The 206,174-nt window shown below is 69.3% G+C and carries 186 protein-coding genes, 41 pseudogenes and 1 riboswitch; of the genes and pseudogenes, 108 read left to right on the top strand and 119 right to left on the bottom strand.

What is annotated here, in order from left to right; genetic code table 11:
• The first annotated feature begins 52 nt into the window (after positions 1-52).
• On the top strand, positions 53-1,165 hold the full coding sequence (locus tag IG05_RS0100765) for an MFS transporter (RefSeq protein WP_234335699.1): 1,113 nt from the start codon (positions 53-55) through the stop codon (positions 1,163-1,165).
• Between the two features lie 58 nt (positions 1,166-1,223).
• On the opposite strand, the pseudogene IG05_RS0100770 reads toward IG05_RS0100765, so the two are convergent.
• The 4 genes and pseudogenes from IG05_RS0100770 to IG05_RS0100785 all read right to left on the bottom strand — a co-directional run.
• Positions 1,224-1,481: pseudogene (locus tag IG05_RS0100770) on the bottom strand (VOC family protein); the annotation flags it as partial.
• Between the two features lie 303 nt (positions 1,482-1,784).
• Positions 1,785-2,078: a putative quinol monooxygenase gene (locus IG05_RS0100775; protein ID WP_030338319.1), complete on the bottom strand. Its 294-nt coding sequence runs from the start codon at positions 2,076-2,078 to the stop codon at positions 1,785-1,787.
• A 34-nt stretch (positions 2,079-2,112) separates the two neighbouring features.
• Complete coding sequence (locus IG05_RS0100780; protein WP_030338321.1) at positions 2,113-4,674, bottom strand: glycoside hydrolase family 32 protein; 2,562 nt, start codon at positions 4,672-4,674, stop codon at positions 2,113-2,115.
• A 226-nt stretch (positions 4,675-4,900) separates the two neighbouring features.
• Entirely contained in the window at positions 4,901-5,866 is a 966-nt protein-coding gene (locus IG05_RS0100785) for a carbohydrate kinase family protein (RefSeq protein WP_030338323.1), read from the bottom strand.
• A gap of 227 nt (positions 5,867-6,093) precedes the next feature.
• Here IG05_RS0100785 and IG05_RS0100790 point away from each other — a divergent pair, with 227 nt between their 5' ends.
• From IG05_RS0100790 to IG05_RS0100830, 9 genes and pseudogenes are all read left to right on the top strand, one after another.
• Positions 6,094-7,116 carry a sugar ABC transporter substrate-binding protein gene (locus IG05_RS0100790; protein ID WP_030338326.1) on the top strand — a complete coding sequence of 341 codons (1,023 nt, stop codon included), beginning with the start codon at positions 6,094-6,096 and terminating at the stop codon, positions 7,114-7,116.
• A gap of 142 nt (positions 7,117-7,258) precedes the next feature.
• Entirely contained in the window at positions 7,259-8,272 is a 1,014-nt protein-coding gene (locus IG05_RS0100795; RefSeq protein ID WP_030338328.1) for an ABC transporter permease, read from the top strand.
• Positions 8,269-9,099 carry an ATP-binding cassette domain-containing protein gene (locus tag IG05_RS0100800; RefSeq protein WP_030338330.1) on the top strand — a complete coding sequence of 277 codons (831 nt, stop codon included), beginning with the start codon at positions 8,269-8,271 and terminating at the stop codon, positions 9,097-9,099. Before IG05_RS0100795 ends, IG05_RS0100800 begins: the two co-directional genes overlap by 4 nt.
• A gap of 92 nt (positions 9,100-9,191) precedes the next feature.
• Positions 9,192-10,229 (top strand): LacI family DNA-binding transcriptional regulator, encoded by a 1,038-nt coding sequence (locus IG05_RS0100805; RefSeq protein ID WP_030338332.1) that lies wholly within the window; start codon positions 9,192-9,194, stop codon positions 10,227-10,229.
• A 535-nt stretch (positions 10,230-10,764) separates the two neighbouring features.
• Positions 10,765-11,325, top strand: coding sequence for a hypothetical protein (locus tag IG05_RS47530; protein WP_158838686.1), 561 nt, complete (start codon positions 10,765-10,767; stop codon positions 11,323-11,325).
• 176 nt (positions 11,326-11,501) lie between these two features.
• Positions 11,502-11,772, top strand: a pseudogene (locus IG05_RS50410) (IS701 family transposase); the annotation flags it as partial.
• 1,668 nt (positions 11,773-13,440) lie between these two features.
• Positions 13,441-13,995, top strand: a complete 555-nt coding sequence (locus IG05_RS46500) for a GDSL-type esterase/lipase family protein (RefSeq protein ID WP_158838690.1) — start codon at positions 13,441-13,443, stop codon at positions 13,993-13,995.
• Positions 13,996-14,032: 37 nt separating this feature from the next.
• Positions 14,033-14,248: a hypothetical protein gene (locus tag IG05_RS0100825; RefSeq protein ID WP_158838692.1), complete on the top strand. Its 216-nt coding sequence runs from the start codon at positions 14,033-14,035 to the stop codon at positions 14,246-14,248.
• Between the two features lie 78 nt (positions 14,249-14,326).
• Complete coding sequence (locus IG05_RS0100830; protein ID WP_158838694.1) at positions 14,327-14,527, top strand: hypothetical protein; 201 nt, start codon at positions 14,327-14,329, stop codon at positions 14,525-14,527.
• Positions 14,528-14,800: 273 nt separating this feature from the next.
• On the opposite strand, the gene IG05_RS0100835 is transcribed toward IG05_RS0100830, so the two are convergent.
• Positions 14,801-15,919: an FAD-dependent oxidoreductase gene (locus tag IG05_RS0100835; RefSeq protein ID WP_030338340.1), complete on the bottom strand. Its 1,119-nt coding sequence runs from the start codon at positions 15,917-15,919 to the stop codon at positions 14,801-14,803.
• A gap of 877 nt (positions 15,920-16,796) precedes the next feature.
• Here IG05_RS0100835 and IG05_RS0100840 point away from each other — a divergent pair.
• From IG05_RS0100840 to IG05_RS0100850, 4 genes are all read left to right on the top strand, one after another.
• Positions 16,797-17,927 (top strand): acyltransferase family protein, encoded by a 1,131-nt coding sequence (locus tag IG05_RS0100840; protein WP_078893830.1) that lies wholly within the window; start codon positions 16,797-16,799, stop codon positions 17,925-17,927.
• On the top strand, positions 17,924-18,310 hold the full coding sequence (locus IG05_RS48810; protein WP_234335701.1) for an acyl-CoA dehydrogenase family protein: 387 nt from the start codon (positions 17,924-17,926) through the stop codon (positions 18,308-18,310). Before IG05_RS0100840 ends, IG05_RS48810 begins: the two co-directional genes overlap by 4 nt.
• A gap of 78 nt (positions 18,311-18,388) precedes the next feature.
• Entirely contained in the window at positions 18,389-18,481 is a 93-nt protein-coding gene (locus tag IG05_RS48815; protein WP_234335702.1) for a hypothetical protein, read from the top strand.
• 528 nt (positions 18,482-19,009) lie between these two features.
• Positions 19,010-19,249 (top strand): hypothetical protein, encoded by a 240-nt coding sequence (locus IG05_RS0100850; protein WP_030338344.1) that lies wholly within the window; start codon positions 19,010-19,012, stop codon positions 19,247-19,249.
• Between the two features lie 108 nt (positions 19,250-19,357).
• On the opposite strand, the gene IG05_RS0100855 is transcribed toward IG05_RS0100850, so the two are convergent.
• Positions 19,358-20,536, bottom strand: coding sequence for an MFS transporter (locus tag IG05_RS0100855; protein ID WP_234335703.1), 1,179 nt, complete (start codon positions 20,534-20,536; stop codon positions 19,358-19,360).
• 128 nt (positions 20,537-20,664) lie between these two features.
• Here IG05_RS0100855 and IG05_RS0100860 point away from each other — a divergent pair, with 128 nt between their 5' ends.
• The 5 genes and pseudogenes from IG05_RS0100860 to IG05_RS44290 all read left to right on the top strand — a co-directional run.
• On the top strand, positions 20,665-21,267 hold the full coding sequence (locus IG05_RS0100860; RefSeq protein WP_234335704.1) for a CGNR zinc finger domain-containing protein: 603 nt from the start codon (positions 20,665-20,667) through the stop codon (positions 21,265-21,267).
• Positions 21,268-22,631: 1,364 nt separating this feature from the next.
• On the top strand, positions 22,632-22,796 hold the full coding sequence (locus IG05_RS48205; protein WP_199808219.1) for a hypothetical protein: 165 nt from the start codon (positions 22,632-22,634) through the stop codon (positions 22,794-22,796).
• Positions 22,793-23,530 carry a type I-E CRISPR-associated protein Cas5/CasD gene (gene cas5e / locus IG05_RS0100870; RefSeq protein WP_030338348.1) on the top strand — a complete coding sequence of 246 codons (738 nt, stop codon included), beginning with the start codon at positions 22,793-22,795 and terminating at the stop codon, positions 23,528-23,530. Before IG05_RS48205 ends, cas5e begins: the two co-directional genes overlap by 4 nt.
• A pseudogene (cas6e, locus tag IG05_RS41715) lies at positions 23,530-24,226 on the top strand (type I-E CRISPR-associated protein Cas6/Cse3/CasE). The gene cas5e and the pseudogene cas6e overlap by 1 nt, the downstream one beginning before the upstream one ends.
• Before the next feature lie 4 nt (positions 24,227-24,230).
• Positions 24,231-24,743, top strand: a pseudogene (locus IG05_RS44290) (CRISPR-associated endonuclease Cas1); the annotation flags it as partial.
• Here IG05_RS44290 and IG05_RS0100880 read toward each other — a convergent pair.
• The 4 genes and pseudogenes from IG05_RS0100880 to IG05_RS0100895 form a co-directional block, all read right to left on the bottom strand.
• Positions 24,706-25,239: a hypothetical protein gene (locus tag IG05_RS0100880; protein ID WP_030338350.1), complete on the bottom strand. Its 534-nt coding sequence runs from the start codon at positions 25,237-25,239 to the stop codon at positions 24,706-24,708. The pseudogene IG05_RS44290 and the gene IG05_RS0100880 overlap by 38 nt on opposite strands.
• 21 nt (positions 25,240-25,260) lie before the next feature.
• On the bottom strand, positions 25,261-27,093 hold the full coding sequence (locus IG05_RS0100885; protein WP_030338352.1) for an alpha/beta hydrolase: 1,833 nt from the start codon (positions 27,091-27,093) through the stop codon (positions 25,261-25,263).
• Positions 27,094-27,100: 7 nt separating this feature from the next.
• Entirely contained in the window at positions 27,101-27,484 is a 384-nt protein-coding gene (locus IG05_RS0100890; RefSeq protein WP_234335705.1) for a hypothetical protein, read from the bottom strand.
• A 206-nt stretch (positions 27,485-27,690) separates the two neighbouring features.
• Positions 27,691-27,930 (bottom strand): annotated as a pseudogene (locus IG05_RS0100895) (hypothetical protein); the annotation flags it as partial.
• A gap of 1,241 nt (positions 27,931-29,171) precedes the next feature.
• Between IG05_RS0100895 and IG05_RS0100910 the strand changes: the two are divergent.
• The gene (locus tag IG05_RS0100910) at positions 29,172-29,525 is read left to right on the top strand and encodes a hypothetical protein (RefSeq protein WP_158838696.1); all 354 of its coding nucleotides are present in this window, start codon (positions 29,172-29,174) and stop codon (positions 29,523-29,525) included.
• The gene (locus IG05_RS48825; RefSeq protein WP_234335706.1) at positions 29,513-30,001 is read left to right on the top strand and encodes a hypothetical protein; all 489 of its coding nucleotides are present in this window, start codon (positions 29,513-29,515) and stop codon (positions 29,999-30,001) included. The genes IG05_RS0100910 and IG05_RS48825 overlap by 13 nt, the downstream gene beginning before the upstream one ends.
• Positions 30,002-30,129: 128 nt before the next feature.
• Here IG05_RS48825 and IG05_RS47540 read toward each other — a convergent pair whose 3' ends face one another.
• Both IG05_RS47540 and IG05_RS0100925 read right to left on the bottom strand, forming a co-directional pair.
• Complete coding sequence (locus IG05_RS47540) at positions 30,130-30,459, bottom strand: hypothetical protein (RefSeq protein ID WP_030338364.1); 330 nt, start codon at positions 30,457-30,459, stop codon at positions 30,130-30,132.
• A 181-nt stretch (positions 30,460-30,640) separates the two neighbouring features.
• A complete protein-coding gene (locus tag IG05_RS0100925; RefSeq protein WP_030338365.1) occupies positions 30,641-31,264 on the bottom strand; it encodes a TetR/AcrR family transcriptional regulator in 624 nt (207 codons plus the stop codon).
• A gap of 116 nt (positions 31,265-31,380) precedes the next feature.
• On the opposite strand from IG05_RS0100925, the gene IG05_RS0100930 reads away from it, so the two are divergent.
• From IG05_RS0100930 to IG05_RS0100955, 10 genes and pseudogenes are all read left to right on the top strand, one after another.
• A complete protein-coding gene (locus IG05_RS0100930) occupies positions 31,381-32,052 on the top strand; it encodes a DUF998 domain-containing protein (RefSeq protein ID WP_030338366.1) in 672 nt (223 codons plus the stop codon).
• A 69-nt stretch (positions 32,053-32,121) separates the two neighbouring features.
• Positions 32,122-32,334 carry a DUF4287 domain-containing protein gene (locus IG05_RS0100935; protein WP_030338368.1) on the top strand — a complete coding sequence of 71 codons (213 nt, stop codon included), beginning with the start codon at positions 32,122-32,124 and terminating at the stop codon, positions 32,332-32,334.
• 394 nt (positions 32,335-32,728) lie between these two features.
• Positions 32,729-32,911, top strand: a pseudogene (locus IG05_RS44310) (ATP-binding protein); the annotation flags it as partial.
• A gap of 402 nt (positions 32,912-33,313) precedes the next feature.
• Complete coding sequence (locus tag IG05_RS48830) at positions 33,314-33,991, top strand: site-specific integrase (RefSeq protein WP_234335707.1); 678 nt, start codon at positions 33,314-33,316, stop codon at positions 33,989-33,991.
• Complete coding sequence (locus IG05_RS48835) at positions 33,976-34,191, top strand: tyrosine-type recombinase/integrase (protein ID WP_234335708.1); 216 nt, start codon at positions 33,976-33,978, stop codon at positions 34,189-34,191. The genes IG05_RS48830 and IG05_RS48835 overlap by 16 nt, the downstream gene beginning before the upstream one ends.
• Positions 34,188-34,505 (top strand): annotated as a pseudogene (locus tag IG05_RS48840) (helix-turn-helix domain-containing protein); the annotation flags it as partial. The gene IG05_RS48835 and the pseudogene IG05_RS48840, both read left to right, overlap by 4 nt.
• A gap of 42 nt (positions 34,506-34,547) precedes the next feature.
• Positions 34,548-34,727, top strand: a pseudogene (locus tag IG05_RS50415) (GNAT family N-acetyltransferase); the annotation flags it as partial.
• 22 nt (positions 34,728-34,749) lie between these two features.
• The gene (locus tag IG05_RS48845; RefSeq protein WP_234335738.1) at positions 34,750-34,953 is read left to right on the top strand and encodes a hypothetical protein; all 204 of its coding nucleotides are present in this window, start codon (positions 34,750-34,752) and stop codon (positions 34,951-34,953) included.
• 44 nt (positions 34,954-34,997) lie between these two features.
• Positions 34,998-35,267 (top strand): hypothetical protein, encoded by a 270-nt coding sequence (locus IG05_RS48850; RefSeq protein WP_234335739.1) that lies wholly within the window; start codon positions 34,998-35,000, stop codon positions 35,265-35,267.
• A gap of 169 nt (positions 35,268-35,436) precedes the next feature.
• A complete protein-coding gene (locus IG05_RS0100955; RefSeq protein ID WP_030338373.1) occupies positions 35,437-35,640 on the top strand; it encodes a cold-shock protein in 204 nt (67 codons plus the stop codon).
• Between the two features lie 181 nt (positions 35,641-35,821).
• Here the strand turns inward: IG05_RS0100955 and IG05_RS44315 are convergent.
• The 3 genes and pseudogenes from IG05_RS44315 to IG05_RS0100965 all read right to left on the bottom strand — a co-directional run.
• Positions 35,822-36,069: pseudogene (locus IG05_RS44315) on the bottom strand (LexA family protein); the annotation flags it as partial.
• A 95-nt stretch (positions 36,070-36,164) separates the two neighbouring features.
• The gene (locus IG05_RS50420; RefSeq protein WP_420707549.1) at positions 36,165-36,761 is read right to left on the bottom strand and encodes a DUF6233 domain-containing protein; all 597 of its coding nucleotides are present in this window, start codon (positions 36,759-36,761) and stop codon (positions 36,165-36,167) included.
• A 547-nt stretch (positions 36,762-37,308) separates the two neighbouring features.
• Positions 37,309-37,512, bottom strand: coding sequence for a cold-shock protein (locus tag IG05_RS0100965; protein WP_014670069.1), 204 nt, complete (start codon positions 37,510-37,512; stop codon positions 37,309-37,311).
• 627 nt (positions 37,513-38,139) lie between these two features.
• Here IG05_RS0100965 and IG05_RS46520 point away from each other — a divergent pair.
• A pseudogene (locus IG05_RS46520) lies at positions 38,140-38,453 on the top strand (transposase); the annotation flags it as partial.
• Between the two features lie 38 nt (positions 38,454-38,491).
• On the opposite strand, the pseudogene IG05_RS0100975 reads toward IG05_RS46520, so the two are convergent.
• A pseudogene (locus IG05_RS0100975) lies at positions 38,492-38,725 on the bottom strand (transposase); the annotation flags it as partial.
• 163 nt (positions 38,726-38,888) lie between these two features.
• On the opposite strand from IG05_RS0100975, the gene IG05_RS0100980 reads away from it, so the two are divergent.
• Positions 38,889-39,704 (top strand): phosphotransferase, encoded by an 816-nt coding sequence (locus IG05_RS0100980; protein WP_030338379.1) that lies wholly within the window; start codon positions 38,889-38,891, stop codon positions 39,702-39,704.
• Between the two features lie 54 nt (positions 39,705-39,758).
• Positions 39,759-40,561: pseudogene (locus tag IG05_RS44330) on the top strand (IS5 family transposase).
• A gap of 9 nt (positions 40,562-40,570) precedes the next feature.
• Here the strand turns inward: IG05_RS44330 and IG05_RS50175 are convergent.
• Positions 40,571-41,098 carry a GNAT family N-acetyltransferase gene (locus IG05_RS50175; protein ID WP_030338381.1) on the bottom strand — a complete coding sequence of 176 codons (528 nt, stop codon included), beginning with the start codon at positions 41,096-41,098 and terminating at the stop codon, positions 40,571-40,573.
• A gap of 150 nt (positions 41,099-41,248) precedes the next feature.
• On the opposite strand from IG05_RS50175, the pseudogene IG05_RS41725 reads away from it, so the two are divergent.
• Positions 41,249-42,037 (top strand): annotated as a pseudogene (locus IG05_RS41725) (transposase family protein).
• Positions 42,038-42,197: 160 nt separating this feature from the next.
• On the opposite strand, the gene IG05_RS0101000 reads toward IG05_RS41725, so the two are convergent.
• Positions 42,198-42,602, bottom strand: a complete 405-nt coding sequence (locus tag IG05_RS0101000) for a winged helix-turn-helix transcriptional regulator (RefSeq protein WP_030338382.1) — start codon at positions 42,600-42,602, stop codon at positions 42,198-42,200.
• Between the two features lie 144 nt (positions 42,603-42,746).
• Between IG05_RS0101000 and IG05_RS0101005 the strand changes: the two genes are divergently transcribed.
• Entirely contained in the window at positions 42,747-43,619 is an 873-nt protein-coding gene (locus IG05_RS0101005) for an SDR family oxidoreductase (RefSeq protein WP_078893788.1), read from the top strand.
• Positions 43,620-43,647: 28 nt separating this feature from the next.
• Here IG05_RS0101005 and IG05_RS50425 read toward each other — a convergent pair.
• The 3 genes and pseudogenes from IG05_RS50425 to IG05_RS0101025 form a co-directional block, all read right to left on the bottom strand.
• A pseudogene (locus tag IG05_RS50425) lies at positions 43,648-44,677 on the bottom strand (IS630 family transposase).
• Between the two features lie 194 nt (positions 44,678-44,871).
• A complete protein-coding gene (locus tag IG05_RS0101020; protein ID WP_030338385.1) occupies positions 44,872-45,108 on the bottom strand; it encodes a hypothetical protein in 237 nt (78 codons plus the stop codon).
• A 109-nt stretch (positions 45,109-45,217) separates the two neighbouring features.
• Entirely contained in the window at positions 45,218-46,564 is a 1,347-nt protein-coding gene (locus tag IG05_RS0101025; RefSeq protein WP_030338387.1) for a S8 family serine peptidase, read from the bottom strand.
• Positions 46,565-46,833: 269 nt separating this feature from the next.
• Between IG05_RS0101025 and IG05_RS49880 the strand changes: the two genes are divergently transcribed.
• On the top strand, positions 46,834-46,968 hold the full coding sequence (locus IG05_RS49880) for a hypothetical protein (RefSeq protein WP_267883295.1): 135 nt from the start codon (positions 46,834-46,836) through the stop codon (positions 46,966-46,968).
• 409 nt (positions 46,969-47,377) lie between these two features.
• On the opposite strand, the gene IG05_RS0101035 is transcribed toward IG05_RS49880, so the two are convergent.
• Together IG05_RS0101035 and IG05_RS44335 are read right to left on the bottom strand one after the other, a co-directional pair.
• On the bottom strand, positions 47,378-47,728 hold the full coding sequence (locus IG05_RS0101035; protein WP_030338389.1) for a DUF1036 domain-containing protein: 351 nt from the start codon (positions 47,726-47,728) through the stop codon (positions 47,378-47,380).
• A gap of 498 nt (positions 47,729-48,226) precedes the next feature.
• Positions 48,227-49,026, bottom strand: a protein-coding gene (locus IG05_RS44335) for an IS5 family transposase (protein WP_234335710.1) whose coding sequence is annotated in 2 segments (ribosomal slippage) — positions 48,227-48,706 and positions 48,709-49,026 — 798 coding nt in all. Because the reading frame shifts where the segments join, the coding sequence is not laid out codon by codon here.
• Positions 49,027-49,088: 62 nt separating this feature from the next.
• Here IG05_RS44335 and IG05_RS44340 point away from each other — a divergent pair.
• Positions 49,089-49,412 (top strand): annotated as a pseudogene (locus IG05_RS44340) (IS701 family transposase); the annotation flags it as partial.
• 79 nt (positions 49,413-49,491) lie between these two features.
• Here IG05_RS44340 and IG05_RS0101060 read toward each other — a convergent pair.
• Positions 49,492-49,977, bottom strand: coding sequence for a VOC family protein (locus tag IG05_RS0101060; RefSeq protein ID WP_030338392.1), 486 nt, complete (start codon positions 49,975-49,977; stop codon positions 49,492-49,494).
• Positions 49,978-50,248: 271 nt separating this feature from the next.
• On the opposite strand from IG05_RS0101060, the gene IG05_RS48860 reads away from it, so the two are divergent.
• The gene (locus IG05_RS48860; RefSeq protein ID WP_051789354.1) at positions 50,249-50,566 is read left to right on the top strand and encodes an ArsR/SmtB family transcription factor; all 318 of its coding nucleotides are present in this window, start codon (positions 50,249-50,251) and stop codon (positions 50,564-50,566) included.
• A 22-nt stretch (positions 50,567-50,588) separates the two neighbouring features.
• On the opposite strand, the gene IG05_RS43535 is transcribed toward IG05_RS48860, so the two are convergent.
• From IG05_RS43535 to IG05_RS48870, 9 genes and pseudogenes are all read right to left on the bottom strand, one after another.
• Complete coding sequence (locus IG05_RS43535) at positions 50,589-51,281, bottom strand: hypothetical protein (RefSeq protein WP_078893792.1); 693 nt, start codon at positions 51,279-51,281, stop codon at positions 50,589-50,591.
• Between the two features lie 193 nt (positions 51,282-51,474).
• Positions 51,475-51,957, bottom strand: a complete 483-nt coding sequence (locus IG05_RS0101075) for a TetR-like C-terminal domain-containing protein (protein ID WP_030338394.1) — start codon at positions 51,955-51,957, stop codon at positions 51,475-51,477.
• 98 nt (positions 51,958-52,055) lie between these two features.
• Entirely contained in the window at positions 52,056-56,603 is a 4,548-nt protein-coding gene (locus IG05_RS0101080) for a caspase, EACC1-associated type (RefSeq protein WP_030338395.1), read from the bottom strand.
• Positions 56,604-56,606: 3 nt separating this feature from the next.
• The gene (locus IG05_RS41750) at positions 56,607-56,999 is read right to left on the bottom strand and encodes an effector-associated constant component EACC1 (protein ID WP_158838700.1); all 393 of its coding nucleotides are present in this window, start codon (positions 56,997-56,999) and stop codon (positions 56,607-56,609) included.
• A 184-nt stretch (positions 57,000-57,183) separates the two neighbouring features.
• A complete protein-coding gene (locus IG05_RS44350) occupies positions 57,184-57,387 on the bottom strand; it encodes a hypothetical protein (RefSeq protein ID WP_420707550.1) in 204 nt (67 codons plus the stop codon).
• Positions 57,388-57,593: 206 nt separating this feature from the next.
• Complete coding sequence (locus IG05_RS0101090; RefSeq protein WP_030338398.1) at positions 57,594-57,992, bottom strand: hypothetical protein; 399 nt, start codon at positions 57,990-57,992, stop codon at positions 57,594-57,596.
• A 323-nt stretch (positions 57,993-58,315) separates the two neighbouring features.
• Positions 58,316-58,567, bottom strand: a pseudogene (locus IG05_RS0101095) (cupin domain-containing protein); the annotation flags it as partial.
• Positions 58,568-58,597: 30 nt separating this feature from the next.
• Positions 58,598-58,903, bottom strand: coding sequence for a hypothetical protein (locus IG05_RS48865; protein ID WP_234335711.1), 306 nt, complete (start codon positions 58,901-58,903; stop codon positions 58,598-58,600).
• Positions 58,903-59,106 carry a hypothetical protein gene (locus IG05_RS48870; protein WP_030338402.1) on the bottom strand — a complete coding sequence of 68 codons (204 nt, stop codon included), beginning with the start codon at positions 59,104-59,106 and terminating at the stop codon, positions 58,903-58,905. Before IG05_RS48870 ends, IG05_RS48865 begins: the two co-directional genes overlap by 1 nt.
• 224 nt (positions 59,107-59,330) lie before the next feature.
• Positions 59,331-59,398, top strand: a riboswitch (guanidine-III (ykkC-III) riboswitch).
• Between the two features lie 12 nt (positions 59,399-59,410).
• On the opposite strand from IG05_RS48870, the gene IG05_RS0101110 reads away from it, so the two are divergent.
• Entirely contained in the window at positions 59,411-60,289 is an 879-nt protein-coding gene (locus tag IG05_RS0101110; protein ID WP_030338403.1) for an MBL fold metallo-hydrolase, read from the top strand.
• 168 nt (positions 60,290-60,457) lie between these two features.
• Here IG05_RS0101110 and IG05_RS46530 read toward each other — a convergent pair whose 3' ends face one another.
• The 7 genes and pseudogenes from IG05_RS46530 to IG05_RS0101145 form a co-directional block, all read right to left on the bottom strand.
• Positions 60,458-60,637, bottom strand: a complete 180-nt coding sequence (locus IG05_RS46530) for a hypothetical protein (RefSeq protein ID WP_234335712.1) — start codon at positions 60,635-60,637, stop codon at positions 60,458-60,460.
• Positions 60,638-60,931: 294 nt separating this feature from the next.
• Positions 60,932-61,324, bottom strand: coding sequence for an STAS domain-containing protein (locus IG05_RS0101120; RefSeq protein ID WP_030338405.1), 393 nt, complete (start codon positions 61,322-61,324; stop codon positions 60,932-60,934).
• Positions 61,324-62,808, bottom strand: coding sequence for a PP2C family protein-serine/threonine phosphatase (locus tag IG05_RS0101125; protein ID WP_030338407.1), 1,485 nt, complete (start codon positions 62,806-62,808; stop codon positions 61,324-61,326). Before IG05_RS0101125 ends, IG05_RS0101120 begins: the two co-directional genes overlap by 1 nt.
• Positions 62,809-63,172: 364 nt before the next feature.
• Positions 63,173-63,892 (bottom strand): serine hydrolase domain-containing protein, encoded by a 720-nt coding sequence (locus IG05_RS41755; protein ID WP_234335713.1) that lies wholly within the window; start codon positions 63,890-63,892, stop codon positions 63,173-63,175.
• A 246-nt stretch (positions 63,893-64,138) separates the two neighbouring features.
• On the bottom strand, positions 64,139-64,939 hold the full coding sequence (locus tag IG05_RS0101135; protein ID WP_030338408.1) for an inositol monophosphatase family protein: 801 nt from the start codon (positions 64,937-64,939) through the stop codon (positions 64,139-64,141).
• A 69-nt stretch (positions 64,940-65,008) separates the two neighbouring features.
• Positions 65,009-66,142 (bottom strand): annotated as a pseudogene (locus tag IG05_RS50180) (IS630 family transposase).
• A gap of 143 nt (positions 66,143-66,285) precedes the next feature.
• The gene (locus IG05_RS0101145) at positions 66,286-66,693 is read right to left on the bottom strand and encodes a VOC family protein (protein ID WP_030338410.1); all 408 of its coding nucleotides are present in this window, start codon (positions 66,691-66,693) and stop codon (positions 66,286-66,288) included.
• Between the two features lie 102 nt (positions 66,694-66,795).
• Here IG05_RS0101145 and IG05_RS0101150 point away from each other — a divergent pair, with 102 nt between their 5' ends.
• The 4 genes from IG05_RS0101150 to IG05_RS0101165 all read left to right on the top strand — a co-directional run bounded on the left by IG05_RS0101150 (position 66,796) and on the right by IG05_RS0101165 (position 69,690).
• On the top strand, positions 66,796-67,572 hold the full coding sequence (locus tag IG05_RS0101150; RefSeq protein ID WP_037812572.1) for a TetR/AcrR family transcriptional regulator: 777 nt from the start codon (positions 66,796-66,798) through the stop codon (positions 67,570-67,572).
• A gap of 245 nt (positions 67,573-67,817) precedes the next feature.
• Positions 67,818-68,699 (top strand): prohibitin family protein, encoded by an 882-nt coding sequence (locus IG05_RS0101155; RefSeq protein ID WP_234335715.1) that lies wholly within the window; start codon positions 67,818-67,820, stop codon positions 68,697-68,699.
• A 553-nt stretch (positions 68,700-69,252) separates the two neighbouring features.
• Entirely contained in the window at positions 69,253-69,423 is a 171-nt protein-coding gene (locus IG05_RS46535; RefSeq protein ID WP_234335716.1) for a hypothetical protein, read from the top strand.
• 15 nt (positions 69,424-69,438) lie between these two features.
• Complete coding sequence (locus IG05_RS0101165; protein WP_158838704.1) at positions 69,439-69,690, top strand: hypothetical protein; 252 nt, start codon at positions 69,439-69,441, stop codon at positions 69,688-69,690.
• Between the two features lie 151 nt (positions 69,691-69,841).
• On the opposite strand, the gene IG05_RS0101170 is transcribed toward IG05_RS0101165, so the two are convergent.
• On the bottom strand, positions 69,842-70,672 hold the full coding sequence (locus IG05_RS0101170) for a dienelactone hydrolase family protein (protein WP_037812575.1): 831 nt from the start codon (positions 70,670-70,672) through the stop codon (positions 69,842-69,844).
• 271 nt (positions 70,673-70,943) lie between these two features.
• Between IG05_RS0101170 and IG05_RS0101175 the strand changes: the two genes are divergently transcribed.
• Both IG05_RS0101175 and IG05_RS48890 read left to right on the top strand, forming a co-directional pair.
• Positions 70,944-71,831, top strand: a complete 888-nt coding sequence (locus IG05_RS0101175; protein WP_234335717.1) for a GlxA family transcriptional regulator — start codon at positions 70,944-70,946, stop codon at positions 71,829-71,831.
• 166 nt (positions 71,832-71,997) lie between these two features.
• Positions 71,998-72,105, top strand: a pseudogene (locus IG05_RS48890) (HNH endonuclease); the annotation flags it as partial.
• 142 nt (positions 72,106-72,247) lie between these two features.
• On the opposite strand, the pseudogene IG05_RS48895 reads toward IG05_RS48890, so the two are convergent.
• The 6 genes and pseudogenes from IG05_RS48895 to IG05_RS0101205 form a co-directional block, all read right to left on the bottom strand.
• Positions 72,248-72,739: pseudogene (locus tag IG05_RS48895) on the bottom strand (ATP-dependent DNA ligase); the annotation flags it as partial.
• Between the two features lie 412 nt (positions 72,740-73,151).
• Positions 73,152-73,589 (bottom strand): cupin domain-containing protein, encoded by a 438-nt coding sequence (locus IG05_RS0101185; protein ID WP_030338416.1) that lies wholly within the window; start codon positions 73,587-73,589, stop codon positions 73,152-73,154.
• Between the two features lie 822 nt (positions 73,590-74,411).
• Positions 74,412-74,990 carry a hypothetical protein gene (locus tag IG05_RS0101190; protein WP_030338418.1) on the bottom strand — a complete coding sequence of 193 codons (579 nt, stop codon included), beginning with the start codon at positions 74,988-74,990 and terminating at the stop codon, positions 74,412-74,414.
• A gap of 45 nt (positions 74,991-75,035) precedes the next feature.
• Positions 75,036-76,343, bottom strand: a complete 1,308-nt coding sequence (locus IG05_RS0101195) for a cytochrome P450 family protein (RefSeq protein ID WP_234335718.1) — start codon at positions 76,341-76,343, stop codon at positions 75,036-75,038.
• 81 nt (positions 76,344-76,424) lie between these two features.
• Positions 76,425-76,607: a hypothetical protein gene (locus IG05_RS0101200; RefSeq protein WP_030338421.1), complete on the bottom strand. Its 183-nt coding sequence runs from the start codon at positions 76,605-76,607 to the stop codon at positions 76,425-76,427.
• Positions 76,604-78,544, bottom strand: coding sequence for a prolyl oligopeptidase family serine peptidase (locus tag IG05_RS0101205; protein ID WP_030338422.1), 1,941 nt, complete (start codon positions 78,542-78,544; stop codon positions 76,604-76,606). Before IG05_RS0101205 ends, IG05_RS0101200 begins: the two co-directional genes overlap by 4 nt.
• A gap of 231 nt (positions 78,545-78,775) precedes the next feature.
• Between IG05_RS0101205 and IG05_RS0101210 the strand changes: the two genes are divergently transcribed.
• Complete coding sequence (locus IG05_RS0101210; RefSeq protein ID WP_030338423.1) at positions 78,776-80,053, top strand: MFS transporter; 1,278 nt, start codon at positions 78,776-78,778, stop codon at positions 80,051-80,053.
• A gap of 126 nt (positions 80,054-80,179) precedes the next feature.
• Here IG05_RS0101210 and IG05_RS44380 read toward each other — a convergent pair.
• Both IG05_RS44380 and IG05_RS0101215 read right to left on the bottom strand, forming a co-directional pair.
• A pseudogene (locus IG05_RS44380) lies at positions 80,180-81,169 on the bottom strand (IS481 family transposase); the annotation flags it as partial.
• Complete coding sequence (locus tag IG05_RS0101215) at positions 81,169-81,966, bottom strand: alpha/beta fold hydrolase (RefSeq protein WP_030338425.1); 798 nt, start codon at positions 81,964-81,966, stop codon at positions 81,169-81,171. The pseudogene IG05_RS44380 and the gene IG05_RS0101215, both read right to left, overlap by 1 nt.
• 36 nt (positions 81,967-82,002) lie before the next feature.
• Here IG05_RS0101215 and IG05_RS0101220 point away from each other — a divergent pair, with 36 nt between their 5' ends.
• Entirely contained in the window at positions 82,003-82,623 is a 621-nt protein-coding gene (locus IG05_RS0101220) for a TetR/AcrR family transcriptional regulator (RefSeq protein WP_030338426.1), read from the top strand.
• 126 nt (positions 82,624-82,749) lie between these two features.
• Here IG05_RS0101220 and IG05_RS0101225 read toward each other — a convergent pair whose 3' ends face one another.
• The 4 genes and pseudogenes from IG05_RS0101225 to IG05_RS41770 all read right to left on the bottom strand — a co-directional run.
• Positions 82,750-83,868 (bottom strand): NADH:flavin oxidoreductase, encoded by a 1,119-nt coding sequence (locus tag IG05_RS0101225; protein WP_030338427.1) that lies wholly within the window; start codon positions 83,866-83,868, stop codon positions 82,750-82,752.
• Positions 83,869-84,006: 138 nt separating this feature from the next.
• Positions 84,007-85,581 (bottom strand): MDR family MFS transporter, encoded by a 1,575-nt coding sequence (locus IG05_RS0101230; RefSeq protein ID WP_030338429.1) that lies wholly within the window; start codon positions 85,579-85,581, stop codon positions 84,007-84,009.
• 30 nt (positions 85,582-85,611) lie between these two features.
• Positions 85,612-85,806: a hypothetical protein gene (locus IG05_RS50430; RefSeq protein WP_420707553.1), complete on the bottom strand. Its 195-nt coding sequence runs from the start codon at positions 85,804-85,806 to the stop codon at positions 85,612-85,614.
• A pseudogene (locus tag IG05_RS41770) lies at positions 85,807-86,210 on the bottom strand (NADPH-dependent FMN reductase); the annotation flags it as partial.
• Positions 86,211-86,327: 117 nt separating this feature from the next.
• Here IG05_RS41770 and IG05_RS0101240 point away from each other — a divergent pair.
• Both IG05_RS0101240 and IG05_RS41775 read left to right on the top strand, forming a co-directional pair.
• Positions 86,328-87,065, top strand: a complete 738-nt coding sequence (locus IG05_RS0101240; RefSeq protein ID WP_030338430.1) for a TetR/AcrR family transcriptional regulator — start codon at positions 86,328-86,330, stop codon at positions 87,063-87,065.
• 135 nt (positions 87,066-87,200) lie between these two features.
• Positions 87,201-87,419, top strand: coding sequence for a hypothetical protein (locus IG05_RS41775; RefSeq protein ID WP_234335719.1), 219 nt, complete (start codon positions 87,201-87,203; stop codon positions 87,417-87,419).
• 136 nt (positions 87,420-87,555) lie between these two features.
• Here IG05_RS41775 and IG05_RS46545 read toward each other — a convergent pair.
• From IG05_RS46545 to IG05_RS0101255, 3 genes and pseudogenes are all read right to left on the bottom strand, one after another.
• A pseudogene (locus IG05_RS46545) lies at positions 87,556-88,373 on the bottom strand (IS5 family transposase).
• Positions 88,310-89,374, bottom strand: coding sequence for an AAA family ATPase (locus IG05_RS0101250; protein ID WP_051789361.1), 1,065 nt, complete (start codon positions 89,372-89,374; stop codon positions 88,310-88,312). Before IG05_RS0101250 ends, IG05_RS46545 begins: the two are co-directional and overlap by 64 nt.
• Positions 89,375-90,081: 707 nt before the next feature.
• On the bottom strand, positions 90,082-90,435 hold the full coding sequence (locus IG05_RS0101255) for a hypothetical protein (RefSeq protein WP_030338432.1): 354 nt from the start codon (positions 90,433-90,435) through the stop codon (positions 90,082-90,084).
• A gap of 566 nt (positions 90,436-91,001) precedes the next feature.
• Here IG05_RS0101255 and IG05_RS0101260 point away from each other — a divergent pair.
• Positions 91,002-91,235 carry a hypothetical protein gene (locus IG05_RS0101260; protein WP_030338433.1) on the top strand — a complete coding sequence of 78 codons (234 nt, stop codon included), beginning with the start codon at positions 91,002-91,004 and terminating at the stop codon, positions 91,233-91,235.
• Positions 91,235-91,508 (top strand): annotated as a pseudogene (locus tag IG05_RS48900) (hypothetical protein). Before IG05_RS0101260 ends, IG05_RS48900 begins: the two are co-directional and overlap by 1 nt.
• 507 nt (positions 91,509-92,015) lie before the next feature.
• Here the strand turns inward: IG05_RS48900 and IG05_RS0101270 are convergent.
• The 4 genes and pseudogenes from IG05_RS0101270 to IG05_RS50435 all read right to left on the bottom strand — a co-directional run.
• On the bottom strand, positions 92,016-92,447 hold the full coding sequence (locus IG05_RS0101270; protein ID WP_030338434.1) for a hypothetical protein: 432 nt from the start codon (positions 92,445-92,447) through the stop codon (positions 92,016-92,018).
• Between the two features lie 208 nt (positions 92,448-92,655).
• On the bottom strand, positions 92,656-93,162 hold the full coding sequence (locus tag IG05_RS44400) for a recombinase family protein (RefSeq protein ID WP_234335735.1): 507 nt from the start codon (positions 93,160-93,162) through the stop codon (positions 92,656-92,658).
• Complete coding sequence (locus tag IG05_RS48905; protein ID WP_234335740.1) at positions 93,143-93,334, bottom strand: hypothetical protein; 192 nt, start codon at positions 93,332-93,334, stop codon at positions 93,143-93,145. Before IG05_RS48905 ends, IG05_RS44400 begins: the two co-directional genes overlap by 20 nt.
• A gap of 72 nt (positions 93,335-93,406) precedes the next feature.
• Positions 93,407-93,496 (bottom strand): annotated as a pseudogene (locus IG05_RS50435) (hypothetical protein); the annotation flags it as partial.
• Between the two features lie 130 nt (positions 93,497-93,626).
• On the opposite strand from IG05_RS50435, the gene IG05_RS0101280 reads away from it, so the two are divergent.
• From IG05_RS0101280 to IG05_RS0101290, 3 genes are all read left to right on the top strand, one after another.
• Entirely contained in the window at positions 93,627-94,373 is a 747-nt protein-coding gene (locus IG05_RS0101280) for a hypothetical protein (RefSeq protein WP_030338437.1), read from the top strand.
• Entirely contained in the window at positions 94,370-94,708 is a 339-nt protein-coding gene (locus tag IG05_RS0101285; RefSeq protein WP_020937505.1) for a winged helix-turn-helix domain-containing protein, read from the top strand. Before IG05_RS0101280 ends, IG05_RS0101285 begins: the two co-directional genes overlap by 4 nt.
• A 103-nt stretch (positions 94,709-94,811) precedes the next feature.
• The gene (locus IG05_RS0101290) at positions 94,812-96,017 is read left to right on the top strand and encodes an alpha/beta hydrolase family protein (protein WP_030338439.1); all 1,206 of its coding nucleotides are present in this window, start codon (positions 94,812-94,814) and stop codon (positions 96,015-96,017) included.
• Positions 96,018-96,138: 121 nt separating this feature from the next.
• On the opposite strand, the gene IG05_RS0101295 is transcribed toward IG05_RS0101290, so the two are convergent.
• Positions 96,139-96,438 carry a Tn3 family transposase gene (locus tag IG05_RS0101295; RefSeq protein ID WP_051789363.1) on the bottom strand — a complete coding sequence of 100 codons (300 nt, stop codon included), beginning with the start codon at positions 96,436-96,438 and terminating at the stop codon, positions 96,139-96,141.
• An 821-nt stretch (positions 96,439-97,259) separates the two neighbouring features.
• Between IG05_RS0101295 and IG05_RS50440 the strand changes: the two are divergent.
• A pseudogene (locus IG05_RS50440) lies at positions 97,260-97,391 on the top strand (IS5/IS1182 family transposase); the annotation flags it as partial.
• Between the two features lie 234 nt (positions 97,392-97,625).
• Positions 97,626-98,126 carry a hypothetical protein gene (locus IG05_RS41780; RefSeq protein WP_037812578.1) on the top strand — a complete coding sequence of 167 codons (501 nt, stop codon included), beginning with the start codon at positions 97,626-97,628 and terminating at the stop codon, positions 98,124-98,126.
• 165 nt (positions 98,127-98,291) lie between these two features.
• Here the strand turns inward: IG05_RS41780 and IG05_RS0101315 are convergent, their stop codons facing one another.
• Positions 98,292-98,786: a MarR family winged helix-turn-helix transcriptional regulator gene (locus IG05_RS0101315; RefSeq protein WP_030338442.1), complete on the bottom strand. Its 495-nt coding sequence runs from the start codon at positions 98,784-98,786 to the stop codon at positions 98,292-98,294.
• A gap of 116 nt (positions 98,787-98,902) precedes the next feature.
• On the opposite strand from IG05_RS0101315, the gene IG05_RS0101320 reads away from it, so the two are divergent.
• Positions 98,903-100,435 carry an FAD-dependent oxidoreductase gene (locus tag IG05_RS0101320; protein WP_051789365.1) on the top strand — a complete coding sequence of 511 codons (1,533 nt, stop codon included), beginning with the start codon at positions 98,903-98,905 and terminating at the stop codon, positions 100,433-100,435.
• A 120-nt stretch (positions 100,436-100,555) separates the two neighbouring features.
• On the opposite strand, the pseudogene IG05_RS50185 reads toward IG05_RS0101320, so the two are convergent.
• The 3 genes and pseudogenes from IG05_RS50185 to IG05_RS0101330 all read right to left on the bottom strand — a co-directional run.
• Positions 100,556-101,053, bottom strand: a pseudogene (locus IG05_RS50185) (replication-relaxation family protein); the annotation flags it as partial.
• 453 nt (positions 101,054-101,506) lie between these two features.
• Positions 101,507-102,190: a haloacid dehalogenase type II gene (locus tag IG05_RS0101325; protein ID WP_030338444.1), complete on the bottom strand. Its 684-nt coding sequence runs from the start codon at positions 102,188-102,190 to the stop codon at positions 101,507-101,509.
• Positions 102,191-102,240: 50 nt separating this feature from the next.
• Positions 102,241-103,743, bottom strand: coding sequence for an NB-ARC domain-containing protein (locus IG05_RS0101330; protein ID WP_158838710.1), 1,503 nt, complete (start codon positions 103,741-103,743; stop codon positions 102,241-102,243).
• Between the two features lie 266 nt (positions 103,744-104,009).
• Here IG05_RS0101330 and IG05_RS0101335 point away from each other — a divergent pair, with 266 nt between their 5' ends.
• Genes IG05_RS0101335 through mctP form a run of 6 tightly spaced genes read left to right on the top strand, consistent with a single transcriptional unit; the run spans position 104,010 to position 111,351 of the window.
• Positions 104,010-104,420, top strand: coding sequence for an OsmC family protein (locus IG05_RS0101335; RefSeq protein WP_030338446.1), 411 nt, complete (start codon positions 104,010-104,012; stop codon positions 104,418-104,420).
• A 35-nt stretch (positions 104,421-104,455) separates the two neighbouring features.
• Positions 104,456-105,064, top strand: coding sequence for an FAD/NAD(P)-binding protein (locus tag IG05_RS0101340; RefSeq protein ID WP_030338447.1), 609 nt, complete (start codon positions 104,456-104,458; stop codon positions 105,062-105,064).
• On the top strand, positions 105,037-106,497 hold the full coding sequence (locus tag IG05_RS0101345; RefSeq protein ID WP_030338448.1) for an FAD/NAD(P)-binding protein: 1,461 nt from the start codon (positions 105,037-105,039) through the stop codon (positions 106,495-106,497). The genes IG05_RS0101340 and IG05_RS0101345 overlap by 28 nt, the downstream gene beginning before the upstream one ends.
• Positions 106,497-108,161, top strand: a complete 1,665-nt coding sequence (locus IG05_RS43540; RefSeq protein ID WP_051789371.1) for a histidine phosphatase family protein — start codon at positions 106,497-106,499, stop codon at positions 108,159-108,161. Before IG05_RS0101345 ends, IG05_RS43540 begins: the two co-directional genes overlap by 1 nt.
• Before the next feature lie 8 nt (positions 108,162-108,169).
• A complete protein-coding gene (locus tag IG05_RS0101355; RefSeq protein WP_234335736.1) occupies positions 108,170-109,732 on the top strand; it encodes an MFS transporter in 1,563 nt (520 codons plus the stop codon).
• On the top strand, positions 109,729-111,351 hold the full coding sequence (mctP, locus tag IG05_RS0101360) for a monocarboxylate uptake permease MctP (protein ID WP_030338451.1): 1,623 nt from the start codon (positions 109,729-109,731) through the stop codon (positions 111,349-111,351). Before IG05_RS0101355 ends, mctP begins: the two co-directional genes overlap by 4 nt.
• A gap of 19 nt (positions 111,352-111,370) precedes the next feature.
• Here the strand turns inward: mctP and IG05_RS0101365 are convergent, their stop codons facing one another.
• Positions 111,371-111,970, bottom strand: a complete 600-nt coding sequence (locus IG05_RS0101365; RefSeq protein WP_030338452.1) for a TetR/AcrR family transcriptional regulator — start codon at positions 111,968-111,970, stop codon at positions 111,371-111,373.
• A 166-nt stretch (positions 111,971-112,136) separates the two neighbouring features.
• Between IG05_RS0101365 and IG05_RS48215 the strand changes: the two genes are divergently transcribed.
• The 3 genes from IG05_RS48215 (at position 112,137) to IG05_RS44430 (ending at position 113,487) form a co-directional block, all read left to right on the top strand.
• Positions 112,137-112,283: a hypothetical protein gene (locus IG05_RS48215; RefSeq protein ID WP_199808222.1), complete on the top strand. Its 147-nt coding sequence runs from the start codon at positions 112,137-112,139 to the stop codon at positions 112,281-112,283.
• Positions 112,284-112,394: 111 nt separating this feature from the next.
• The gene (locus tag IG05_RS0101375) at positions 112,395-113,045 is read left to right on the top strand and encodes a peroxiredoxin-like family protein (RefSeq protein WP_030338454.1); all 651 of its coding nucleotides are present in this window, start codon (positions 112,395-112,397) and stop codon (positions 113,043-113,045) included.
• 235 nt (positions 113,046-113,280) lie between these two features.
• Positions 113,281-113,487, top strand: coding sequence for a hypothetical protein (locus tag IG05_RS44430; RefSeq protein ID WP_234335721.1), 207 nt, complete (start codon positions 113,281-113,283; stop codon positions 113,485-113,487).
• A 282-nt stretch (positions 113,488-113,769) separates the two neighbouring features.
• On the opposite strand, the gene IG05_RS41785 is transcribed toward IG05_RS44430, so the two are convergent.
• The 3 genes from IG05_RS41785 to IG05_RS0101395 form a co-directional block, all read right to left on the bottom strand.
• A complete protein-coding gene (locus tag IG05_RS41785) occupies positions 113,770-114,228 on the bottom strand; it encodes a GGDEF domain-containing protein (RefSeq protein ID WP_234335722.1) in 459 nt (152 codons plus the stop codon).
• 797 nt (positions 114,229-115,025) lie between these two features.
• Positions 115,026-115,736 carry a response regulator transcription factor gene (locus IG05_RS0101390; RefSeq protein ID WP_030338457.1) on the bottom strand — a complete coding sequence of 237 codons (711 nt, stop codon included), beginning with the start codon at positions 115,734-115,736 and terminating at the stop codon, positions 115,026-115,028.
• Positions 115,733-116,962 carry a histidine kinase gene (locus tag IG05_RS0101395; protein ID WP_030338458.1) on the bottom strand — a complete coding sequence of 410 codons (1,230 nt, stop codon included), beginning with the start codon at positions 116,960-116,962 and terminating at the stop codon, positions 115,733-115,735. Before IG05_RS0101395 ends, IG05_RS0101390 begins: the two co-directional genes overlap by 4 nt.
• A 138-nt stretch (positions 116,963-117,100) precedes the next feature.
• On the opposite strand from IG05_RS0101395, the gene IG05_RS0101400 reads away from it, so the two are divergent.
• Entirely contained in the window at positions 117,101-118,480 is a 1,380-nt protein-coding gene (locus tag IG05_RS0101400) for a nitrilase (RefSeq protein ID WP_234335724.1), read from the top strand.
• Positions 118,481-118,602: 122 nt separating this feature from the next.
• Here the strand turns inward: IG05_RS0101400 and IG05_RS47555 are convergent, their stop codons facing one another.
• Complete coding sequence (locus tag IG05_RS47555) at positions 118,603-119,025, bottom strand: hypothetical protein (RefSeq protein ID WP_030338460.1); 423 nt, start codon at positions 119,023-119,025, stop codon at positions 118,603-118,605.
• 256 nt (positions 119,026-119,281) lie between these two features.
• On the opposite strand from IG05_RS47555, the gene IG05_RS47560 reads away from it, so the two are divergent.
• Both IG05_RS47560 and IG05_RS47565 read left to right on the top strand, forming a co-directional pair.
• Positions 119,282-119,650, top strand: a complete 369-nt coding sequence (locus tag IG05_RS47560) for a hypothetical protein (protein WP_158838714.1) — start codon at positions 119,282-119,284, stop codon at positions 119,648-119,650.
• 25 nt (positions 119,651-119,675) lie between these two features.
• The gene (locus IG05_RS47565) at positions 119,676-119,945 is read left to right on the top strand and encodes a hypothetical protein (RefSeq protein ID WP_158838716.1); all 270 of its coding nucleotides are present in this window, start codon (positions 119,676-119,678) and stop codon (positions 119,943-119,945) included.
• Positions 119,946-120,508: 563 nt separating this feature from the next.
• Here IG05_RS47565 and IG05_RS0101425 read toward each other — a convergent pair.
• Positions 120,509-120,868 (bottom strand): hypothetical protein, encoded by a 360-nt coding sequence (locus tag IG05_RS0101425; RefSeq protein WP_030338462.1) that lies wholly within the window; start codon positions 120,866-120,868, stop codon positions 120,509-120,511.
• A gap of 545 nt (positions 120,869-121,413) precedes the next feature.
• Between IG05_RS0101425 and IG05_RS0101430 the strand changes: the two genes are divergently transcribed.
• Positions 121,414-121,692 carry a hypothetical protein gene (locus tag IG05_RS0101430; RefSeq protein WP_030338463.1) on the top strand — a complete coding sequence of 93 codons (279 nt, stop codon included), beginning with the start codon at positions 121,414-121,416 and terminating at the stop codon, positions 121,690-121,692.
• 354 nt (positions 121,693-122,046) lie between these two features.
• Here IG05_RS0101430 and IG05_RS0101435 read toward each other — a convergent pair whose 3' ends face one another.
• The 4 genes from IG05_RS0101435 to IG05_RS47570 form a co-directional block, all read right to left on the bottom strand.
• Entirely contained in the window at positions 122,047-122,520 is a 474-nt protein-coding gene (locus tag IG05_RS0101435) for a hypothetical protein (protein ID WP_030338464.1), read from the bottom strand.
• A gap of 14 nt (positions 122,521-122,534) precedes the next feature.
• The gene (locus IG05_RS0101440; protein ID WP_030338465.1) at positions 122,535-123,503 is read right to left on the bottom strand and encodes a hypothetical protein; all 969 of its coding nucleotides are present in this window, start codon (positions 123,501-123,503) and stop codon (positions 122,535-122,537) included.
• 14 nt (positions 123,504-123,517) lie between these two features.
• A complete protein-coding gene (locus IG05_RS48920) occupies positions 123,518-123,793 on the bottom strand; it encodes a helix-turn-helix domain-containing protein (RefSeq protein ID WP_030338466.1) in 276 nt (91 codons plus the stop codon).
• Positions 123,794-124,104: 311 nt separating this feature from the next.
• The gene (locus IG05_RS47570; protein ID WP_030338467.1) at positions 124,105-124,668 is read right to left on the bottom strand and encodes a hypothetical protein; all 564 of its coding nucleotides are present in this window, start codon (positions 124,666-124,668) and stop codon (positions 124,105-124,107) included.
• 318 nt (positions 124,669-124,986) lie between these two features.
• On the opposite strand from IG05_RS47570, the gene IG05_RS0101455 reads away from it, so the two are divergent.
• Both IG05_RS0101455 and IG05_RS50190 read left to right on the top strand, forming a co-directional pair.
• On the top strand, positions 124,987-125,388 hold the full coding sequence (locus IG05_RS0101455; RefSeq protein WP_030338468.1) for an SMI1/KNR4 family protein: 402 nt from the start codon (positions 124,987-124,989) through the stop codon (positions 125,386-125,388).
• Positions 125,389-125,921: 533 nt separating this feature from the next.
• Positions 125,922-126,113: a hypothetical protein gene (locus IG05_RS50190; protein WP_324604979.1), complete on the top strand. Its 192-nt coding sequence runs from the start codon at positions 125,922-125,924 to the stop codon at positions 126,111-126,113.
• 121 nt (positions 126,114-126,234) lie between these two features.
• Here the strand turns inward: IG05_RS50190 and IG05_RS0101470 are convergent, their stop codons facing one another.
• The 5 genes and pseudogenes from IG05_RS0101470 to IG05_RS48925 form a co-directional block, all read right to left on the bottom strand.
• Positions 126,235-126,531: a DUF3592 domain-containing protein gene (locus IG05_RS0101470; RefSeq protein ID WP_030338470.1), complete on the bottom strand. Its 297-nt coding sequence runs from the start codon at positions 126,529-126,531 to the stop codon at positions 126,235-126,237.
• A 476-nt stretch (positions 126,532-127,007) separates the two neighbouring features.
• The gene (locus IG05_RS47575) at positions 127,008-127,529 is read right to left on the bottom strand and encodes a hypothetical protein (RefSeq protein ID WP_158838720.1); all 522 of its coding nucleotides are present in this window, start codon (positions 127,527-127,529) and stop codon (positions 127,008-127,010) included.
• 160 nt (positions 127,530-127,689) lie between these two features.
• A complete protein-coding gene (locus IG05_RS50445; RefSeq protein WP_158838722.1) occupies positions 127,690-127,947 on the bottom strand; it encodes a DUF4209 domain-containing protein in 258 nt (85 codons plus the stop codon).
• A 502-nt stretch (positions 127,948-128,449) separates the two neighbouring features.
• A pseudogene (locus IG05_RS50450) lies at positions 128,450-128,743 on the bottom strand (hypothetical protein); the annotation flags it as partial.
• Positions 128,744-129,071: 328 nt separating this feature from the next.
• Positions 129,072-129,347, bottom strand: a complete 276-nt coding sequence (locus tag IG05_RS48925) for a hypothetical protein (RefSeq protein WP_030338474.1) — start codon at positions 129,345-129,347, stop codon at positions 129,072-129,074.
• Between IG05_RS48925 and IG05_RS48930 the strand changes: the two genes are divergently transcribed.
• A complete protein-coding gene (locus IG05_RS48930; protein WP_234335741.1) occupies positions 129,324-129,551 on the top strand; it encodes a hypothetical protein in 228 nt (75 codons plus the stop codon). The genes IG05_RS48925 and IG05_RS48930 overlap by 24 nt on opposite strands.
• An 11-nt stretch (positions 129,552-129,562) precedes the next feature.
• Here the strand turns inward: IG05_RS48930 and IG05_RS50195 are convergent.
• Together IG05_RS50195 and IG05_RS47580 are read right to left on the bottom strand one after the other, a co-directional pair.
• A pseudogene (locus IG05_RS50195) lies at positions 129,563-129,763 on the bottom strand (hypothetical protein); the annotation flags it as partial.
• A 708-nt stretch (positions 129,764-130,471) separates the two neighbouring features.
• Positions 130,472-130,750: a hypothetical protein gene (locus IG05_RS47580; protein WP_158838724.1), complete on the bottom strand. Its 279-nt coding sequence runs from the start codon at positions 130,748-130,750 to the stop codon at positions 130,472-130,474.
• 156 nt (positions 130,751-130,906) lie between these two features.
• Between IG05_RS47580 and IG05_RS41790 the strand changes: the two genes are divergently transcribed.
• Positions 130,907-131,917, top strand: a complete 1,011-nt coding sequence (locus tag IG05_RS41790) for an alpha/beta fold hydrolase (RefSeq protein ID WP_078893812.1) — start codon at positions 130,907-130,909, stop codon at positions 131,915-131,917.
• A gap of 589 nt (positions 131,918-132,506) precedes the next feature.
• On the opposite strand, the gene IG05_RS0101510 is transcribed toward IG05_RS41790, so the two are convergent.
• The 3 genes from IG05_RS0101510 to IG05_RS0101520 form a co-directional block, all read right to left on the bottom strand.
• Positions 132,507-133,325, bottom strand: a complete 819-nt coding sequence (locus IG05_RS0101510) for an alpha/beta fold hydrolase (protein WP_030338478.1) — start codon at positions 133,323-133,325, stop codon at positions 132,507-132,509.
• Between the two features lie 84 nt (positions 133,326-133,409).
• Positions 133,410-133,577, bottom strand: coding sequence for a hypothetical protein (locus IG05_RS47585; RefSeq protein ID WP_158838726.1), 168 nt, complete (start codon positions 133,575-133,577; stop codon positions 133,410-133,412).
• 391 nt (positions 133,578-133,968) lie between these two features.
• The gene (locus IG05_RS0101520) at positions 133,969-134,592 is read right to left on the bottom strand and encodes a DJ-1/PfpI family protein (protein ID WP_030338480.1); all 624 of its coding nucleotides are present in this window, start codon (positions 134,590-134,592) and stop codon (positions 133,969-133,971) included.
• Between the two features lie 89 nt (positions 134,593-134,681).
• On the opposite strand from IG05_RS0101520, the gene IG05_RS0101525 reads away from it, so the two are divergent.
• From IG05_RS0101525 to IG05_RS0101535, 3 genes are all read left to right on the top strand, one after another.
• Positions 134,682-136,019: a PLP-dependent aminotransferase family protein gene (locus IG05_RS0101525; RefSeq protein ID WP_030338481.1), complete on the top strand. Its 1,338-nt coding sequence runs from the start codon at positions 134,682-134,684 to the stop codon at positions 136,017-136,019.
• 362 nt (positions 136,020-136,381) lie between these two features.
• Positions 136,382-136,855 (top strand): hypothetical protein, encoded by a 474-nt coding sequence (locus IG05_RS0101530; protein WP_030338482.1) that lies wholly within the window; start codon positions 136,382-136,384, stop codon positions 136,853-136,855.
• A gap of 248 nt (positions 136,856-137,103) precedes the next feature.
• Positions 137,104-139,128, top strand: coding sequence for an NB-ARC domain-containing protein (locus IG05_RS0101535; RefSeq protein ID WP_051789378.1), 2,025 nt, complete (start codon positions 137,104-137,106; stop codon positions 139,126-139,128).
• 109 nt (positions 139,129-139,237) lie between these two features.
• Here IG05_RS0101535 and IG05_RS0101540 read toward each other — a convergent pair.
• From IG05_RS0101540 to IG05_RS0101550, 3 genes and pseudogenes are all read right to left on the bottom strand, one after another.
• A pseudogene (locus IG05_RS0101540) lies at positions 139,238-139,672 on the bottom strand (FAD-dependent oxidoreductase); the annotation flags it as partial.
• Positions 139,673-139,783: 111 nt separating this feature from the next.
• Positions 139,784-140,071, bottom strand: a complete 288-nt coding sequence (locus tag IG05_RS0101545) for a cold-shock protein (RefSeq protein WP_107051265.1) — start codon at positions 140,069-140,071, stop codon at positions 139,784-139,786.
• A 288-nt stretch (positions 140,072-140,359) separates the two neighbouring features.
• Positions 140,360-141,028: a TetR/AcrR family transcriptional regulator gene (locus tag IG05_RS0101550; RefSeq protein ID WP_030338486.1), complete on the bottom strand. Its 669-nt coding sequence runs from the start codon at positions 141,026-141,028 to the stop codon at positions 140,360-140,362.
• Between the two features lie 57 nt (positions 141,029-141,085).
• Here IG05_RS0101550 and IG05_RS0101555 point away from each other — a divergent pair, with 57 nt between their 5' ends.
• Both IG05_RS0101555 and IG05_RS0101560 read left to right on the top strand, forming a co-directional pair.
• Positions 141,086-142,534: an MFS transporter gene (locus tag IG05_RS0101555; RefSeq protein WP_030338487.1), complete on the top strand. Its 1,449-nt coding sequence runs from the start codon at positions 141,086-141,088 to the stop codon at positions 142,532-142,534.
• Positions 142,531-142,935, top strand: a complete 405-nt coding sequence (locus tag IG05_RS0101560) for a cupin domain-containing protein (RefSeq protein ID WP_030338488.1) — start codon at positions 142,531-142,533, stop codon at positions 142,933-142,935. Before IG05_RS0101555 ends, IG05_RS0101560 begins: the two co-directional genes overlap by 4 nt.
• Before the next feature lie 256 nt (positions 142,936-143,191).
• On the opposite strand, the gene IG05_RS48220 is transcribed toward IG05_RS0101560, so the two are convergent.
• Entirely contained in the window at positions 143,192-145,660 is a 2,469-nt protein-coding gene (locus IG05_RS48220; protein WP_234335725.1) for an FG-GAP-like repeat-containing protein, read from the bottom strand.
• A gap of 509 nt (positions 145,661-146,169) precedes the next feature.
• Here IG05_RS48220 and IG05_RS0101570 point away from each other — a divergent pair.
• The gene (locus IG05_RS0101570; protein WP_030338490.1) at positions 146,170-146,409 is read left to right on the top strand and encodes a hypothetical protein; all 240 of its coding nucleotides are present in this window, start codon (positions 146,170-146,172) and stop codon (positions 146,407-146,409) included.
• 188 nt (positions 146,410-146,597) lie between these two features.
• The gene (locus IG05_RS0101575) at positions 146,598-148,037 is read left to right on the top strand and encodes a hypothetical protein (RefSeq protein WP_158838728.1); all 1,440 of its coding nucleotides are present in this window, start codon (positions 146,598-146,600) and stop codon (positions 148,035-148,037) included.
• A gap of 178 nt (positions 148,038-148,215) precedes the next feature.
• Here IG05_RS0101575 and IG05_RS48940 read toward each other — a convergent pair.
• The 11 genes and pseudogenes from IG05_RS48940 to IG05_RS0101635 all read right to left on the bottom strand — a co-directional run.
• A pseudogene (locus IG05_RS48940) lies at positions 148,216-148,978 on the bottom strand (helicase); the annotation flags it as partial.
• A gap of 823 nt (positions 148,979-149,801) precedes the next feature.
• Positions 149,802-150,026 (bottom strand): hypothetical protein, encoded by a 225-nt coding sequence (locus tag IG05_RS50455; protein ID WP_199808227.1) that lies wholly within the window; start codon positions 150,024-150,026, stop codon positions 149,802-149,804.
• A 445-nt stretch (positions 150,027-150,471) separates the two neighbouring features.
• Entirely contained in the window at positions 150,472-151,170 is a 699-nt protein-coding gene (locus IG05_RS0101595; protein ID WP_030338494.1) for a S1 family peptidase, read from the bottom strand.
• 210 nt (positions 151,171-151,380) lie between these two features.
• Positions 151,381-151,965, bottom strand: a complete 585-nt coding sequence (locus IG05_RS0101600) for an SRPBCC family protein (RefSeq protein ID WP_234335726.1) — start codon at positions 151,963-151,965, stop codon at positions 151,381-151,383.
• Between the two features lie 96 nt (positions 151,966-152,061).
• On the bottom strand, positions 152,062-153,453 hold the full coding sequence (locus tag IG05_RS0101605; RefSeq protein ID WP_051789383.1) for a carotenoid oxygenase family protein: 1,392 nt from the start codon (positions 153,451-153,453) through the stop codon (positions 152,062-152,064).
• A 51-nt stretch (positions 153,454-153,504) separates the two neighbouring features.
• Positions 153,505-153,945, bottom strand: coding sequence for an SRPBCC family protein (locus tag IG05_RS48945; protein ID WP_030338497.1), 441 nt, complete (start codon positions 153,943-153,945; stop codon positions 153,505-153,507).
• Complete coding sequence (locus tag IG05_RS48950) at positions 153,894-155,339, bottom strand: MFS transporter (protein ID WP_234335727.1); 1,446 nt, start codon at positions 155,337-155,339, stop codon at positions 153,894-153,896. The genes IG05_RS48945 and IG05_RS48950 overlap by 52 nt, the downstream gene beginning before the upstream one ends.
• Positions 155,340-155,356: 17 nt before the next feature.
• Positions 155,357-155,812, bottom strand: a complete 456-nt coding sequence (locus IG05_RS0101620; RefSeq protein WP_030338499.1) for an SRPBCC family protein — start codon at positions 155,810-155,812, stop codon at positions 155,357-155,359.
• A gap of 62 nt (positions 155,813-155,874) precedes the next feature.
• Positions 155,875-158,484 carry a helix-turn-helix transcriptional regulator gene (locus tag IG05_RS0101625; RefSeq protein WP_051789386.1) on the bottom strand — a complete coding sequence of 870 codons (2,610 nt, stop codon included), beginning with the start codon at positions 158,482-158,484 and terminating at the stop codon, positions 155,875-155,877.
• 41 nt (positions 158,485-158,525) lie between these two features.
• Positions 158,526-159,215 carry an SGNH/GDSL hydrolase family protein gene (locus IG05_RS44475; RefSeq protein WP_234335728.1) on the bottom strand — a complete coding sequence of 230 codons (690 nt, stop codon included), beginning with the start codon at positions 159,213-159,215 and terminating at the stop codon, positions 158,526-158,528.
• Positions 159,216-159,424: 209 nt separating this feature from the next.
• Positions 159,425-160,012, bottom strand: coding sequence for a VanZ family protein (locus IG05_RS0101635; protein WP_051789388.1), 588 nt, complete (start codon positions 160,010-160,012; stop codon positions 159,425-159,427).
• A gap of 151 nt (positions 160,013-160,163) precedes the next feature.
• On the opposite strand from IG05_RS0101635, the gene IG05_RS0101640 reads away from it, so the two are divergent.
• The 4 genes and pseudogenes from IG05_RS0101640 to IG05_RS44480 form a co-directional block, all read left to right on the top strand.
• Positions 160,164-161,366 carry a sensor histidine kinase gene (locus IG05_RS0101640; RefSeq protein WP_030338503.1) on the top strand — a complete coding sequence of 401 codons (1,203 nt, stop codon included), beginning with the start codon at positions 160,164-160,166 and terminating at the stop codon, positions 161,364-161,366.
• 8 nt (positions 161,367-161,374) lie between these two features.
• On the top strand, positions 161,375-162,013 hold the full coding sequence (locus tag IG05_RS0101645) for a response regulator (protein ID WP_199808226.1): 639 nt from the start codon (positions 161,375-161,377) through the stop codon (positions 162,011-162,013).
• Between the two features lie 773 nt (positions 162,014-162,786).
• Positions 162,787-163,122, top strand: coding sequence for a hypothetical protein (locus IG05_RS47595; RefSeq protein ID WP_158838732.1), 336 nt, complete (start codon positions 162,787-162,789; stop codon positions 163,120-163,122).
• Positions 163,101-163,671, top strand: a pseudogene (locus IG05_RS44480) (transposase family protein); the annotation flags it as partial. The gene IG05_RS47595 and the pseudogene IG05_RS44480, both read left to right, overlap by 22 nt.
• 1,585 nt (positions 163,672-165,256) lie before the next feature.
• Here IG05_RS44480 and IG05_RS0101670 read toward each other — a convergent pair.
• A complete protein-coding gene (locus tag IG05_RS0101670; protein ID WP_030338509.1) occupies positions 165,257-166,033 on the bottom strand; it encodes a heavy metal-responsive transcriptional regulator in 777 nt (258 codons plus the stop codon).
• A 335-nt stretch (positions 166,034-166,368) separates the two neighbouring features.
• A pseudogene (locus IG05_RS48955) lies at positions 166,369-167,025 on the bottom strand (IS982 family transposase); the annotation flags it as partial.
• Between the two features lie 179 nt (positions 167,026-167,204).
• Here IG05_RS48955 and IG05_RS0101680 point away from each other — a divergent pair.
• A complete protein-coding gene (locus IG05_RS0101680; RefSeq protein ID WP_030338511.1) occupies positions 167,205-167,621 on the top strand; it encodes a MerR family transcriptional regulator in 417 nt (138 codons plus the stop codon).
• Positions 167,618-168,037, top strand: coding sequence for a carboxymuconolactone decarboxylase family protein (locus IG05_RS0101685; RefSeq protein WP_030338512.1), 420 nt, complete (start codon positions 167,618-167,620; stop codon positions 168,035-168,037). Before IG05_RS0101680 ends, IG05_RS0101685 begins: the two co-directional genes overlap by 4 nt.
• A gap of 109 nt (positions 168,038-168,146) precedes the next feature.
• Here the strand turns inward: IG05_RS0101685 and IG05_RS0101690 are convergent.
• The 3 genes and pseudogenes from IG05_RS0101690 to IG05_RS0101700 form a co-directional block, all read right to left on the bottom strand.
• Positions 168,147-168,407, bottom strand: a pseudogene (locus IG05_RS0101690) (SDR family oxidoreductase); the annotation flags it as partial.
• A gap of 433 nt (positions 168,408-168,840) precedes the next feature.
• Positions 168,841-169,232: pseudogene (locus IG05_RS48960) on the bottom strand (ATP/GTP-binding protein); the annotation flags it as partial.
• 80 nt (positions 169,233-169,312) lie between these two features.
• Positions 169,313-169,891, bottom strand: coding sequence for a TetR/AcrR family transcriptional regulator (locus tag IG05_RS0101700; protein ID WP_037812689.1), 579 nt, complete (start codon positions 169,889-169,891; stop codon positions 169,313-169,315).
• 189 nt (positions 169,892-170,080) lie between these two features.
• On the opposite strand from IG05_RS0101700, the gene IG05_RS0101705 reads away from it, so the two are divergent.
• A complete protein-coding gene (locus tag IG05_RS0101705) occupies positions 170,081-170,875 on the top strand; it encodes an SDR family NAD(P)-dependent oxidoreductase (protein WP_030338516.1) in 795 nt (264 codons plus the stop codon).
• Here IG05_RS0101705 and IG05_RS50200 read toward each other — a convergent pair.
• On the bottom strand, positions 170,865-171,383 hold the full coding sequence (locus IG05_RS50200) for a LysR substrate-binding domain-containing protein (RefSeq protein ID WP_324604981.1): 519 nt from the start codon (positions 171,381-171,383) through the stop codon (positions 170,865-170,867). The two genes, IG05_RS0101705 and IG05_RS50200, sit on opposite strands and share 11 nt — an antisense overlap.
• An 89-nt stretch (positions 171,384-171,472) precedes the next feature.
• Between IG05_RS50200 and IG05_RS41805 the strand changes: the two are divergent.
• Positions 171,473-172,248 (top strand): annotated as a pseudogene (locus IG05_RS41805) (alpha/beta fold hydrolase).
• A 76-nt stretch (positions 172,249-172,324) separates the two neighbouring features.
• A pseudogene (locus tag IG05_RS48965) lies at positions 172,325-172,786 on the top strand (helix-turn-helix domain-containing protein); the annotation flags it as partial.
• Positions 172,787-173,679: 893 nt separating this feature from the next.
• Here IG05_RS48965 and IG05_RS47600 read toward each other — a convergent pair.
• Both IG05_RS47600 and IG05_RS0101730 read right to left on the bottom strand, forming a co-directional pair.
• Complete coding sequence (locus IG05_RS47600) at positions 173,680-174,465, bottom strand: hypothetical protein (protein ID WP_158838736.1); 786 nt, start codon at positions 174,463-174,465, stop codon at positions 173,680-173,682.
• Between the two features lie 68 nt (positions 174,466-174,533).
• A complete protein-coding gene (locus IG05_RS0101730) occupies positions 174,534-175,082 on the bottom strand; it encodes a hypothetical protein (protein ID WP_030338519.1) in 549 nt (182 codons plus the stop codon).
• Positions 175,083-175,118: 36 nt separating this feature from the next.
• Between IG05_RS0101730 and IG05_RS0101735 the strand changes: the two genes are divergently transcribed.
• Positions 175,119-175,352 carry a hypothetical protein gene (locus IG05_RS0101735; RefSeq protein ID WP_030338520.1) on the top strand — a complete coding sequence of 78 codons (234 nt, stop codon included), beginning with the start codon at positions 175,119-175,121 and terminating at the stop codon, positions 175,350-175,352.
• Positions 175,353-175,440: 88 nt separating this feature from the next.
• Entirely contained in the window at positions 175,441-176,400 is a 960-nt protein-coding gene (locus tag IG05_RS0101740) for a hypothetical protein (RefSeq protein WP_030338521.1), read from the top strand.
• Between the two features lie 352 nt (positions 176,401-176,752).
• Here the strand turns inward: IG05_RS0101740 and IG05_RS50205 are convergent, their stop codons facing one another.
• The 4 genes and pseudogenes from IG05_RS50205 to IG05_RS47605 form a co-directional block, all read right to left on the bottom strand.
• Entirely contained in the window at positions 176,753-178,087 is a 1,335-nt protein-coding gene (locus tag IG05_RS50205) for a TnsA-like heteromeric transposase endonuclease subunit (RefSeq protein WP_324604980.1), read from the bottom strand.
• Between the two features lie 160 nt (positions 178,088-178,247).
• Positions 178,248-178,802, bottom strand: coding sequence for a hypothetical protein (locus IG05_RS0101750; protein ID WP_234335729.1), 555 nt, complete (start codon positions 178,800-178,802; stop codon positions 178,248-178,250).
• 652 nt (positions 178,803-179,454) lie between these two features.
• A pseudogene (locus IG05_RS0101760) lies at positions 179,455-179,736 on the bottom strand (helix-turn-helix domain-containing protein); the annotation flags it as partial.
• A gap of 69 nt (positions 179,737-179,805) precedes the next feature.
• Positions 179,806-181,167, bottom strand: a complete 1,362-nt coding sequence (locus IG05_RS47605) for a hypothetical protein (RefSeq protein ID WP_158838738.1) — start codon at positions 181,165-181,167, stop codon at positions 179,806-179,808.
• Between the two features lie 841 nt (positions 181,168-182,008).
• Here IG05_RS47605 and IG05_RS0101775 point away from each other — a divergent pair.
• Complete coding sequence (locus IG05_RS0101775; RefSeq protein WP_030338527.1) at positions 182,009-182,695, top strand: restriction endonuclease; 687 nt, start codon at positions 182,009-182,011, stop codon at positions 182,693-182,695.
• A gap of 214 nt (positions 182,696-182,909) precedes the next feature.
• Here IG05_RS0101775 and IG05_RS0101780 read toward each other — a convergent pair.
• Positions 182,910-183,182, bottom strand: a pseudogene (locus IG05_RS0101780) (Scr1 family TA system antitoxin-like transcriptional regulator); the annotation flags it as partial.
• A 670-nt stretch (positions 183,183-183,852) separates the two neighbouring features.
• On the opposite strand from IG05_RS0101780, the gene IG05_RS43565 reads away from it, so the two are divergent.
• The 12 genes and pseudogenes from IG05_RS43565 (at position 183,853) to IG05_RS0101835 (ending at position 199,662) form a co-directional block, all read left to right on the top strand.
• Positions 183,853-185,364: a DUF2397 family protein gene (locus IG05_RS43565; protein WP_199808224.1), complete on the top strand. Its 1,512-nt coding sequence runs from the start codon at positions 183,853-183,855 to the stop codon at positions 185,362-185,364.
• Positions 185,361-186,713 carry a DUF2398 family protein gene (locus IG05_RS0101790; protein ID WP_063760059.1) on the top strand — a complete coding sequence of 451 codons (1,353 nt, stop codon included), beginning with the start codon at positions 185,361-185,363 and terminating at the stop codon, positions 186,711-186,713. Before IG05_RS43565 ends, IG05_RS0101790 begins: the two co-directional genes overlap by 4 nt.
• Complete coding sequence (locus IG05_RS0101795; RefSeq protein WP_051789400.1) at positions 186,710-191,707, top strand: SbcC/MukB-like Walker B domain-containing protein; 4,998 nt, start codon at positions 186,710-186,712, stop codon at positions 191,705-191,707. Before IG05_RS0101790 ends, IG05_RS0101795 begins: the two co-directional genes overlap by 4 nt.
• A complete protein-coding gene (locus IG05_RS0101800) occupies positions 191,704-192,969 on the top strand; it encodes a DUF2399 domain-containing protein (RefSeq protein ID WP_051789401.1) in 1,266 nt (421 codons plus the stop codon). The genes IG05_RS0101795 and IG05_RS0101800 overlap by 4 nt, the downstream gene beginning before the upstream one ends.
• Before the next feature lie 354 nt (positions 192,970-193,323).
• A complete protein-coding gene (locus tag IG05_RS47610; RefSeq protein WP_158838740.1) occupies positions 193,324-193,797 on the top strand; it encodes a hypothetical protein in 474 nt (157 codons plus the stop codon).
• A gap of 169 nt (positions 193,798-193,966) precedes the next feature.
• On the top strand, positions 193,967-194,140 hold the full coding sequence (locus IG05_RS47615) for a hypothetical protein (protein ID WP_158838742.1): 174 nt from the start codon (positions 193,967-193,969) through the stop codon (positions 194,138-194,140).
• Between the two features lie 792 nt (positions 194,141-194,932).
• Entirely contained in the window at positions 194,933-195,697 is a 765-nt protein-coding gene (locus tag IG05_RS0101815) for an IS5/IS1182 family transposase (protein ID WP_030338534.1), read from the top strand.
• Positions 195,698-195,766: 69 nt separating this feature from the next.
• On the top strand, positions 195,767-196,012 hold the full coding sequence (locus tag IG05_RS0101820) for a DUF2283 domain-containing protein (RefSeq protein WP_030338535.1): 246 nt from the start codon (positions 195,767-195,769) through the stop codon (positions 196,010-196,012).
• Between the two features lie 68 nt (positions 196,013-196,080).
• Positions 196,081-196,872: a phosphopantetheine-binding protein gene (locus IG05_RS0101825; protein ID WP_030338536.1), complete on the top strand. Its 792-nt coding sequence runs from the start codon at positions 196,081-196,083 to the stop codon at positions 196,870-196,872.
• A 62-nt stretch (positions 196,873-196,934) separates the two neighbouring features.
• Positions 196,935-197,489: pseudogene (locus IG05_RS48970) on the top strand (thioesterase II family protein).
• 38 nt (positions 197,490-197,527) lie between these two features.
• Positions 197,528-197,728 (top strand): annotated as a pseudogene (locus IG05_RS50460) (IS5/IS1182 family transposase); the annotation flags it as partial.
• Positions 197,729-197,850: 122 nt separating this feature from the next.
• The gene (locus IG05_RS0101835; protein ID WP_420707552.1) at positions 197,851-199,662 is read left to right on the top strand and encodes an acyl-CoA dehydrogenase; all 1,812 of its coding nucleotides are present in this window, start codon (positions 197,851-197,853) and stop codon (positions 199,660-199,662) included.
• A gap of 59 nt (positions 199,663-199,721) precedes the next feature.
• Here the strand turns inward: IG05_RS0101835 and IG05_RS0101840 are convergent, their stop codons facing one another.
• The 3 genes and pseudogenes from IG05_RS0101840 to IG05_RS50465 all read right to left on the bottom strand — a co-directional run.
• Positions 199,722-200,219: a hypothetical protein gene (locus IG05_RS0101840; RefSeq protein ID WP_158838744.1), complete on the bottom strand. Its 498-nt coding sequence runs from the start codon at positions 200,217-200,219 to the stop codon at positions 199,722-199,724.
• Positions 200,220-200,390: 171 nt separating this feature from the next.
• Positions 200,391-200,888, bottom strand: a complete 498-nt coding sequence (locus tag IG05_RS0101845; protein ID WP_234335730.1) for a hypothetical protein — start codon at positions 200,886-200,888, stop codon at positions 200,391-200,393.
• A 12-nt stretch (positions 200,889-200,900) separates the two neighbouring features.
• Positions 200,901-201,143 (bottom strand): annotated as a pseudogene (locus tag IG05_RS50465) (helix-turn-helix domain-containing protein); the annotation flags it as partial.
• Positions 201,144-201,583: 440 nt separating this feature from the next.
• On the opposite strand from IG05_RS50465, the gene IG05_RS47620 reads away from it, so the two are divergent.
• The gene (locus IG05_RS47620; protein ID WP_158838748.1) at positions 201,584-201,760 is read left to right on the top strand and encodes a hypothetical protein; all 177 of its coding nucleotides are present in this window, start codon (positions 201,584-201,586) and stop codon (positions 201,758-201,760) included.
• A gap of 119 nt (positions 201,761-201,879) precedes the next feature.
• On the opposite strand, the gene IG05_RS0101855 is transcribed toward IG05_RS47620, so the two are convergent.
• Together IG05_RS0101855 and IG05_RS47625 are read right to left on the bottom strand one after the other, a co-directional pair.
• Positions 201,880-202,581: a ScbR family autoregulator-binding transcription factor gene (locus tag IG05_RS0101855; RefSeq protein ID WP_234335731.1), complete on the bottom strand. Its 702-nt coding sequence runs from the start codon at positions 202,579-202,581 to the stop codon at positions 201,880-201,882.
• A 1,662-nt stretch (positions 202,582-204,243) separates the two neighbouring features.
• Positions 204,244-204,390 carry a hypothetical protein gene (locus IG05_RS47625; RefSeq protein ID WP_158838750.1) on the bottom strand — a complete coding sequence of 49 codons (147 nt, stop codon included), beginning with the start codon at positions 204,388-204,390 and terminating at the stop codon, positions 204,244-204,246.
• Between the two features lie 499 nt (positions 204,391-204,889).
• Between IG05_RS47625 and IG05_RS47630 the strand changes: the two genes are divergently transcribed.
• Complete coding sequence (locus IG05_RS47630; protein WP_158838752.1) at positions 204,890-205,180, top strand: hypothetical protein; 291 nt, start codon at positions 204,890-204,892, stop codon at positions 205,178-205,180.
• A 111-nt stretch (positions 205,181-205,291) separates the two neighbouring features.
• Here IG05_RS47630 and IG05_RS0101865 read toward each other — a convergent pair whose 3' ends face one another.
• Positions 205,292-205,894, bottom strand: coding sequence for a DinB family protein (locus IG05_RS0101865; RefSeq protein ID WP_030338541.1), 603 nt, complete (start codon positions 205,892-205,894; stop codon positions 205,292-205,294).
• Between the last annotated feature and the right edge of the window lie 280 nt (positions 205,895-206,174).

Here is a 206,174-nt window from a genome sequence, read left to right on the forward strand (position 1 = left end):
CACCACCGTGCCAGCACCTGCGGCAACCTTGCCCGCGTCCTCCCTTCGGCTGTTGGGCACCGCCGGATTCGTCAGCAACTTCGACCGCTTTTGCGTCGCACCCATGCTGGTGCTCATCGGCCGGCGGCTCGGAACCCCGCTTCCCACCGTGGTGTGGGTGGCGAGCGGCTACTACCTCGCCTACGGGCTGATGCAGCCGGTGTGGGGGGTGGCCAGCGACCACTGGGGCCGCGTGAGGGTGATGAGGGTGTCGCTGACCGGCGCGTCGCTCGCCGCCGTGGCCTCGGCCCTCGCTCCCGACACCCCCGTGCTGATCGTGGCCCGCGCCCTGGCCGGCGCGTTCTTCGCCGCCTCCATCGCCGCCTCGCTAACGTACGTGGGCGACACGGTACCCACCGCGACACGGCAGCGCTCCCTCAGCGCGCTGATGACCGCGTTCGCGCTGGGCACCGCCATGGCCACGGTGGTCGCCGGAGCGCTGGCGCACTGGTTTACGTGGCGGCTGGTGTTCGCGCTGCCTGGCGTCCCCGCCGCCTGCCTGGCGGTGGCACTGCGCCGTCTGCCCGAGCCCGAACGGGCCCGCTCAGGCCGCCTGATGGCGCCGTTCCGCGTGGTCCTGTCCGCACGGTGGCAGTGGTACGTCATGGCGGTGGCGCTGCTGGAGGGGGCGGTGCTGCTGGGCTTTCTGACCTACCTGGCCCCGGCGCTGGAGGCGCACGGGGCTTCTGCCACCCTGGCCGGCGCGGTCGCGGCCCTGTACGGGGTCGGTTCCATGGCGGCGGCGCAGGTGGTCAAGCGGCTCGTCGGACGGTGGTCCCCGACAGGCCTGATTGTGGCCGGCGGGGTGCAGATGGCCCTTGCGTACCTGTTCGCCGGCTGCAGCCGGTCCACCGGGGTGCTCGTCGTGGTCGCCCTGCTCCTGGGGGGCGGCTGGTCCTTCATGCACTCCACGGTCCAGTCGTGGGCGACGGACCTGTGCCCGGCGGCCCGCGCGACGGGAGTGGCCCTGTTCGGCCTCGCGCTTTACGCGGGCAGCGCCGCGGCCACCGCGCTGGCGGCCTCCACCGCTCAGGCGCACGACTACCGTTCCCTGTTCTGGTCGGCGGCGTTCTTGACTGTGCCCGTGACGGTGGTCGCGGCTGTGGGCCGGGCACGCTGTCCTTGAGGGACGGCTCGGGCGGGTGGCAAGGAATGGACCGGCAGCCGCGCTGCGGCGGGAGGGCTCAGAGGTGGCTGAGGACGTTGACCGCGCGGCCGTTCGGGTCGCGGACGAAGAAGCGGCGCACCCCCCACTCGTCGTCGCTCAGCGGGTGCACGGTCTCGGCGCCGCGTTCTGTCATCGCCGCGTACACGGCGTCCACGTCCTCGACCTCGATGCTCAGGTCCATAGCGGCTGTCCGTTCCCGCACCCGAACCTCAACGTCGGGGCGGACCGCGCTCAAGCGGTCCCAGCCCAGCAGGTCCGGGGATACCGTTGGATCGTCAGTTCCCCGCCCCGCGCCCTGCGGAGGCCACGATGAGCGACCAGCCGGCCCCCGCCGTCACCACCCGGCCTCAACCACGGCGCGCAAGAGCGGGGAGCTGTGGACAGGGGACGAAGGACGGGCGCGGCGGTGCGCATCCGACGCGGTCCATGCCGGACGCGCGCTCCGCCGCAGGTCGGAGAGGCTGCTCGACGATCACGCCCGGACGGTACGAACGAGGCTTCCGCACCACTGGCCCACGGCACGCATTCGCCCGCAAGACCGTGGGACAGCAGGCTCGTGAGGCGGGCCGGACCACGGTCAGCCCAGCGGATCGAGGAAGGTCAGCACCGAGGCGTCCTCCTCGATCAGCGGGGCGAGGGCGGCATTGAAGGGGCCGCCGTAGGGAGCCTTCAGGTGGGCCTGGAAGGCGTCCTCGTCCCGGTACGCCTCGAAGATCCAGTAGGCGCGCGGGTTGGACGCCTTGGTGTAGACGTCGAAGGCCAGGTTGCCGTCTTCCTCGCGCACCTTCTCGGCGTAGTTCCGGATGAGGCCGGCGACCTCGTCCTGCGCTCCCTCGCGTGCGGTGAACTCGGCGAGCAGGGTCTTGTTCACGGTGTGATGTCCTTCGGTCGGGTCCGTGTGAGGGTCAGTCGCGGTAGGAGCCGAGGTGCCAGATACGGGCTCGCTCCAGCTTCACCGAGCCGTTCTCGGCGAAGATCTGCACTCCCTGACTGGCGGGGTCGGGGAAGATCTGGTCGGTGATCACTGCTTCGCCGCTGCCACCGAACACCTCGACGGACGACCAGTCGAGAAGGATCCGCAGCTTCACCTTGCCGTCCTTCGCCTCTAGGGGGGCTCGCTGGACGCCGGGGAAGGAGCTGTTGAAGTCCACGGCGCCGGAGCGGGTGCGGTCGACGTACAGCTCCTGCGTCCTGGTGTCGTAGCCGATGAGTGTCTCCTCGCCCGCGGCGCCGGTGCGCACCTTCAGGCCGAAGCGTTCGGCGTCCTTGAGGGAGAAGGTGGCCTCGATGTCGAGTGCCTTGCCCTTGGCCGCGGGGCCGGCCAGGGGCTTGGTGGTGCTCGTGACGGTGATGCCGGCCGCGGTCGCCGGGGGCTCCCGCCGCAGGGACTTGAGGCTGTTCACCGGCCTGCTGGTCAGGCGGATGCGGCCGTCGACGGTGCGCAGGGCCATCTCCCGGGGGGTGCTCTGTGCGCCCCGCCAGGGGGAGGTGGGGATGGCGCCGCCGTAGTCCCAGTTGTTCATCCAGCCGATCATGTAACGCTTGCCGCCGGGCGCGTTCTCCCAGGACACCGCCGCGTAGTAGTCCCTGCCGTAGTCGGCCCAGTCGGCGCGCTGCAGGGCGGACGTGGCGGGCTTGTCGGCGGCGGTGAACTGGTCGGCCAGGATGTGACCCCAGCCGGCGGTGCTCCTGTCGACGATTCGGATCTGGGCCTTCTTGCCGGCGTAGGGGCGCAGGTCGAAGGAAGCCCAGTCGAGGGTCTCGCTGTTGGAGCCGGTGGCGCTGCGCACGACCTGGCCGTCGACGATCAGGTTGACGGACGTCTCCTGGGAGACCGGCTGGGCCTCGGTGTCGGACAGCATGATGTGGTCGACGTTGATGTGACCCCAGCCGCCGGTGTTCTCGTCGACGATCCTGATCTGCGCCTTCTTGCCGACGAGATCGCTGACGTCCCAGGAAGCCCAGTTGAGGGCCTCGGCGTCCCCTCCGGTGGCGCTGCGCACGGCGTGGCCGTCGACGAGGAGTTCTACGGCGGTGGGTTCGGCGGCGCTGGTGGGGTGATGGCCGCCGCCGATGAGGAAGTTGATGTGCTTCTTGTCGAGGGTGAATTCGGGTGAGGTGAGCGCGCCGGTGGTGGAGTCGCCGTTCAGGAAGGTGTTGACCAGGCCGCTGCCCCGGAATCCGGAGACTTCCTGCTGGCCGGGGAGGGTGCCGGTGGCGGGTGCGGCGCCGAAGGCGTCTCCGGTCTTCGTCCAGTCGCCGTAGCTGCCGCCTTCGAAGTCGGCGAGGACCGTGCCTGCGGGCGGCGGACCCTGCTCCAGGACGGCTCCCGGCTCGTGTGGGTGGCGTCCGCCGCCGACTTTGAAGTTCAGGTAGGGGCTGTCGACGGTGAATGCGGGGGAGGTGAGGGTGCCCGTGGCGCTGTCACCCGAGTGGAAGCTGTTGGCGAGGCCCTTGCCGTCGAAGCCGTCGATGGTGCCCTGCCCGGCCAGTGCCCCGGCCGACGGTCCGTCGCCGAACGCGGTGCCGGTGGCCGTCCACGTCCCGAAGCCGGTGTCCTCGAAGTCCTGCACGACTTTCCCGGTGGGCGGGGTGTAGGAGCCCTTGTCCTCGGCGGTGAACGTCGTGCCGTCGAAGTCGCCGATGAAGTACTGGGCGGCCGAACCGCCTGCGATGCCGCCGGGGTTGATGTTGACGACGAGGACCCACTTGATGTGGTGCGGGTCTCCGTCGACCGCGAGGGGGAACAGGTCGGGGCACTCCCACACGCCGCCGGTCGCGCCGGCCGGGCCGAACTCGCTGAGCAGGTCCCAGTCCTTGAGGTTCTTGGACGAGTAGAACCGCACCTTGTGCTCGGTGGACAGCGACACGGTCATCAGCCAGCTCTTCGTGGGTGCGTACCACTGGACCTTGGGGTCGCGGAACTCGCCGGAGCCGATGTCGAGTACGGGATTGCCCTGGTACTTGGTCCAGGTGCGGCCGCGGTTGGTGCTGTAAGCGAGCGACTGGGCCTGCTTGCCGCCGTTCCTGTAGGCGCTGGTGTAGATCGCCACCATGGGCGGGTTCTTCTTCGTGCCGAACCCGGTGGTGTTGTTCCAGTCGACGACCGCGCTGCCGGAGAACACCATCTCCTGGTCGTCGTGCGACAGGGAGAGCGGCAGCTCCTTCCAGTGCACGAGGTCCTTGCTCACCGCGTGTCCCCAGGACATGTCGCCCCAGGAGTTGCCGTTGGGGTTGTACTGGTAGAACAGGTGGTATTCGCCCTGGTAGTACACCAGACCGTTCGGATCGTTCATCCAGTTCTTCTGCGGGGTGAAGTGGAACTGGGGCCGGTAGGTTTCGGAGTACGGCCGGGTGTCGGCGGCCAGGGCCTGGGGGGCGAGCGGGGCCGCGGACAGGGCGCAGACGGTTGCCACCGCCGCGATCATCCGTGTGCGGGCACGCCGGGATATCCGTCCAGAGCTCATGGTGTCTCCTTTGCTGCGGCTGTCCGCGCAGCGGAGCCTGCGGCCCCGGCGCGGAACCAGCCGGAAGTTGACGCCCCGCCGGGCGCCGACGTCCACGGCGCCCGACAAGGAAGTGTCATCGTTGACTTGTGTCATCGATGACATTGAATGGCCCGATGATGGGGCAGTCCGGCCAGCGCGTCAACAGTCCGGGCGCCAGATCACCTGCAGCCGCTACGCCCGTACCTCATGCTCGGCCGGCAATGGCGAGCTGCCCCAACTGGCTGTGCAGCGGCGGGTTCGGACCGGCAACCGAGCAGGTCAGGGCCGCAACCCTGGCAGCGAACCGGCAGGCGTCCGCGACGTCACCGAGACGGAGATGCGTCAGCCTGCCGCCGAGGAGTCCACGGGCGGCCAGGTGATGCAGCAGCCCGGCGGTGAAGGAGTCCCCCGCCCCTACCGTGTCGACGACGCTCGTGGGCACGGCGGGCACCACGATGCGTTCGCCGTCGAGCGAGGCCAGGACGCCGTCGGCACCGAGCGTGATCACGACGAGCCGTGCCCCGGCCGCGTGCCAGGTGTCGCACGCCTGCTCGGGCGGCGTGCCCGGCAGCAGGAGCTGCAGGTCGTCCTCGCTCAGCCGCAGCACATCCGTCAGTGCGCACCAGTGCGCCAGCCGGCCACGGTAGACCTCGGGATCCACCAGCAGCGGCCGGACGTTGGGGTCGATGCTGATGGTGGCCCGGGGAGCCGCTGCGGCCAGGAAGTCCTCTACCACCGCCGCGCCGGGTTCCCGGACCAGGGCCAGGGAACCGCTGTGCACGCAGGCGGTCCCGGACAGGTCCACCCCCGCCAGCTCCTTGGCTGTCCACTGCCAGTCGGCCGTGTCCTGCGCGTGGAAGGAGAACGCGGCCTGCCCCCGCTCGTCCAGCTCCGCCACGGCCAGTGTGCTGGCCTCCGCGGCCGCTACGGCGCCCGTCAGGTCCACCCCGGAGGACTCCAGGTGAGCCCGGAACAGACGGCCGAACACGTCACCGGACAGTCGTGCGAGGAAACGCGCCGGGGTGCCCAGGCGGGTCAGGGCCACAGCCGTGTTCGCAGGTCCGCCGCCGGGCAGCACCCGCAGCGCGAGTTCGTTCGAGGTGCCCGTCGGCTCGGTGAACGCGTCCGCGACGCACTCTCCCAGGACGGTGATCTGGCGTGGGCTGCTCATGGGCGGCTCTTCTCTGCGAACGCACGGGCGGGGAAGCGGGCACGGACCGGGCATCCGCCGCGGCCGTTACGGACTTGTGTCTCGCGCAAGGCATTGACGTTGCCGGGAGCCGGAGTCCATCATCCTCGGCAAGCAGTGTCAACGATGACATAAGTCAACGCTGACATCCCGGGCGGCAGGTGTCCTGATCCCGCCCTGTGCCGCTCGCTATCCCTCAGGAGTCGAACATGTCTCGCACCACCCGCCTGTCCTCCTCACTCCTCAGAGCCGCCGCTGTCACGGGCGTTGCGGCGCTCACCCTGACGGCCTGCGGTTCCGGCTCCGGATCGGACTCGTCCAGCACCGGTTCGGGCGACGTCAAGGTCGGCCTGATCACCAAGACGGACACCAACCCGTTCTTCGTGAAGATGAAGGAGGGCGCGGAGAAGGAGGCGAAGGCCGAGGGCGTCAAGCTCATGACCGCGGCCGGCAAGTTCGACGGGGACAACGCCGGCCAGGTCACCGCCATCGAGAACATGGTCGCCTCCGGCGTGAAGGGCATCCTGATCACCCCGAGCGACTCCAAGGCCATCGTGCCGGCCATCGAGAAGGCCAAGGCCAAGGGCGTCCTGGTCATCGCGCTGGACACACCGACCGACCCGCAGAACGCGGTCGACGCCCTCTTCGCCACCGACAACCTCAAGGCCGGCGAGCTGATCGGCGCATACGCCAAGACCGCCATGAAGGGCAAGGCCGCCAAGATAGCCACCCTCGACCTCGCGCCCGGCGTGTCCGTCGGCGTCCAGCGCCACGACGGCTTCCTGAAGGGCTTCGGCGTCAAGGAGGGCGACTCCTCCGTCGTCTGTTCCCAGGACACCGGCGGCGACCAGGCCAAGGGCCAGACGGCGATGGAGAACTGCCTCCAGAAGGAGCCGGACATCAACGTCGTCTACACCATCAACGAGCCCGCCGCGCTGGGCGCCTGGACCGCGCTGAAGGCCAAGGGACGCGAGAAGGACGTACTGATCGTCTCCGTCGACGGCGGCTGCACCGGGACACAGGCGGTCAAGGACGGCAAGATCGCCGCGACGTCGCAGCAATACCCGCTGAAGATGGCCGCCGAGGGTGTCAAGGCCGTCGTGACGTACGCCAAGGACGGCAAGAAGGCGTCGGGCTACACCGACACCGGCGTCACCCTGATCACCGACAAGGCGCAGGCCGGCGTCACGGCCAAGGACACCGGCTACGGCCTGGAGAACTGCTGGGGCTGAGCCGCCCCCGAGCCGTACGACACCGCACGCCCCCCGTGCGGCGGCCGCCCCCCCCTTCCCGGAGCGGGGACGGCCGCCCCCTTGTTCCCCTGTCCTCCGACGCGGACGCACAAGGACATCTGTCTTCCGACAAGGACCTCGCATGACAGCCACGACCACGCCCCCGGACACGTCCAAGCCGTACGCCGGGCTCACCGCACCGAGCACGGCCCGCAGACTGCTCACCCAGCCGACCACCGGCCCGCTGGTCGCCCTTCTCCTGGCCTGCGCCTTCTTCTCGCTCTCGACCGACCAGTTCCTCACCGGCGGGAACTTCTCGCTGATCGTGCAGCAGGTCATGGTCGTAGGCACCCTCGCCATCGGCCAGACCCTGATCATCCTCACCGCGGGCATTGACCTGTCATGCGGGGCCGTGATGGCGTTCGGCAGCATCATGATCGCCAAAATGGCCGCCGAGGGCTCCCTGCCCCCGCTCGCCGCCATCGCGCTCGGCCTGGTCGTCTGCAGCGGCTTCGGGCTGCTCAACGGAGCGCTGGTGCAGAAGATCCCGCTGCCGCCGTTCATCGTCACCCTCGGCATGCTCAACGTGGCGTTCGCACTGACCCACATCTACTCCGAAGAACAGACCGTCACCAACCTGCCCGGACCCCTGACAGCTCTTGGGAAGACCTTCCCGCTCGGCAACACCGACATCACCTACGGCTCGCTGGTCACCATCGGCCTGTTCCTCCTCCTCGCCTACGCCCTGAGCAGCACCGGATGGGGCCGGCACGTTTACGCGCTCGGCAACAGTCCCGAAGCGGCACGGCTGAACGGCATCCGCACCTCCCGCCTGACCATCGGCGTCTACACCGTGGCGGGTCTGCTCTACGGCATCGCCGCCCTCCTGCTCATCTCCCGCACCGGAGTCGGCGACCCCCAGGCCGGCCAGACCGACAACCTCGACAGCATCACCGCCGTCGTCCTCGGCGGCACCAGCCTCTTCGGCGGCCGCGGCTCGGTCCTGGGCACCTTCGTCGGCGTCCTCATCGTCGGTGTGTTCCGCAACGGCCTGCAACTGATGGGCGTCGCCTCGATCTACCAGACGCTGATCACCGGCGTCCTGGTGATCCTGGCGGTGACCGTAGACCAGATCTCCCGGAAGAAGGCACGATGACCGCGACCACCACCCCCGTGCTGCAGGCCCGCGGCCTGGTCAAGCGGTACGGACACGTCACCGCCATCGACGGCGCCGACTTCGACCTGATGCCCGGCGAGGTCCTCGCCGTCATCGGCGACAACGGCGCCGGAAAGACCAGCCTGATCAAGGCCCTCACCGGCGCACTGACCCCCGACGCCGGCGAGATCCGCCTCAACGGCCGGCCCATCACCTTCTCCGGACCGCAAAGCGCCCGCGCCCACGGTATCGAGACGGTCTATCAGGACCTCGCCGTGGCCGCTTCCATGGACATCGCCTCGAACATGTTCCTGGGACGCGAACTGCTCCGACCAGGCGTCCTGGGAAGCGTCTTCCGCATGCTGGACAAGAAGCGCATGCGCCAGGAGGCCGCCGAGCACATGGCCGACCTGAAGATCGGGCTGCGCTCGCTGACCCAGGCGGTCGAGACCCTCTCCGGCGGGCAGCGGCAGGCCGTCGCGGTCGCCCGGTCCGTCGCCTGGGCCCGCAGCGTCGTCGTCATGGACGAACCCACCGCCGCCCTCGGCGTCAAGGAGTCCGGGCAGGTCCTCGACCTCATCCGCCGCGTCCGGGACAAGGGCATGCCGGTCGTCCTGATCAGCCACAACATGCCGCACGTCTTCGAGATCGCCGACCGCATCCACGTCCACCGCCTCGGCAAGCGCGCGGCCGTGATCAAGCCTTCCGACTATTCGATGGCCGAAGTCGTTGCGATCATGACCGGAGCGCTCACCGTCGATGAGGCGGGAGGTACCGTCGTAGCGGACTCCCAGGCGGCGAAGGCCGCGGGAGTCAAGGCCAACTGACCTACGACCACACACCCAAGGGTTCCGGCCGGCCGGGGCGACACACCGCGCCACGGCGGCCGGAACCGACGAGCAGGGGAGACTGTTACTCCATGGCAGCGAACCGCCGCCCCACCCTCGCAGACGTGGCCCGGGAAGTGGGCGTCAGCGCCAAGACGGTCTCCCGCGTCCTCAACGAGGACGGCCCCGCATCGGCCAAGACCCGGGAGCAGGTGCTCGCCGCCGTGGCCAGGCTCGGCTTCCAGCCGAACCTTATGGCACGCAACATCCGCGTCGGCGGACCCGACACCACCATAGGGCTGGTCATCCCCGACCTCGGCAACCCCTTCTTCGGCGCCGTGGCCCGCAGCATCGAGGACACCGTCCGCGACCGCGGCCTCACCCTGCTCATGGGCTCCTCCGCGGACGACCCGGACCGCGAACGCGCGCTGACGGACAAGTTCCTCGCCCGCCGCGTCAGCGTCCTGATGGTCGTGCCGTCCGTCGGCGCCGACCACGCCCACCTCAAGCCCCACCGCGCCACGGGCCTGCCCGTCGTCTTTCTCGACCGGCCTGGGGTGGGCCTGTCCACGGACAGCGTCGTCAGCTCCAACCGAGCCGGCGCCCAGGCCGGCGTCACCCACCTGATCAACCACGGCCACCGGCGCATCGGCTTCGTCGGCGATCTCCCCACCAAGCTCTACACCCGCCGCGAGCGCCTGGCCGGATACCGCGCGGCGCTCGACGAAGCCGGCCTCTCCTACGACCGTTCCCTGCTCACCAACGCGCACGACCAGCATGGGGCCGCCATCGCCACCGCCGAGCTGCTGAGCCTGGCCGATCCTCCCACCGCCCTGTTCGCCGGCAACAACATCGTCGCCCTGGGGGTCGTTACGGAACTCGCCCGCACCAAACGCAAGGACGTGGCCCTCGTCGCCTTCGACGACGTCCCGCTCGCCGAGGTACTCGAACCGGCGCTGACCGTCGTCGCCCAGGACCCCGAAGAAATCGGCAGAGCAGCCGCGACCACCGCCCTGGCCCGCCTCGACGGCGACCGCTCCCGCGTCCGCACCATCACCGTCCCCACCCGACTGATCGTGCGCGGGTCGGGGGAGCAGCAGCCCGCCCCGCAGCTGCTGCAGGAGGGGTAACAAGCCCGCTTACCTCTTTTCTCCCTGTCCAGCCGGTCGGCGAGGACGGCCACGGATCTAGTAGTGCTTCGTTACGTCGGGTGATCTCGCTCGATGGGGGGGGCATCTTGCTGGTATGAGGCTGGGGGAGGTGGGACGGCTCCGGGGTGAGTTATCGGGCGGGGTCTGATGCTGGACGGCCGTCGCAAGTCCATCCAGCCGAGGGCAGCACGGCTGCCGGATCTTTACCTTCCCGTTTCGCGACGATGAGCCGCGAGCCCGCCGAACTCATCTCCGAATCATGGCAGTTGACGGCCGAAGAGATCGCCCAGGTGCAGGTCGTCCTCGGATGTCAGGCGCGCTTCTCCGGCGAGTGGCATCACTGAGCCAGAAGATGCAGTCTGGAATTGCGGGTTCCTTCACCCCGCAGGAGCCGAGACGACAGGGGCTCAACGCTGCGGCGGCATGCAACGATGCATCAGGTCCCCGAAGGCGGCTCACTGGCTCGCCACGCCAGCCAACATGCTCACGCATGGGGACCTGCCTCTCTTGGAACATGCGCGACTACTCAAAGAAGCCGGGGAAAATTCCAATTGCGCTAGGCCCAAACTCGCGAGGTGCTGAAATGCTTGGTCGTGCCCTGGCAGTCGCGGTGCTGCTCACCCCCATCCCGTTTGCGGGCGTGGCTCAGGCTGCTGCGCCGATCGGTCCTGGCTTCAAGATCAGCATCGACGGACAGCTACATGTGCACAGCTATTCTTTTTTCGGGTCTAACACGCACCATTATTCTTTCTCGCACGTTTTCCTCGTAAAGCAGGGAAACAATCGTAGAGAAAATTGGTCAACCAGTGCGTGCGCAGGCAATGACACCGTGGGTTGGGTGCGATTCCAGATGCGCTATGTCCCTGGAAACCAGCCTGAAGTATCGACGCTCATACGCCTCTATACAGGAGATAGTTGCGTCCGCTTCGAAAACATCCTGGCCCATGAGCAAGAAGTTCCGGCTAAACGCCTGACCGCTCAACCTATCCAAATTAACGGAGATACACAGAGCGGCTTGGATTGGGCTAAACTGCGTTCCACAGAGACCAGTAAGTTTAGCCTGTGTTGTTTCTGAGACCGCGTGAAATGGTTAGGGGCAACCGAACGTTTCACGGACCCTGTATACCCGAGCCATAGGACGGCCAGCGAACAGACCGCCGGTCACCAGCGGCTTCGTGCGGGTTCAGGAGGTGCGTCACGTACGGAGCTGACGGCCGATCATCCCCACACCCACCGTGCCGGCCCAGGGACTTCGCCGTGATCCAGGTGCGTCCCTCGGGGAAGGAAGCCGCCGCACCGCCCAGGATCAAGCAGGCGGATGCAGTCGCTGGAGCAGCGTGCTGCCCGTGAGGACGCTGCTGGTCGAACGGCCCGAAGAAGCTGATGTGCCGACCGGTTACTGGATGAGCAACCTGCCTGCCGACACCCCGGTCGCCGACCTGGTGCGGTGGGCGAAAATGCGCTGGCGGATCGAGCCCGCGAGTTCAAACGCGGTCTTGCCCGCAACCACACCGCGGGCAGGGGCGGATGAAGTGCTACTGGCTGCAACTCGCCTTTATGCACAGGTGATTGGCGTCACCGCTGCGTGCCTTGCGGCTGTCTCCATCATCCCAGCCGCACGCTGATTCCCGCAGAGAGATCACTGTCCGGAAAAGCGGGCTATGCCTGGTATGCCGTTCTTTTGGTTCGATGGTGTCCAAGCAACCGGTCCAGCCCCCGCACCCGGCCCACCCGCCACGGAGTCCTCTGACCCGTGTGGCATCGGCCCCGCGAGACAACCGCGGCCCCCGCCGGGCCTCAATGGCTCATCACCGTCCACGCTCGGCTTGCCGCCAGCCCTGTCTATGAGTGATGGTGAGTCACAGAACACGATGAGGCCGGTTCCTCCCGGCCCGAACGTCCTTGAACTGCTACTGGCTGCAACCAACGCTGACAGGGACACCAGGCGGGCTCACGTTGGCGCGTGGCCTGCCGCACCCAAGCCGGCACCCGCCCAGCGGCTGCCGGCTTGGCCGTACGCTGCACCGGTCGCCGGGTCACCGTGTGGCGTACTCCGTCACCGCGCGCCGGGACCAGCGTGTGCCGCATCTGCGTTCGTGGCTGCCAGTCGTCCAGGCGCTGGGGGAGTGCAGGCAGTCGGTCAGCTGCTGCGGCCAGAAGTGGTCTAGTCCGGGCAGGGCTGCGCTGCAGGTGCGTGTGAGGGTGCCGTCGGGGTGCCAGGTGAGGTAGCGGCGGCGGCAGGTTCCGAACGGTCCCAGGGCTGGGGGGAGGCGTATCAAGGGCTGGCGGGTGGAGCCGATGCGGATGATGCCTTCCAACAGCTGCCGTTCGCCGCGGGGCCGTCCGCCGTTCCGGGTGGGAGTGGGCAGACCGGTCCTGGATCAGCGCGCCGCGGCGGGCCTGCACCAGCACCGGCCCTCCGCCACGGCCCGGGGTGAAAGACCAGGGCCCGGTGCCCGCCCTTCTCCAGACTGTGATGTGTCTCAGGGACACCGAGCCGACGCGGGGACGACCGACAGGCCTCGCCTGCGCTCCGCTCGACGCCCATACCGCCGTCGGCGGTGTGCCGGGCGCGGGCTGGGATCTGCACGAATACCGGCACTCCGGTCTCACCCACCTCGGTGAGGCCGGGGCCGGCCTGCCGACGCTCATGGCGAAGTGGCGGCAGAGGAAGCCGGAGGTCGTACGGCGCTACTTGCACCCGTCGGCAGAGGTGATCGCCGAGGTCATCAGCCTGATCGCGCCCGGGGATAGCAGACGTCGAGGCTAACGGCCCTGGGACGCCGTGGTGGTGTTTTCCGGGCGCCATCCACTCGCGCACAGTCATGCGCCGCTCCCGCGCCCACGCTGCGCTGCGGCGCGCACCGACGGCATTCCCGCGGCGGTGTGCGTCGGCGCCGGGGTGGGCGCCGCGTTCGCCACTCGTGTGAGGAATGCCCGATGCGTGCCTCCTGCGGGTGATGCCGCCGACCACTCCTGCCGCCCAGCCCCCTGCCTCTGCCACGGTCATGAGTGGGCGGGGAGGCAGCAGCGCCGCACCATCTAGGCCGGTGTGCCCGGCAGGCCGCCGGTGCGTACCGGTGCACCGCGCCGCCGCATGCCGGTATTCGGCCCCGCCCAGGCCGCCCCAGAGGAATCCTTCGCGCGAAAGTCCGTAGTCGTCGCCGCGTTCGTGGCGCTAGGAACGTGCTTGTCCGCCGTGGCCCCGGCTGGCAGCGCCCCCTCGACCGCACGGGCGGCGGAGGGCAGGTCGGCAGTCGCGACGGTCCGGCAGCAGGCTGCCGGACCACTGAAGTGGACCGCGCTCGGCGACTCTTACAGCGCTGGTGCCCTCATCCCCAAGTGGGATGCCAGGGACGGCTGCGGCCGGTCCAACCACAACTGGGAACAGCAACTGGCCCAGCGGCTGAACACCGAGACCTCCGACTGGGTGCGGCTCAAAGACGTCACCTGTGGCGCCGCCGAGATCAACAAGGGCGTCCTGAGCCCGCAGACCTGCGACATGCTCCTGGGCCCGCCGTTCAACCGCGGCACCTGTGCGTGGCCGGCCAGGCCCGCGCAGATCGACGCGCTCAACGGCGACGAGGACATCGTCACGGTCGGAATCGGTGGCAACACCCTCGGGTTCGCGGACGTCCTGGCCAAGTGCCTGGAGATGGGAGTGGAGCCGGGAGACCCGCCGAGCCCGGGCCCGGGGCTGCAGCGGCTACTACGAGAACGGCGAAGGCAGGCAGTGGCTGGCTGACAAGTTCGCCACCCTGACCCGCGAGTACACCGTCATGATGGCGCAGATCCACCAGCGTGCCCCGCACGCGAAGGTGTTCGTCCTGGGCTGCCCCACGGTCCTGTCCAGGCCGTTCAACCAGCTGAACTGCTACGGGGGGAACTTCAAACGGATGGGGACCATCCGCCTCGGCGTGGACGGCGACTTCGTCATGGGCCTGGAACAGCGGCTCAACGACGTGATCGAGGAACAGGCGCAGGACAACTCGCCGTAGGTCACTTACGTCGACACCTACCAGTCCAGCCAGGGCCATGGGGTGTGCGCCACGGGTACCAGCCAGTGGATGTACGGGGTGTTCGACGACCTGGTGATCCCGCCGGATGAGACCAAGCCGGCCGATCCGGCCGAGTATCAGTGCGCCCTGCGCGACGAACTCCCGCCCGGCACCCCCAAGGGCGAGGCGTGCACCCTCATCCACCCCAACGTCCGCGGCGCGAAGAATCAAGCCGACCAGGCGCATGCGGCATTCGAAGGCACGGGCCTGACACCGTAATCGGGGCAACCGGGCAGCAGTGGTGCAGTCCTCGACGCCGAGAGCGATCTGGCAACCCACCATGGTCGCGAACTCGCGTGCACGATGCGTGAGCGGACGGGACAGCACCAGGCGTCACATGCAGGAGCAAAGCCCAGTGCCGCGCGGCGCTGATCAGCAGGTCAGCACCGCGCGGCACGTGGCCCGTCAGGGGCGGCAACCGGCAGTACACCGGCGACGGCGGCAGGCCGTACCTCACCCCGACGCTCCCGCGCGAGGGAGCGTCGGGGGCGGTCAGGGCTGTTCGTGGCGGGCGAAAGCAGCGGCCAGGTCGTGGGCCGTGCTGTCACCGGGATCGATTCCGCTGATCTCGGCGGACTGATGGGCGCGCTCGAACATGGCCTGCTCGTACGCGGTGAGCGCGGCCTCCGTCTCACCGGGGTGGGCAGCGAGCGCCCGACCGAGTTCGGTGCCGTCGAACATCGCAAGGTTGGCGCCCTCGCCATTGGGGGCGGCGAGATGCGCGGCGTCGCCGAGGAGGGTCACGCCGGGGACCCGGTCCCAGCGGATACCGGCCGGCAGGGCGTACAAAGGGCGCAGGGCCGGCGGGGTGTCGGTGCCGGTGATCAGCGCGGTGAGTTCCGGCGCCCAGCCCGCGAACTCCGCCGCGATCCGCGTGGTGGCCGCCGTGGGGTCGGTGAAATCGACGGTGGCGAACCAGTCCCGGGGCCTGGTCAGACCGACATAGGCGTGCAGGGTGTCGTTCCGCTCCCGGTGGGCGAAGATCTCCCGGCCCGGTGCGGGCGCGATCATCGAGCCGCCGCCGACCGCCTTCGCGGCGGCCGGGTGCCGGGTGCCGGCGTCGTACAGGTAGGTCTCCACGACCGACCTGCCGGTGTATTCGGGCACAACCGCGGTGAGCAGGGGGCGCACGCGTGACCAGGCGCCGTCGGCGCCGACCAGCAGCCCGGTGACCGCGATCGTGCCGTCGCCGAAGACCACCTCGTGGCGGCCCTCGCCCAGGGCGCGGACGTCGGTGACCTTGCGGTCCCAGCGGACGGTGCCCGGCGGCAGCGAGTCGAGCAGGAGCCGGCGCAGTTCGCCGCGCTGTACCTCCGGGCGTCCGCCGGTGCCGTCGTCGGCCTTGTCGAACAGGACGGTCCCATCCGTGTCGAGGATGCGCATCGCCTGCCGGCCGTCCAGGACGATGGCTCGGAACTCGTTCATCAAGTCCGCCGCCTGGAGAGCGAGTTGACCGTTGTAGTCGTGGATGTCGAGCAGTCCGCCCTGCGAGCGCGCGGTCGGTGAGGGCTCTGCCTCGTACACGGTGGCCGGTATGCGGTGCAGGTGCAGGACGCGGGCGAGGGCAAGGCCGCCGAGCCCGGCACCGATGATCGTGACGGTTGTGGTCATGAGGGGGTCCTCCCGGTCGTGAGGTGCTCGGGTGGCGGGGCCCGGTGGGGGCCGCGGCCGATGAACTCCACTGTCCGGACAGGCGCCGACGGTCCACCGACACGGCGCCGACAAGTCGGAGCCGGCGCTGACAACGGGCCGACACGCCCCCGCGTCAGGCGCCGGCCGGTCAGGGCCTCGGGGAGCGTGCGGTCTCCTCCAGGCGGACCGCACACCGCCTCGTCCAGCCGTCGCCCAAATCCAGACCGGACCTGCCCGCATCGACGTCCCTCGACACGAGAAGGTCCTCCCAGCTGCACTGCGGATCGTGTCAGGCCACCTCGGCCGCTACGGCGAGGCCCAGCGGCCGACGTTGTTCACCAGCAGGGTGCCTATTGCCCAGGGAAACGGCGGAGGATGTCGTGTTAGGTCAATGCGGTTATGGCACATCCACTCGGCGAAGTGCGTAGATCGCGTCCTCAAAAGCGTTGATGCTGGTCACCGCTCATCGAGCGAGCCAGCGCAGGGGAGCGCTCCCCTGGCTTGTTTCTGTTATTCGGAGGGCGACCTCTCTGCATGAGCACAGGCTCACCCCGAAACATGCAGATCATGTCGGCTTGGCTTTTGAACCGCGGGACCGGACGCTACGTACCAGTGACCGTGGGCGGCACCGTGCCGCCTGGCGTACTGCCAGGGAAACGGGTCGGCGGGCACACGTTGGTCGCGGGTTGCACCGTGCAGCGTCCGCCGGGACGCGGGTGTGGTACACGGTGCCCATAGAAGGGGTCGAGCGATTTCAGTAGATTCGAGCCGCCCGGTCAGCAGTGCTCTCCGATGGAGTCGGCGCAGCGGAACAGGACGAGAGGACGAGCCGGGCACACGTACGTCGGTACCGGGTCTGGATGGGCTCCGCGGGCTGGCGGCACTGTACGTCGTCTTGTTCCACTGCTGGTTGTACACCTTCCCGGGCTTTCCCAATAGCTCGGCGCCCGCGTGGCTGGACGGGCTCAAGTTCGGGCGCCTCGCTGTCGTCTTCTTTCTGGTGCTGTCGGGCTTCTCCCTCGCAATCTCTCCAGCGGGTCGTAATTGGCGGTCGGCTGGCATTGGTGAGTTTCTGCGCCGGCGCGCCTGGCGGATCCTGCCCCCGTATTGGGCGGCACTGGCCATAAGCCTGATCCTTTCTTGGTTTGTGGTACCCGCTTCGCACCTCGGACGGCCGACCGGCGCGTCAGTGCTGGTGTACGGCCTCGTTGCTCAGGACAATTTCTCCGCTCCCACACCGAATGGCGCGTTCTGGTCGATCGGAGTGGAGGTCGAACTCTATCTCCTCTTTCCGCTTTTCCTTTTCCTGCGGCGCCGGTTGAATGCGGTGGCACTGATCGCATGTGTGACTCTTCCGGTGATCGCCCGTGGCTTGATGGCGACTGACGCATCTCCCGTGGAGGGCAACAACTGGCTCGCTCCACACCTTGCTCCCGTGTTCGTTGCAGGCATAATCGGCGCAGGAGTCGTCAATGCGTCGGAACGGGTGCAACGCCTGCCGTGGGGGTGGTTCGCAGGGCTGGCCGCCCTGCCTGTGCTGGCTCTCGGCCTCATCCAAGGTTCCGTGTGGACCGTGGACCACTATTTCTGGGTGGATCTTGCCATTGCTCCCGCCATGACGATGCTGCTTTCCGCAGTTTCCACCGGCAGGCCCGCCACCCTCGTACGGCTTCTGACCGCACGCCCCATGCAGAGTCTCGGCAGCTTCTCTTACAGTCTTTACCTGATCCATCTGCCGATTGTCATGGCCGTGATCCGCCGAGTAGCCCCGCATTTTGTATCGCCCGGTCTGCCCACATTTTGGTTTACGCTTGCCCTGGCCCTGCCGGTTTCGGTGCTTGGAGCCTGGCTCTTCTCCCGGATCTTCGAAATTCCCTTTAAGCAGAACCGATCCTGGAAATCCCTGATCGCGCAAAGACGTTCTCGCTGGTCTGGTGCGAGCGCCCAAGAGGCACAGGGGTTGTTCGAGGAATCCGCACAAAGGTGACAAAAAGAGAGGTTACCTTCGCCCTCCGCCCCACCTGCGACGACCCGTGCTCCGCGGAGCTGGCCGACCGCCTGCGCGACTGCCTCGACGGTGAACTCGCCGACCACGAACGCGAACGCGGCCTCACCCACGCCACCCGCCTCACCCGCGCCGACCTCGAACCGGTCTGGCGTCGTAGCCGCGAACTCGGCTTCTACGGCATCCACTACCACCCCGAGACGTACGGCGGCCAGAACCTCACCTACACCCAACTCTGCGCTCTGAAGGAGGAGATCGGTGCCAGCGGACGCGTCCTCGCGCACAGCGTGCTCGGCGACATGGGCGGCCCGCTGCGCGCGGGCGGCATCCTCAAGCACGCCACCGACTACCAGCTGGACAGGTAGCTGCTGCCGCTCATCCGGGGCGAGCGGGCGTGCTGCTTCTCCCTCACCGAGACCGACGCCGGCTCCGACGTTCGCTCCATGCGCACAGTCGCCGTACGGGACAAAGACGGCTACCGGCTGACCGGGCACAAGGTGTTCTCCTCGGCTGGTCCCTATGGCCGGAACCGGTGAACAGGAAGGCGACAGGCCACGGTTCTCCGCCTTCCTCGTGGACCTGGACAGCGTCGGCTGTCGCGTCGAGCACAGAGCGACACCGGATGTCCGCGAACACATCGAGAGCGACATCGTCCTCGACGACTGGCCACGTCCCCGCCGCCAATCTCCTCGGCGACGAAGGCACCAGGGCACCTTCGGGGAGTCGGAGTGCTCACCGGGGCCGGAGGCGTCGCCGGGGCGCCTCCAGCGATGCGAGCAGAAGCGTGCCGGTAACGGAGCGTCCCGGTGGTACGGGGGAGACCCGCTCCTTGATCGAACTCTGCAAACCGCAGTCTGGATGCGGGATCTGACAGGCCAGCGACAGCTGTGACCCGGCCCCGGACGGCGCCACCCCTGGCTCCGAGCCCAGGGTGGCCGACAGCCGCCGTCGTTCGTCAGCCGCGGGCCGGGACCAGCCACCGAGGACCTCACGCCCGAGTGCTGTACTGCCGGTGAGCCACGCGGCGTGCGTGCGGGCGGGCGCGGAAGGCGTAGGAGTGAAGGGTGCACCTCTCACCGCCGGTCGAGTGGATGCTGGCCCGCTCCGTGACGGCTCTGCCGTCGCCCGGGGCACGGCCGCTGCTGTTCGAGCAGAAAGCGGACGGGTTCCGCGTCCTCGTGTTCACCGGCGCCAAGCCGTACCTCCAGTCCAGTCGCGGCGCCGATCTTGGCCCGGCCCTCCCGGAGATCACCCGGGCCGCGGCCGCGCTCGGCGTCGAGGCGGTCGTCGACGGCGTCATGTGAGCTGTGAGTGTGTCTCAGCCTGCTGATGTCTCACACGCTCCGGGCCGCAAGCATCGGCGCAACTGTCTGCCAATCAGTTGTTGGAGAGGGCTCAGCGCTTCGTGCCGTCTACGACAGCGGGCGGTCGGCCTGGTTCCGGTGCCCGTTCAGCAGGAGCGCGCCCAGCACGGCCGCAGCGGCCTGGCAGCCGGCCACCGCGAGGACGAGGCTTCCCGGTCCGGCGGCCTGCCAGACGCCCGCGAGTGCGGCCCCACCCGCGGCGAAAGTGCTCTTTAGGCTTGCTCCAAGGGTAAACACCTGGGTGCGGGCGTTCGGGGGCGCGTAGCGGTCGCGGCCGGCCAGCAGCGCGGCGAAGAGCGGGCCGGTGCAGCACCCCGCCAGGGCGAAGCCGCCGAATGCCGCGGTGGCGCTGCCCATCCAGGGCACGGCGGCCAGCGGCACCCCGGTCGCGAACAGCATGGCGATGACGGTCCATTCGGGGCGCTGGGCGCCCCACGGTCGCCATGCGTACGCCAGGGAACCGGTCAGCGAGCCGAGCGCCATAGCTGTCATCAGGCCGCCCGCAGCCCAGGGCGTCTGGTAGCGGGCGGCAAGCAGCACGCAGACCACGGGCAGGGCGCCGGTCCCGAACTGGCCCACCCCGCTGGCCCATGTGATCGAGCGCAGAGGCGGGTTGCGGACCAGTAGCACGGCGGCAGTACCCAGATCCGCAGGGCGTAGTGCGGGGCTCCGTCCGGGGCGGGGGCGCAGCGGCAGGGCGGAAACGAGCAGACCGCCTGCCGCGGCCCCGGCGCCCAATGCCACGAGCGCCAAAGCGGGGCTGGTCGCCGCCGCAAGGACAGAGGCGAGGGCCGGCCCGGCTATCCCAGCAAGGTTGTAGGAGACTGCGTCCAGGCTGAAGGCGCGGCCTCGCTCCGAGGACGGTAGCAGGTCACTCAGCAGGCTGGTCAGGCCGCCAGTCAGCAGGGGAGTGCAGCAGCCTGCCGCGCCCGCCACGGCCAGGACGACCGGAGTGGGCGCCCGTCCGGCCAACCCCGCCACGGCGGTCAGTCCCGTCCCGTAGAACACCAGGCAGCCGACGTGGAACAACCTGCGGCGTCGGACCCGGTCAGCGAGGGCACCGGCCACTGGAGCGGCGACAACGCTGGGCACCAGCAGGGCCGCGACCAGAGCACCCCCGAAGCCAGCGCTGCCAGTACGGTCCACAGCAAGCACCACCAGGCCGACCCGCGCCCCTTCGGAGGCGAGACGGACCGGCAGTGCCACCTGCATGTAGCGGATGAGCACCCACCTGTATGTGTCTGAACGCGTCCCCGGATTCACGGACGTCTGCGTACGCACTGCGTGCCTCCAGGTGGGATACCGAAGTTCGACCGCCTGCGCGGCTTACTCTCCTCTCGTCATACCCTGAAGGTATGACGACATGTGTGTCCGACGCACCGCCGCCCTGCCGCTCATACTCGGGGGTGAGCTTCACCTTCGTCAGTGATCACCTGGCCCTCGATTTCGCCGCCACCGTGGCCTGGCGCACCACTCAGCACAAGGAACTGCTGGCCGAGCCAGAAGACTTCGCCCAGTGGGCCGCCGAAGCCCGGGTGGTCGACTGCCTGGAGGCGGTGAGTCAGGCGGACCTGTCCCAAGCCCATATGCTGCGCGAGGCGATCTACCGGCTCTCCCTCGCCGCCTCCGAGGGAGAGCCGGCTGACCCGCGAGACATCGCCCGGATCCGGCAGGCCGCCGCACGCCCACCGGTGCGCCCCGTACTTCAGGCCTTGGGCCAGGTGGAACGCCGGGGCGGAGTCCAAGAGGTGCTGGCCACCCTTGCCGCGACCGCCAGCGAGCTGCTCGGCGGACCCGACCGCCTGCTCATCCGGCACTGCGCCGGTGAGCCATGCACCCGTCTCTTCATCGACCGCTCCCGTGCAGGCACCCGACGCTGGTGCTCAAAGCGGAGCTGCGGCAGCAGGATCAACGCCGCCGCCTACCGCCGCCGCACCCGCGAGGACGAGCAGGCCTGACCCGAAGCATGCACCAGAGGCAGGCACTTCTGTGGACAGCGGCTCTCTGTCTCCAACCCGGAACCGTCCACGTCTGCGTGCCCTGCCACCGGCCCTGTCATCCGCCGCTACGAACGTGTTCCACCCGGCACGTAGGGAAACGAGCGTCTGACGACGAGACAGCTGAGGTAAGACACATAGACGCCGAGCTGGTGGTCTGGCATGACAGCAGGCTGGACTTCGCAGCGCTGCAGCACCGAGCCCGGCTCCGCGGCGCCAGGGCCGAGCGCACCGCCCGGGACAGCCCGCCCACCTGATCACCTTCGATCTGCTTGAGGTCTCCGGCACCGTCCTCATGGACCAGCCCCCGCATCAGCGCAGGAGCGCGCTGGAGAACCTCTTCGCGTCCCTCGCGCACGCAGTGCCCTGAGCGCTGTGCCCGCAGACCGCCGATGCCGCAACGGCCCGCACGTGGCTGGACCCGGCGTGGGGAACTGCGGGCGTCGAAGGCTTGATGATCAAGGATTCCGGGTCCCGGTACCGGCCTGGGGAGCGAGGGTGGCTGCAGCTGAGGACGCGTACGACGGCGGAGGGAATCATCGGTGCGGTCACCGGAGCCGTTCACGCGCCGCAGAATCTCCTGTTCGGCCGACTCGACCCGGCGCCGCCTCCGGCTGATCGCCCGTTCCACCCCTCTATCCCGGCCCGCGGCGGCCGAGCTTGGAGCCGTCCTGCGTCCTGCCGGGCCGGAGCACCCCTGGTACGGCCGGCGCTTCTCCGTCGGGTGGGGCACATCCGAGCCGCGGGCTTCGAGGAGTTCAGCCTCAAGCACGGCGATCCAATTGTCGGAAAAGCGGAGGGTGGAGCGGGTGCCTTCAAGGCGTTCTTGAAGGGTGCGGTGTTCGCGGGTCAGCTGCTGAACGCGGTCCTTCAGTGTGGCGTTCTCGGGGGTCAAGGACTGAAGCGGCTCGCCCCGATAGTCAACCCCGCCCCCCAGCAGCCCGCTACCGGGCCGCGTCCATGTTGTCCAGGACGGCGACGCCCACCAGGCTCAGGTGCCGCTGATGACCGACGCCGAAGCCACCGACTGGTTCACCGCCACAGCGGCCGGGGAAATCTGACCAGCGTCCGCACACGCCACGGGCCCCGGGGGATCAGCTATGACATCCCGGGGCCCGCGGTATGGAGTCGGACTGTTCAACGATGTCGGGACGCGCCGCCGTCACGCCTCGGGCTGAGGCTCCACCTGGCGCAGGCAGTACACGCACCTGGACTCCGGGTCGACGCGGCCCATGCACCGTCGGCGGTCCGCGCGTTCACGCGCAGGCCCCCAGTCGCTACCGTCGATCTTGCCGTCGTCGTAGACGTCCCACTGCTCGAATCGATTGCGCGTCGTCGCTGGGCAGGGAGTCGGCCATCTCGGGGCGCTGTGGTCGCTGCACCAGCAGTCCCGCAGCAGCGGCATGCACCGGCCCGGCACCGAACTCGGCTCGGCCGTACCCCGGCTGATGCCGGCTGCCGTGGCCGACCGCCTGGAGCAGCGCGGATGAGCGTCCTCGTGCTGCAGTTGGCCGGGCCCCCGCAGTCGTGGGAGGCCGCGGCCCGCTTCGCCCGCCGCGGCACGGAAAACGCGCCCACCAAGAGCGGCGTGGTCGGCCTGCTCGCGGCCGCGCTGGGCCTGGACCGCGATGCCGACCAGCAGCTCGCCGAGCTTGCCGAGCTGCGCTTCGGCGTGCGCATCGACCAGCCCGGCACCCGCATCCGCGACTTCCAGACCGCGCACCACCTCGACACCGGCGAGGCCATGCCGCTGTCGGAGCGGTTCTACCTGGCCGACGCCGTGTTCGTCGCCGCAGTCGAGGGCGACGACGCGCTGGTCGACCGGCTCGCCATCGCACTGCGCGCACCGGCGTACCTGCCCTACCTGGGACGCCGCTCTTGCCCGCCCGTACGCCCCATCGAGCCCGCCGTCCACCGCGGCGAGGCCGGCCTGGAGCGGGTGCTCGCCGAAGAGCCGTGGCGTGCCGCCGACTGGTGCCAGAAGCGGCGCAGCCACCAAGAGCGCGTTGAGCTGACGATGCTGCTCGAAGCCCTCACAGGCGACGGCGGTACGCAGCCACTGGGAGACACGCTGCGGGATCAGCCGCTCAGCTTCGACCCTCGTCACCGCCGCTACGCGCTGCGCACCGCCCACAGCCGCACAGTCCTGGTCGCCAACGCCCCCGCCCGCCCGCGCCGGGCCGCCCCGGCGCACGACCCCACCGGACATCTGGAAGGCGCCTGATGTACCTCACCCGATTCCGCGTCCACACCGTGCGCCCGGGCGCCCGCCGCCTGCTTTCCTCACCCAGGCCGTGCACGCCGCCGTCATGTCCTCCTTCCCCCACATCCTGCCTACCGCCGAGCAGGCACCGCGTGTCCTGTGGCGCACCGACCGCAACGCCACAGCCGAAGTGCTGCTCTTCGTCGTCAGCCCCGACCGGCCCGACCTGACCCCTCTGGTCGAGCAGGCCGGCTGGCCCGCCGCAACCGCCTCCGGCACCCTCGGCTGGCGAACCTATGCCTACACGCCCCTCCTGGAACGGCTGGACAAAGGCACCATCTAAAACTTCCGCCTTACTGCCAAACCCGTCCACCATGCCCGCACGCGCGACGGCCAGCCCACCAAACGCACCGCCCACCCCACCAGTTGCAGTGGCTGCTCGCCCGCCAGGACACCGCCGGCTTCCGCGTCCTGTCCAAACCCGAGGACAAGCAGCACACCGAGCACCGTGACGAGCACCAGCTTCTCGTCCGCGACCAGCGCAGCCTCGACTTCGGCAAGCGCGGCGTACCCGGCCGTGTCACCCTCGCCACCGTCACCTACGACGGACGGCTGCAGGTCACCGACCCAGATGCACTTCGCCATGTCCTCACCAGCGGCCTGGGCAAGGCCATGGCCTACGGCTGCGGGCTGATGACGCTGGCCCCGGCGGAGTGAGCCGGTGACGACCGTCGGCCGCAGACCCGCGAGCAGCCCGCGCGAACTGACCCGGGCCGCCGACCGGGCCGGTTTCATCTACTTCGAACGCTGCACCATCCACCGCGATGCCAACGCCATCACCGCCGAGGACGCCGAAGGAACCACCCACATTCCCTCCGCGACCATCGGCACCCTGCTGCTTGGCCCCGGCACCCGCATCACCCACCAGGCGATGAGCGTGCTCGGCGAAACAGGGGCCGGTGTGGTCTGGGTCGGCGAGCACGGCGTGCGCTACTACGCGTCCGGACGGGCACTGCCCCGTTCGGACGCCCTCGCCGAAGCACAGGCCGCCTGCTGGGCAAACCGCCGCACCCGCCTGAACACCGCCCACGCGATGTACCGGCTCCGCTTCCCCGACGAGGACCCCTCCGGCTGCACCCGCCGGGAACTGCTCGGCCGCGAAGGCCGCCGCGCCCCGACCTCACAGGGCAACACAGCTAGAAGTGCTCGACCTTCTCGCCGTCCGGGACCTGGTAGCAGCCGGAGACGAGCATCAGGCTGAGCTTGGGCGGGTTCCTCTTCTTCATTTGAGTGATGTGGACGCCGGCCTTCTGCTCGTCGTTGTCGGCGATCAGGGTGAGGTTCTTGTTGGCGCTGCTGTCGGGGCCGTACTCGACGATCTTCCAGCCCTGTTTCGGCAGCCCCTTTCTGAGGTTCTGCATGGCGACCTCGAGATCGTCCGCCGACGCGGGATAGAAGCTCCACTTGTGGAAGATCCGGAAGTAAGTCTCCCGGTCCTTGTCGCCGCAGTCCTGGACGCCGGGGCTGCTTTCGGAGGCCTTCCCCTTGACGCCGATCAGGTCGTACAGCCGGCTGGACACCTTCTGGGCCTCGGCCGCGGCGTCCTGGGACGTGCTGGTGCCGGCGGACGGGACGTCATCGGATTCCGTGCTGAAAGTCATGCTGCATCCGGTGAGAGTGGTGAGGACGGTGGACACGAGGAGCGCGGAGGCGCCCAGGAGGTTCTTCACGATCGACGGGCCTCGCTTTGCCTAACGGGTGTACTTCCAAGTCGGGGTCGGTTCCTTGAGTTTGGCGTCCTCCCCGTGGCCCGCGACGACGAGAGCCTGGTTGAGGAGGCTGTCGGAGCCCTCGTCCCAGTAACCGCTGTGCCCCTCGGTGTCCGTGGTCATCTGCTTGGCCCCGAACCGCTCGTCGCTCGGCACGGTCCAGGGGCCGTCCCAGTCGGTGCCGCCGTGGCCGAAGCGGCCGATGTCGGGTACGACGTCGCCGTCGGCCTCCTCGTTCCACACGTGGCCCCTGGGCACGTCGAGCTGCTCCGCCTTGGGCACCGTGACGCCGGGGCTGCCTGCGGTGATCACGTCGTCCGCGTTCAGGGTGCCGTGGTCGGCGGCCGAGCCGACGAGGGTGGTGCCGTACGAGTGTCCGATCACGGTGCGGTGCGGCGGGGTCTCGCCGGTGTGCGAGGCCTCCAGCCCGTCGAGGAAGCGGTTGAAGGCCGGTGCGCCGTCATCCGCGTAGTGCCGGAACGGCGAGTCCTTCACGATGTCCTGCGGGGCGTCGTAGCCGAGCCAGGTGATCGTGGAGACGGGCTGGCCGTCGGCTTCGTCGGTGGCCACGCGCCAGGTGGAGGTCATCCGGTCGATGTTGCCGTCGATGTTGCTGAGGTTCGAGGTCGTACCCGGTACGTAGACGGCCTGGTGCCGGGCCGTGTCCGGGTTGCCGTTGGCGACGATGGCCCGGCCGTTGCCCTCCGCGTCGAATCCCAGCAGGTATGCCTCCGGCAGGCCCTTGTGATCCTTGTCGGTGCCCGTGCCGGTCGAGTCGAAGCGCTCCTGGATGCTGTTCATGCCCTGGAGCGACTTGGTGAGGTGGTCGTAGCGCTCGCCGTACTTCTTGTACCAGTCCATCCATTCGTCGGTGTGCACCTTGGACGCCCAGCCGCCGCCGTGAATATACGTCCACTCGTTGGCCGGCGGCTTCGGGATGGAGTTGAGTTCGAGCTGGTAGCGGGCCTGGGTCTCGTCCAGGACGATGCGGTTGGCCTCGTCGCGGACCGTCGTGGGGAGGCCGTCGAGCTTGCCCACGGAGTCCGGGCGGAGGGAGACCCAGGCCGCGCGCTCCTCCTCGCCGAGTCCCTCCCACCAGGCCGCGTTGTCCTTGGGACTGCCGTCCTTGGGCGGCTGCGGCAGGGAGTCGAGGTACTTCTTGCCCGCCTGGGCCACCCCGTCCTGGTCGGACTTCACGTCGGACCAGTCCTTGTCGGAGACCTCCAGGTCGTCATCGGCCTTCAGCGCGCGCAGCTTGGGCGCCCACTTGGCGTCCGCTTCTGTGGCCTCCTTCAGCGCGTCCCCGATCCGGTTCGCGAATCCGATCGCCTTGCCGAAGTTCGGGTTGGGATGCTGGTGGATGGCCTGCTGCGCGATGGCGTTCGCCGTCGCGTCCGTCGAGCTGGTGCCGGGCGAGACCGTGCCGCCCTCGGGCACCTTGCCGTCGACCTCCTTGCCGCCCGCCGGGAACGACACCGAGCCGTCCGCGCCAACTGTGCATCCGGCGGCCTCGGCGTCCTCCAGGGCTGCCTCCAGCTTCCGCTTGGCCGCGGCCATGTCGTACGCGAACCCGTTCAGCGCGGTACCGGCCAGGGCACACTCGGTCTGGATGTAGTGGAAGTTCTTGCCCAGCTCCTTCAGCTCCCGCAGGGCCGCGTCGGCCGCCTCGCCCTTGAGCTGGTTGCGGATACCGGCCGAGATCTGGTTCTCGATCGTGTCCTTGGCCGTGCTCGACATGTCGCCCGTGGCCCGGTACCCGTCCGCGGCCTCCTCGTACTCGGAGGGCTTGAGCGCCTTCAGCGTCGCGATGTCCACGGGTCGGTCACCGGCCTTTCGCCTGGCCGCCGACCGGGGCGGTGTCCTGGCACTTCGTCTCGAGCTTGTCCAGCTCGGCCTTGACGGCGTCGTCCGACCCCGCCAGGTCGATCCCGGACGACTGCATGATCCAGCCGAGTTCACCGCAGCGCTTGTCGACCTTGTCGAGGTATTCCTTCCAGGAGCCGTACAGCTCCTTCTGGTTGGCCTTCGACTGGCAGCCGGCCGTGTCGCCCAGTCCGGCCTGTCCGTCCTCCAGCTTGCCCCGCGCCTTGCCGACGCCGCTCTGGAGTTCCTTGGTGTCCTCGCCGGCCTTCGTCCATGCCTTCTTGCTCGACTTCAGCCGCTCGTAGCCCACCCCGATGGGGTCCGGAGCATGAGTCAGCTGCATACCCGTGGAGCCGCGGGTCGTGGCATCCGCCTTTAACTGCTCCCACTCGTCCCACGCCATGCGTGACGTCCTCCCCTTTCCCCGTCTCCCCGTTTTTCCGGCGATCTTCGCCATCTCGTGTAGGTCTCATGCGCGAGGGGAAAAACCCTATGGGGATGTGATCACCGGCTCCTGAGTATCCGTACTCATGTCTGCGGCGGTGACGGCTACGCCGGGCTCACCGTCGCCAGCCGGTGGACGTCCCGGGCCCTGCCCGTCGCCCCCGAGAGGAAGCCCTGGGCCCGCGGGGAGGCGGTGTCGGTGAGCCAGGTCGGGTCGATGTCGCAGACCGCGACGCGGACACCGGTGCCGGCCAGGGCCAAGGGGAGGGTGTGGACGACCGTGGAGGGGAAGCTGAGGACCGTACGGCCGATGGGGCCGCGGCGGGCGATCAGCTCCAGCGGGAGGCTGAAGGCGCGTCGGGCCACGGTGTCCGCCTGGGAGTCGGTGAAGAAGCCGACCGAACCGCGCGGCCCGGAGCGTGAGGCGTACGCACGGCTCTGAGGAAGCTCGCGGAGCTCTACCCCGCACCCGCAACGTCGCAGGAGCCGGCCGCGCCGATGCCCGCCACGTTCACCCCTGTGCCGGACCCGGCAGGCGAGATGCCAACGGTGCCGGACGCTGCGATCGATGAAATAGTCGCAAGCCTTACGAAGCCAACACCCGCTCCGGCAGGCAATCTGCCGCCGCTTCCGCCGGTTCCGGACGATGCCATTGACCAGATGTTCCCCGTCGGCCCGCCGCGTCGTCCCGACGCCCGGCGAACACACAGGAGCACGCCGACGTCACGCCGTCCCGGCGCGCGGAAGGCAGCTCCGGCCGGACCCCCGGCGGGCGGGAGTGACCCTGGCGGCGATGCGGGTGCTCAGCCTCCGGGCCTTCCCGGAGCCGGGGGCCGACGACCAGCTGGCCCCGATCGAGCAGGCCCGCATCGAGCGCCGGCGCCAGGCTGGCGTCTCCCACGCCGCAGCTCTACGCCGGGCCCTTGCAGAGCGCGCGGCGCGGGAACCAGGCTCATCGGCCGTGCTGTTGCAGCCGACCCGGCTCCGGGAATCGGCGTGAGGGGGGATGACTGGATCTCCGCCCTGAACTGCTGCGCGAAGCACACCAGGCGCTGCCCGTGCTCCAGCCGGTGGGGGATGACGGCCCTGTCGCCGTACCTCAGCTCTTCCTCAGAAGATCCATGGAGTCTTCGCGTCTGGCATGTCCCTGCCATACGGTCAATGCGTCCGACCGCCTCCAGAGCGGTTAACACCAGATGGGTGCCTCCGTGAAAATCTCAGCACGTCGCACCGTGCTTGTTCCCGCGACCGCGCTCTTACTGTGCACGGCTGTGGCCGGGCCTGCCCTGGCTGAAGACGTGGCACCATCAGCTGCGCCATCGGTATCTGCACATGCTGACGACTCCCGCATCGACATGCCCCCGCCCGAGGGACCCGATGATGATGACTCCCTCATCAACGCGTCCCCTCCCGGGCAGCCCGAGGAAGGCGTCAGGGAGGTCCCTGCTGATGAGGTAGACAAGCAGCCGGAACCTGCGTCGGAGGCCAAGCCGCCACTTCCCGGGGATGTGCCGGGTGCCGCCGACTGCGCCCCCGCTCATGGCGTCTACATTCCCACCAAGCAGGGCCGCAAGTACCATCGGGCGGTGGGCGCCCCTGACTCGAACTTCAACGACGCGTCAAGGACCGCCAAGTCGACCTTCATGTCGGAGGTCGGCGTGGCCGTCACCGGTGAGTTGGAGACGTCGGTGGGCACGCTGCTTGCCAGGGTTAGGTCCAAGTTCCAGGTGACCGTGTCCGCCAAGTTGACGGCCAAACTGGGCAACTCCATCTCGGTGGTCTCGCCGCCCCACAAGAGCACCCACGCGGTGTACGGCGTCTGGCGACCCAAGCACACCGGAAAGGGCTACTGGCTGCACCAGAACTGCACCAGCACACCAGAGCGCACCGTCGTCAGTTACTCGCCCTTCCGCGTGGGGTGGTACCTGTGGGAAAGCTGAACCCCCTGTACGCGGCCACGGCGACCGCTGTGGCCGTTCTTGCTGTCGGCTGCAGCAGCAACGATGGCAAGGCGTCGAACGCCAGCCAAAACGCCTCGCCTCACTCATCGTCCCCTTCGACGCGGACGCCAACGTCGGATCGCGCCGAGCACATACCCGGCGAATCGGTGACCAAGGCACCGACCCTACCCGACGGGGATGTCGTCGCTCAGGCGGTAAACGTCAGCGGCAACCGTGAGATGGACGTCAAGGGCGGCCTCAAGAGTGGCGAGCTGGCAGTCCTGGTGAATTGCAAGGGCAACGGCAAGCTGACTGTCGAGGTCAAACCGGTCGGGTTGAGTTTTCCGCTCAAATGCGTTCCCGGAGGAGTCAGCAGCACCTACAACCAACTGAAGCTGAAGCGCACCCATCAGCAGGGAACGGTGAACGTGACTGCACCGTCGAACGTTCGGTGGGCAATCACAGTCGGACGTTAGCGCCACGAGGCAGCCCACCGCGTGGTGACCAGACCGATCTCGCTCCCCCCTACGGCCTTGCTCCTCGCCCACCCAGTCAGACGGTCCCTATTCACCATCCCCGAAGAGGGACCGCTCTGCTAGGTCCCTCAGGTGAGACGGGCGCACATCCAGGTGGTCAGGTTCAGCTCGCACGGGCCGAACAGCCACAGGTAGCGCTGGATGACGTCGCTGGCCGCCACGGGGAAGACAGCGCCGTTGCAAGACGACAGGCTGATCTTGGTCTGCGGGTGGCTCTGGCCGACCGGTTCACCGGCCGGCTGGAGGAGACCGGCGGCGAGGCCCTGGTCGACCGCCCGTTCCCGTGGCTGACGCGGCGTGGCCTGGTGCAGCGTCAGGCGTGCTCGGACCGCAGGTGCGATGACGGGATCCGGCTGGGCACCGGGGCTGAGTGCGAGAACTGCGGCACCGTGGTGCACATCCGGCGGGCCCGGCGGGTGGCTTTGTTCACGAGAACGGGCAGCACTTGTGGGCGGGTTCGGGAGGCAGCCTGGCTTTCGCTGAGAATCGAAATGTTCGCGGGGCTGGGCAGTACTGGCGATCGGGCCGGTGCCCAGGGGGCGTGCGTGCCGCCGGGGGAGTCCGGTTCGGCGGCGGGGGTCAGCGGTATGCGGCGAGGAAGGTCCGGATGCCCGCGTCGGCGTAGTGGTCGAGTTCGGGCTGGGTGTGCTGTGGACTGCCGTGGAACATGGCCTTGTTCACCGGGATCCACAGCAGCAGGCCGCAGAAGTGGTTGGCGGCCAGAAGGGGGTCGTCGATCCGCAGCAGACCCCGCTCGGCCAGGTGGTGGAAGGTGTCGGCCAGGGTGGCCAGCACCCGCTCGAATCCCTGCTCGTACCAGGTGGCGCCCAGGTCGGGGAAAGCGTCGGCGTTGGCGATGATTAGGCGCCGCAGTTGGAGCACCTGGGGCTGGGTGAGCGTGGTCAGGAACTGGCGGGCCAGCCGAAGCAGGTTCTCCTCCAGTGCGTCAGCGTCGATGGGGATGCCGGCCACCAGATCGATCACGGCATCGATCCGGTCGGTGGTGGCCAGGACGATCTCGGTGAACAGCTTCTCCTTGTCAGAGAAGTGCTTGTACACCGTCTGCTTGGACACGGCGGCCAGCTTGGCGATGTCGTCCATGCTCGTGCCGGCGTAGCCCTTCTCCATGAACACCGCTGTCGCGGCCTCCATGATCGCCTGGTGCTTGTGGGCAGAGCGTCCGCCTGGTTCGTTCGCTTCCATGTCTCCTCCTCAAACGAGAGTACTGGACAGTCCAGTTCCACAGCCAGTACTGTACCGTCCAGTTCTGCAGTACTGGACAGTCCAGTTCTAGTGCACCTCTGTTCAGGGGATCTCGTATGACTCAGGCAATCCATGGACCGGCTGCCAGCCGTGTTGCCTCGGCTCCGGTCGCCACCCGCGCGCTGCTCGCCTGCGGAGCGGTGGCAGGCCCGCTGTTCTTGTCGGTGGGGGTGCTCGCGGGCCTGACGCGCACCGGCTTCGACTTCAGCCGAAATGCCATCAGCCAGCTCAGCCTCGGCTCGCTGGGCTGGATCCAGGTCGCCAGTTTCCTGGTCACGGGTGCGCTGGTCACCGCCGGCGCGGTGGGATTGCGGCGGGCGATTGGCCGCACCGCCGGCGGCACCTGGGTGCCGCGCTTGGTCGGCGTCTTCGGTGCGTCCTTCGTGCTCGCGGGAGTCTTCAAGGCGGATCCCGGTGCGGGCTTCCCGGCCGGGACACCGGACGGTCCGGCCACGCTGACCGGGCACGGAACGGTCCACATGCTCAGCGGCATGGTGGGCTACCTTGCGCTGTGCGCCGCGTTCCTCGTGCTGGCCCGACACTTCGCTGCCCACGGCCGGCACGGCTGGGCCCTGGCCTACCGCCTGCTACCGCTAGGGATCATCGCCGGGTTCGCCGCCTCCGCCACCACCGTGGCGGCCTTCACCGCCGCAGCCGGCCTCGGCCTCCTCGCACTCACCGCAGCCACCGCCCGGCTGGCCAGCCCCGCGCCGACGTCACGGCCGTAGCGGTTCCAGCTCCTGCTCGCACGGCAACAACCCGAGACCACGACACTCAGACACACAGGATGGTTCGTCATGGCCGCACCGCTGAAAGGCCCCGCCAGCTACTTCCCGTCGATCGAGAAGAAGTACGGCCGCCCGATCGAGGAGTGGAAGGAGTTGATCCGCACCTCACCCCTGACCAAGCACATGGAACTCGTCGCATGGCTCAAGGCCGAGCACGGCCTCGGTCATGGGCACGCCAACGCTCTCGTCGCCCACACCCTCGCCGAGCGCGCCGGCAACTGACCCCGGGTGGGGCGTGAGTTCTGCGGGCGGCGGAACTCACGCCCCACCCGAGGTGCAGTCGGTTCTCGTGAACATCGAACACGCCGACCGCGGGGCGCCTCCCAAAGTCACGAACAACCCATGCTGGTTCTCGTGAACAGAACCAGGCGGGCGAAGATCGCGGTGCAGGTCGACCGGGAGCTGCCCGGCCTGAGTGAGGGCGAGCGCCGCCGGGTCCTCCAGGAGCGGCTGCGGGAGCAGGCAGCCATCGAGGCGGAGGGCCTCGTGCGGCGGCGGGAGCAGGCCCGCGCGGAGCAGGCCCGCCGCGATGCCGCCCGTGCGGCCGCCCAGGAGCGGGCGGAGCGCGAACGTGAGGCCGCGGCCGCCTCCGATGCGGTGCGCCAGGCCCTGCCGGGCGGTCGCGATTGCCTCGAACGAATCGTTCGGCGGCTGGACCAAGACCTTCACCGACCCCGTGCTCTGCGCGGCCATCGTCGACCGCCTCACCTTCAACGGCACCATCATCGAGACCGGCACTGACTCCTATCGCCTCGCCAGCACACGAGCCCGGGCCGAGGAACCCGCCAAGGTCGGCTGAGTGTGCAAGCTGTCGATCTTGACGTGACGACTGTGCGACATCCCGTGAGTTCTCCTGAGCCCGACTGATTCCCCGACCCCGTGGGCAGGGAGTTCTTTCTCCTTGGGGTGCTCTGCCGCTCTCTGACGTGACTTCGGGATCGTTGAGGTGTTCTCACTTCGTCCGACCGATCCGCAGTCGGAACGAAGGCGAGGAGGCTCGGGTCGGCAGCGCTGGCGGTCGTGCGGGACCTGCCTGAGCACTGGGCGCCCGCGTCGCGGAGGAGTTGGAGCGGTTCGAGATCGACCTGCTGTCCGGGTTCGTTCTCGCACGGGCCTCGGCGGCCCTGGCGGGCGGCCCGATCCGGGGGTATGTCGGGCGCTGGAGCAGATCAGGACCTGGTTCGGCCGACCGCTGTGGGAGATGGAGCCGGCCGACGCCGACGCGTACTTCGGGAAGGTGCTGCGGAACTCACCCAGCGGCACCCGGCTGGCCCGGTCGCAGGCGCTGACGACGTACTTCCTGTTCCTGAAGCTGCGGCACAAGGTCGAACTACACCGGATGACCGGCCGGGTGGTCGAGTGCCCGATCGACGAGATGAACCGGCCGCGCGGCGCCAAGGACGCCCAGCTGCGGATCCCGCCGACCGGGCCGGAGGTCGGGACGCTGTTCACCGGCTGGGGCGGCGAGCTGGCCACCTGCCGCAAGTTCGCCCCTACCGCCAGGAACTACACCGCAGCGAAGCTGATGTCCCCGGTCGGCCTGCGGGTCAGCGAGGCGTGCAAGCTCGACCTGACGGACGTCGAGTGGGACCTGGGACGCTTCGGCAAGCTCCACGTCCGCCATGGCAAGGGCGCCCCCGGCTCGGGCCCGCGTGAGCGGATGGTCCCGCTGATCAACGGCGCCGACCGGACGCTGCGGTGGTTCATCGAGGACGTGTGGGGCCAATTCGACCATGACCACACCCGCCCGGGCACCCCGCTGTTTCCCTCCGAGCGGAAGAACGCCGACGGCTCCTCGCGCCGGGTGGGCGACGACGCCCTGCGCGGCGGACTCAAGGACGCGGCCAAGGCACATCTGCCGGGTTGGGCGAGAAGCTGACGCCGCATGTCCTGGGGCACTTCTGTGCGTCCCAACTCTATGAGAACGGGATGGACTTGCTCGCAATTCAGAAGGTTTTGCGGCATTCCTGGATCGCTACGACGATGCGGTACGTCCACGTACAGCAGACTCGGGTCGAGGACGCCGGGGTCGCCGGGACCGAGCGGGCCGCGAAGCGGCTGGAAGGGCTGACCCGATGAGGTGGAACCTGCGGTTGACCGCCGCGAACAACGGTGTCTGGAAGGCGTCCGAACTCCAACGAAGGCTGGCCGAGCACGGGTTGGTGATCTCGGCGGGGAAGATGTCCGGGCTGTGGTCCGGTCAGCCGGTCTCGCTCAAGCTGGAGGACCTGGACGTCATCTGCGTCGTCCTCGGCTGCGAGATCGGTGACCTGTTGATCCCCGAGCCGGAGAAGGTCCGCCGCCCGCGGCAGGCGGAAGGGACGGAGCGAGCCGTGGTTGGGGCGGGGACCGCCGCACGAGCGGTGGTCCCCGAGCGCCGGGACGGCCGCTCGCCTACGACGTGCTGCAGGACCTGCACCGACCACGCAGCGGCCCTGCGGCTCTCCACCGTCAACGCGGCGGACCTCAGCCCGCCCTGGCGCCAGGTCCTCAAGGAGTGCGCCCACGTCGCGTTCATCGCCACACTGACCCTGGACGGCCATGCCGTGGCTGCCCAGCTGTGCCTGCGCCGCCGGGACCGCGCGTACTCCCTGATCACTGCGATGGACCCCGCACACCGCGAGACCAGGGCATGCGTTGCTGCACTCGCTGTGCGACGACCCGACGGCCGAGGGCTACACGACACTGGACCTCGGCCGCACTACGGCACAGGACGGCCAGCGCTCCTACATGGCCCCCCACGGCGCCACGTGGACGACCACCCGCACCCACACCGCTGCCGTCGGCAACCGCCCGCACGCGAGGTCCACCGAGCTGGCCGATACGGTGGGCCCACGGTGATCCCCCTTTTGCGCCCTCCCAAGACCACCGTGTCTGACCTGCCCATGACGGCAGAAGACGCGCCGAACGACATCTCCACAGCCGACATCACGGCCATGCGGCGCACTGGAGTCCTCTTCACGTTCCTTCGGTCCCGGATCACCCGCCCGGCCCCGCCCCGCCTCGCCGCCCGGCCGTGGGACGTCCGCCGCACGCTGGGGCACCGCCCCGATGCCTGGCCGGCCCCAGCCGCTCCCCGCCGCGTCTGCGACTGCCCTCTGTGCCAGGCGCTGACCGACCACATCCAGACCGACAGGGCCGGCACCGGCCACTGAGTCAGCTTCGCGGCCACGCCACTACCCGCCCAGGCCGCATACGACTCGTGGGCGGATGATCGTATGACCGAGGCCAGGTCGGGGTAGAACGGAGCCGGGTGTCTTCTCGTGGAAGATCCCGATACCTCAACTCACGGCCGGCACCCCCGGCGAGATCGAAGGACGCAGTATGGCCAGCGGCACCGTGAAGTGGTTCAACTCCGAGAAGGGCTTCGGTTTCATCGCCCAGGACGGCGGCGGACCGGACGTCTTCGCGCACTACTCCAACATCGCCGGCAACGGGTACCGGGAGCTGGTCGAGGGCGAGCAGGTTACGTTCGACGTCACTCAGGGCCAGAAGGGCCCCCAGGCCGAGAACATCATCCGCAGCTGACGCCGCCGCGGCCCCACCTGCGCTACATGGAGGGGGCCCGGATGCCGGGTCCCCTCTCGCGTCTTCGCCGTACCTCCGTTGCCGCTATGCCAGCGCGGGCCTCCCAAAACCGACGCGGCACGCACACCCAGCGCACACAGTCCGTGCATTCTGCGGCCTGCCCGCGTCGGGTGCGGCCAGGTCAACCGCGGGGCGCTTCGCTCAGAGGCTGTGGCGTCAGCCAGAAGTGGCCGCCCTCGCGGCGTAGGCGTTTGACCGTGGCCTCGCCGTCCAGAAGCGCGGCGACGATGTCGCCGGAGTCGGCGGAGTCCTGGCGGCGGACCGTGACGATGTTGCCGTCACAGATCGCGGCCTCGATCATGCTGCCGCCCCGCACTTTCAGTGCAACAGCTGGCCGTCGCCGACGAGACGCCGGGGCAGGGTCAGTACGCTCCCCCGGGGGCGGGATCTTGTTTCGCACAGGCTCCGTGGGTAGCTCACACCCAGGTTACCGAACATATGATCGAATACTTATGCGGGAAACCTTATAATCGAATGCGTGAACGAATCGCCTTGGCGGGAACTGCTCCGATTCGCCCGCCACGCCGGGTCGTGATCCAGCAGACGGCGGCATCCCTCGCCCGGATCGACCGGTGGATCGCTGATGAGGAACGCAGGGAGGCTGAACGCCACCAGGGTGAGCAGCGGCGCCCTCCGGACCCGGAGTGGCTGATCCGGTACGGCCTCAACAAGACGAACGTGGACGCCGTGCACACCGGTGACTGCTGGGCTGCGACAGCCGCGTCTCGGCGGTTCCGCGCTCCGTTCGCACGTCGCACGGGACCGCTGTCACGGGTTGCGGCGAGGGGCCGTAGGCTGGCCGTGCCGATGCGCCGGGCGTTACGCCTGGCCCTGTGGGGCCCGGCGAGTTGAGGCTGGGCCCCACGCCACTTGTCGCGGGCGTCGCCCTTCGGCCTGCCGGCTTCGCCCGGAGCCCTGGCCGTGGCCTGTGACATTCGTGGCCGGCCAGCCGCTAGTTCCAGTTTCGCTTCCGGGTGGCAGTGCACGCAGGGCGCCACCTGGCGACGCAGCGCGTCGATGGCCTGCTGACGGATGACCGGCCTGCACCGGCCGCTCTTCAAACCGTACGGAATCGGATCACTATTGGCACGTACATCGGCACGTGGCCGCGGCCTGTCCGCGTCTGATGGTCGACTCCAGCGCGCCTACTCGGTAGGAGTCTGCCACTGCGGGGGTGACACCCAGCGCTGCCCACCACTTGGTCAGCTGGGCGTTGCTCACCAGGCAGGTGTTGAGTTTCCAGCTCGGGTGACCCTGCGGCCGGATGTGGCTGAGGACGTCGCGCAGGGTGTTCTCCATGGCCTGCGGACGTCCACACAACTGGCATACCGCGACGATCACACATCGTCAGCCCTCAACGACATAACGTCGGAAAGGTCAGTAGCCACGGCGGTCCAGCGGCCAGAGCCCTGTCGAGAGGCGAAGACACCGCTCACGGCGCGGAGCGCTACCTCGTGCAGTGCTGCCCGCAGGATCGTGAAGCACACCGCGGCGGGAGCAGGCGGCACCAGTGGCCGCCTGCTCCCGCCGCGCGTGTAACCTCAGAAACGATCTTCACGAGGAAGCCGTCTACCGAAGCCGGGATGCCGCGCCTTACTGAGGCGGGCGTCAGGCGGGGCGGATGTTCTCCGCCTGCGGGCCCTTCTGGCCCTGGGTGACGTCGAACTCGACCTTCTGGCCCTCCTGCAGCTCGCGGTAACCCTGGCTGGCGATGTTGGAGTAGTGGGCGAAGACGTCGGGGCCGCCGCCCTCCTGCTCGATGAAGCCGAAGCCCTTCTCGCTGTTGAACCACTTCACAGTGCCCTTAGCCATGACTGTCTCCTTCGAGGGAAACCGGGCACGCACCCTGCGCGCCGGGAGGTGATCGCCCTGGTCCGGAGAGGCGCTGAACAGCAAGAACGCCCGTGATGGCGATCACGGGCGAACAGAACTTCGGAACCACGACTGCTGAATCACAACGCTATAACGGCTTGGCGGCAGCCGCTACCGATAACGCGCCAGAATCAGCACACGGGATGCCAAGGTAAGCCCGGTACCTGCCCCCGAGGCTGCTATGTCGTGTCAAGCCGCTTGAGGAAGCTCTTCGCCGTCCAGCCGGCTCCTTCGTGACCGCGTGTGACCGCGTGTGACCGGGGTGCCGGGCGCGGGCGAGGTGTACGCGCGCGATGTCGCCGCAGAGCGTCTGGCACGTCGGATTCGCGGGCTGGAGGGGGCCGAGGGGGGTTTGGCGTTCGGCCGGGTTGATGGCGCGGACGGAACCGTCCTGCATGTCCGTGCTGTACAGGCGGGCGAGATTGACATCGTCGGCCAGGGCGCGGGCCGCCTCGTCGGAGAAGGGCCGCCGGTGCTTGCCGCGGACATTCCCACCGCTGGGCAGCGCCACGACGAACACCGCGACGACGCTGCTACCCCTCCGACACCTGGGACGACGAATGGGCACTGATCGAACCGCTACTGCCGACACCGGCTTGCGAGACCCCGATCGGCGGCCGGCCGGAGAAGCACCCCCACCGGGAGATCGTGGACGCGATCCGGTACGTCGTCGACACCAGATGCAAGTGGCCGGCCCTTCCCCACGAGTTTCCGCCCTAACGGACCTTCTGCAACTTCATGGCCCGCTGGGCCGCCGCCGGCATCGTCGGGCAGATCCGTGACCAGCTCCGCAAACGGATCCGCCGCGAGATGGGCAAGGCACCGGAGCGGTCGCAACCGTCATCGACCCCCAGTCCGTCAAGGCCGCCGAGACCGTCGGGGCACTCCGAGTCGCTGATCACCTGGGCCGCCATCACCCTCGCGGCACGTCCACGATCCCGCAGTTCACCGCCTCGTACATCGCGCCGTGCCTACGCCGGTGCTCGGCCACCAGCGTCAGATCCACCGGCGAGGTCACCGGACCATCCACGCACAGCAAAGCGTCCGCGAGCTCGAACAGTTCATCCCCGCGCGCGGTCAGACAGTCGAGTGAAGCCTCCCGGAAGCGTGACGCCCATGCGAACGCTTCCCCGGGACCGGCGTCAGGCAGCAAGACTCACCCTCACGGCCTTCGTCTCGATCGGTGCACCCTGGTCGGAGCACATGATCAGACGAAGGCCGCCTCAGCGTCCGGCGAACGCCCAGGTGAACGAGCAAGTTCGAAGCACATTTCGAAACGTCCCTCACGCGGCCGACCTGGCGATAACGTGATCGACATGGCAGCTGAGGGTGAAGCGACAGGGGAAGAGGCACTGGTCGGCGGCATGGTGAACGCGGGCGCAGTCGTCCGGCGTGGCCACCTGGTGGAACGCCCGGCCCCGCGCACCGCGCGCACCCTCCACCCCTACCTCCTCGCGCTCAACGAGCACGGTTTCGACGCGGCTCCGACGCCGGTTGGTCTCACCGCGGACGGTCGCGAACGGCTGACCTTCGTCCCCGGCGACGTCGCCCTGCCCCCGTTTCCGCGCTGGGCGATGACGCAGACCGCGCTGAGATCGGTGGGAAGCCTGCTGCGGCGCCTGCACGAGGCCAGCGCGACCATCCCGGTCGATACAGGTGTCGAGTGGCCCCGGGACCTGGCCGACCCGGAGGGCGGGACGATGCTGTGCCACAACGACGTGTGTCTGGAGAACGTCGTGTTCCGCGACGGTCGTGCGGCTGGCCTGATCGATTTCGATCTGGCGGCCCCCGGCCGACCGCTGTGGGACGTCGCCATGACCGCCCGGTACTGGGTTCCCATGCTCGATCCCGAATCCGCGACGGCTCTCTATCCCGCAGGGCTGGACGCCCCGACGCGATTGCGGATCCTCGCCGACGGCTACGGGCTCTCCCGGCAGGACCGCGCTGAACTGCCCAACGTCATCGAACAGGCCACCGCGTCCTGCCGGGCCTTCGTCGCCGACCGCGTGGCCGGCGGGGACCCCGTCTACACCCAGGCTCTGGCCGAGCGCGGTGGCTGGCAACGCTGGGACCGCATGCAGGAATGGCTGGTGACGCACCACGAGAGGTTCACGACAGTGCTGCTGGAGTGACTGAGTTGAGCTGGGATCTTGCGTTCGTCGATCTTGGTCGGCAGGGTTTTCGGGGTGCGTGCTGATCTTGTTCTTGACGATCTGTGGGAGCGCGTGGCTCCGCTGTTGCCGCCCACACCCGAGCGGCGTCATCGCTACCCGGGACGGCGGCGAGTCTCGGACCGTGCGGCCCTCGGGGGCATCGTCTATGTGCTGCGGACCGGTGTCGCCTGGCGTGACGTCCCGGCTGAGACGGTGGGCTGCTCCGGGGTGACGGCCTGGCGCCGACTTCGGGACTGGACCGAGGCCGGCGTCTGGCCCCGCCTGCATGCCGCTCTGCTGGCCGAGTTGCGTCACGCCGACCTCCTTGACCCGGACGACTGCGCGGTGGACGGATCCCACGTCCGGGCGCTCAAAGGGGGGGCACGGCGGTCCCTCACCTGTCGACCGCGCCCGTCCCGGCTCCAAACAACACCTGATAGTCGACCGTGACGGCACCCCGCTTGCCGTCACACTCACCGGTGGGAACCGACACGACGTCACTCAGCCTGCCCCTACTGGACGCAGTCCCACCGATCCGAGGCATCCGGGGACAGCCCCGCCGTTAACCCCGCCGCCTGTACGCCGACCGCGCGGCTACGACTTCGACAAGTACCGCCGCCTGCTGTGGAAGCGCGGCATCAAGCCGATGATCGCCCGACGCGGCGTCGCCCACGGCTCCGGACTGGGAAAAGTGGGTGGTCGAACGCGGGTTCGCCTGGCTGCACCAGTTCGAACGCCTCCGCATCCGCTACGAACGACGCGCGGACCTCCACCAGGGCTTCCTCGAACTGGCCTGCAGCCTCATCTGCCTCCGCCGCCTGCGGACCTCGCTGTGAAACGATCAGTCAGTCACCCAGGACCCGTTCCCACAGCAACGCGTCCCGCCAGCTCCCGTCGAGGAAGATCGAGGAGTGCGCGACGCCGCACGGGCTGAATCCGTTGCGGCGCAGCACCCGCTGCGACGGAAGGTTCTCCAGGTTGGCGGACGCCTCAGCGCGGTGCAATCCGAGTTCGTCCGTCATGACCCGGAGTACGAGCCCGACGGCCCGCCCGGCGTGCCCTTGATTCTGGGCGACGCTGGCGATCCAGTAACCGACGGAACCGCGGCGAAGGTGCGGCTGCGGCAGGATGCCTCCGACGGTGACCTGCTCGATCACCAGGTCGTCGGCGAGCACCACACCCGGCCAGACCGTACCGGCCCGGTATCCGGCCGGCAGCCTGTCGATCCGCTCCGCCTGGCCCTCCGGGGTGAAGAAGCTTGCCGGCTGGTCCGGTTCCCGCGGTCGGAAAGCCTCGAAGTCCCGCACCCGGTGCGCGGCGATCGGGCCGGCATCGGTGGGCTCTATCAGACGGATCCTGGTGCTGCTGCGCATGGGCTGATCCTCGTGGCGGCGGATCAAATAAGACTGGCCAGCCTGTGCGAGCCGCAGGAGCCGACACTTCTCGTCAAGCACTTCATGCTGAAACGAGCAGTAACGAGTTGGTGCGTGACAGCGGGTGAGGTGTCGTGCCAGGTGGCTGGCATGATCCCGCTGGCGATCACGGTCAGTCGGGCGGTGCTGGCGCATCGGCTGTTCACGCGTATCTCCCGGCGTCATCTTGCGTGCCTGGTCGAGGAGTTGGCGGTGCCGTGGCAGGCCGGGGTCGAGGGTCGTCGCCATGCTGCGCGAGGCTGGGTCCGGTACGAGGCGAAGGTGTCGGCGCCCGCCATCAAATGGTGTTCATTTATCGGCTGGTGGCCACACCGATCCATCTGCGGCACGACCTGCCGCACTCGGTCACCCGGGCGATCGGAGAGGTGCGCACGCTCCTGGCGGAGCGGGGGTGCGCGGTTCCCGACCGTCCCGGCCTGCGGCTTCGGACCGTTCGTCTCGGGCAAGAAGAAGCAGAACACGATGAAGGCCACCGTGATCGCCGACTGGCGGGGCCGCACGTTATGGACCGATGCCCTGCGACCTGGGCGTATGCACGACGCCACGGCTGCCCGCCACGAGGGCATCGCTGTCTGCTTCCGGTACTTCCCCGACGTCGAGGTCCTGTTGGACGACGGCTACCTGGGCCTGAGCCGCGACCACCGCGGGCAAGCGATCACGCCGCCGAGAAAACCCCGGCCGGGAGCACTGCCTGGCAGAGTCCAGCAGTGAGAACACGACCGCCACGGCCACTCGTCCGACCGCATCACCGTCGAACACGCTCTCGCTGATCACAAACGCTGGAAGCAACTGATTCGCTGGACACATCGCCGCGACCGCCTGCCCGACACCTACCGCGCCATCGCCAGCCCCGTCTCCGACCGCACGGCCAACACCTAAAGGCGGCCGTGAGCAAGGCAAACACACCTCACCCGCTGTCACGCACCAACTTGTTACTGAGGTTGAACTCGTGATGTTGCCGGGTGGCTTAGGTGGGTCTGATTGTCGGGCCGGTCTCGGCGAGGCGGCCGTCTATGACCAGACCGCTGGCCGCCGCGGACTACCTGGTGCGCTCAGTGCGGTCGTCGTACTCTTCGCGGGCGGTGATGACTTCTTCGATGTGCAGCACGGACCACTCCGTGAGCGCCTTCAGCGGTTCCCGTAGCGTCTGGCCGAGCGCGGTCAGCTCATACTCCACGTGCGGCGGCACCTCTGGGTAGACGGTCCGGCTGACCAGCCCGTCGCGTTCGAGGGTGCGCAGCGTCTGGGTGAGCATCTTCTCGCTCACGCCCGCCAGCGCCTGCCGGAGCTGGCCGAACCGGGAGGTCCCGCTCCGGCCGAGTTCGCCGAGCACGAGGACCGCCCACTTGCTGCCGATCTGGTCGAGCAGGTCGCGCGACGGGCAGCCGCGCTCGTACGGATCGAATGACGGCATGGGCCCGGTCACATTCTCGACAGCAGCCATACGGCTCACCTCAATGCTTTCGCTGCGGTAAGTACCCTACCAAGAAGTGGCTACTCCCCAACAGAGAGTGTCCAGGTCATTCTGTGTTCCATCCCGCGGCGGACGGACCGCGGCAGGCGTGCAAGGCACGCGCGGATGGAAGGAATGACCATCATGCCGATCGTCGTCACCGGAGCCACCGGCCAGTTGGGCAGGCTCACCGTCGAGGCACTGCTGCGGCGCGGGATCCCGGCCGCGGACATCATCGCGACCGGCCGGGACATCGCCGGGATCAAGGATTTGGCCGACCGAGGCATCACGGTACGCCGCGCCGACTTCACGGACACCGACGGCCTGGCCGAGGCATTCGCGGGGGCGGAAAGGCTGCTGCTGATCTCGGCCTCGGTCCCCGTGGGCGAGCGGGTCGCCAACCACCGCCGCGTGATCGACGCCGCGGCGTCCGCAGGCGTGTCGCTAGTGGCGTACACGAGCACGACGCACGCGGACACGGCCACCACCGTCATCGGTGCCACGCACGGCGAGACCGAGGCGTATCTGCGGGACCGCGGAATCCCCAGCGTGCTGCTGCGCAACGGCTGGTACCTGGAGAACTACACCAGCCAACTGCCGCAGATCCTGCAGAACGGCGCGGTCGTCGGCGCCGCAGGCGAGGGGCGGATCAGCGCCGCGTCCCGCGCCGACTACGCCGAGGCCGCAGCGGTCGCCCTCACCGCTGAAGGCCACACCGGCGCCGTGTACGAGCTCGGCGGCGACGAATCCTTCACCCTGACTGAGCTCGCCGCCGCGATCTCCGCTGCGGCCGGAAAGCAGGTTACCTACGCTGACCTCCCGGTGGCCGACTTCGCCCAGGTACTGACCGCCGCGGGCCTACCCGCCGAGCTGGCGGAGGTCCTTGCTGACGCTGACCGCGGCATGAACCGCGGCGAGATGTACACCGACTCTGGCGACTTGCGCCGCCTGATCGGTCGCCCGCCCGTGACCCTGGCCGAGGCACTCACGGCCGCCCTGCATGACTGAGGTTGAACTTGTGATGTGGCCGGGTTGCTCAGGTGGGTCTGATCGTCAGGCCGGTCTCGGCGAGGCAGCCGTCTATGAGTTCGCTGCGGTACTGGATGTGCCGTAGGCGAAGGCGACGTTGGAGAGCCAGCCGCGTCGCAGGAGGGACCAGATCCCCTCGACCGGGTTGAGGTCGGGTGCGTAGGGCGGCAGATAGTAGATGGTCAGCCAGTCCCGGGCCTCGGCGAACTTTTGCAGGTCGGCGGCCTTGTGGACGTTGAGGTTGTCCTTGACGAGAACGATCGGGCCGCCGAGCTGCTGGTGTGCTGCGATCAACAGGTCCCGGTAGTCGCGCCAGGAGAAGCTCTTGCGCCCATCGCGACGGCCGTCGTCATGGCGGGGCCGGCAGATGAGCCTGGAGCGGTGACCGAGTTTGTAGCAGGTCAGCGCGGCGATGGAGATCCGTCTGCGGGAGCGGCCGCGGACCCGTACCACCGGGGTCCGGCCGCGCTGTGACCAGGTCTTCGCGTGCGGCGGCGTCATGGAGAATCCGGCTTCGTCCTCGAAGACGAGCCAGGCTCCACGGGCCGCCGCGAGTCTTCCGCGCAGGGCCACACCTCCTTGACCCACCCGGCCACCACCCCGTCGTGCCGCTCCATGGCCCGTCGGGCCGGGACCTGCCAGGACCAGCCGTTACGCGCCAGCAGTTTCCGCACGCCCTGGATTGTGTAGGCCATGTGAAAGCGCCGACCGATCACCGTCTTGATCCGCGCCAGTGTCCAGCGCTGGTCCTCCCAGCCGTGCGCGGCTGGCCCCTTGGCCGGCTCCGCCTCAAGCTGCGCGAACTGCTCCTGGCTCAGCCTCGGCAGCGATGCCGGCCCCTGCGACCGCAGGGCCCGCGGACCGCCCTCGTCCCACTTCTGCCGCCACCGTTGTACCGAGCGGACGTTGACGCGCAGAGCCTTGGCGATGACCGAGCTCGCCTCGCCCTGGGCGAACCGCTCGGCCGCCTTGAGCCGCAACTCCTCGCGGAACTGCTGCCGTTCGGCAGTCAGCCCGCCTCCCTGTGGATACCGCATGCCCCGGTGATACCGCACGGGCGACGAGCCATCAGCCCCTACGACACCACGAGTTCAACCTCAGTAGGAGATGATTCCCGGTACGGTCCCAGGGTGAAAGCACGGTTGATCAAGTGACGGCGGCGGGCAGGTCAAAATGTCTTTTCAGGGGTCTCCAACCAAAACCCAGGCCTACTGAGACCCCGTAACCCTCTCTATTGAATTTCAGCGTCCGGGGGTGGTACCTGGGGCGCCTCTTGTTCCTCTACCCGGGCAACGCCCCCCACATTGCCGATTGCGTCCCGTTGGCTATCTGACACCGTCCCGGTGATGACGCCAATCGTGGGGAGAACCTGCCGGACCCGCATTCCGGCGGCCCGAAGCTGGTCTGCAACCGCCTTGATACGTTCCTGGTGAGCGTCCTCAACGGTGACCATGATGTTCTGGTCCATGCTGACACCTCCAGGTTCTGGCTGCTGACGCCAGTGGCCGGATATCCACGGGGCCGCGGGGCCTGTGACCGGTTGGCCGACGGGGCGGCCGGCCAACCGAGGGGAGCGACTACTGCGGGGCCTGGACCAGGCCCGCGCCCACGTCCACGGAGGAGATGGGAAGCCGCCGCGCGGACCGGATGAGCAGTGCATACAGGGCGGCGCCGCCCATGCCGGTGGCCTGCGCCCACAATGCGGCGCAGCCCGCCACGTGCGGGGTGGCCATGCTGGTGCCGGAGATCGTCTTATACCGGTCGGGCATCTTCCACGAGGAATACACATTCACGCCGGGTCCGACGATGTCGACCTGGCCGCCGACGACCGGGTTGCTACGCGCCGAGAAGTTCGCGATGTCCAGTTGGGAGTCTACCGCGCCGACAGCCATGATGGACGGGCTGTTTGCCGGCCTGCCGACGAACCCGAAGCTGCCGTGGGCGCGGTCGGCGTTGTTGCCGGCGGCGGCAATGATCAAGCAGTTGTTCGCCAGCGCCCGCCGGCCGGCCGCCTCATAGGCCGCCGACACGGTGGGCACGTTAGCTCCGAGGGACATGGAAATGACCCGGCAGTGGTTATTCACGGCCCATTCAATGCCGGCAAGGATCTGCCCATCGGTTCCGCTGCCCTGGTTGTCCAAAACCTTGCCGATGAAGATGTTGTCGTTGTGGGCGATGCCGTAGCGACGGGTGCCCCCCGGCGGGCGCTGCGGCCCGGACGTGGTGCCGGTGCAGTGTGTGCCGTGACCGTGACCGTCGTCCGGTGCCTGGTTGGTGACGAACGATCTACTCGTGATGCGGCGGCCGGCAAAGTCGGGGTGGAGCATCGTGAACCCGGTGTCCAGAATCGCGACCGGCACCCCCTGCCCGCTGAACCGGGACGTGTCGGCCCGTACGGCCTGCAGGCCCCAGGTAAACGCCGCCGTGTCGGCAAACAACGGCGCGGCCTCCACCGCGACACCGGCAGCACCGCCGTTGGCGTGCTCATATAGCGCGCTCGCCGCGTCCCGATACCCCCGCAGGTACTCCGTAGCGATCACCCCCGGCTGCTGCAGCGCATGAACCATCAGCTCCGGCTCCACCGCCTCGATCCGCTCGTCCTCGGCCGCCGCCGTGCTCAACGCCTCCAACCGGTCCTCCGCACTGGCGACCACCGCGAGTCCGAGCGTGGGATACAGCACGGCCTCCGACTCGGTTAGCTCCTGTAGCTCAGCGGCGCCCTCGGACAGCTCACGACTTTCCACGACGTTCGACACTCCGGCCAACGACTGGCACGTCGCCCTCATCGCGTTCGCATCGCCCACCACATCATCGGCCAAGGTCAGCACATAACGCCCCGTCGGCTCGCCCGCCTCACCCCGCAGGTACTCCGACAGAGCGCCGTCGACCTCGCCGTCACCAAACTCACCCGGCACGCTCATCATCACTCAACACACCCTCTCTTCGCTCGTTTGATGAAAGGCCGTGCTTCACGAGTCGCCACTCCCCGGCGGCACCCATTTGCCGACCCAACGACGTACTCTCTGCCGTGCTCGATGAGTCCCGGGATCGTCCCAGGTCGGGCTGCGGCAAGCCGCTGATAAAGCGGGGCGGTGCTGTGTTGCTGCCATGCGGGCATATGCCACAGCGACGCACGGAGCATCCGTACCCGGCGCTCCACGAGACGAACTTGGCTCTGCCTACGTTCACCTTTTTGACCGTGCGGATGTTCCATCCCGGCTTTCCGCAGGTCGTCACCCGCAGCGGCGGCTCCATCCACGACCTGCGCGCCTACCACCTCAACGACCAGACCCGCTCGCTTAAGATCAACAGCAACGACTGCGGCTGACGCCGCGTTCTTACCGACCCGGGCAACCGCTTTGCACTAATAAGACGTCATTTCAGTTGGTGAGCCTGCGGTGACATATGAGTGTCGCGGCGATGGCCGTGAGGGCGAGAAACTGCTCAGGCCGTTGTCTGTGGCTTGTTGGTTGGACACGACGCCATCCTTCCCGAGCAGGATGCGAGGTTTCGCGAAATACTCGCTCTCGGCACTTGTCCAGCCCCTCGACCGAAGTGAACAGGCAGGGGTAAGGACGCAGGCCGGCCATCTCCCGCGCATCATGGCCGGCCTACGCAACCTCCGACTGGCGAAGGCCCCTGGCCCTCCTCGGCCTCACCGGATGAATCCGGGCAGACCTCGATCATGCAAGGGACCTTGGTCCCGAAGCCGACAGCTTCGCGCCCCGGCGTTTGGGTCAGGTGAGGTTGATCGTATGGTCGATCGAGGTCACCGGCGCGATTATCTTTCTCATGCCGAGCAGTCGGGAATCGGTGCTGCCCGTGGTCCAGCACCAGTCGAATGCCCGGTCTGGAAGTTGGGTGGTGAATTCGCCACTCCAGCTCCGACTTCTGTCCTGATTCTCCGCGAAAAAGAAGTACTTCGCCCCGTTGACCGGGCCGGAACGCACCTTCACCTCTGTGCTCGGAGCGACCTGGAACCATCCTTTCTTCGACCACGGGTCACCCTCCGAAGCGCAGTCGCTGTTTGAGTAGGCGTAAGCAACCCAAACCGTCCCCGACGTGCTGTTCTGAAAGTAGAGTCCCATGGTCATCCCTCCTGCGGCGTGGGGTCGTCACCGCGACCGTCGTCGCCGGCGTGGTCGCTCTCCACGCCGGGACGGTGGTCCTCACCGCTGGAGACCTCCGCCGTCCGGTCCATCGGGACCGCCTCGGCCGTCTGGCCCGGACGGCGTGATCCCCGATATTCGGCAGCCTCGTCCGCCGTCCAGACCCGTGACAATTTCTCTGCCATGACGCGACACCTTCCTCGGTTGAGGCTGCCTCGAAACGGGCATGTTGCCGGTTGGTCCCGTTGCGCCAGGAGCGAAGCGCCCGCCGGGGTCGCCGCTCTACCAGCACTCTGAGTGAATCTCCCCCATCTCCAAACTAGCTTCAGCGCATCCGCGTCGCATCTTGGCGAGTGATCAGGGAGATCCGATCACGAATGCAGGACACCAAGTCGCCAATCCCAAGAAATGCGAGCGGGGCCTTGGAAGGTGTCGCGCGGTGCTCGTGCGGTATCTGGAGGGGGGCGTTAACAGCGGCTAACGCAATGAGCTGAGTTGTCGGTGTGTGATCAGGCAGCAGGCGAGTCTGAGGAACGCTTCGTGGATGTCGGCTCGGCGTTCCCAGCGTATCCGCGCGCGCCGGAAGCCGTGCAGCCACGCGACGCTTCTCTCGATCACCCAGCGGTGGGTGCCCAGTCCGGTGCCGTGCCGTGTTCCGCGGCGGGCGATGGCCGGCACGATGCCGCGTTCGCGGACTTGGTCGCGGTAGATGTCGTGGTCGTAGCTGCGGTCGGCGAAAAGCGAGTCGGGTTCGCGGCATGGTCGTCCGACCCGGCCGCGGACCGGCGGGATCGCGTCGAGCAGGGGCAGGAGCTGGGTGATGTCGTTGCGGTTGCCGCCGGTCAGCGACACGGCGAGCGGGGTGCCGTGCCCGTCGGTGATGAGGTGGTGTTTCGAACCGGTCCGGCCCCGGTCGACCGGCGAGGGGCCCGTGTGCCCCTTTAGCGCCTGACGTGGGACGAGTCGACCACGCAGCGGGACCGGTCCAGCCGCGAGGCCGCGTTCAGTTCGGCCGGCAGGACCTCGTGGAGCCGTCGCCGGACGCCGGCCTCGTTCCAGTCCCGCAGGCGTCGCCAGCAGGTCATGCCCGAGCCGAAGCCCAGCTCCTTCGGGAGGTACTCCAACTGGATGCCGGTGTGCAGCACGTACAGGATCCCGCACAGCACCTCCCGGTCCGGTAACGCCTTATGGCCGGGATACCGGGAGCGGCGCTCACGCTGCGGCAGCAGCGGCTCCAGGCGGTCCCACAGCTCATCCGACACGATCCACGGTGACATCCCCACACCGAGCCGAACGCTCAACCCGCGCCACGGACACGGCAGCCAGCGCCGATCCACCTCAGGAAACCTTCCAGGCCGAGAAGGGCCTGGCCGGGCTCGATGAGCACCAGGTCCGCGGCTACCCCTCCTGGAGCCGCTGGGTCACCCTCGCCATGCTCGCCCACGCCTTCCTCGCCGTCGTACGCGCCGACGAACACGCCCACCACTCCGGGCCAGGTGAGCTGATCCCACTCACCTGCAACGAGATCCAGCGCCTGTTCATCACACTCGTTGTCCAGCCCGTCCACGACGCGGATCACCGGCTCAGCTGGTCCCACTGGCGACGTCGTCACCAGGCCCGATCGTGGGCCGGCCATTACCGGTGGCAAGCAGCCCAGGCATGACCGAGCGGTTTCAGTCGGCGAGTTCCGTCAGGTACGGCGCTCGGTATTCGGTCCGGATCACCGCGCGCACGGGGACCAGTCACCCGGCGGTGGCCAGGCGGCGCCGAAGCTCCTCCTGCGAGACGTCTTCCACGTGGGTCAGAAACACCCACATGTGACCTGCAGGGTCCTTGAGGATGACGGTGCGGTCACCGTGGAACATGTCCTTCGGCGGCTGGAGGATCTCAGCGCCGGCGGCTTCTGCGCGCTCCGCCAGGCTGTCGACGTCCGGCACGAAGACGTGCAGCGTGACGGAGGTACCTCCGCCGAGCGAGGTCGGCGCGGCGAAGGAGGCGGCCTCCGCCTCGTCCACGCTTGCGTCGCCCAGCATCAGGGTCGACCGCCCGATGGTGATCTCGGCGTGCAGAATCCCGCCGCCCGGAGCGTCGATCCTGAAGTCCTCACGGGCACCGAACGCCCGCTGGTAGAAATCGATCGCCGCGGCGGCGTCGTCGACCATGATGTGCGGGATCACGGCATAGCGGTAACGGTCGGGGATCTCGATGTGGTCTGTGCGCTCGGTCACGGCGAACCTCCTTGAAAAGGCACCGCTGGTCGGTTCCTGCGGCTCTGGAAGGAACCTAAAAGCTCAAGTTCGGTTGAGGTCAAGCGTCGATGTGGCCCTGCAAGTCCTGCCTGCGGAGCACCTGCAGGCCCTGCCCTGCCAACCGGAAGGCACAGCTCGCCAACTCGAGTGCTCATCCGCCAGCAGAAGCGTTGAGTCACATCAGGCATGGAGATCACGATCTACGGCTGGAGTACTGATCCTCATCCCCTCCTACTTCGCCCAGGGCCCCATGCACGGCCGCATCTCCGGGCGGCCCTGGACACTGACCTACCCCCTCGGCGTCGGTGAGCAGCCCACACATGCTGCTAACGCCCTCAGCCCCCCACTGGGACACACTCGCGCTGCCGTCCTGGCCAGCCTGCGCCACCCCGCCACCACTACTGAGACAGCCGACCGCGCCGGCATCTCACTGTCCTCGGCCAGCCAGCACACCACCGTCCTGCGCAAGGCCGGACTCATCGCCACCACCCGCACCGGCACTGCCGTCCTGCACAGCCTTACCCCCCTCGGAACGGCCCTGCTCCATCACGACACCGGACTCAAGTAGCGGGGGACGAGCGCGCGCTGCTTCACCCCGTCGGGTCACCGTCCGACGGGGTGAAATGCTGCGGGTGGGAGACGCGAGCAAGCCGGCCGCGCGCCGCTCGGGCTCGGCGCGGGGAGCGCCATGGCGGTGGCCGAGCACGGCATGGTTCTCCCTCAAGGCCCTGCGGCAACGGGGTGGCCACTACGGCGACCGGCTGCAAGATGCCGGGTGTGTCGTAGCGGCCCAGTAGCAGACTCCTGGGCCGCGCCAGGGTCCCGGTGATCGCGCCGATTACGGCCTCGGTGGTGTCCCGGCGGCGCACCTTGGACCAGCCGCGGACCCCGGGCGGATAGTGCTGCGCCCGGCCCTTGATCACCAGTCCCTCAACCCCGGGCTGCCGGGTCCACGTCGTCAGCCACTCCTGCGCGACCCGCACATCGTCGGTGGCCCGGCACAGCAGCCACGGTGGGGCTACGGCGTCCTTGGTGAACGGCCGCTCCAGCCGTGCACGCCGCACAGCGTACGGCTCCTTCAGCAGAGGCCTGCCGCCGGCTTGGAGGACGTCGAAGGCGACGAAGCTCGCCGTCATCTCAGCAGCGAGCCGCACGGCGGTACACCCGCGCGAGGCGGCCCTACGCTGCAAGGCCTCGAACGACAGCCCCCCCCGCCAACTCCCACCAGCAGCTCGCCGTCGGGACCAGGCCCCCGGGCAGAAACCGCTCGGCGGCCGCCACAAAGTCCGGGAACCGGTCGTGGATCAGGGCGCCGCGCCGGGACCGCATCAGCACCGGCCCACCGCCACGGCCAGGGGTGAAGACCGGAGCCCGGTACCCGTCGAGCTTCAGCTCGAAGGCGAGACCGCCGGGCAGCGCCCCGGGCGCGGGAAGTTGATCCCGCCCCTGGAGCGGCGTCGAGACGGTCTGGTGGAGTTAGAGGGCGTCGATGTCGGGGCGGAGTTTGCCGTGGTCGACCAGCCGGGTCACCACGGGGGTGCATTCGGCCGGCCGAGTGCGGTAGAAGCCGCGTGGGGTACCGGCGCAGACGGAGTGGCAGGCCGCCGCCGTGATCGCGGCGCGGGACAGCGCGCCGATCCGGAGGTCGGTGAGCGAGTCGTGCACCAGGTCGGCGTTGGCCTGGAGGTCGCCGGCGAGGCTGCCGGTGTCGGCGGACGGCAGTGAGCGCTCGGCCATGTCGCGGGGCAGGTCGGTGGCGAGTTGGACGGGGGAGCCCCGGCGGCGGTGGATGGTGGTTTGGCCGACGCCCGCGTTCGCGGCGATCTGGTCCATGTTCAGGGTGTGGAACCCGGCGGTCACCAGGGTGCCCTCGGTGGCGTCGAGGACGGCCCTGCGTATCTTCGCGGTACGGCCGCCGGGGCACGCGGTGGCGGGCTCAGCCGGCCGGTTCTCGCTCAAACGGGACCTCTGCTCCGTCAGTGGCTCCGACTCTGCTATCGCCTCGGGGTTGCGCTTGAAGTTTCCACCGCCGCTTCCTCGGGTTCGGGCGAGTTCTGTCAGCAGGAGGGGCGGTAGTCGAACTGTGGGAAGAGGGCCTTCCACTGGTCCGGCTCGACGCCCAGCGGGTGGGTCGCGCAGAGGCGGTCGTAGACCTTCTGCGGATCGCGGTCGAGGAGGTAGGTGTATTCCGGGCCGCGGTCGCTCGACAGGGCGTCCGCCACCACCGTCATGAACGGCGTCCGCCCCGGCAACAGGTCCACGCTCCGCACGCCCTGAAGGGTGGCGAAGGCCGGCATGCGCCAGCTGCCGTCCGCGGCGACGTCCCAGACGCGGTACGGCTCGGCGGTGAGCACGCGGCTGCCGTCGAGGTCGGGCGTGATGGCGGTGACCTCCCGGTCGAGGTGCTGGGCGTGCCGGAGCACCGGGTGGCGCGGGTCGCGGATGTCGTAGAACCGTACGGTGCCGTCCTGGAGGGTCGTCGCGAGCAGACCGCCGCCGACCGGGGTGTAGCCGCCCGAGGCGGCCGGGAGCGTCCCCACGGACTTGGGGTGCCGAATGTGCCGTAGGTCGTACAGCCTGGCGGTCTGGGCGTCGCCGTCGGTGAGCAGCAGCCGTAGGGAGTGGACGTAGACCGCCCGGGCGGTCGCCGCGCCCTTCAGCGGCTCGGGCACGCGGAACGGGTGCGCGGGGTCGCTCAGGTCCCACAGGCGCAGGTCGAGGCCCCGGCCGCGGCCTTCGCCCTCCACGGTCGCAAGCGCTCTCGGGCCCATGAAGACCATGCTCTCGGGCTCGGCCGAGGACGTCACCGCGATCACCGCGCGCCGCACCGGCCGGAGCGGGTCGCTCAGGTCCCAGATCGCGGCCGTGGGATCCGACGAGCTCCCGACGACCAGCAGCCGGCCGTCCTCGGAGATGGCGGTGCGCACGTTCGGTGAGCGCACCGGGATCTCGGCGCCCGCCACCGGCGGCCCGTTGCCGCCGAGGTCCCAGATCCGGAAGGCGTGCTCGTCGGTGTCCTCGGTCCATCGGTGCGCGAGCAGCACCGGCCGGTCGCGGCCGGGCAGGAAGTACTGCGCCTCCCACGGCCTGGGGACGGTGAACCGCAGTTTCGGCGACCGCCCGCGCACGGTGTCCGCCCCGCTCATGTCCCAGACGTGCGGCACGCTGTGCATGGAGCCGACGACCGCCTCGTCGGTGAGGACGAACCGGCCGTCCCGCGTGTACGGATAGGCCCCCGGGTCACCGTCGGCGAGGGTCCCCCGGAGGGCGAGTCCGGGCGTTTGCTCGGGCCAAAGGCGTACGTTGCCGCCGACGTCGCCCACCGCGAGGTAGGCCCCGTCGGGACTCCAGGCCACCGCCTGCGCGGGCTCGCCGCTCGGCACCGAGCCGCGCTCGTTCACCGAGGACAGCAGCTCCGGTCCGTCGTGTTCGGGGATCTTCCGGATGGCGGCCTTGCCCGGCCGGGCGCCATACGCGGCGGCGAGGGCGGAGCCGTCGGGGCTGAAGCCGAGCGAGGGCAGGTTGCTGCCGTAACCCCATTCGTTCTCGGACGAGTCCGTCGGTCTGATCCGGGCGAGCCGCCGTCCGCCGTCCCGGACCGTCCACCAGGCCATCGCGCTCTCGCCTCCGGTCGCCACGAGCGTGTCCCGCCTCGGGTGGAAGGCCACCGCCATCACCGAGTCGGCCGTGGCGGTGGTGAGGAGAGCGGGGCGGGCCGGATCGCGGACGTCCCACAGCCGCACCTCGGCCGCGCGCTCCTTGCCGGAGGCGTCCTCGCTCACGCCGTTGCCGGTGGCGAGGAAACGCCCGTCACGGTTGAATGTCACGGCCATCAGGGGGGCCCGGGCGACTTTCCTGTCGTACAGCGGGCGCGGAGCGGACGGCACGGAGACGTCCCACAGCCGCAGCCGCCCGTTCTCCCCGCCCGCCGCCAGCGTCCGCCCGTCCGGGCTGAAGGCGAGGCTGTACGACTGGTCCTTGGCGAGCTGCAGGCCCCCGAGCCGCTTCGGGTGTGCGGGCTCAGCCGCGTCCCACAGCGTCAGCGCGTTCGTGCTCAGCGCGGCGAGCAGCGGGGAGCGCGGGGAGAAGGCGAGGGGCGCGGTGCCGTGCAGTTGCTCCAGGGCGGCGCCGCGCACCGGCGCGTTCGGCCGGCTCAGGTCCCAGAGGCGGACGACGCCGGTGCGCTGGCTGGTGGCGAGGACGTGGCCGCCGGGCCCGTACGTCAGAGCGACCACCGGCTGCCGGACGTCACCGCGCAGGTCGACCTGTGGCCGGGAGAGGTAGGCGGCGTAGAGGCTGGAGCGGGTGGCGCTGGTGTCGGCGGTCCTGTACGCGGCGAGGCTCAGCCGCAGCGCGGTCTGCGGGTCACGATCGCGCATGGTGTCGGCCTGCGCGGCCAGCTGCTCGGCGACGGCGACGCTCTCGCGGGCCTCGGCGTCGCGCTGGGCGCGGTCGGCCCGCACCGCGAGGAAGGAGGCGAGGACGGCGAGCGCGGCCACGACCGCCCCGACGCCGGTGCGGATCCGACGGGTGCGGCGCTCGGCCCGGTCGCTGGCGGCGAGGAAGTCCCGCTCCACGGGCCGGAGTCGGGGGCCCTCGCCCCTGAGTTCCTGCCGCGCCGCCGCCAGCTGGTCGCCGCGGTACAGGGCGCTCTTCTCGCGGTCCGCCTCCGCCCAGCTGTCGGCCGCGTCGCCCACCCGGCGCAGGACGAGCAGCCGCACCCGGTCGTCGCGGATCCAGTCGCGCAGCCGGGGCCAACCGTAGAGCAGCGAGTCGTGGCACAGCTGGGCCTCGCCCCGGTCGAGGACGACCAGGCGGGTGTCGGCGAGCCGGTCGAGCAGCTCGCGGTCCTCCCGCTCGGCCTCGCCCTCCGCCTCCGGGACCGAAAGGCGGCGACGGGCGACCCGGCCCTCGGAGTCGACCAGCGTCACCATGCGCAGGAGGAGGTCGCGCAGCCGCTCGCGGGCCGCCGGGTCCAGCGCGTCGTGCAGCTCGTCGGCGACCCGGGCGACCGAGCCGCGGATCCCGCCGGCCGCCTCGTACCCGGCGAAGGTGAGCTGGGTGCCGCGGCGCCGGGCCCAGGTCTGCTGGAGGGCGTGGGCGAGGAACGGCAGCGCGACGGAGTCGGCTTCGCCGCCGGGCGCCTCCCGGCGCAGCTCGTGCAGCAGACGGCCGGCGAGTCCGTCCTCCAAGCGCAGGCCGGCGTGCGCGGCGGGCCGTTCGATCGCGGCGAGCAGCTCCTCGTCGGACATGGCGGGGACGGTGAACTGTCCGGCCCGCAGCATGCGGGCGAGCCGCGCGTCGCGCATGCAAGGCCCGTAGAAGTCGGCACGCAGACCGAGGACGATCCGCGGACCGGTCGCCGCTCCGGCGCCGGAGACGGCCCGGACGAACAGCTCCCGCTCCTCCGGGTCCGCGCAGTCGGTGAAGAGCTCCTCCAGCTGGTCGATCACCAGGACCTCGGGCCCGCCGGTCCCGAACCGCCCGGCGCCCAGCTCCCGTTCGACCTCTTCGAAGGGTCGGTCCACCGCCCGCGCCCAGCGCTCGACCAGGGTACGGAAGGGTCGCGCGCCCGGCCCGTCGACCAGCACCACCCGTCCCGTGCCCCGCTCCTCGAGTCCGGCGACGAGCCCGGCCCGCAGCAGCGAGGACTTCCCGGCCCCGGAGGCACCGACGAGCACCACCGGCCCGTCGCCGTGCGTCACCCGGTCGAGCAGCTCGTGGGCCAGCTTTTCGCGCCCGAAGAAGAGATGGCGCTGCTCGGGCAGGAACGGGCGCATGCCGGGGTACGGGCATGGGCCGCCGCCCGCGGGCACGTCGGCTTCCTCCGGGGGTGCCGGAGAGCCCGCGTTCCGCGTCACGACGAGATCCGCGGCCCGGCCCACGCCGTCCGCGTACGGGCGGGCGGGGCCGCCCTGGAAGCGCCGGTCGAGGATCCGGTAGACGTCGAGCAGGGTGAGCCAGCGCGGCCCGCTCGGATCGCCGTCCGCCAGGAGCCGCACCAGCTCGCCGCCGAAGAGGGTGTACGGCTGGTCCACGGGCGCGAAGGAGGCGGCGTAGCCGGTCGCCGAGGCGAGCAGGAAGCTGCCGGGCGGGCGGGCGGTCGCGTACGGGTCGCGGTGGGCGTCGCTCGGGGCGGCCGCGGCCCGCCCGGAGAAGCAGCAGTCGAGGACGACGACCGCGCGGGCGGGCGCGTCGCCGAGCAGATTGCGCACCTCGGCGTACGGCACGGCGGTGACCGTGTCGTCGGGCCGCACCGTGGCCGCGGTGGCCAGATAGAGCTGCCCGCCCGGGCCGAGCAGGCCGTGCCCGGTGAAGCAGAACAGCACTACGCCGCCCGCCGCCGCCTCGATGGCGTCACGGAGCGCGGCGAGCACCTCCGTCGGGCCGGCCGGGTCGATGAGCTCGGTGACCCGGTCCGCCGCCATCCCGCACCGCTCGCGCAGCACCCGGGCCAGCTCCCGCGCGGTGTGCGCGGCGCTCGGCAGGTCGGCGAGCCGCACGCCGCCGGCCGGGCCGCCGCGCTCGCCCGCGCCCTGCCGTCCGGTGCCGACGACGACGGCGCGGCAGGCAGGTCCGGCGAGATCCCCCCATCTCTCCGTCACGGTTCAGGGGTTCTCGGGATCCGAGGTCTGCCGCGCCGGCTCCTCCAAGGCCCGCGCCACCTCCAGCGCCAGCTCTCCGCTGCTCTCCGGCGCGAGGCCGCGCACGCCCTGGGAGGTGACGACGACCTGAGTGCCGTCAGGCTTGGTGATCGTCACGGTCTGGCTGCCGCGCCGGGTCTGCAGCCAGGCCACCACGCCGGCCGCCAGCGTCACGGTCAGGCCGCCGGGCTGGAACAGCAGCTCGATGACCGCGCCGAACCCGCCCATCGATCCGGGCGCCGGCGACGCGGGGACGAGCGGGACGACGGCCGGCCGCAGCTCGGGGTCGCCGCGCAGCCACTGCCGCAGCTCGTAGGAGTCTTCGGCGGTACCGCTGACCTCCAGGGCGATTTCCACGTGCACTGACCTCCGTAGCGCTCCGTCGCGGCGGAGCCGTACGAGGCTACGCCCGTAACTCCCTTACCTCCAGGTCCGTTTCGGTCGCCACATGGTTCCGGGCGCGCCGAAGGCCGGACCCACGCATAAGGGATCCGGCCCTCACCGCATGAACGTGTGGCCCAGCTAGGGTCTGTCTCTCCGATCACGAGCGGAGCCAGATGACGATGGTCGCGAAGGTTACGGTGCCCAGGAGCACATGCGCTCGCTTGCCATAGGGGGTCGCCACAGCTCGGAAGCCCTTGAGCTTGTTGATTGCCCGCTCGACAACGTTGCGTTTCTTGTGCCGCTCCTTGTCAAAGCCGGGAGGCCGGCCGCCATGCAAGCCGCGCCTGACGCGGTTGGCCACTTGTTCGGCCTTCGGCGGAATGACGTGCTGGATGCCTCGTTTGCGCCGGCGCCGCAAGAGCGACCCCGGCATCGTCCCCCGAACTGCCCGCGAAGATCGATCAGCCGCGCCTGGTGCAGCTGAAGCATCCGTCCTCCGCCCGCGACAAGCAGTCATCCCGAACACGGACTTCCGCCCGCCGTCTTCTGCCGCCGGGCGGTTGGCGGCTACTGGTCGGGGTGGACGGCTTGGACACCGGTACCGGCGTAGGCCCTGGGTGTGAGGGCGAGCAGGTACCGGCCGGTGGGGTGGGCGGGGGAGGGGCGGGTGGCGTGGATGGCGTGGACGGCGGCCCAGGAGTGCCCGAAGCGCAGCAGTTCGGTGGTGGTGACCGCGGCGTCGGTGTCGAACGCCTCGATCCGGATGAACCGCAGCCCCTTGATGCAGCCGAGCAGCCCGGGCCGCTCGGCGTCCCCGGCCCTCAGGGAGAGCACCGGCGCATACAGGTCCCCGAGTCCGCCGGAGGCCTGAACGTAGAACGCCGCAACCGCCTCGTTGAACGGATCCTTCGGGTCGAACAGCGCCCCCGCGGTCGTGTGGTCCGGGACGACCGCGATCGCCGCCACTACGCGGCCGTCCGCGGACCGTGAGCGGTGGCGCCCAGGCGCTCCAGCAGCGCCCGCGCCTTCGCCTCCGCCTCCGGACTCGGCGCGCTGCCGAGAGCGGACGCGAGCTCGGCGCGGGCCAGCTCGGCGTACTCGGCCTGCGTCGGCGTAGTCGGGCTCGTCTCCGGCGCCGTGCTGGGAGCGCTGCGATCAAGAGGTTTGCTTCGGGGGATGCCGCTGCAGCGGTGAGGGGACAGTTCGTGCGCGGCTGCTTTCGACGGAGCAAGCAGGAGGTGAGCGGACGGTCGGTGGCGTCCGGGTCTTCCTCGCGGCGCCTCCCGGGCCTAGTCGGCCGCCGTCTCCAGGGTGGCGTGCCAGAGCGGGCTGTCGACGTAGTGGTTGTCGTACAGCTCGGAGGAGTCCTTGATCTCCTGGGGGCTCGCCTCGCCGCGCATGACGCGGCCGAGCAGGCGCAGGTAGTCGAAGCGCGGCATGCCGGGCGTGAAGGTGAACAGCACGTCGGCCGTGGAGCCGGGGGCCGCGGCGAAGGCGTGCGGAGTGTGCGGCGGGACAAGCAGGAAGTCGCCCTCGTTCAGCGTCATTACCTTCGCAGGTCATGCTCCCTCTCACCGCGGAGCGATGTACGGGGTCGCGCACCGTGCATCGGGACGCGGCGGCACGAGGTGAAGCTCGGGGGCGGCACCGCGGCGCAGCTGCGCCATCCGCTCCGGGAGCGGACTCCAGCCCTCGGTGCCGGCGAGTTCGGCGTTCACCTTGGCGACCGCCGCGGTGTACGCCCGTCCGGCGCCGCGCGGTTGCAGGGTGGTGGCGGTGGGCCGGTGCTGCGGTCCGGTCTCCTCGTCGACGGTGCCGGAGTGGTTGCCACGCACCGAGACCCAGAGCGCGTCCGCGCTGCCGGTGACCTCGCTCATCAGCAGGCGGTGCACCAGGAACCAGGCTGCAGGGCGGCCCGGGTCGCGCGGCGCAGCGGGTAGACCCCGACGGAGACCGGATCGTCCGGGCGGGCGTTCTGCGGCCGACGCACGATGCGGACCTCCTCCAGGGCGGGGGAGAGGTCTTCCCTCGCGCACAACTCGCCGACGCGGGAGCCGGTGTCCAGGGTGACCGAGGCCATCGCCAGCATCCGCACCCAGCGGGGGAAGCCGCGGGTGAGCAGGCCGCCCTCGGCGGTCCAGTGAGTGCGCCGCCCGATGTGTCGGCTACCGTCTGCAGACTGGTACGCATCCGCTCGCGGCGGGCATAGGGCCGGGGGTGCAGAGTGACGGGGGCTCTAGAACCATGGTGTTCGAGTCCCACACGCCCGCCTTCACGACCACGGCTCCGCCTGTTAGCGTCGCCGTGGAGGCTCGTACGTGCCTGCCCCGGACGAGACGTGCGCCGTACCCGGTCTGCAAAGACGACGCATACAAGGAGACGTCATGGGTGCCCGCGCTTCTCTGATCGACTTCACCGGAGCGACGCCCAGCCCTCGTGGACTCGATGTCCGATGGATCCACGGCTCGCCCTCGGCCAAGCACAACACTGACCCGGACATCCAGGTCCACGCCTACGACGAGCACACGTTCATCCTGCGGCAGAACATGGCGATTGACTACGAGGCGCCGTTCCTGTTTTTGCTCTTCGGCAATGAGCGGGCGGTGCTGATCGACACAGGAGCGACCGCATCCGCCGAGTTCTTCCCTCTTCGCCAGGTGGTCGATGAGCTCATGGAGTCCTGGCTCGTCCGTTACCCCCGACACGGGTACCAGTTGCTGGTGCTGCACACCCATCCGCATGGCGACCACATCGCCGGCGATGGCCAGTTCACTGATCGTCCCGACACCACGGTGATCGACGCGAAGCTGGCCACCGCCTGGCCGTACTTCGGATTCGCGGACCATCCCGATGCCGTGGCGCAGGTCGACCTCGGGGGCCGGGTGTTGGAGTGCCTGGCCACCCCGGGCCACCATGATGCGGCCGTCACGTTCTACGACGCGTGGACTGGGTTCCTCCTCACCGGTGACACGGTCTACCCCGGCCGCTTGTACATCAAGGATTGGCAGGCATTCAGTCGGACGATCGATCGCTTGATCGACTTCTGTGACCAACGGAAGGTCACCCACGTACTCGGCTGCCATATCGAGATGACCCGGCAACCGGGCGTGGACTATCCGATCCGCACCGTCTACCAGCCCGACGAGCCCCCACTGCAGCTGACCACCGGCCACCTGCGCGAGATCCGCGCAGCGCTGAAGGAGATCGGTGACCAACCCAGTCGGCGCGCCTTTCCGCTGTTCATCCTCTGCCCTGACGCTTGAGCGGTACCGACAAGACCGGGACCCGTCCCGGTTCCCCGGCTGTCCGTCTCCTCGTCGGTGACGGGTCCGCCGGGGTCGGTGATGAGGAATTGGTGGTAGTGGACGCCGCCCGGGCCGTGCCCGGTGGTGATGGGATCGGTCACTGCGGTTGTCCCTGTTGGTGGACGGCTATTTGATCCACAACCGGCCCCCAGTTCCTGCCCGCCAGCGGCAGAACATCCCGTCCACGGGCGGAGCCCGCAGCCGCCCGGCACCACTGTCCACCCACACCAGCTCCGCCATCGCCGGGCCCAGCAGCGCCTCTGCCACCGCCACCACCTCCGGGAAGACGACCGCGTCCCGCCCCACGACCCGCCACCGGTCCAGATCACCACCCGCAACCAGGAAGGCGCCGCGGCCACACCGTCTCTCGCTTCCAGCCGTAAGCCTGCTCCCACCGCCGGGCCCCACCGCCCGCGCCAGCGCGAACACCCGCTCCGGCTCCGCACCGGCCCGCACCGCGCGCCGCGCCACCGGCCCACCGCCGCTGCGCCGGGTGGACGCAATCAGCCCCGGTTGGCAGGGGGTGTGAGCCCTGTCGCAGGCCGTGCGCTTCATCCCGGTCGACTCACCGGTCCCGCCACCGACGGAGGCGCGGGTGACTCAGCCGGGCTCGCCTGTGCTGATGGATGGGCTGGCGGTCATGGTGGTGACTGCTTCGGCGGCGGTGGCATGGACCGGCAGGACTGCGTCGACACCGGTGAGGACGAGCATTCGCATCAGGCGGTCGGGGACGTTGACGAGTCTGAGTGCACCGCCCACCGCCTGGGCGGCGTGCCAGAGGCCGATGAGCGCGCTCAGACCGGCGGAATCGCAAAAGCCGACCTGTGACAGGTCCAGAACCAGGTGCGGACATCCTTGCTCGAGGATTTCCGAGGCTTCGTGGCGCAGGGTGTCCGCGGTGCGCGTGTCCACGTCGCCGAGGACCGTGGCGATCGCGAGGTCGGGACGGGGGTGCTGGACGGTCAGCTGCAGCGTGTCGGGCACGTCGGTCATCACTCCTGGCCGAAGTGTTCGGGCGTGGCGGCGGTGTGGGCGGTGGCGGCGATACTGCCGTCGGGTGTGGTGTGAGGGTGAGGGACGGACAGGGCCAGCAGGGCCACGTCGTCGCCGGCTCCGTCGGGCAGCGAGGCCAGCAGGGTGATGCTGTCGTCGACCAGGGAGGTGGCGGTGACGGGCCCGGTGCGCTGGTGGAGGAAGCCGGTCAGGCCGTCCTCACCGAGGATGGCGCCTTCGGTGGTGCGGGCTTCGATCAGCCCGTCGGTGTAGAGGAACAGGCTCTCCCCGGCCGTTAGGGAGAAGGTGGTCTGGGCGAAGGGCGCCTGAGGAAAGGCGCCGACGAGCATGCCGCCCTTGGGGCGTACGGCCCGCACCCAGACGGCGTCGCTGTCGTCGGGGCGGACGTGGTAGGCCGGCGGGTGACCGCCGGTAGCGACGGTGACGGTGAAGCCGCCGTCCTCCCGGGACGCCAGGAGACCGAAGAGGACGGTGCAAAAGCGGCGGCCGGCGGTGACGTCGGCGAGCAGCATGGTGTTGAGCGCGCTCAGCACGGTGACGGGGTCGGCGTTGACCTGGGCCGCGGCGCGCAGGGTGTGGCGGGCCAGGGCGGTGACGGTCGCCGCCTCGGGCCCTTTGCCACACACGTCACCGAGGAAGAACGCCCACCGGCCGCCGTCGAGGGGGAAGACGTCGTAGAAGTCGCCGCCCACGTCGTGGGCGGAGGCGGTGCGATAGTGGCAGGCCAGTTCCAGGCCCGGCACCACGGGAAGGGCCGGGGGCAGCAGGGTGCGCTGAAGGGTGGAGGCGAACGCGGCGATGGCAGCCTTGTCCCGCTCAGCCTTCTCCCGCGCCGCCCGTTCCGCCTCGGCCCGCGCCCGTTCCGCCTCGGCGTGCCGCCGTTCCGCCTCCCGGCGGGCCTGCTCGTCGCGCAGGGCCCGCAGCGCAGACAGCCGCAACTCCATCTCGTCCAGTACGATCGCGGCGAGATCGGCCAGGGTGGCGGTGTCCTCCTCGGTGATCGAGCGCGGCCGGGTGTCGAGGACGTTGACCGTGCCCAGCCGGTGCCCCTCCGGGGTGATGATCGGTGCGGCAGCGTAGAAGCGCACTCCCATCTCTCCGGCGACCAGCGGATTGTCCACCGCGACGGGGTCCTGGAGAGTGTCGGGGATGACCATCGTGTCATCGCGCAGGATCGCCGAGCCGCACAGGCCCGGATCACGGCCGATCTCCGCGACACCCTCCAGGCCGTGGGCGGCCTTGAACCAGATGCGGTCGGTGTCGACGATGGTGACGGTCGCCACCGGTACGTCGAAAAGCCGGGCGGCCATCGCCGCCACCCGGTCGAACGCCCCGTCGGGCGGAGTGTCGAGGATGTCGTAGCGGCGCACCGCCGCGATACGGGCCGCCTCCACATCCGGGTCAGGGACCAGCTCGGGGCGGCGCCCGGGAGCCGGGTCGGTGGCCGACGCCTGCTGCATCATCGGCTTTCCTCTCCGTCGATGGGCTGCCGCCGTGAACGGCATGAACCCGCGCAGCCTAAATCGACCACACACCCGAACACCAATGCCAGCCACGGCCTGCCTGGCGAGGTGATCCGCCCGACCCCCACGGAGCGGTCGGCACGAGGCGCTTCCGCCGCACCCTGGCCTGGCACATCGCCCGCCGTCCGGGCGGGCTCGTCGCCTTGGCCATCCAGTACGGACACCTGCGCACCGCGCTGCTGTCCGAGGGGTATGCCGCGCGCAGCCGCGAGGGCATCCATGAGCTGATCGACAGCGATACCGTCCGCGCCGTGGCCGACATCGTCGGCGACCTCAAACGACGATACTTGATGAGGTCCGGCTGTCAGCCGGCAAGCCCGGCGTTGACGATCGCCTTGATGTACGGGAGGTCATTGCCGGTCCCCCTCGGGTTCGGGGAGTACACCACGCGGTGTCGGAGGTCGCGGGTAGCGAAGAACCCGTTGTCCCAGCCGGGGCGGGAACCGGTCTTGCCCCACGTGTACTCGCCGCTTGGGAGCTGGTAGCGCAGGAGTCCGCCGATGCTGTAGCAGGCCGCCTGACCGACGCAGTTGGTGTTGTCGGCTGCGCTCTTCAGGTTCGGTACCTCGAATACCAGCCCCTGCTGGGCGGGTGGGAGCAGGCTGCTGGAACAGTGCGGTGATGAAGCTGTCCAGGTCGGCGGCGGTGGAGATATGCCTCCCTCGGCCCACGGGTACGGGCTCTGCAGGCCGCTCGTGTGGTCGAGGAGCTGGCGCACGGTGACGCGGTTGTACGCCTCGGGCAGCACTTGGGGGACGTACCTTCGCGCCGGTGTGTCCAGGCCGATCCGGTGCTCGGCGACGAGTTGGAGAACCACCGTGTTGGTGAACGCTTTGGTGACACTGCCGATCCGGGCATAGGCTTCAGCGGTGACCGGGCCGGCGGTGGCGCGCACGCCGTCCCGTCTGATCAGCGCGCCCGCAACGACGTCGTCGGGCAGGTGGTCGAGGATGTCCTGAACCGTGAGGTTCGCGGACGCCGGGGCGCTGGAAGCCGGCGTGGCGGCGGCGGTGGGCAGGGTCACGCCGCGGCGGTGAGAGCGGTGGCCAGGGCGAGGGCGGTGACGGCAAGACGGATGCGCATCGAAGCTTCTTCTCCACGGCGATGATGGGACTTCTTGACAACGCCAACTCTGCTGCGTGCAGTCGCCGTCGCCCCATCCGTTCGCCGGGTTGGACAGGCTGCGGTTGCGAGGGGGCGCCCGCTGGGGAGGCAGGCCGCCCCCAGTCGCAGCCTGACCCAGCCCGGCGAAACCCATGCGGTCACAGCACTAGCTTCGGCTGCGGATCATCGCCATCAGCAACCCGTGGGTCTCGTCATCGGCGGCGACCACAAGCCCGCGGCCTGCCTCGCCGATCGGGGCACCGTCGATCCCGGTGACAGTACAGCCGGCAGCCCGGCACAAAGCGATGCCGGCCGCGAAGTGCACGCTCCTGGAGAGGTCGCCGCCATCGGTGACATACGCAGCGCGCCTGCCGGCAGCGACCCACGCAAGCGCCAGCGTCGTGGACACGACGCGCGGCCGGAACCGCTCGACGAATGCAGGGTGGGCCAGCAGATCCACGGCCCGGAATCCCGGCGCACTGGGGAACGGCGGATCCAGGTTCACGTCCACCAGCCGGGAGGCGGGCGTGGGCGTCAGCGGTGCGTCGTCGGCCCCGTCATGCCGCTCCCAGGCCGTCTCCCCGTCGGTGAAGAAGACCTCGCCGCCGAACGGGTCGGCCACCGCCGCCGCTCCGCCGCGCAGCGCCACGTTGACGGCCACCAGCATGTTGCCGACGGCGTAGTTCAGCGTGCCGCACAAGGGATCCACCAGCCACTGGCGCACAGCGTCGGCGTCGCCGTGCTGCCCGCCTTCCTCGCCGAGCACCGCGTCATCGGGCCGTGCGGCACGGATGACCCCGATGATCGTTTTCTCCGCCTCCACATCGGCAGCGGTAGCAAAGTCCCCGGCACCCTTGTCGATGCGGTTGAGGCGCTGGCCGTACATGTTGCGTACCATGTCCGCGCCAGCCTGCGCCCCGGCTGTCGCGACTGCAGCATCGTCGGAACTCGCGTATGAGTTGATCACGCCGTGCAGACTAGCGAGGCGAAGCCACCGTCCTCGGCGAACCCTCCCGGTCAGAGCACCAGTGCCGTATCAGGCAACGTCCGCCCTGTTGACCACCTTGCGCAGCCGTTCGTCGGTGGCGTGCTTATTGCGCCAGATGATGTAGCGGCGGATCATGCTGCCCTGTTCCTTGTGACTCTGGTGGTCGGTACCGTCGAGGGCGAAGTAGCGCAGCGCGGTGAACCGGGCCTCGATCCTGTTCAACCACGAGCTGTTCGTCGGCGTGTTGGCGAGCTCGACGTTGTTCGCCGCGGCCCAGTCGCCGACTCGGGTGTCCTTCTTCGTGGTCAGGTGCGGCGAGAAGTTGTCGAGCACGATCGCGATGCGGATCTCCGGCGGGTAGAGGGTGCGCAGGTAGCGGCAGAATTCCAGGAACCTCGTGCGGTTCTTCGTCGGCTTGATGTGGCCGTAGAGCTTGTCCTGGCACAGGTCGTAGGCGGCGAACAGGCGCCTGACCCCGTGCGGGCGGGTGTAGGTGGCCCGCCGGCGGGGCCTGGGCTCCCGGTCCGGATCCTTGTGGCGACCGCCGCGCTCGGCCCACTGTCGGCCGGGGTGGGGCTGGAGGTTGAGTGGCCCGAACTCGTCAAGGCAAAAACGACTTCGGGCTCACCGTCCTCGGGTATGACCTCGCCGTCGACGATCGCGTAGAGGTGCTCGACGCGGGCTTTCTTGGCGGCGTAGTCGGGGTCGCGGGAGGTCTTCCAGGTCTTCACGCGTTGAAACGACACGCCCTCCTCCCGGAGCAAGACCCGAAGGCCCTCGTGGCTGATGTCGTCGACCACCCCCTCGGTGACCAGGAAGTCGGCCAGCTTAGCCAGGCTCCAGGTCGAGAACGGCAGGCCGTGCTCGGTCGGCCTGGACTTGGCGATCTTCTTGGTCTCGCGCCGCTCGGGCAGGGGTGAAGGCCCTGGGTCGGCCGCCCCGGTACTTCGGGTAGAGCGCCTCGAAGCCGTCGGCGTTGAAGTTGTGGATCACGTCCCGGCCCCGGTCCGCGCTGGTGAACGTCACCTCGGCGATCTTCGCCAGGGGCATGCCCTGCGCGGACAGCAGCACCATCTGGGCTCGCCGCCAGGTCACCACCGACCCCGTGCCTCTACGGATGATCCGCAGCAGGCGCTGCCCCTCGCCGTCATCGGTCTCGCAGACGCGTACTTGTTCTGCCACCCAGACAGCTTGACGACACCGCGCCGTCCGTTCCAGCATCCGAACGGCGGGACACACAACGGGGCGAAGGCTGCCTGACGCGGCACTAGCGCACGGCATACGCATGAATGCGTATGCCGTGCGCACTGCGCCAGGTTCCGGCCCTACAGGGCCACGTTCGCGCTCTCGTTCCCGTTCTCCGTGGCCCATTCGACCAGCTCGATGGGGACCCCGTTGGGGTCGGCGACCATGAACAGTCGCTCGCCCCACGGCTCCTCGCGCGGCTCCAGGGTGATGGTGACCCCTTCGGCGCGCAGTCGCTCGTACTCCTTGTGCAGGTCGCTCACGACGAAGGCGAGGATCACCCCGTCCGCGGGCCGGTCGCGGAAGCCCTCGGGGAGCAGTTCGAGACCGCGCCGGTGGAAGACCACGTTGGGCGCGTCGGGGTGGCCGAGGGAGGCGAAGCCGTCGGCGGCCATGGCCTCGGTGTAGCCGAAGTGCCTGGTCAGGAACAAAGCGGAGGCGGGAACATCGTCGACGGTCAGGCATATGGCGGTGTCGGTGATCTGCACGAAACTCCTCGCTGGGGCGGCTCTCGAGCTTTCTCTATACATTGTACTCTATACGTCGTACAGAGTTGTGGCGCACCACATTTCCGGAGGGCTGGAGGAGCTGTGACGAAGAACCGCAGCGGGGGTGGGGACCCCGTTCGCACGCTGGAGTTGCTGTGGCGCGCGGGCGGCGCGCCGGAGCCGCCGACCGGGCGGCGCGGCCCCCGCCAAGGGCTGACCGTCGACGCGGTGGTCGATGCGGCGGTCGAACTGGCCGACGCGGAAGGCCTGGACGCCCTGACCATGCGCGCCCTGGCCCAGCGGCTCGGGGTGACGCCGATGACCGTGTACACGTACGTCCCGGGCAAGGCCGAGCTGCTCGACCTCATGCTGGACGAGGTGTACGGGCGGATGGAGCTGACGCCGTTCGGCCCGGACGAACCGTGGCGGGACCGGGTCACCCGGGTAGCCGAGGACAACCGGGATCTCCTGGTGCGCCACCCGTGGATCGCCGAGATGTCCGTCACCCGCCCGCCCCTGGGCCCCGGCGTGATCGGCAAGTACGAGCACGAGCTGGCGGCCTTCGAGGGCATCGGCCTGCCCGACGCCGAACAGGACGCCGCCCTCACCCACCTACTGGGCTTCGTCCACTCCACCGCCCGGGCGGCTGCCGACGCGGCCGAGCTGAACAGCCGGCAGAGCGACAACGACTGGTGGGCCGAGGCCGGGCCGCTACTCGCCCAGGTGATCGACGTCGACCGCTATCCGCTCGCCGGGCGGGTTGGCGAGGCCGCCGGCGCCTACAACCCGGACGTGGTGTGGGCCTTCGGGCTCCAGTGCGTGCTGGAAGGGCTGGAACGGTGGGCCGAGAGGCAAGCGGGTGGGGCGGGACGGCGTTAGGGCGCAGGAAAGGCGGCCGCTGGGTCAGTGGTACCCGGTGGTGTGCGCCGGGCAGCAACGCGCCGCCCGGATCAGCATCCGAACGTCGCGTCACAACAGGGCAAACGTTGCCTGATACGGCACTAGCCCGTATCACGGGTGAACCGCGGTGAGGTTTGGGCGTCATCTCCGGTCGCTACGATGCGCGCCGGGGTCGCGCCCCAGGGGGGCGCGGGAACGCTTCCTGAGGGGGATCACCTGTGTTCGTGCTGTCCATCGTGCTGCTCATAGCGGCCGTTGTCCTCTTTCTCGTCGGCCGGCACCGGGAGGTGACGGGCTGGAAGCTCGGGGCGGCGCTCAGCGGCGTGGCGGGGCTGCTGGCGGCGACGTTCTCCTGTGTGCATGTCGTGAGTGCCTACGAGGTCGGCGTCCCGGTGACCTTCGGGAAGATCGGTACGCCGCTGACGTCCGGCGTGCACTTCAAGTCGCCGTTCACCGACGTCACGTCTTTCTCGACTCGCCCGGTCGATCTCGATCTCAACGGCAAGGACGTCGTCGAGGTCCGCTCCTCGCAGGGCGGTGTGCTGTACGCCGACGTCACCATCAAGTGGGCCGTGGTGCCGGCGAAGGCGGTTGAACTGTACCGGCTGGCGGGCAGCGAGGAGGCCGTCGAGCAGCGACTGGTGCTGCCCGATGCCCGCGAGATCATCCGCAACGTCTTCGCCAAGCACACCAGCGAGGAGGGGTACGCCTCCTCGCGCGAGCAGATCGGCTCCGAGATCGCCGGCCTCGTCAAGGAGCGTCTGGCGCCGCGCGGGATCGACGTCACCACCGTCAACCTGCGCAATGTGCGGCCGTCGGACAGGCTGCAGGACCAGATCGACAAGAAGATCCAGCAGGAGCAGGCCACCGAGCGGGCCACGGAGGCGGCTCGTACGGCGAAGGCGGAAGCGGGACGCAAGCGGATCGAGGCGGAGGGCATCGCCGCCGCCAACAAGATCATGGAACGCTCGCTCAGCGACAAGGTGCTGTACAACCAGTGCCTGGAGGCATACAAGGAGGCCGCCAAGGCCAACCCGGTCTACGCGGTCCCCTGCGGCACGGACGCCAACGGCACACCGGTGATCGTGGACAGCGGCAAGAGGTGACACTAGGCGTCGAGAGAAAGTCCGGCCGCTGCTCCCGCGTGGCGGGGCATGCGGCTGTTCGACCTCTTCTCGCACGTCCAGAGCGGTGTGGCGCTCCTTCCATGATGGATATCGCGCTGATCACCGTCGGGTAGATGTACCGCTACCTGCGCCACGTCGTTGTCCGTGACTGCCGCCGGCCGGTCCGCACGACTCTGGTCTAGGCTGGAAGCGACTGGGGTCCCGGTCGGGCGAGGATGGGCCGGGGCCTTCCTTGCCGTCCTCGGCCTGCCGCAATACCGTCCTAACACCCGCCAAACACCAGGCCGTCGCCGGTCACCTCGCCCGTCTGGAAGGGCCCTGACTGGTTCTGGGTCTCCCAGCTCCGGGCATGGCTCAGGCGCGCTAAAAAACGTGCCACATGTGGCACACTCCTGGGCCTCTTCCAGGGGGTAGGTCGTAAACGGGAGGCCCTGTCCTGCAATGTCCGCGGTGGGCGGAGGCGCAGGACAGGGCCGGGTGCAGCGTCTGTACGACGTGCCGCCTCAGTGTGGCTCATGGCCCCGTAGGCCGGGTGTACTTCACGTCCGCAGCCCCGGGGACAGCCGGGAATGAAGAGAAGGAACTGCCCGCTGGCCTGCTGGACACCCACCCGGCGCTGCGCGCGCTGGCCTGCCTGCTCGACTACGCAGCCGGCCACGCTACCAAGGAGGGGACGATGCCCCGCGACGTCCTGCGCCCGTAGGCGTCCTGGCCGCCCGTGGCGGCGACGAGGCGGTCGCCGCGATCGGCGCACATCTGCCGTTACGACGCCTTGGTCGACCTCGGCTCCGAGCTGGAGCGCCGCATCGCCCTCGACGGCGACCTCGACGGTGTGCCGCGGTCGATGGTCGTGATCGACCGGGCCGACGCCACCCTGCGGCACCTCGCCCGCTACTGGGCAACGTTCCGGCAGGAGGGCGACCCGAAGTGGTCCCCGGCCATCGCCGTCCTCGAGGCCGTTCTGTACTAGGTGAATCCGGATGTTGCCACGGTCGGGGTCCTTCCTGCCGACTGTCGTCGGAGTGCATGAAGCCGAGCACGGCGACGGCGATCTCACGGACGGCGCGTTCGCCGCCTTACGCCCTGGCGACTGCCAACTTGTCCGGAGGGCCGATGCCCGGTCAGGTGGCAGTAGGCGACCGGTTCCCGGGCCGGTGCAGACGGTCGGTGAGGAAGGCGAGGATCTCGTCGCGGGCCCGGACCGTGGGGTGGCCGGCCCTGTCGACGAGATGGGCGGTGACGACGCTGTGCGGGGTGCCGACCAGGTCGGCGAAGAAGGGTGGCGGGGCCGGGTTGGCGGCAGTGTCCGGCAGGACGCGCCCGTCGAAGGCGTCGCCGAGCAGCGCGCGGTAGGCGGCGAAGCGTTGCCCCGTGCACCAGCGGTCGCCCTCGAAGCGGTAGGCGAGGACGGTGAGTCCGTCGCGGTGGAGCCGGTCGCGCACCGCGACGGCGTCCGCCGCGTCGAGTTCGAGCCCGCCGGGGTCATCGAGAGGCAACGACGGGTGGTTGACCACCGGGGCGATCACCGCCGGCTCCAGAGCCATGGTGAGGGCGAAGTTGCCGGTGAAGCACAGGCCGATCGCGCCCACTCCCGGCCCACCGCAAGCGGTGTGGGCCTGGCGCGCCAGGCCGCGCAGCCAGACCGTCACCGGGCTGGTGCCGCCCCCGGTGAAGGCGCGGAATTCCGCGCTGGCACAGGCGCGGCGGACGACCTCCCGACCGCCCTCGACCGTGGGGAAGGCGCCGTCCGTGCCGAACAGGGAGGGCACATGCACGGTGAAGCCCGCGTCACGCACCCAGCGCGCGAGTCGTAGGACGTCGGGACTGATGCCTGGCATCTCGGGCAGCACCACGACCGCAGGTCCGGTCCCGGCCACGTACACCGTCTTCTCCACCCCCTCTGCGGTCACGCTCCGGCGGGTGAAGTCGGTGATCGGATCGTCGTCGCTCATGAGGCCAGCCTGGTCCTGCGACGGCCGCCGGGTGAGGGGCGGAATCGCCAAGGTCGAGGGTAATCTCGCCACACGTGTGGGAGGTGAGCGGTATGCGGTGGACGACCGGGGCCGGGGGCATCAGGAGGATGCGGCGGCGATGACCGAGGCGGCACGGCAGGGGGATGACGGTGGGAGTTCCGGCGCCGGACCGGGTGCCCTTCGGGTCGGGGTCCTGGCGTACCCGGGCTGCTTCGCATCCGAAGTGTTCGGCGTTCCCGACCTGTTGACGATGGCCGGGCATGTCGCAGGACCGGACGCGGCCGGCTACTCGGTGTCGGTCGTCTCGCCTCGCAGCCGGGTCACCGCATCGAGCGGCGCGAGCCTGGACGTGCGTCCCCTACGCGAGGTCGACGTCCTTGTGGTCCCCGGCTTCGAACTACGCCCGGACGCGGACCTAGACGCCCGGCTCGCTCGGCTCGCCCCCGAGATCGCGGCGATCCGCGCGCAGGCCGCCGCCGGCACCGCCGTGGTCTCCCTATGCGTCGGCGCGTTCCTGCTCGCCGAGGCCAGGCTTCTGGACCGGCGCCGGGCCACCACCTCCTGGCTTCATGCCGACGAGCTGGCCAGGCGTTGCCCGGACGCCGACGTGCGGCCCGAATATCTGGTCGTCACCGACACGGGGGTGACGACCACGGCCGCCTTCAGCGCCATGTACGACTTCGCGCTGGACCTGATCCGCCGCCACCACGGTGCCCGGGTGGCCCGCACCACCGCACGGTTGACGCTCGTTGACGACGCGCGGACCTTTCAGACCCCGTACGTCGACCCGCGGCTCCTCCCGCAGCTTGGCCGAGAGTTCTCCCAGCAGGTCATGCGCCGGCTCGACCAGAACCTCGCCGAGCGGTATGACCTCGCCGCGCTCGCGGACGCCTTCCGGGTCAGCACCCGCACGTTGCTGCGCCGCTTCGCCGCAGAGACCGGACGAAGCCCGCTGGCCCATCTGCAGGCCTCCCGGGTCCGCCGTGCCCGTCATCTTCTGGAGACCACCGACCGCACGGTCGCCGCCGTCGCTGCGGCCGTCGGCTACCAGGACCCCGGCACCTTCGCCGCCCTCTTCGCCCGCCACACCGGTCACCGCCCGAGCGCCTACCGGGCCGCCTTCAGTCGCACGCGATGATCCCGCTGCGCGTCGACGAAATTGAAGACGTCACTGCCCGGCTGCGTGCCCACGGTGCCGAACGGGTCGGCGAGTTGGTACGAGGGGCAGATGTCGACTCGAGGGAAGCCGCATCCCGGAAGAAGCGCTGCTCACCTTTCGCAGGGGCGACGACTTACTGCTGACGAGCGCGAAAGAACGCGAGGCCTACGCCAACGACCTTGGCGACGACCGCGCCCTGACCGCGGTGTCGGCTGCCTCGAACCGGTCCAAGGCCGACCTGGGCGCCGCGACGGAGCCGGTGACGGCGCCGACGATGGCCTCGGTGGTGACCCGCACCTTGTACTTCCGCCCCAACCGAGCGCCCCGACCTGGGGCCCGTCCAGCCGCTTCAAGCACAACCCCTCCAGCCCGGCCGCCGTCCACTCCAGCCAGCCTTGCGCCACAAACGGGTCGGTGGTCGAGGGGCACAGCGCCAACGGCGCCTCCAGGCCGTAGTCCGTGAAGAGCGCCTCAAGTGCTGCGCGCCGCCGCTCGTACGGCCATCCAGGCAGGTCCGCCCCGGCGTAAACCAGGTCGAAGATCACGTAGTGCGCCGGCCACTGGCGCGCCGCCTCGGCCGCACCCGACCCGCGCCGCGCGAGCCGCTGCTGAAGCCGCTCGAACGCCAGCCGGTCCCGCTCCCACACCACCAGTTCGCCGTCCAACCCGATGTCCGTCGGCAGCTGTGAGAGGGCCGCCGCGCGGTTCTCGGGGAACGACGCCGTCATGTCCGTGCCCTGCCCGGAACGCAGCAGTACGCGACCGCCCGCGCAGGCCGCGAGTTGGGCGCGGTAGCCGTCCCACTTCGGCTCTGCCGCGCATCCCGCGGGCAGCTTCGGGCTATCCACGCCCACGGTCAGCATCGGCTCGGGCAGGGGCCATGTCATGGAACAAGCCTTCCATCACACCTTGCCGACGCCCCGGAAGAAATTGCCGTCAATCCGCTTCTGCCCAAGCCTCGCATGGTGTGGAGGCGCCCAGCTGTCACACCGAGCCGTGCATCGACGGTGCGGGGGTTGATGTCCAGGCGCTTCGCGAGTGTGGTGGCGGGCCATCCGGCACGTGCCAGGTCGGCCAGCAGCCGGGACGCTTCCCTCGAGTCGGTCAGGCCGGGGGCGCCGGAGTCGCGGCGGCCGGGGAGCGGCCCGGGCCGTGGGGCCTTGTGCCGGGGTCCGCAGCACGCGGCGGAGCAGGGGCACGGACAGGCCAGCCCGGTCGGCGATGTCCGGCGCGGACATGCCCTGCCCGCGCAACCGCTGAGGGGTTGCACAGCGGCCGGCGCTGGTGGGCCAGGCGGGGTCAGCGCATCTCGAAGTCGTCGTAGTGGAAGCCGGGCGCGACGATGCATGACACCAGCACGGGTTCGTCGCCCTGGCACTGGGCGGTCTGCCATGCGCCGGCCGGCACGAGGTACTGGGGCCGCTGCCCGCGTTCGACAGCGGGTCCCAGGAGCACCGTCCCCGCCGGGGCAGGGTCCGGGTCGGGGCCGTGGCCGCCGAGTCGGAGACTCAGGGTGTGGCCGCGGTGCCACAGCCACATCTCGTCCGACCGGACCCGGTGCCAGCGTGAGACCTCACCGGGATGGAGCAGGTAGTAGATGCCCGTCGCGCAGGGGCGTACGGCGCGGCGGCCGTCCGCGAAAGTCTGCGTTTCGGTCTGCCAGGTCCGGCGGAACCAGCCGCCTTCCGGGTGCGGCTCGAGTCCCAACTGCGCCACCAACGGGGAGATCACGCTCATGCGATCAGCCTGCCCTAATTTTCTGGCCAACGCGTCCGGTCGGGCGTAGACACTCAGACTGTGCGGCCCGGGGAGCCGGAAGCTATGCCCACTCCACGCCCAGCTTCCGTAGGGCATCTGTCAGGAGCGGTTGGTGTGATCAGAAGTGGGTGGGTTGGCCTGGGCTGATCAAGTTGGTGTGGAGGCGCGGTGAGGCGGTGTGAGGGGTTTGGGTGGTGGGCGCGGATGCGAGGGCGGATCTTGGCATGTGGTCTGAGGTCCGGCTGGAGAACTACCGCGGCCGCATCGGGCAGCTGCATACCCAGGTGGACTGTGGCTGGGGCAACGTCGCCGACGCGATGCGTCGCGCAGTCAGCCACTATCAGGAGTCCGGCGCTGCAGATCCCGCCTTCATCGTGACCCAGGTCGGTGACGAGCCCTGGGACAAGGCAGAGGTCCGCTCCATGCTCCAGAACACCGCTTCGCTGGGGACCTCAATGCCTCGGCCTCTGTCACCTTCACCAACGTCGCGTTCTACGACGCCAGCAAGAACCCGGGATCGGTGCCCGGCGAGAGGTTCTACGCGGGCCTGGTCGACGCCTTCGCCAACTGGATGCGGTCGTAAGGCCTTACAGCGGATCAGGACTGGGCTGCTAACCACCGCAGCCGGTGCTCCCTGCCGACGCGGGGATGTTCCGATCAGCGCTGCCGCTGGGACACAACGCGGTGGTGTTCCGGTGGGGCACGGGCTCGGGCGCGTGGTGGACATGGCCCCCGGCTCGGACCCGGACCTGGGCCCGGTCCCGTATACGGCCTTTCCGGCCGGTCGGCGGCTGCTGTGGCTTAGGAGTAGGTCATCGGGCAGCCGTACTGCAGGGAGTACTGCGCGGCGCGCAGGTAGAGCGCCACGTAGAAGGCCGCGTCCCGGTCTTCGGCCCACGGTCCCGGCCGCACCCGGGCGGTCCGTTCCGCCCCGCCTTCCAGGAACCACAGGCTCAGCGCGAGGTTCTCGCCCGCCGGTATCGCGTCGACGGGCAGTCCGACGGCGTCGGCCAGCCGCTCGGCCAGGGCGAGCACCTGCGGGGCCCCGACGACCGCTGTCTCCTCGCCGGAGTACGCGGTGCCGACGGGGAGCACGATCGCCTCCTCCAGCGCGAACGGCACCAGCACGCTCCAGTTGAGGAGGGTCGACAGCTCCGCGTCGGTCAGCCGCGTCCTGCACAGCGCCACGAAGCCGTCCATGGACGGGCTGACCTTCTCCTCGAACCAGCCCCGCGCCTCCCGTGCGGCCGGCCGCGGTTGGTAAGGGGGCAGCGCGCGCCGCTCCAGCTCGGTGTTCAGTGCGGCGGCGACGTCTGCGTACCCGTCCTCTCCCGGCCGCGACCAGTCCTGCGCGGCGACACTCACCAGATAGACACCCATGATCGCAACGTACCGGCCGCCACAGCGGCAGGGTCAGGGCGGGGGTCAGCGGCGCAGGGTGAGGGGCAGCGCCTCCAAGCCGCGAAGCATCATCGTGTTGCGCCAGCGCAGGTCGCGCTCCTGGCAGGCCAGGGTCGTTCCGGGGAAGCGGGCGAGGAGCGCGGTGAGCGCGATCTCGGTCTCCAGCTTGCCGAGCAGGGCCCCGAGGCAGCGGTGGATGCCACCGCCGAAGGCGAGATGGCCGGCGTCCCGGCGGTCGAGGATGAGGCGGTCGGGGTCCTGGAAGCGCGCCGGGTCGCGGTTGGCCGCGCCGAGGGACAGCAGCACGAACTCGTCCTGCGGGATCTCCACCCCGCCGACGTCCACCGGCTCGGTGGTGAAGCGGGTGGTGGCCATACAGATGGGGGAGTCGTAGCGCAGGAACTCCTCGACGGCCCTGGGCATCCGAGTGAGATCGGCGCGCAACCAGGCGGCCTGGCCGGGATCGCGCAGCAGCGCGAGGCAGGAGGTGCCCAGCAGGTTCACGGTGGTCTCATGCCCGCCGATCAGCAGCAGGGCGACCATGCCCACGATCTCGTCGTCCGTCAGCTCCCCGCGCTCGCGGGCCGCCAGCAGCTCGGTGAGCAGATCGACGGGACGGTCATTGCGGCGGATACGCCGGTCGGCGATGGCCAGGACGTACGAGCCCATCTCCTGGACGGCTCGCCGGAACGCCGCGTGGTCACCCTCCTGGGTGACGATGGCGGTCGACCACTTCCGGTAGAGGTCGCGGTCCTCGGGCGGGAAGCCGAGCAGTTCGCAGACGACGAGGATCGGCAGGGGGAAGGCGAAGTCACGTACCAGGTCCACCGTGGCGGTGGTGGTGCGGGTCGTGTGGCGCGCGGCTGCCGCGTCCAGCCCGTCGAGGAGTTCGAGGGTGATGCGCTCGACCATCGGCCGCATCGCCTCGACCCGCTTGCGGCTGAACGCCGCCTGGACCACGCGGCGGAGGCGGGTGTGGTCGGGCGGATCGCTGCTGAGCATATGGGTGATCTCGGTGCCCAGGTTGACGCCCTCGACCCGGCTGTCGGCCAGGGCCTGGGCGCGCCGCACATCCTGCGCGAAGCGGCGGTCGAAGAGCGCGGCCCGGACATCGACGTAGCGCGGGATGATCCACAGCCGCAGGCCGCCGTCGCTGTGCAGCACGGAGACCGGGGCCGATTGCCGCATCCTGGCCAGGGTCGGGTACGGGTCGCTGAGGAACGTCGGCGGGTTCTGGCGCGGTTCCGTCGTCTCGGGCTTGTCCGGCCGGTGCTTCTCCGGCCGGGGACTGTTCGTCCGGGATGCTGCCGTCGCTGCCGTAGCTGTGGTCATGATGTTTTCCTGTCCTCACCGGCACGGCCGGCGCCGCGGCGGGGTGCCGGGCGTGGCACCCCGCTACGGCGCTGCTTGGGCTCACTGCAGAGGCGACTTCTTCTCCGTGTTCTTCTTCGCGCGGGTGGTGCAGGTCCGCGCCGGGCCGTTCGGCCGGACCGGGACCGCCTTGTCCAGGGCGGCCTGGGTGTGCGGCGGAATGATGATCCCGCGCTCCCGCTCGGTGGCGCTGATGGGGTCGACGCGCAGTCCGTGACGCTTCATGGGGTTGACCTTTCTTCGGTGTGGTGGACGGGATGGTGCGAGCCGGTCCGCCCGCTGTTGCGGCGGTCGGCGGTTCTGGGGGAGGCGCGCAGCGTGTCGTCGGCGTAGCGCACCATGGCGGCCCAGGCGGCGGCGTGTCCGGCTGGGTCACGGCCCACGTCGTGTCCGCCGCCGAGCCACCGGACGCGATGCGGGACGTCGCGGCGCCGCAGCGCGGCGAGATAGCGCTCGATCTGTTCCGGAGGGCACTTCTCGTCGTCCGCCGAGGCGGCGAGGAAGAGCGGGCCGCGTACGCGGCCCACATAGGTCATCGGGCAGGCCGCGCGATAGCGGTGTGGCACCTGCTCGGGGGTGCCGCCGAAGAGGCGGTCGTCGACCTCCCGCAGCGCTGGCGTCGTCGCCCGGTACGCCGCCGTGTAGTCGGCCACCGGGGCGACGGCCAGCCCCACGTCCCACAGCCGGGGCTGGACGCCCATCGCCAGCAGCGTCAGATAGCCGCCCCAGGAGTAGCCGCACAGGCCGGTACGGCCCGGCTCCGAGACTCCCGCGTCGATGAGGTGGCCGCGCACCGCGGCGAGGTCTTCGAGCTGGGCGAGGCCGACCCGGTGGCCGAAGTCGTCCCGCCAGCGGGGGCCGTAGCCCGTCGAGCCGCGGTAGTTGGTGCGCACCACGGCGAATCCGGCCCGGACCAGGGCCTCGGTCCGGGCGTCATAGGCGTCCCTGTCGTGGGTGTGGGGCCCGCCGTGGACGAGGAAGACCGTCGGCCAGGGGCGGTGGCCCGCCCTGCGGCCGGGCGGGGTGGCCACAAAGCTGTGGATCTGCCCGTACGGCCGACGTGTCCACAGTTCGCGGCGCCTGGATCCGGTCGTTCCGCCGGGCGCGGTGCCGCGTGACGCCGTCGTGGAGCGGCCGGAGTGGCCGGAGTGGCCGGAGCGGTCGGGACGTTCCGGGGGTTCGGGGTGCTCCGCACTTTCCGGGCTTTCCGGGTGGTAGATCAGTGGCCGGGGCGGTTCGCCGTCGCGGCTCCACAGGCAGTGGACCGTGCGGTCGGGTGCGCAGGAGAAGTCGATGATCGTGCCCTCGGGCGTGGGAAGCACCGTGGTCGTACCGCGGTCGAGGTCGGCGCGGAGCAGGCGGCTGCGTCCCGCCCGGTCCTGCTGGACCAGCGCCGTGCGGCCGGGCCCGTACCAGCAGGCGGTGATCTCCGTATCGAAGTCGAGGGCGGAGCCGGGACCGTGCGTACGGATCCCCTCGCCCTGCCGCCAGAAGGCCAGGGTGTAGCGGCCCGCGCGTTCGAGGACGAGCAGCAGTTCCGGCCGTGCGGTGGTGAGGTCCGGGCGGAAGCCCAGCGCCCACACCGCGCCGGCGTCGCCGTCCCCCGCTGCGCCGGGGATGGCGTCCACGAGGACGCCGGAGGCCGGTGACCACAGCCGGACCGCGGCCGGTCCGGTCGGGCACCCCGCGGTGGCCAGCAGTCGGCCGCCGGGGGCCAGGCCCACCACTGCCGCATAGCCGGGCTCCTCGGCCACCAGGCGGGCGCGCTCGCCCGGTCGGCCGAGGTAGTAGCGCGAGCGGTCCGCGACCCCGACGCCGACGGCGGCGAGGCCGCTGCGGGGGTCGAAGGCCAGGCCGTGCATCCGCCCGGCGGGTACGCCGTCGAGCGCCGGGCGCGGGTGCCCGCCCTCGAACGGCCCGCGCAGCCAGCGGCCTTGACCGCCGGGAGCGGCGTCGAACCACCACAGGCCGTGGCCGTCCGGCTCGATGGCGGCGGTCTCCACACCCAGCGGTGCGGTGGTGGCCTGGCGGCGCTGACCCGTCGTCAGATCCCAGGCCACGATCTGCGGGAGACCGTCCACATACCGGGTCTCGACCGCTCGCCGTCCGTCGCGGGCGGCGAAGGACGGGACGTGCACCGCCGTTCCGATACCGCCGCTCATCGCCGTCCCTCCCTTCGTTGGTGTCCGCTTCCGCCGCCGGCGGCCTTGGCTGTGGTGGGCTCCGACGGCCATCACACTGCCGGACGGGCGGGCCGCGTGGCAGGGAAGAAAGCGCAGCGGCACCGACAGTGAGCTACTGCCGGTCCTTCCCTGGCACCGGACGGTGGGCGGGCGACAGGGTGCGGGGGCGACCACATGGTCCGGACCCACCGAGGAGAAAGGGGCGACCCGATGACGATCGCGGCGACCCGGCCCGGCGCAGCCCCCGTCCCACCCGGCGGAGCGCCGAACGGCACACCGGGTGGCAGGCCGAGCCGTGCGCTGACGGCGGTCTATGTCGCGGGCGCGGTGACGGCGTTGGGCACCCAGATGACCATGCTCGCGCTGCCCTGGCTGGTGCTGGAGACCACCGGCTCGGCCACCCGGGCGGGCCTGGTCTTCGCGGCCCAGGTGCTGCCCATGGCGCTGTTCGGCTTCGCGGGCGGAGAGGTCATCCAGCGCCTGGGCGCCCGCCGGACCATGGTCGTCTCCGATCTCGCCCGCGCTCCGGTGGTGGCGCTGATCCCGCTGCTGCAGACCCTGGGCGCGCTCAATCTGGCCGTCCTCGTGGCGATCGTCGCGGCGCTCGGGGCGCTGGCCGTTCCGTACCACGCGGCACAGCGGGTGCTGGCGATGGAACTGCTGAGCCCGCACGCCCGCTCTCTGGCCCGCGCCAACAGCGCGCTGGCAGGTGTGCAGAACGGCTCGGCGTTCGCCGGACCGGCGCTCGCGGGTGCGCTGATCCCGCTGGTGGGGACCACATCGGTGGTGTGGCTGGACGCGGCCACGTTCGCCTTCTCCGGGTTGCTGCTGCTGCACCGCGTCCCGGCAGGGGGTGGCGGGGCCGGAGGGTCCGTGGGCGGGCCCCGCGGCCTGTGGGCGGGGGTGCGGCATCTGTGCGGCGACTGGTTCCTGAGCCGGGCGATGCTGTCCACCGTGGTGTTCGGGCTGATGCTGCGAACCCTGATGATCACCATGCCGGTGCTGGCGTTCGCCCGGTTCGGGGGGGACGCCAGGGTCGGCGGCCTGCTGATCGCCGCCGATGGCGCCGGTGGCCTGGTGGGCTCGGTGGCCGCCTATGTGCTGGCGGCACGGGTCGCCCCCGTACGACTCGCCTGTACGGCCCTGGTCTGCGTCGCTCTGCCCCTGTGGACGCTCCTGGTGCCCGTGCCAGCCGGCGTGCTCGTCGTCGCCGTCGGCCTGTCATCGGCCGCCGCGCCCCTGGCGAACGCGCCGCTGATGGGCCTGCTCTCCGCCCGGCTGCCGGACGGCTTCGGGCCCAAGGTGTTGCAGGCCGTGGTCACGATCAGCACCCTGGCCGGGCCGCTGGGCTTCCTGGCCGCGGGCGCCGTGCTGGACCGGGCCGGTGTCGCGGCGACCCTGTGGGGCGTCGCCGCGCTCGCGACGTTCGGCAGCGGCAATCTGATCCTGGCCCTGCGCCGCCTCCAGGCCAGCGGGGACCCGGACTGACCTGGTCTTCCGAGAAGACCCCGGTGGACGAGGGGCACGCGGCGGGAGGCCGTGGCCGCGGCCAGCACCGGCGAGAGCAGCGCGTAGGCGAGCGCGGAGAAGGTGACCAACTGGCCCGTGACGGATGTATGAGGCCAGGACGTTGGTGACGGTCTGCCTGAGTGTTGTCGCGGGTGGTTGTCCGTCGAGGGCGGTGTGGGGTCGGTGGTAGTTGTAGTGGATGTTCCACACCGCCAGCGCCTGGGCGCGCTGGTTTTCTGAGGTCCAGGTGCGTGCGTACAGGAACTCTTCTGCCAGGATCCGGTTGTACCGTTCCACTTTCCCATTGTGCCGGGGCGTGTACGGTCGGGTGCCGTGAGCCGAGTAGGGCGCGGGTGAACGCGTCGGCCCGGTAGCAGGCACCATTGTCGGTAACGAGCCGTTCGATGCGGGTGATGCCGTGTGCAGCAAACCACGCCCTGGCTCGGTGCAGGAATGTAATCGCCGTCGAGGCTTTCTCATCCGGCAAGGGCTCGGTGTAGGCGAGGCGGGTGTGCCCGTCGACCGCGGAGTGTAGGTACACGTACCCTCCACGGCCGGTCTTCTTCTTGTTCCGGCTGACTGCCCGGGAGTGGTCGCTGTCTCGGCCGTGGGCTCGCCATCAGCCGCCGTCAGGTATTCGTCCGACCTTCTTCACGTCGATGTGCACCATCTGTCCCGGCCGGCGAGCGGTGATTGTGCGTGGTTTCCGAGTGGTGTGGCCGTCGGGATCGATGAATCGGCGTCTGCTCAGACGGAATGGGAGAGGTGCCGGGTGACGGTGCGACGGCTCACAGTGGGCCCGGTCTGGCTGAGTTCGAAGGCGATTCGTCCTGCGGACCACTTGTGGGTTCGGCGCATCTGCTCGATCCGCTCCACTACCTCGCCTGGTATTGCTGTGGGTTGACGGTGAGGTGTGGAGGACCGGTCGTGCAGGCCGAGCTCACCATGGCGACGGTACCGGTTGACCCACTTGGACGCGCATGCCCTGGAGATGCCCATCTCCGCAGCAACGTGGGCGATCGGGCGTGACTGGCATCGCTCGACAAGTCGCCTGCGGCCCTCAACGGAGAGCGGCGCGTTGGCATGGGTGCCCATCAGATCGCGGCGAGGTTGTTGAGCAGGCGCCCCAGCTCTGCCGGCGCCTGAATGTGGGCCAGGTGACCCTGGCCAGGAAGTTCGTGGACTCCAGCATGCGCGACGTGCTGCCGCACGAGGTCGAGCGACGTTCCGTAGGGGGCCGTTCCGCGATTACGCTGGCCGATGATCAAGTCGACTTGCTCCGCCTGCTGTGCCATCAGATCCGGAGGCGGTGTCGCGTTGAGCGCGCCGAGTTCGGCGTACAGCGGTCCGCTCAAGCGACGCAGTATCGCCCAACTGTGAGGATCGGCCCGAAGGTCATCGACATACGCTGCGGAGAAGCCGGAGATCTGCCGATTGACGATCTCGACGCAGCGATCCCAGTCCGCCGTCTCCGCTGCCGCCTTCAGGTCCGGCAGCGCATGGCGTCCGAACGGCTGCATCACCGGCTCATAGGCGATCATCTGGTGAATCGGACGCTCGTTGGTGGCCAGCAAGGTGATCATGCCGCCGTAGCTCCAACCGAAGAGAGCCCTCGCGCTGTCGAACTCGTCAAGGACCACGCCGAGGTCCTCAACCTCTGTCCGCAGCGAGTACGAGTTGGTCAACGGCCCCGAGGGGGCACGGCCGCGACGGTTCACGACTACCACTGAGGGCCAAGCGTCGATGGCGCCCGCCACATCGCGCCACGTATGCGCATCGCTCATCACGCCCGGGACGACGACGAGGCCCGGAGTGTCCGGCTCCCCGTACACATCAACCGTGACCCAGCTGTCTCCGCCGACCGACAGCTTCTTCTGAATCGTTCGCTCCATAAATCTATTATGGAGCGAACGATCTACAATGCAAACGTGACTGAACGCAACCGCGGACGCCCCCGAGCCTTCGACCGCGACCGTGCGGTCCTTGACGCCGCTCGCCTCTTCTGGCGACGCGGCTACTCCGGCACCTCGACCCGCACCCTGGCCGCGACTCTCGGGCTTTCCACCTCCAGCCTCTACGCCGCCTTCGGCAGCAAGGCCGGACTGTTCGAGGAAGCGGTGCGGACCTACGCCGAGCGGTACCGCGAGATCTACCAGCAGGCAGTTGCCGAGAATGACATCCAGACGGTCATCGAACGCATCCTCACCGACTCGGTCCACGAGTTCACCCAGCCAAGCGACACGCACCCCGGATGCCTCATCAGCAGCGCCGTGATGACCGACAGCACGAGCACGCTCGATACCAGCGCCTACGTCGCCGAGCTGCACAGCTCGAACGAGCAGGCCCTCCTCGTGCGCATCGAACGAGCGATCCAGGACGGGGAACTAGCCGCGGGCACCAACGCAGTGGCCCTGACCGGACTCATCCAATCCGTCTGGCACGGATTGTCGGTGCGATCCAACGTCGACACGGCTCGCGAGGACCTGCTCGCGACGGCGCAACTTGCTCATCAGCTGATCTGCCAACAACTCACGTCACCAACGTCCTGACCCGCAACACTTAGCTACACATCCGAGGACCGCGACCGCCGCCGCGAAGGCCGGCCGGCGCGGCGGGAGTCCGTCGATTCTCGGCCCCGGCGGGTGCGACCCGCCGGGGCCACCGCGTCGTGGGGTTCAGGCGAGGCTGCCGACGAGGCCCACGTGGAAGGGGGTGAGCTCGTCGTGACGCCCGGAGAGGACCTTCGCCAGCCACTCGGGGTCACCCAGGAGGGCGCGGCCCACGGCGACCAAGTCGAACTCGTCGCGCTCCATGCGGTCGAGGAGGCCCTCGATGTCCGTCACGCGGGCCTGCTCCCCTTGGAACACCTGGAGGAACTCGTTGCTCAGGCCGACCGAGCCGACGCTGATGGCGGGCCTGCCGGAGACCTTCTTCGCCCAGCCCGCCAGGTTGAGGTCGGAGCCCTCGAACTCTGGCAGGTGGAACCGGCGGGTGGAGCAGTGGAAGACGTCGGCGCCCGCCTCCGCCAGCAGGCCGAGGAAAGTCTCCAGTTCCTGCGGGGTCTCGACGATCCGGGCGTCGTAGTGGTTCACCTTCCACTGGGAGAACCGGAAGGAGATGGGGAACTCGTCGGACACGGCCGCCCGGCAGGCGGCAACGACCTCGGCCGCGAAACGGGTACGGCCGGCCACGTCACCGCCGTATCCGTCGGTGCGCCGATTGGTGTGGGACCACAGGAACTGGTCGATGAGGTAGCCGTGGCCCCCGTGGATCTCGACGCCGTCGAACCCGAGGGTCTCGGCCGCGGCCGCGGCCGCGGCGTAGGCGGCCACCACGTTGTCGATGTCGGCCTGCGTCATGGCGTGGCCCGACCGCGTGCCGTCCAGACCGATGCCGGAGGGGCCGATCGCCGGGGCGTCGGGCACGGGCGGGTTGCCGGGGGTGCGGTCCATACCGACGTGCCAGAGCTGCGGCATGATCCTGCCGCTCTCCTGGTGCACCGCGTCGGCCACCGCGGACCAGCCGGCCAGCGCCTCGTCACCGTGGAAGTGCGGGACCCGGGCGCTGTTGCCCGCGGCGTCGTGGCCGACGTAGGTGCCCTCGGTGATGATCAGGCCGACGCCGCCCGCCGCCCGCCGGGCATAGTAGCGCGCCACGTCGTCGCCCGGGACTCCGCCGGGGGAGAACTCGCGCGTCATCGGCGCCATCACGACACGGTTGGGCAGGGTCAGGCCTCCCAGGGAGAAAGGGCGGACCAGGTGGTCCTTGGCACGCTCGACCGGATTCGCGGGCATCAGTGTCTGCCTTCGATAAGGAGCCGACCGCACGGGTACGGGGGATTGGTGATGCGCCGTGCGGTCGGCGGCTCGGATGGGTTGGTGGTGCCGGGGGGCCGGCCAGGTGCCGGGGGCACCCCGGGACCTGGTCCGCCCTCAGTCGGCGGGGGGAATCCGGACGGAGTCCGCCGCCGGGTCGCTCCCGGTGACGGCCGTCACCGGGTCGGGGGCCGGTGCCGCCGCGCGGATGAACCACGCGGTGGCGAACGTGATCACGGACAGCGCGGCCGCGCCGACCACCACACCGTGCAGTCCGCTGCTGACGGCGTCCTCGACGGTGTGGCGCACCCCTGCGGACATGTCCTTGAGCAGGGCGGGGGTCAGTTCTCCCCCGACGGTCAGCCGCTTCTCGGCGTTCGGTCCGAGCCGCTCCGCCAGGACGTCGGCCATGCGGCTGCTGTGCACGGCTCCGAGGACGGCGACACCGAGGGAACCACCGATCGTACGCACCAGGGTGACGGTGCCGGTCGCCGCGCCCATGTCGCGAGGAGCGGCGTGGTTCATGGTGGTGAGCAGGGTGCTCTGCATGAGGATACCGACCCCCACCCCGACGACAAGGGTCAGTGCCGAGGCCGCGGCGAGCGGGGTGTCCGCGCCGAGCAGGAGCAGCAGCAGCACCCCGCCGACGGTGACGACGCCGCCGGTGAGCGGTACGACGCGCTCCATGCCCCCGCGGTCCATCAGCCGCCCGGTGGTGAGCTGCGCCGCCAGCATGCCGAGCATCAGGGGCAGGATCACCATGCCGCTGACCGTGGGTGAGGCACCCTGGACGAACTGCATGTACGGCGGCAGGTAGTTGATGACGGACACGAGGGTCGCGCCGACCAGGAAGCTGAGGACCTGGGCAAGGGTGAACTCCCGGCTGGCGAACAGCCGCGGCGGCGTGATGGGTTCGGCGGCGCGCCGTTCCACCCGGACGAACCAGGCGAGGCACGCCACCACCAGCACGGAGAGGGCCGCGATCTGCCAGGACGTCCACGCGTAGGTGGTGCCCGCCCAGCCCGCCAGGAGGGTGAGGCCGAGGATGCCGGTGGTGAGCAGGGCGGCGCCGAGGTAGTCGACCCGTCCGGCGCCCCGTTGGGCTGGCAGCCGAACACCCTTGGCGACGGCCAGCAGGGCCACGATGCCGATGGGGACGTTCACGTAGAACGTCCAGCGCCAGTTCACGTAGTCGGTGATGAACCCGCCGAGCAGGGGGCCGCCGACGAACGACACCGGCAGCATGACGCCCACCATCGACTGGATGCGGCCGCGCTCCTGCGGGGGCGCCAGCACCCCGATGACCGCGAGGGCACCGACCGTCAGGCCGCCCGCGCCGAGACCTTGGACGGCCCGGAAGGCGATGAGCTGCCCCATGGTCTGTGCCAGGCCGCACAGCACCGTGCCGACCAGGAAGAGCAGCACGGAGTAGCTGTAGGCGCCCTTGCGCCCGTAGAGGTCGCCGAGCTTGCCCCAGAGGGGGGTGGCGGCCGCCATGGTGAGCAGGTACGCCGTCACCGACCAGGAGAAGTGGTCCAGGCCGCCCAGATCACCCACGATCGTGGGCAGCGCGGTACTGACGATCTGCCCGTCGAGCGTCGCCAGGAAGATCCCGAGCATCAGCCCGAAGACGCCGAGCCGGGGTAAGGCGGGCCGGTCGGACGAGGACGTGGGTGTCGAAGGGTCGTTCATCGCTGCCCCCAGGACGCGAGTGGCGGGACGTCAGACGGAGTACGGGCGGGCGCCCCTGGCGTCGCGCAGAGCGTGCGCCCACCAGGTGAGCTGGTCGAGCATCGCCTTGGCGGCGGCGTCGCAGCCGGGATCGGTCGGCTTGCCGTCGGCGCCGAAGATCTCGCCGTAGTTGTGGAAGCTGACGGTGTCGCGGATGGTGACGGCGTGCAGTTCCGCGAGGACCACGCGGAGCTGTTCGACGGCCCGCAGCCCGCCGGCCAGGCCGCCGTACGAGACGAAGCCGACCGGCTTGGCGTGCCACTGCTCGTTGTCCAGTCGATCGCGTTCTTCAGCGGCGCCGGGAAGCTGTGGTTGTACTCGGGGGTGACGATCACGAAGCCGTCGGCCTCGGCGAGCCGCGGCGACACCGCGCCGAGCTGCGCGACGACCTCGTCGGAAGGGGTCTGACCGAAGGCGGGTAAGACCGTCGGCAGCGGTGTCGCCACCAGGTCCACCAGGTCGGCCGTCATGTCCTCGCGCTGGGCGATGTGCTCGGTGATCCAGTCGGCGACGACGGGACCGAAGCGCCCGTCCCGCGTACTGCCGATGATCACCGCGATCCGCAGCGGGCCGCCGGTCACGTCAGCCATGGGAAACCTCAGCGTGTGTGTACACAGTATCTTCCGCGTACAACGTACAAATCCCTGTGTACCTTGTCCACTCCTGATACGGTGTACGCAGCACCGGTCGGCGGAAGGAACCTGGAGATGGCCTCCCGGCAGAGACAGGTACAGACCGAGGAACGGGACCACGTCTCCGTGTGGGAACGCCTCGAACGCCCGGCACCGGCACCCCGCACCACGCTCACGCCGCAGCGCATCGCGAAGGCCGCGGTGGGTATCGCCGACGCCGAGGGACTGGACGCGGTCACCATGCGCCGCCTGGCCACCGAACTCGGCGTGGCTCCGATGGCCGCCTACCGCTACGTCACAGGCAAGGACGAACTCCTTGAGCTCATGGTCGACTTCGTCTACGGCGAACTCGACCTGCCGGACGGCACCGAGGGCTGGCGCACGACCATGCGGACGCTGGCCCTGCGCATCCGTGAGGTGCTGCTGCGCCACTCCTGGGTGACCCGGGTGACCTGGTGCGCCCCCACGCCGAACCAGCTCGCCGTGCCGGAGGCCGCGCTGACCGCGCTCGACGGCCTCGGCCTCGACGCGGACACCGCCATGGCCGTCTACGGCACCGTGACCGCGTACGTGCACGGCGCCGTCGACTCGGAGGTCGGCCTCACCCAACTGCTGCGCGTGCGCGGCTGGGCCAGCCGCGAGGAGGCCCGCTCGGGACTCGCCTCGCAGATGGCCTGGCTCATGAGCACCGGCCGCTTCCCGATGTACGCGCGCTACATCGGCGAGGCCGACCGCAAGGACGACCTGCTGTGGCAGTTCGAGACCGGGCTCGACTGCGTCCTCGACGGCATCGCGGCCCGCCTTCCGGTCTGACCACGTCTCCGGAACAGCACACTCAGAAAAAAGAGAAGGCCCGCTACAGAGCAATTACATGTAGCGGGCTTCCGCTTGTCCGTACCCGAATCCGCGAATTAGGTTCGCCCCACTGAGCGACGGTGGGGGCAAGGTGTGGATAAGCCGGGTACAGGGCCCAGCCGGGGCAAGCCGGTTCATCCGGACTGCGAGAAGAGGGCGCAGGCGCTCACGAAGGAACGGCGGGCGGCCAAGGAGAAGGAACAGGCGGCCAAGCCGAAGCGTCCGTCGCTGGTGGAGGAGAATCGGCGGCTGTTCGCGGAGCAGGACCGCATCCGTGAACTGCGGCGCCAGCGGAACCAGCCGAAGAAGTAAGCCAGGAGCGCGGGGGCCCCGTCAGATCTGACGGGGCCCCCGCTGCACACGCGACGCAGGTCCACGTCCGCTCGTCCTACAGCACCTTGACCAGGGCGTTCTCCTCCCAGCCGTCGCCTTCCTCTAAGACCGTGTCCTACGTGGTGAGGCGGACGAGGCGTTTGTAGCAGCAGAGGGCGGCGGCGAGTCCGAGAAAGGCCAGCTAGTTACGGGGATTGCGCTCGTAGCGTGGGCTGAGTCTGCGGTAGCCAGACAGCCACGACATCGTCCGCTCGATCACCCACCTGCGACGCCCCAACCGTTCGCTGGACTCGATGCCTTTGCGGGCGATCCGGGCTCCGATGCGCTTGCCGCGTAACCATTTACGCAGGTCCGGGCGGTCGTAGGCTTTGTCGGCGTGGAGGCGCTGGGACTTGAAGTACCGGCCGCGATGGGGATCGTGTCTCGTTTGGTGACCTAGCACCATGGGCTTCAGTCCCTGGCTGTCATGGGTGTTGCCGGCCGAGATGCCGACGACCAGGGGCAGTCCGTTCGCGTCCGACAGGACGTGCATCTTGGAACCCGGCTTGCCCCGGTCCACGGGGCTCTGACCTGCGTGTTCGCCCCTTTTTTGGCCCTGACGTGGGCGGTGTCGAGGACGACGCGGGTGACGTCGGTGAGGCCGGCGTCGTCGAGCCGGTGCAGCACGGCCTCGTACAAGCGGCCCCAGACGCCGGCTCTCGACCAAATCAGGAAACGGCGGTGAGCGGTCGACTTCGATACGCCGAAGCAGGGCGGCAGGGCCCGCCAGGCACAACCACTGACCAGCACGTAGATGATCGCCGCGAACAGCGTCTCATCAGGCGTGTCCTGCATCCCGCCACCCTGAGGCCGCACCTTCGACGGCGGGATCAGCGGCTTCGCGATCTCCCACAACCCGTCCGGAACAATCCAACTCCATGTACCCCGCCCCATACCGAGGTCAACGAGGCCTCACCACGTAGGACACGCCCTAAGTCATGCAGGGTCCAGCAGCCCCGCAGGCTGCCGGGCGCAACCAGGTGGGCGCGGATCAGGGCGTCGAGCCTCCGCCGCGGCAGAGTGCCGGCGCCGGACAGCACGGTGATCGTCTCGTCGCTCGTTTCCGAACCCGGTGCGAGCGCCAGGAGTCGGAGCAGCCGCGCGGGCTCCGAACCGAGGCGGCGATACGACAGGTCGAAGCAGGACCGCACGCCTCGTTCGCCATCGTCCAGGTGATCGAGGAGTGTGGCGGAATCGGCCAGTTCCGCGACGAGTTCTGCCACCGGTTTTCCCGGATCGGAGATCAGTAGAGCGGCCGCGCTCTGCAGCGCCAGGGGCAGCCGGCCGCACAACTCGCACAGTTGCCGGGCGGCCCCTGGAGCGACCAGGACGCGTCGGTCGGCGGGGGCCGCCGCGCGCAGCGCGCCGTGCAGGACGTCCCGGGCCGCCTCCGGCCGCAGGACGTCCAGATGTAGCAGGTGGGCACCGAGCTGGGACAGGGTGTCACGCGAGGTGACGAGCACCCGATGCGTGGTGTGGCCAGGCAGCAGTGGTCTCACCTGGCCGGGATGTGAGGCGTTGTCCACCACGATCAGCACGCGGCCGCGCGTACGAGCCCGCTCGGCCAGGACCGAGCGGTAGAGCCCGGCACGCTCGTCCAGTGTGCCCGGTACATGCGCGGCCGCCACGCCCAGGGCGCGCAGGAGGGCCTCCAGGAGTTGTTCGGGCCCGGCAGGTGTCTCGTCGTAGCCGTGACAGTCGACGAACAGCGCGCCACCCGGGAACCAGCCTCGTTCTCTGGCCGTGTGAGCGGCCCTCACGGTCAGAGCTGTCTTGCCCACACCCCCCAGCCCTGCCACCGCAGTGACCGGGACCGCGGATCGGCCGGCGTCGGCGGGAGCCAGGTCCGTCAGCAGCGAGCCGAGTTCGTCGTCACGCCCGGTGAACCGCTCCACCCCGGAATATCCCGCTCGTGAAATCGATCCGGTCCCCGCCGTATGCGTCACCGCTCACACGGCCATCTTGCCCCGAAAGGTAAGCGCCCGACAGGTACCGAGAGCCAGGTCCGCTGACCCCCACCGCGGGACACCGCGCCTATCCGCGCGTGCCCACTTAACCTCGGTCGCGGACTCGGCGCCGGGGCACGTCGTTAGGGGCTGTCCCGTCGTAGTGACTGCGTCGGGCTGTTGCCTGGTGGCGCCGACACCAGTTGGACCAGTGCAGCAACCTGGTCGCGGTCACGGTTAGTGGGCTGAAGACGGCGGCGAGTAGCTGGCAGATTTCCAGAAGCCCAACTCCGCCTCCATCGGCCGCTGTCGTTCACATCGTCGGCCAGCCGCCAGCGGGCACTGACAAGCAGTCTGAACGTGTCATTGGGCCGGATAGCTCACCGTCTACCTGAGGTCCTTCGAGGACGACGTTCGGCTTACTGCCCGGGAGGAGAACCCGAGGTAGGCGGCACCCGCCAGGAAGATGACGACCCGGCACCCCGAAGCCGACAACGTCTCCGCGCCGTCGAACCTGTCGTGCCACGCTCCACCTCTTCTCGATGCCCCGCACCAACAGTGCGGGGCATCCTGGCTTGAGCGGCTCAGGCGCCAGAGCCGATGTTCGTCACCTGGCGAGCTTCGGGCCGACGAGCAGCGGGCGGCTCACCGTCGTTTCAGGAGAAGACGACGGAACGCAGGAGGAGGCGTTCGGATGCTTGCGCACCTGGACGCAGCGTGTAGTAGGTCCCGCCCTCGCAGTCGGCGCTGAGGAAGACAGTCGCCGTGGCGTCCGTCAGATTCCTGGGTGCCCGGCTGGGAGAGCCAGGCTCGGAGGCCGGTCCTTGCAGGTTGATGCATTCGCCGCTGGGCGGGTTGTTCAGGAAGCCGACGGCGTCGTAGCCCTCGGTGGTGGTGTAGGTGTAGCGGAACTGGCCGGTTGCCGCAGAGGCCGGGCCGGAGGCGGCCACAACGAGCGCGACCGTGCTGCAGACAGCGCCGACGGCCGTCGTGACGGAGTAACGATTCACAATGATCTCTCTCTGCTGGGTACAGGACAGTGCGGGTATTGCCCCGACCGGGAAGGCCATAGGCGCGTTGTCCCCCGGACGGGGATGCCGAATCGGTTCGGCTTCCGTCAGTTGGCACACCGTCAGGTCATGCCCGGGACGCGTGTGCTGATGGCCCGCCCGTCTGTCGGTGGCCGCCGCTGCCCAGCAGGCGGCCGTTCTTGCGTCCGGCGCCGGCGCAAGACATGAAAACGCCCCCTGGAGGATCCCTCTATGTCGTGGCGCGGAGACGCCGCGCGAAACGGCGTCGTCCCTCATGGCCTGCACCGCAGAGCACGGCGCAGGCCGACAGGGGCGTGCGGTCGGCCGGCTCGGCGCCTCAGTCGGAAGCCAGCAGGCTCCGCAGGCTGGGTCTGCTGGGTCCTGAGGCCGACGTTTTCCCTCGTTGATGCGGAGCGCTGCCGTACCTGGGTCCTTTGGGTCCTTGGGCCGCGCCCACGGGTTGTGCCGGGGGAGTGGTCCCGGCCCGCCGGGATCCGGCGATACCGTGGTGAGACCCGCCCGTTGCGCGCCTTACGGAGCCTACGATGAGCGATCAGCCGGTCCCTTGCGTCACCGCCCGGCAGCAGCTGGACCCTGCGGTCGCCGACGCGGTCCGTGCGTATGCCGCCCGTACCCGGGCCGCCGCCGACAAGTTCGCCGGCGTCCTGGAGGACATCGCCGCCAACGGTCTGCCCATGGTGGAGGTGTGCACGCCGTGGGAGGAGCTGCGCGAGGCCCACCTCGCCCGCCTCGCCCGCCAGCGCCCGGCCGTCGCCTGATGACCCCACCTCACGGCCCGCGCCGCGCCCGGATCGCCCGCTCCGACTCCGCCGCCAAGCAACTGGAAAACATCACCCATGAGGCGCAGCTCCACGCCCTGGACCGCGCCCTGGTCGTCGTCTTCGTCGACCCCGACGCCGGCGAGCCCATCCCCGGCGACACCGCCGGCCCCCAGCTGCGCCAGTACACCGACGAACTCGAAGCCGTACGGATCCCTGTACTTCGCCACCGCGCTGCGCACCGTCGTAGTCGTCGCCTACTCCGAGGTCTAACCCATCCAGACCCCAGACCTTCACCTGTTACACCCCGCAGGTCACAAGGAACGTCTGGTCCTCGCGAGCCGGGTGCAGCAGAGTCCGTTCCCTGACGCAGCGCGGCATTGCACGCCCGGCTGGCTGGACACGGCTGCTGTTCATGCACAGCTCCAGCGGCAGCACCAGCGCTCCGGCGGGCGTCTCAGAACCCAGCCCCGACCCGGCCGACGAAGACGCAGCCAAAGAGCGCGCCGCCCTGTGCGAGGCGGCCGTCGCCCACTGCAGCGCGGCACAGCATTGCGGCCGCGGCGAGGTGGGGGCATCTGTCGGTGGTGGTAGGCCGAGTCGTCGTAGGGAGGACGTCGGCCGACGACGCGCCCGCCTCCTACTGCCTCTACCTACACCACCTCGCCCACGGCGACGTCCACGCCGCCGCACTGTGGCAGGCCCAGATCAGCGCGTACGCACGAGGAGAAGGGCCTGCTTCTCACCGGAAGCCCGAACGCAGCCGGTGAGGAGCAGGTGTCAGGGGGTGTGCTCACGCAGTGTGGGCAGGTGGGCGAGGAACACCTGACGCTCGCGCAAGTGCTCCAGCACGCGCGCGTAGGAGTCGTCGTCGGTGGTGAGGGCAGCCCGGGCGATGGCGAGGACGCCGTGGGCGTAGCCCTGCGCCGCGTACCTGCAGGCCGCTGTGAATCCGGGCCGCCGGGTGAGGGGGAGCGGCTGCCCTATGTCGGCGAACGAGCTGAAAGCGACCTGCCAGCCCATGCGCGTCGCGTATGAGGTGATCAGTCCGAGGTCCGCGTGTCGCTCAGCGCCGGGCTGTGCGAGCACGTACGGGACGACGCACAGCGGGCGGCCCTGGCGGATCGCCGCAGCGGCGATCTGGCCCATGTACTCCGTGCGCAGCACTTCGAGTCGGGTGGCGCGGGCCTGGGGGTTGAGCGGTGTCAGCACATCAATCCCTTGGGGTTGTGGCCTGTCACGGAGGGGGGAGGTTTCTCGGCGGCAGGAGCCGGGACCGCGCGCGACGGGACGGTCGTCCACCCGCGCGCGGGGATCAGGAGATGGTGCTCAGGACGGAGCCGAGCAGCGTCTCGTGCGGTGCGGGGCCGGCACGAACTGATCGAGGAGCTCGCGCAGCGCCGTGGGCGGGACGAGCCGGTCACCACGGCAGGGACGCAGCGAGTACGGGCCGGGCGGCTCCGTCATCGTCATCGTCGGCAGAGCGATGTGGTACGGCCGGCCGAGACACACGGCGTGGCGGTGCGCCGACGACCTTGGGACGCCCGCCATGCCGGCCGCGCTCGCGGGCGGACGCCTGGCCCTCCAGGGACTTCTCCCGGATGTCTCGCGTTCGGACTCCGCCATGCCGGCGAAGAACGCGAACAGGGCGGCGCCGTGCCCGGACGGGTCGTACACCCCCCTGAAGGGGGCCGGTGAGGAGTTCGAGCTGGATGTCGTGGTGGCGCAAGTCCTCGGCGATGGTGAGCAGTTCGGCGGCGCCGCGGCCAAGGCGCTTCATTTCGTGCACTGTGAAGATCACCCGCTGGTGCGGGACGGCCTTCTTGATGGTGCGGGCGAAGTCCATCGCCTTGACGAACTCCGGCCTCACTTTGACCCGGGTGCTGACCTTCTCCGAGAAGACCGGATCACAGCCCGCCTCTTCCAGAGCGTCGAGCTGGCTCTGGAGCTCTTGCTGAGCGGCGGAGTTCCTGCAGGTCGGGGATGTGGTCGTAGAGGGTGCCGGGGCTGACACCGAGGATCTTGGCGATCGAGGTGATCGAGTTATAGGCATTGGGCAGCATGTCGCGGGCGGCGCGGATGATTTCGGGGGTGGCCACGGTGGGCCGACCGCCGACCCGGCCGCGGGCGCGTGCGGCGTCCAAGCTCTCGCGGGTGCCGGAAACGATCAGCTCGCGGATGAACTCGGCGAGCGCGGCGAAGACGTGGAAGATGAGCCGGCTGCCGGGGTGGTGGTGCCCAGGCGCTCGTGCAGCGAGCAGAACCCGGGTGGCCCCTGGGCATCGACGCGGGCCAACGGGATCGGCCTCGGATCACCGGGTTTCCCGGATCTGATCTTGGAGTGCACACAGATCTCTTGCCATAACTGGTTTGCAATGCAAAGCTGACGGCATGACAGACGCGTCGACGCCCTCTCCGGGCACTCCCCACGAAGTCCTCGCGGGCCTCGGCGACCTGACCCGCCGGGTCCGTACCGCGCAGCGCGGCACCTGGTTCCCCCTCCTGCTGCTGGGCGTGCTCACACTGGGCGGGATCCTGGTCGGCCGCTTCACCTTCAAGGTCGAGACCGTTGCCTGCCCAGCGGGTGAAGCCGCGGCGGGCAGCGGCTGCACCCTGGTCACGCAGGGCTCGGCGGTCTACTGGCCCCTCGGGCTCGCCCTGGCCTACGCCGCGACGGCGTTCTTCTACATCCGCCGCTCCCGCAACCGCGGTGTCGGGACCCGGGTCCGGCCCTACGTCCTGACTGGGATCGTCTTGGTCGCCCTGGCGAGTGCCACCGCGATGTGGAGCCTGCGCCACGGGATGCCACAGCTCGGCGAACCGCTCGACTTCTGGGGCCTGCACCTTGACCCCACTTCCGGGGTGACGAGGTTCCTCGAACGGCTCGCCGGGAACGCCATGGCCGTCGGGCTGCCGTTGCTGGTGCTGGCCTGGGTGGAGCGCAGCCGCGCCTTGCTGCTGCTCGCCGTGGTGTACCTGGCCATCGAGCTGGTGCCGCTCACCACCGGCTGGGCGGGGATCCCGTTCACCTCGCCGTGGTCCGCTCTGCCCACTTTCGGCGTCCCCGGCGCGCTTCTCCTGCTCGGCGCCCTCGGTTTCGGCCTGGCCGAGCTGACCGGCAGGCGCAACGCGTCATGACCGATCAGCCCGAGCAGCACCCCGTCACCGGCCTGGACGACGTGGTCCACCAGCGCGTGCGCCTCGGCATCCTCACCGTTGCCCACCAGGCGCGCCGGGTCGAGTTCGGCTTCCTACGCACGGCGCTCGGCCTCACCGCCGGAAACCTCAGCCAGCATCTGTCCGTGCTGGAGAAGGCCGGGCTGGTGGAGATCGAGAAGGGCTACGAGGGCAAACGTGCCCGCACCTGGCTCTCCCTCACCCCTGCGGGTGACCGCGCCCTGCGGGACGAGGTCACCCAGCTCAAGCGACTCATCCACCAGATCGAGCACGGCAGCTCAGCCCCGGAGTCCTGATCCGCACCCCGGCGAACCGCGGTGAGCCGTGAGCGGCTCCCGCCGACGTTCGGCGGACCCGGACAGCACGCCGAACACCGTCCAAGAAACCCAGGGAGGACACGTGACCATCACACCGGTCACCACGACGGACGTGACGCGCCGTCGCTTGCTCGCAGCCGCGCTGGTGACGGGGGTCGGGGCCGCCGTGCCGATCAGCGCAGCGCGCCAGGCGTGGGCGGCTTCGACCGCCCCCGGTCCGTCGCAGCTCACGCTGCCGAGGCCCACCGGGCCGCACCCAGTGGGCACGGTGCCGCTCCACCTCGTCGACACCTCGCGTCCGGATCCTGTGGCCGGCCCGGGGCATCACCGCGAGCTGATGGCCAGCGTCTGGTACCCCGCTCGCAAGACGAAGGACCTGCCGCGTGCTCCCTGGATGACCCAGGGTGCGCTGCGGGCGATTCTGGCGGACGTCGGCTTCCCCCTCGATCCCGCCCTCGGCCCACTCACGGCCGCACACGTGGGCGCCCCTGTGCACCAGACGGGCCATCGCCTGCCCGTCCTCGTGTACTCGCACGGCGCGGGCAGCCATCGCGGCGACCACACCATCATGGTCCAGGAACTCGCCAGCCACGGCTACGCCGTGGTCACCGTCGACCACACGTACGACGCGTTCACCGAGTTCCCCGACGGCCGGCTCACCGTGCCGGCAGAGGTCCCGCCGTTCCTGGGGCCCCGGGACTTCGCCGCGGACATCCGGTTCGTGCTCGACGTCGTCGAGGGCCTTGCCGCCGGGCACAACCCCGACGTCGACGGCAGGCCACTGCCCCAGGGCCTGCTCGGCGCCCTCGACCCGAGGTGCATCGGCGCGTTCGGCTGGTCGAAGGGTGGCACCGCCACCGCGCTCACCATGCTCGCCGACCAGCGCGTTGACGCCGGGCTCAGTATCGACGGTCCGATGCAGCCGGCCATCACCACCGACCTGGACCGGCCGTTCATGATGATGACCGCCTCGTTTACCCGGGCCGCCATGCCGGACGCCGCCGAGTTCTGGACACACCTTCGCGGTTGGCGGCTGAACATCCAGGCCGACGGGGCCATCCACAAGACGTACGGCGACGAGGTGACACTGATCCCGCAAGCGGGCAAGGTCCTCGGCATGACCAACCAGCAGGTCCAGGACATGATCGGCACCCTCGATCCGGCTCGGGCGGTCCGGATCCAGCAGGCCTACCCGCTGGCGTTCTTCGACCTACACCTGCGACAGCGCCGGGGACATCTGCTCGACGGCCCGAGCGCGGCCTTCCCAGAGGTGCAGTTCATCCCGTAAGAAGCGTCGGGCCGCGCATTGCGCGGTCCGCCCAAGACTCCCAGGAATGCCGTCGCCATCCGGGCGAGGCCTTCGCAAGGCCGGCTGTCCGCGCAGCCCTTCCATCGCGCGATCGGCGCTCCTACCGCTCGCCGTCGTCCTCCCCGCCGGTCGAGGGTTCGCGTAGCGGCCTGCGGCCGGCCTCCTGGGGGCGGAAAAACGCGTAGCGGCCGAGGAAGTTGATGTGGTCGAACTGCAGCGGTGACAGGCGAGCCAGCAGGTCGTCGGTGACGGGGAAGCCGTCAGCGGCGAGCTGCTTGGCCGCCCGGTCCAGGTAGAGGCTGTTCCACAGCACCACGGCGTTCAGGGCCAGTCCCAGCGCGCCGAGCTGGTCCTTCAAACCCTCGCGGTAGTTCTGCCGCAGCTCGCCACGCTGAACCAAGAAGATTCCGGGCCGCGGACCAGGCCAGTCGACCGCCACCGGCTCCGGTGGTTCCACCCTCGACGCGGTTAGCGGCTGGCGGGATCGGCCTGCCGCCCGGGCCCGTGGGGAGGTGCAGGCGGCCGAACGAGATCAGGCGCATCGGGTGCATGCGGGGACTCTCCTGGGGGTGAGGGAGTGGCGGGTGGGTCGGTGAAGACGGGCATGCCGAGGTCGACCAGTTGGGGTCGGCCGTCGGCCGGGGCCCCACTGAGGCTGTTGAGCTTGGCAGTGGCGGCGTCGAGACTGACCTGGAGTCCTTCGACTCCGCCGAGCCAGCCGTTGCCGCGAGCTTCGCGGGTGCGTTCGCGGAGGTTCTGGATGATCTCGATGAGGAGGCCCCGTTGGCGGGGGTTGATTTGGAGGACAGGGCAGGAGGGCCTGCGCTTCACCGTCCGCGATGGAGGCCGCACCGTCGGCGCCGGCCAGGTCACCAAGATCAACGAATAGCGATCGCCACCACACTGATGATGCCGAATGCGGTTCCCCGGCCACACCCGCCTCTGATCACCCCGGCCTGGGCCACTACTGGATCAGTGCCGCGATGCGCGGCCAGGACGCGACCTTGGAGCGGCTCCGCGTCGGCCGACAACTCGAAGAGGCCATGATCCAAGGCCCTGACCCACTTCACCTCGCCAAGATCTTCGGTCTCGACGAGAAGACCGCGATGCGTTACGCGGACTCCGCGCGGGCATGGAGCAGGCCGCCGAGGCCGGCCCCGCGAATTGACCGCGAACCCACGGGTCCATCCCCAGAATCAGGGCACCGCACCCTCGGGTTCGCGTGACGTGGTGGAACGGTGCTTCAACAAACTGAAGCAATGGCGCGGCATCGCCACCCGGTACGACAAGACCACCGAGTCCTACCAAGCAGCCGTCACCCTCGCAGCCCTGCTGATGTGGGCGTGCATTTGACGACAGAACCTAGGTCCGGTGTTTTCCCGGGCTGCTCCATGTCGCGTCAACCTGGGTCCAGCGGGATTTGCGGCACCCTGCCACAACACCTTAGTTGATCATGAAAAGCAGTAGCGAAGAGACGGCTGGAACCGTCACCGGCACGAACTGCGGTACGGGACTCGCCGGTGTCGCCGCCGGTTCGTCTTGCCCTGCCTGTGGTGCACGCAGCTGACCTCTGCGACCGCCGTAGCAGTGTCCGGGACCGTCAGACGGACTCTGTCCCGCACCCCCGACGGGCCCTGGCGGGAACTGTGGCGGTCGGTCCTGAAACGGCTCCAGGAGTTGGAGGCCGCCTACGCGGGCACCCTCTTCGAGCCTTCGGACTGGACGGCCCTGCCGGTCGACTTCTGCAAGGACTGCTTCCACCTCAAGGACTGGATCAGTAGCGACACAGCCCGCGTCCCGATGTCGGCGCGAGGGCGAGCGGCAGACCAGTACGCCCGCCAGGACCCGGCCATCGCCCTCACGGGCGACGTCGCCAACACCGCCAAGCACCGCACACGTAAGCCAGGCCAAACAGCGGCGCATGTCGCCCGCGTCGACCTCACCGACGGCGGGACGACCTTCACGATCGAGTGGAAGCGACCGGACGGGACAACCGGCACCCGGGACGCCCTGGAACTGGCACGAGCTGCCGTGAACGGCTGGCGGCAGTTCCTCACGACCCACCACATGGACGAGAACGGCACCTGACCCCGCCCGACGCCCGACGAGTTGGCGCACCCGGGCGCCGGCCGGGCGCAACTTTCAGGAACAGACGTCAGCTTCGCCTTTAACGCAGTGGAGTACTTGCCGGTCGGCATCATGGAGCTCACCTGGGAAAGCGTTCGGGCGTTGCTGGCCGGGAGTTCTGGCTGATCAACGTGTGCTGTCAGTCGTACGGCTGTCGGTGACCGTGTTGAGTTGAGCTGTCAGGTCTTCGACCATGCGTCCGAGCAGGCGGACGAATTCGGTGCGGTCGCGGTCTGGCCATTCGGTCAGGGCGGCGGTGAACCAGCCGTCGATGACGGACGTGTAGCGGTCGACGAGCTGCTGCCCGGACGGCGTGAGGGCGATCAGGCGGGCCCGCTGGTCGTTGGGGTCGGGTACGCGTTTGACGATCTCCTGTTTTTCCAGGGTGTTGAGGTGTCGGGTGACGTGGGGTCCGACGACCTGCATGCGGGCGGCGATCTCGCCCACTCGTAGCGGCTGTTCGGCGGTGTCGAGGATGACGAGGATGGTCATCGCGGGCCGGTCCAGTGTCACCCCGGCTGCGGTGGCGGCGTGTTCGAACAGTTGCCCGCGGCTCAGTAGGGCGCTGAGCTGGGCCATGCGCGGCAGCAGTCCTGTGATTGCCTCGCTTCTGTTTCTCATAGCCTGCTTCACTCCTTGGTAGATACCTAAGTTAGGTATATGATCAGGCGAACCGGGCCGCCAAAGGCAGTTCCGCTCGGCCATATAAAGGATACCTAAGGTAGGTAATCATCGCCATGATGGAACCCACAGCCGATGTCCTGATCGTCGGCGCCGGCCCCACCGGCCTGACCCTCGCCTGCGATCTGGCCCGCCGCGGCGTCGCCGTCCGCCTGGTCGAGCGGGCCGCGCATCCCAGCACCGCCTCCCGCGCCAAGACGATCCAACCCCGCGCCCTGGAGGTCGCCGACGACCTCGGCGTGATCGAGCGCGTCCTCAAGGAAGGAGCCGTGAACATTCCCACCCGCCACTACGACCGCGACCGCGTGGTCTCCGAAGCCGTCGAGGTCGCGGCCGGAACACCTGCACCAGACGCCCCCTACCCGCCCGTATGGCTCTCCCAGCCCAAGTTCGAACAGATCCTGCGCGATCGCCTCGCCGATCTCGGCGGCACCATCGAGTGGGGCACCGCGGTGACCGGCCTCGACCAGGACGGCGACGGCGTCACCGCCACCGTCGAGACCGCGACGGGGGAGGCGACCATCCGAGCCCGGTACGCCGTCGGAGCCGACGGCGGCCGCAGTACCGTCCGCAAGCACGCCGGTATCGCGTTACGCGGCACCTCCCACCCCGACCAGCGCTGGCACCTCGGCGACGTCCGGATCGACGGTCTCTCCCGCCACTGCCAGCACGTGTGGATGAGCAAGGAGCACGGCATCCTCTCGCTCTTCCCCTTGCCCGGCACCGATCTGTGGCAGTTCCAGGCGTCCGTCCCCGCCGACGTAAACGACCCACAGGAACCGTCTCTGGAGCTGTTCCGCGACATCTTCGCCAGCCGCGCGGCCGTTCCCGGTGTCCGCATCACCGGCGCCGACTGGCTCTCCCTGTACAAGATCAACGTGTGCCTTGCCGACCGCTACCGCGCCGGCCGGATCTTCCTCGCCGGTGACGCCGCGCACATCCACTCACCCGCGGGTGGCCAAGGCATGAACACCGGCATCCAAGACGCCTACAACCTCGGCTGGAAGCTCGCCGCCGTCCTCGCCGACGCCGACCCCGTGCTGCTGGACACCTACGAGCAGGAGCGGCGCCCCGTCGCCCAGGCCGTCCTCGGCGACAGCACCACCCGGCTGCGCGCGGTCATGCGCGCGGCGGACGACGGCGACGGACCGACCGCGCAGCGCGGCCTGACCGGCGACTTCACCACCGGCCTGACCATCGCCTACCCCGACAGCCCGCTCACCGCCGGCACCGCGGCCGGCGGCCGCGCTCCCGACGCCCCCTGCCGGGATGCCGCCACCGGCCGCCCAGTCCGCCTGCTAGATCTGCAACGTGGCCCGCACTGGACGCTGCTCTCCTTCGGACCCGACGCCCTGCCCCAGCCGGACGGCCCGGCCGCTGCCGGACTGCGGGCGTTCCGCGTGACCACCGACCCGACCGCCACCGGCCCCCGCACGGTGATCGACACGGACGGCCACGCCCACCGCGCCCACGCCACACACGGCGGCGAACTCGTCCTCATCCGCCCGGACGGCTACGTCGCTGCCCGCCGACCCTCCCGCGACCTGGCCGCCGTCGTCGCCCTGGCCGCGGCACATGGCCTGCGATGAACCGGCCCAGGGCACCCCGCCACGGGCCGCGATGCGGTCCGCGATCAGCCTCGGTGGCCGCCGCTGGCGCAGCTCGGGCCACTCCAAGGCGACGTCCACCCCGTGCTTGGTGGCGAACCCGGCTCGCGCCCGGCCGGCTTGTGGCAGGGTGACGCGGTCGATGAGCTGCTCGTCGCGCAGCTGGGCCAGGCGGCGCCGCGTCTGCTCGATCCGCACCTCGGGTGCGATCACAAGATGTATTTGCTCGGTCGTTGCCATCCGGTACTGCGCCAGTACGGCCAGTGCCAGCCGGTCGACGCCGCCGGCGGCCACGCTCAGAATTGTCACTGCTGCCCTTCGAGTACGGTGCGGCGCCGGTCTTGTCCGGCCCTTGCGTGTACCGCCCAGGCCACCAGTCGGCCCCGACCGGACCACCGACCGTGAAGGCCCGACCAGCGTCACGATGCGATAAGTCCGCCCCCGACCACACCCGCAACCCCTCCGGCATCCCCGCCGAAAACCCCGCTGACAACGGTCCGCATACAACCGGGGCCTGACGATGTATCCGTGGGTCACCACCCTTTTCAGGCGTGGCCGGGTAGCCCGGCATCCCCCGACTGCACCCCCACACGGCCCCACCCAGGAAGAAAGAGGAAAAGGGGAGGGTGGGCGCGGTGTGGTGGAGCGGTCGGGGGATCGGGCGGCCTGCAAGGGGTGTTGCGCGTCGGCGGGGCCCTCCGCGCTTAGCCCGTGACGATTCGACGTGCCATGAGAACCTGGCGTCGGCCGGGCGCAGCTGGCGGGAGTAGACCTCAGTCGTCCTGTGCGGGGGTCGGCGGTGCGGTCGTCGGAAGAAGTCTCCGTCCAGGGTCTCGAAACCGTCCGGCAGCGGCGTCCTGGCCGGCGCCACCACGCCGATCTGGCCGATCTTGACGGCGCCGATCTCCCTGACCTATGCCGTATGCGGTCGTTCGTACGTGGCCGTTCGCGGGCGCACAGCAGATGGCTCCTGGCGTCGACCTGTGCTCCCCGCGCCCGTGGGGATGGTCCCTCGGGTGTGCAGGGGGCGTTGGGGATGCTCGGCGCTTGTCACTAGCCGGTGACCAGGATCTGCACAAGCTCATGCAGATCCTGCGCGCTGAAACTGGGCGGGGTCATCGCGCGCGGGTACACGGAGGCTCCGTGCCGCAGCCACGCACCGTCCAGCCCGGCTCTCCGCGCCCCGTCGATGTCCCAGGGATGCACGGCGACCAACATCGCCTGCTCAGGCCGGACGCCGACTCGTTCGACGGCATAGTGGTAGGCCGCCGGTGCCGGCTTCCAACAGCGCGGTCCGCGCACGTCCGACAGGGCCTCGAAGCGGTCCAGCACTCCTGCCGCGTCCAGCAGTCGCTCGGCCAGCGCGACGCTGCCGTTGGTCATCGCCGTCAGCCGGTATCCCGCATCGCTCAACTTCCGTACACCGTCCGGCACATCGGGGTGTGCTTCCAGCTGGGAAAGGCCGTCCAGAATGTGCCGGGCTGCGGCCTCTTCATCTCCCGCCCATCCCTCCAGGCCAGACAGCAGGGTCCGTACTCCGTCGTGTGCGACGGAGGTGAAGTCCGCGTACGCACCTGAGGCGGTCAGGGCGAATCCGTCCCGCAGTACCCCGGCGAACCAGGTCGGCAGCAGGTGCCCGGGGGCACCGATGTCCTCGAAGCGACCGCGCAGTGGTGTGAGGTCACTGAGTGTCTCGTTGACGTCGAAGACGAGGACCTGGTGCTGGTCGGCGGGCATGTTCTTCTCCTCCTTGCGTCCGTGCGCGGATGCCGGACGTCGTAGCCCCCTCAGGCTGCGAGTACCCGTCCTGTGGGCGGTTGCGGCAGCGGGCTGCTCCTTTCTCTGTCTGCTGCAGCGTGCTGCCGGGGTACGGGCAAACGGAGTCCGCGGATGGTTCGAGTCTCGAGTCGCATGTTGGCACCGCGGCTGTGGCCATGTTCCGACAGGCGGGCCAGGGCCTGGCGGATGTGGGTCGCAGGTTCGTCGATGCAGAGACGTTCCTCCGCGTAGGCGTGGGTGAGCGGGTGAACCCGGAAGCGGTGGGGTGCGGTGCGTTCGATCAGGTGCTCTGCCGCCAGAGCCGCAAGGTGATGTTCGGCTGCAGCGAACGGTTCACCCAAGAGTGCGGCGGCTCCTGCGATCTCCACCTCTGTCGGCGGATGAAGTGCCAGCAGGCGAAGGAGTCGCCGTGCACCCTGCGGCAGCCGCGTGTCGGAGGCGGCCAGTGCAGTGCGCACACCGTCCTCCAGGGCCAAGGTGATCAGCGGCTCGCGGTAGTAGTCGCCGAGTGCCCAGGCAGGGTGCTCGCGGATGTGGCGGCCGATGACCGAGAGGGCCAGCGGGAGGTGGCCCAGCAATCCCGCCATCTGCTGGACGGCCAGGAGGTCCGAGGCGAGGCGTTCGGCTCCGGCCGCTGCCCGCAGCAGTTCGACGGAGTCGTCCGGGTCGAGTGGCGGTACCGGCAGACGGGCGGCTTCAGTCAGGCCGTCCAGCGCGCGCCGGCTGGTGATCAGCGTGCGACATCCTGGGGTTCCGGGTAGGAGGGGCCGCACCTGTTCGGTGTCTGCCGCGTCGTCCAGGACGATCAGTGCGCCCGTTCCCGCCAGGACTTGGCGGTAGAGAGCTGTTCGTGCGTTGAGGTCGTATGGGATGCGGTCGCCGGTGATGCCGAGCAGCCGCAGAAAGGTCTCCAGTACGGCAGCAGGGTCGGCGCCTGGGCCCTGCGCAGCGGAGCCTCGCAGGTTCGCGAACAGGACGGGTATGTCAGTGCGTTCCTCTGCGAGAAGCCGGTGTGCGACGTGCAGGGCGAGCGACGTCTTGCCCACACCCGCCATGCCCTCCAGCGCCACCGTCGGCATCTGCCCGTCGGAGTCAAGCAGTGCCTCCGCCTGGACCACCAGGCCGGTTCTGCCGGCGAATGCGGGAAGTCCTGTCGGCAGCCGGTCGTAGGCGCTGACGCGTGCGGCGGCCTCCGCTTCGCCGAACACGGCGCGTAGTGACTGGCGCCAGCCAGAGACGATGGCTTCGTCGGAGCCGACGAGTGCCTGGACCACGGCCAGCAGCAGGTCAGCGTTGGGGCGGCGGCGGCCCATCTGGAAGCAGTTGCCCACGGTGGAGCGGGCCGGCCATTCGCCGCGCGGGCGTCCTGCCCGCTGCCAGTCGCGGTGGATACGCCGCGTTATCTCGGTGATCGACGGGTTGCCCGCCCACGCCTTCAGCAGTCTCAGTTCCGCGATGAATTCATCTATTGTGCGGGCTTTTGCCGGATCCAACACCTGCGGCACGAACATCCTCCCCCATGGGACACCTGGGCCACGACCAACCTGGAACGGTCGTTTCAAGTTAGACGACATGAGGCCTCGACTGTCAAGCGGTATCCGAGGGTTGGCTTCCGGCCACGGAGCGCATCCAGGATCATCCACGATCACTCCGGAAGCCCGCATTCCGTCCTGATGCTGGGGGCCGTCCCTGCTCACCGGCACCCCAGGAATCCCACTCGCCCCCTGACGGCGAGCCTCGTGTGCCCCCGTTCCAGGACAGGAGTCCGTGCGTCACCATGCCCCAAATCGGTGTTTCCCTGCGCCCCGTCGGCGGCAGCGTCGTCGTGGGCCAGGCCAGAGAGCACACGCTCACCATCGACCGGCCAAAGGAGAAAGAGGGCACCGACGCCGGTCCCATGGGCGGAGAGCTGCTGCTTCTGGCGCTCGGCGGTTGCTACGTGAGCACCTTCCTCGCCGCCCTGAAGGCCGAAGACCCGCAGGTTGACATCTCCGAGATCAGCTTTCAGGTCGACGGAAGCCTCGGGAGCGCGCCGACCCGATTCTCCGAAATCACCGTGCAGGTGTCGGCGCCCGCCTCCCTTGAGGACCTGATCTCCAAGCCCCTGCTCAAGGCCGAGCGGGGCTGCATCGTCCACAACTCGATCCGTGACGCCATAACGGTCCGCTTCACCCACGAGTGGCGCTGACGCTTCCCCCCACCGAAGGAGACAAGACCGTGGAAATGCAGAACCCCGCGATGCAGGACAGCCCGAGCCAGGACCGCGGCATGGCGGACATGGCGAGGCAGGCGAGCAGCATGCAGCCCGATCCCGTGGGCGGCGCGAGCCCGGGCGCGCGGCGCGTCACGATCGTCGGTGCCGGCTTCTCCGGCACGGTCAGCGCCATCCGGCTGCTCCACTTCGCCGACGCGCCCCTGGAGATATGCCTGATAGAGCGGGAGGAGGGCTACCGCTACGGAGGTATCGCGTTCGGCTGGGCGTCCACCAACTGGGAGCACATGCTCAACATCCAGGCGGGCCGCATCACCCTGCGCCGCGAGCGTCCGGAGGACTTCCTGGAGTGGGCCAACGGGGAGGCGGACCGCTCGGATTGGCCGCAGAAGTGGCAGTACCACACCTTCGGCGTGGCCTGCGTCGTGCCGCGGCGGATCTTCCGGCAGTACCTGGCCGAGCGGCTGCGCGACGCGGCCGCCGACGCCCACGCCGAGGTAACCCTGCGCGAGCTCACCGGTGAGGTCATCGACGTCCGTGGCCAGGGTGGCGGCTACGTCTCAAGTACGCCGATTTCTCGGCCCAGGGCGGGGTGCACGACCTGTTCTCGGACCAGGTGATCCTGGCGACCGGTCACCTCTCACCGGTGCAGGCGCCCTTCTACCACCGCATCAAGGACTGCGACCGCTTCCTCGCCGACCCCTACGCCCCCGGTGCCCAGGACTGGTTCCAGGAGGTCGGCCCCGAGGAGAGCGTCCTCGTCACGGGCTCCGCGCTGTCGGCTTTTGACACGGTGATCTCCCTCATCCATGCAGGCCACCGGGGGCAGATCCTGATCTGCTCGCGCGGCGGGCACATGCACGGCACCTACCCCGTCGACCACGAGCACGACATCTGGCAGGCCCGCCGGCCGCCCTTCCTCGACGCCGAGAAGCTCACCCCCGAGGCGGTGGTGGAGGGGATCAAGGCGGAGTACGCGCACCTGCGCGCCGAGCATGGTGTGGAGCCGGGCAGCGCGCTCGAGGCCGTCTTCCCCGAGCGGGTCATGAAGGCGTGGGAGCCGTACGTCATCGAGCTGATCTCCCGCATGGACGCCCGCGACGTGCGGATGCTGCTCGACCGGTACAAGAGCCTGATCGTCACCAACCGCACCAGCACCGTGCGGGAGATCGGCGGCGTCGTGCGCAGCCGGATGCGCGGATACAACGGGGCACCGAAGACCGTCGAGACCCTGTCGGCCGGCATCCAGGACATGCGCCCCGCCGAGGACGGCACGAAGATCCGTGTGGTCTTCGCCGACCAGCCCGACATCGTCGTAGACCGCGTCGTCAACTGCCTGGGCAACAAGACCGATTACGAGCGCGCCGACCACCCCCTGTGGCACGGCCTGGTCAACGGACACGGCTACGCGCAGCCGCAGACCAAGACCCATCGCGGCATCGAGGTCGGCCCCCACGGACAGCTCATCGCCGCCGACGGCACGGCGGCAGCGGGCCTGTTCGCCGTCGGCCCGATGCGCCAGGGCGACGAGACCACCCGCCGCGGCCGGCTCGGCGCGTTCGTATTCAGCATCGGCACCCTGCGCAACCAGTGCTTCGACACGGCGATGGAGGTGCTGCGCCACCTCGAATCGGCCGGCGAGGAGGAGCAGATGGACATCCCTGAGGGCATCCACCACTGCCTGATCCGCAGCAGCGACTGGATCGCCGCCGACCTCGCCACCGAGGATCCGCAGGCCACCCGCCTGCGGATACGCCTGCAGAGCTACGCGAAGGACAACGCCTACCCCAACGCCGTCAACTACCTGCAGGCCCAGGACCGCACCGAGCGCCGCAAGTACCGCGCCATCCTCGACGACGACCTGGCCGACTTCGGCGCCGCCCTGGCCCGCGAGTTCGGCCTCACCGCACAGCAGGCCCGGCGGAGCGTCTCCCTGCTGGCCACGCTCGTGCAAAAGCACGCGGTCCACAACCTGTGCGACATCACCAAGCTGGCGGGCTGGGGCTCCCAGTACGCCGAGCAGGTCAAGCACGCCCCGAAGAAGGGCGCGTGATGGCAGAGCACAACGAGCAGGAGCTGCTGAGCCGCCTGTTCATGGTCCGGCACGGCGAATCGACCTGCAATTCCGTCCACCGCATCGCCGGGCAGCGCGACGCCCCCCTGACCTTCCTAGGCCGGATCCAGGCCGAGAAGGTCGCGGGGCGCCACCGTGGCCAGCACTTCGACCGCGTCTACGTCTCCCCGCTGACCCGCGCCTATGAGACCGCCGACACCATCTTCCGTCTGGACGCCCACGAGGCGGACGTCCCCGAGGTCGTGGTCGACGAGCGTCTGATGGAGCGTGACTTCGGCAGCTACACGCTGGAGAGCAAGTCCATCCTCCAGCGCCGCCACGGCATCGCAGAGTACGAGCGGGCCATGAACGCCGACAGCCCGACCATGCACGGCGGCGAGACGTTCCAGCAGTTCAGGGACCGCGTGCACGCCTTCTACGAGGAGGAGCTGCTGCCCGCGCTGCGGCGCGGCGAGACGGTGTGCGTGGTCTCGCACAAGTACGTCGTGGAGCTGATCTGCCGGTTCATCCTGGACCGGCCGGCCGACGAGTCGTACGACCTGCGGCTGCCCAACTCCCAGATGCTGCAGGGCGACCGGATCCACAGCTACGTCAAGAACGAGAACAAGACCATGAACATGGTCTACGACTGGATCGTCGTCAACCATCCCGTGGTGTTCTGCGCCGGCCTGGCCGCGGGCCTGCTCGCCAATCTGGCGGGAGCGCGGATCTCCACCTCGCCCTATGTGCTGCTCCTGCTCCTGGTGCTGGCCAGCGTCATCACCATGTGCCGTATCGAACTGGAGAACGCGCTAACCTTTGTGACCGACCGCGGCACGCTGAGGTCCGTCACCCTGCGTTACCTCGTCCTACCGATGGCCTTCGCGGCCCTGGTGCGCTGGTCGGACGCGGGCAGTACGAGTACGGCGGCGATCGTCGCGGTGTTCCTCGCCACGCCCAGCTCCGTGGTGGCGATGACCGTCAGCCGCTGCCTCGGCGGGATGATCATGCCGACGTTCGCGCAAGTCCTGCTCTCCTCGCTGGCCGCGACCTTCTCGTTCTCGGCCGTGCTCGCCCTGACCCTGCACGAGGACATCGCCCCGGCCATCGCCATCAGCGCCGCCACCTCCACGGGCGTCGTCACCGCCGTCTACGTCCTGGTCAAACGTCTGCGGGAACGCTCGCCCATCCGCACGGCCAAGTACGGCGAGCGCAACGGATACGTCGCGGTGCTGCTGCTGACCGCGTTCATCATGCTGGTCTGCCTCAAGCTCGACCTGGACGGCTTCACCAGCTACGCGCCCACCGCCGTGGGCATCGCCGTCGGCCTGCGCCTGGTCGCCGCCCTGCTCAAGCGGCGCCGCCACGTCCAGACGCTCGACGACTACACCGCCATGACCTACCCCAACGTGTTCGTGGTGGTCATCATCGCCGCGCTGACCGGCAACGGGCCGCTGGAGCAGGTGGCGATCTGGACCCTGCTGCCGATGTTCGTCCTGTCCTTCTTCGACAGCTTCTACGCCCGCCACCTCGTCGTCGCCCCCGACGACCCGCGCTGGCCCGACGTACTCGGCCTCAAGGACCGCCCGTCGGCCGAGCGGCGTGCCACCGCGCCCGTCCGCACCATTGAGGACCCCGACGCCCGGCTTTCCGCGAGGAGTTGACCTTGTCCGTGCCACCCGCTTCGTTGATACCGCGGCCGTTACTGTTCTGGACCGGTGTCGCCCTCACCTGCGCCGGCGTCGCCGAGCACGTGTGGATGTTCATCGACTCCGCATCCATGCACTTCCACATGGCCATGATGGACATGTCACCGGCGATCATGTGGGCTGCTATGGCCGCCATCGTCGTCGGCGTGGTGCTTTCCGGCTTCGCCGTCTTGCCGCCGCGGACAGCCGGTCCCGCCGCCCCCGCTGCGGCCCACGCCACGACGGCGAGTCGGCGCCGCCTCATCGCCATCCTGACCTTCGCCCTCCTGGTGGACCAGATGAAGCCCGCCACCCTGGCATTCATCTCGCCGGGCCTGCGGGCTGAATACGGCCTCAGTGCCGCCGACGTCTCGTGGCTGCCCACGGTCGCGCTGACCGGCACCGTGCTCGGATCGCTCGTCTGGGGACGCGCGGCGGACCGCATCGGCCGCCGGGCCACCATCCTCATCGCCTCCCTGCTCTTCCTCGGCACCACGGTGTGCGGCGCCATGCCGACCTTCGCCGGCACCCTCGCCATGTGCGCCCTGATGGGCATGGCGGCCGGCGGCATGCTGCCCGTCGTCTACGCCCTGATGACCGAGAGCCTGCCGCCCGGCCGACGCGCGGCCATCATGGTCCTGCAGGCCGGGCTGACCACCACCGGCGGTTACATGGCCGCCTCCGGACTGGCCGCGATCCTCATTCCGCTGGCCGGCTGGCGCGTGACGTGGTTCGCCCAGCTCCCGCTGGTCCTGGTCCTGATCGCGCTGAACCGCTGGATCCCCGAATCGGCCGCCTTCACCGCCCGGCAGACACGAGCGAAGCAGGTCCCCGCCTCCGCCCTGTTCAAGCCTCCACAGACGGCCAAGACGCTGGTCGTCAGCGCCTACGCCATGGCCTGGGGCCTCGTCTACTGGGGCTTCATCACCTTCCTGCCCAGCCAGCTGGAATCCGCCGGCCGGCACGGCATGTCCGCCGCCACCCTGCTGTTCCTCTCCTCACTGCTGGCCATCCCCACCTGCGCGGTCGGCGCATGGCTCTACATGCACTGGTCTGCCAGGGGCACCATGGTCGTCTACGCGGCCCTCACCGTCGCCGCCCTCCTGACGCTGGCAGCCGTCGGCATGGACGGCAACAGGACCATCCTGCTGGCCACCGTGATGCTGCTGTTCGTCGGCACCGCCGGTGTCATCGCGCTCATCGGCCCCTACACCGCCGAGATCTACCCCCTGGCCATCCGGGGCACCGCCGGTGGATGGGCCGCAGCCGTCGGCAAGTCCGGCGGAGCCTTCGGCCCGCCCCTGATCGCCCTGGTCCTCTCGGCACCGGGCGGCATCCGCACCGCCGCGGCGTTCGTGGCGCTCCCCATGGCTCTCGCAGGCATCGCCGTCGCCGTCCGCGGCAGCAACCCGCAGGCCGCTGCCCCAACCCCCCAGGGCACCACCGCGTTGGACGCCGAACTCGACGAACTCGTCAGCAGCGAGGTCGTTGCCGCCGAGGCCACAGCGACAACGCACCTGCCGAGCACGGGAGGTGTGCAGACATGACCGGCGGCGTCAACGGCGTGGCACTTGCTGTCTTCGCCCTGTTCTTCCTGCTCGTCACCGTCATGGGCTTCCTCGCCGCGCGCTGGCGCAAGGCCGGCGATGAGCACACCCTCGACGAATGGGGCCTGGGCGGCCGCTCGTTCGGCACCTGGATCACCTGGTTCCTGCTCGGCGGCGACGTCTACACCGCCTACACCTTCGTCGCCGTACCCGCGGCGATCTACGCGGCCGGCGCGGCCGGCTTCTTCGCGGTGCCGTACACGATCCTCGTCTACCCGCTGATCTTCACCTTCCTGCCCCGCCTGTGGTCCGTCTGCCACCGCCACGGGTACGTCACCACAGCGGACTTCGTCCGCGGTCGCTTCGGCTCGAAGGGCCTGTCGCTCGCCGTGGCCTTCACCGGCATCCTCGCGACGATGCCGTACATCGCACTCCAACTCGTAGGCATCCAGGCGGTGCTGGACGTGCTCGGTGTCGGCGGTGGCGAGAACACCAACTGGTTCGTGAAGGACCTGCCGCTGCTGATCGCCTTCGGCGTGCTGGCCGCTTACACCTACTCCTCGGGCCTGCGCGCCCCGGCCATGATCGCCTTCGTGAAGGACACGCTGATCTACATCGTCATCGTCGTCGCGATCATCTGTATCCCGATCAAGCTGGGCGGCTTCGACCACGTCTTCGCCCAGGCGAGCGAGAAGTACGCGGCAGCTGGTGCGGGCGGTCTGCTCCCACCCGCAGAGGGCCGCTGGACGTACGCCACCCTGGCGCTCGGCTCCGCGATGGCCATGTTCATGTACCCGCACTCGATCACGGCCACGCTCTCGTCCCGTAGCCGCGAGGTGATCCGCCGCAGTACGACGGTGATGCCCCTCTACACCCTGATGCTCGGCCTCTTGGCGCTGCTCGGTTTCATGGCGATCGCGGCCGGGGTCAAGGTCACCAACGGGCAGCTGGCGATACCGCAGATGTTCGAGACCATGTTCCCGGGCTGGTTCGCAGGCGTGGCCTTCGCGGCGATCGGCATCGGCGCGCTCGTCCCCGCGGCGATCATGTCGATCGCGGCCGCGAACCTGTTCACCCGCAACATCTACAAGGACTTCATCAAGCCGGACGCCACGCCCCAACAGGAGACCAAGGTCTCCAAGCTGGTGTCGCTGCTGGTGAAGGTCGGCGCCCTGGTCTTCGTCCTGACCATGGACAAGACGGTCGCCATCAACTTCCAGCTGCTGGGCGGCATCTGGATCCTGCAGACCTTCCCGGCCCTGGTCGGCGGCCTGTTCACCCGCTGGTTCCACCGCTGGGCGCTGCTCGCCGGCTGGGCGGCAGGCATGATCTACGGCACTCTCGCCGCGTACGGTGTCGCCTCGCCCACGCAGCAGCACTTCGGCGGCTCGTCGGCGGCGATCCCAGGCATCGGCCAGACCGGCTACATCGGCCTGACGGCGTTCGTGCTCAACGTCGCCCTGACGGTGGTCCTCACCTTCGTCCTGAAGGCGGCCAAGGCCCCCGAGGGCATCGACGCCACAGCCCCTGAGGACTACACGGCCGATGCGGCAGAAACCGAAGCGGTGTCAGCTGCCACCCTCCGTCCGGACACCTCACCTGCCCCCAACCCCAGTTGAGAACCCGAACCACGGATGCCTACTCCGCCGCCCTGACGCCGAGCGAGTCCAGGGCGGCGGCCACCGTCTTTCGCAACGACGCGGCGTCGGCACCAGCACGCGAGCGCAAGTTGACCCCGTAGGCGAGCAACGCCAGCAGATCCGCGGAAGCACCAGGATCGGCCCCGGGAGCTAGCTGACCCTGGCGGTCGGCGGTGACCAGTGCCGCGTACATCGCCTCGCGCAGCTCCCGGTGGTGCTGGTCCAGGACGCCGCGCACCTCCGGATCACTGTTCTCGGCCCCGGCGTGCGCGTTGGAGACCATGCAGCCCCATTGGGCGTACTCGCCCGAGCAGCGCGCCTCGATCAGGCCGGCGAAGAACTCGGAGACGGCCGGCAGACCCCGCTCGTCCTCGGCCAGGCGCCGGAACATCGGCTGGGAACGCTGCTCCAGGTACCGGCGCAGCGCGGTGAGATAGAGCTCCTGCTTTCCGCCGAACGTGGCATACAGGCTGGAGCGGTTGAGCCCAGTCGCGTTCACTATGTCCTGGATCCCGGTCGAGGCCACGCCCTGCCGCCAGAACAGCCGCACCACGGTCTCCAGGGTGGCATCCGGGTCGAAGTGCTTGATGTCCGGCATGTTTCACCCCGCCATCTTGAAATAAGGATTCCAAGATACTCCCCGTTCACCACCCCGCAAAGGTGCTGACGGGTACAGAGCAGGACAGGTCACCCACCTGTGCGAACGCATCCAGGTTCGTCCACGATCCGCCCGCGGTGGCACCAATCGCCGCGACCATGCCCCCATGAATCGCATACCAGCCCTCTGGGCGGCCGCGTACGGGTCGCAGACCCCCCGCCTCCGCCGCTACCTCGCCCGTCGCGCGGTCCAACTCGCCGCGTTCATCAAGGCTCTCGCACTGGCCGAGCATCGCCCCTTCACCAGCCTCTGACCCATCGGCGCCTCCGCATGGCTGGCGCGGGACCACGCATGGCATTATCTTGAAACGATCATTTCAAGATTGGGCCCCGCTCCAGTCGCCGACCAGGAGGAACGAAGCGCCATGACCACCCTGAACGCCGAACTGCGCACCTTCTACGAAGCACGTCAGCAGCAGATCCCCGCCGAGATCCGGGAGATCATGCAGCGGGCTGGCCAGGAACTCGCCGACTCCGGCCAGGCCGACAACGCCCTGGCCGTCGGTGCGCAGGCCCCTCGCTTCGACCTCCCCACCGCGACCGGACAGACCCTGGCCCTCGACGACCTGCTAGCTGACGGCCCGGTCGTGCTGACTTTCTACCGGGGCGCGTGGTGCCCGTACTGCAACATCGCGCTGCGCTCACTCCAGCAGCACCACGAGGCCATCACCGCCCGCGGCGCCCGCCTGGTGGCCGTCTCCCCCCAGATCCCCGACGAGTCCCTCACTCTGACCGAGAAGCACGGCCTCGCCTTCGAGGTCCTCAGTGATATCGGCTCCGACACCGCCAAGCAGTACGGGCTCGCCTTCGACCTCCCCGATGACCTCGCAGCGGTGTACGACAAGCTCGGTTTCGACCTCCAGCGCGTCAATGACGGCCATCCGCGTACGCTCCCGCTGCCCGCGACCTACGTCATCGACCGCGATGGAGCGATCCGCTGGGCCTTCGTCGACACGGACTACACCACCCGCGCGGAACCGGCCGACATCATCGCCGTCCTCGACGCAATGAGCTGATCGCCATCTCCATCAGTTTTCGCAGCCCATCGGCCATCTACGCATAGCGGTTCGTACTGAGGCTGCGGATCTTGCCCTCGGCCGTTGCGACGCTGGCGTTGTCGGGCGCCGAGGTAAGGTGCCCAGCTGGTGAACAGGGGCAGGTCCTCGTCGGCGACGGACGTGAGGCTCGCGAGGATGGCGCCGTTGCAGGCGAGCAGTAACGACGACTTGCCGTCAGTGCGGCTGAAAGCGCGTGAGTTCGCAGCACATCCCGGTCCCCGACGGCTGGGATGACCATCCCTGCGCCTACTTGCTGTTCGGCCCTCCGTATGAGGACCTTGCCGCCGAAGCGCGCGAACGCGGCTGGCGTGTGGCGCACCTGCCCGGCGCGCATCTTCATCAGATCGTCGATCCTGCCGGCACAGCCCGGCACCTCGTCGAACTCGCCACCACATCTTGATCCATTTCCGTGACGCCCTCCATGCAGTCTGCGTGAGCGGCTGACAGGTAGGTGCGCGACCTGGCCTCTTTGGAGTGAATGCGCGGCTCCGTCCGCCCGGCGACGGCAGGGTTTGTGCGTCGATCACGGTCATGTCGGAGGCCGCGCTGCTTGATCACGCTCTGCCGCGGCTGGTCGCATTTCATCTCGGTCCTGCACCACTCTGAAGGACACAGGGCGCTCTGGAGCTTCCGTGAGAAAGACGCGCCTCGCTGGTCTCGATCTCGTACATGGCCTGGGCGGTCAAGCGTGTTCACCTCCGCGATGGCGGCGCACGCGGACCAGCTGCGCGAGACGCTGCTCCAACCGTGCGGCGGGCAGCTCCAGGACGACGGCGAACTCATCTTCTCCGACGTGGCCGAGGGAGGCGCGCGGGCCCGCCCACGCGGTGAGCCGCACGGCGGTCGCGGCCAGGACGGCGTCTCCGGCCGGGTGCCCGAAGCCGTCGCTCACGGCCTTGAAGTGGTCCTGGTCGACGATGACCACGGCCGTGTCGTCGCCGTGGCGGGCCAGGAGCCGGTGGGCGCGGGCGGTGTCGGAGTCGCGGCGCAGCAGGCCGGTCAGCGGGTCGCGGCGGGTGGCGGCGAGCTGCCTGTGCAGCGTGACCGCGTGGACTGCCCAGCCGGTCAACGGCAGGGCAGCGGTCGTCAGTAAGAGGGTGCGCTGGCCGAACCGGCCCTGGACGCGCAGGAGGGACGACATACTCGGGTTCTTCGTCTCGTCTCGTATGGGATGGACGGGCCGGGACAGTCGTCGAAGCCGGTCAAGCAGAGCGGCTGTCCCAGGGCAGAGCTACAGCTCGAAGGGGCTGGGGTTGAGCCAGCTGTACGGGCTCCTCCAGGGGCCGGCAGTCGCGGCGGGCCAGTCGAGCTCCCAGCCGGGCCGGTATCCGCTTTTGCCGTTCGTTCACTGGTCCTGCTAGATGCCGAAGATCTACCGAGACGACTGCCCAGTGCCAATCTTCGCGCCGAACAGCATGCCCGCCCAGGAGTACAACAAGGTCGCTACCGCGCTCGGCTTCAACCGCCGCGCCTGACCTTTCCCTCGGGAAACAAGACGGCAGGAACGCAAAAAGGGCCCATTCACCGCAGCTCGCGGCGACCGGGCCCTTGTCTCCTTACGATGTTCGAGCGAGTCGAACGACTTGGAAACTCTTGTTTCCAGACCCTGGGACGCGTGAGGACCCCTACCCCTTTGGCGACACGGGCCCTCATTCGCACCGCACTGCACCGCACCGAGGTCATGCTGCCCAGGTTGCAGGGGCGCCTTCGTCAGGGTTGGGGATGCTGGCGGCGGTCACCAGGGCGGCCGGGTGCCGCATGGCCGTGATCGGGACCGCGCCGGGTTCAGTGCTGGGTGCCCAGACCATTGCCAGGTGTCGTCCCACTCGCATCCGCAGCCGTGGTCCGGGTGCTTGTGGCCAGGGTTTGCCGTTGACCGTCGACCACTTCCTGAGCAACTACATCGAGCCGGAGAGGCGGCTGTTCCACACAGATTGATCACTCACCGTCCCGGCCGACGAGCGGAGCCTGGCCGTCCCCGTGGACGAGTAGCGCCGCCTGCACCCGGTTCTCCAGGCCGAGGCGGGTGAGGATGCGGTTGACGCGGCTCTTCACGGTGGCCTCGCTCAGGCCCAGGGCGGCGGCGATCCGTGCGTTGGACAGGCCGCGCCCGACCAGTACCAGAACCTCCAGTTCGCGGGCGGTCAGCAGGCGCGACAGCTCGGTCCGGTCCGGCCGGGCGGCCGGGGGAGGCCCGGGCAGCAGTCCGGCGGGCAGGGCGGTGACGGTGTCGATCAGGCGGCGGGTGATGTCCGGGGCGAGCACGGCTTCCCCGGCCGCGACCGCGCGTACGGCCTCGGCCAGCCGGTCGGGCGGGCTGTTCTTCAGCAGGAACCCAGCGGCGCCCGCCCGCAGCGCGGCATGCACGTACTCGTCCAGGTCAAACGTGGTGAGGACCAGGACCCGCGGCGCCGGTCCCGGCCCGGGCCAGCAGCCGGTGATGCGCCGGGTGGCCTCGACACCGGTCGTGCCGGGCATGCGGATGTCCATCAGCACGACGTCGGGCCGCAGTTCGGCCGCCCGGGCGACCGCCTGCTCCCCGTCGCCCGCCTCGCCGACGACCATCAGCCCCTCGCGGCGGTCGATGACCAGCCGCAGCGCGGTCCGTACCATCTCCTGGTCGTCGGCCACGAGTACCCGTACCGTCATACGGCCACCTCTGCGGCTCGCGGCGCCCGCGCCCGCAGGACGGCATACAGCCGCCAGCCGCCGCCCTCGCACACCCCGGCCGTCACCTCGCCGTCGAACGCCGCCACGCGTTCGCGCATGCCCACCAGCCCGCGCCCGCTGCCGGGGACGGGCTGGTGGCCCGGGGCGGCCGGACCGTTCACCACCTCGACGGTGAGGCGCGAGGCGTCGCCGCGCACGGTGACGCGTACGCCCACGGGACCGGCGTGCTTGACGACGTTCGTCAGGGCCTCCTGGACGATCCGGTAGGCCGATACCCGCATCCCCGGGGACGGCGCGCTCTCCGCCCCCGGCTCCACCCGGCTCGTCACCCGGCAGCCCGCCGCGGTGGCCATGTCCAGGAGCGGGCCGAGGTGGTCGAGGGACGGTTCGGGTGCGAGCCGCTGGTCACGGAAGGACAGCAGCCCGAGCAGTCGCCGCATCTCGACGAGCGCGGTGTCGGCGCTCCGCGCGATGAGTCCGACGCCCTCCACCACCGCCGTGTCGGGGAGCGGCCCGGTGGCCAGGACGTCCTCGGCGGCCCGCGCCTGCACGGCGATGGCGCTCACATGGTGGGCCACCACATCGTGCAGGTCACGGGCGATACGGGCGCGTTCGGCGACCACCGCCTGGCGGGCGTTGCGCTCCTGCTCGGCGGCCAGCCGCCGGTTGAGATCGCGCAGCCGGTCGGCGTCAGCCCCGATCCTGCGTCTGCCGTACCCCAACGTCCAGGCCAGACCGAGGAAGAAGACGAACGTCGTAGCGCTGATCGGCTCCAGCGAACCGAGGCTCGGCGGCTGCCGCCAGTGCCCGGTGAGGGCATCGGCGGTGAGCGCCGAGACGAGGCACAGCACCGCCCCCGGCAGGCTCACGCGGGCACGGACGTGTCCGGCCAGGGCGTACACGCCGAGCATGAGCAGGAACGGGCCCGGCACCTTCCCGGCGATCGGGGAGGTCGCCTGGAAGGCCGCGTACATTACGGTCATCGCCGCCAGCGCGAGGCAAGGGTGCGTCCGCCGCCACAGCAGGGGCACGGTCTGCGCCCCCCACAGGACAACGCCCCAGGCGGCGGGTTCCGGGGCGCGGTGTACCACGGTGGCCACGTCGAACAACGTCAGCCCACCGCCGAGCGCGGCGTCCGCCGCCCGCGGTCGGCAGGCGATCCAGCGCCGCGCGGCTCGTGGCGCGGCCTTCAAGTCAGTGACCATCTTGGTCGGTCAGGCTAGACGACCCGGGAGCGCGGCGGATCATCCTCCGGTCGGGCACCGAAAGTTCCGCGCCCGCGACCGGAGTTCGTCACACCGGCCGAGGCGCGACGACACCCCCTCTCCCTAGCGTCGTCCCCTGTGAAGAATCACCCGATACTGAAGAATCACCTGATACGGCAGTACGGCCTGCTGGTCCTCGGCGCGGGGACGATGCTGTTCGCGGTGGGCGGCCGGTGGGACATCGCGGCGGCGGCCTGGCTCTACCCCGTGCTCCTGCTGCGGTTCGCACGACTTGGCCGCGCCTGGTCAGGACCGCTGTGGCTCTGGGCGGCGCATGCCGCCGCGGCCGTCTTCTGGGTACAGGAGTCGAAGATCGGCTTCAACTCCGTGGTCGTCGCGGGCGCCACCGCGCTCGCCGCCCTGCAGACGCTGCCGTACCTGGCCGACCGGCTCCTGGCGAGCCGCCTGCGCCCCGCGCTCGCCACCCTGGCCTTCCCCGCCAGTGTGGCGGCCACCGAGTACCTGATCACCGTAGTCTCCCCGTGCGGCACGGCCTACGGCTCCCTTGCCGTCACCCAGCACGGCGACCTGCCCCTCCTCCAACTCGTCTCGGTGACAGGCCCGTGGGGGATCGGGTTCCTGATCGGTTACGTCGCCGCCGCCGTCAACGGAATCTGGGAACGCTGGGAACGCTGGGAACGCTGGGAACGCCCTTCGTGGCGCGCCGGCCTGCTGTACGCAGCCCTCCTGCCAGCCCTCGTCCTCGCCGCCGGCGGCGCCCGGCTCGCGCTCACCCCGCCCACGAGCCTGACCGTACGCATCGCGGGCGTGAGCCCCACCTCGGCCGTGACGCAGCACCTCAAGACGGTACTGAGCCGGTACGCCGACACCCCGGCCGGCGTCGCCACCGCCCCCGCCGCACAGGTGCAGCCCGCGATGACGGCCGTCGAGGACGACCTGCTGACCGCCACCCGGCGCGAGGCCGCCGCCGGGGCGAAGATCGTCGTCTGGCCCGAGGAGGCCGTCCGCACCCAGGAGTCGCACGAGGCCGCCACCGTGGCCGCCGCACAGGCCGAGGCCCGCCGCTCGGGCGTCTACCTGGAGATCGGCGTCCGCGTCCACACCGCCACCGCACCCGCGTACGGCCGCAACGAGGCGATCCTCACGGACTTCCCCGCCATGATGCGGGTCCGCGCCGACATCATGCTCGTCCCCTCCCACGACTGGCGCGAGTTCGGCGCCCCGCACACCGCCAAGGCGGCCCTGCGCGCCGTCGAGTCCGGCTACGCCTTGGTCCGCCAGGACGCGGAGGGCGTCTCCACCGCCTACGACAACCAGGGCCACGTCCTCGCCACGGCGGACTACTTCACCTCCGGCGGCCGCCAGACCATGGTCGCCTACATCCCGACCCGCGGCACCACCACGCTCTACGACCGCATCGGCGACACCTTCGCCTGGCTGTGCCTGACGCTCTTGGCTGCCTTGACGGCACTGGCCGCCCGGCGCCCGCTGAAGTAGCGGCAGCGGCCCGGACCGCGCTGCCATTCCATAGGCGGTCGTTAAGGCAACCACATTGGGGGTTTTACCCTGGACACTCCCGGCGCCTGCCGAGCGCGATCAGACGTTGATCAATCGCAACCTCAACGGCTGTACTGATGTCCGAGGCCGGGGACAGAGGTCAGGCGAGCGACGCCCGTGGCGGCTTCCAGTTCTTCTCTCAGCTTCTGGTTTTCCAGGGTGATGCGCTGGATGTGGCAGGCGGTGAGTGTGAGGGTCTCGGTGAGCTCGCGGTTGCGACGTTTGAGCTTGGCGTTTCGGGCGACGAGCCTGTCGTAGTGGCTCGGTTCGCTTGGGGCTCCTGGCGTCGGCGGTGCTGACCGGAGGGCGACGATCTCCTGTGCGATGGCGGGGAAGTGGCGGCGGAAGGTCGTGTTGCTCATGCCGAACTTGCTGGCCAGAGCCAGGACGCTCGGCTGGGTGCCGTTGTCGCCCGCTCGCTGGCGGAGTTCTTTCAGGGCCGCCCGGACTCGGGATTCGGAGGGGGAGTCGACGCGGCGGGTCATGCGGTCTCCGGGGTGCTGGTGTTGCGAGTGAGGAACGCTGTGATCTCGGCCCGTCGTGACTCGAGCCGGTGCTGCATGAGGGGCGGCAGCGGCGGCCGTGCCGCCAGGCGCTGGTCGATGCGGTCGAGTCTGACCGCCAGGCTTGGGTGTTGCTGCTCGTCAGAGCGACGTTCCGGCAGGCGAGGGGCTGGCATTCGCCGTGATCGGGCAGCCCTTCGGAGCGGCCTCTGCGGGCTCGTTCGCAGAGTGCCTTGCTGTGGTCGTGGACGCAGGTGATGTAGGTGCCGGGATAGACGGCAGGGTCTTCCCGTCCCATGATCCGTTTCAGGCGCCGTTCGTCAGAGACGACGATTCCTTGGAAGCGGGCCCGGTGGCCGAAGCCTTCGAGGCGGCGGGCCGCTTCGGCGGCGGCCGGCCCGGTCAGCTCGGTGTGTTCGTGGGCATCGACCATGGCGAGGTAGTGCTCACCGCGGGCAAGAGCTTGTTCGCTCTCGACTTCCGCGCGAAATCCGGAATCGCTGGTACCGGCATGCAGGGCTCCGGCGATCGAGCCGCCCGGCCGACGAGCGATGAACCAGGCCAGGGTTCGCCGGAAGTGTCATCAGCCGGAATATCCGGCCGTTGACGGCCGGGATGCCGTCGGCGCGTCCGTGCTGCTCGCAGTAGGCGTTCGCCCAGGCGACGAAGTGGTTGAGATTCTCGTTGGTGGTGCTGTTGAGCATGGCGGTTGCGTCGCGGACACGGCGGCGGGTTCCGTAGCCGTGCGGGAGCCGGGTGAACAGGATGTCGGTGCCGGGCGGCTGGAGCGCTTCCATGACCGCGATGGCTCGTGCGACGGGTTCGCCGACGTCCAGGTCGCCGACACTCCTCTCGGGTCGTCCTCGCCTTTGAAGGCGATTCCGTCGACCTTCCAGCGGTAGGGACGTCCCTCGGGGTCCCGCTCGGTCCGCAGGCAGCCGCGTCGAAGCTCTTCGACCTCTGAGTCACGCATCCCACTCAAGTACGCGATCACGGCATAGGCGGCAGCCTGGAGATGCCGGGCCAGAACGGCGAGGCTGTTGGGCTGCTCGGGGTGCGTGACGATGTCGCCGGTCCATGGCCCGCCGTCGAGCGAGCCGCGGATCGGAATGTTGAAGGCGGCGCTCTCGCTGACCCCGACCTTGGCCTCGGCCTGGTCGATGAGCACCTGGTAGGCGGGTTCGTCCAGGGACCTTCGGCTGCATCCGATCTGCTGGGCGAGGACTTTGCGGTTAGGGACCCCCCGCCAGCCCGGCAGCGGCCGGCCGCTGGTGACGTACGTTTCCAGATGATCGGAGATCGCCTGATGCAGTGTGCCGGTGGAGCTGTGGAATTTCCGGACCGGAGGCCGCTGGTAGACCCCGACGAACCGGGTCTTCCTCCACTGCTGGTCGGCGGCGATGATGTCAGGGCCGAAGAGGTCAATGAACCGTAGCGCCCAGACGAACAGCGGTCCGAGAACCTCTTAGGGAATCCGGCTGGTGCGGTTCTCGCCCCGCCTTTGTCCGCCAGCATCGGGTTCGCCCCACCCATCGATGTGAACGGGGTCGAAGGGCAGCCAGTCGCTGAGGTTGTGCCGCCAGCGCCAGAACAATCGGACTTTCGCCCGACAGGTTTCCCGCTGTGTCGCCGCATTGGGGAACAGCCCGACCAGGTGCCGCTGGTAGGCGAGAAGGTCGGCCCCGGTCAGAGTGGCCAGCCTCTGGCATCGGGGCTCGGCCTGGCTGTCCAGCCAGGTCAGGAAGCGGAAGAGTTCGGTGGACGCGTACCGTACCCCCTCAACCTTGCAGCGCTTCTCTCCTTGCGGGAGGGGCCCGAACAGCATGGCGTAAGCCAGCTGCTTGGCGACCGGCCGGAACCGGACCGGGAAGCGGTTGAAGTTCAGGATCAGGTTGCAGCCGCTGCTCTTGCGGCGGCCGTACGATCGCCACTCAGGGCGGCCCCCGGCACCTGGCCGACGAACTGGAAGCAGCCTGGGACACGTGGCTGGATCTGGGCCAACCCGCCCTGTACGACTTCGGGATGACCGTCACCGACAGCGGCACCACCCAGTACATGTGGGTCAACGACGCCGACAGCGGACCTCGCTGGCCCACACCTGAAATCACCCGCCACCGGTGACGTGTGCGCCGATCACCGCACCCCACGCCGGGGGTTCACCAGACCGCCCAGGGACCGGTGCAAGCCACTTTAGTGACGGGTCGCCAAGCTCACGAAGGAGTTGACCCGATGCCCGGGTCTGCCCGCGCGGCCGCTCTGCCTGGGAGCTGTCCTGCCTCCCAAGGTGCGGACCTCAGGGGGCGATTGGAAACCAAGCGGCAGTTTCTCGCGAACCTGCGTACGGAGGATCCGGAACGCAGGCGGCGGGCCATGGAGCTCATCTCCCCGCACCGCCCGGCCGACGCCACCGAAGCCGAGCCCATCTCCTATGCGGACCTGTGCACGGCGCTGGAGGACCCCAGCACCCTGCGGACCGTGCAGACCAAGGCCGCCGAGCTTCAGGCCGCCACGGAGCAACGCCTCAGACAGGCGGCCGAAGCGCTCGCCCACGGCGACACCACCGCAGCGCCGCCACAGCATGCCTCCTGGCCGAGCGGCCAGCAGCCCCACGCCCCGGCCGCTCCACCACAGCAAGGACCGCGCCCGTAGAAGCACCGACCGCCACCGGGCAGCACACCCCGGCTCACTGCGTCCATCCTCCGTGGAGCCCGCCTGGTGCCGCGGCCGGGACACCGTCGGGGCGCCCACCCTGCTGGTTGGTCTTGACGATGGTGTTCTTCGAAGCCGGCGTCTCCGGGGTGTCGCGCACGGACTGTACGGACGTGGCCCGGTCTGCGCAGCGCCGATCGGCCGGAGTACCACCGCCGCGTTGAGGATGGCAAGGGCAGCGCGAGGTCCATGGACGCGAGCGCGCGGTGCCGGCCCGCGAGAGGGCACACCCCGGTGACCGGCGCGGAAACACGATTCCGGGGTTCTGCGAGGCACAGGAGCGCCATTCCGCTGTCATCGGCTGGCGCCCTCGGGCCACAGCACCCGCACCGGGACGCCGATCCGTTCGGCGTACGCCACCACGTCCGCGGTGCCTCCGTATCCCCGCGCCGGTTTCCCGTCCCAGACGGCGATCAGCTCGTCCACCAGGCCGACGAGGATCTCGGATCCGGCCTGATGGGCTGAGGCAGTCGACTCGGTGATGCCGGTGTGGTGGACGTCCGCCGCGCGGGAGAGCAGCTTGTCGTAGACGGCGTGGTGCCAGCCGGGCAGACCCTGGCGGTAGGTGGTGGCCGGGATGACGACCTCAAGGCGGCCGCCGTGGTGCAGGACGGTGTCGGCGAACCAGGAGTCGGGGCCGTCGGCGAGGCACGAGACGCCGACGAGTCCGGCCGCCTCGTATGTCCCGACCTGGTCGGCCAGGAGAGCCCGCACCTGCTTTGCGACCTGCGTGCTCAGTCCGCGGTGCCCGGTGATACCCACCCTCATGCGGATCGTCCTCCCTACAGGTAGACGCCGTGCAGGCGTTCGTCGAAGTCCCGCACCACCTTGGGCGGTGAGCTGGTGGTGAGGCTGCGGCGCAGATGGCGGGCACGTTCCACGGTCCGGCCGGACCGGTAGCGCAGGCCGGCCTCGAGCGCGCGGGAGGCGAGGGCGAACGCGGCCTCCACCCGCCCGCCGGCGAGATGACCGGCTGCGATGTCGAGCACCGCGCGTAGTTTCGCATGCCCGGTGCTCAGGGCCTCCACGTCCTCGGCATGCACCCAGTCCGGCAGCCCCAGGCGCGCGCCGCAGGTGACACGGCAGGCGGCCACCTTGTCCGGGGTGAAGGAGAACACCCACGGCCACGGTGGCGGCTCCTCGTCGGCTGTCAGCGCATGTGCCGCTGCGCGCGATGCGGTCAGGGCCTGGTCGGCACTGCGCCGGTCGCCGGCTGCCGCGTGCCCGAGGGCTTCGACGCTCAGCAGCCACGCGTCGGCGACGGCCGGGCGCGTCTCGCCCAGCACCCGGCGGGCGCGGCGGGCGAGGTTCAACGCCTGCACACCGTTGCCGGCATGGGCCTCGAACTGGGCGAGCGTGCCTGTCTGGTAGGCGGCCAGGAGCGGGTTGCGGGCGGCCTTCGCGGCTTTGACGGCTGCGCCGTACCAGGAGCGGGCAGAGCCGTGGTTGCCCTTGTCCCACGCGAGCCAGCCCGCGAAGGAGGCGGCCTCGCTGCCCACGGCGGCCAGCCGCGCCCGGTCCGCATCCTGGGCCGCGGTGCGGGTGATGGTCTGGATGAGCCGGATATGGCCGTCGATCGCGTCGGAGAGGTCCCGGGAAGGGGTGGTGGCATCGAGTCTGCGGTAGGCACTCGTGGTCAGCCGCAGCGCGGTGGCCTGCCCGCCTATCGTGTCGTGCGTGTCCGGCACGGCGGCCAGAACGGGGGCTGCCATCGCGGCGAGGGCGCCACCGAGGACGGTGCGTCGGTGCATGGGAGCGTCGTCTCTCACCTGACCCTGCGCCGTGCGCCCGTCCGCCAGACCACCAGCCCGGGCGGGATCTGAAGATGGACAGCCGCCGTGGCCAGGACGTCGGTGCTGTAGGAGGCTTGGTCGCGTTTTTCCAGACGGGAGACGGCCGACTGGGACATGCCCAGGGCCTGCCCCAGTGCCGCCTGCGTCATCTGCCATCCCCTGCGGGCCAGCTCGATGACGCGTCCGTAGTCCCCAGCTCGTGAGGCGTCCCGGATCGGTCCTGCCTGGAAGTCCACGACGTCCCCCACGCTACGTTTCCCTGCGGCGTTCGATGCCTGCTCGTACCCGCTTAGCGCGTAGCCCTATGCGCACGCCGCATGGGTGATGGTCCCACAGCACAAGTGATCGTTGACTGGATGACAGCCCAACCAGCGCCGCACCAAGGCCGGGTTGCGGCCCGGTGGTCGTCCCCGCACCCCCGTCGGGGACGACCACGTCACACCGACCGCGAGCGCGAGGCGACAAATCATGACGATGCGCAGAACGACTGGCCACCTGCCGCCGCTGGTGGACGCCCCGACGATCAACCTGGACGCCATCCTCGACGGCAGCGAGAAGATCACCAAAGCCTCGGCTGGAACGGGTCGACCTGGACGAGGGCGCGGAACGGCAGAGCGTCCCCCGCGCCCGCCGGCGACGGATCCGCAGCGAGAAGCGCATCGCGTGACTGCCGGGCTGCGGTCCCTGCCGCTCGCGCCGCCGCCCGTTCACCATCGGATACCTCTCCTCCCTGATCGGCCCGTCGCGGAAGCACCGCCGCGTCGACAATCGAGTCGGCTACTGGACCCCAGACGGGCTCTCCCGGCTCGCCGTGCTGACCGGCCGGAGCACGTCCACCCTGATCCGCGCCATACCGCCGCTCGGCTGGATCGGCGACCCGCTCCGGCACCTTCGATCCGCCACAGAGGAAGTCGTCGAACCGCGGCGCCGCCCGGCCTGCCGCCTCTGCAAGGCCCGTCGGCACATCCGCGGTCTCGTCGTCCGCAGCACACCGCACCACGAAGGCGTCTGCCACCGGCATCACCGCTGGCTCCTCAGCGATGAACAGCAGGACCTGACACGGTTGCCCGAGGTCCTGCGGGCCAACCTCCGGCACCAGCGGATCGTCCGGCGAGGCCCCCATCCCTCCACCGCGCTGGCCTATATCGAGGCCCGAGACCGAGCAGCGGTGAGTCCCTGCGGCAAAGCTGGAACCGACGACTCGACGTGCTGGGCGAGGACCCGTTCGGTGATCCCCTCCGTCCCTCCGAGGCCCGGATCGAGCTGGCCACCTACCCGGAAGCCGTCGTTCTCACCGGCCTGTTCTCTGCGCCCTATTGGCGAGACCACCCCCAGTTAGCGGCCGAGGCAGCACACCGGCTCGGCATCGCCCCGCAGCAACCCCTCTCTGCTGCGACCCTCGTGCGGACAGGGCCGCCCCGGCCTTGATAGAACGGGCCCCATGAGTTCGAACGACGAAAAGATCGTGCAGGCCGAGCGCCACTTCGGCGTTCGATTTCCCGCGGACTATCGGCACTTTCTGGCCGCGGAAGGGAGCATGAGCCAGTTCATTCTTCCTGCGGACGACTTCCTGATGATCAATGCCGTCGCGGAGCTCATCGAAGTCAATGAGGCCGGCGAGTTCCAGAAGCGTTTCCCCGGGAGCGTCGTGATCGGCGGGGACGGAAGCCGCGAAATGCTCACCTACGACTTCCGGCAGACACCCCCGCCGCTGGTCCTGCTCGATGTCTCCGCTCAGGACTGGTCATCCGCCGTCCATCAGGCGATGTCGCTCTCTGCCCTGCTCGAGCAGTTCCCCGAAACCGGCTGGAAATGGGACGAACCTGATTCGTCGCCTTCCTGACTGGTCTCGACGGAATTGGTGCTGCCAGCTCTCAATCACGAAGTCGGCCATCGGCGTGGTCCAGAAACTGCCACCTTCACTGCGAATCATGGGACCAGGAGTCTCACCACCCTGACGGAGTCCAGCTCAGGGCTGCCCTCCCTCGCCATGATCGGTGAGACGAGCACTCGCCTCCGTCCACGGCCCTCCCGAGACTCCTTGTTGCACCTGTCCCGAGTCTCCGACTCAACCTGTCAGCCCGCAGGTCAGCGGCCCTGTCTCTGCAAGGTCTTGTCCTGTGGATCAGGCTGCGTACCCTCGGTTGCGTGCCTCGCCATTCGAAGAAGCCCCGCCGACTGGTCACCGACGAGCGCGTGTACATGTGGACGATGCGCCACAGTCACCGAAGTGACCACGATGGCCGGTCCGTGGACTGCCGCCAAATCCTCACTCTGTCCCCGCAGCCGGCCGGCGCCGGCGGCCGGCTGCAAATTGTCTTTGTCGACGGGCCTGGCCGGTACATCCCGGGCGGGGCCCCCTTCGGCTCCGGGGACGTGGGCTTCACCCAGAGGGCAGGGGCAGACCTGAACCTGCACGAGCCAGGCGCCGTCCGGGCTCTGCTCGACGTGGCGCTGGCCCGTGGGTGGCAGCCGGGGGAGCGGCGGGCAGTGGAGGTCGACGGCTGGCTGCTGCTGGAGGCGGCGGCCGCCGCCCGAGCTGGGGACGCCGACCCCGAGAGCCCGTAAGGGGCGACAACTCTTCACCTCGTTTCATGAATCCTTCGACCAGCCCACCGTACGTCGAGGAAACTTCGGTGAGACTGGTCAAACGCCGTTGAGACGGGACGCCTGCGGAAGCCACAGGTGATCAGGCAGTGATCATCAGAACCAAGAGGACCGACAGGGTGCCGGCTGTGAGCGCCACGCCGACGACGGCGAAGACCAGGTAGATCGATGGGTTGTCCCAGCCTCGGATCTCGAAGCGGCTGGGGTTCCCCTCGTCGTAAAGGACCGTGACGGAGTTGCCGATGCCGTAGCCGTGGAGAACTGTGCCGCGGCCGAAGCTGGAGGGGTACGTGCAGTCGCGGCCGTCCCGGGTCGTCCAGGCCACGACGGGGTGGTGGTACTTGCCTCCGTCGTCGTCTCGCCTGGTGTCGTGACGCACGACTCGGCCTACCGCAGTAGTTCCGGTACGTCGCAGCGCTCTGGTGCGGCGCCGTCCATAAAGGCCAGCACAGAGGAAGCTCACGCCGATCACCATCGGTATGAGTGAGAAGAGCCAATCACGTTCCATATGGTGTCCGACGTGCAAGTGACGACATTGGTTGCCAGGACAGGCGTGCCCGCCTCGGTTGGACCGACGGAACGTGAGCAAGGTCTTAGCCGCAGGTCAGGGCGGCGTCATGGCATGCGGCTGCAGGATGTCGGGCGGTCCGTCGGCGCGACCTGCCCGTGGAGGCCTCCGGTAGGCCGACCGTGCCCATACCTCCGGTGCTGATGGCGTCCCTCAGCCGGTGCGGTCGGCAACCGTCGTGCCGTCATCGTTCACTACACCGTCGGGCGGCCACGCCCGACGGTGCGCTGGAGCATGCGCAAACGCCTTGCCGAAAGGTGGCGGGGCGCGTGAAAGAGGGCCGGCTGTCAGTCCTTGAGCTTGTATTCGCAGGGCTTGGCCGACTTGCGGTCTTGGTTGTCAGCGACCTGCTTGCCGTCGACCTTGATCGTGCACGGGGCCGGCTTGAGCATCCCGTCCGGGTCCTGGACCGAACCGGGCACCACCGACACCGTGACGCCGACCTTCAGCTCGGCACCCTCCCACTGCATGGATTCCGTTTTCGTCCAGGGCAGCGTCACCTCCTCGAAGTGGTCGGTGTTCCCGATCCAGATGACCTTGGCCGCGCCCGTGCCGCCCACCTCAAAGACCACCTGGTGCCAAGCACCCTTCTTCCCCGAGGACGAGTTCTCTGCCTTGTCGGTCGCCGAGGCGCTCGGTGAGGCCTCGCCCGCCTTGGCCGAGCCGCCGTCCCTCTTCTCACTGCTGCACCCGGTCACCAGGGCCGCCGCCGCGAGCAGACTGATGGCGAGGGTTGCTGTTTTGCGTATGTGCGTACTTCCCCGTTGCTGAATTGATCGGTGCTGGTGCAATGAAAGACCGTAGATCATGACGCCGCACGGGAGGAGAACTGCCCGAAGGGCGTCGGACAAGCACCGCCCCGCATTAAAGCGCGTCGCGGCCCGTAGCTCACGCGGATGCAGACGCCGGCGCTGCAGTCAGCGGCGGCCGCTGGCCGATCGATCACGGCGTACGAAAGCACATCCGCCGCTATCGGTGTCGTCCCGCTGCCGTTTTTGGGCTCAGCCTTGCTGGCCGCTCAGGGGCAAGCGGGGGGAGGGTTCGATGTCCGTGTGTGTGGCTGAGCAGGTAGAGCGCCGCTTGGAGGATGAGCGCGACGCGGTGCTTGGGCGGGGTGTCGATCAGGCCGTGACAGATGTCGTTGCGCAGGTTGATGCCGCGGTCGGAGTCGACGAGGAGAAGCTCCAGAGCGCGGCTCCAGTCCGCCGGATAGCCGGCGTCCGGCATGCTGCGTATGAGCCCGCCCAACTGGTCGACCGTTAACGCTTGGAGGGGGGTTTGTTGGTGTAACGGGTGTTTGTTGGCCTGGGGTGTTGTGGGTTCGCTGAAAAGCCGGGTGGGTGGTTGGGGCTGGGGTTATGTGTTGTGTGTGGAGTGTGGCGGGGCGGGTTGTAGGTAGTTCTGGCGTGTAATGGCTCGTTTGGTGTTTGTGCTGGTCAGAGCTGTTTTGCCTGGTCGGTGGGGTGGGGGTTAGCGCTGGCTGTGTGTTGTTCGGCGAAGTGGTCGAGTCGTACGGCGTCGAGGGCGGTTTTGGTGATGCGTTCGGTGCCGTCGCCGATGGCGGTGATGGCGGCTTGGCGGATGAGCCTGTGAGGGATCCGCAGTCGACGAGGGTGGCGCGGCCGGCGAGCTGGGCACCGCGGGTGCCGGTGAACAGGGGGGTGTCGGTGACGTTGATGCCGGCGTAGACGAGGGTCGCGGGGAGGCGTTCGGTGAGGTCTTTGATCGGGTCGGCGGTTTGGGCGCCGGTGGTGGTGCGGGGGTTGAGGCGGTGCATTTCGTCGATGAGGACGAGTTGGACGCCCGCTTGGGTGTAGGTGTGGCAGACGGCGTCGGTGATCTGGGTCTGGGTCATGCGGGTGGTGGTGGGGATGCCGAGGTAGCGGGCGAATTCGGGTGATGAGGGTTTTCGCGGTGGCGCCGGGCGGGACGAGGACGTAGGCGACGGGTGCTGTGACGTGGGCTGATCCGGGCGGCGTGGGGTTTTTGCGGGTGTGGGCGAGGTGGCAGGCACGGCCGACATGGAGGAGGGCGGTCGTCTCTCCGGCCGCGGCGGGTCCGGTGACGATCAGGGAGGGCCGTGCGGTGGTCTGCTGGTGACCGCCGAGGATCATCAGTGTGCGGACCTGGGTGGCGAGTTGGCTGATGGCGGGGGTGCGGATGGTGACGAAGCTGGAGTGGTAGGCGAGGCGTTCGTCGGTGCTGCGGGGCGGGTGGGTCAGTGGTGGCGAAGCGGTGCCAGCCCTGCCAGGTGGTCAGGGGCCAGGACGGCTCGGCCGTGTTGTCACTGCCCGCATCGGCGGGTGCGCTGCTTGGACGATGCGCTGTGGGGCGGGGGCGGGGGCGGGGGTTCACCACTTGTCGGCTTCCTCGTAGGCGTCGTAGAGCCCGAATCCGGCGCCCGGGTTGGGGCTGAGGTCGTCGTAGGGCGCGCCGTCGAGGTCGTCGATGCTGTCACCTTCGCTGTTGGCGCCTTGGCCGTCGTTGTCGCTGTGCTGCGCCGGTTCGTCGGTGGTGGGTCCGGTGTCGTGTTGCGGATGCCGGGCGGCGGGGATGGGCGCTGTGGTGGCGCGGGCGAGGAGAGCTTGTTCCGTTTTGGCGGCGTGGCCGCTGTGGACGCGGCGCATGAGCTGATCGAGGGCGTCGACGAGGTGTGCTTCGTGCTGCTGGCTGTCGTCGTGGTTGCTGTGCCGGGCGTGGGTGCGAATGTGCGCTGCCAGGTGTGGTCGTTGAACGGCTGGTGGACGTGGTCGCGGTGGATCCAGGGGATTTCGGTGAGTTCGCTGTCGGTGAGGCGGATCCAGATCTGGCGGACGTCGTGGGGGTTGTAGTGGATCTCCCATTTCCCGCCCCGGCCGGCGACAGGGGAGGCCTGGCCGCGGTAGGGGGCGAGGAAGTCGGCGTCGTAGGTGTGGTGGTGGATGGTGATGCCGGCGGGGGTGATGGCCTGCCAGCGCACGGGCAGCAGTTCGAGGTAGTCGCGGCCGGTGAGCGGGACGGGCACATGTCCGGCGACGGCGACGAGCGCGGCCCACGGATCCACACGTCGCTAAACCGTTCGTGCATCAGGGTCTCCCACCCCACGCAAGCGGGCATGTCGTCGCGTAACACAACCGCGATCACGCCCCCCATCAGCCGGCCTCCCGTACCGCTACCTGCGAGTACTGGCCAGAAAGCGCGCCTCGCCCACCCGGACGAATGCGGCTGGCACCAGCCCAGCTCACATCTCACCGGCGCGCCCGGACCGGGGCATCAAAACGGCTATCGCGCGCGGCCCTTGAGTTCTACGTTGCCGGGCATGAGCACGCAGGCTTTCAAGGGCGCCCTATCTTCTGCCGCTGTTCCACGCGATCGAGCAGGCCCGTGGTGAGCACGCCTACCGGCAGCTGCCCGCGCCCGCACAGGCCAAGCAGCTTTGCTTCGACGACGCCCCGCTGGGCCCGTACTCCGCCGCGCATGTGATCCAGCACTCCTACTCCGCCGGCCGCCATCCGGGCCCGGGTCGCCGCCGTGGTCGACATAGCGCTGGCGGCCGTCGACATCGCCGCGACCGTGTTCGTGATGAACAGCGGCGGCCGGTTCCACCGTCGGCAAGCCCGCGCCACCTCGCCTCTGGCCCGGCGCCGCCACCACGAGCCAGGCCTTGACGAACAGATCGTGGCCGCCGCGTACTGCATACATCAGCAAGCCGAAGACGCTGCGCGGCCTACTGCCCGCCTACCACCTCTACACCGCCCGCTGGTATGTCGTCTCAGTTGGAGTGCAGGCTCTGGGCTTGTAACACCGCTCTGACCTGTGTCGATGCCGGAAGTGACAAAATCCCGCACCGCACCCGCGCACCGTGTCCGGGCCAGGCCGGCGTGCATTGCGGCTCGAAGCGCCTGCTGGCAGGAGCACGAGACGTCTGATCCTGCAGCGCCCGCTGCTTGGAACTCAGCAGCGGATCCGCACCGGTGGTGCCCTGACGCTCGGCGATGAGCATCAGCAGCGAGGGTGTGAGTGAACGCTCGGCGGCCCTGACGTCGGCCACCGAAGGCTGTGTGATTCGAGTGCCTGCCAAGCCTCTCGCGGAAGCGGTTACACCGACTGCCGTACCGATTTCACCCGATTGCACTGGGTGAGCTGGCTCGGTGCCACGGACACGTGAAGCTGATTGCGGTACAGCCTGACGGAAGGCGAGAACAAAATGAGTGCGGTCCATGGCATACGACGCCACAGACGGCGTCTTCACGGTGCGGCGGCTGGATTCGCCGTCACAGTCCTGTGCGCGGTCCCGGCGGCATCGGCATCGGTTTCAGCGGAAGACGGGGCAGGCGGCGTCAAGCCCACCATCGTGCTGGTACATGGTGCCTTCGCCGACGGGTCCAGCTGGAACGGGGTGATCACGCGCCTGCAGCAGGCGGGGTATCCGGTCATCGCTCCGGCGAACCCGCTGCGTGGACTGGCCAGTGACGCCGCGTACATCCACAGCGTGCTGAAGAGCGTGGATGGACCGGTCGTGCTCGTCGGTCACTCCTACGGCGGCTCCGTTATCAGCGAAGCTGCTGTCGGTGACGCCCATGTCAAGGCGTTGGTCTACGTCGCCGCCTTCGCCCCCGCTGAGGGGGAGAGTTCTTTGGAGCTGTCCAACAAGTTCCCCGGGAGCAGTCTCGGCCCCACCCTCAAGAACGTGCCCTTCCCCCTTCCGAGTGGGGGCACTGGCACCGACCAGTACATCAAGTCCGACAGGTTCCACGACCAGTTCGCCGCCGACGTGCCCAGTTCGGTGACCGACCTGATGGCCGCCACCCAGCGTCCCGTGGCCGCCTCGGCCCTGCAGGAGAAGGCCACCAAGGCCGCCTGGAAGACCATCCCCTCCTGGACTCTGATCACGACCGAGGACCGCAACATCCCGCCGGCCTCACAACGCTTCATGGCCCAGCGCGCCCATGCCCACACCGTCGAGGTCAAAGCGTCCCACGCTGTCGCGGTATCCCAGCCGGGCGCGGTCACTCGCCTGATCGAGCAGGCCTCCCGGGTCACCGGTACCACGACGACCGCGGCCGACCCTTCCGGCCCGACCCTCGCGAACACCGGCTCAGGGCGGCAGACCACGCACGCCATCACCCTCGGCAGCGTAGCCGCCGTGTCGGTGGCCGCAGGCTCGGTCGTCCTCCTCCTCGGTCGCCGGTGGCGATCGGAGAACAGCGGTCGCTGAGGCACTACTACGGCCCCGCCCGCCGTTCGGGGACGGCTTGGTCTCGCTCCGTCGACCGCGTCGTCTCCTTCAATGGCCACAGCCAGCCCCTTGCCGGCAGACACAGGGAGTAGCGAGCGGCTGTCGGGCGCCGGGCAGCAGACCCACAGAGCGCCACCAGCGCCTGGAGACGTTCGTCCCTGTCCCGGGGACCTGCGGGCCGCACGTAGGGCTTCGACCACCGGGTCGGCAGCGTCGCGCTTCCGCAGCTGACGCGATCGGGCCCGGCTGTCAGTGGCAGCCGCGGGTTCGACGCGGCTTGGGCCAGATCGGCATCACCGACCGGGACTGCAACCTCCCGCACCGCGCCTCCCCATCGACTAATGGTCAGGATGCTGGAGATCTGCCCGGGATCCGAGGGGATCGTGACCGCCAAGGGATTCGGCACCGCGGTGTCAGGGCGCAGGGTGAGGCCGCTGTGCAGGAACTGCTAGGTGTCGGCCGGCCCGAGTCTGAGGGCCCGGGCGGCGGCCGTTCCTTTGCGGTCCTGGGCGAAAGCGAGCAAGACCATGCGGCTGGCAGGGTCGGCCGAGGCTTGGCCTGTGTCTTCCTACTTGTTGAGGAATTCGAGCAGGTCCTGATTGAACTTCTCCTTGTCGCCCGGGACCATCGCGATGCCGTGGGAGCTGCCCTCGTACACCTTCAGCTCGGCGTCCGGGATGATCTGGGCGGACTTACGGCCGGTGGCGTCGATGGGCACGACCTGGTTGTCGTCGCCGTGCACCACCAGGGTGGGGATATCGAATTTCTTCAGATCCTCGGTGAAATCGGTGTAACCGAAGGCCTCGACGCATCGCACGCCGCCTTCGATGGTTTGCGCCATCGCCATGTACCAAAAGGCATCCTTGTTGCCCTGGGTGACTTTGTTGCCGGGACGGTTGGCGGAGAAGAAGCCCTCCGCAGTGTCCTTCCAGAACTGGGAGCGCTCAGTGAGGACGCCGTCCTTGAGCGCGTCGAACACCTCGTCCGGCACACCCTCGGGATCTTTGGCAGACTTGATCATCACGGGCGGGATGGCGGACAGCAACACCGCCGAGCGCAGTCGCCCGGTGCCGTGTCGGCCGATGTGGCGCGCGAGTTCGCCGCCACCCATGGAGTGCGCGACCAGGGTGACGTCGCGCAGGTCGAGGTGGGTGAGCAGGTCGTTGAGGTCGTCGGCGAAGTCGTAGCCGTCCCAGACGGGCGTGGAGTGTCCGTGTCCGCGACGGTCGTGCGCGATTCCGCGGTATCCGGCGTCGACAACGGCCTTGAGCTGGTCCTGCCAGGCGTCGCCATTGAGCGGCCAGCCGTGGATAAACGCCACGGGACGCCCCTGGCCCCAGTCCTTGTAGAAGATCTCGACACCGTCGCGGGTAGGGCAGATGGGCATGTAACCTTCGGTGGCGCAGCTCTCTTCCGCCCGGCCTGCCCAGGTACGGGCGAATATGCTTGGACCCTTTGCAACATCCGCCTGTCAGCCGAACGCATGCCCGCACCGGACGCAAGCGTCGACGGCCAGATGGCCTACGCGCGGGGTGGTATTGCAGCCCTTCCGATCGAGCTGGTGCTCCTGGAACACGACGATCGCTGCCTCGCCTGCGGTGGCGGAGGATGCCGCGCCGGTTTGAATCGCCCACTCCATGTCGAGCTCCCGGAGGTTCCTGGGCGGCATTGGGCGGCATTGGGGGGTGACCCCCACGGCCTTCTGCGGCGCTGCGGCGGTCTCGTCGCTCCTACCGGGCGAAGTCAACCCCGACGACGTCGACGAGCTGTGCACCGCCCGATCAGAGATCGTCCCCGCAGGCACGTACGGCGGGTCCGTACCTAAAGATGCCGCCGGCTAACTGCACGCCGCCACTCTGATCCGGGGCGGCGACGGCCCAGCGTGGGGGCGACCAGGATGGCACGCTCCTCGTACGTGAGATGTACGCTTGGGCGCGCTGCTGTCCGCAGCGGGATTGCAGATGGTGAGGGTCTGAACCGTGCTCCGGGGCCGGTGGTCGGCCGGGGTGCCGAACGTGCGGGCTGGTGGGTCAGACGAGCTCTGGGGCCGGAGCGGGCAGGTACGGGGTGATGTTGCGCCAGGCGCGCTCGATGTATTCCTCTTTCTCGCCGACCGGGGCGACGTAGTGCAGCGCGCCTTCGGCGGCTTCATGACCCTGGAGGCGGGTGATGATCCAGGCGGCGAGGTAGTGCGATGCCAGGCATCCGCCGGCGGTGGCGATGTTGTCCTTGGCGTAGAAGGGCTGGTCGAGGACCCCGACGCCGGCGGCGACGACCCACGGCTTGGTGATCAGGTCGGTGCAGGCGGGGACGTCGTTGAGCAGACCGAGCTTGGCCAGCACGAGCGCGCCGGAGCACTGCGCCGCGATGAGCTGGCGCGAGGGGTCCAGACCCCGCAGCACGTTCATGATCGCCGGGTCTTCAGTGACCTCGCGGGTGGCGATGCCGCTGCCGACGATGACGGCGTCGGCAGCGCACGCCTCCTCCAGCGTGGCCATCTGCTCGATGACCACCCCGTTCATCGACGTCACCCTGGGGCCGGGGGTCGCGATGGTGACGCGCCAGTCGTCGGTCCTGACGCGGTTGAGCACACCGAGCGCGATCAGGGAGTCGAGCTCGTTGTAGCCCTCGAAGGTGAGGATTGCGATGTGCACGGCGGCAGTCCCTTTCTGATGAGCGGGACTCGACGGTAGGAGCCCGTGAGCAGAACAGTCAAAGAATTGTCATGCATACAATCCGGTGCATGGCAGCGCCGCGATACAAAAAGCTGGTCGACACGCTCGCAGCCGACATCCAGGCCGGGCGGCTCGCCCCGGGGGTGCGGCTGCCGACCCACCGTGCTCTCGCCGCCCGCGAGGGCATCGCCGTGGTAACCGCGACCCGGGTGTACGCCGAACTGGAAGCCATGGGCCTGGTGAGCCGGGAACAGGGCCGCGGCACGTTCGTCCGGGACATCGCGGTCCCCGCCGGTCACGGCATCGATCAGCAAGCCGTCGCCACAGACACGGTCGACCTCAACTTCAACTACCCGTCGCTGCCCGGCCAGGCCGACCTCCTGCGGCAGGCCCTGCGAGAGGTGGCCACCTCCGGCGATCTCGACTCGCTGCTGCGCTACCAACCGCACCGAGGGCGCCCCCAGGACCGAGCCTCCATCGCACAACACCTCAGACGCAGGGGAATCACCACCGACGCGGATCAGATCCTCATCACCAACGGCGCCCAGCACGGCCTAGCCGTCACCGTCATGGCCACCCTGAGCGCCGGCGACGTCGTCGCGGTAGACGCACTCACCTACCCCGGTTTCAAGGTGCTCGCGCACGCCTTCCACCTCGACCTGGAGCCCATCCCCACCACCACCGACGGGCCGGATCTCGACGCCCTGGACAAACTGTGCGCGAGCCGCCCGGTGCGCGCGATCTACACCATGCCCACCCTGCACAACCCCCTGGGCTGGGTCATGCCGGCCACCGACCGCACCCGCCTGATCAGGATCGCCCGACAGCACGGTCCGTTCATCATCGAAGACGCCTCCTACGCCTACCTGGTCGAGGACCCACCACCGCCGCTGGCCGCCACCGCACCGGACATCACCGTCTACGTCTCAGGACTGTCCAAGAGCATCGCCACCGGCCTACGGGTCGGGTTCGTCCTGGCCCCGCCGTCCACGATTCCGTCCCTCGAACGCGCCATCCGGGCGACCACCTGGAACACCCCCGCCCTCACCACCGCCATCGCCTGCCGCTGGCTCGACGACGGCACGGTGAACCGCCTGGAAGCACAGAAACGAGACGACGCCAAGACGCGCCAGGCACTCGCAAGACAAGAACTGGCGGGCCTCCCGCTCATCAGCCACCCCTCGTCCTACTTCACCTGGCTGCCACTGCCCGACGATGCACGCGCCGACCGCCTCACCGCCACCCTCGCACGCCAGCTCATCTCGGTCACCACGGCAGAGCCGTTCACCACCTCGACCCACACGCCACAGGCGATCCGACTCGCCCTGGACTCGGCCGATCTGGACATCCTCCGATCGACGCTGCGCACAGTGCGCCGAGTCGTCATCGAGGACGCATCTGCCTGAACTCCGCCTGTACTCGCTCAATCTCCCCACTCATCCCGCCCCAACGACGAGTCGTGTCCGGCCGAGCGCCAACTCTCCTGGTCGACCTCGCCGGTACCCGCCACACCAGCCGCCACTGTGACCGTCGTCCCGCGCCCCGCAGTCGCAGGCGGGGCTGCCCACACGCATACCCCCACATCCGGGCGGAGTCTACGTATGTATCCGCACGGGCCATGGCCTTCTGTCTGGCGGCGGGCTCGGCTCCGCATCGGTGCCGGCTGGTCCGTGCGAATCCTGTGTGAAGAATCCACCCGGTGCCGAAGCGCGCGCCGCGGCTAAGATCAACGACATCTTTGGTGATTAGCACGGAAGGGGGATGGCGCGTGCTGCCTGAAGCTTTAACGGTGTTGGCGGCCACCGGGGGAACTGCGGTGGTGCAAGCCGCCGGTACGGATGCCTGGGAGGGGTTCCGTCGGCGGGTGGCGGTGTGGTTCGGGCGCGGGGACGCTGAGCGGGAGTTCGGTGAGCTGGCGCGTCTGGACCAGACTGCGGCTGATCTGGCGGCGGAGGACGGAGTGGCGGCCGAGCGGATCCGCATCCGTCAGGAGGCGTGGTGGCAGGCCCGGTTCGAGGGCCTTCTGGAGGGCCTCGCGCAGGACGAACGCGACCGTGCGGTCGCGGAGTTGCAATCGCTGCTGGAAGCAGCCCGCGCGTCCGAGGCAGTGGTCGGGAACGGCGCACTGGCCGTCGGCCGGGACTTGAACGTCAGCGCCGACAATGGCTCGGTCGCCGCAGGGGTGATCAACGGAGGCGTGCAACTGAGCCCCCCTCCACCGCCGGTTTCGTCCCAGGGCTGAGCGAACCGGCTGACGACCCCAGCCCGCGTCCCACCTCCGCTTTCTCCACCGCGTCAGCGCCGCACGTTGTCCAGGCCAGTCACCACGGCGTGGCCGTCGGGCACGCCGATCAGGTTTCGTACTATGGCAATGCCCGTCCTCCCGCGTCGTGGCCGCTTCTCGTGGGAGTCGTTCCCGCTGCAGCGCGCTGCTTTCAGCCGCGCCGAGATCTCGACGAGGGAACGGGGTCCAAGGGGCCGGCGGACGCCGTGCGCTGCACCGTGCTCGTTGGCACCGCGGGTGTCGGCAAGACACAGCAGGCCGCCCGGATCGCGCGAGCGGCCTGGCGGGATGAGCAGCTCGACCTGCTCGTGTGGGTTACAGCCACCGACCGCAACGCAGTCGTCGCCGGGTATGCCCGCGCCATGGCCGAGATCACCGGGGCAGACGCGGCCACCGGCTCGGGCACCGCCGAAGCCGAACATGCGGCGCAGGCGTTCCTCGCCTGGCTGCGGCCCGACGCCAAGGGTGCGCAGCGCCGCTGGCTGATCGTCCTTGACCATGTGGCCGACCCCGATGATCTGCAGGGTTTGTGGCCGCCCGATCACCCGGACGGCCGGCTCCTGGTCACCACACGGCGCCAAGACGTCGGCCAGCCAGGACTGAACCGCCTGGTGGTCCCCGTGGCGGACTTCAGGCCCCACGAGGCCACGGCCTATCTCTCGGAGGTGCTGGCCGAGTACGGGCATCCGGGCGCTGCAGCCGATGGGCTCGCCGCCCTCGCAAGGACCCTGGGGTATCTGCCGCTGGCCCTGTCGCAGGCGGCTGCGCAGCTGGCCGGCGCGAGGCTGGGCCTGACGGCGTATGTCCGCCTCCTGGAGGAGCACGATCTGCTCGGTGGGCCCGACGAGTGGGGCGAGGTCCGACCGCGCCGTGGGAGGCCGCTCGCCGAACTCGTGCCCATACACGGCGCGTTGCCCGACGGCCAGAACGCAGCCGTGCCCGAAGCTTGGCGGTCATCGCTGGACCAGGCCGACCGGATGCCCTCAGGCGACCTGGCCCGTCCCCTGCTGGAGCTGGCTTCCCTGCTGCCTGCCGAGGGAATACCCGAATCCGCCTTCACCAACTCCGCTGCCGCGGAGTACTTCCAAGAGCACCGCACCACTGCGGCGTCCGGCCCGACGCTTCGGGCGGACGAGGTGCCCAGTGCGCTCCGCCTGATGGACCGACTGGGGATCATCGACTACACACCAAGCGACCCGTACCGCGCGGTGCGTGTCCACCCAGTACTTCAGCGCGTGACGCGCGAGGCGCTGTCCGCCGGCCGGATACGCAACCTCACCTGGAAGGTCGCGTCGGCACTGGTGAAGGCAGCCGACGCTCAGAAAGAAGTCCCCGGATTCACCCCGGTACTCGTCGACGCCGTCGAGGTGCTGCGCGGGCATGCCGACTCGGCCCTCTGGTCGGGTATGCCCTACTCCAGACCCGAGGAGTTTTCCGGCCTTTCGGGCAACGGCCCGAGCCCGACCGACCACGAGGTGCTCTACCGTGTCGGTGAGCTGCTGGGAACGACCGGCCAGACGCAGGCAGCCGTCGCCTATTTCGAGCGGCTGGCCGGCGCGGCACTTCATCACCAAGGCCCCTACTCTCCGGGCCTCGAGTATGCCCGCCTCCGTCAAGCCCACTGGCAGGGCGAGTCCGGCGACGCAGCCGGGGCTGTGGCGGGATACGAAGCAATCCTCGACCAGCAGAGCCGCTTCTTCGGTCCTCACCACAAGCGCACACTCGACACCCGGGCCGCTCTGGGCCGCTGGCGCGGCGCCGCGGGTGACGCGGCCGGTGCGGTAGCCGCATACACCGAGCTCCTGTCCTTGCTGCAGCAGCGCTCGTTCCCGGACTCCACCGCTGTCCTCGACACCCGAGCGGAACTCGCGCGCTGGCAGGGTGAGTCGGGAGACTCTTACGGAGCAGCGATGGCGTACGAAGCACTCCTGGCCGATCTCATTCGCGTACTGGGGCAGCACGGCGGGCTCCGGCATCCGAAGGAGACACGTACGGGGCCCTACGCGAGCGGCCTGGAAGACCTGACCGCGCTCTCCAACTGGTGCAAAGTGTTTGACGCCCACTACAGCCACGCTCACTGGCGTGGCCGGGCCGGAGACGCCGCCGGGGCCGCGACCTCCCTCACGTATTTGCTGAACCAGCAGGTACAGATACTCGGCCCAGACCATCCACGAATCCTGGCCACACGTGAAGAGCTGGCCTACTGGGAGAAGCGCGCGCGGATCCGGTGAGCCTGCCGTCAACGGCCTCCAGCAGAGCGCGCGCCGGGGGCTGGCGACAGGGCCCTGAACACCTTCGCATGGACCCGTTCGTTGCAGGTCAGAGGCTCAGTGGACGGGCATAGAAGGCGACCCCGCGGCCCGTCAGGGTGCGTTCGCGGGCTTGGTCGTCGGCGGTGACGAACTGGATCAGGCCCTCCTTGCGGCCGAGGTAGATGCACTGCTGGTGGTAACGGATCGAAATGCGGGGAATTTTGGCGCCGGTGAGACGGGTGGCGACGGCGTCGGCGGCTTGCCAGGCCATGGGGACGCCGGAGGCGCAGGACATCCGCAGCTCCTTGCCGCCCGGGCCGATCGCCATCGCTGCGTCGCCCGCGGCGTACACGTCCTCGTGGGAGACCGAGTGCATGATGGTGTCGTCCAGGATCTGGCCGCGGTCGGTGAGTTCAAGCGTGGTGGCTTGGGCGATGGGGTGGACGGCGAAGCCGGTGGCCCAGACCGTGATCTCGGCGGGGACGGTCCGGCCGTCGGCTGTCGTCACGGCGTCTAGCCGCACGACGGTGCGCTGTGCGTGTTGCCACGCAGTTAGACACTCACTCGAGCCGCCCACAGCTCAGCAACCTCAGGTCGTTCAAAACCGTGACCCGGGCCAGGCGGCCGACGATCGTCACCACCTCGGCGTAGCGGGCCCGCTGGAGCCCGTGGGCGTGCGCCGTTGTTGATGCCAGTTGTGGATGTCAGGAGGCACGATGCTCACCGCGCGAAAGTTGTACCCGTCCTGCTTGAAGCCAGGGGCTTCCCACGTGAGGTCGACCTGCTGTCCGGGCGACAAAGCGCGGAAGCCGTTTGCTTGGATGTGAGAGTAATGACCGAAGTAGCCGCCGGGGGTCTCGGGGGAGTCGAGAACCCCCCACCCTCCCTCGTCGTCCCACTCGCGGACGATCGCAGTCACCATGGACGGAATCTTAGGGGTTGCTCTGCGCCGACGCGGCTTCGTACCTCAGCTTGAAAAGTTTGGGTCTTGTGGCGGCGGTTGTTGCGCTGACCTGCGGTGGAGTGGCGTCAGAGCATAGCTCGCACCGTGGCCGGTCCCCGCTGTTACCCGCCCGATCTGGCACTGGCCCTTTCACCTCGAATGTCCCTGACAGCGACGGCCGACAGGGATTCGTGGTGCTGCTTAACCGGTGGATCAGGGAGTAGCGGTCCGGGTCCGCCACGGATGCCGGTATGCAGGGTGAGCAGGTCAACGGGGAGTCAGGAGGCCAGCCACCAGAGCTCGGAGACCGTCCAGGTAAGTGTCCTCGGCGGTCAGCGGTGCCCAGCGGTCCGCGACCTGTGCCAAGCGGGGCAGTTCGTCCGGGTCGAGATTGCCGAAGACTTGCTCTCGGTAGGTGGCACGGTCATCGTCTGCGCGCCGTCGGGACGCTGTCGTCCGGACCACGATCTCTCCGGCGGTGTAGTACCAGATCGCCCGGTATCCGTACACGGCCTGCTCTAGGGACAGGCCGCATCCGACAAGGCCGTCGACGATCTGCTCGACGAACCACAGGGCGGATGTGGACATCAGGTCGTCGGCGGTCAGCACCTCCACGATCCAGGGGCAGGCGGCGAGCGCCTCGTGGATCGCTGCTGCGGCGACGACGACCCGCTCGCGGGGGTGGGCGGGCAGTTCGGGTCGGCGCAGCGCCCGCGCGGCGTAGTCGTCCAGCAGCAGGACGAGCAATGCTTCCTTGTTGCGGACGTGGTGGTAGAGCGCCATCGGCGTGCTGCCGATCTCGGTGGCCAGCCGCCGCATGGTCAGCCGGTCCACGCCTTCCTCGGTCACGATCCGGCGGGCCGTACCGATGACCTCTTCGCGGGAGATACGGGGCGGCCGGCCCAGGGCTTTGCGCGGTGCGGAAGATTGCGGCATGCCCCCATCATCCCTCAGCGGTCGACAGCGACGGCCTCTTGAGGCTACTTTCCTTACATGTATAAAAACTCACGGGGGCGACCCCGACTGGTGCTGGCTGCTGCGGCCGTCGCACAGTTCGCCTTCGCTCTGGACATGTCGGTGGTCAACGTCGCACTGCCCGCGATACGGACCGCGTTGGGATTCGCGCCGCTCGACCTGTCGTGGATCGTGCACGTCTACGCACTCACGTTCGGCGGACTCCTGTTACTGGGCGGCCGGGCGTGCGACCTGTACGGTCACCGTCGGCTGTTCGTGATGGGCCTGGCCGTTTTCGGGCTGTGCTCGCTGGCGGCCGGCCTGGCCCAGGCCCCCTGGCAACTGATCGCCGCCCGCGCCGGCCAGGGACTGGGAGCCGCTGCGGCCGCCCCGGCCGCGCTGGGGATGCTCACCACCACCTTCCCTGAGGGCCCCCGTCGTGTCCGGGCGCTCGGGGTGTGGAGCGCGGTGAACGCCGCAGGAGGGGCGCTGGGAGTACTGGCGGGTGGTCTGCTGACCGAGTACGCCGGGTGGCGCTGGGTGATGCTGGTCAATCTGCCCATCGTGGCGGCGGCTCTCGCGCTGGATCCCGCCAGCGCGCCCAGGGGAGCACCGCCCGCCCGCGACGAGGGGCTCGACGTGCTGGGTGCCGTCCTGGCGAGCGGCGGGGTCGGGCTGCTGGTGTTCGGCGTCGTGCGCACCGACACGCAAGGATGGGGATCCCCGGCCTCCCTGGCGACCCTCACCGCCGCGGCCACTGTCCTGGCCGCTTTCGTCTTCGCCGAATCCAGGGCCCCCGCACCGCTGTTGCGTCTCGGCCTCTTGCGCAGTCGCTGGGTCGCCGGTGCCAACGTGCTGGTGTTCTTGGCCGCAGCCGGGCAGTTCTCGGCGTTCTACTTCGTGTCCCTGTACATGCAGCAAGTGCTGGGCATGAGTGCCGCAACGACCGGCGCCGCCTTCCTGCCCTTCTCCGCAGGACTGGTCGCTGGCACCCTCGTCGCGACCCGCGTCGCCGCCGCACGCACCCCCCGCGCAGCCCTGGTGCCCGGCGCCCTGCTGGCCGCCGCGGGCCTGGCCTGGTTCGCCTTCATCACTCCCGACGGCGGCTTTCTCACCGACGTGCTCGGCCCCTCCCTGATGACCAGCATCGGCACCGGACTCGTCCTCGCCCCGGTCGCCGCCGCCGCAACCACCGGTGTCACCGCGCGCGAGGCCGGCATGGCCTCCGGCCTCTTCAACAGCTCCCGCCAACTCGGCGGCTGCATCGGCCTGGCCGCCCTGGCCACCGTAGCCGCACACCGCACCGGCACAGCATCCGGCCCCGCCGCGCTCAACGACGGCTACGCCTCGGGCCTGGCCGCCGCCGCCGCCCTCTTCGCGCTGGCGGCGGTCGTGGCGATCGGCGCGCTCCCGCGCCGCCTGGCCATGACACCTGACCCGCAACCGGCCGCCCCCGCAGAGAATCGACTGGAAGGAACGCCGTCATGACGACGACACCCATCTCATCCATCGACCTGTTCGCCTCTGCGCTGCACATCCACCCCGACGGTAATGTCCAAGTGGCCGAACGGCAGATGACGAGCAGCTACTCCGGTGCCTGGCAGATCGCGACGTTCCACGTGGAGACCGACGCCGACGTTCACGCTGACCAGTGGGAGATGCACCCCGGGGCCGAAGAGGCAGTGTGCTGCCTGGCAGGCGGCGTCCGCCTCCATCTCCGTCCTGCCGCGCCCGGCGGCGCCGAGGCCATGGTGCAGTTGCGGGCAGGCAACGCAGTGATCGTCCCCCGCGGCCGCTGGCACCGCCTGGAGCTGGACGCCCCCAGCGACCTGATGTCGATCACCCTCCGCCACGGCACTCGCCTCGAAAGGCGTACCGACACTCACTGACCCGATCAGTCAGGCCCGCGGGAGCGGATTCGACACCCCGGCCACCCTCGTCAGGCCTTCCACCGCCGCCGGAAGGCCGGCGGCCGGCGGATCGATGGGCCAGTGATCCGTCGCAGCCACGCCGCACCGGTCACAGCGGTAACCGGCTGGTGATCGAGTGTCAGCGACACGCCGGGCACTCGGCGTGTCGCTGAGACGGAGCGCACGCGTGGCACGGGTGGCTTGCGAGCCCCACGCCCGAGCTGCCGGAGGACTGTCAGAACAGCTCCTTGGCACGGCTGAAGCCACTACCGATCCTGACGCGTGTGCCGTACGACCCCCTGCCGTCGCCGGACTGGCGGTAGAGGTTGCCGGTGGTGTCGCGGGCAATCAGATCGTTCCTGCCGTCGCCGGTGATGTCGCCGACGCCGACCGCCACGTTGTAGGAGCCGCCCCAGTTGCCGGCGATCTTGACGCGGCCGGCGAAGGTGCCGTTGCCCTTGCCGTAGTAGCGGTAGAGGTTGTTGGAGGTGTCCTGGGCGACCAGGTCGCCGATGCCGTCGCCGTTGAGGTCACCGGCGCCGACGACTTTCTTGTACGTCTTCCAGTTCGCGTACAGCTTTACCCGCGCGGAGAGGGTGCCGCTGCTGGTGCCCTTGTAGAGGTAGACCGCGCCGGTGGGGGAGTTGCGGGCGATCAGGTCCGGGCGGCCGTCCTTGGTGACGTCACCGGGGCAGGTCAGGACGTCGTACTGCTTCCAACCGGTGCTGGAGACCGTCTTGTACGGCGTGCCCGCGGCTGACGGCGCGTTGCCACAGCCCGGCCGGTAGGCGCGCAGGGCGTCGCCGACGCGGACGAGGAAGTCGTTGCAGCGGTCACCGTTGAGGTCACCGAAGGGCACCGCCTTGATGCTCGTCGACCAGCCACCGCCGATCTCGCCCCCCGTCAGGTCGCCGTGGCCCGTGCCCAGGAGCCACTGGAGCCTGCCCGAGGTGTCGAGTTGGAGCAGGTCGCCGAAGCCGTCGGAGAAGATGTCGGCGCCGCCGCCGAAGTCACGGATGGCCGGTCTGCCGCCGGCCACCGCGACGGTGCCGGTCTGCAGCGTCGACGCAGTGCCGGAGCCGTACTGGACGGCCTTCAGCGTCCAGGTGAGCCTGCCGTTCTCGGCGATCGCGCCGGTGCTGGTGCGGCCGTTCCAGACCGGAGCGATCGTCGTGGCGGAGCCGGGGTCACCGGTGAGGGTGCGGACGGTGCGCCCCGCGGTGTCCTTGAGCGTGAGCGTCCAGGAGGCGACGGGGGAGTTGGTGGTCCAGGAGGGCTTCCAGGCGGCGCTGGAGGAGGTGGTGCCGTTCAGGAACACCTTCGCCGGGACCGCGCTGTCCGTCACCTGGAGGGTGGGCCAGGCCATGGTTGAGGCCATCACCTCCGTGTCGGGGGAGATGGTGGACGACGGCCCCCAGACCGCGGTGGCGGAGCCGACGGCGTCCGCTGCGATCTCGACGTGCACCGACCGTCCACCACCCACGCGGCGCGCGGACGTCCACGTCCCGCCGGCCAGGGTGGACTCCCACACGGACTCGTGCTGCTGGTCGGCGTCGAGCTCGGGCCACAGCACATGGACCGAGCCGTCGGGGGAGATGACTGCGTCGGACGTGTACTGGGCGTCGCCGGAGGACAGCGTCCTCGGCGCCGACCAGGTGCCGCCGGCGCTGTCGAAGGTGGTGGCCCGTACCGCGCCCGCGCCCGTGGCCTTGTCGGTCCAGACGAGGGTGACATCGCCGTCGGGCCCGACCAACGGCTGAGGAACCTCGGTGGGCTTGCCGACGGCGGTCGCGGCGGTTTGCGGCCGGCTCCACGCGGAGGCCGCGTCAGCGCGGCGCACGATCTGGAAGGTGCCGTTCGCGTCCTGCCACACCAGGTGGACCGAGCCGTCCGGGGCCGAGGCCAGCTCCGGAGCGACGGAAGCTGCGGTGATCTCCTGCGGGGTCGGCCAAGTGGAAGCGCCGAACGGCCTGGTGTTGGTCATCACCCTGTAGTACTGGGAGCTCACGCTCATCCAGTACGAGACGACGAGCCCGCCCTGTCCGTCGTAGGCGACCTGCGGGTGCCCGACGGTCCCGTAGCCGGAGACACCCGCGTACGTGGCAGCGTTGCTGACCTGAGCCGGAATGGACCAGCTCCCCTCCCCGGACATGGTGGCGGCGTACGCCTCACTCCTGCCGGTCCGCCACACACGCTGGCTCCACACGGCGGCGATCGTCCCGCCCGGCCCCACAGCGAGGTCGGGGGAGTCGAAGTTCGTGCTCTGGTCCGAGGCGATCACCGTGGGCTGCGACCAGGCCGACCGTCCGGCGCCCAGGGTGGCGGAGGCGATGTGGGCGGTCGTGGTCCACACCGCGGCGACCGATCCGTCCGGCAGGGCCGCCAGGCGCGCCTTCCCGACCGTCTCGGAGGCCAGGATCCGAGCGGTGGTCCACTTCTCGCTGTTCGCGGGGCGCGTCGCCCAGTAGAGGACGCCGGTCGTGTATTGGGTCCAGACGGCCACGGCAGTGCCGCTCTTGGCGATGACGACGTCCTGGACCTCGGACTTGTAGTCATACAGCGACACCGGGCTGCTCCACGGCGGCTGCACGGTCGCCGCGGCGGCCGGTACGGCCGGGAGCGTGCTGCCCGCGAGAGCGAGCGAGACGGTGACGAATGCGACGGCCGCACCACGACGGCGCGTCGACAGCGCTGATCTACCCATGAGCGTGAATTCCCCTCCGCGTGAGGGCTGTTCGCCCCCCGACGCGCAGCTTATGGGCTTCGTGAGCGAATCATGAAGGAGTTTGATCAAAAGCGCAGAGGAGGTGAAGAAGACTGTCTCGGCCAGTGGCAACCCTTCACGGCGCGGCTCGGCGACCACTGACGGGGCGTCAACCCGTGCTCCACGGCCGCAAGAACACCGCGGCCGGACGCCCAGGACGGCGGCCACTTCATTCCCATCGCCTGGGCCGTCACCGGTAATGCGAGGTCTTCGTCGTCGGTGTAGAGCAGGAAGCCCATCCTGCTGCCCAGCCCCAGCTTTTGGGCCGGGGGACATAGGCGGGCCAGCGCTGGGCCGACCACCGCACTCACCATCGCCCTCGTGCTCCTCGCGCGAGTGCTCGTTTCAGGGGAGGTCTTCCGTGCGTCGCTCACCTGCCATAGGCGAGGTCCGGAATGATCACTGAGGCCGACGCGAACGGTGTCCGGCTCCATCGAGGAGAGGCTTGCATGAGCAGCATCGAAGAGCGCGCGAAGAAGGTTATTGCCCGGGAACTGGGATGCGACATGGAGGAGCTGAGGAACAACCGCGTCTCGCTTGTCTACCTCGGGATGGATGAACTGGCCAGACCAGGTCTGGTTATGGCCTTGGAGGAAGAGTTCGATGCCGAGATCACCGACGAGATGGGCGACAGGCTCGCCATCGTCCAGGACGTCATTGACGCCGTCACTCCACGCAAACGCGACTGAGGCCAGCGGCGGGGCGGCCCGCTGCTCCCCTCGGCGGTCGTGACAGTCAGGGAGAATGGAGGCGCATTGGCGTCCGACGGGAAGGCGTTGTGCGCCAGTGCGCCCCCGCAGGCCGGATGTGTGCAACCTGCGCTCCTGCCACTCTGGCCGGTGGAGCAGGGGCAGGGGCAGGGGAGACCATGTCATCGATGACAGGGCTTGTGTTCAGGTGGCGTCAGACCATCGCGCTGTTCTCTGCCGCGGTTGCCCTGGCAGGGATGCTGGTGGGGCTTTCAGCGGCTCCGGCCTTCGCGGATACCCCGCTGGCACGCTGCCAACGAGGCGAGAAGGGCGAGGGTGAGGTCACCCTTTCGTATGCCGGCAAGCAACGTGGAAGTTCCTATCCGCCGGCGGAGAGCCCGGCGAACGTTCTCCGGCCCGGTGATGTGGTGTCGGTGGTCGTCTCGAGCGACACCATCACGGCCGGCTGGGGCCCCCGCTATGGTCCCGACGGTGACGCCCAGGCGGCGCCCGCCGGATTCCCGGCGCCGGGCCTGCGCAAGTACAGCTCGATCGCCCGTTTCAACAACAACCCGGGAGGTTGGGTCGGCGAGTGGATGCAGACCACCGCCTTGACCACTTGCCGGGTGGTTCCGGCCGTGGAGACCCGACTGCTGTTCGGCATCAACGATGACAACCTGTCCGACAACGGAGGCCTCTGGCGGATCACGGTGCGTCACTACCGTGCGGACGCGCCGACGGCCGCTCCCGGAAGTCCGCTGGCCATCTGCCGCACCCGTGGCGGCGGCGATTCCGCGACCGTGATCACACAACCCGCCCACGGGCCCGGCGTCGCTTACCCGAACGTCGTCGACCCTCCCAACGTCCTGAACCCAGGCGATGCGTTCACCATCGACTTCTGGCCGGACCCGGCATCCGTCGGTGACGGCCTGTACGGCCCGGAGGGCAAGCTGGAAGCCGCACCACCAGGCCAGGGCTACCCGGTCCCTGGCCTCAACAAGTACAGCCTGCTCGTGAGAGCCAACAACTACCCCACTGGCTGGATCGGTGACTGGCGTCAGGCGACCGAACTCGGCGGATGCCAGGGCACACCCGCCGTCCACGCCCGGCTGCTGTTCGCGATCAACGACTCCAACCTTGGCGACAACACCGACCACTGGAGAATGACGATCCGGCACTACCGCGCCACCCCGGTGAAAACCAGCGCTTCCGCCGCCATGGCCCGCTGCAAGTCCGGCGACGAAGGCACCGTCACCTTCACCGACATGCTCTGGTGGGGCGCCGAAGGCGGCCTCACGCTACGCCCCGGCGACGTCTACCGCGTCACGGTGCGGGGCCAGATGCGGATCGGCCCCTGGCCCTGGGACGGCAAGTACACCGCGGACGGGACAGGCTGGTCGGATCTGGCACCCCCCGGCGGAACCTGGCCCCAACCCGGACTACCGAAATACGGACTGCTCGGGTCCTGGACAGGCCTGCCCAACCACTACTGGCTGGGTGCCAACAGCCTCTGCATCCAGTGGACCGGCACCAACCCCGTCCAGGTCGCCTTCACCCTCAACGACTACTACCTCAATGACAACGACGGCCGATGGGACATCTTCATCCACAACTACCTGACTCAATGAGCCTCCGTTGTTCGACGAGCTTGTCGTGGCGGGCGGCGGAGGTCCAGCCGACGCCGCCGCGGCTCGTGCCCCGGCGATCTGCTCGCCGATCCGGGTCACCCGCTCGGCCGCGGCGAGGTCATCGCGCTCGGCTCGTCACTTCGCCTGCGGCACGGCCAGTTGAGGGTGCACACCGCTACGGCACGGCGTAGAGGCCGGCGATGTGGTTGTCCTTCCGCCAACGGAGCAGGGCCTGGTAGCCCTCGAGCCACACCAGGGACTCGGGCCGGTACACCCGGGTGCGTAGGAACGCCGCGATCGTGCCCGCGTCCTTGGGGGAGGGGAAGTGGAGCAGGGCGGATTTCGCGGCGGTCTGGGCGGTGTCCTCTGCCTGGTTGCCGCCGGCCTCGCTGCCCGTCCAGGCCTCGGTACTTGGTGCCGGTGATCCGGCCGTTCTCGTCGCGCTGCAGGTGGACCTTGCGCTCGCGTGTGCTGCGGGTGAGGGCGCGGGAGGCGATCTGCTCGACCAGGCGCTCAGCGTGGCTGCGCAGGCCCTGGAGCACGGCCACAAGCGGCTTGAAGCTCGTGCTGACGACCATGTCGGTCAGGTCCTCGTTCTTCCTCAGGAAGACGGGCACGCTGATCCGCGCCACCTTGGTGCCTCCGTCGCGGTTCAGCCTGAGCGCCCGGCCGATGTTCTGCACGATCTCGACCTGGGAGCCGCGGGTGTCGGCGAAGCAGATCGCCTCCACTCCGCGCTCGCCGGTGATGTCGACGCCTTCCTGAGTGACCGACCCGGCAGCACCGCACGGCCTGTTCAAACGGTCGCATGAGGCGGGCGTTGCCCCGGGGGGCGGGAGGCTGCGGCACGGCTGTCTGCGGTGGCGGTGACGGTGGCTGTGGTGTCCGGGCACGGGCGGATTGGCCCCGCAGCAGTCGTTCGGCCATGGCCTGGAGCCGGGCTGCCCGGCCGGCCCTTGTGTAGTGTCCGGGCCAGCACAGTCGGCTCGACCCCACACAGTCCGGCGAGCACATCCCGCCTGGCTTCGTTGAGCACGATCTCTCCGTCGGTTTGCACGCCGCCGCCGGCCAGCCGGGCGGGGGAGCTACGGCACGTCCACTGCCGCAGCAGGTCTGCGGCCGGCAGGCCGTAGCGGGCCGCGACCCTGCCGATCAGCGACGCGGTCAGCTCCCGGCCAGCGGCACGGTCTGCAACGCCCCTGCTGCCAGGGCCTCCTCCAATGCCCTTTCCTGCTGTGACTGAGCGCTTCAGTTGGCCAGTCAGAGCGTCATAGTTGGCAGGCCGACGAGCCGCGCGCGTACCTGCTGACCCGCGGTTCATACCTGTGCGTGTACACGGTTGTGCTGCAGGTGCGACGAGAAGTACCGGTTTCGGCGCGACCCACCTCGCGACGGCCGAGTCTGCTGGTGACCTCAGCGGTTCAGTGGCCCACCCTGAGCAGCGCATTCGTATTCCGTGAAAAGTTCTTTCCGCGTGGCAGCGGTTGTGCGTCAGCCTCGTTCGCGTGCGGCCGTCTGCCGTGCACTGTTCCCGACCCAAGCCCTGCTCCAGGGCCGGCACCCGCGAGGCCGTGAGCTCGACGTACAGCGGTTTCCCGGTCTGTATGCTGTCCAACCTTCGTCGTCCCCCGCTCGGCCCCAGCGACTGGCCCCGCAGCTCGGGACCCTTGCCGGAGCGTGGGGTTTTGCCTGGCGGCACACGCGGTGCACGCGCACGTACGTGTGAGGGCCCGCCCCGACCGCGGGTTGGACCGGATCGGGCTGTCACAGGCCCGTGGCACCGGGTCTGTCACAGCTCCGGTCACCGTCCGGCGCGGTGGGGCCGGCCCCGAGCGTTCGGCGCCCGGCCGTCGGGCGCGGCTTCGGCTCGGCGGCCGGGATGGCGGGGGAGGCGTTGGCGAGCGCGAGATCGACCAGAGTCCGGACCGGACCGTCACTGCAGAGCAGCGCGTCTGTCAGCTCGAACAGGGTGTCTGCCCGTCCACTCATCGACGCGTACAGCTCCGCCCGGAAGCGTGACGGCATCGCGAATGCCCCACACTCCGGTTCTCCACCCAGCAGACTCATCCGCACGGCCTCCGCCTGATCCAGGCGCACTCCTTGGTCTGAGCACAGGATCAGGCGGAGGTGGTCCTCACGTCCGGTGAATCCTCGAGTGAGGAACCGAGTGGGAGACGCTGTTCGAGGATACGGTCAACGGCAAGCTCAGCTCAGCCACCGCTTTCCCCGCGAGAGCGCACGCGACATCTTCGGGCGACGGCTGGAGATGGCGCTGACCGCCGCGCACGGGGGCGCGATCGATGGCCCTGGGAATGGACGTCGGACGGACCACGCGACCGGAGACAGCGCCGCGGTGGTACGTGCCCTGGGCGAGGCAGGCGTGCCTGCGGGTGTCCGCGGCGGTGATCACCGCCGTGCTGCCCATGGTGCCTGCTCAGACTCCGGTGACGCTGTGGATCCATCGCCGTACGCCGGTCTCGCCGATGGCGACGATGTGCACGACGCGCCCGGGGATATCGACCGAAGCGGTCACGCCCAACTGTACGTGCAGTGCGTTGCTCACCGGTCCGCCGGAGTCGCCGGGGAGGGGGAGCCCGTCGAGGCCGAACCCGCTGAAGGTGTTTGTGTCCGGAAAGTCTATGACGCGCACGGTGCACACCTTGAGCACTGGGGACGGTGTGCTGTTGCCAATGGCTGTGTCTCCCCACCCGGACAGGGCGAGATTCGTGTTGCCCGCGGGCAACACACCCTCGCCGACGATCGGGGTGATCCAGGCGTTGCTCTTCGCGGGCACCGCGAGTTCCATCAGAGCCACATCGGCGAAGGCATAGCCGGTGTATCCCCTCACAGGGACGCGCTGACCGCCTGTGGAGCCGCCGAGGTCCCTTGAGCCAAGAACGACGCTGTAGTTGCCGGGGGTGGGGTTGCCGTTGTTGGTGATGCAGTGTCTGGCCGTCATGATCCACGTCGGCGCGATCAGGCTGGCCGTGCACGTGTATCGACCATTGAGCTCGAGCTGGGCGGCTCCTCGCAGGGCCCCGGCGATCTGGCCATCGGAGATGGCGTTGGCCGGGGCAGCCGTGAACACCCCGGAAAGGATCACCGACAGGGCCATCAACAGACCCATCATCATTCGACGCGCTGTTGCTCCTGGACGCATTGCGTACCTCTTTCTCCGGTAGGGGGGAATGATTTCTCCGGTAGGGGGGAATGACCCACGGTCGGATTCTCCGGCGCCGGCCGCAGGACCAGCCTGCGAACGTGATGTCACTTCAGCACTACGCACCGGCGGCGGCTGCCGCGCCTTCGCTGGCAGGTCCCGAATCGACCGCACGGTGACGGGCTACTTCGCGGCCTCGGCCTCGGCCTCGTGTCGGAGGTTGTCGACCCAGTCGTGGAGGGAGTTGTCGAGGGCGGCCTGTAGGACAGCCTGGTTGGCGACGACGGGCTCTCCGGTCCACGACTCCTCGGTGTGGACGAGGACGCCGTCGCGGGTCGGCGTGAACGTCCACACGTGGACGGCGGTGATGCCCTGGGCGGGGCCGCCCCAGGCGAGGCGCTTGCCGGGTCTGACCTGCTTGACGGTGGAAGTGATGTCCAGCCCCTCGGTGCTCCAGCGGAAAACCGAGCCGGGGCGCAGGCGTCCGGGGGTGTCCTTGACGACCCTCTCCACGCCAGGCTGCCAGGCGGGCCACTTCTCGACATCCGTCTGGATCTTCCAGATGGTGCGCAGGGGGGCGTGGATGAGGATGTTCTCCCGCGTGATGACCGGCGCGGTCTGATCGATCTGCACGTCAGCGGTGTGCGCGGCGAGGCTCTCGCCAGGGGCGGTGGGCCTGTCGTCGGTGAGGGCGTGGGCGGTGCCGGAGACGGCGAGGACGAGCACGGTGGAGGCGGCGGTGAACCTCGCCACGGTGAACGTACGCACGATGCTTGGCCTTTCGAGGAGTCTTCGGGGATTTCAGGGAACGGGTGGTGGGTGCGGGCCCGGCCGGGAGGAGCGGACCCCGGCCGCGGGGCGATTTCAGCTGTCGGAGGCGTCGGTGCCGGTGCCGGTGCCGGTGTCGGTGCCGGTGTCGGTGTCCGGGATCCAGGAGCCGTGGATGCCGCCGGTGACCCGTCGTGGCAGGTGGACGGTGGCGATCCGGTCGAGGCCGGAGGCGTCCAGGACCAGGAGTTGGGAGGCGTCCTGCTTGAGGTCGGAGACGACCGTGAGCAGATAGCCGTCGTCCTCGCGGGTGGCTCCTGCGGCGGGCACGAACACGGCCTCGCTGGGCAGGCGGGCGTCCCCGGCCTGGTGGACGCGGCGGGCGCCGGTGGTGCGGTCGTACTTGACGATGCCGTAGCCGCCGTAGCCGTCCTGGTCGGGGAAGGAGACCGCGTACTGGTAGCGGTTCTCGGCGCCGAGGAAGTCCTCGTTGAGCGTGGGGAACTCGACGGCGAGGTCGTCGGTGATCCGCTCGTCGACGCGGCCGGCGGCCAGGTCGACGACCCAACGGCGGTTGTATGAGCGCGTGTTGGGCTCCGTGCCGCGGCCGGGGGCGCCGACCCACCAGTTCCAGGAGAGCTGGAAGCCCTCCTTGTCCACCGTCGGGCCCTCCAGCACGATGCGGCCCTGGGTGTCCTCGTAGGCGTTGCCGGCGTGCAGCATGTTGCCCGGCTCGATGGGGAACCAGCGGATCTCTCCGGCGCCCTCCGGGCCGCGGGGCATGACGCCGATCCGGGCGGGCTGGTCGTCGTTCCAGGAGTACGGGATGCCGGAGTGCTCGGTCGGGTCGAAGGTGACCGTGCCTTCGACGAAGACCACGTAGTGACGTGTGAGCGCGAAGTCGTGCTTGAGGGAGGCGGTGGCGCCCGGCACCTCGAAGCTGTGCGTGACCTGGCCCTTGGCGTCGGCGACGTAGTACATCAGGTACGGCGGGAACGGCGAGGAGCCGAAGAAGTGCAACTCCCCGGTGACCGGGTCGGTCTTGGGGTGTGCGGTCATCGCGCTGCGCAGCTTGCCGTCGAAGTCGTAGGCGCCGACGGTGTCCAGGTCCCGGGTGAGTTCGAAGGGGAGGTTCGCCTCGCACAGGGCGAGGAGGCGCCCGGCGTGTTCCACGACGTGGGTCCCGGCGGTGCTGGCGGTCAGGTCGGGGCCGTGCTCGGTGAGGTAGGGGGCGCCGTCCAGGGCGGGGGTGCGGACCCAGCGGTTGCGGTACCACTCGGCGCGGCCCTCGCGCAGACGGATGCCGTGGACCATGCCGCTGCCCTTGAACCAGTGGGTGGGGGTGACGCCGGGCTTGGGGTTGTGGCTGTTGCGGATCAGCCGGCCGGTCAGCTCCGGCGGCAGGCTGCCCTCGACGGTCAGACCGGTGGCGGTGATCTCGTCGACGGCCGGGGTGTAGTGGCCGATCAGGTAGGGCTTGGTGGACATGTGTGAACCTCGTCGCTCGGTGGTGTCGTTGTGGGTGCTGATGATGGTCAGTCAGGAGGACTGCTCGGCACGGGACTTGAGGGCCAGGAGCCAGGACTGGAGGGACTGTTCGAGGGCTTGGCCGAGTTCTTCGACGGCGGCCTCGACGGGGGCACCGGCCCAGGACTCCTCGGTGCGGACGGTCACCTGGCCGCCGTCGGCTTCGAAGGTCCACACATGGACGCCGTCGATGCCGTTCGCGGGGCCGCCCCAGACGATCCGGGCGCCGGGGACGATCTCGTGGAGGGTGGAGGTGATGTCCAGTCCGTGGGTCTTCCAGCGGAAGGAGCTGCCGGGCTGGAGCGGGCCGTCGAGCCTGGCCTCGTCGACGTGCGTGTTCCACTCGGCCCAGGCGTCGATGCCGGTGTGCAGGTTCCACACCGTCTCCAGCGGAGCGTCGATCACGGTCGAGAGCCGGACGACGACGGGAGCGGATTCGTCGATGGTGCGCATGGTGCTTTCCCTGCTTTCGTGTTCGAACGGGTCAGAAGAGAGGCGAGAAGGGCGGTTGCCACAAGGACTGCGGCGGAGATGCCGAACGCGGTGCGGTATCCCTCGGTCAGCGCCTCCAGGTGTGGCCGGTGGGCGGCCGAGGTGACGGTTCCGGCGACGGTGGTCAGCACCGCGAGGCCGATCGCACCGCCGACCTGGCGTGTGGTGTTCACCAGTCCCCCGGCCACCCCGGAGTCGTCCTTGGCCACGCCTTCGATGGAGAGGGCGGTGAGCTGGACGAACGCGACGCTCAGGCCGAGGCCGACCAGGACGCTCGGGCCCAGGACATCGGTGACGAAGCTTCCGTGCACACCGATGCGCGAGAGCCACAGCATTCCGGCGGCCTCGGTGAGCAGTGCTCCGATCACCGTGGCCGTGGCGCCGATCCGGCGTGCGATCCGCGGTGCGAGGGTCGCGCCGAGCATGTTCGCGGCGGCGAGGGGGAGTTGTCCGAGACCGGTGACCAGCGGGCTGGCACCGAGGACCTGCTGCTGGTAGAGCGGCAGGAAGAAGAACAGCGCGATCCATACCGAACCGAACAGGCCCATCAGGACGTTTCCTGCGGTCACCCGGCCCCCGGCGAACAGCCTGGGCGGCACCAGCGGGTGGCGGCTGCCCCGTTCGATCAGGACGAACGCCGCCCCGAGGACGGCCGCCAGCACGAAGGCGCCGAGTACGGGGCCGTCCGTCCACCCGTCGCTGCGGGCGGTGGTCAGCCCCCACACCAGACCGGTCAGCGCGAGGCCGATCGTGGCGGTGCCGGGGAGATCGAACCGAGCCGCCGCCGCTGCCGCGGTCTGTGGGACGAGGACGGCTGAGGCGCCCAGGACCAGGAACGTTCCGACAGCGACCGCGTGGAAGATCCATGGCCAGCCCCACGCCTGGTTCAGTACGCCGCCGAGGACGACCCCCGCCGCGCCTCCGGCGCCGGACACCGCGCCCCAGATACCCAGCGCCCTGCCCCGCCCCGGCCCCGGCGGGTAGAGGTCCATCACCAGAGCGAGGGCCGCGGGGGCGACGACCGCGGCGCCGGTCCCCTGCACCGCGCGGGCACCGATGAGGACGGCGGGCGAAGTCGCCAGTCCCGCTGCCGCCGAGGCCGCCCCGAAGAGCGCGAGGCCCGCGAACAGCACCCGGCGGCGTCCCAGCAGGTCTGCTGCTCGCCCGCCGGCGAGCAGCAGGGCTCCGAACGCCAGGCCGTAGGCGTTGACCACCCAGGTGGTGCCGCCGTCCGACAGACCGACGCCGTCGCGGATCTGGGGCAGAGCGACGTTCACGATCGACGTCGCGAGCATGACGGTGAACTGCGCGGCGGCCAGAGCGGTGAGGGCGGCGCCGCGGGATCGCTTGCGCATGGCGGGCTCCACAGCGGTCATCGCGGTTTCTCCGCGGCGGTCTTGAGGTGGCCGAGCCATTGGGCGAGGGAGTCGTCGAGCGCCTGCCGGATGTTGGCGGCGTCGGCCCGCACCGGGGCGCCGTCCCACGACTCCTCGGTCGTGACGAGGGTCGCGGCGGGGCCGGACGAGATGAGCGTCCACTGATGTACGGCGACAATGCCCTGGGCCGGGCCGCCCCAGAGGATGAGGCCGGGCGCCTCCATCGCGTAGACGGTGGAGGCGATGTCGAGGGCCGCGGTGCGCCAGTGGAACGTCGCGCCCGGCGTCAACGGCGTGCGGGCGCGTGCGGAGACGATGTCGGGCTGCCAGGACGGCCAAGCGGGCACGTCGGTCAGTAACCCCCAGACCGCGGGGGCGGGAGCTCTGATCGTCAGTTCGTGGCGGGCGACGACGGGGGCGGCGCGGTCGATGCCGGCGGGCGGGTTGTCCATGCGGCCGAGTCTGCTGTGGCGAGACCCGGCCGCTCTTCGGTGAAAGTCGCCTAGACCGTCACCTAGATCGCCTGGGTGACGAGGTCGGTGAGCTGGCGGCGCGAGGTGATGTCGAGCTTCTTGAAAATGTTGCGCAGGTGGGCGTCGACCGTCCGGGGGCTGAGGAAGAGCCGGTCCGCGACCTCGCGGGAGGTGGCGCCGGTCGCGACGAGCCGGGCTATGTTGAGTTCCTGGCCGGTGAGCGCCTCCAGCACCCCTCTCGTCACCGATCTGGCCTGCTCGCCCGCGGCGGCCAGTTCGGCCCGGGCCCGTTCGGCGAATCCCTCCGCGCCCGTCGTGGTGAACAGGTCGTGGGCCGCGCGCAGGGCCTCCAGCGACTCACGGCGGCGGCCGTCGCGGCGCAGCCACGCCCCTTGGTGCAGCAGGGCCCGGCCATGCCAGATCCGCATGCCGCCGGCGCCCAGCCTGGCCACCGCCTCGGTATGCAGGGCTTCCGGCTCGTCCGACAGCAGAGCGCCGAGAGCCGCGCGCACCCCGAGCGCCCAGTCGGTGCCCGCGGCCCGCGTGTGCTCGTCGAGCCGGGCGAACGCCTCGCGGGCGACGGCCTCCTGGCCGCACCGCACCGCCGCCTCGACCAGTTCGGGCAGTGCCATGCTGCTCATCGACAGGTCGCCGTCGGTGAGTGCCAGCTTCGCAGATTCGAGCGCCGCGCGGTGGTCGGCGACGCCGTTGGCGTAGAACGCGGCGGCGCTGTGGGCCATCGCCGTCAGCATCCCCTTGCGGCGGGCCCGCGACTCGGCCAGCACCCGGTCGATCAGCGGCCTGGCTTCGGCGGGCCGGCCGCGCACGGCCGCGACCTGCAGGTGACCGTACCAGTGGACCGGGACCCCGGTCACCTCGGCGATGCCGTCGGCCTCGCCGAGCAGGGCGGAGGCGTCGAGCAGCGCGCCGCGCTGGGCGGCGGCCATGGCCCGCATCCAGAGGCCGACCGGCAGGATCATCAGCGCTCCGCAGCTCCGGGCCGCTGTGACGGCCTGGGTGGCGAATCGTTCCTCCAGGGCGAAGTCCCACAGTTCCACGGCGAGCAGCGCCGCCAACGACAGGCGCCGTGACCACAGCGGGTCGGTCGTGTCCGACAGCATGCGGGACAGTACGGGCACCGTCGCGAGATCACCGTCGAGGTAGGCGACCAGCGTGTCCAGCAGGTCGTCGGCGCCGGTGCGGTGCCCCGGGGGAACGGATGCCTGCCGGGCCGCCTGAAGGGCGGTACGGCAGGCGGGCGAGGACCGGCCGACGACGAGCCCCGCCTGCAGCGCGTCCAGCAGGTACAGCCGGGCCCGGCCGGGGTCGAGTCCGGCGGCCCGGATCAGATGGCCGACGGCGTCGGCCGCGCCGTCGCGGAAGAACGCCGCCTGTCCGCGGGCGAGTTCGGCCTCGACCCGCCCGGCGTCGTCGATGGGGCCGTGCTCTGCCGCGTCGACCAGGGTGATAGCGGTCTCGAAGGCGCCGGCCTCCAGCGCCGCCCGTGCCGCGGCGAGGCTGCGCTTGGCCCGGAACCGGGGATCGGGAGTGAGGGACGCGGCCTGTTGGAGGAACGCGGCCTCGGCCGCCGCCCCGCCCCGCCGCCGGGCCCGCTCCGCGCTGCGCAGCAGATCGGCCGCGACGTCCTCATCGGGCCGGGGTGCGGCCTGAGACCGGTGCCAGGAGCGCCGGTCGGGATCAGTCTGCGGGTCGGTGACGTCGGCGAGCGCTCCGTGGACGAGCCGCCGGTCGGCCGGTGACGCGGCGGCGTACACGGCCGACCGCACCAGCGGGTGCCGGAACCGGGACCGGCCTCCCAACTCGATCAGCTCCTCCGCCTCGGCCTCGGTTCCGGCCTCCGGTTTCACGTCGAGCAGATCCGCGGCCCGCCACAGCAGACCCGGGTCGCCGAGCGGCTCGGAGGCCGCGATCAGCAGCAACATCCGGGCTCCGGGCGACAGCCGGGAGACCCGCTCCCGGTAACTCTGCTCGATCCGGTTCGCCGGCGAGGCGGGAGTGGGCAGCCCGAATCCGCCCGCGAGTCCGGCGGGACCGAGCCTGCGCGGCAGTTCCAGCAGCGCGAGCGGATTGCCGCGCGCCTCGGCGAGAATCCGCTCACGCACCCGGTCGTCAAGCGGCACCGGAACCCCGGACGCCAGCAGGTCGCGTGCCGCCTGATCGGACAAGCCCGACAGCTTCAGCTCCGGCAGCCCGTCCAGCTCGTCGACGCCGTGCGGATCGCGCAACCCGAACACGAGCGCGATCGGCTCCGCGCCGATCCTGCGCGCCGCGAACGCCAGAACCTGCGCCGACGCCCGGTCGAGCCACTGCGCGTCATCCACGACGCAGACCACGGGCGACTCTCCCGCCGCCTCCGACAGCAGCCCCAACACACCGAGTGCCACCGCGAACTGACTGGGCGCGCTGCCCTCCCCGAGCCCGAACGCCACCGACAGATCGTTCCCCTGCCGGGCCGGCAGCCGCCCGATCCGGTCGTGCAACGGCCGGGTGAGCTGATGCACCGCCGCGTAGGCGAAGTCCGCCTCGAACTCGGCCCCGTTCACCCACAGCACCCGCAACCCGTCCTGAGCGTCCAGGACATGCCGCAGGAGAGTGGTCTTGCCGATGCCCGCCTCACCGCGGACCACCACCGCGCCACCACGACCGGACGCGGCCGCCGCGATCAGATCGGTTATGGCAGCGCGCCCATCTGGTGGGAAATAGCTTGGAATCGTAAGAAAATCCACAATGGTATCATGTCACGCGCACCACGGAACGGACAGGGGGCCGGGTAGCCGACCACGATCACCTCGGCATCGGGGCTGCGCCGCCTGATGTCGGTGAGAGCGTCACGGACACGGCCTTCGACCGTGTCGATGCGTTCACCGAGCACGTTCTTGCCACCGGCCGTCGAGTACTTCTTGCACGGTCTTCCGGCCGGATCCCAGGACGCCACGAGCGCACACGTGGTCAGCACGCTCGTGAAGCCGAGATCGTTGTCTCCCACCGCCACCGTGACGAGCTTGGTATCGGGGGTGAGGGCGTTCGGTTGCGCGGGCTTGGAGCCCTGCGCGTTCCACAGGGCGGCCGTGGTGGCGCCGGTGCAGGTGACGTTCTTGAAGGCACGACCCTTGCCCGCCGGCGTCCGGGAGATGACGGCGGCGTAACCTGCGGTGGTGCGGTCGCACTGGGTGTCCGTGACGCCGGGAAGCCCGGCGCCGAAGGCGTAGGAGTCGCCGAGCGCGACGTAGCTGGGGCCCGGCCGTCGAGGACGCGGCGAAGGCGGAGGGGGCGGCTCCGGCGGACAGCGACGTGGTCCCGGCCACGGTGATCGCCGCGAGGGTCCGGTGTGCGGGCAGCAGCCGGTTGGTGAGTGCATCATGGCGGCTTTGAATCATGTGGACGATGGGGGAGCGTCCCGACCCCGAGCGGGGCGGGGCATGCCCCGTTCGACGTACTCCCGAAGTCCGGGCCCTACGGTGGTCCACCCGCGGTCGGCGCTCCGTGGACCACAACGGTGAAGTGCAGGGCCGGGTTCACCCGCGGCGCCGGCCCGGCAGACGGCCGGCGCGTGCTCCGTCACCCAACCTGTCAAGCGGCCGCCGCCACGACCGGCCGCCCCGCGGCGGATCCGGGCAGTGCGAAGCGCCGCAGCAGCTCACGTGCCGAGGGTCTGCCGAGGGAGAGGCGCACGAGGAGGTAGCCGAACAGCCCGCCCAGGGTGTTGGCGAGCAGGTCGTTGATGTCGACGGCGCGGCCGTTGTTGAAGAGCACGTACGACAGCAGCTGCGTCGACTCGATGCACAGGCTCGCCAGCGCGCTCACCCCGACGGCCCGGACCGTGCTGCTCACGCGCGTGAGGAGAGGCAGCATGACGCCGAGCGGCACGAACATCAGGATGTTGGGCACCGCGGTCATGTCGGCGGTGACCAGAGGAATGAAGTTGATCTGGTTCCACCACGGCATCTGGTTAGCGTACTTGCCCCAGGTCACCTCCAGGGGGAAGACCGTGATCGACAGCACGGCCGCGGCGTAGAGACACGCGGCGGCGCGCAGTACCACGTGCCGGCCCGCCCAGCCGGACTGTGCACGATGGTGGCGCACGGCGACCACAGCGAGGAAGGCGGCGAGGGCGGGGCCCAGGACGTACGTCGCTTCGATGGTCAGGTTCACATTCATGCGTCAGTCGCTCCGGGGTCCGACGGGGTATCGGTGGCCACCTTCCCGGATGCCGGTCACTGTGCGGATCCCGCGAAAGACAGGTTTCTCGGGCGATGCTTACGACTTTCGGCAGAGGGCGAGGCGAGCCGGCTGTCTTACCCTTCACTGCATGTCCTCCCCTCGACCTCGGCCGCCGGCCCTCCTGCGCGGTGCGGTCACACTGCTGTGGTCAGCCCTGCTCCTTCTCGCGGTGGCCGCCGCAGGACTCGACTTGCGGTGGGGAACCTTCCACCAGCCGGTCACCGGTCTACTGCTGGGGCTGTCGGCGATGACGACGGCAGTCGTCCTGCTCGCACTGCCCTTCATCACGTTGTGTGGCGCCGGTCCCTGGAGCACGGCCTGTGCGGGCCTCTGCGCCGCGGTGGCGTCGCTGGCCTTCACCACGGCGGTGCACCTGCGCGCGGACCACGGCGCGTCCTCGGCGTACGGCGCCTTCGAGCCTGTCGCGCTGCTGATCGTGCTGGCGTTCACGGCCCGGCGCGGGGCAGCCGCCCCCGCGGCGGTGGGGACGGTGGCGTTGATCGCCGCCGTCGTTTCGCGCCCCCTCGCGGTGGAGGTCCGCGAGGGCAGCGTCATCGTCGCTTTCATCCTGACGCTGATCGCCGTGGCTGTCGCGGGCGCCGCCGTGACCGCCCGACTCGTCGCGGCCGACCGGCGGCAACGGGAGTACCGCATCCGCCTCGAACAACGCATGCGACTGGCCAGGGACCTCCACGATTACGTCGCCCATCACGTGACGGGCATGGTGGTCCAGGCCCAGGGCGCCGGGGCCATCGCCGACAAGCGGCCCGACCTCGTGCCGGCCGCTCTGCGGCGCATCGAGGACACCGGCGCGGAAGCGATCGTGTCCCTGCGCCGCATGGTCGGCGCGCTCAGGGCAGACGATCCGGGTGCCCCGGTCACCCCGCCCGGCGGCATGACCGCCGTACGCGCACTGGTAGCGGGCTTCGGCCTCGTCGGTGTGTCCGTGCGACTTGTCGAGGACGGACCCACTGAGCAGCTTCCGATGGACGTGGCAGCCATCGTCCACCGCGTGGTGATGGAAGCCCTGACCAACATCCGCAAGCACGCTCCCGCCTGCCGCACGGTGGCCGTGCGGGTGCAGGCCGAACAGCGGCACGTCACCGTCTCGGTCGACAACGACGGAGCGGCCGGGCCCACGGCCCCGCCCGGCTACGGCCTCACGGGCCTGAAGGAGAGGGTGACCAGTGCGGGGGGCAGCCTGCGAACCGGTGCCGGGGGCGACGGCACCTGGCAGGTCCACGCACGCCTGCCACTGTCCCTCCCGTTTCATCGGGCGGACGCCGCGTGATCCGGACCATGATCGTGGACGACCAGGCCATTGTCCGCACGGGCATGGCCATGATCCTGTCCGTGGAGGATGACATCACCGTCGTCGCCGAGGCCGAGGACGGCGTGCAGGCCGTCGCCCTGGCCGCACGCCACCGTCCCGACGTCGTCCTCATGGACATCCGCATGCCCCGCCTCGACGGGCTCGACGCCCTGCGGGCCCTGGCCCGGCCCGGTGCGCTTGACGTGCCGAGGGTCGTCATGGTGACGACGTTTGATGACGACGAGTACGTCACCCGCGCCCTCCAGTCCGGCGCCTGCGGCTTCGTCCTCAAGGACGCCGGCCCCCGTCTCCTGGTCGAGGCGGTACGTGCGGCGGCGGTCGGTGACTCGCTCATCAGCCCCGCCATCACCGTCCGTCTGCTGGAACGGATGATGCGGACGCCCCCTCCGCAAGGCGCGGAAACATATCTCTCGCCGCGCGAGTTCGATGTGGTCCGCCTGGTGGCCCAGGGGCTGACCAATGCCGAGATCGCCGAGGCCCTTAACATCACCGTAGGTACTGTGAAGACGCACCTGACCAACATCCAGGCCAAGCTTTCGGCTCGCAACCGTGTGGAGGTCGCCGTGTGGGCGTGGCGGAACGGCTACGCCCACCATGAGACGTGAAGGCGTCGGCGCGGCGACCGTGTGCCTTCCCGGACCAGCGAATCACCGTGCCACGGGATTGGATCACGTGCCCGCACCGCTGCGAGGACACTTCGGCGGTGCCCAGACCCTCGAGCAGGTCCGGTGGTCCTGAAATGTGTACGTGACAACCGACTCCGGAAGCCGGGCGAACCGCCTGCGGATCGCGGAACAAGACATTCGTGGGACGGTCCGAGGAAGTGGGCTGAACCATTCCGGGACTGGTGGAGACTCCGAATTGCGCACTGTGACCTGGGGTTTCTTATCGGTCAGGTGGTAGTTGGCTTCGAATACTGCGGGTGGGACGTGGCCGGTCCCACCGTGCGGGCGGTGGACGGCAGCCCGCCGCAGCCATTACCGACGACGCTCCGGCGGCGGACCGACCGTAGACCAGGCCACCCCTACAGTCGGGGTCATGCCGATGCCCACGAGGGCGTACGGGAGCCCGGGGGGCACCTGATATCGCGTGCGTGCGTTCTGGGGGCCCCAGCGGGGGCCGGATCCGGCAGAGCTGGGTCCGTTCAGCGTGCTGGTCGAGCGTGCGCCCGCTCACGGCCTTTCCTGCTCGTGGTGTCGCTGACCGGCGGAAACCGCAACGTCGCGGGACCTCGCCGGGTCTCAGCCTGGCCGTGGGCCGCGGAGGCAGGGCCCGGACCGGTGATCGCCGCGCGACGGACGCGGACTGCTCGGGCGCTCGCCCACCGGCGCAGCGCTGCCAGGGGCTCTTCGGCACCCCGCCGGCCGAGTACGAGGAAGTGATCGACGCCTTGAACGCTGTGCCTCGTCTGGACCGCCAGCAGGTGCGGCTGTTGCCGGCGAACGCAGCTGTACCGCTTGAGTACGAGCGCAATGGGCTCGAGAATGTGCGCGGTGCAAGACAGGCACGGGCCGAGCGGCAACGCGCCTACGAGGCCGCACGGCACGACCTGATAGCCGCCGCCCGGCACGTGCTGAACATGAACGAACCGGAAGGCGGCCAAGCGCATTCCCGGCCCGGTCTGACGAGTTGGTGCGTGATAGCGGGTGAGGCGTCGTGCCTGGCCGGTGGCATGATCCGTCTGTGGCGATCATGGTCAATCGAACGGTGCTGACACAGCGGCTGCTCACGGGGATCTCTCGGCTTCATCTCGGCTGCCTGGTCGAGGAGTTGGCCGTGTCGTGGCAGGCCGGGGTCGAGGGTCGTCGCCATGCTGCACGAGGTGGAGCCAGGAAGTGGGCCGCGGGAGCCGGCGCCCGCCACCAGCTGGTCTTCGTCGACCGGCTGGTGGCCGCACTGATCCACCTGCGGCACGACCCTGCCGCACTCCGTGCTGGGGCTGCTGTTCGGCGTCGACCGCTCCACCATCACCCGTGCGATCGCAGAGATACGTCCGCTCCTGGCCGAGCGGGGGTGCGCGGTCCCCGACCGCCCCGGCCTGCGGTTACGGACACTGGCGGACGTGTTCGCCTACGCCCGGGCCGAGGGCATCGAGCTGTGGTTGGACGCCACCAGGATGCAGGTCCGCCGGCCCCCGGCCGGCTGCGGCGGCCGCCGCGCGTTCGTCTCGGGCAAGAAGAAGCAGAACACCATGAGGGCCACCGTCATCGCTGACTGGCGTGGTCGCACGTTATGGACCGACGCCCTGCGGCCTGGCCGTATGCGCGCAAGACTCTGGCCGCCGTACTCGACCGTCTTGCCGGAGAGGGTGCGGAGGAGCTGCGTGAAGGCGGGCCACACCCCGGCTTCCATCACGGCGTGTTCGCGGCCGGACGTTCTTGCTCGGCCCGCCGTTCCTGTGCTTGCAGCAGGGCCTCTTGCAGACACCGTTCGGCGGCAGCGGCATGCGCGGCAGCAGTCCGGCGGGCCTGCCCGGCGGCCCTGGCACGCGCGGCGGCAACGGCATCCGCCTGGCAGCCGACCGTGGGCGGCCGCCAGTTCCGCGTACGCGGGGACCCTCCACCACATCGTGCCGCCCGGCCCAGTATGGGGGTGCACACGCCCCTGGAGGATCCACCGCACCGCACCGCACCGCATCGCCGAGCGGGCAGGTGATGTGGGTCCAGCCCGCCTTCGCTGTCAGCGTGCGCGGGGCCCAGGTGTAGCGCGCCAGGCCGTGCCGCACCCTCCAGCCGGCCCTGACGGCCGCTTCACCACCCGCCTGTGACCGGGGACGCCATCGCCCGGAGCGGTGCGGCGCGAGCGTGACCGGGGTGCCCCCGGCGGCCGTTGGAATTGTGTGACGAAAACCGATGAACGCGCCGAGGACACCTGCCCGCTTGTCTGTCAGTGCCGTCTGCCGCTGTCCACGCGCACCGTCAACCACCTCGCTGGTCTGCTGCGCCGCCACCTCAAGGCAATACGGTCCCGGTGGCGGATCATGCCGCCCGGCCGGATCGCGGTGATAGTCCTGGCGGTGCTGCGGCACGATCAGTGCCTGGCCGAGATGGCCGGCGGAAACAACGTGTCCGAATCCACCGTCCGCCGCTGGCGTGACGAGGTGGTTGCCCTGCTCGCAGCCCGGGCACCGCGCCTGGACCGGGCCCTGAGGAAAGTCGCCAAGAGAGGCGGGGAGGTGGTCCTGATCGACGGCACACTCATACCCACCCAGCGCCGCACCGGCATGGCCAACCGGCGGAACTCGCCGTCTTCCGTGCCGTTCTGGCCGGGCACGCGGGTGCCCCCGCAGTGCTCTTCGTCCATGGGCCCGGGGGGGGGATCGGCAAGTCGACGCTGCTGCGCCGTTTCGCGGCCGAGGCAAACGCGGCCGGCCGGCCGGCCGGCGGGCGCGGCTTCGGCTCGGCGGCCGGGACGGCGGGGGAGGTGTTAGCGAGCGCGAGGGCGCGGCAGGCTCGCTTCGTGCTGGTGGTCGGTCGGGGATGAGGCGGGGGACGTTTCTCACGAGCCGCTGCCCTCGGTCCGGCCTGCGGCGATCGCTCAGCCAGCCGCTTGGCTGCCGTCTCTCTCCGGCGGTGGGCCCAAGGTAGGCATGCCGAGGTCGGTCGGTGCTGGTGCCGTGCGGCAGGCAGATGTCCGGCGTCGGTGAAGTACGACGAGGACTCCGAGCCCGGCTGCCACGGCCAGGACCGCTAGGGCGGGTCTCCATAGCGCGCCGATCGCGGAGGTGACGCCGATTCCGCCGAGGACGGCCAGGAGTGGCCCCGCGCAGCACACCGCGCAGGCGGCGATCGCGGCCGCGCCGGCGCCGAGCGTGCCCCAGGGCCGGGACGGACGGACAGAGGAGGCGGTCATGCGGGTGCTCCGAAGAGGTCGTCCAGTATGCCGGCGGCGGACTCGGGGGCCCGCACGTCCAGCTGGAGAGCGGTCGGGGTCAGGTGCAGGGTGAAGTCGAAGAACGCGCAGCAGCTCTGTTCCGCCGCAGCCAGCTTCGCGAGGTCACCGGCCAGCTCAGCGTCTGCGGGGAAGGACAGTCGAAGGCCGTCGGTGATCTCCTCGTGGCTCGTGGCCTTGGCGACCAGCTGCTGCCACTGTGCTGTGCGCTCGCCCAGCTCGGCGCCGCCCAGGGCGCAGGCCACCGGGACCTCCCGCCACGGCTCGGTGTCCATTGAGAAGGGTGTCGGCGACAGCTCGATGGGCACAGGCTCGGCCGCCAGCGCCGGGCTGGTCGTGGTGCAGCCGCAGTCCGGCCCGCACGCCCCCGTCGGAGCCGGGCCGGACAGGTCGGCATGGACGCGAGCCAGGTGGGCGGAGAACGCGCGCAGCTCGGCGATCCGGCCGTCGGTCTGCGCGATTCGCCCCCAGATCAGCGGCAGCATCCGTGCCCGGACCGAAGCGCACACCCCTGCCTCGCGGACGTCCAGGAGCTCGCGGATCTCGTCGAGGGCAAGGCCCAGGAGCTTGGCCGATGAGATGAAGGCCAGGCGCTCCACCGCGTCCTCGCCGTACACCCGGTACCCGGAAGGCGTGCGGTCGGCGGGCAGCAGACCGGAGTCCTCGTAGAAGCGCAGCGTCGTGGCCGGAACGCCGGAGCGCTGGGCCAGCTGCGAGATGCGGTAGCTCGTCACACAAGCGACCGTAAACCTTCGACCCGACTCGAAGGTCAAGTCGGAGCAGCCGAAGAGCCTCCGCTCGCGAATGGACCTCCTCAGCACACCTGGCGTGCCCCTCTGCAAGGCCAACTAGCGTGCTCAAGCGCCAACTATCGCGCTCAGTCTCAACACCCTTGCCCAGAGCACAGCGAGACATCGCCGGCGACGATGGCAAACGGCTGTCCTGCTCCATCTACGTCTGGGCGCAGGTCACCAAGGGCGAGCAGCGATGCGCCCCTTGTCCACCTGGAGCCCGGAGCGATCCAGGGCGGCACTACCTCACACGCGGATGCAGTACAGGCTACGCAGCCCTCAAGCGACGGCCGCAGCAACTTTGCCCTGCGCAGGGTCAGATCGGCCTCGAACTCGTAGGCAAGGCCCTTGTCTGCGGTCAGCAGCAGGCCGGGCCGGTCGGTGACCGCGTCCGGATCGCGGTCCGGTATAGCGGTGAGCACCTCGCGCTCGTCCAGCTTCGAGGTTCGCCAGGGCCCACAGGATCGGCATGCCCGTCGGGGTGCACACCAGGTACAGACGCAGCCCCCGGAAGAACCGTGAGTGGCTGGCGCAGTACCCGTATCCCGCCCAACCGGCCAGGTCCGACCGCTTCACTGTGGGCCGCGAGCGTCCGCATTCAACCGGGGTGGAGTCGATGATCCAGTGGTTGTCGAACAGGAAGTCGGTGTCCGTTGCGAGGAGCCGTATGGCCCGCTTGGCCGGCGGAAGCGCGGCTCGCAGCCGCTTGTTCCAGCCCGGCTGCTTCGGGACGTAACGGAACAGCCCTCCCAGGCGGGAGCGGACGAACCGTAGCCACCTGGACTCCGAGGCGAAGCCCAGTATTGCCTGGGCGACGGCCAGGCGGACCAGCTCGGAGTCCGTCAACCGCGGAGGTCGGCCCGGCCATCGGGTGTCTCCGATCTCGTCGTCGCTTCACGGAGTGCGGTGAGCAGGGTGTCCAGAGCGCTTGTCACAGAACGATCTTGGATGCCTTGTTCACGTCTCCGGACGCACCCCATGTGACTGAAGTCGGCGGGGTTGAGCGCCTCAGCTGGCGATGCCTGCAGGCGACGACCGGCTGGAAGGCCGCGTGACGCGTCCCACTTCCGTCAGGGTTTGACCTGGAGCGCACTCCAGGTTTTACGGTCTTCTCATGGCCGATGGAAACGCTGCCCGCCGGCGGGAACCCACCCTCACGATCGCCCAGGTCGCCGAGCGGACCGGGCTCTCGCCCGACACCCTGCGCTACTACGAACGCGCCGGGCTGATTGAACCGGTGGGCCGTACCACCGGCAACCAACGTCGCTACGCGGCCGCCGATCTGGCCTGGCTGGATTTTCTGCTGCGGCTGCGCGAGACCGGCATGTCCATCAGCGACATGCAGCAGTACGCCCGACTGCGGGCCGCCGGCGACGCCACGATCGCCGACCGGCTGGCCATGCTCCGCGAGCACCAGGCCGACCTCAACGAGCGCATCCGCAGCCTGCGCCGCAACGCTGCCGCACTGGACAACAAGATCAAGTACTACGAGACGCTGCTCGACCAGCAGACAGAAACGGAACAACCATGAGCGCCAACCCCGCTACTGAGACCCGCCAGGACCGCTTCGACCGCGGCATGGAGATCCTCACCCGCGTCGACGGCGAAGCCGGGCAGCGCGTCGTCGACGCCCTCGCCGACATCAGCCCCGAGCTCAGCCACCAGGTAGTCGCCTGGGCCTTCGGCGAGATCTACGACCGGCCCGGCCTGTCGCCGCGCGACCGGCAACTGGTCACCCTCGGCATGCTTACCGCCCTCGGCGGCTGCGAGCCGCAGCTGGAAGTGCACATCAATGCCGCCCTCAACGTCGGCCTCACCCCCGAAGAGATCGTCGAAGCCCTGCTGCACGCCGCCGTCTATTGCGGCATGCCCAAGGCCCTCAATGCCACCTTTGTCGCCAAGAAGGTCCTCGGCGAACGCGACCTCCTCCCGGTCAAGACGCAGTAACCAGCTCAACCGCATGCGGCCAGGTCGAGGGTCCCGGCCGCATGCCCCCACGCCGCACGTGATGGCTCACGTCAGTATTCGGAATGACTCGTCCAGGTGCGGGGCGGGGTCAGAGGGTGGGGACGGTGCCGCCGTCGATGGTGTGCTCGGCGCCCGTGATGGCGGCGGCGCGGTCGGAGACGAGGAAGGCGACCAGCTCGGCCACCTCCTCGGGGCGTGCCGGACGGCCGAGGGGAATGCCACCGAGCGAGGCCAGCACCTGGTCCCAGGCCGCAGCCCGGTCGATGCCCTGTGCGTCGGCGATGCGGGCGACGAGGGCCGTGGTGCCCTCCGTCGCGATCACGCCCGGGGAGACGACGTTGACCCGTACTCTGCCAGCCCTGCCAGGTGGTGATCGGCCCCTGCGGTTCGGCCTCGTGGGCGTGCGGCCAGGGGGCTTCGGCGGCGGTGCGGGCAGGCTGGCCTGCCGGGCTGGGGGAGTGGCTGGCGGTGGTGGTGTGTGGGTGGGGGTCACCAGTTGAGGGCTGGCTTCCTGGCGGGGTCGTAGAGGCCGAGTCCGGTGTAGGGGACGGGGGCGTCGGTAACGCTCGGAGGGGGGTTTGTTGGTGTGCTGAGTGTTTGTTGGCCTGGGGTGTTGTGGGTTCGCTGAGAAGTGGAGTGGGCGGTTGGGTGGGGGTGGGCGGGGGTTTGAGCTGGGGTTATGTGTTCTGCGTGGAGTGTGGCGGGGTGGGTTGTAGGTAGTTCTGGCATGTAATGGCTGGTTTGGTGTTTTTGCTGGTCAGTTTCGCCTGGTGGGTGGGGCGTTAGCGGCTTCGGGTGGGGCGGTGATGGGTTTCGGCGAGGTGGTCGAGGCGTACGGCGTCGAGGGCGATTTTGGTGATGCGTTCGGTGCCGTCGTGGATGGCGGTGATGGCGGCTTGGCGGATGAGTCTGGTGAGGGATCCGATACGGCCGGCGGTGCGTTGGTGGAGGTAGGGGGTGTGCCGGGGGAGGGTTCCGGGTTTGTGCTGGTGGAGGTCGAGGGCGTTTTCGATGTCGGTGATGACCTCGCGGAAGGGTTCGCTGGTGCCGTGTCGGGCGGGGAGGGGGCCGCAGTCGACGAGGGTGGCGCGTCCGGCGAGCTGGGCGCCGCGGGTGCCGCTGAAGAGGGGGGGGTGTCGGTGACGTTGATGCCGGCGTAGACGAACGTGGCCGGGAGGCTTGCCGCCAGAGAGAAGCGGCTGGCGCCATGGTCTGGGAGGTATGCCGCACGACCAGGAGGCCGTCTTCCTCCGGTTACGCAGATGCCGGCAGCCTCGCGTCGAGGAGCTGCTCCGCCAGTTGGATCATGTGGTCGCCCGGGGTTTCGGTCGCCATCGCGGCTGCGAGGACTTGGGCACCATCGAGGATCACCAGGAGCTTGCCGGCGGTGTCGTCAGGGTTCGCGTCGCCTGCTTCGCGGAGCTGTTTACTCAGCCAGGTCTGCACCTCTGTCTTATGGGCAACGGCCGCGGCGTGGGCGGGATGGTCCTCGTCGGGGAACTCGCTGGTGACGTTCAGGGTGGCGCAGCCGCGGTAGCCGGGCGTCGCCATGTCCTGCCGGGTGAGGGCGAACAGGGCTTCTATGCGGGCGCGGGGGCCGGGTGCTGCTGCCGTTGCTTCGCGCAGGCGCCGCCACCAGTCCTCGTTACGGGTGACGAGGTAGGCGGTGACCAACTCGTCCTTGGTGGCGAACTGGCGGTAGAGCGTCGCGTTGGCGACGCCTGCCGTGCCGATCACCAGGTCCATTCCGACGGCGCGTACGCCACGGGAGTAGAACAGGTCGCCGGCCACGTCCAGGATGTGCCGTCGCGTCTCCTCGGCAGATCGTCGCACCTGGAGCCTCCTGTTCGTCCGGTTGGGGAAAAGGAACCGATCCATTATGAGACGGATCGTTCTCTCCATCAAGCGGTTGACAAGAGAGAACGTTCCGTCTCATTCTGAGAGAGAACGATCCGTCTCAGTAGATGGATCTCAGGGCGCCACCGGTTGACGGGCGCCGCACTTACCCAAGGGATCTCACTCATGCACATCGACCTCACCGGCCGTACCGCCCTGGTCACCGGTTCCACGCTGGGCATCGGCCTGGCCACCGCGGAAGCCTTCGCCCGAGCGGGGGCCCGCACCGTCCTCAACGGACGCGACGAGGCCCGGCTCAAGTCGGCTGCCGACGGCATCCGCGCCCGGGTGCCCGGCGCAGACCTCGTCACCGTCGCCGCCGACGTATCCACCGCCGAGGGCGCACGAGCGCTGCTGGAGGCGGTGCCCGAGGTCGACGTCCTGGTCAACAACACCGGGATCTTCGCCTCCACCCCGGTCCTGGAGATCCAGGACGAGGAATGGCGTCGTTTCTTCGAGGTCAACGTCCTCAGCGGCGTCCGGCTCGCGCGCCAGTACATGCCCGGGATGATGGAGCGCGGGTTCGGCCGCATCGTGTTCGTCTCGAGCGAGACGGCCATCGACACACCACTCGACATGGTCCATTACGGCATGACCAAGACCGCCCTGCTGGCGGTGGCCAGCGGTCTGGCCAAGGCCGCCGCCGGCACCGGCGTCACCGTCAACTCCGTGCTGCCGGGCCCCACCCATACGGAAGGCATCGAGGAGTACATCACCGCCCTCATCCCCGAGGCCGAGACGTTCGACGCCGCGCAGCGCGAGTTCATCGCACGGTTCCGGCCGACATCACTGATCCAGCGGCTCATCCGGCCGTCCGAGGTGGCCGATCTGATCGTGTTCACCAGTTCCGACCGTGCGTCGGCGACCACCGGCGCGGCGCTGAAGGTCGAAGGAGGCACCCTCACCTCCCTCACGCCGTGACGCAGGCTACGCCGCCGCATCCGGTCATGAGTCCGCCCCATCGGGCTGCCGCGTCAGTGAGCCGCTCGCGTACGACGGTGAGCGCCGGATTGGCCGGCGCTCCGCGGCGCACCGCGAGGTAGACGGTGTTGAGCGGAGGCGCCACCGGGCGGTGGAGCAGGGCGATACGGCCCTCGGACAGCGCGGGCTCGGCCAGGTAGCGCGGCAGGGCGGAAATCCCGGCGCCCGCTTCGAGGGCCGCCAGGACCGCACGCAGGTCGGGCGCGACGAGGGCGGCCGGATTGGCGGGACGGCGGCCGAACTCCTGCGCCAGTAGCGGCGCAGGATGGGCAACTCTTCCCCGTAGGCGACCAGCGGCAGTGCGGCCAGGGCGACGACCTGTCCTCCCCGCCGGCGCGGGGGTGTTCCGCCGGCTCGGCCCGCCCGCAAGACCACGGCTAACGAGGTTGTGAGCGAATCGGGCATTGGGTGACGCGGCTAGGTCGAGGTCGTTTGTCGGTGCCGGGATAGGAGTTTGCGGTAAGGGCCAGCGGCGACGTGCCGAGCTTGGTGGCTACTCTCGTCTGACCACCGATCTTGACTGCAGGGGAGCAGACTGTGCGTACCACCACCGTGACGGCCGACGGTGACCAGATCCGCTGGGTGGAGTTGCCGGGACAGGAGCCGTCCCGCGTCTACATACACGGTCTGCGACGTCGCCTGCCTACTTCGCCGAGGTCGCGGTCCACCCTCTGCTGGCTGGCCACCGTTCGCTGCTGATCGACTTGCTCGGGCACGGCATCAGTGACCGACCGTCGAGCTTCGACTACACCCTGGAATCGCACGCCGACGCCCTCGCTGCAGCCCTTGATTCTGCAGGCGTCACCGGCGCCGAGCTGATCGCGCACAGCATGGGCGGCTCCGTGGCCATCGTCCTGGCCGCCCGTCACCCCCACCTGGTCTCCCGCCTGGTCCTGATCGACGCCAACCTCGACCCGATCCCGCGCGCGCCCGGCTCCAGTGGCAGCAGCGGCATCGCCGCGTACTCCGAGCAGGAGTTCCTGACAGGCGGCTGGGAAGAGGTCCGCGACCGGGTCGGGCCCCACTGGTGGTCCACCATGCGCCTCGCCGGCCGGGTAGCCCTCCACCGCAGCGCTACCCACCTCATCCGCGGGACCGTTCCCACCATGCGCGAACTGCTGGTGGACCTGAAGATTCCCCGCGCCTACCTGCTGCCCGAGGCCGACGGGCCGCTCCCGGGCACCGACGCACTCACCCGAGCCGGGGTGTCCGTCGTCCCGATCCCGGACTGTGGCCACAACATCATGCTGGACAACCCCCAAGCCTTCGTACGCGCCACCGCAGCGGCGCTCGCAGACCATTCCCAGCCGTAGCCGGCATGCATGCCGGCAACATAGGGGCGTGACGTGGAGGAGGCCGCACGGGTTCCTCGTGTGTGACGACGAAGGAATGGGCCCGTGCGGCCTTGTCCGTCCTGCCTTCACGGCCATCTCCCGTGCACATCTCGGCGGTTTGATCGAGGAGTTGGCCGGTCCGTGGGCCGCACGGTGCGAGTCCGCGCTGCACAAGCGGCGCTGCGGTGGCCGCAGGCAGCGGCCGGGTGCCGGACCGAAGCACGACCTGGTCTTTACCGACCGGGTGCTGGTCGCCCTGGTCCACCTGCGGCATCAACTCCCGCACGCCGCTCTCGCGGAGCTCTACGGCCTGGAGCGGTCCACCATCACCCGAGCGATCGGCGAGATCCGCCCTGTCCTGGCCGAGCGGGGCTTCGCCGTCCCCGACCGGCCCGGCCTGCGGCTGCACACCCTGGCGGACGTGTTTGCCTACGCGGCCGCGGAGAATGTGAAACTGCGGATCGACGGCACCGAGACCCAGGTCCGCCGCCCCAAAGCACACCGGCGCGGCCGCAGGTGGTGCAGCGGCAGCGGCAGCGCCACGGCGTCATGGCCGTGGTGTAGGGCTCCAGGGGCTCGAGGCCGGCCTCGCGCATGGAGGCGGCGGCGCGCTCGGGTCTTCCCGCCGTGCGGCGGCGGCGCGGAGGTCGGCGCAGCGTCTGCATCCGCTTTGGCCGGCGAGGATAGATCCGAAGGTCGGCGAGGTGATGGTGCCGCAGCCGTGGCACAGGCACCGCCAGGGGTACTTGACCCCGTGGCGCTGTGCCGCACCGGTCGCCCGGTCCGAACAGGGCTTGCAGGACGGACGCCGGCTCCGGCCGGTCAGGGAGCCCAGGCGCGGGGAGACGATGGCCCCGCACTTGGTGCAGCGGCTCTTCCACGGGAACGCGGTGCCGGCGTACGGCTCCAGCGGCTCCAGGCCGGCCGCCCGCATCACGCCGGCCGCGGCTTCGGGGTCGATCCGGGCCCGCCCGGAGCAGTACACGCAGCCGCCCTGCCCGGTGGTGACATTGCCTAGGCGGGGAGTGACCTCCCGCCCGCACACCGTATGGCGGCACCGCCACGGGGCGGCAATGCCGGGGTAGGGCTCCAGCGGCTCCAGGCCGGCCGCCCGCATGATGTCTTCCGGCTCGCGGGGGTCCTTCCGTGGTCTGCCGGTGCGCGCCATGGGTCCAACTCCCCGCTCTTGAAGGGTGAGCGGGGTCGTGCCTCGCTGTGCGGCGCAGCATAGAGGCGGCCACTGACATCGCCCCGGGCCGCCGCCTTGCCGCCGAGACGACCGCGCTGTTCAACCGTCAGGCTGAACTGAACGGCACCGAGGTGATGCAGTGCGAAGACCACGGCTGCCGACGTCACGAGGCCCAGGAGGTTGCGATGCCAGCCGCGCTCCTATGCGGTCCGCCCGGTGGGTCAGCGGTCCGGGTTGATGCCGTTCGAGACGGACTTCACGCGGGCGATCTGCACCTTGGCCGCGTACTCGACGTTGTCCGGTGAGGCGCCGTCCGCGTCGAGGTAGGCGACGACCGCGCCGACGCGCATGACGACGTCGATGCTGTCCCCGTCCTGCATGGCGTCGGTCGCGTCGGCGTCAGTTTTCAGGGTCACCGGCTTCGCCGGGGCGCCTTCCTCCGCCCACTTTTTGCGCCGCTGGTCCGCGAGGTTCTTCATGGCCTTGCCAGCCTCCTCGGCGGTGGGGAAGGTGAAGAGGGTGAATTCCACGCGGGTGCTGTCGGAGTTGCCGCGCGCCTCCATGTCCCGGTGTCCGGCGGCCTGGATCCCGGGGCACGGCGAGGCGGTCTCCTTCTCGCAGTACGTGGCCGCTTCGCCTCCCTGGATCACGAAGGGCTCGCCGCCAACCATGACGTCGCCGACGCTGCCGTCGGACGGGAGTGCTGAGTACAGACCCGTTGCATCCACCCAAACCGGGGGAAAGTTCGGCGTCACGCCCTGGCCATCGGAGGGTGCCGATGACCCTCCGCCTCCCTTGGCCGGCGACTGTGCCGTCGCCCCTTCCGTGGCCGGGCTTCCCTTCGCCGCGCCGTCCGCCGGGGCGTTCCCGTCCTTGCACCCGGTCAGGGCAAGCGCCATCATCGCCGCGACGGCGGCCCCCCGTATTACAGCCTTCACCCGGACTCCTCCGATGCTCTGATCACGCCCGGAGATGACCGGTCCATGATCGAACTCACTGACGCGCATACCCAACCCCATCAGCCGTCGACCGGCCAAATTGGATGCAGCTTCACGCTGTCGTGGAACCGCGCAGGTCATGTGGGGGTAACGGCGGACCGGGTCGACGCGAGAGGCGCCTGGCGGGTTCGGCGCGGTGTGAGGACCGCGGTGAGGAGCACCGTGGCCGGCCACAGCACGATGCCGGCAGCGATGAGGGTCAGGGGCGGAAAGCCGGCGTGGTGGGCGGCGAACAGCACGGTGGTGATCTGCAGGGCGCCGGCAGTCGTCGCGAGGTCCCGTGCCAGGCCGCGCGGTGGAGCGTGTGTTCGACCAAATGGCGCAGAGCGCTGGCGCAGGCGACCAGGGGGGCCGCCGAGGATGCTGATGGCCAGGGCAGTCGCCCACAGGGAGACTTCGGTGACGAGGATAGTGAGCGCTGGGCCGCCGGTCAGGAGCAGCAGGGTCATCAGCGCGGCCGTGGTGATCTTCAGCTGTCCAGCGTGCGGTGGCTGGGGCGGGTCAAGAAGGTAGAGGGCGGCGAGCAGCAGGCCGGCGAGAGTGCCGAGGGCGGTCGTCCCGGCCGCTGGCAGGGTGGTGACCAGCGAGAGGATGCCGGTGATGGCGGCCGCGGTCAGGCCGGCCACTGACACCGCGGTGCGGCGGGCACTCGCCTCGCAGCGGTGGCCGACGGCGCTGGTGGCGGTCGGTTCACCGACGAACGGTGGAAGGCCATCGAGGCCGCCGGGTGGGGCGCCCCACGCGACACCCACCCGCACCTGTGCGACGACTGCAAGCAGCAAGCCATCACCGCCGAACGCCAAGCCGAGCAGGCCTGGCCCGAGCACCAGGTGCACGACCAGGCCGTGCCCGAGCAGAAGGCCGGCGGCACCTGGCTCTCCCGCTTCCGCAGGTGACCCGGCCGGACCGGGCTGTCAGTGGCAACTGCCAGGCTGAACGGAAAGCGCTACTTCCTGGTCGTAGCCATCTGGCAGGGTGTGGCGTGTGACAAGCGAAGGCGATACGAGCAGGGACGGCGAGGCGTGGGCGATGGATATTCTCGTCCAGCTGCGCCAAGGCAGACAGGAGGCACATGCGCGTCGTGACGCGCTTGCGGCAGCGGTCGACGAAATAGCCGACGGTTTCACGCAACTGGGCCTCAAGCCTTGGAAATCGGAGCGTAAGAGCCCGGCGCGAGAGGACATGAAGGTCCCGGACGTCATGCTCGGTGACCGCGCCGAACCAGCTGCAACGGTTCTCCGGTATGAATCAGCGGTCAACATCCTCAGCGCCGCCGATCAGCTTCGGGGTTTCGCCGTCCTGCTTCGTGCAGAGAAATCGCTGATGGGCGCGGTCTCGGTCGCGCGTGGTGTCTTCGAGGCGTGCCTGTGGGCCACAGCGGTAATCGACCCGACTATCAGCACTGACGAACGCCTGCAACGTGCCCTCACGCGTCGCCTCGCACGACTCTCGGCAGGTATCCGTCTCAGGAAAATGCTCGGCGGCGATACCGATGCCGACCAGCTCGTTGAGAACGACGGCGACCTGGATGACGCGCACGGGACCAACCGCGATCCTGCGAAGGACATCAGCGACATCTTGGCTTACGCCAAGGACCGGGGCTGGCCTGTGAAGAGGGGCCGTCGCACCCCCGAGATCACACCCCTTTCGATTGACTGGCTCAGCGAGAACCTTGAGCGCCGTATCGGTATCGAGGGGTACGCCTGGACGAGCGGCTCGTCGATGGCTCACGGCGAGCATGCTGCCGACACGGCGGTGTGGGTTGAACTGTCCCAGGACATCGGCACAGCTCCGGCATGGCTGATCCAGTTGTGGTCGAACGGTGCTTGGGCGGGACCGCGTCTCTTCCTTGCAACGCACGCCGCCTACACAGGGAAGGGCAGCCTGCGCCGCGAGTATCAGCGGTTCGAAGAGTTGTTCTTGAGCGAGACCGGCAAGAGCTGAGGCCCTAGAAATCCATACAGCATGCCCTCATGCGCTACGCCCTGCACCGAGTGCAAGGCAGCGTTCACGTACGAGTGGTGGCAGGCGGTGGAGTGCACTGGCTGGGACGCCTCACTCCGAAGGCCCGTCCGACCCTGTGCGGGGACTGCGACCAGCGACATGGGACCGACTGGGAGGAAGCCTGGCCGAACGCGACGCGCCAGGAGCAAGAGTCGGCCGTGCCGGAGCAGAAGGCCACCGGCTGGCTCTCGCGCCTGCGCCGCTGAGCTGGGCACGCCTCCCGACCAGCCGCGCTTCTCCTTGTGGCATGGACCAGCCCGGCGAATTGGATGGCTACGACGGAGAAGGCACGTCATGCTGGAAGCGATCGATGCGAGGGGGAAGCGTGAGCCGCGGGCAGACGGAAACTCTTGACGAGAAGCACCAGCGCTTGCTGGAAGCTTTCGTGTTGAGGGCCCGCAGGGTGGAGGAGCATTCGCTGGCCGCCGACTGGGACGCCCTTGTCGAGCTGACCCGCATGAGCATCAACGTCCGTGTCGACCGCGGTGAGGTCCGGATCTCGTACGAGCTCCCGCCCGAGGAAGTGGTCGAATCTGCGGCAGCGCGTATCAGGCCAATACTGCTGGAGCAGGAGGACTGTTTCCACATGAAGGCGCTCTCGGCTCTGGGCTACACCTGTCGAGCAGCGCCGCAAGATGCGGCGTGGATACGGGCCGCACGCGCTGAGTGGCGGACACGGGTGAGCCCCTCCACGCGCGACGAATCCGGCTATTGGGTCATGGTCGCTGACACGTCCACGGGCGAAGAGCGTGACCTCGATGCGCATGGGCTGGCCATGGCCTGGATCTACGGAGACGTGGTGCATCACGACCCAGAGCGACGCAAGGAAGGCGATACCTTCGGACTGCGCGACCGGTTTCGCGCCGCTGTGCCCCTGGTGGCCTGGGCGATGGTCGGCACGATCGAACTGCGGGCCGACGAGGACGCGTTCGTGCAGCGGCGTGTCCAGACCAGCCGTTAACCGGCCGTGCCACAGGGCGTGGAACACGCAGGGAAGGACTTCGATCGGGTCGCCGACCGTTTCGGTGCCCTCGATTCGCGGCCGTGGCCGCGTGAACGCCTCGACGACCGCTGCCGCCAGACTGGGGCGGCCGGCGTTGCGGGGGTGGCGGTAGCCGGCCAGCCATTTCAGGTTGGCGGCCAGCACGTCGTCGAGCGGTGCCAGGCGCTGGTAGGTCCAGCCGATGTGCGCGCACGCCTGCGCGACCGCCTCGGCGGCGCCCCGGGCGCGTTCCCCGCCCGCGTCGGGGTGGCTGGGGCAGTCGGCGAGCAGTGCGGTGCCGTCGGCACGGCGGGCGAAGAGCTGCGGCACCCAGGAACGGACCTGCCCGCGTGGATCACGCCACAGCAGCCGTACCGGCCGTCCCGCCAGGCCCGTCACGTCCGCGTCGCGGTCCAGGACCATCAGATGGGCGCGCATCGCGTTCGATCCCGCGGCCACGTGCCTGCCGGTGCTCGCCGACCACCACAGGCCCGGTCCCCAGCGCCGCCCCGGGATTACCGGGAACGCCGATACCGGCGGCAGGTCCTCGAACGCCACGGTCATGGCGGCATCCGCCCACCGCTGCTGCACAGGGCGCCCCACCGGGTCGAGGAACACCGCCTCGAACCCGCCGCCCTGGTCCACGCCCGCCCGCCCTGCCCGGCTCCGGGGCCGGGCTGCTCCTGTGCTGGTCACCCGCGCCAGCCAAGCCGCTCCCGCCGGTGCACACCGCTGTTTTCAGTGTTTCTGCCACGAACGAGTGCCGTATCGGCTAACAGCCGACTCGGCCCTCACCTCATCGCGCTCAGCCGCCGTTGTCCCGGCCGTCCGCGGTCAGCATCTCCCGGAGTACCTCGACGGGCATGTCCACCCACCGGGCCACCTCCTGAAGGGGCACCCCGCCGTTCACCGCCGCCAGAGCGGTCCGCTTCCAGGCGTTCTCGATCAGGCCGGCACTGTGACCGAGGCCGCGCAGCAGCCGCCGGGCGACATCGGCGGTCGGACCGCTGTGCACCCCGCGCAGCTGCAGCAGCTGCTCCTGGACGCTGTCGAGCGTGCTGGTGATCAGCATCCGCTGCTCGGCGGGCACCGCAGCCCGCCACATCGTTCCCGAGCCGGGTGCCTTCTTCTCCTTGCCCAGGACCCGCAGCTGGCCGGCCATGGTCGCGGCCTGGTGTTCCTGCCGCAGCCACCACGGGTCGTTGCCGTACCCGGGCGGCCCGCCGGCGCCGCGGCGAAGACGGATGACGCTGCCCATCCACGCCAAAAGCGGCCCGCCGTGGTCCGCCGCGGCCAGCGGCCCCAGCCATGGCCAGTCCAGCCGGACCCACCCCGCCGCTCCGAAGCGGTCCAGACTCATGGCGGCAAATGATCGGTCCTCCTGATACGAGAGCACCATCACGGAGTCGCCGACGGCCTCCAGGAGAGCCGCGATCGCCCCCCCGCTGTATCCCGTACATCTCGCTGGCGCCCACGCTGCTCCTACCGTTCCCTCTGCACCTGAACGGCACCGAGTACCGTTCAACCCCGCCCCCCGCCCCCGGCCGTCTTTCGCGGATCCTCATCAGCTCCGGGGCGGACCGGTCTCAGAGCTCCCACCAGAGGTCGATGTTCGGGTGGACTCTCTCGCGCAGACAGCTTGAGTGCGAGTAGGCCCGCTGCCGTACATCACCGCCTCGCACCGGGTCGACAGCACCAAGCCTGACCTGCGTCGCTGCACTGTCCTGGTCGATCGACGATCTGGAAGCAGAAGCAACAGGTGGGGTTCAGGTTCAAGATGCCCTCTCACGTGGCCGGGACAACGGCGCCGACCACGCCGTCCAGCAGACGGGCACCCGCGGCCAAGAGATAGCCGAGCTGGGCCGCCATATCTTCGTCGCCGACGTCAAAGGCCGACGGCTCTTCGAACTCGGCGTCTGCATTGAGATCGGCTACGCCGCCGCCCGCGGCGTCGTCCTACTGACCGACTTCCAGGACTACTCCGCCACCTCAGACGGCTCCCGCACCTACTGCGGCACCGCGCGGTCCTTCTGGGGGACACCGCTGCTCTCGGGAGCGGGGTAGAGCACGGCGAGCTGTTCCAGCAGGCGCTCGTACGCCTCCCGCTCCGGCGGCCGCGGCTCGGTCCTGCCGGACTCCCATGCGCCGACGGTCGCTCGCCGCACCTTCAGTGAGGCGGCCACCTCCTCCAGGGTGAGTGCGTGAGCCTGGCGCACCCGCCTGCGCTCCGCTGGCGGCGGCAGTGGGGACCGGGACGCGACCAGCGCGTCAACAGCATCAAACAACTCAGACAGGGCACACCTCCACCCTCACCTTAACCATGAAGCGAACATATCGCGTACACATCACGTGCATAGAGCGGGCTAATAGCGTACGGGGTGATAGATTCCGCGAAGGCCTACCGACCGTCCGCTTCCTGTGATGCCGTCGCTCCGAGCGGCCCGACCAGCCGGGCGCCTGGGAGACCTTCCAGGCCTCCCTCGCCCTGATACCTGACGGACCCCGCATGACCTCAGACGTTGCACAGCGCCGGCCGTCCCCGCGCCAGGCCAACGCCGTCTGCGCTGCGCCGCCGGAGAGGGTGCGTGAGCTGCGGCGGTTATGGCTTGCGAGGTTGACGATGTCGAAGTTGTCGGCGAACCCAGCCGTCCGCCGGACAGTTGCTGCAGCAGCTCGCTGCCGTGTGCGAGCAGCGCGCGGGTCCGAAGGTCGGTGAGGTGACCGGGAACTTTTCCGTCCGTCAGGTGTGCGGCCACGGTCTGCCATGCGGCTTTCTGGCGCTGTCCGGCGTCGATCGCGGCCATGAGGCGGTCCTTGTGCGGGATCTGGGACAGGGCGTCCTGTTCTTCCTGGAGCGCGCGGGCGGCCTCGCTGCGGAGCGTGCCAGCCTGGCTGGTCAGGCCGTCCAGGAGTTCGGGGTCCAGGGGATCCGGCGGCGATGCTGGGGTAGGTGGAGGCCAGTGCGTCAGCGTGTACGGCAAGCTGTGCAACCAGGTCTGCCACGGCCGCCCGTGCGACGGTTTCATGCTCGTCAAGGGATGCCAGTAGCCGCGTGGTGACCGTTTCCAGGGCGGCTGCGTACTCCGGCGTGGCTGTTGCATCACCGGTGCTGTGAGGGCGGGGAGTGCCGGGCGCTGTCCTTCCTCGAGCAGTTCGGCTGCGCTGCGCGCGCTGTCTGCCCACCGGTGCAGTCCGGCCTCCAGTCGGTGCAGGGGTTCGGTGACCTCATAGCGTCTGCGCTCGGCAAGTTGCTCCCGCTCGGCCAGGAGCGATTGCAGCAGCGTGCGCAGTTCCCTGTGCCGTTCGGCCAGTTCCTCGTGGCGGTCCTGTTTCTGCCGGACGGCCTGGGCGGCCTCCAGATCATGTGCCGTCGGGAGGGCGGGCTGCTGGGGAAGATGCGCGCGGATCGGCCCGGGCAGAGCGGACAGGCTTGCCAGGACATTGCACCGCTCTTCCGACAGACGGTGCTGGGCCTGCTGTGCTTGCGTGCGGCTCCGGTCCGCCGCGCGGGTGTCCGCCGCCAGCGAGGCACGCTCGGCGGCCAGGGAGGTCTCTGCCTGCGTCAGCTCGGTTCGGCCGGCGGCGACTGTCTCCTGCTGTTGCGTGACCCGGTCACGGGGCTCGCTGAGCAGCGTGACCAACGCCTTCTCCCGGTGGTCCGCCGGTGTGGCGGGGTCGGCGAGGACGAAGAAGGCGGCCGCGGCGGCGTCCTCCACCTCCTCCACGGCTGGGTCAGTGGCTGAGCAACCTGTGCCGCCGCTCCAGCCTGAGCGGCGTGAGCGGTGAGCAGCGCTGGACGAGCTCAGTGTGCGATCTACAGCGCCTCGACTGTCTCCTGGCCGCCACAGCGGCCTGATGGGTGCGCTGCAGGCGCTGCCTGCGGATGCTGCTTGCAGAATTGGCCGGATCCGTCATCGGACAGCTGGATCAAATATTGTCCCACCATCCTGCCCTGAGCGAACGGGTGCGAGGCCTCGCCTTAACCGACTGCCCAGGTGAGACACAGCTTCGCCATCCTCACGCGGTGAGGAATGCCAGCAGGTTCGGCCCGCCCCATGCCTCTCCGGGAAATGCGCCTGCAGCCGCGACTGCAGGTCCCACACTGTCCTGAACTGCTCTCTATTCGAAGCAAGTTGAAGTCTCAGGGATGATCGGTTGTCAGTGCCGGCCGTCAGCATGTCAGTGATTGCGGGGGACACACGATCACTGGGAGGACCACATGCCATTTGTCCGGCCGTACGTGCGCTCCGATGGGACGCCAGTACGCGGACACTCCCGATGGGCGCCGGGCGCGCGCAGGGAGATGACCATCTTCGCTCTATTCGGCTTGGCCGTGTTCGGCTTTGGCCATACCTCGACGGCGAACGGAACGGACAGCGCACCGCGCCGGCCGGCTGTGACCTCCCCGATCCGCTTGGATCACCATGCCGGCAGTACCTCAAGGGATGCCATGCCGCGCCCAACCGTGTCGTACCCGATCAAGTTCGACGCTCCCGAGCCGAGGAAGCCGGCACCTCAGCCGATGGTCTCGTACCCGATCGACTTCTCCACCCTGAGGGCTGAGCGATGACCCGGCGCCCTCCGGCCAGGCGGCGGACCACCAGCCGCACCAGCCGCCAGAAGGGCGGGCAATCCGTCCTCCCGGCCGCCGCCGCAGCGGTCGTGATCACAGTGATGGTGGTCGAATGGCTCCTCGCCCACTGGTGGCTGCTGCTGATGGGAGCCGTCCTTGCGATTGTGGGCGGCTTGTGGTGGTGGCAGGAGCGGACGCAGCGCGTGGAGCAGGAACGGGCCAGGGCGCGGGCACTGCGCTATCAGCTGGGGCAGCTGGATGTGCTGTCTCACCGGCAGTTCGAGTACGCGATCCGTGATCTGATGCACCGGGACGGTTGCAGCGATGCCGTCCAGGTCGGTGGACGGGGTGATCTGGGAGCGGATGTGAAAGCGACCGATCCGCTGGGGCGGCGTTGGGTGATCCAGTGCAAGCACCGCCGCAACGGTGCCCAGGGCGCACCGGTGGGCACCCCGGAGCTGCAGGTGCTCAACGGGACAGGCCGCCCGGTCCACAAGGGTGATGTCGTGTTGATGGTGACCAATGGCAGGATCACCGAGCCCGGCCGCGTTTTCGCCCGTCAGCAGCGGCTGCACCTCGTCGACCGCCAGCTGCTGGCGTCATGGGCCGCAGGTTCGAGGCCGCTGTGGGAGCTGCTGCCTGCTCTCCCGGCGCCTCGCAGGCCGTCACATCTCTCCTGAGCCCGGCCTCCACCAGGCACTCGGCACCCCGGAGCGGGCACGAGCCATAGTACTCCTGCCCCAGGGTGCTGCCGCAGTGCGGATCAGGCCGTCACTGGCATGGGCACGCAGCGAGCGGATCCGCAGCTGCGCGGCAACCCGCGCAGCTGGCCAGCGGTCCTTTCGTGATTGCGATCTCCTCACGCAGGTCGAGGACTGTCGGCTCCGAGTGCGGTCAGTGAAGCGTGTCGATGGCCTGGGTGATCAGAGCTCGGGCCTCGGCTCCGTAGACGGCCGCGCTGCGCAGCTGTTCGAACGCCGTAAGGTAGAGGGCGATTTCGTCCGGCTGTGTGATCCGTACGCGTGCGGAGACGAGTTCGACGCTGACGAGACGGTCGTCGTAGACGTGGAACGTCTCGCGAGGCCACTGGTGACGGGAGGGGGATGCCGTGGGGATGATCCCGACGGAGACCTGGGGGAGGGCACCTGCGGTCAGGAGGTAGCCGAGCCCGGGCGGCCCGACACCGGGCGGAGCGGTCGAACATAACAATCGCCGATCGGACTTCCCCCGGCGCGGTGCCTGCTGCGCTCCTCATCCGAGGTGGTGTTAACCGGCCTGAATGATCTTCTGCAGGCAATCGTGGCCATAAAGATCAGCTAGTGGAATTCGAACGAGTAGGCGAATTCCTTGTCAGGGTATGGATGTTCATTATTCCGCGGGGAGGGGGTGGCCGGTCTCTCGTGAGGATATGACTTGATTTCGGCTACTGCCGACAGGCCGAATCGGCCCCGCCTTGTGATGGTGTGACTCCTTGCCGTCGCAGATCTCGAGCACGTCAGATTCCGCGTTTTCGCAGTTCAGGCAAGTCTTGCTGGACCTCTTCCCCTGGGTGGTACAGGGCACGAACCGGTCCGTGCACCGTTCTTGAATCCAGTGCACTGGCTGAGGCGAATAGCGCAGGTTCAAGTCATTGACGAGTGCCGGATCCCCTTGATTTCCGGTTCTTCCCGGCGGCGTTGTCAGTGGCGGCATCTAGCTTTCATGAAGGGCTCGGAAGCAGAGAGCGGCACCATTTTGCCGGTCCCCTTCACCGAGCGTCACGGTGCCGTCGTGTGCAGGGGAGATGGTGTTGCGTTCGCGTAGGTGGTGGCAGGAGGTCGTACCGGAGGACTGGTACGTGTTCGGGACGCCCGAGGGCCTCGTCAAGGAGCGCTACCTTGCGCTGCTGGCCGCTTTGGAGGAGCTGTCCACGCGGGGGCCGATGGCGACACTGTCGGACATCTCCGCACAACTGAGGGCGGTTGGCTACCACGACCCGCTGCCGGAATCTGAACTGCGTTCTTTGCTGGACCAGTTGCTGTCTTGGCATTTCGCCGAGCCGTTTCACGACTACGCGGCTCCGCTGCGCAGCCTGCAAGGCCTGTCGGCGCGCGAGGAGGCGTGGGCGCTGACCCAACGGGGACGCGGGGTGGTGGCCGCCGTGCGTACCGCGGTCGTCGACGTCGTACGCGCCCTTCAGCTGCCCAGCCGCCTTCTGGACGGAGTTCAGGACACGCTGCGCGAGATCCTCGACCACCTGAAGGAGGATCACGGCCGGCTGCCGGGTGACCTGGAGAACGTTCGCACCCGCATCGACGAACTGCAGCGGGTGACGGCCGACTTCTACGCGGCACTGGCGAAGATGGTGCAGTCCGACGTCACGGACAACGACGTGTTCGGCGAGAACCGCGACCGCGTCGTCGAAGCCCTGCGCCAGTTCCCCCGTGAATACGGACGCGGCCTCCCACGCGTCGAGAGGGCCCTCGCCGAGCTACGCACGGCTGGGTTGGCCCGCACAGTGGAAGCCGCTGTCGAGCACGCAGGTCTCCTGGACGCCGCGGACCAGCAGCACTGGGTCGACGAACGCATCCGCCGCCTGAACGATCTGGAGGCCTGGTTCGAACCGGACGGCACGGTGCACCGGCTGATCGACTCGGCCAGTGGCGCCGTGCACACTCTGCTGGTCGCCATCGACCGCCGCTACATGGCCCGTCGGCGTGGCAGCGACCTGGGCGTCGATTTCAGAGCCCTCGCCTACAGCCTGTACCGCCAGCCGGACGACACTGAGGCTCGCCGCGTGTACGCGGCCGCCTTTGGGGACTGGCCCGCCTGGCACGCCGTCATCGGCGCCGCCGAGGAGGACGTCGCCCACGGCACGCCCGCCCAGTCCGGCGCCGGCCGTCACCAGGTCGAGGTGACCTTGCGGGAACACGAGCGGCACGGGCGCACCACGGGGCGCCCCCGCAAAGTGCCCGACACCACCGCCGACCGGGCCGCGGCCCACGCCCAGGCACAGGCAGCCGCACAGCGTCGCCGCCGTCTCGCCGCGCTGCTGGCCACCGACGGCGAGGTCGGCCTCGAATACCTTGGCCAACTGCCGTTTGAGGCGGCGCTGATTCTGCTCAACGCCGTCGAGGTCGCGCTCACCCAGTACCACCCGCAGGACGGAGTGGGGCGGGCCACCGTCGACGAGGCCGGCCTGGACGTCACGGTCAGGCCTGGCTGGCCCGACACCACTGTCACCGTCGAACTGGCCGAAGGACGCCTGTCCGGGCCTGACCTTCGGCTGTCGGTCACCCCCCAGGACAACACATCCTCTCCCCGCCGCCCAGCCGAGCACGCGGCAGGGCCCAACTGGAGCGTGGCATGAACGACACCCTGCTGCTGGATGCCGACCTGCGCGCGAGCGCCCGCCTGCTCAGTGCGACCGGCCGCCTCACCGTCGAAGACGATCCCGAGCACTACCGGGTGGCCCTGCAGGGCCACCCGGCCCTGGCGGAGTTCTTCCGCACCGAACTGAACTGGACCCTGGAGGTCCACAAGGTCGCCGGTCTGATCCGCCTGCACAAACGCCGCCACGATGTGCCGGCCGACCGGGGCCCGAGGCTGGTGCGGGAGAAACAGCCGCTGGCCGGTGCCCTGGTCATGATCCTCATCTGCCTGGCCTGCGAACAGCTGTGGCGCCGCCCGCGCATGAGCGTGCGCGAACTCATGCAGGCCATCGCCCAGGTCTGTGCGGCCGACACCACCGGCGGGCGCCTGCCCCGATTCCCGGTCGTCACCACCGAGGACGTCAGCAAGAAAGAGGCGCGCCACAACCGCCAGAGCCTGGCCGACGCTCTGAAGATCCTCGTCGCGGAAGGCACCATCACCGTCGACGCCGACCTCGACCGCGCCCTGGCCGACGAGGACGGCGACCTCATCGTCACGGCCTCCCGAGACCGCCTCGCCACCAAATTCTCCTCCCTGTCACCCACCCTCCTGCAACTCGACGTAGTGCCGCCGGACCAGCACGCCGCTGCCCTGTCCGCCGAATCCCTCCTGGACCACACCGCCCACACTGCAGGTGATGCCCCCACACTGGAGCAACGGCGCCTGAACGCCATCCGCCGCCTGGTCGACGACCCCGCCACCGACCCTCTCGACGACGACACCGACACCACCCCCTACCTGCACACGCTGACCGGACGCGAACGCGCCCTCAACGCCGTCGCCGCCCTCGGACTCACCGCAACCGTGCGCCGCGACTGGTGGCAGATCACCGACCCCAGCGGCCAGTCCAGCAGCATCGACTTTCCCAACGGCCGCCGCACCGAACGCCAGGCAGCCCTCGCCCTGTTGGCCACCCTCCCCGGCCGCGAGGACCCCACCGCACCGCTGACCCTCACCGACATTGCGGAACTCTTCACCCAGCTACGCGCCAACCAGCCCCGCTGGGCGGCCACCTACGACCGCATACCCGCACTGGCCCGCGCCGCGGCCGCCGAACTGACCAGCGTCGGCCTGCTCGTCCCCGACCCCGCCCACCCCGATACCTGGCTGCCGACACCCGGCGTCCACCTGTGGCGCATCCGCGTCCGCCAGCCCGCCCCGCCACCCTCACCGGCCGCCACCCCGGACTTGGACCCGGCGCTACCCCTGTTCCCGCCGCCCGAGACGGCCCAGGCCGCCCCCACCCCCGATGCCGCGCCCCAGGCTCGCCGAGGAGACGACGGATGAAACCCACCGAGCACCCCACCTCACACCTGAGCCTGACAGCCGACGAGCCGGCCGTCGGCACCCCCACCGCCGAGGGCCGCTGGCAGCCCACGCGCGCCGGCATCGTCAACTCCTGGGCCTGGGCCAGCGAGCAGCTGTACTTCTCCGGCGGCTGGCTCGCCCTGGTCGGCCCCAACGGCTCCGGAAAGTCCCTGACCGCCTCCATGCTGATCACCGTCCTGCTGGACGCCGACACCTCCCAGACCGCCCTGTCGGTGTCCGGCAAAGCCGCAGGCACCCTCACCAGCCGCCACACCGACTTCAACGACCGCGAAGACCGCACCGGCATCTGGTGGCTCGAGTACGGGCTGCACGACCCGGCCGACGGCAGCACCCGGTACATGACCACTGGCCTGTGGCTGCGGGCCACCGCGGGTCACCTGCACCGCGCCTTCTTCCTCTCTCCCGGCCGAGTGGGCAGCGACCTGACCGTGGAACAGGAACGCGAGCCCGTCGCGCTGGACGCGCTCGCCGGGCAGCTGGCCGCCTGCCAGGGCGAGATGTTCACCGACTCCAAAGCCCTGCGCGGCTCTCTGAAACAACTCAGCCCTCAAGACGAGCGCTCCTACCGCCACACCGTGCGCACCCGTCTGTTCGCCTCGCTCAACGAGGTCCAGTTCGAGGCACTGCTCGCCGTCCTGCGCTCCCTGCGCAGCGTGCGCACAGCCGAAGCCATTTCCCCCACCCGGATGCGGCAGGTCCTCACCGACGCCCTGCCCGCCCTCGACACCGACAACCTCACCCAGGTCGCCGAGGCGATGGAACGCATCTCCGAACTCGAAAACAAACTGGAGCGCACCCGCCAGGAAGCCAAACTCCTGGACGGCACCGACCGCAGCTACCGCCGCTACCTGCGCACCGTGGCCCAGGTGGAAGCCGCCGCCCTGACCGCAGCCAACACCGAGTTCGACGACCATGCCCGCAGCCTCAAGAAGGCCACCGACCAGCTGACCACTGCCCGGCAGGCATCCCAGGACGCGGCTCAGGAGCATGCCCGCGCGCAGAGCGACATCTCCCGCACCCGTGGGCAGCTGTCCGCGGACGATGTACTGCTGAGCGAACACGCCGGGGCCGAACTGCCCCACCACGAGGAACGTGCCCGCGACCTCGCCGCCCAGGCCCAAGCCGCCGCCAAACGCGCGGAAACGGCCGGCACCGACGCCGGCGAGGCCGACCGCAAGGCCGTCGACAGCCGAAGCGACGCCCGGGCCGCCCAAGTCCAACTCACCCGGGTCGCCGGGGACCTGCGTACCACTGCCACCGCTCTGGGAGCGCAGGCCGCTTGCGAACAGCTCATGGCGACATCCGAAGCCCTCGCGCAAGCCCGCAGCGCTGCCGACACCGCGCTCGACGCAGCGTGGTTGTGCAGCCACCCGCTGGCCTGGGCGGAAGACCACCAGCGCCAGATCCAGGCCGTCGACCGGGCCCTGCGCACCTACCAGCACATGCAGGACAACCAGCGCACCGCCACAGACGAACAGCGTGCCGCTGAAGATGCAGAACACGCACACCGTGAGGCGGCCGGCCAGGCCACCAGCGACCGCCGGCACGCGGAGGAGGAGCTCTCCGTCCGCCTCGACGCCTGGCAGGAGGCGGCGCCGCTGCTCGGACCGCTGCCGTCGTACCTGACCGAACCGGCGGAGGCCGAGGAACGCACCGATACTCGCCGGCTCACCGCCTGGCTTGCGTCCGCCTCTGCTGCGGCCCGCACCCGCATCGACCTGTCCGGGCACCAGCAGCAAGCGGCCGCCGACGCCGCTCTCGCCCACGCCGCAGCCCGCACCGCAGGCCAGGCCCGCACCGACCACGCCGCAGCCAAAGAGACCGCAGACGAGGCCGGCGCCGCGCACGAAGCCGCCGTGCAGCAGGCACGCGCCGAGGCGGAAGCCGACGAGGCCCGCCGTACCCAGGCCCGCCGAGCCCACCAGCAGACCCGCAGCGACGCCCAGGCAGCGCTTGACGCCGCCGAACAGGCCCACACCGAGGCCGATGCGGCAGCCCTTCAGGCGGTTCGCGACTGGCTGGGCCGGGTGCGCGGATGGCGAGACGACCTCACCTATCTGTCCGCCAGCGACCTTCCCCTGCCCCAGGTGACCGCACCGGCAGCCGACCTGAACCTGCTGCGGGCCGCCGACCTCACCCTGGCGGCGGTGCGTGCACACGCCCAGGCCACACCGCGCCTCCAACGCCAGGCCGAGCAAGCGGCCCGGCAGGTCCAGGCCGCGACCGAAACCGTCACCGCCCTCACCGAAGACCTGCACGAGGCGCAGCAGGCCGCACCCATCCCGGCGCCTCCGGCCTGGCGCACCCGCACCGAGGGGGACGGCGTCCCGCTGTGGGCACTCGTCGACTTCGCCCCCGGCCTGAGCGCCGCCGACGCCGACCGCATCGAAGGCGCCCTCCTCGTTTCAGGCCTCCTGGACGCCCTGGTCACCCCGGACGGCCGGGTGTGCGACGGCGATCTCACCTTCACCCCCACCACCCCAGCCCAGGGACACACCCTGGCCAACTTGTTGGTCGTCGAGGACACCCCAGCCATCGACACCACCCGAGTACGCCAGACCCTTGCCGCCATCCCGCTGGACGCCCCCGGCAGTGACCCGGCAATCGGCCGGCTGGCCAACGGCGTCCTCACCGCCACCGCTCCAGCCGGATACCGGGCCGCCTTCATCGGCCGCACCACCCGGGAGAGGACACGCCAACAGCGTGTCAGGCGCCTCGAAGCCGACCTGGCCGCCGCCCACCGCACCCTCCAAGAAGCCGAAGAACACCTGGCGCGCCGCCACCAGGACATCGCCGAAGCCGCCGCGGAACGCGACAGCCTCCCGCCTGCCGACCGTGTCAACGTCGCCCGCGGCCAGGCCGCCGACCGGCGCGCGGCCGCCGAAGCCGCCAAACACAGCACCGCCGCGGCGCTGACCGAAGCCGACCGGGCTCTGGAACGCATCCTGGCCGAACTCGAGGCAGCCCAGGCCGCCCGCACCGCCGCCGTCGCCACCGCTGCCCTCACCCACGAACACGCCCGGCACAGTGAGGACCGCGCCGCCGAAGCCGCCCAAGCCGCCGCAGATGCAGCGGCCGACCAGGCGGCCACCGCCCAGGCCAGCGCAGACGCACGGGCCCGAGCCGCAGCAGACCAGCAGGCCGCCGACACCGAACACGACAACTTCCCGCACCAGGCGATCGAAGCCGTCGAGGCAGCGCACACGGCGGAGAACGCAGCCGAGCAGGACTTGAACCGAGCACGCGCCGAAGCCGTCAAGGCCGCAGCCCGCCACGCGGACGCCTCCAAGGCCGTCAGCGAGGCCCTGCGCGTACTCAACCGCGCAGCAGCCCTTCCCGCAGGCGACATGCTGCGCACCGAAGCAGACCATCTCGACGCCCGACGGGAAACGGTCGCTCAATTCGTGGGCCATATCCATGCCTGGGCTCCAGCCGCCCAGCGGGTCGCCGAACTGCTCGCACGGGCCGACGACGACCACCAGGAAGCCGCCGAGCGCCGCACACGCCACGCCCAGGCCGAACAGGAAGCCGCCCAGTCCCAGAGACGCGCCGAGGAGGAAGCCTCAACGGTTGCCGAAATGCGTGCTCTGCACGGCGCCCAGTACCAAGAGCTCCTGGCCCACCGGGAAGCCACCGCCGAGAGGCTACGGCAGGCCGAAGAGCGTGCCGAGCAATGCCGCACCCGGCAGCATGAAGCCGACGGGCAAGCCATCGCCGCCGAGGCCACACTGACGATGGTCGCCCCGCAGCGGGAAGCCGCCGAGAAGAACCGCGACGCCTGCACGGCCCGCCTCGCACGCCTGGCCGAGGAGCGTCTCGCCGTCGTCCCCGACGACCTGCCCACCACCGGCCCCGGCCTCCCCGCCAACCTCACCGCGGGCCTGGCCTGGGCCAGGCGCCTGCTGGCCGACGCTCCCGGCGGCACCGACCGCCGCGCCGTCCTGGAACGGCAGCGCGACCGCGACCTGGCCCTGCTGGAAACCGCCGCCCGCAAGGCCAGCGCCGACCTGGCCGGCTTCGACCGGCAGGTGACACTGGTGGGCATCGAAGACACCCCCTGGCGGCGTGCCGTCGTCGCCGACCCCGCCGCGGTGCGAGGCCAAGACGTCCCCACCACTGTCCAAGACCTCAAAGCCACCGCCGCCCAACTCGAGGACGACCTGCGCGCCGACATCAAGCAGGTCCTCAAGACAAGCCTGTTCACCCGCCTGCAGCGCGACATCCAGCTGCGCCGGCAAGCAGCCGCCGAACTGGTCGCCCAAATCCACGACACCCTCAAAGACGTCCGCACGGGCGTGGCCCACGTCGGCGTCCAGGTCGAATGGGACGTCCGCGACACCCCTGAGGCCCAGCGCATGGTGGACCTCATCGGCATGCCGCCCTCCGACGACACCTTCGAGCAGATGTACGACGCGCTGCGCCAGCGCATGAACGAAAAGGCCGGCGAGCCCTGGGCCGAACGCGTCGCCCACACCTTCGACTACCGCAGCTGGTACGACTGGACCATCTCCGTCACCCACGCCTCCTTCGAGGCCGCCGGCAAGGAGAAGTTCCGCGAAATCACCGCCCGCTCCAACCCGCTGGAAGCCCTCTCTACTGGTGAGAGGCGCCTGGCCACCATGCTGCCCCTGCTCGCGGCCGCCTGGTCGATGTACTCCGCCCCGGGCTACGCGGGCCCCCGCCTGCTGTCCATCGACGAGATCGACGCAGCCTTCGACGAACGCAACCTGCGCCAGGTCCTGGCCCTGCTGCGCTCCTGGGACTTCGACGTCCTGGCCACCGCCCCGTTCATGACACCCATGATCAAACGGGAGACCCGGCGCGCCATGGTCCACGAGGTCGTCACCGCCGGCCGGCGCCGCATCACCGTCCCCTGGCTATGGCACGGCCATGGCGAGCCCCAGCCCCTCACTCTCGACATGACGGCTGCGCAGCCCCAGGACACTCCATGACCGCCGACCACGCCCTCCTCGCCGACGACCCGGAACTCGCCCCGCTGTGGCAGGCCATCCACGACCGCCTCAGCGCCGGCAGCACCCCGGACGACATCGCCACCGTCACCGTGCCCGGCCTGACGCCAGGCGCGGTGGCCGCCCTGAAAGCATGGCTCGACACATCCGCCCAGCGCCGACGAGGCCGCACGCGTGTCCCTCACACCGACCGCGGCGTCAAAGTGCCGCTGCCCCCGCTCCTGGACGCGCTCGGCCTCACCCCGGGCACCCTGCAGTCCTTGGTCGAGGCCGCCGTGGGCCGCGCAGTCGTCAACCGCAGGCACGGCCGCCTCGCCACCGTCGAACTGCGCCAAGAACTGGTCCGCTATGCCCAGGAGCAACTGCCGCACCTGCCCCGGCTACGGGCCCGGCTCACCTCAGGAGCCGCTGAAGAAACCGTTCCCGAGATGCGCCGTCTCATCGACGCCCTCGCCTCCCTCACCCGCCGCCTTCCCCACACGCCGCCCCGTGCCCTGGCCAAACTTGCCCACGACCACGCAGGCGACCCGCACTACTTCGATCCCGTAACCGGGCCCGGACAGCGCCTCATTACCGCTCTCGCCGAGCTCGCAGACCGCCCGGAACCCACCCGCCCCGACCACATACGCGCCCTGCTGGCCAGCCACGGCATCATCGCCGACCGCCTCTCCGCCACCGTCCTGCTCCACCAGGTCAGAGCTCTCGGCGACGGCCCCATCGACCGCCGCCTCAACGAGGCCACCACCCCCGTCGCCCTCAACCTCCTGGATCTCACTCGCACTCCGCCCCGGCTGGCTCCGCATCCGTTGACCGTCGTCGAGAACCCCTCCGTCCTCGAGGCCGCGATGGAGTGCGCCAGCCCCCAGCCCATGGCCTGCACCAGCGGCCAGCTCCGGGCCGTCGACCACGCCCTGCTCCAACTGGCATTCGACCAGGGCGTACCCCTGCGTTACGCAGGAGACCTGGATGCCGCAGGCCTGCACATCGCCGCCACCGTGCAGCAGACCTACGGAGCCGTGCTTGTCGCCATGGACACCGCACTCGTGCGTGCAGCAGGCGACCGGCCGTCTGTCATCCCGCTCGGCCCTCTCCCGAGCAGTTGTGATCCCGAGCTGGCCGCCCAACTGCAGGAAACAGGACGCGTCCTCTACCAGGAACACGACGCCGTACTCATGCGCCTCCTTGACTCGCAGTCCTCACGAGGGGAAACCTTGCACCCCGCTCCTCGCCAGGCGGGGGAGTGAGCCCCGGAACGCGGATGACGCAGATAGAGTGCTGGCCCACGTGCCACGCAGCGTTGCCGAGGAGCACGCGACCTGTCCGCAACAGCCCGCGGACGCGTATATTTGACGTACGGTTCACCTATTTTCGGTCAATCTGATGACTAGCCGCATATCTCCCTGGCAAACACCCTCCCCGCTGTGCACAGACCGTTACGATGACCGCATCAATGTCCTGACACAGCGTCAGCGACCCCTCTCAGGGCAGGCGTTCACGCCGCGAGGAACAACACACAGCCCGTCGGCTCGGACGCGGCGCGGACATGCGGTTGATGCCCAGTCACTGGGCCTCTGCGCAAGAGATTCACGGGGTGGGTCATGTCGGGCGAATTCGCTCAACTCGTCGTTGACGAGGCCATCTTTCACTGGGCGAGGACGACACAGCTCAGTGGTGGCATCGCCAGACCGATGACGTCCAACCCCCGCCCCCCACCGAAACCCTCTCGCCAGGGCCGCTTCGACGAAGCCCCCACCAGCACACTTCTGCGTATCCTGCGACATCTGGCCGCGCAGACCTCCCGCCGGCCACGCTCCGCCGCAGTCATCGCACTCATGAAGTTCCTGCCCACCGCCGTCGCCGTCGGATACCTCCGCGAACCCGACATGGAGATGCCCCTGCCCGGCCCCGACTTCGCCCAGAAGATCCGCACACTGCTGACAACCGCCGCTGGCCGACCGAACGACTCCGGCGAGCCATCCACCCGTCTTGAGACGCGCCTGCGCAAACGACGCGGTACCGCTCGCACCATGCCGCGGATTCCCGAGCAGATGGGGGAGACCGCCACACGATGAGCCTCTCGAAAACGTCCCGAACCGTCACGGGGCGACCACGCCCCGACCATGGATCGGGCGGTGCCGCGCTCATTCCCAGCCGCAGCTGGTCAGCTGCGTTGCGCCTGCTGGCACGCACGCGTTGACCGGGATCGTGGACCGGGCGCCCCCACGGTGCTGAGGGGTCGTGGTGGAGCAGGTCGGTCAGCGGCGCCGCGAGGACGGGGACATCGCGCAGAAGGACGTAAGGGGTCTGGCGGCCGCGCGCAGGGCGCTGACCCGGTTCGCGCCCGGCCACCGCCGGGCCATCCCCGACGATCAGGAGCTACGCGCCGCCATCGCCGCGGTGCTCGTGCTCCCCTGACGTCCAATGGCGTCAGGCCGGGGGCCCGCCGTGTGTCCGGCGTGGCCGCCGGCCCGCGCTGGACGGCGAGCGCGATATGGGTCAGGTCGGTCATGACGAGCGGCCGTGACGTCCTGCACCGCGTCTTCCGCCGTGAGATCCGCTCCTGGTCGACCTGGTCGAAACCGCCGCCCCCGGCGACCGACGGCGTACCACCGAACTCACCGACCACCTCGACCTGGTCCTCGGCGCTCTGGGGGAACACCACGAGGGCGAGGATCATCTGCCGTGGCCCAAGCTGCGCGCGCGCCGCCCCCGAGGCCGGCGTCGTTTCACGGATGGCCGACCAGCTCCCATCGCCGACGGCATCCTCGGCACCGGCGGCATCATCGACGGCCTCTTCGGCAGCATGCCGGCGCGTCGGATCCCGGCCGCCTACTGGATGCCGCCGACGGCGGTGACGGTGAGCTGGTTGGCGCATCAGGAGGCGGGCGACCCAGGCCGGGGTCTGGCACACAAGGCGCGCCCCCCTGGCGAGCTTCGTTGGACAGCAGTTGGTACGTGTCGCCCAGTGCGTAGCCGTCCACGCGGTGCTCGACTGCAGGCCGCCCGCAAGGTCTGTTCGCCCAGATGGTCGTCGTCCCGCTGCTCCGGCGGTACCGCATCCTCACCCAGGTCTCCGCACCGACGAGCAGGTCGCACTCACCGAGGTCGGCAACTGTCCGAACGCTCCCGTAACCGTCACACCGGCCCGCTGAGCCCGGCCCCACAGGCGCCCGGTCGATGACGGGGGGCGAGTACAGGCACTCGCGCGTGCTTGTCTACCCATCGGGGATCGATCTGTCCACCTCGACCCTGTGCTACCTGTCCAACCTGCTGACAGCCCGGCGCCGGGAGCGCGGCACGCGCTGGCGCCGCCTGACCGCACACCGACAGGCCCTACTCGTCCTAGCCCACCTGCGCTGCGGGCACACGTACGCCCAACTCGCGTTCGGCTTCGGGATCGGGCTGGCCACCGTCTACCAGTACATCGCCGAGGCGGTTGAGGTCCTGGCCGCCCTCGCCCCCACCCTTCAGCAGGCCATGACCGTCGCCGCCAACAAGGCGTTCGTGATCTTGGACGGCACCCTGCTGTCCATCGACCGCATCGCCGCTGACCGCCCCTTCTACTCTGGCAAGCACAAGCGCCACGGCATGAACGTCCAGGTCATCGCCGATGCGTTCGGACGCCTGCTCTGGGCCTCACCTGCCCTGCCGGGTGCCGTCCACGACATCAAGGCCGCACGCACCCACGGCATCATCGAAGCACTCACCCATGCCGGCATCCGGACGTGGGCAGACAAGGGATATCAGGGAGCCGGGGGGACGATCCGGGTGCCTTACCGGGGCCGCTGGAGCGCGCTCCCAGCCGGGAAGCGGGCGGCGAACTCCTCCCACGCCAGGATCCGAGCAGTCGGCGAGCAGGCCAACGCCACCCTGAAGAGTTGGCGGCTCCTGCGCAAACTCCGTTGCAGCACTGTCCGCATCACCGACATCGTCAAGGCCGTCCTGGCCTTGCACCTCGCCACGCCAGCCTGAGGCCGGTGCGGCCTGTGGCATGGACAAGGACAGCGCCGCCATCAACGACAGCAAGGGAGCCCGCCCACCGTGGCAGACTTCAGAGTCACCTACGACAAGACCGTGGACGCAGCGTACGTGTACCTCACCGAACCGCAGGCCCGCGTGAAGTCCGCGCGCATGTATCCCTGCGATCCGGTGGACGTTGACGCCATGATCAACCTCGACTTCGACGAGCAAGGCCGCCTCATCGGGATCGAAGTGCTGGCCGCCAGTTCAAAACTGCCCGAGTACCTGCTCCAGTCCGCGGAGCGGCTGGACAGCGGAGGCGCATGAACAGGCGAGCACCATGCTCTCGGCGACCGCAGTGCGCTTTGCGGCAGGTTGGAAAAGGCTCACTGAAGGTGGCTGAGCAGCTCGACTACCACCGTCCCACGGTGCCGGTGGTTTCCAACCTGACCGGCCGGATCGCCGTCGAGACAGACCTCATGAACCCCGCCTACTGGGTGCGCCATGCGCAGGAGCCGGTGCGCTTCGCCGACGGCGTGCGCGAACTGGCGGGCGGCGTGCGTGGTTTCCTCGAACTTGGCCCGGACGCCGTGCTGTCCTCGATAGTGCCCGAGTGCCCGGCTGGCCACGATGCCGCCCGGGCCGTCCCCGTGGCGCGCGGCGACCGGCCCGAACCGGTCTCCTTCCTCAGCGCCCTGGGCGACCTTCACGCCCAGGGCAGGACTCTCGACTGGAGCCCGCTCTACGACGAACGGCGGCCGAGGTTCCTCACGACACTGCCGACGTACGCCTTCCAGCGGCGCCGGCACTGGCTGGAGACCGACCAACCGGCGGCAAGGACGGGGGTGACGGCGGCTGCGGCGGCGGTCACCGTGGTGGAAGCCGAGGAGCACGCCCCGCAGGAGGCGCCGGGCCAAGAGGTCGCCGCTCTGTCCGGCTCCGAACTCCTCGCCGCACTCGTGCGGATCGTCGCGGAGACGGCCGCGAATGTCCTCGGCCACGAGGGCCCCGAACCGCTTGACCGCGACGCCGAACCCCTCGACCTGGGCATCACCTCGCTCATGGCCGTGGAGCTGCGCACGCGCCTGGCAGAGACCCTGGCGCTGGACCTGCCCCCCACGCTGGCCTACGACCACCTGCGCATCGAGGACACGGCGCGATTTCTGGACGAGGAGCTGAACCGGTGAACTTGCCGAACGACAGCTGGCTGCGGTGCTTCCACACCGTGCCGGACCCGGTGGCACGCCTGGTGTGCTGCCCTCACGCGGGCGGTTCCGCGAGCACATTCTTCCGGCTCTCCAGAGAACTGGCCGGCCGGGCACGAGTGGAGGTGGTCGCCGTCCAGTACCCCGGCCGCAAGGACCTGCGCGTGGCACCTACGGGGCGGGGCATCCGGGCCATGGCGAAGCGGATCGCCGAAGAGCTGTCCGTATGAGCCGACCGCCCGCTGACGGTCTTCGGCCACAGCATGGGAGCCACGGTCGGCTACGAACTGGCGCGAGTACTGGAGGCGACCGCCCCGCCGGGACCGGACCAGATGATTGTCTCCGGCCAGCGTTCCCGATCTGCAGAGCAGCAGACCAGTGGCCGAGCTGGAGGCCGGGGCGCGGCGCCAGCCGCTGTCGTTGATCGGGTTCCAGCGGGAGCGGATCGCCGTGCTACAGGTGCGTGCTGCACAAAACCCGCATTCCCGCGATGGAGTGCATGGTTGCTCCGCGTCCGGGTGGTACCCAGCTGCGGGTCCTCGTGTGGCTCATCCGGGCCAGACGCAACGCCCAGGAGCTGGCCCCTCGGGCCTCGGTAGAGTCGGGGCTGAGCAATCGGAGCCTCATTCTTGCCTGTATGGATGGAGCGCTGCGGGCCCACGCGGGTGTGGGTGGAAACGTTCACCGGATTGCGGATGGGTCAGAGAAGCTGCTTCGGCTAGTGCGGGAGCGAGGCGGCAACGGCCCCGGTGGTGGCTGGCCGTGGCGTCTTCTGCTGGCCGAGGCTGTGCTGCTGTTGGCTGTTTACTACCTCGGCTGCTCACCTGCCTCTGTCTGCCATCAGGCCGCAGTGTAGGTAGAAGCTTGTTCACTTCGAGGTCGCTTCCACACTTCGCCAGCAGTCAATCGTGTTGATCATCACGCTATGTAGGAGTGATCGATTCCACTATCTTTCAGGTCGTGACCGACACTCACCTTGACTCATTAGAAGAAATGACTGGATGCTTCAAGCGCATCCTCTTCGGGCCTCGCGCAAAACAGATCCACGAGCCTTGGAGGCGCCTGTTCGATGGCCCCCGGTTCGCCTTTCAGGAGGGCCTGAGCCCGCAGGAGCGCATAGCACTTTCGTATGAGCGACTCCGCTTCGTCAGCGAAGCGATGGCGGATCCGGTGGGTTTGTCCTCGGACATCGAGTCGCTCACGGCGATGCACGAGTGGGCCGGTGTGGTGGACGCAGGTATGGCCACAATCGCAAGTATCCACTGGAACCTGCACATCGGCAGTCTGGTCGATCACGACCCTGGTGGGCGGGACCTGTCTCCGTATGCCCGCATAGAGAGCGTTGGGACGTTTTTGTGCACCGAGTTGGACCATGGGAACGACGCTGCGTCGCTGGAGACAACAGCAAGGTTCGAACCCGAGACGAGCGGTTTCATCCTCGAGACACCAAGCCCTGGCGCGTGCAAGTGGATGCCCAACACCTCCGGCGCGGGTGGCGCTAAGAACGCTGTCGTGGCGGCCCGTCTGGTGGTGGACAATGTCGACCACGGCGTTTTCCTCTTCCTCACCCCGCTCACTGACAGGGCGGGCCGGCATTACCCAGGCGTGGAGGTACGGCCTCTGCCGCAGACTGCCAGCGCGCCTGTCGACCACTGCGCCACGTCCTTCCACGGCGTGCGACTTCCCTTCGAAGCCATGCTGCAGGGGGAACAGGGTCGCCTGTCACGCGACGGCACGTTCGTCAGTGCGCTGGGCAATCCGCGCAAACGATTCCTCAAGTCCATCAAGCGGGTTCACGCTGGCAAATTGTGCATGAGCGCCTACAGCCTCGGCGTGACGCGGCACGCCCTGGCCGTCGCCATGAGGCACTCTCACCGGCGGCTCACCTCCGGAATGACGACCGGTCGCAAGGTCTCCCTCATCGAGCACCGCAGCCACCATGCCCCGCTCCTCGCCGCAGTCGCCACCACCTACGCCGCGACCCTGCTGCACCGCGAGGTGGTACAGCGATGGACGAGCAGCGGCGAGGCGGAACGTGAAGAGACCGAGCGTCTTGCAGCTGTGACCAAAGCCTGGATCACCTGGCAAGCGAGGACGGTCATGACCGAATGCCGTGAGCGCTGCGGAGCACAAGGCCTACTGCTGTCGAATGGCATCGCCTACCAGCTGGCGGCGAATGAAGGAACTGTCACCGCAGAGGGCGACAACCGCGTGATCTGGGTGAAGGCCGCCGGCGAGATGCTCACGGGCGGTTTCACCCCAACGCCCCCTTCTGAAGTATCCGCTGGCAGCCGCTCGCTGGAGAACTCTGATCATCTGCAGGAACTCCTCGCGGACATCGAGCGCATATGGCACAGCAGGGCCCGCAGTCGATTGCGGAACGGCCGCCGCGGCGACCCACTCGCCCGATGGAACGGAACCGTGACGCCAGCCTTGCAGCTTGTCGAAGCTCACGTGCACCGCCTGGCGGCGGAGGCGCTGCTGGGCGCCGCCGACAAGGAGCCCGACTCCCATGTCCGGGCAATCCTCGAGCAACTGCACCGCCTGTTCGCCTTGGGCCAAGTGAAGGCTCACAGCGGGGATTTGCTGGCTGGCGGTCACATCACCTCCGACCATATTCACCAACTGTTCCACGCGGAGGAGGAACTGATCGAGGCGCTTGTGCCGTATGCGCTGCAGCTGACGGAGGGTTTCGCGGTACTGGAGGGCGTGATGGCTGAGCATCCGATGCTGCACACCGCGGAGACCGCCGCCGAGATGGTGCCCGTGTAGCTGTACGGCTGAGACGGATCATGGCTGGCGCTGCTTCTCGTCCTCGACACTCCGCGCCTTCACGTGGGGTAGAGGGCCCGATGCGTGGCATAGGCGAAAGTGTCATCACCGCTGAGAATCCCGACAACCGTCTCACAGTGATCGCGGTACTCTCGCTCTTGTTCAGCGTCGAGGCTGACGACGGTCACCGGCCCTCGCGGCGCTCCACGGCCAAAGGCAGCCAGCAGTTGTGGGGGCGATGGCAGACGGAGGACTTGCAGGACTCGACGAAAATGGCCGATCAAGTCGATGCCGTCATCGATCTCACGTAGCACATCGGCCAGCGGGTCCAGCGGGCCGCGCCAGCTGTCGAGCTGTGCCTGGCGCAGCATCATGTAACAGATTTCGAGGTTGCTGATCCGTAGCCCGGCGTCTACGGGATACAGTCTCGTCAACCGTTGCCCTGCTAAGCCTTCGAGTACATACCCGTCTTCCTCACTGGCCTCAGCGTCCGGGGACTGCGCGTGGAATCGTGAGGGCAGCATCTGCTGCAACTGTCCCCAGCTCTCATAAGCCACTCCTATAGTGTCCGCCTGAGAAGCCGTTAACTCTGTCCTGTACAGGTAGTGAAGGGAGAATAAAAGAGGCTGCTCAAGAACGAGAAAGCTCGCAGCGAGGACCGGGTCGTCGGGTACAAGGACGTGCATGAAGCCTCCAGTGTTAACAGTTGGGAAATGATGGCCAGTGTGTCACGACGGTTCTACAAGAAAAGTCAACAGGCGGAATCCTTCTGATTCCGCCACCAGGATCCGCACACGCTTCGTGCCCCGCTCCGGATGTCGCAGTGAGGCGGTACGGCCGTTCAAGCCGGCGTCGGCCCTGGGCAGCCGGCGCAGTCGGGGATCCTCCGCCAAGTCCGCATGCAGGTGGCGGATGGCCTCGTGGTCGCGATAACGGAGTGACAGCAGGCGGCACTCTTCCAACAGATAGGGGGCCCAGCTCTGCTCCCAGTCGCAGAGGACGGTGTCACGTGCGCGGTCGGACATCAGAGACCAGCGCCAGAGGTTCGAAGGGACGTCGTCGTCGCCGAATATCGCGGCGAAGGCCGTGTTGTGAGCTGTGAGTTGTCCATCCGGAGCCAGGACGCACATCATCTCCCGCTGGCCGTCGACTGCGCGCTGCCAGTGCGGTGAGGGCGTTCCGATCGATGGTGGTGGCTCCGAGCCGAACAGCTCGAGGTGGGCCACGCGCCTGTCATGCGAGCTGAAGCCCAGTGTTTGCGCGATCCGCAAGAAGAACTCGGGGGACGGACGCAGCCGACCGCTCTCCACCTTCTGGTAGACGCCGGCACCGCACCTCAGGGCCTCGTCGACGTCCGGTTGTCGCAACTTCGTCTGCCGGCCCCCGTCAGGGCGGGGCTCCAGTCCCACGTCTGGCCGAGTCAGCCTCTCGCGGTAGCACCTCATCAACCGCTGGTATTCGTGGGATGTCTCACGCCCCATAGCACCCCCTTCTCATTCATGAGTTGTGTGACAACCGCAGGTCTCGAACAACGATCGCTATCCAACCATGCGTCCGGTCGGTTTTGACAGTTCTGGCGTCCCCCACCCATCACCAATGGCTCGAATCGACGTACCCCGTAGAGAGTGGATGAAAGTGAAACTAACGCAGTGTAGCTCTTGGGGGGTCAATGGTAACGGATCGTATCGAAGTGCCAGGTTAGCTTTGTGAAAACGGGGAGCCAGCCGGTTTGCTGCACGTTGGCCTTGGCGACGGTGTCCGGTGGTCGAGGAGGCTCAGCCATCCCGGAGGGGGCAGCGGTGAGGGACGCCCAGTCATGGCTCAGAGCCAGCTACGTGCCCGTCGCTTTGCCGTGCACCGCCCTCATTGCGGAAGCTGGGCCGAGAGTCCCGCCTGATCTGTTACGGGGCGGGTACCCCGGTTGAACTCGTCACCGCAGCTGCCGCCGGTCAACGATGTCACCCAAGCCCTCGCCCTGGGTCGACGGCGTCTCGCCCGTGGTCCCCACTGGCAACGACGCCTCGCCCTGCACCACGCCCTTGGGGCACCCGCGCGCAACCTCGTCTACTGGCTGCACCTCAAGAAGACCTGTTCTTGATCGTGTTGCGGACGGCGCGGTTGCGTGAAAGCCCATGCCGTGACCGAACCGGCGTGATGCCAAGCGGAATCGTCCTCCGCGGTGGTGCTGTCAGCGCACGCAAACGCACCGTCCGACGGTCACGTCTTGTGCCAGTCGAAAGGCGCAGAGGTGCGGGGGGCCACCTTGTCGAGATACTCGGCTGCCCACGGTGAACGCCGCAGCAACTCTCGGCCCCGTTCCACGGTCATGTCCAGCTCAGCCAGTGTTCTCTCTGTGGCGATGCCCGCGACGAAGTGCAGGTTCATTTCGGCGACTTTCCGCGGCAGAGCCGCGTAGTCCAGCCGGCACATCAGATCGACACCGGTGTAGGCGGCCACCCACACCCAGGATGTCTCGTCGGGCTTCACGCCTGGCTTGAGCTCCTCGCGTCGCTTGGCCTCCTCCAGCAACTGGGTGACACGGGGGATGTACTGGGACCAGAGGTAGCCGAACGTGTCTTTGTGGTCCTGGTCGGTGGCAAGCCGTGCTGCTGCCTGCACCACAGGCACCTGGGGGGTGAGCCACGCCAGGACGATCGACGCGTCGACAACAGCCTGCAAGGGACCTGCCTGTGGCGGTGTGTCATCCATGGCGAAACCCTCGGTGACGACCGCGACGGCAATCTCCTGCTTGGTTCGGAAGTGGTAGTAGAGTCCGCCCTTCGTCAGGCCGGTTTGATCCAAGATGTCCTGCAGCGACGTCTGCGAGTAGCCCTTCTCCGCGAACAGGATCGCAGCCACATCGAGGATCTCCGCACGCGTGGCTATGCCGCGGGCTTGGGCAGGTTGCCGCACTGTCACGTCCGTCCTTCATCCTGAGCCGGTGCTCTGTCACCGGAGTTGCGAGTCACCGCCGGCCTGTACGTAGAACGCCAGTGCAGTACGCCGGATAGTCACGAGCGCAGCGACTGTAGCCGCACAATCACTGCGCGCACCAACGTGGCCGTTGATTTCGTCCACCTTGCGTGGAAGAGTCTGATCACCTTAACCAGGCTACCGGTCGGTTTCATTGGATCGTGGAGAGAGTCGATGGTCACTCACCTCGCTAACGGTCGGTTGCTGCCCTGGTCTAGGAGTCACGTCTACAGCACTCCGAGGTGGCATATCTGTGAGGACCGATCGTTGGCGCCGCCACGCTCGACCGTGGCATGGCATCGGACCGGGGCGCGCACGTGCTGATCGAAGTCGGGTGTGCATACATGGGTCCGGGCCACCAGACTTAAGGTGCCGAGTCGCCCGGCAGTGCGGCCACGGGCTTGCGTGAACAGGAGTCGGGGCCGACACCCACTCCGTCTATGCCCCGGGACAGCACATGCCGTCCGTCGTGTAATTTCGTGCGCTGGCCGCGTATGGGCATGTTGGGGAGTTGTGTTTACGAAGAGCATCGCTTGGCACTCGATCGCCGTTGACGGCGACTTCGTGAGGGAAAAGCGTGCGTCGCCCCCGGTAGGTGCAATGCATAGCAGAGGAGACACGGGTCGGCTTGCGCTGACTCTCTTATCTGAGGATGACATGTTAGAAGCCATATGCCTACTCGGGGCCGGTATCTCTCACGCCGCCGAGAATGAGTTCCAGCTCGCACAGATTGCCGCTTCACACCCGGTGGTGCTCCTCGACACCACCGCGCCGGCGTGGGCGCGTCCGTACCTGGTCCGTCATATCGCCGTGGACCCTGCAGACCCTGCTGCTACCGTCGCCGCAGCGGGAACCTACCAGGCGCGCCATGAACTGCGCGGTGCACTTACCTACATGCCGGAACACGTTGAGACAACGGCCCGGGTCGCCGAACTACTGAGAACGCCAACCACGCCGGCCAAAGTATTGGCTCGTTTCGGTGACCTCGCTCAACTCAGAGCAGTGCTCGCACAGCACAGTGTCCCCCAGCCGCGCTGGGCTGAAGTCCCCGATGCTGAATCAGTAGCTGCCCGCGCGGATTCGTTAGGGTATCCCGTCCTGATTAGACAGTCCGGTAGGGCGCGCACAACTGCAGCACAGGCACGCGACCGCAGTGAAGTCAGCGCCGCGTATGAGCTGGTTGATCGGCCGAAGGTAAAAGCTCCGATCGATTGGCAGGGCGCTATCCTGGTTGAGGAAGACTTGGGCGGCGAGCAAGTATCCGCGGAAACGGTCGTTCTCGATGAAGAAGACATACGAATCGTCTCCATCACACGGACGGTTTTGGGCCCGCCACCGGCCCGCCAGACTGTACGGCACTGCGTATTTGCGCATGATGCCCTACTGCAGAACCCCATACTGCGGCGGGTCGTCGCACGCGCTGTACAGGCTCTCGGCATCAAGGTTGGTGTAATCAGCGTACACATGAGGCTCACCCGCAAGGGCCCCCGCATCATCGATGTCAGTCCGCACCTTGCAGGTGACCTGATACCGCTAGTCGTGAAGCACGCCACCGGAATTGACCTGCCGCGCATCGCGGCCGACCTGGCCTCAGGCCGAGCCGCGAACCTAATCGCGACCCGTCAGCGAGCGGCGGCAGTGCAGTTTTTCTACGCGACGATGACCGGCCGCGTGCGCCGTCTGGCCGTACATCGCCACGCAGATCGTCAACCGCTTCTCGACCGGATCGTCATCACCCAAGAACTCGGCAATCACGTCACCTCCGGTCCCTACGCGACGGTAAGCGACCGGATCGGCCACTTCGTTGTCCTGGGTCCCGACGCGTCAAGCTGTCGCAGCACACTCGACCAGACTGCTCGGTATATCCACGTGGAAGTCGCACCATCACCCGTCGTGTCCGCCGCCGCCCTCAGGGTGCCGTATTCGAGTGGAATCATGGCTTGCCGGGCGACGACTCAGGCGCGCAGCTGGTGCCCCAGGATTCGCCAGCAGGGACGGCCCAGGGGCGTATGTGAGCCGGCACGCTGCTCGGGGCTGCGGATGCTGGCCGAGTGGCAGCTGGGGCTGACGCACGCGCTGACCGATGCGGACACGGGGCAGTGTGGCGGGCCCGACGCCCGGGGCCCGCCCCGGCGGCTGCTCGTGGGCATCACCGAGCTCTGCAACTCCCGGATCACGAGACGGCCACAGACACCGCTCTCAGCCGCGGCCGGCCGCATGATGTCCATCTGGCTTCAGCAACCCATGGGGGGACATGAAGACTCGCGCTGCCGCCTGCGCCGGCCTGCTTGCTCTCACTGCTGCTCTTACGGCCTGCGGCAGCAGCGACGGCGATACCAAGGCCAAAGAGGCAGCCTGCAAGGTCGCCAAGAGGAAGTCACTCGACGACGCCATGCGTTATCGGCTCGACCATGCCACCCGGGTCAAAGAGGACAACGCCTGCAAGGGTCTGAACGACGAGATACTGCTGAAGCTAGACAACGAAGTCGCGAAAGAGGCGTACGAAGACGACAAGCGCAACGGCCTGGTGGGCACCCAGCCGTAACGCGCGCGGACCGAGTCCGGTCGGGTCAGGAACCGTGCACTGGCCCGGTGCGGTCAGTCAGCGGGCTGTCGGGACGCTTCGGTGCTGTCCGGGCTGAGGGGCAGAGGATCGTCAACCACCAATGTGATCAGGTTTGGCGTCGGCTGCTGCTTTGGCGGCTCGCTCGATCATCGCGTGCTGGGCTGCCCAGAAGGCTGCGTCGCGCTTCGGGATCGCGTACTCGGCCGCTGTCCCTGTCGAGCCGTCGAGATGTTCGCGCAGGATGTCGGCGTGTCCGGCGTGCCGGCTGGTCTCGGTGAGCGTGTGGACCAGGATGTTGAACAGCATCACGTTGGGGCGTGGCCACCAGGGCACGTAGCCGGGGGAGTCGATGGCGAGGGCGTTGATCGTCGCGTCTGAGTGCTCCCATACGCGGCGATAGCGGTCGGTGATCTGCTCGCGTGTCTCGTGCTGGGTCGCCCACATGTCGGCGCCACGCTCCTCAGCGTCGTCCCACCGGGGCAGGGGTTCGGGGAACGGCCGGTCGAAGACCTCGCCGAAGTACCTGGACTCCCAGAGCGACAGGTGCTTGATCAAGCCAAGAAGGTTGGTACCCGTCGACGTCAGGGGGCGGCGGACGTCGTACTCGCTCAGCCCGTCGAGCTTCCAGAGCATCGCCTTGCGGATCTCTCGCAGATCGTTGTGCAGATACTTCTTCGCGAACTCATCGATCATGGAGCACGACCCTGTCACGCGCGGGTAATGCGCTCAAGTGGTGCTCAGGCACTGGCTGGGGCGTATGGGAGCGGAACACCCGGCGTCGGTCGTTTACAGGGACTCGGCCCGGCCAGCAGGGGAGAGGTGTTCTGTGGGATGGTGCGCAATTAACGAGCTCGTGCACGGTAGGCGGTGAGGTGTCGTGTGCCTCGGTGGGACCTGGCGTTTCACATTGTTCGTGCCGGGGCCAGGTCGGCGGTCTGCTGGTGGGACAGCAGGGCGGCGACGGCTTGCACGG

Source organism: Streptomyces sp. NRRL S-1022 (genome assembly GCF_000720135.1).
Classification (GTDB): Bacteria; Actinomycetota; Actinomycetes; order Streptomycetales; family Streptomycetaceae; genus Streptomyces.

Excerpts from the sequence above, each read along its gene's own strand:
- IG05_RS47630 (WP_158838752.1), top strand. The coding sequence starts at position 204,890 with ATGAAGACTCGCGCTGCCGCCTGCGCCGGCCTGCTTGCTCTCACTGCT.
- IG05_RS0101800 (WP_051789401.1), top strand. The coding sequence starts at position 191,704 with ATGACCGCCGACCACGCCCTCCTCGCCGACGACCCGGAACTCGCCCCG.
- IG05_RS0100890 (WP_234335705.1), bottom strand. The coding sequence starts at position 27,484 with ATGCAGCTGACTCATGCTCCGGACCCCATCGGGGTGGGCTACGAGCGG.
- IG05_RS0101790 (WP_063760059.1), top strand. The coding sequence starts at position 185,361 with ATGAACGACACCCTGCTGCTGGATGCCGACCTGCGCGCGAGCGCCCGC.
- IG05_RS48860 (WP_051789354.1), top strand. The coding sequence starts at position 50,249 with ATGCACGGCCGCATCTCCGGGCGGCCCTGGACACTGACCTACCCCCTC.
- IG05_RS47585 (WP_158838726.1), bottom strand. The coding sequence starts at position 133,577 with ATGGAGTGGGCGATTCAAACCGGCGCGGCATCCTCCGCCACCGCAGGC.
- IG05_RS0101205 (WP_030338422.1), bottom strand. The coding sequence starts at position 78,544 with ATGAGCGGCGGTATCGGAACGGCGGTGCACGTCCCGTCCTTCGCCGCC.
- IG05_RS0101795 (WP_051789400.1), top strand. The coding sequence starts at position 186,710 with ATGAAACCCACCGAGCACCCCACCTCACACCTGAGCCTGACAGCCGAC.
- IG05_RS41790 (WP_078893812.1), top strand. The coding sequence starts at position 130,907 with ATGAGTGCGGTCCATGGCATACGACGCCACAGACGGCGTCTTCACGGT.
- IG05_RS0101200 (WP_030338421.1), bottom strand. The coding sequence starts at position 76,607 with ATGAAGCGTCACGGACTGCGCGTCGACCCCATCAGCGCCACCGAGCGG.
- mctP (WP_030338451.1), top strand. The coding sequence starts at position 109,729 with ATGACCGGCGGCGTCAACGGCGTGGCACTTGCTGTCTTCGCCCTGTTC.
- IG05_RS0101285 (WP_020937505.1), top strand. The coding sequence starts at position 94,370 with ATGACCGATCAGCCCGAGCAGCACCCCGTCACCGGCCTGGACGACGTG.
- IG05_RS0101550 (WP_030338486.1), bottom strand. The coding sequence starts at position 141,028 with ATGCCGCAATCTTCCGCACCGCGCAAAGCCCTGGGCCGGCCGCCCCGT.
- IG05_RS44475 (WP_234335728.1), bottom strand. The coding sequence starts at position 159,215 with ATGATGCACTCACCAACCGGCTGCTGCCCGCACACCGGACCCTCGCGG.
- IG05_RS0100785 (WP_030338323.1), bottom strand. The coding sequence starts at position 5,866 with ATGAGCAGCCCACGCCAGATCACCGTCCTGGGAGAGTGCGTCGCGGAC.
- IG05_RS0101440 (WP_030338465.1), bottom strand. The coding sequence starts at position 123,503 with ATGCACCGACGCACCGTCCTCGGTGGCGCCCTCGCCGCGATGGCAGCC.
- IG05_RS48870 (WP_030338402.1), bottom strand. The coding sequence starts at position 59,106 with ATGGCCTCGGTCACCCTGGACACCGGCTCCCGCGTCGGCGAGTTGTGC.
- IG05_RS0101225 (WP_030338427.1), bottom strand. The coding sequence starts at position 83,868 with ATGCCCGCGAATCCGGTCGAGCGTGCCAAGGACCACCTGGTCCGCCCT.
- IG05_RS0101680 (WP_030338511.1), top strand. The coding sequence starts at position 167,205 with ATGGCCGATGGAAACGCTGCCCGCCGGCGGGAACCCACCCTCACGATC.
- IG05_RS0101170 (WP_037812575.1), bottom strand. The coding sequence starts at position 70,672 with ATGAGCGACGACGATCCGATCACCGACTTCACCCGCCGGAGCGTGACC.
- IG05_RS0100930 (WP_030338366.1), top strand. The coding sequence starts at position 31,381 with ATGACTCAGGCAATCCATGGACCGGCTGCCAGCCGTGTTGCCTCGGCT.
- IG05_RS0101365 (WP_030338452.1), bottom strand. The coding sequence starts at position 111,970 with ATGCCGGACATCAAGCACTTCGACCCGGATGCCACCCTGGAGACCGTG.
- IG05_RS0101555 (WP_030338487.1), top strand. The coding sequence starts at position 141,086 with ATGTATAAAAACTCACGGGGGCGACCCCGACTGGTGCTGGCTGCTGCG.
- IG05_RS0101775 (WP_030338527.1), top strand. The coding sequence starts at position 182,009 with ATGACCCGGCGCCCTCCGGCCAGGCGGCGGACCACCAGCCGCACCAGC.
- IG05_RS0101330 (WP_158838710.1), bottom strand. The coding sequence starts at position 103,743 with ATGTTCGTGCCGCAGGTGTTGGATCCGGCAAAAGCCCGCACAATAGAT.
- IG05_RS48815 (WP_234335702.1), top strand. The coding sequence starts at position 18,389 with ATGCGCACAGTCGCCGTACGGGACAAAGACGGCTACCGGCTGACCGGG.
- IG05_RS0101335 (WP_030338446.1), top strand. The coding sequence starts at position 104,010 with ATGCCCCAAATCGGTGTTTCCCTGCGCCCCGTCGGCGGCAGCGTCGTC.
- IG05_RS0101595 (WP_030338494.1), bottom strand. The coding sequence starts at position 151,170 with ATGATGATGGGTCTGTTGATGGCCCTGTCGGTGATCCTTTCCGGGGTG.
- IG05_RS0100790 (WP_030338326.1), top strand. The coding sequence starts at position 6,094 with ATGTCTCGCACCACCCGCCTGTCCTCCTCACTCCTCAGAGCCGCCGCT.
- IG05_RS41785 (WP_234335722.1), bottom strand. The coding sequence starts at position 114,228 with ATGTCGTCCCTCCTGCGCGTCCAGGGCCGGTTCGGCCAGCGCACCCTC.
- IG05_RS0101315 (WP_030338442.1), bottom strand. The coding sequence starts at position 98,786 with ATGAGAAACAGAAGCGAGGCAATCACAGGACTGCTGCCGCGCATGGCC.
- IG05_RS0100935 (WP_030338368.1), top strand. The coding sequence starts at position 32,122 with ATGGCCGCACCGCTGAAAGGCCCCGCCAGCTACTTCCCGTCGATCGAG.
- IG05_RS50455 (WP_199808227.1), bottom strand. The coding sequence starts at position 150,026 with ATGAGTGGACGGGCAGACACCCTGTTCGAGCTGACAGACGCGCTGCTC.
- IG05_RS0101125 (WP_030338407.1), bottom strand. The coding sequence starts at position 62,808 with ATGATGCAGCAGGCGTCGGCCACCGACCCGGCTCCCGGGCGCCGCCCC.
- IG05_RS47570 (WP_030338467.1), bottom strand. The coding sequence starts at position 124,668 with ATGGGGGCCTCGCCGGACGATCCGCTGGTGCCGGAGGTTGGCCCGCAG.
- IG05_RS0101325 (WP_030338444.1), bottom strand. The coding sequence starts at position 102,190 with ATGCCCGCCGACCAGCACCAGGTCCTCGTCTTCGACGTCAACGAGACA.
- IG05_RS0101240 (WP_030338430.1), top strand. The coding sequence starts at position 86,328 with ATGGCCTCCCGGCAGAGACAGGTACAGACCGAGGAACGGGACCACGTC.
- IG05_RS47575 (WP_158838720.1), bottom strand. The coding sequence starts at position 127,529 with ATGATCTACGGTCTTTCATTGCACCAGCACCGATCAATTCAGCAACGG.
- IG05_RS50445 (WP_158838722.1), bottom strand. The coding sequence starts at position 127,947 with ATGCCGGACGCCGGCTATCCGGCGGACTGGAGCCGCGCTCTGGAGCTT.
- IG05_RS0101195 (WP_234335718.1), bottom strand. The coding sequence starts at position 76,343 with ATGACCACAGCTACGGCAGCGACGGCAGCATCCCGGACGAACAGTCCC.
- IG05_RS0101025 (WP_030338387.1), bottom strand. The coding sequence starts at position 46,564 with ATGATGAGCGTGCCGGGTGAGTTTGGTGACGGCGAGGTCGACGGCGCT.
- IG05_RS0100835 (WP_030338340.1), bottom strand. The coding sequence starts at position 15,919 with ATGACCACAACCGTCACGATCATCGGTGCCGGGCTCGGCGGCCTTGCC.
- IG05_RS0101425 (WP_030338462.1), bottom strand. The coding sequence starts at position 120,868 with ATGCTGTTCGGGCCCCTCCCGCAAGGAGAGAAGCGCTGCAAGGTTGAG.
- IG05_RS0101340 (WP_030338447.1), top strand. The coding sequence starts at position 104,456 with ATGCAGAACCCCGCGATGCAGGACAGCCCGAGCCAGGACCGCGGCATG.
- IG05_RS0101035 (WP_030338389.1), bottom strand. The coding sequence starts at position 47,728 with ATGGGACTCTACTTTCAGAACAGCACGTCGGGGACGGTTTGGGTTGCT.
- IG05_RS0101620 (WP_030338499.1), bottom strand. The coding sequence starts at position 155,812 with ATGGACAACCCGCCCGCCGGCATCGACCGCGCCGCCCCCGTCGTCGCC.
- IG05_RS0101260 (WP_030338433.1), top strand. The coding sequence starts at position 91,002 with ATGAGCGATCAGCCGGTCCCTTGCGTCACCGCCCGGCAGCAGCTGGAC.
- IG05_RS0101705 (WP_030338516.1), top strand. The coding sequence starts at position 170,081 with ATGCACATCGACCTCACCGGCCGTACCGCCCTGGTCACCGGTTCCACG.
- IG05_RS0101320 (WP_051789365.1), top strand. The coding sequence starts at position 98,903 with ATGATGGAACCCACAGCCGATGTCCTGATCGTCGGCGCCGGCCCCACC.
- IG05_RS0101865 (WP_030338541.1), bottom strand. The coding sequence starts at position 205,894 with ATGATCGATGAGTTCGCGAAGAAGTATCTGCACAACGATCTGCGAGAG.
- IG05_RS0101390 (WP_030338457.1), bottom strand. The coding sequence starts at position 115,736 with ATGACGGTACGGGTACTCGTGGCCGACGACCAGGAGATGGTACGGACC.
- IG05_RS0101175 (WP_234335717.1), top strand. The coding sequence starts at position 70,944 with ATGGCCGGGCATGTCGCAGGACCGGACGCGGCCGGCTACTCGGTGTCG.
- IG05_RS0101605 (WP_051789383.1), bottom strand. The coding sequence starts at position 153,453 with ATGTCCACCAAGCCCTACCTGATCGGCCACTACACCCCGGCCGTCGAC.
- IG05_RS0100825 (WP_158838692.1), top strand. The coding sequence starts at position 14,033 with ATGGCGCAGATCCACCAGCGTGCCCCGCACGCGAAGGTGTTCGTCCTG.
- IG05_RS0101395 (WP_030338458.1), bottom strand. The coding sequence starts at position 116,962 with ATGGTCACTGACTTGAAGGCCGCGCCACGAGCCGCGCGGCGCTGGATC.
- IG05_RS0101430 (WP_030338463.1), top strand. The coding sequence starts at position 121,414 with ATGGAGCTCATCTCCCCGCACCGCCCGGCCGACGCCACCGAAGCCGAG.
- IG05_RS0101575 (WP_158838728.1), top strand. The coding sequence starts at position 146,598 with ATGACAGGGCTTGTGTTCAGGTGGCGTCAGACCATCGCGCTGTTCTCT.
- IG05_RS0100925 (WP_030338365.1), bottom strand. The coding sequence starts at position 31,264 with ATGGAAGCGAACGAACCAGGCGGACGCTCTGCCCACAAGCACCAGGCG.
- IG05_RS0101685 (WP_030338512.1), top strand. The coding sequence starts at position 167,618 with ATGAGCGCCAACCCCGCTACTGAGACCCGCCAGGACCGCTTCGACCGC.
- IG05_RS48945 (WP_030338497.1), bottom strand. The coding sequence starts at position 153,945 with ATGCGCACCATCGACGAATCCGCTCCCGTCGTCGTCCGGCTCTCGACC.
- IG05_RS48830 (WP_234335707.1), top strand. The coding sequence starts at position 33,314 with ATGGAGCCGGCCGACGCCGACGCGTACTTCGGGAAGGTGCTGCGGAAC.
- IG05_RS0101375 (WP_030338454.1), top strand. The coding sequence starts at position 112,395 with ATGACCACCCTGAACGCCGAACTGCGCACCTTCTACGAAGCACGTCAG.
- IG05_RS0101635 (WP_051789388.1), bottom strand. The coding sequence starts at position 160,012 with ATGAATGTGAACCTGACCATCGAAGCGACGTACGTCCTGGGCCCCGCC.
- IG05_RS47610 (WP_158838740.1), top strand. The coding sequence starts at position 193,324 with ATGTCGGGCGAATTCGCTCAACTCGTCGTTGACGAGGCCATCTTTCAC.
- IG05_RS48950 (WP_234335727.1), bottom strand. The coding sequence starts at position 155,339 with ATGCGCAAGCGATCCCGCGGCGCCGCCCTCACCGCTCTGGCCGCCGCG.
- IG05_RS0100955 (WP_030338373.1), top strand. The coding sequence starts at position 35,437 with ATGGCCAGCGGCACCGTGAAGTGGTTCAACTCCGAGAAGGGCTTCGGT.
- IG05_RS48215 (WP_199808222.1), top strand. The coding sequence starts at position 112,137 with ATGAATCGCATACCAGCCCTCTGGGCGGCCGCGTACGGGTCGCAGACC.
- IG05_RS0101570 (WP_030338490.1), top strand. The coding sequence starts at position 146,170 with ATGAGCAGCATCGAAGAGCGCGCGAAGAAGGTTATTGCCCGGGAACTG.
- IG05_RS0101000 (WP_030338382.1), bottom strand. The coding sequence starts at position 42,602 with ATGGCTGCTGTCGAGAATGTGACCGGGCCCATGCCGTCATTCGATCCG.
- IG05_RS50175 (WP_030338381.1), bottom strand. The coding sequence starts at position 41,098 with ATGCGCAGCAGCACCAGGATCCGTCTGATAGAGCCCACCGATGCCGGC.
- IG05_RS0101510 (WP_030338478.1), bottom strand. The coding sequence starts at position 133,325 with ATGCCCATCTGCCCTACCCGCGACGGTGTCGAGATCTTCTACAAGGAC.
- IG05_RS0101190 (WP_030338418.1), bottom strand. The coding sequence starts at position 74,990 with ATGGGTGTCTATCTGGTGAGTGTCGCCGCGCAGGACTGGTCGCGGCCG.
- IG05_RS0101020 (WP_030338385.1), bottom strand. The coding sequence starts at position 45,108 with ATGGACCAGAACATCATGGTCACCGTTGAGGACGCTCACCAGGAACGT.
- IG05_RS0100860 (WP_234335704.1), top strand. The coding sequence starts at position 20,665 with ATGACGACATGTGTGTCCGACGCACCGCCGCCCTGCCGCTCATACTCG.
- IG05_RS0101230 (WP_030338429.1), bottom strand. The coding sequence starts at position 85,581 with ATGAACGACCCTTCGACACCCACGTCCTCGTCCGACCGGCCCGCCTTA.
- IG05_RS0101645 (WP_199808226.1), top strand. The coding sequence starts at position 161,375 with ATGATCGTGGACGACCAGGCCATTGTCCGCACGGGCATGGCCATGATC.
- IG05_RS0100800 (WP_030338330.1), top strand. The coding sequence starts at position 8,269 with ATGACCGCGACCACCACCCCCGTGCTGCAGGCCCGCGGCCTGGTCAAG.
- IG05_RS0101210 (WP_030338423.1), top strand. The coding sequence starts at position 78,776 with ATGACGATCGCGGCGACCCGGCCCGGCGCAGCCCCCGTCCCACCCGGC.
- IG05_RS0101120 (WP_030338405.1), bottom strand. The coding sequence starts at position 61,324 with ATGACCGACGTGCCCGACACGCTGCAGCTGACCGTCCAGCACCCCCGT.
- IG05_RS0101005 (WP_078893788.1), top strand. The coding sequence starts at position 42,747 with ATGACCATCATGCCGATCGTCGTCACCGGAGCCACCGGCCAGTTGGGC.
- IG05_RS47530 (WP_158838686.1), top strand. The coding sequence starts at position 10,765 with ATGCGCGACTACTCAAAGAAGCCGGGGAAAATTCCAATTGCGCTAGGC.
- IG05_RS0101185 (WP_030338416.1), bottom strand. The coding sequence starts at position 73,589 with ATGAGCGTGATCTCCCCGTTGGTGGCGCAGTTGGGACTCGAGCCGCAC.
- IG05_RS48865 (WP_234335711.1), bottom strand. The coding sequence starts at position 58,903 with ATGAGCGAGGTCACCGGCAGCGCGGACGCGCTCTGGGTCTCGGTGCGT.
- IG05_RS0101525 (WP_030338481.1), top strand. The coding sequence starts at position 134,682 with ATGGCAGCGCCGCGATACAAAAAGCTGGTCGACACGCTCGCAGCCGAC.
- IG05_RS48850 (WP_234335739.1), top strand. The coding sequence starts at position 34,998 with ATGACGGCAGAAGACGCGCCGAACGACATCTCCACAGCCGACATCACG.
- IG05_RS0101455 (WP_030338468.1), top strand. The coding sequence starts at position 124,987 with ATGAGTTCGAACGACGAAAAGATCGTGCAGGCCGAGCGCCACTTCGGC.
- IG05_RS47555 (WP_030338460.1), bottom strand. The coding sequence starts at position 119,025 with ATGACCCGCCGCGTCGACTCCCCCTCCGAATCCCGAGTCCGGGCGGCC.
- IG05_RS0100780 (WP_030338321.1), bottom strand. The coding sequence starts at position 4,674 with ATGAGCTCTGGACGGATATCCCGGCGTGCCCGCACACGGATGATCGCG.
- IG05_RS0101280 (WP_030338437.1), top strand. The coding sequence starts at position 93,627 with ATGACAGACGCGTCGACGCCCTCTCCGGGCACTCCCCACGAAGTCCTC.
- IG05_RS0101750 (WP_234335729.1), bottom strand. The coding sequence starts at position 178,802 with ATGAGTCTGGACCGCTTCGGAGCGGCGGGGTGGGTCCGGCTGGACTGG.
- IG05_RS0100795 (WP_030338328.1), top strand. The coding sequence starts at position 7,259 with ATGACAGCCACGACCACGCCCCCGGACACGTCCAAGCCGTACGCCGGG.
- IG05_RS48220 (WP_234335725.1), bottom strand. The coding sequence starts at position 145,660 with ATGGGTAGATCAGCGCTGTCGACGCGCCGTCGTGGTGCGGCCGTCGCA.
- IG05_RS0101435 (WP_030338464.1), bottom strand. The coding sequence starts at position 122,520 with ATGAGGGTGGGTATCACCGGGCACCGCGGACTGAGCACGCAGGTCGCA.
- IG05_RS0101545 (WP_107051265.1), bottom strand. The coding sequence starts at position 140,071 with ATGGTGACTGCGATCGTCCGCGAGTGGGACGACGAGGGAGGGTGGGGG.
- IG05_RS0101640 (WP_030338503.1), top strand. The coding sequence starts at position 160,164 with ATGTCCTCCCCTCGACCTCGGCCGCCGGCCCTCCTGCGCGGTGCGGTC.
- IG05_RS0101215 (WP_030338425.1), bottom strand. The coding sequence starts at position 81,966 with ATGGAGCGAACGATTCAGAAGAAGCTGTCGGTCGGCGGAGACAGCTGG.
- IG05_RS47600 (WP_158838736.1), bottom strand. The coding sequence starts at position 174,465 with ATGCGCGTCAGTGAGTTCGATCATGGACCGGTCATCTCCGGGCGTGAT.
- IG05_RS43540 (WP_051789371.1), top strand. The coding sequence starts at position 106,497 with ATGGCAGAGCACAACGAGCAGGAGCTGCTGAGCCGCCTGTTCATGGTC.
- IG05_RS0100980 (WP_030338379.1), top strand. The coding sequence starts at position 38,889 with ATGGCAGCTGAGGGTGAAGCGACAGGGGAAGAGGCACTGGTCGGCGGC.
- IG05_RS0100805 (WP_030338332.1), top strand. The coding sequence starts at position 9,192 with ATGGCAGCGAACCGCCGCCCCACCCTCGCAGACGTGGCCCGGGAAGTG.
- cas5e (WP_030338348.1), top strand. The coding sequence starts at position 22,793 with ATGAGCGTCCTCGTGCTGCAGTTGGCCGGGCCCCCGCAGTCGTGGGAG.
- IG05_RS48925 (WP_030338474.1), bottom strand. The coding sequence starts at position 129,347 with ATGCGCCGCGTCCACAGCGGCCACGCCGCCAAAACGGAACAAGCTCTC.
- IG05_RS0101560 (WP_030338488.1), top strand. The coding sequence starts at position 142,531 with ATGACGACGACACCCATCTCATCCATCGACCTGTTCGCCTCTGCGCTG.
- IG05_RS0100965 (WP_014670069.1), bottom strand. The coding sequence starts at position 37,512 with ATGGCTAAGGGCACTGTGAAGTGGTTCAACAGCGAGAAGGGCTTCGGC.
- IG05_RS0101110 (WP_030338403.1), top strand. The coding sequence starts at position 59,411 with ATGGGTGCCCGCGCTTCTCTGATCGACTTCACCGGAGCGACGCCCAGC.